Consider the following 225,388-nt stretch of genomic DNA (forward strand, 5'->3'; position numbering starts at 1 on the left):
CCGGTGCGCGAGCTGACCGACCGGGAGACCTCGCTGAAGGGGACCGACCGGTGAGCGCGAGGAGTGAGCTCGCGAGCCCCGCAGTCGCGAACGAAAGGCTGGCACCGGTGAGCGCGAGGAGTGAGCTCGCGAGCCCCGCAGTCGCGAACGAAAGGCTGGTTCGGCGATGACACCCGACTACTACCTGGTGCTGGCCGCGGTGCTGTTCACCATCGGCGCGGTCGGTGTGCTCATCCGGCGCAACGCGATCGTGCTGTTCATGTGCGTCGAGCTGATGCTCAACGCGGCCAACCTGACGCTGGTCACCTTCAGCCGGATCAACGGTGACCTCAACGGCCAGATCATGGCGTTCTTCGTGATGGTGGTGGCGGCGGCCGAGGTCGTGGTCGGGCTCGCCATCATCATGGCGATCTTCCGGACCCGGCGCTCCGCGAGCGTCGACGACGCCAACCTGCTGAAGTACTGAGGGGTCCTGCGGTGGGAACGATTCTGACGAACGCCCCGGCTGAGCCGGCGGGCACCGTCGCCTACGCGACGGCGGACGGGCTGCTGGGCAGCGTCTGGCTGCTGGTGGCGATCCCGCTGGTCAGCGCGGCGATCCTGCTGCTGCTCGGCCGGCGGGCCGACCGCTGGGGGCACTGGCTCGGGGTGGCCGCCATCGGCGCCGCGTTCGTGCTGGGCCTGACCTACTTCTTCCAGCTGCGCGGCCTGGAGAACAAGTCGGTCGAGCTGAGCCTCTGGGACTTCATCACGGTCGGCGACCTGCGGGTGGACTTCGGCCTGCTCTTCGACCCGCTGGCCGCCGTCTTCGTGCTGCTGATCACCGGGGTGGGTTTCCTGATCCACCTCTACGCGGTCGAGTACATGGCGCACGACGCGGGGCGCCGGCGGTTCTTCGGGTACTTCAACCTGTTCGTCGCCGCCATGCTCCTGCTGGTGCTCGGCAACAACTACGTGATGCTCTACTTCGGCTGGGAGGGCGTCGGTCTGGCGTCGTACCTGCTGATCTCCTTCTGGTACGAGCGGCCGAGCGCCGCCACGGCCGGCAAGAAGGCGTTCCTGATGAACCGGGTCGGCGACGCCGGCCTGGCGATCGGCATCTTCATCATGTTCGCCACCCTCGGCACCACCCAGTACGACGAGGTCTTCAACGGCGTCGGCTCGCTGACCGCGACCACGGTGCTGGTGCTCGGCCTGCTGCTGCTGCTCGGCGCGACCGGCAAGTCCGGCCAGTTCCCGCTCCAGGCGTGGCTGCCGGACGCGATGGAGGGCCCGACCCCGGTGTCGGCGCTCATCCACGCCGCCACCATGGTCACGGCGGGCGTCTATCTGATCGCCCGCTCCAACCCGATCTTCTCGGCCAACTCGACCCTCCAGCTCGTGGTGGTGAGCGTCGGCGCGCTGACCCTGCTGATCGGCTGCGTCATCGGCGCCGCCAAGGACGACATCAAGCGGGTGCTGGCCTGGTCGACGGTGAGCCAGATCGGCTACATGTTCGTCGGCGTCGGCCTCGGTGGGGGCGCGTACGCGCTGGCCATCATCCACCTGCTGGCGCACGGGTTCTTCAAGGCCAACATGTTCCTCGGCGCCGGTTCGGTCATGCACGGCATGAACGACCAGGTGGACATCCGCCGCTTCGGCGGGCTGTCGAAGCACATGAAGGTCACCTGGCTGACGTTCATGATGGGCTGGCTCGCCATCATCGGCATCCCGCCGCTGTCCGGCTACTTCTCCAAGGAGCCGATCATCATGGCGGCGTTCGAGCGGGAGGACTGGACCGCCTGGCTCTTCGGCGGCGCGGCCCTGCTCGGCGCCGGACTGACCGCGTTCTACATGACCCGGCTCTTCGTGCTCACCTTCCACGGCCCGAAGCGCTGGACCGAGGACATCGAGCACCCGCACGAGTCGCCGAAGCTGATGACGATCCCGCTGATCCTGCTGGCGATCGGCTCGGTCGGGGCGGGCTACCTGCTCTCCACGTCGGTGCCGGACTGGCTCACCGCCACCGCAGGGCTGGGCGGCCCGGAGGCGGAGCACCACGCGGTCCTCTCCCACGCCGTGGTCACGATCCTGTCGATCCTGGTCACCGTGCTCGGCGCGGGCCTGGCCTGGTTCCTGTTCCGGGGCGGCACGGCCACCGCGCCGCAGCCGGCCGGGGTGCTGGTCACCGCCGCGCGGAAGAACCTCTACACCGACGCGTTCAACGAGGCGGTCTTCGAGAAGCCGGGCATCTTCCTCACCCGGGCGCTCGTCTACCTCGACAACCGGGGCGTGGACGGGCTGGTCAACGGCCTCGCCGCGGGTGTCGGCGGCGGCTCGGGCCGGCTCCGGCGGCTCCAGACCGGCTTCGTCCGGTCGTACGCCACCTCGATCCTGACCGGCGCGCTGCTGGTGGTGGCGGCGTTCCTGGCCGTCGAGGCGGGGTGGCTGGCGTGATCGACCTCTTCCAGGCGGCCGTCGTCGGCGGACCGCGCAGTGACGACGGAGGTAAGGCCGCATAATGTCCGACTTCCCGTTCCTCTCGGTGCTCACCGTGGCACCGCTGGTCGGTGCCCTGGTGGTGGCCTTCCTGCCGCGCAGCCGGCCGGAGCTGGCCAAGCAGGTGGCGCTCGGCTGGTCGCTGCTGGTGCTGGCGCTGTCGGTGGTCATGTGGGTGACCTTCCAGGTCGGTGGTGACCGCTTCCAGTTCCGCGAGTCGTACGCGTGGATCCCGAACTGGGGCGTCAACTTCACCTTCGCCGCCGACGGCATCGCGCTGGTCATGCTGATGCTGATCGCGGTGCTGGTGCCGCTGGTGATCCTGGCGTCCTGGCACGACGCCGAGTCGTCGAAGCGGTCGGTGCCGGTCTACTTCGCGCTGCTGCTCGTCCTCGAGTGCACGATGATCGGCGTCTTCGCCGCCGCCGACGTCTTCCTGTTCTACGTGTTCTTCGAGGTCATGCTGGTGCCGATGTACTTCCTCATCGGCAGCTACGGCGGCCACCAGCGGCAGTACGCGGCGGTGAAGTTCTTCCTCTACTCGCTGGTCGGCGGCCTGTTCATGCTCGCCGCGGTGATCGGCCTCTGGGTGGTCGGCGGGAAGACCTTCGACTGGCAGGCGCTGTCCCAGGTGGACATCTCCACCGGCACCGAGCGGTGGCTGTTCCTCGGCTTCTTCCTCGCGTTCGCGATCAAGGCGCCGTTCTTCCCGTTCCACACCTGGCTGCCGGACGCCGGTGGCGCGGCCCCGGCCGGTGCGGCGGCGCTGCTCGTCGGCGTGCTCGACAAGGTGGGCACCTTCGGCATCCTGCGCTACTGCCTGCCGCTGTTCCCGGACGCGGCCAAGTGGTTCGCCCCGTGGGCGCTGGCGCTGGGCGTGATCGGCATCATCTACGCCGCGCTGCTCGCGGTCGGCCAGAACGACCTCAAGCGGCTGGTGTCGTACACGTCGATCGCGCACTTCGGCTTCATCGGGGTGGGCATCTTCGCCTTCACCACCCAGGCGGGCACCGGCGCGGTGCTCTACATGGTCAACCACGGGCTCGCCACCGGCCTGCTCTTCCTGGTGGTGGGCATGCTCATCGCCCGGCGCGGCTCGGCGCTGATCAGCGACTTCGGCGGCGCCGGCAAGCTGGTGCCGATCCTGGCCGGGGTGCTCTTCTTCGCCGGCCTGGCCTCGCTCGCGCTGCCCGGCACCGCGCCGTTCGTCTCCGAGTTCCTGGTGCTGATCGGCACGTTCACGGTGAACAAGCCGGTCGCGGTGATCGCGACGCTCGGCATCATCCTGGCCGCCGCGTACGTGCTGTGGATGGTGCAGCGCACCACGCAGGGCACGCTCAATCCGGCGCTGACCGAGGTCGACGGCATGCGGCGTGACCTCAACCTGCGCGAGAAGTTCGTGGTCGCCCCGCTGATCGCGCTGATCGTGCTGCTCGGCTTCTACCCGAAGCCGGTGACCGACGTGATCAACCCTGCCGTGCAGGCGACCATGCAGGACATCGGCAGCACCGACCCCGCCCCGACCTCGGGCGGCACCGTCCAGGAGGCATCGCGGTGAGCGCGAGGAGTGAGCTCGCGAGCCCCGCAGTCGCGAACGAAAGGCGGCTCAAGAAGTGAATGAGCTGAAACTGCCGTCGATCGACTACGCGGCGCTCGCGCCGACCCTGATCATGCTGGGCGCCGCGCTGTTCGGCGTGCTGGTCGAGGCGTTCGTGCCCCGCCGGCTCCGGCACGTGGTGCAGCTGTCGCTGGCCCTGCTGGCGGTGCTCGCCGCGCTGACCATGGTGGTGCTGGCGGCGGACGAGCGATCCATCACCATCGGCGGGGCGATCGCGGTGGACGGGCCGACGCTCTTCCTCCAGGGCGCGATCCTGGTCCTCGCCGCGATGGCGCTGCTGCTCATCGGCGAGCGCTCGGTGGAGCGGGGCGGGGCGTTCGTCGCCCAGGCCGCGGTCACCGCCGAGTCCGCCGACGACCGGCGGCAGGCCGAGGGCAAGAACGGCCTCACCGAGGTGTACCCGCTGACCACGTTCGCGATCGGCGGCATGCTGATCTTCGTGGCGGCGAACGACCTGCTGACCATGTTCATCGCGCTCGAGGTCTTCTCGCTGCCGCTGTACCTGCTCTGCGCGCTGGCCCGTCGCCGGCGGCTGCTGAGCCAGGAGGCCGCGCTGAAGTACTTCATGCTCGGCGCGTACGCCTCGGCCTTCTTCCTGTTCGGCGTGGCCCTGGTGTACGGCTTCACCGCGGGCGTCCCGGGCCGGCCGGCGGGCGTCGACTTCGCCACCGTCCACGCGGCCGTGGCGGACTCCCCGGCCAGCCCGGTGCTGCTCTTCGCCGGCATGGCGCTGCTCGCCATCGGCCTGCTCTTCAAGGCGGCGGCCGCCCCGTTCCACGTCTGGACGCCGGACGTCTACCAGGGCGCGCCGACCCCGGTCACCGGCTTCATGGCCGCCTGCACCAAGGTCGCCGCGTTCGGCGCCCTGCTGCGGGTGTTCCACGTCGCCTTCGACGGGGCCCGGTGGGACTTCACGCCGGTCCTCGGCGCGGTGGCGGTGCTGACGATGCTGGTCGGCGCGGTGCTGGCGGTCACCCAGACCGACATCAAGCGGCTGCTGGCCTACTCCTCGATCGCCAACGCCGGCTACCTGCTGGTGGGCGTGCTGGCGCCGAGCGCCGACGGGGTCTCCGGGACGATGTTCTACCTGGTCGCGTACGGCTTCTCGGTGCTCGCCGCGTTCGCCGTGGTGACCCTGGTGCGCGACGCCGACGGGGAGGCCACCCACCTGTCCCGTTGGGCCGGGCTGGGGCGGCGCTCGCCGTTCTACGCCGGGGTCTTCACCTTCATCCTGCTCGCCTTCGCCGGCATCCCGCTGACCAGCGGCTTCACGAGCAAGTTCGCGATCTTCGGGCCGGCGCTCGAGGGCGGGCAGGCGTGGCTGGTGATCGCCGGTGTGCTGACCAGCATGGTGCTGGCGTTCCCGTACCTGCGGGTCGTGGTGATGATGTGGCTGTCCGAGCCGGGCGAGTCGACGCCGACCGTCGCCGTGCCGGGCGGGCTGACCTCGGCCGCGCTGATGATCGGCGTGGTCGCCACCCTGGTCCTCGGCGTCGCCCCGGCGCCGCTGCTCGACCTGGCCACCGGCGCCGCCGAATTTGTCAGATGACCGACGCTCGCGCCCGCGGGGGCCGGTACGCCACGGCGTGCCGGCCCCCGCGCCGTATCCCCCGTCCCGGGCAGGTCGGAGGGGTGTGGCATGGTTGAAGGCGTGGTGAATCCGGCTGGCGAGCGTTCAAGTGCCACCGGGTCCGGCGGCCGTCGGACCAGGGTGAGCACGAGTCAGTTCGGCGCGCTCGGCCTCTATCTCGCCGATCCTCGCGTCGAGGCGTCCGTGCTGGGCCTGCTGGAGGGCGTCGAGGTCGAATTGCGGGCCAGTGTGGCCAGTGCCGACCCGTTCGTCACCGAGGCCGCCCGGCACCTCGTGGAGGCCGGCGGCAAGCGGTTCCGCCCGCTGCTGGTGGCGCTGGGCGCGCAGTTCGGCGACCCGACCAGCCCGCAGGTCGTGCCGGCCGCGGTGGTGATGGAGCTCACCCACCTGGCGACGCTCTACCACGACGACGTGATGGACGAGGCCGCCGTGCGCCGGGGGGCGCCCAGCGCCAACTCCCGGTGGACCAACTCGGTCGCCATCCTCGTCGGCGACTACCTCTTCGCCCGCGCCGCCGACATCGCGGCCGACCTGGGCATCGAGGCCGTACGCCTCCAGGCGCGCACCTTCGCCCGGCTGGTGCACGGCCAGATCGCCGAGACGGTCGGCCCCCGCCCCGGCGACGATCCGGTGGCCCACTACCTCGACGTGATCGCCGGGAAGACCGGCTCGCTGATCGCCACCTCCGCCCGCTTCGGCGGCATGTTCGGCGGCGCCGCCCCGGAGCACATCGAGGCCCTGGCCGGCTACGGCGAGACCATCGGCGTGGCCTTCCAGCTCTCCGACGACCTGCTCGACATCGCCTCCGAGTCGGTGGAGTCGGGCAAGACGCCCGGCACCGACCTGCGCGAGGGCGTGCCGACCCTACCGGTGCTCTACGCCCTCGGCTCGGACGACGCCGACGCCGCCTCGGTGCGGCTGCGGGAGATCCTGGCCACCGGCCCGCTGACCGACGACGAGCTGCACACCGAGGCGCTCGGCCTGCTCCGCGAGAGCCCGGCGCTCAAGCGGGCCCGGGAGACCGTCCGCAGCTACGCCGAGGAGGCCCGGGAGCAGCTCGCGCCGCTCCCCGAGGGCCCGGCCCGCCGCGCCCTGGAATCCCTCTGCGACTACATCGCCGACCGCACGAGCTGACCCGACCCGGCCGCCCGCCGCGGGGGCGGCCCGGGGCGGCCGGTCACCCGCGCTCGTGGAACCGGGCCTGGGATTCCCGCATGGCGGACGGTCCCATCGGCGTGGCACCGACAGGATCGGCCCGGCCGCTCAACGCCGAGTGAGCAGCCGGCTGCCGGTGAGCATCAGGGCGGCGGCGGCCAGCATGGCCGCCCCGGCGGTGAGCCACATCGCGGGGTAGCCGGCGTGGGCGGCCGTCGCGCCGAGGCCCAGCGGGCCGAGGCAGCCGCCCGCGTACACCCCGGTCTGGGTGATCGAGGTGGCGGCGGCCGGGGCCTGCGGGTGCAGCCGGACCACCGCGAACGTCATCAGCCCCGGCCACGCCCAGCCCAGGCCGAAGCCGAGCACCACGCCGAGGAGCAGCGGCGCCGGGCCGGCGACGGCGAGGAGGCCCAGCCCGGCCGCGCCGACCACGAGCATGCCCGCGATGACGGCCACGTGCCCGGTGGGGCGCCGGTCCGCCAGCCAGCCCGCGCAGACCCGCGCGGCGACGCAGACCGCGCTGCCGAGGGTCAGGGTCAGCCCGGCCAGTCCGGGGGTCAGCCCCCGGTCGACGGCGGAGTCCACCACGAAGGTGCCCAGCGCGTTCGCGGCCGCCGCGGCGAGCATCGCGGCGACCCCGACCACCAGCAGGGCCGCCGTGGGGCGGCCGGCGCGGGCGGGTGCCGCCGTCCGGCCCGGGCGGGGCTCCCGCGCGGGTACGGCGGGCAGCGCCGCCAGGGCCGCCCCGGCGCCCGCCACGAACGCCCACCGCCAGCCGGCCGTCACCGCGACCGTCGGCACCGCCGCGCCCGCCAGCAGGGTGGAGACGGGGATGGCGGCCTGCTTCACCCCGAACGACAGCCCCTGCCGCCGCGCCGGCACGTGCCGGGCCAGCGCGGCGTTGCTGGCGAGCTGGCCGAGGGCGTTGGCGGCGGCGCTGAGCGCCAGCAGCCCGACCAGCACGGCGTACGACCGGGCGAGGGCGGCGACGGCGAGCATCGCCCCGGCGGAGAGCAGGATGGCGCTGCGGGCCACCACGGCCGGTCCGTACCGCTCCACGAGCCGCCCGGACGGCACCGACGCCAGCGCGCCGACCCCGAAGTAGAGGGAGACGGCGAGGCCGAGCCCGGCGGGGGAGAAGCCGAGGTCGTCGCCCATCTGCACGGCGAGCCCGCCGACCAGGAAGACCGGCAGGACGGAGGCGATGGTGACGGCGACGGCGCCGGCGGCGGCCCGGGCGGGGCGGGGCGACGCGACGTCCGGGGCGGGGTGGAGCGCGGTGCGGGTCATGGTGCGGCAAACCTACGCGAGGCCGCTTCAGGTCACGCACCGTGCCGGTGGCGGCACGCGCTGTCCGTGACGATCTGGCATCCTCCACCCGAACAGGCATTTCGCACCGGGCCTGTATTTCATATGGTGTAAGTCCCCGGCGGCGGAGGTGGTTGTGCGCGACCCCTTGGCGGAACCTTCGGATCTCATCCGGAGCGTGTCCCGCGCGCTACGAGTGCTCGAGTCGGTCGGTCGCGCCCCGAAGGGCCTGACCGTCAAGCAGATCGCCCGGCGGTGTGAGCTGACCGTGGCGACGACCTACCATCTCGTCCGCACCCTGGCCTACGAGGGCTACGTGATCCGGCGCGAGGACGGCACGTACATCGTGGGCCTGGAGGTGGCCGACCGTTACCGGGAGCTGGTGACGGCGTTCCGGGGTCCGCCGGCGGTCGGCGAGAGCCTGCGCCGGGCCGCCGTCGACACGGGCTACAGCCACTTCCTGGGTCGGTTCGTGGGCGGCCAGGTGGCCGTGACGGCCGTCGCCGAGGGGCCCCGCTCGCCCTACCTGGAGGACCTGGTGCCCGGGTTCGACGAGGGGGCGCACGCCACCGCCATGGGCAAGGCCCTGCTCGCGACGCTGACCGCCGAGCAGCGCTTCCGCTACCTGCGCGAGTACGGCATGCGCCCGTTCACCTCCGCCACCCTGACCAGCGCCGAGGCGTTCGAGGTCGACCTGGCCGCCGGCGACCGGCGTGGCATGCAGTTGGAGCTGGGGCAGTTCCGGCAGGGGGTGGCGTGCGCCGCGGTGCTGGTCAGCCCCGACAAGGACATGGAGCGCCGGGTGGTGCTGGCCTGCGCCCTGCCGGCCGGCGAGATGATGACCTCCGCCCGGGTGGTCCGGGCGAAGCTGCTCACCGCCGCCCGGGCCATCGCCGACGGCCTGGCGGCGGAGGGCTGACCCGACCGCCCGGCTCCGCCGCCCCGGCGGCGGCGGGACGGCTGGCGCCGGCCCCACGGACGGCGGCGGCTCGCCCCTTCGGCCGAGAGCCGAGCGGGCGTCGTGGTGCGCACACTCCGGGGGCCGTGCCCGGAAACGGCCGAGGGCCCTCACCCCGGCTGGGAGAGGGCCCTCGGTGGCGGTCCAGCGCCGGACCGCCCGGAGGGGGTCAGCTGCCGACCGGCCCGCCGTCGATACGCCAGGTCACCACCACGCCGGGCTTGGCGTAGTCGCCGTCCGGCCAGTTCGAGGCCGGCTTCTCGACCGACGCGCCGCTGATCTCACCCGGGTGCTGCACGGCCACGAAGACCGAGCGGTTGTCCCCGGTGATGAACGGGCCGCAGGCCTCCGCGCCGACCGGCACGGTCAGGAACTGCTTGAGGTGGCCCCGCTCCGGCCCCTCGATCGCGGTCGCGAAGAGGCCGTCGTTGCTGCCCAGCGCGTTGCCGTCGGTGGAGATCCAGAGGTTCCCGGTGGCGTCGAAGGCCACGTTGTCCGGGCAGGAGATCGGGGAGACGGCCGCCTTGTCGTACCCGCCGAAGTACGTCGACGGGTCGGCCGGGTCGCCGCAGACGATCGGCAGCGACCAGGCGAACGTCTCGGCGGAGTTCTCGCCGCGGTCCTCGACCAGCTCCAGCACCTGGCCGTGCTTGTTCAGGTTGCGCGGGTTGGCCTCGTCGGCGGCCGGCTTGCCGGCCTTGCCCCGGTCGGTGTTGTTGGTCAGCGCCACGTACACCTTGCCGGTGAGCAGGCTCGGCTCGACGTCCTCCGGGCGGTCCATCTTGGTCGCGCCGACCTTGTCGCCGGCGAGCCGGGTGAAGGTCAGCACGTCGGCGGCGGTCATCCCGTCGACGTACGAGCGGTTGCCGCTGACCAGCTTGATCCAGCGGCCCCGGCCGTTGAACGCGCCGTCGGCGGGGAGCTTGCCGGAACCGTCGATCTCGGCGGCGCTGGTCTGCTCCAGCTGGGCGACGTAGAGGGTGCCCGACTCCAGCAGGGTCAGGTTGTGCTTGCGGGCGACCCAGGAGTTGCCCTTCATGAACTTCTTGTCGGAGACGAACTTGTAGAGGTAGTCGAACCGCTCGTCGTCACCCATGTACGCGACCACGTGCCCGCTCTTCGCGACGATGACGTTCGCGCCCTCGTGCTTGAACCGGCCCAGCGCGGTGTGCTTGCGCGGGCGGCTCTCCGGGTCGAACGGGTCGATCTCCACGATCCAGCCGTGCCGGTTGGCCTCGTTCGGGTGCTTCGCCAGGTCGAACCGCTCGTCGGCGCGCTCCCACTTGCGGCTGCCGCTCGGGTAGCGGCTCGTGGTGGTGATGCCGTAGCGGGCCAGCTTCGGCTTGTCCGCCTCCGGCGCGCCGTCGCCGCCGACGAAGTACTGGTTGAAGTTCTCCTCGCCGGAGAGCACGGTGCCCCACGGGGTGACCCCGCCGGCGCAGTTGTTGAGGGTGCCGATGACCGTGCGACCCTTCGGGTCGGCGGCGGTGCGCAGGTGGGCCGAGCCGGCGGCCGGCCCGGTCAGCTCGAACTTCGTGGCCAGCGCCGTGATCCGCCGGTTGTACGGCAGTCGGCCCTTGGTGACCGGCCGCCACTGCCCGGTGCCCTCGACCCGCTCCAGCTCCACCACGGACAGGCCGTGCGCGGCCATCGCGATCCGGAGCTGCTCGACGCTCAGCGCGTCCTGGCTCGTGAAGCCGGGGAACATCAGGTCCTCGTTGGTGTACTCGTGGTTGACCACGAGCAGCGCCCGCTTGCCCTGGCCGTCCAGCGGCAGCACCCCGACGAAGTCGTTGTTGTAGCCGAACTGCTTGGCCTGCGCGGCGGCGGTCTGGCCGTGCAGGTCGAACTCGGGCGCCCCCGGGACGACCGGGTCGCCCCAGCGGATGACGACCGCGTGGTCGTACCCGTTGGGGACGACCAGGGTGTCCAGGGTGTTCGGCGGGACCGGCTTGAAGGTCAGCGCGCCGTTGCCGACGCCGCCGGAGGGGCGGCCGAAGCCGGCGGTCCCGGGCACGACGGGGGCGGCGGGGGCGGCCGCGGCGGGGGCGGCGCCGGCCAGCGCGCCGGCCGCCGCGCCGCCGAAGCCGAGGACCAGCGCGCCGACGGCGCCGGCCCGGACCACGCCGCGTCGGGAGACCTTTGCGTCCACCACGTCGCCGAAGTACGCGTTGTCGGAGGTGTTCGGCACGGGGTGGTCGCAGGCGTTGCCGCACCGGTACAGACAGGTCATGGCGTCACGGCTGCCGTGGCGGGTGGCGCCCAGCAACGGCAGCAGCCGGGGACGGTCGCTCATGTGAGGAGCCTCCTGGAGGGGTCGGTGCACGCCGGACAGCCGCTGGCGTGCGTACCCGCCGGACGCTAGGAGGACGCGGTGAGCGACCGTCGGCGGCGGCGTGAACCGGGCGTGAACACCTCGGCCGGGACTGCCGCGATGACCTGCGGCTGAACCGATCGGGGCGACGGCGCGTATCTTCGTGCGACGCCACCGCCGGACTCGCGCCCGAGAGCGAGGAGAGCCATCAGCGACCACGACGCCCAACTGCTCCGCGCGCTGCACGACGAGCACGCGGAGGCGCTGCACGCGCACGCCCTGCGCCTCGTCAACGGTGACCGGCAGCGGGCCGAGGACCTGGTGCAGGAGACGCTGCTGCGCGCCTGGCGGCACCCGGAGTCGCTCGACCCCAAGCGCGGCTCGGTCCGGGCCTGGCTCTTCACGACCGCCCGCAACCTCGCCATCGACGCCTGGCGGCGCCGCTCCACCCGGGTCGGCGAGGTCTTCACCGACGAGCTGCCCGAGCCCCCGGAGACGGTCGACGAGGCGGAACGCGCCGTGGAGGCGTGGACCGTGGCCGAGGCGTTGAACCGGCTCAGCCCCACCCACCGCGAGGTGCTGGTGGAGTGCTTCTACCAGGGGCGGTCGGTGGCGGAGGCGGCCTCCCGGCTGGGCGTGCCGCCGGGCACCGTGAAGTCCCGTACGCACTACGCCCTGCGCTCACTACGGTTGGTCCTGGCCGAGATGGGGGTGACCGAATGACCCGGTGCGAGTTCGCGCACGACGACGGCGCGTACGTGCTGGGTGCGCTGGCCCCCGCCGAGCGGGCGGCCTACGAGCGGCACCTCGCCGGCTGCGCCGAGTGCCGCCAGGCGGTGGCCGAGATCGCCGTCCTGCCCGGCCTGCTGGGCCGGCTCGACCCGGCCGGGCTGGAGCAGGTCCTGCCGCCGCCGGAGAGCCCCCGGGTCCCCGAGCTGCTCACCGCCGCGCGCGAGCGCCGGCGCCGCGAGCGGTCGGCCGCCCGCCGCCGGTACGCCCTCACCGCTCTCGCCGCCGCCGCGCTGGCCCTGGTCGTCGGCGTGGGCACCGCCGCCGTGCTGCCCCGCGAGGCGACCGTCCCGCCGCCCGGCGACGTGCGGATGGTCACCATGGAGCCGGTGGCCGGCACCGCGCCGGTGCACGCCGAGATCGCCCTGACCAGCACCGACTGGGGCACCGAGGTGCGGATGCGCTGCGGGTACGTCGCCAAGACGGGCTACGCCAAGGCGTACACCTTCCGGCTGGTGGCGTACGGCCCGGACGGCGCGACGGAGCAGATCGGATCCTGGCTCGCCGGCCCCGGCGACGAGTTGCGGATCACCGGCGCGACCCGGTTCACCGACGCGGAGCTGGCCCGGCTGGAGCTGCTCCGCGCCGACGGCACCGCCGTCCTCGCCTACGACGTCCGCTGATCCGCCGGGGTCAGTGGGTCGCGGCGACCGTCTCGGCGCGGCGCGCGGCGCGGGTGCGGCGGGATTGGCGCAGGGCGTCGACGGTGAAGACGATCAGCGCGGCCCACACCAGGGCGAAGCCGGCCAGCCGGGCCGGCGGCATCGGCTCGTGGAAGATCAGCACCCCGCAGCCGAGCTGAAGGATCGGGGCGAGGTACTGGAGCATGCCGAGACCGGTGAACGGGAGCCGGTTCGCCGCCCCGGCGAAGAGCAGCAGCGGGATCGCGGTCGCCGCGCCGGCCGACACCAGCAGCGCGGTGTGCCCGACCGAGACGTGCCCGAAGGTGGCGTCGCCGCTGGCGGTGAGCCAGCCCAGGTACGCCAGCGCGGGCAGCGCCAGCACCGCCGACTCGACGAAGAGCCCCTCCGCGGCGGGCAGCCCGAGCCGCTTCTTGACCAGGCCGTAGCCGGCGAAGCTGAGCGCCAGGACCAGCGCCAGGTAGGGCAGCCGGCCGTAGTCGACCGTCAGCACCGCCACGGCCAGCCCGCCGATGCCGAGCGCCGCCCACTGCGCGGGGCGCAGCCGCTCGCGCAGCACGGTGACGCCCAGCAGCACCACCACCAGCGGGTTGATGAAGTAGCCGAGGGCGGTCTCCACCACCCGCTCGGAGCTGACGCCGTAGATGTAGGCACCCCAGTTCACCGCGATCAGCGCGGCGGCCGCGCCGATGCCGGCCAGCGCGCGGGGCCGGCGCACCAGTGCCCGCAGGAACCCGACGTTGCGCATCGCGGCCAGCAGCAGAGCGACGAACGCCACCGACCAGACGACGCGGTGGGCCAGGATCTCCAGCGGCCCGGCCGGTTGCAGCAGCTTGAAGTAGAGCGGGAAGAATCCCCAGAGCAGGTACGCGCCGAAGCCGTAGAGATAGCCGAGGCGGAGTGGCGTCACGCCTCCACAGTAAGGGGCGGACGGACCCCGGGATCCTTGCCGGTGACCGGGCTCACCGGCTGGTCCCGCTGGTCGAGCTGCATCCAGCGGTGCGGATCGGTGATCGTCGCGAAGCCCACCTTCGCGTACACCTCGTGGGCGTCGAAGGTGGCCAGCAGGATCCGGCGTACGCCCAGGCCGGCGAGGTGGTCGCGGACCGCGCCGGCCAGCCAGGTGCCCAGCCCCCGGCCGCGCTCGCCCGGGTCGACGTAGACGTCGCAGAGCCAGGCGAAGGTGGCCCCGTCGGTGACCGCCCGGGCGACTGCCACCTGCCGCCCGTCGCCGGGACGGTAGATGCCGAACGCCACCGACCCGGCGAACGCCCGCGCCACCGTCTCCCGGTCCCGCCCGATCGCCCAGTACGCGTCGGTGGAGAGCCAGTGGTGCACGCGGTCCAGGTCGATCCGGTCCGGGTCGGTGCTGAGCAGGTAGCCGTCGTGGCGGGTCAGGGTGGTCACCTGGTGACACTAGCCCGGTCACCCGAGCCGCTGACCAGCCACTTCCCGGAATCTGGTCGGCCGCCCGGCGGCGGGGCGGCTCAGTCCCGGTCGAGGACGGCGCCGAGGACCCAGGTGACGACCCCGACGAGGAGCGCGCCGAGCACCGCCTCCGGCCAGAAGCTGTCGACGTGGAAGGGCAGCCCGGCCTGGTCGGCGATCCAGCTCGTGAGCAGGAACAGCAGCCCGTTGACGACCAGCGCGATCAGCCCGAGGGTCAGCAGGTAGAAACCGCAGCCGACGGTCTTGATGACGGGCTGGAGCACCGCGTTGACCACGCCGAAGATCGCCGCGACGAGGACGAGGGTGGTGACCGTCTCGGTGACGGACTCCGAGTCCAGCGTGATGCCCGGGATGAGCAGCGTGGCCAGCCAGAAGGCCAGTGCCGTGCTGGCCAGCCGGATCAGCAGCCCCTTGAGGAAACCCATGGCGGGGATCGTGCCACGGACGCGCCACGCGCGGAACCCGCGAGATCGCCGGACCGCCGCGAAAACCCGTACCCACAGCCGCCGGCCGGCGGCGAGCGGTGCGCCGGTCAGCGGCGGGACGGGCGGCCGATGAGCTGCGACTCGATCGGGGTCGGCGCGAGCAGCGCCCAGCGCAGCGCCCGCCGGTTGACCACCGCGACCATGTCGTCCCGGATCCGGGTCAGCCACTCCGCCGACCCGCCGAGGCCCAACGCGGTGCCGGCCAGGGCGGCCTCGGCCGGGTCGAGCGGTTGCAGCACGGCGAGGTCGGCCCGGCCCAGCGCGTCGGCGTCGGCCGGGGTCAGCTCGTCGCGGACCAGCAGCGTGGCCCGCCACGGGAGGCCCGGTTCCGTCTCGGCCGGCGTCGGGCCGGCGTCGACGACCACCAGCAGCGGGCAGAGCGGCGAGCCCGGTCCGCCGCCCACCGGCCGGCCCGGCGGAACCAGCGGGATCATCGCGCCCGGCGTGCCGACGCCCCGCACGAACGGCTCCCAGATGCCGGGGCGGGCCGTCTGCACCACCACCCGGGCGCCGAGCGCCATGGCCCGGAGCGCGACGAGCTGCGCCGCGCGGAGCCCGCCGACGAGCATCACCCGGGTGCTCTCCGGCCGGAACAGCCGGACGGTCACCGCGCCGCCGTGCCGGTTCCTGCCGACCATCAGCCCCGCCTCGCCGACGGTCAGCTCCAGCGCGTCGGGCGCCGGCCCCGGCCCCGGCGCCCCCGCCGCCGCGAGCGGCAGCGTGCCGGCCAGCCCGTCGAGCTGCGCGCCGTCGAGCCGGTGCACCTCGCCGCCCGCCTCCGCCGCCAGCCGGCGCAGCGCCTGGGCCGCGGCCGAGAGCTCCGCCGGGGTGGCGGCGGCCAGCCGTACGGCCAGCTCGGTGGGCGCCGACGCGGGGTCGGCGCCGGCCCACGGACCGGCGCAGAGCGACACCGTGGTCGCCGTCGCGGGCAGCGCGAGCAGCCGGGGCACCAGCCGCCGGCCGGCGTCGGCGCGCGCGTCGGGCCAGCGGCGCAACCGGAACGTGGTCTGGAGCAGGTCGCCCGCCCGCACCGCCTGCCAGGACTCCCGCGCCGGATGGTCGTCGTGGTGGGCCAGCTCCGCCAGCACGCGCAGCGTCGCGTGCTCGCCCAGCGGGCGGGCGGCGACCGCCCCGAGTCGGCGCACGATCCGGCGTACGGTGCCCGAGAGCGCCCGCCGCAGCTCCTCCCCGGTCCAGCCCTCGGCGCGGAGCACCCGCACGGCGAGGACGGCCTGCTCCAGGCCGGCGAGCCGCCCGTCGGTGAGCTGCCGGTAGGACGTGGCGGCCGTGCCGCCGCCCGCCCCGACCGTCGGCGCCGGCGCCCCCGTCAGCAGGAGCTGGAGCCGCACCGGCGGCCCGTCCGGCGCGGCCGCCGACAGCAGGGACGCCGGGAGCGGCAGCGCGCGGGGGCCGTCGCCGAGAAGGTCGGCCGGATCGCCGACCTCCACCAGGGCCACCATGCCGGCGGCGTCGTCGAGCACGGCGGCCGGCGTGCCGGCCAGCTCGGCGGGGCGGACCACCGCCCCCGGGTCGACCAGGTCCAGCAGGGCCGCGGGGCCCGCGCCCGGCGGCAGGGCGCGGCGGCGGGTCGCGTAGCCCAGGCCGGTGGCGAGCCACTCGAAGAGCCAGCGCCCCCGCAGCCGCACCCACGCCAGGGGCAGCAGCGACGCGGCCACCGCCACGGCGGCCAGCGCCGCGAGCATGCCCCGACCGGAGGCCGCGACCAGGGCGACCACCGCGACCTGCGCGGCGACGACCTGACCGGCCCGGACGCCGGCCGTCTGCCGCCGGGTGGCCGGAATCCACTGTGGCGGCAGGGCGGCGCGGGGCCCCGGTGCGCGCGCCGGGGGAGCGGCCGGCGCGGGTGGGACCGGCGCGGGGGCGGCGACCGGCTGCGCGGCCGGCCGGGCCGGGCCCGTGCTGGTGCTCACCGTCACCGCGCCCCCTCGACCACTCGCCGCGACATCGACGCCGCCCATCGTAAGGGCGGGTGCGGGGAGCGGGGAGCCCGGTTGTCCACAGGGGAGGGCGACGGGGTAGCAGAACCGCGACGGGGCGGCTACCGTCAGCGACGAGTTTGCTGACCCGCGCCCGCCGCGCTCGACGCCCGGGCGGCGCGAGCGGGGCGCCCGAGTGAGCGGGCGCGCCGACGGCCAGCCACGACCGATGAGACGAGGTGACGTCCGGGGTGTCCCAGACCCAGGCAGAAGCAGCGGTGATGCAGCAGACCGCCGCGAAGTTCGAGCAGGTGGACCAGTCCCTGCAGTCCATGCTGAGCAGCCTGATGGCCCAGCTGGAGGTGTTGCAGCAGGCCTGGCGCGGCGCCGGCGGGCGCTCGTTCGAGCAGGTCAAGCAGCAGTGGGCGCAGGACCAGGCGACGTTGCAGCGGGCGCTGCGGGAGACCTCCGGCGCCATCCGCACGGCCGGTCAGCAGTACGACGTCTCGGACAGCGAGGCCGCCAGCCGCGTGTCCACCACCAACCGCGGCGGCATCCAGCTGCCGCTCTGACCCGGTCTTCGGGGGAGGAGACATCCAATGGACCACGGTGTGCTGGTCGTCAACTTCGCCGCGTTGCAGCAGGCCAGCGCGGACATCCAGCGGGCGCTGAACACGCTCGACTCGCAGCTCGGGCAGCTCGAACGCGACGCCGCCCCGCTCGTGGCGAGCTGGTCCGGCGAGGCCCAGCAGGCGTACGAGCAGCGGCAGGCCCGCTGGCGCTCCGCCTCGCAGGACCTGCAGGCCATGCTGCGCGACATCAAGCTCGCGGTCGACGACTCCGCGGCCGACTATCTCGACACGGAGAAGAAGAACGTCGGCCTGTTCCAGTAGCCCTGGCCCGGTGGTGGCGCCGACCCTGAGCCGGTCGACGCCACCACCGTCGTTTCCACTCGTCAGACCGGGCCGGCGGGCTGCCAGCGGCGGCGGGTGCCACGCGGCACGACCAGCGCCAGCAGCGCCGCCACCGCGACCGCCGCTCCGCTGACCCCGGCCACCAGCAGCGCCCGCTCCCGGGCGGTCGCCCGGCGGGCCCGCTGCGCCACCAGCGCCGGATCGTCCCGGTCGTCGGCGAGCGCGGTGGCCGGGCGCGGCCCCTCCGGCGCCCCGCCGCCGGTCTCGGTGACCGCCCGGTACGGGTTCAGCACCCCCGCGCCGTACCCGCCGCCCCGGCCGCCGCCCGGCGCCGGATCGGCGGTCGCCACGATCCGCTGCGCCACCTGTGCCGCGCTCAGCTCCGGCCGGTACTGCCGCAGCAGCGCGGCCGTGGCCGCCACGAAGGGCGCCGCGTAGCTGGTCCCCTCGGCCCGGTGGTGACCCTGGCCGGGGGCGGCCATCAGCACGTCGCTGCCCGGGGCGACCAGGTCGACGTACGCGCCGGTCTGTGAGAACGGGGAGCGGGCCCCGTCCGCCCCGATCGCGCCCACCCCGAGCACCCCGTCGTACGCGGCCGGGTAGGGCCGGGGGTCGCCGCTGTCGTGCAGGTTTCCGGCGGCGGCCACCACGACCACGTCCCGCTCGACCGCGTAGCCGATCGCGGCCCGCACCGCCGGGTTGTCCGCGTACAGGACGACGGAGAGGTTGAGCACGTCGGCGTCGTGGTCGACCGCCCAGCGGATGGCCCGCGCGAAGTCCTCGGCGCTGACCGTGCGCCCCGACTCCCGCCCGTCGACGACCTGCTGCTCGCTCACCCGTACCGGCAGGATCCGGGCGCCCGGGGCCAGCCCGTGGAACGCCACCCCGTCGCGGGGGCCGGCGGCGATGATGCTCGCCACGCCGGTGCCGTGGCCGGCGCAGTCCCGGCCGCCGTCGCCGCCCGGGTCGAGTAGGTCGGTGCCGTCCAGGACCCGCCCGGCCAATTGCGGGTGCCGGCGGTCCACCCCGGAGTCGACGACGGCCACCGTCACCCCGGCGCCGGTGGCCAGCGGCGCGAGCCGCTCCGGGGCGTACCGCTGGTGGGGCCAGGGCGGCGCGGACACCGGCCGGACCGGGGCGAGCGGGGACGGGCAGCCGGGGGCCGCCCGCGCGGTGAGCGCGGCGGGCCCGGAACGGCCGACGGCGACCGGTTCGGTGGCGGCCCGGGCCGGCCGGGCGGCGGCTGCCGGGACGGTGGCCAACAGCGCCGTCGTCAGGGCTGCCAGGAGCGGGCGCGCGGGGGACCGGGACATCGACCGCCTCCGTATCGTGTCGACTCCGGGACGGGATGTTAGCGCCTCCGGCGCGACGGCGCGGACCGCCGCCGGCCAGCCATTGTGATCGTGTTTCGACCTTGTAGGTTGTACGCGATGCCTATGGCCTGTTCCCGGGAGGAGGGGTGGCCGTGACCGAATGGGAGCCGGCCACCGACGCCGAGGCGGCGATGCGGGACGCGTTGCGCGCCAACGACCAACAGCTCTACTTCCGCATCCTGGCCCAGACCGAGCTGCTGCTGCCGGTCTCGGCCGAGGCGCTCGCCGGGAAGGCGCCGATGGGCTGGGGCACGTGGACGACGGGCGGTCGCACCCACGTGCTTGCGTTCACCTCCGCCACGGCCATGCGGGCCTGCCTCGGGGAGAACGCGGGCTCCAGCCGCCGCACCTCGTACGCCGATCTGGCGGCCGGCTGGCCCAACCAGGAGTGGTGGCTGGCGGTGAACCCCGGCCTGCCCGTCGAGGGCTACCTGCCGGCCTGGTTCGTCTCCCAGCTCTCCCGCGGCGACGTCCGGCTGCCCGGCCGCACCCTGGGCGCGCGGGCCCGCCTGGAACGGGCGGAGACGGTCGCCCGGGCGCGGGCCCAGACCACAACCGGTCGCGGCCCGGCTGACGGGCCGGCGGCCCGGCCGACCACTGGCGGCCCGGGGCGGCCCGCCCTGGCGGGTGATGCCCCGGCCAACGGCGCCCCGGCCAACGGCGCCGCAGCTGCTTGGCCCGAGCCCCCGGCGGTGTCGACGGCCGGCCGGGTGGCGGCGTCCGCCCGACCCGGGCCGCCGGAACCGCCCCGCGCCGCCGCCCCGCCTGATCACCCGTCGCACCGGCCGGGCCCGCAGCACGGTGACCTCACGGCCGGCGAGGCCGCGCGGAGCGACGCCGTGGCGGCCGTCGACCGGCCGGGGCCGTCCCGGTTCGTGCCGCTCGGCGACCGCGTGGAGGGCCGGCCGGTCCCGCCCCCCGCGCCGTCCCCGCCGACGAACGGTCGCCCCGCCGGCGAGACCCCGGAGCGGCCCAACCACCGGTCCTTCTTCGAGCCGGCGTCCGGCCGCGCGTCCGCCCAGCGGCAGGAGGCGCTGCGCTCCGGCGAACGGGCCGTCCCGCCGTCCCGCCTCGCGCGCGGCGGCCAGCCGTTCCCCCGGCGTCGGCCGCTCACCGAGCCGGTGCCGGAGGGCCCGACCCAACCGATCCCGGTCGCCCCGGCCGACGGGGAGCCGACCCGGGCCTTCGCGGTTGCGGGCGGGGAGAGCACCCAGGTGCTGCCGCCGCACCGGCCGGACCCGTCCGCCGCGGAGGTCACCCGCGACCTGCGCGTGCCCGCCCCCGACCCCACCCCGGGGTACGCCGCCCGCCGGCCGGAGCCGGACGGCGACGTGACGCAGGCCCTGCCGCGCCCCCGGCCCACGCCCGAGCCCGACCCGGCGGAGGAGTCGGCGTCGGTCGCGGAGCCGGTCTCCGGGCCGCCCGCGCCCCGGCGCGGGTTCACGCCGATCGTCATCGAGGGCACGGTCATCGAGTCGCGCGATTTCACGGGGCCGCCCGACGATGCTCCCGCGGAGCCCGTGTCGCTGTTCGAGCCGGTGCGGCGGCCCGGCCGGGCGGCCCCCGCCGCTCCGGCCCACCCGCCATCGCCCGGCCCGGCCCACCCGCCATCAGCCGCTCCGGCCCACCCGCCATCAGCCGGTCCGGCCGACACCGCATCCGGTGCGGTCGGCCCCGCCGGTCCCGTTGCCACCGCACCCGGTGCGGTCGACGCACCCGTGCCGGTGGAGACCGCATCCGTGCCGGTGGAGACCGCATCCGTGCCGGTGGAGACCGCGCCCGGCGTGTTCGACACCCCGTCCCGGCCGGCGGACGCCGCGCCCGGCCTGTTCGACGCCGCGTCCGGACCGTCCGACGTCGCGCCCGCGCCGGCGGCGGCCGGTGTGGCGGCGGCCGGTGTGACGCAGCGGCCCACCGAGCCGGCGGCCGACGGCGTCACGATCACGGCCGCGCCGACGCCCGGCGAGGAGGCCGTGCCGGCGGGGGCCGGCCGGGCCGATGCCCCGACGGGCGGATGGGTGGCGGCCGGGGCGGAGGACAACGGGCCGGCCGGCGCCGGCGGGGCGACGACCCGCGTCGAGCCCGTGCCGGTCGACTTCCAGCCGGCCAACGAGGTCGAGGAGAACCTGCTCGACGCCGCCGGCACCGGCAGCACCGACACCTTCCTGTCCACGCTGCTGCTGGCCCGCGTGCTCCTGCCGGTGGCCGCCGACTCCGCACCGGGCAGCCGGCCCGGCGAGCCCGGCTTCGTCTGGCGTACGGAGGTGTTGGACGGCGACACGTTCGTGGTGGTGCACACCTCGCCGGAGCGGCTCGCCGAGCACGCCGACGCGGCGGCCGAGACCGTCGAGGTCAAGTTCGTCCAGCTGATCCGGCGCTGGCCGGACCCGTCCTGGTCGTTCGCGGTCAACCCGGGCAGCCCGGTCGGGGCGAAGCTGCCCGGTGAGCAGATCGTCGCGCTGGCCAACTGGGCGGCGGAGGTGGGGCTCGGCGACGACGCCGGGGTCGAGAGCGAGGCGGCGGTCCCCGTCGAGGAACCGGTCAGCCGCCCCCGCTACGCGGCACCCGACCCGGCCCGGCCCGTCGTCATGCAGAAGGCGGTCGCCCCCAGCCAGCTCGCGTACTACCTGGAGCGGGGCTACGACCGGGTCTCCGGTTTCGTGCACCGGGCCAACGAGCTGGCCCACCTGAACACCCCGGCGCAGCTGCACGACGCGCTCGGCCTCGGTCACCCCGACTCGCCGTTCGCGCGCGACGCCGAGGAGATCTACGTGCTGCGCTGGCCGGCGCACCGGCCCAGCCTCTACCGCATCCCCTACGGCGGGCAGAGCGAGGCCGCCATGCGGGCCATGGAGGGCTGGGTCATCGAGCGCCCGCCGTTCCGGGGCAACGGCTTCGCCCCCGGCGAGAGCAGCGACGTGGTGGCGGAGTTCAAGGTGGACAGCGCCCGGCTGCCGCACGGCGCGCAACTCTGGCGGATCGGCGCGGACGGCACGGAGCGGGTGGTCGCCATCCTCGACACCGACGCCCTGCTGTGGCGACAGGTCGGTGCGCAGTGATCCGGGACGGCTACGTGGCCCGCTGGCGCGGCCGGGAATACCAGGCGAGCCCGGACGGCGACGACGTCCGGCTCTACCAGCCCGAGCCGGGCGAGGGCTTCGAGGAGGTACGCCCCGGCCGGTACGTGCGGGTGGTCCCGGCCACCGAGGTGGACGACCTGGCGTACGTGCGGACGACCTGCACCTGGCAGGGCCAGCCGTTCATCGTCCTCGGCCAGCACGACGGCTGGCTGCGGGTGGAGTACACCGGCGGGCGCTGGCCCGTCGCCCGGGCGATGGGGCTGGAGGTCTTCGACTTCGGCGTCTACCAGGGCTGGGCGCCCGCCGCCGAGGTCGCCGACCTGCGCGAGCAGCGGGTCTGAGCGCGCGGCAGCGGGCTGGTCAGGACTTCGCCCAGCGCAGGATCTCGCCGAGCACCACCTCGCGGGCCTCCACGTGTGGGAAGTGCCCCACGCCGTCCAGGAGCCGCCACTCGTAGGGCGCCACCACGTACCGGCCGGAGCCCTGGGCGGTGCGCGGCAGGGATGCCTGGTCGAGCGCGCCGTGGAGTTGGAGCGTCGGGGTGATCAGCGGCTTCTGCATCAGCCGGACGAAGCGGTAGCCGTGCAGGCGGAGCACCGAGCGGAACGCCCAACGGTAGCCCTCCAGCGCGCAGAACGCCGCCTGCGGGATCCGCATCGCCTCCCGGCACCGCCGGGCGTACGCCTCGAAGTCCGGCCCGTGGACCCAGCGCGGCCCGCCCCAGCGGCGCAGCATCTCCTCCACCGCCGCCGCGTCGTCCCTGGTGAGCACGTGCTCGTAGCGGGGTAGCTGGAACTTCAGGGTGGGCGTGGAGGCGGCGAACTGCCCCCGCGGGTCGGCGAAGATGGCGGCCCGGAGCCGGAGCGGGTGCGGGGCGCCGAGCACCACCAGCCGGCGGACCAGCGACGGGTGGAACGACGCCACGGTCCACCCGATCATGCCGCCGATGCCGGTGCCGACCACGGTCGCGGAGCGCTCGCCCAGGGCCCGGATCAGCCCGGCGATGTCGGCGGCCAGCGTGTAGCCGTCGTACCCCCGGGGCGGCTTGTCGCTGGCGCCGTAGCCGCGCAGGTCGACCGCGACGGCGCGGAACCCGGCGTCGGCGACCGCCGGCAGCATCTCGTGCCAGGCCCACCAGTGCTCGGGGAAGCCGTGCAGGAAGAGCACCATCGGGCCGGTGCCCGACTCGACGACGTGGAAGCGGCTGCCGTTCGCGCCGACGAACCGGTGCGTCCACGGCCCCTCGGTGAGGACGCAGGACTCGTCGACGGGCCCGCCACGCTGCTCGGTCATGGCAGACAGCCTATGACCCCGGTGCCGGCCGGCTCCGCCGCCGACCGGCCGGGTGGCCGGGATCGCTCGACGGCCCACGCCGGCGGGAGGGCCTGGCTCGTCGCCCGCGTCGAGACGGATGGGGCGGTCGTCGGCCGGCATCCGTGGAAATGGGCGATGCCCGGGCAGGTGACCTGCCCGGGCATCGCGTGGTGCGGGTGGTGCGTGATCAGCGGATCAGGAGATGCGGATCTTGGTGTAGACGCCGTCCTTCTCCAGGACCCGGATCTTGGTGCCGGTGGCCGGGAGCTTGACGCCGTGGTTCGGCAGCTCCGGGTACCAGTACTGCTTGGTGTCGTCGAACAGCGGCTGCGCGGCCTGGCCACGGATGTACTGCGGCTGGCTGTTGAGGTGCAGCGTGAACGAGTCGGCCTTCTTCAGGCTGAACGGCGCATCATAGACCTGGACGCGGGCCCGCCAGGGCTGCCCGGTCAGGTTGTAGATCGGCCGCGGGTGCGCGTCGATGATCAGGTTGCGACCCTCACCCGGGTGCGCGAACGTGTCGTTGTCCGCCCAGCGGGTGTTCCAGTAGGAGATCAGCAAGCCCTCCTGGTACGCGTAGTGGTCCACGTAGTCCGGGCGGGTGTTCGCGTAGCCGAAGAAGTACGGGCCGGTCTTCAGGTACTTGTCGTACGAGATGTACTGCCGGGTGCCCGCGATGTAGTAGTTGTCGAACTCCCGGGTGTAGGTCTCCTCGGCGACCTCGAAGCCACCGGCGAGCGTCCAGCCGGCGGCGCCGGACTCGGCACCGTCGGAGAGGACGGTCTGACCGTCGGCGGTCACGGTGACCGCGTCACCGTAGAAGCCACCCTCGGAGACACCACCGTCGGTCTGGTAGCGAAGCCGGAACTGCGCGACCTTGCCCGCCGCCACGTCCATCGGGATGGCGATGTCGGCCCACTCGCCGTTGCTGCTGCCGTCCAGGGCCGGACGTCCGGGCGAGATCTCCGGGAGGGGCTGGCCGTTGACCGTGCCCGGCAGCGCCGTCCAGGTCTGGCCGCCGTCGAGCGACGCCTCGAAGAACAGGTAGTCGTACCCGGCCTCGATGTCGTAGCGGCCCTTCATCGACAGCGACGCCGACGACTTCCCGGTGAAGTCCAGGGTCCGGGTCATCGTGCTGTTGAGGTCGTCCTCGTTGCCGGAGAAGAACTGCTTGGTGCCCTCGAACGGCTTGCCGTTGTCGAAGGTGTACTCCCGCTTCGGGAGCACGACCACGACGCCCTGGGCCTCGTTGGTGTTGTATTCCTGCGGGCCGAGCTTCAGGGTGCGCTGCTGCCCCGCGACGACCACCTCGTAGTCGAGCCAGCCGAGCTGGAGCTTGTTCCACGCGCCCAGGTCACCGCCGCGGTCGCCGATGCCACCGTCGTTCTTGGCGCCGAGCCGGCTCTGGGCCATCAGGGTCCAGTGCTCGTTGTTGTTGTCCCCACCGCTGACGACGTTGTAGTCGTCCGGCAGACCGAGGTCGTGGCCGTACTCGTGGTAGAAGACGCTCCGGCCGCCGTTTTCCGGCTGGATGGTGTAGTCACCGATCCAGATGCCGGTGTTGCCGATCTGGGTGCCGCCGGCCGGGAAGTTCACCGGGCCGGTCGAGCCCTGGTCGGACGCGAAGGCGTACCAGCGGTGGCTCCAGATGGCGTCCTCGCCCTGGTACGGGTCGCCGTCGGCCTCGTCGCCGCCGGAGTGGACGATCTGGAAGTGGTCGATGTAGCCGTCCGACTCGTTGAAGTTGCCGTCCGAGTCGTGGTCGTACCGGTCCCACTGGTCCATCGCCTTGACGTCCGCGGCGATCTGGGCGTCGGTGCGGCCGGCGGCCTTCTGGTCGGCGACCCACTGGTTGGCGGCGTCCCGGACCAGCGCCCAGGTGTTGGTGCAGACGTTGTCGGCGCACGGGGAGCCGCCGGAGCGGCCGTAGCGGGCCTCGTTGTACCTGACCTTCACCCAGTCGGTGACCGTGCCCTCGACGCTGTAGCGGCCCGAGGACTGCGCCTCGTAGTACTGCTTCAGCGACTCGTCACCGGGGTTGGTGCCGAAGTAGAGCTTGCGGTAGTGGTCGGCGTTGTAGTCCGCCTGCCACACCGTGGAGTTGTCCACCGCCCGGTTGGGGGCGGGGATCTCGTTGTGGAGCGGCCCGTCGAACCGGGTCGGCCCCGGCGTGGTCGGGTCGGTGTCCTGGTCCGGGTAGCTCGGGTGCCGCTCGTTGCCGAACTCGGCGAGGATGACGAAGATCCGGTCGGTCTGCTCGCGGGCGAGCTCGACGTACTGGTCGTCCATCTGGCTGGCGGCGCCGGCCCGGGTCGAGCGGGCGGTGGCCCCCTCGGCCTGGGTCTTGCCGACCTTGACGACCGTGCTGCCGTTGATCTTCTGCGCCTTGGCCCGGCCGGAGAGGACGTCGCTCAGGCCCTCCTGGCGCAGGGCGCGACGCTTGTCCTCGAGCGGGTTCGGCAGGTCGTGGTCGACATGGGCTGGCTCGGCGACCGACGGTGCGGACGTCGGCAACTTCGGCTGCGGCGCGGCGCTGGCGGACGTGCCCACCGCCAGTCCCGTCGCCGTCAGCGAAAGCCCGAGCAGACCCACTGCGACTTTGCGCACGTGGTACCTCCGGTTTGAGGGAACCGGCCCAACGGGGGTAAGGGCCGGTGGAGATCGGTCCCACTAGTGGGACCAATGGTGAACATAGACACTCCTGTGACCCCTGGGAAGATGCGTGCGTCTATTTGTTGCAAAGTTTTGTTGAGAATGCTTTTCACCGTCACATCCCGGCCGTTCATCAACCGTCATGAGCAAGGGCATAGGGCCGCCGATGGGACGGAAGAGATCGTTCTCGATCGGACCGGGTCACGTACGCGAAAAGTGGGGCCGGTGGCGTCACCGCCACCGGCCCCACGGGTAACCCGATTGTCAGTTGCTGACCTTCACGACCATGTCGTCGGTCGGGTTGGTGCCCTGCTGCACGATCTCGATCTTGGTGCCGGAACCGGCAACCTTCACCGAGTTCCACGGGTTGCCGGACGTCCAGTACTTGTTCGCACCGGTGTCCGAGAACACCGGGTTCGGGGCGAGCGCCGGGAGCGTGACCGGGACACCGTTGAGGTGGAAGGTCTGCGCCGGCTTGGCGTACAGGCTGAACGTGGCGTCGAAGCCGTTGCGGCGGTTGGTGATATTGCCCTGACCGTCGACGGTGATCTTGTTCGGCCGGACGTCCACCGGGAGGTTCAGGCCGTAGCCCGGGTGCTCCGAGGTGTTGTTGTCGCCGTACGCGTAGTTCACGTACCAGACCAGCATGCCGGGGTGGTTCGAGAACCGCTCCACCCAGTTCGGGCGGGTGTTGTTGAACCCGTAGTTGTACCCGCCGGTCCGCAGGGTGTCGTCGTAGCCGACGTAGGACCGGTTCTCCGCGATGTAGAAGCGCGGGTACGTGTCGGTCACCGAGCCGCCCATCCGGGTGAAGCCCCGGGCGGTCCACTCAGCGGCCAGGGTCTCCGCGTCGTCGGTCCACGCGACGGTGCCGTTCTTGGTCAGCGAGATGTTGTCCAGGAACGCGCCGGCGAAGTGCACGCCGCCGTCGGTCGCGTAGCGGTAGCGGAACTGCACGGTCTGCCCGGCGTACGCGGACAGGTCGTAGGTCAGGTCCACCCACGCGCCGTTGCTGGAGCCGTCGATCCCGGTCTCGCCGGCGTCGATGAGCGCGTTCGGCAGCGAGGTCCAGCTGGTGCCGCCGTTGGTGGACACCTCGGCGAAGAGGTAGTCGTAGTCCTCCTCGATGTCCCACTGGGCCTTCGCGGTGATCGACGCGGAGGTCGCCCCGGTGAGGTCCAGCGTGCGGGTCAGCGAGTTCTTCAGGTCGTCCGCGCTGCCGCTCCACCACTCGTACGAGCCCGCGAACGGGGTGTTGTACTCGGTGGTCTGGGTCTGCGCGGGCAGGTTGACGACGACCGCCTGGGCCTTCGGCCCGTCGCTGTCGCCGGCCGGGCCGAGCGTGACCTGGGTGGTGCCGCTGTTCTCCTCGACGACCGAGTAGTTCAGCCAGCCCAGGAAGAGCTTCGAGTACGGGTCCATGTAGCCCGGCGTGGAACCGATGTCGTCCTTGCCGTGGCCGAGCCACGAGCCGGACGCCATGAGGCTCCAGAAGCCGACGCCGTTGTCGCCGCCGGCGGTGTCGTAGTAGTCCGGCAGACCGAGGTCGTGGCCGTACTCGTGGGCGAACACGCCCAGACCGCCGTTCTCCGGCTCCGTGGTGTAGTCACGGATCCACATGCCGGTGTCGCCGATCTGCACACCACCGGAGAGGTTGCCGGTCGGGCCGGCGACGCCCTCCAGGTTGGTGAAGGCGCCCCACCGGTGCGACCAGATGGCGTCCTCGCCCTGGGCGCCGCCGCCGGCCTCCTCGCCCTCGCCGGCGTGCACCGCCTGGAAGTGGTCGATGTAGCCGTCGGGCTCGTTGAAGTCGCCGTCACCGTCGAAGTCGTACCGGTCCCAGATGTCGAACTGGGCCAGGTACTGCTTGATCTGCTCCGGCGTCTTGCCGGCGGCGACCTCGGACTGGTACCACGCGGTGGCGCTGTCCTTGATGAAGTTCCAGTACCCGTCGGCCTCGGAGATGGCGTTGCTGCCGTACCGGGCCTCGTTGTAGGGAACCTTGACCCAGTCGCTGACGTCGCCGTTGACGGTGTAGCGCCCGCCGGACTGCTTGTAGTAGAAGTCCCGCATCGACTCACCCGGACCGAACATCATGTCCTGGTAGTGCGCCCGGTTGAAGTCCGGCCGCCACAGGGTGCTGTTGTCGTCGCTCCCGCTGCCGTCCCAGTTGCGGTCGGGCTCGGCGATCTGGTTGCGCAGCGGACCCGCGGTCCCACCGGTCCGGGGGTCGGTCTGGTCACCGAACTCGACCAGCATCGTGAAGATCGGGTCGGTCTTCGGCGCCTGCTGGTACTCGACGAACAGGTCGTCCTTGACCTGGATGACCTTCGAGCCGTTGCGCGTCTGAAGCTTGGCCTTGCCGGAGAGCAGGTCGGCGATGGCCTTCTTCCGGAGCTCCCGCTGCTGATCCGACTTCGGATCGGGGAGGTTGTCCCTGCCGTGCTTCGCCTTGTCGGAACCGGGGGCCGGGTCCGCGGCCGGTGCGCCGGAGGCCGGCGCCGACACGACTCCCGCCGCCAGCAGCGCGGCCGCGGCCGAGGCCAGGCCGGCTGTGACTCGTCTCCTCAAAGGTCCTCCTCCTTTGTGGATCTGTTACATGACGGGCGCAGCCGAGGCCACGACTGTCATGTGATGCGTCACTCACCCTGGCAGAGGGAGGGCGCGCTTGTCACGGGTCAATTACCAGGCGGGAACGCGATCAGTGACCCTTATGTGTGCATAAATGTCGACCAAAGCGCGCAGTATGGCGACGCTGGTTCACGTTACGTTTTGGCCACGATCACGTTGCGTAGCAGGGGTTATGGAGTCCCCTTCGGGGAGCGTCGGAGCCCTCCAAAATGTCACAGCGATCGGCCGACGCGATTTGCTGGGCGTAAGACGAGCGGGGCCCGTCCGGAGCAGTGTGCTCCAGACGGGCCCCGCCGTGTGTCCCGTCAGCCGACCCTAGGGTCAGCTCGTCGCCGGGGTGACGTGCACCGTGGCGTACGAGTTGTCCTTCGCGGTCTGCTTGATGGTGATGGTGACGCCGTAGGCCACGCCCTGGTCACCGGGGTTGCCGGTGCCCAGCACGATGGCGCCGCCGCCCAGCGTGACCCCGTAGTAGGCCGGCGCCGGCGTACCGTCCGGGTTGGTGACCCGGGTGGTGTACCGCTCGTTGCCCTTCGACGGGATGACCACCGAGGCGTCGCTGTCCCGGGCGTACGCCGAGCCGTCACGGATCTCGATGCCCGGGTACCAGCCCTTGGCGTCCGTGAAGGCCGGCACCGCCGGCTGCGCGGGGAAGTTCGTGCAGTACTCGCTGTACGGCTCGCCCTCCGCCTCCAGGCACTCCCGGAAGGGGTACGTGGGGTTGAGCGAGAAGGCCGCGTTGGAGGACTGCGGCCGGCTGGGCAGGTTGTCCAGCACCGACGGGTCCTTGACGGCCGCCTCGCCCGCGCGACGGAACGGGTCGAAGTGCGAGTCGACGATCAGCAGACCGCCCTTGGCGCCGTAGCTCGGCAGGGAGGTCAGCTGCCCGGTGACGTGGTTGACGTCGCCGAGCGCGGTGTCCCGGTACCAGACCAGCATGCCCGGGGCGTTGTAGGAGACCTTGTCGACCTTCCACGCGTCGTGCGAGTACACCGTGTCGTAGGTGTACTTCAGGCCGTTGTCGAAGCCGTCGAAGTTGCGCCACTCCGCCAGGTAGTAGTGCGCCTGGGTCGAGGTGCCGCTGTCGATGCGCCAGCCCGCGCCGTTGGTGTCGACGAAGGTGCCGCCGGTCGCGGTCCAGCCGTTGGTGCCGCTCTCGACGTCGTCGCTCCAGGTGGTGGCGCCGCCGCCGGTCACCGAGAAGTCGTCGGCGAACCAGCCGCGCTCCACGAACGCCTCGTCCGTGGCGTAGCGGAGCCGGACCTGCACGGTCTGCCCGGCGAAGGCCGACAGGTCGACGTAGTCGTGCCGCCAGCCGTGGGTGTCACCGGTCAGGCCGTACTTCTTGTTGCCGAAGTCCACCATCCGGCCGTTCGGGTCCGCGTAGCCGTCGTTGGTGCTGACCAGCTTGCCGGTCGAGTCGTAGACCTTCTGCTCGGCCCAGGTGGCGCCGCCGTCGGTCGAGACCTCGACGAAGCCGTAGTCCCAGTCGGCCTCGATGACGAAGTTGTTCCACATCCAGAACTTCGCGTCGGCCGCCGCCGGCACCGCCACCTGGCGGGCGATCTTGACGTCCGCCCAGTCCTGGTCGGCGCCGGTGTACCACATCTTCTCGCCGCTGTGCGGCGTGGCCAGCGTGATCACCTTGTTCGGCAGGTTGATCTTGATGCCGTCCTTGGTGCCGGCCGGGGTCCGCGAGGTCTGACCCAGCTGCACGTCGCGCGGGTCGGCGCCGGGCGCGAGGGTCAGCGGGTCGGCCCAGCCGAGCACCCACTTGTCCCACAGGCCCATGTGCGTCGGCAGCGCCTGGAAGATCTCACCCGAGTGCGAGCCCGAGGCCATCAGGTCCCAGAAGTCGACGTCCGAGTCGGCGTTGCCCGAGGTGTCGTAGAGATCCGGCAGACCGAGGTCGTGGCCGAACTCGTGGGCGAACACACCGACGCCGGCGTCCTCCGGCTGCACGATGTAGTTCGACACCTGGAGGTTGGTGCCCGGGATGGTGTAGCCGCCGGCGATCGACGACGAGTGCGCCCAGACGGCGTAGATGCCCTCGGCGCCGCCGCCACGGGACTTGCCCTGGCCGGCGTGCACCAGCACCAGGTGGTCGATCACGCCGTCCGGCTCGAAGAAGTTGCCGTCACCGTCGCGGTCGCCCTGGTCCTCGATGTCGTAGTCGGCCCACGGGAAGTCCGGGTCCATCTGCGCGAGGGTGGCGATCGCGTCGGTGGCCAGCCGGCCCGCGCCCTGCGGGTTGTCCGGGTGGCCGTTCATCGCCTGCTCGCGGCCGGCGACCCAGTTGCCGTTCTCGTCCTGGAAGCAGCGGGAGGCCGCGTACCAGCCCTCGGAGTGCGGCACCTTGATCCACGGGCTGGCCTGCCCGTCGACCGTGTACGCGCCCTTGGACATCTCCAGGTACATGTTGTGCATGGTCCGGCCGGCCAGGCTGATGCCCGGCTTGCCGTCCGGCCCGGTCAGGTCCGGGCGGACCCGCTCGGTGATGCCCTCCTTGGTGTAGAGCATCTTGTCGTAGTGCGCGGGCGAGAAGTCCGGCACCCACATCGAGTTGTTGTCCTCGTGCGGCAGGCTGGCCGGGTTCGGGATGTTGTTGTGCAGGGGGCCGTTCTGGACGGTGCCGGGGACACAGCTCCGGTCCTCGAAGACCGTCTTGGGGACCATGACGTCGGTGAAGTCGTCGTTGGCCTGGTCGTTGAACTCCACCAGCAGGGTCAGCAGCTTCGCCGTCTGGGTGCCCTTGGCCTGCTTGATCTGCCGCGGGCTCTGACCCGTCTTGATCGCCTGGGCCTCGGTCTTGGCGAGCTGCCGCGCCGTGACCGGGTTGCCGCGGGCGAACTTGCGGTCGTAGGCCCGCGCCTCCTCGACTGCCGGGGCGTAGACACCACCCTTGCCCTTGACCTCGCGGCCGGTGCTGTCCGGCTGGACGGCCGGCTCGGCGTAGTTGATGTAGTACTCGTCCGCCCCGATCGTGGCTCGGGCGGGGCCGGACTCTGCCGCCGCCGCGCCGCCAGTCACGGTCAGTGACGTGGCCGCCAGGGCGATGGCGGGCAGCGCGACGAGTAGGCGTCGGCGCGACCCAGGTTGGGGTTTTCTGTTCATGCCGCTCCATTTCTCGGGCATGGGAGGGAGGGAGTCGGCCGGCCCTCTCATCGATGTGACGTCCATCGAACCGGCTCGACCAGCGTGAACCTAAATCAGAAAACAGGCGAATGACAGGGGTCGACGCCAGCCTGTGTCCGTTCAGCTTCTCCCGGTTCCCCCGACCGACCGATGTGACAGGGCGCATGCGGTCCGTCGCGTACCCGTAAGAAATGACGATGGGTGACGGTCCGCGCGGGACCGCCACCCATCGGGTGGTACGCCTGCCGTCAGTCCTCGTCGGACTTGCCGCCGCCCATGCCGGACGAGATCAGGTCCATCACGGACGAGTCCTGGAGCGTGGTGACGTCGCCGAGCGACCGGTTCTCGGCCACGTCCCGCAGCAGGCGGCGCATGATCTTGCCGGAGCGGGTCTTCGGCAGCTCGGGCACCAGCATGATCTGCCGCGGCTTGGCGATCGGGCCGAGGGTCTTCGCCACGTGGTTGCGCAGGTCGGCGATGAGCTTCTCGCCCGCCTCGCCGGAGGTGTCCGCGGTGCCGCGCGGGATGGCGAACGCGACGATGGCCTGCCCGGTGGTCGGGTCGGTCGCGCCGACCACCGCCGCCTCGGCCACCGACGGGTGCGAGACCAACGCCGACTCCACCTCGGTGGTGGAGATGTTGTGCCCGGACACCAGCATCACGTCGTCGACGCGGCCGAGCAGCCAGATGTGCCCGTCGTCGTCCCGCTTCGCGCCGTCCCCGGCGAAGTACATGCCCTCGAACCGCGACCAGTACGTCTCGATGAACCGGTTGTCGTCGCCCCAGATGGTGCGCAGCATCGACGGCCACGGCTCGCGCAGCACCAGGTAGCCACCGCCGCCGTTCGGCACCGACTGGCCCTGGTCGTCCACCACGTCGGCGCTGATGCCCGGCAGCGGCGTCATCGCCGAGCCCGGCTTGGCCTCCGTCACGCCCGGCAGCGGCGAGATCATGACGGACCCGGTCTCGGTCTGCCACCAGGTGTCCACGATGGGCAGCTCACCCCGGCCGACGTGCTGCCTGTACCACATCCACGCCTCGGGGTTGATCGGCTCGCCCACGCTGCCGAGCAACCGCAGCGAGGAGAGGTCGTAGCCGGCGGGGATGTCCTCGCCCCACTTCATCATCGTCCGGATGAGCGTCGGGGCGGTGTAGAGGATGCTGACCTTGTACTTGTCGACGATCTCCCAGAACCGGCCCTTGTGCGGGGTGTCCGGGGTGCCCTCGTACATCACCTGCGTGGCGCCGTTGGAGAGCGGGCCGTAGACGATGTAGGAGTGCCCGGTGACCCAGCCGATGTCGGCGGTGCACCAGTAGACGTCCGTCTCCGGCTTGAGGTCGAAGACCGCGTGCGTCGTGTACGCCGTCTGGGTGAGGTAGCCGCCGGTGGTGTGCAGGATGCCCTTCGGGCGGGCCGTGGTGCCGCTGGTGTAGAGGATGAACAGCGGGTGCTCGGCGTCGAACGGCTGCGCGGCGTGCTCGGCCGAGGCGGTCTCCACCGTCTCGTGCCACCAGTGGTCCTTGGCCGACCAGGCGACCTCCTCGCCGGTGCGCCGCACGACCAGCACGTGCTCGATCGACGGGCAGTTGGCCACCGCCTCGTCGACGGTCGGCTTCAGCGCCGACGGCTTGCCCCGGCGGTAGCCGCCGTCGGCGGTGATCACCACCTTGGCGCTGGCGTCCTGGATCCGGTTGGTCAGCGCGTCGGCGGAGAAGCCGCCGAAGACCACGCTGTGCGTCGCGCCGATGCGGGCGCAGGCCAGCATCGCGACCGCCGCCTCCGGGATCATCGGCAGGTAGATCGCCACCCGGTCGCCCGCGGTGACGCCCAGGTCGGTCAGCGCGTTCGCCGCCTGGCAGGTCAGCTTGTGCAGGTCGGCGTACGTGATGGTGCGGGTGTCGCCCGGCTCGCCCTCCCAGTGGATGGCGACCCTGTCGCCCAGGCCGGCCTCGACGTGCCGGTCCAGGCAGTTGTACGCCACGTTGAGCTGCCCGCCGACGAACCACTTCGCGAACGGCGGCTTCGACCAGTCGAGCACCTGGTCCCACTGCCGCGCCCACGTCAGCCGCCCGGCCTGCCGCTCCCAGAACGCCAGCCGGTCGGCGTCGGCCTCCGCGTACGCCTCCGCGGTGACGTTGGCGTTCGCGGCGAGTTCGGCCGGCGGCGGGAACTGGCGCGTCTCGTTCAACAGATTGGCCAATGCCTCGCTCATGCCGTGCTCCCTCGTCGTTCGGGGTGACCTGCGTCTCCCGCACGAGGTTAGTCGGGATGCCGGGCCGACGGACCGCCGGTCCGGCCAAAATCGCGCCGAGCGGCCCCCGTGACGCGCCGGACGGCCTACCCGGGCACACGTCGTCCCCGCCCGCGGTCGAGGAAGGTCCCTTGCCGACAGGATCGCGGGGTGTCGGTGGTCGCTTCCGGGCGGCTCGTCGGCGGGTCGCGTCGGGCAGTCGATAGCGTGACGGGGTGACCGCCGACCCGCTCGCCCCGCTGCTCGCGCTCGCCGACATCGCCCCCGCCGTCGAGCGGGCCCGCGAGCGGTTCGACCAGGCGCTCGGGCACCGCGCGCTGCGCCGGCACGGCGGCCAGGTCGCGGCCGAGGTCAGCCTCCGGTCCGCGGTCGCCAGCGCCGCCCTCGAGGGGTACGCCCGCGAGCGCGAGGCCGTCCGCGCCGGAACCGTGACCGAGCCGGTCGTCCAGGGCGCGCTGCGGGTGGCCGGGGCGCTGCCCGGGCTGAGCGAGCTCTGGCCGAAGGCGCCCCGGCAGGCGCTGGCCAAGCTGCACGTGCTCGCCGCCCGGGACGTGGTGACCGAGGCCGAGCTGGGCCGGCCCGTGGCCGACCCGGTGGTCGCCGCGCGGCTGGACGGGCTGGCGGGACTCGCCGCCGGCGGCACGAAGGTCTCCCCACTGGTGCTCGCCGCCGTCGTGCACGGCGAACTGCTGAACCTGCGCCCCTTCGCCGGGCCGTCCGGGGTGGTGGCCCGCGGCGCCGCCCGGCTCGTGCTGCTGTCCAGCGGGCTCGACCCGCGCGGCCTGCTCGCCGTCGACGTCGGCCATCGCGAGCGCGAACCCGAGTACGTCGGCGCGGCCGGCGCGTTCGCCACCGGCACCCCGGACGGACTGCGCTCCTGGCTGCGGCACTACATGTCGGCCGTGGAGGTCGGTGCCGACCAGCTCACCACGATCGGCGACGAGATCCTCGCCGCCGCCTGACCCGCCCGGCCCGGCCTGATGGCGTCGGCGCGGCCGGCACGGATCGCCTCGGTGTGGGCCGGCCCGGGTCGTCTCGGTGGGCCGGCCCGGGTCGTCTCGGCGCGGATCCGCTCAGGCGGGAGCGGGGGTGGCGCGGGCCCGGCGGTGACGGCCGTACCAGGCGATGCCGATGGCCACGCCGACGCCCACGCCCAGCGCCGCCGCGGCGACCGGGACGGCCGGGCGTTCGCGCAGTCGCCGGCCCAGCGGGATCGGATGCCGGAACTCCAGCACCGGCCAGGAGTTCTCAACCGCGAGCCTGCGCAGCTGCCGGTCCGGGTTGACCACCGAGGGGTGGCCGACGCACTCCAGCAGCGGGCGGTCGCTGTACGAGTCGGAGTAGGCGTAGGAGTCGGCCAGGTCGTACCCGCGCCGGCCGGCCAGCTCGCTGACCGCCTCGACCTTGCTCGGGCCGGCCGCGTAGAACTCCACCTCGCCGCTGTAGCGGCCGTCCACCACGCCCATCCGGGTGGCGATCACGTCGGTGACCCCCAGCAGCGCGCCGATCGGCCGGACCATCTCCTCGCCGGAGGCGGAGACCAGCACGACGTCCCGGCCGGCAGCCTGGTGCTCCTCGATCAGGGCGGCGGCCTCGGCGTACACGTAGGGGTTGATCAGCTCGTGGAGTGTCTCCGCGACGATCTGGCGGACCTGCTCCACCTGCCAGCCCTTGCAGAGCGTGGCGAGGTAGTCCCGGGTCTTGGCCATGGTCTGCTCGTCGGTGCCGCCCAGCCGGAACATCAGCTGCGCGTACGCCGACTTGACCACGTCACGCCGGGTGATCAGGCCGTCCCGGTAGAACGGCCGACCGAACGCCAGGGCGCTCGACTTGGCGATGACGGTCTTGTCCAGATCGAAGAAAGCGGCACTTCGGCCCACGGCGCGAAAGTCTAGCCGGATGGTCTATGGTCGGCGGGTGCCCGGGGTCCGACGACCCCTCGGACTCGCGGGCAGACGCCATCGCCCTCGCTCATCGTGACGTCAATCACACTCTGCGAACTTTAATTTGCAGGGAGTGGAGGTGACACCACTCGACGTATACAGGTCCGCTCAGGCAGACTGGTCGGCACGACGAGCGTTCATATCTCGCACAACAGACAGGCCCTCGGCGGTTGCACCCCCCGTGACCGCTGAGTGGGTTCGGCTCGACCCCCCCGGAGCCGAACCTCCCGACGACCCCCGTCTCCCCCCGACGGGGGTCGTCCCTTTCCGGGAAGCGCTTCCGACCAGGTGGGGGCACTTCTCCGAGGTCGGCCGGGCGGGGCGCCGGGCGGAAAGTCAGCGAATCGTCAGCGAACGTCAGCCGGACCCGGTCGGCGTAGTCGTCCGGGGTGTGCGTATAACGATTGAGCGTCGTTGACGCCTTCTCGTGCCCCACGACCCGCCGCACGATGTTGACCGGCACCCCGTCCGTCACCAGCCACGTGATGTACGAGTGCCGCAGGTCGTGGAACCGAAGGCCGCCGAACGCCGAGGCCGCCGCGTGCGCCACCGCCGCCGCCTCGTCGGCGAACTCCGCCCGCTGCTCCCGGCCGTCCCGGTCCGGCCACGACGCCATCCACCGGCCCGGCGCGATCTCGGCCACCCGGCCCAGCAGCCCGGCCCGCACCAGCGACGGCAGCCACACCCGCCGCCGGAAGTTCGACCGCCGCTGCGGCCCGCCGTCCCGGTCGGCGAAGACCAACGCCCGCCCGTCCGGCACCGCGGTTCCGCGCCGTGACGATCGCGAGGGCGGTTGGCCGCCGCCGAGGTTGGGGCGATCGGCTGCCGCGCCGCTTCGCGGCTTGCCACCGGGTACAGGGACCAGGCCGCGGAATGCCGGCGCCACGCGAAGCCGCCCCCGGCCCGAGGGCCGGGGCCGGAAAGCCGTATGACGCCGGACAGCCGCGACCAGGGTTGCCGAAAGCTAGGAGACGTCGAACAGGCGGAGGCCGTCGTACTCGGCGAAGTCGGCGTAGTCCTTGCCGTTGAAGGTCGCCAGAGGTAGCCGGTCGACCAGGCAGCACGCCGCGATCCAGGAGTCATTCGTCGGCCGGGGCCGCCCGCGATGCTGCGCCCGCGCCTGAAGATGTCCCCAGGTCGTCGCGACCGCCTCGTCGAAGGGAAGCAGCACGACCCCGGACCGCCACTGGGCGAGATCCGCCAGCTTGCGTGGCCCCCAACTTCGCAGCGCGGTCCACTTGGTCAGCTCCCCGAGCGTCACGAAGGTGATGCAGAGGGTCTTACCGGCCAGACGGGCACGGAGACGGTCATGCAGACGCCCCCGGAGGATCGCCGACGCTACGTCGGTGTCCAGGACGACCAGGCTCACGCGGCGCCGGCCCGCCGGGAGGCGTAAAGGTCAGCGAGGAAGTCATCCAGTTCCTCGTCCGACTCGAACAGGCCAGGCCGGGCCAGGTCGTCGACGGAGGTGACTGGCCGGATGCCTTGACGACGCGCCAGCTCCTCGGCCGGTACGTGCTCAGCGGTCGGCCACTCGGGCATCTGCTCAGCGCTACTCGACGTCACAGCTCACCTCCTGCGTCTCGAATCATCGTCTATTCTCGCACCTCCGACGTCGAGACGGCGCACGTCGTGAGCGCCTCCGGCCGTTTCCGGCGCACGCAGCCCGTTAGACGAGAGTCAGCGAATCGTCGGCGAACGCCGTACCGCGTGGCCCGACTCGATCATGCTCGACGGCACGACCGATGCGTCTGACCACGCGGTACGGCACTTGATCACACTCGCTGCTACGTCAGGTCACTTTCCCCCCGACGGGGGTCGTCCCTTTCTGCCGCGAGCGTTCCGCCAGGTCACGGGTGCCTTCGTTTTAGAACCGGCTGCTGGGAAGGGTTCGGCGGCGGCAGATCACTTCAGTAGGTCGGTGCGGTGGCGTGGCGAATCGTCAACCGCGAACCGCAGCCGCTGTCGCCCGCCTCGTAGCGCTGCGGCGTGGGGGCGCCGCCGCCCCTCACGTCGCTGTCGGCGCCCCGCTCAGCCCCAGACCTGCGGCGCGGGCTGTCGGGTCGTGGCGTTCAACCGGTTGAAGAAGTTGGTGGTGGCGATCCAGAGCACCAGCGCGGACAGTTCCTTCTCGTCGAAGTGCCGGGCGGCCTCGTCCCAGATCTCGTCGGGCACCGCGTCGGCCCGGTCGGCGAGCCGGGTCGCGGCCTCGGCGAGCGCGAGCGCGGCCCGCTCCGCAGTGGTGAAGTACGGCGTCTCCCGCCAGGCGGCCAGCGCGAACAGCCTCTCCTCGGTCTCTCCGGCCTTCCGTGCGCTGCGCGCGCCGGAGTCGACGCACGCGCTGCATCCGTTGATCTGGCTGGCCCGCAGGTGGACCAACTCCAGCGTGCTGGTGGGGACACCGGCGGAGTGTGCCGCCTTGTAGAGCAGGTTGATCGCCTTCACCGCGTCGGGGAGCAGCATCGCGGGGTTCTGGATGCGGGCCTGCATGGTCATCTGGTCCTTGTCCTTCCTGTTACGCTCGCTGGCGTTTTCTCGCCGGAGCGTTCTCGTCCGTCACCCCGATGTCGACAGCGGGACGGGCGGCGTGACAGATGTGACTGCGGTCACGCGGAGGCCGGACGTCGGCCAGGATTGCGATGCCATGAGCGACACCGACCTGCTGGCCCGGCGCTTCGAGGAGCAGCGTCCCCGCCTGCGGTCCGTGGCCCAGCGCATGCTCGGCTCCCGGGCCGAGGCCGACGACGCGGTCCAGGACACCTGGCTGCGGCTCAGCCGCGCCGACGCCAACGGCATCGACAACCTGCCGGGGTGGCTCACCACCACTCTCGGGCGGGTCTGCCTCGATCGGCTGGGGTCGAGCGCGGCCCGCCACGAGCAGCCCGCCGAGGTCGCCGAGGACGAGCCGGCCACGGCCGCGCCCGGTGAGGTCGATCCCGAGCGGGAGGCGCTGCTCACCGAGTCGGTCGGACGGGCGCTGGACGTGGTGCTGCGGACCCTCGGTCCCACCGAACGGCTGGTCTTCGTGCTGCATGACATGTTCGCGGTGTCCTTCGACGAACTCGCTCCCGTCGTCGACCGCAGCCCGGCCGCCGTACGGCAGATCGCCAGCCGGGCCCGCCGTCGTGTGCAGAGCGGACCCGCGACGCCGGAGACGGACCGGACCCGGCAGCGTGGGGTCGTCGAGGCGTTCCTCGCCGCGTCCCGGGAGGGGCGCTTCGACGACCTGCTCAGCCTGCTCGACCCGCACGTCGTCCTGCGCTCCGACGCCACGGCCGTCAAGATGGGCGGGACGGGCGAGGCCCGCGGCTCGTCCGACGTGGCCGCCTTCTTCTCCGGTCGGGCACAGGCCGCCGTGCCGGCGTTCGTCGACGGCGCGCCGGGCGCGGTGGTGGTCGTCGGGGGCCGTACCCGCATCGTGATCAGCTTCGTCGTGACCGACCGGGTCATCGGCATCGAGGTGGTCGCCGACCCCGACCAGATCGCCGCCCTCGACCTGGTCGTCGACTGACCGGCGCGCGGGCGGGTCTGCCCGCGAAGGACCGGGGGTTCGCTGGCGGCGTGACTCGTGACCCCCGGCGTCGCGCACCGTGCACGGGCTGAATGCCGCTGCCTGAGCAGCTTCCGAGGGCGTACGAGAGGCTGCGCGCCGTGAGCCGACGGACATAGCAGATCGACTCGCCCGGCGGACGTTGTCCACAGGCGCCGAAGTTGTCCACAGGCTGGCGACACGGGGCGGCGCCGGGTGGCGGAACGGGAGCAGGGTCTCGGGTCAGCAACCCCGGAGCCCGACCGCTGGAGGCCGCGATGCCACCCCGTACCTCCGTCCCGCCGCACCGGCGCCTGCCGCTGCTCGTCACCTCGGACGGCGACCTGCTCGACGACCTGCTCCGGCTCGCCGCAGCGGGCGGCGTCGAGGTGGAACTCGCCGCCGACCCGGCGGCGGCCCGCACCCGCTGGCTGCCCGCCCCGCTCGTGCTGGTCGGCGCCGACCAGGCCCAGCCGTGCCTGCGGGCGCGGCTGCCGCAGCGGTCACGGATGGTGCTGGTCGGCCGGTCCGGGGAGCCTGATCCCGGCTTCCAGGTCGCCGAGCTGATCGGCGCCGAGCATGTGGCGGTCCTGCCGGCCGCCGAGCCGTGGCTGGTGGACCGGTTCGCCGAGTGCGGGCCGGAGGGCGCGGACCGGGGCGGTGCCCGGATCACCGCCGTGCTGGGCGGGCGTGGCGGCGCCGGGGCGAGCATCCTGGCCGGCGGGCTCGCGGTCACGGCCGCCCGTGCCCGGCTGCGCACCCTGCTCGTCGACGCCGACCCGCTCGGCGGTGGGCTCGACCTGGTGCTGGGTTGGGAGCAGTTGGAGGGCCTGCGCTGGCCTGCGCTGACCGACGCCGACGGCCGGGTGGACGCTCCGGCGCTGGTGCGGGCCCTGCCGAGCCGGGGCGACCTGGTGGTGCTCTCCTGGGACCGGGGCGACCTGCTCGCCCTGCCCACCCAGGCGATGGCGGCCACGGTCGACGCCGCCCGGCGGGGCCGGGACTTCGTGGTGGTGGACCTGCCCCGGCAACTGGACGACGCGGCCGTCACGGCACTCCAGGCGGCTGACCAGGTGTTCGTCGTCGTACCGGCCGAGCTGCGGGCCACCGCCGCGGCCGCCCGGGTGGTGGCGGCCGCCGCACCGCACTGCGCCGCGATGTCGGTGATCGTGCGCGGTCCGGCCCCGGGCCGGCTCGGGGCCGCCGAGGTGGCCCGCGCGCTCGGGCTGCCGCTCGCCGGCACGCTGCGGCCGGAGCCGGCGTTGGCCCGTGGGCTGGAGCGGGGCGAGGCGCCGGCCGCCCACGGCAGGGGGCCGTTGGCGGCCCTCTGCCAGCGCATCGTCGCCGACCTGACCGGCACGTCCGCGGCGGGTGCGGCATGACCGGGCCGTCCGAGGGCGACACCCTCGCCTCCCGGGTGCGGCAGCGGATCGCGGCCGCGGCGACCCCGGTCACCCCCGCCGCGATCGTTTCCGCCGTACGCGCGGAACCCAACGCCGCCGTGCTGGGCGACACCACCCTGCTGCGGATGGCCGACCGGGTGCACGACGACCTGCTGGGCGCCGGTCCGCTCGCGCCGCTGCTGGCCGACCCGGAGGTCACCGACGTGCTGGTCAACGGCGTCCGGGTCTGGGTGGACCGGGGGCAGGGCCTGCACCAGGTGGCGGTGCCGATCGGCACGGTCGACGACGTACGCCGGCTCGCCCAGCGGCTCACGGCCAGCGCCGGCCGGCGGCTCGACGACGGCTCGCCGTACGCGGACGCCCGGCTGCCCGACGGCACCCGGCTGCACGCCGTGCTGCCGCCGGTGGCGACCGACGGCCCCTACCTGTCCCTGCGGACGTTCCGGCAGCGGCCGTTCACCCTCGACGAGCTGGTACGCCAGGGCACGGTGCCCCGGCCGGTGGCGCCGGTGCTCTCCGCCGTGGTGGCGGCCCGGCTGGCGTACCTGGTGACCGGCGGCACCGGCTCGGGCAAGACGACTCTGCTGAACACCCTGCTCGGGCTGGTGCCGTCGACGGAGCGGATCGTGCTGGTGGAGGACGCGGCCGAGCTGCACCCCCGGCACCCGCACGTGGTCGGGTTGCAGGCCAGGACGGCCAACGTGGAGGGCTCCGGCGCGGTCGGGCTGACCGACCTGGTCCGCCAGGCGCTGCGGATGCGGCCCGACCGGCTGGTCGTCGGCGAATGCCGGGGCGGGGAGGTGGTCGACCTGCTCGCCGCCCTGAACACCGGTCACGACGGCGGTGCCGGCACCCTGCACGCCAACGCTCCCTCCGACGTGCCGGCCCGCCTGGAGGCGCTCGGGATGCTCGGCGGGCTGCCCCGCCCCGCGCTCCACGCCCAGGTGGCCGCCGCGCTCCAGGTGCTGCTCCAGGTGCGCCGGGGCGAACAGGGTCGGGTGCTGGAGTCGGTGTGCCTGCTCCTGCCCGAGGGCCCGGACCGCCTGGTCGCCGCGGTTCCCGCCTGGGTACGCGGGCGCGGCCTCGGTCCCGCCGCCCGCGCGCTCGGAGCGCTGCTGCGGGAGCGCGGCGTGCCGGTGCCGCCGGTCCTCAGCGAGCCGTGGCCCGGATCGGCGGGGCCGAAGTGAGCGCCCCGTACGCGCTGCTGGCGCTGCTGTCGATCGCGTCGGCGGTCGTCGTGGCCAACCTGCTGGGCGGCCTTCGGAGCCGGCGGCGCGCCCTCACGGGTGAGACACCCCGGAACGCGCCGGCCGGGGCGGACGACCCGCTCGTCGACTGGATCAGCGAGCTGCGCCGGGCACCGGGGCCGGACCTCCGCCCCGCCCCGCCGGACCGTCCCGCCGAGACGTTTCCCGGCCCGGCTGCAGCGGCGGTGAGCCGGACGGCCGTCCGCCCGACCTCGGCATACGAGGTCGTCTCCCGGAGCGGACCGTCCAGCCCGCCGGAGCGCTTGCCGAAGACGACCGCGTCACCGGCGTCGCCGGGTCAGGTGTCCGAGGCCGCCGCGCCGGCGCGCCGGCCGGTCGTGGCCCAGGCTGCTTCGGTCCGCCGGGTGCCTCCGAACGGGCGCGAACCGAACGGGCGCGAACCGGGCGGGCGCGAGTCGGGCGGGCGTGAACCGGGCGGCGCGGCGCAGTGGCCGCCACGGGACGTCGCGGACCGGCCGCCCTGGCCCTGGCCCGCCAGCGGCCACCCCGGCCCGTCCCGGCCGCCGGGACCCGTCCGACCACCCGCCCGGCGAGACGCGCGACGTCCCGTCGGCACGCCGGCCCCGACCGCTGCACCCTCCCGGCGACCCGACGTGCGGGCGGCCCGTCCTGCCGGTGCGGGACGGCGAGACTGGTCGGGCGTGCTGGCCACGTCGCCGAGGCGCATCCTGCCGCTGGTGGGGCTGGCCGGCGTCGCGGCCGGACTGCTGCTGGCCGGGCCGGTGGCGGCGGTGGCCGTCGGTGCCTACGGCACGCTGGCCGCCCGCGCGCTGCTCCGACGGCAGGCCGGCCAACTGGCGGACCGGGCCCGGCGACGTCGGCTGGACGAACTCTGTGGGCTGGCTGCCGATCTGCGGGCCGGCCTGCCGGTGCCGGTCGCCGGCGAGCGGCTCGCCCTGGGGCGGCCCGGAACAACCCCCGCCGGGTTCGGTCGGGAGGACGCGACGCCCGGCGACGGGCGGGCCGGCTCGGACCGGCTGGAGCGGCTGGCCCGGTCGGCCGTACGCCTCGCCGACCGGACGGGCGCGCCGCTGGCCGAGCTGCTGGAGCGCATCGAGGCCGACGCCCGCTCCACCGACCGTGGGCTGGCCGCGGCGGAGGCCCAGGCGGCCGGGGCGCGCGCCACCGCGTTGCTGCTCGCCGCCCTGCCGCTCGGCGGCATCGGGCTCGGCTACGGCATCGGCGTCGACCCCGTGGCGGTGCTGCTGCACACCCCGGTCGGCGGTGCGTGCGCGGTGGCCGCCGTCGCCCTCCAGGTCGCGGGCCTGTTCTGGGCCGAGCGGCTCGGCGCGACACCGGGACGGGCGAGCTGATGCCCCGAGCGGTGCTGGTCGCGGGCTGCCTGACGGCGGTGGCTCTGCTCACCGCGGCGTTCCTCGCCGGCCGGCGCCCTCTGCGCCGACTGCGCGCCCTGCGCGGGGCACCGCCCGGCGTACGTCCGGCCGGCTCGGCGCGGCGGCCGGTCGCTCCGGGGGCCGGTCACGAGGCGCCGGAGGATGCGCGGTCCCGACGACGGCCGGATGCGATCCGGCTCGCCGCCGGGCTGGGCGGTCTGGCCGTGGCCGTCCTGGTCGGCGGCTGGTCCGGGTTGCTGACAGCCGTGCCGGCGGCGCTGCTGCTCGACCGGTTGCTGCGCCGGATCGAGCCGCCGGCCGTACGCAGGCGGCGGCTGCGGGAGGCCGCCGACCTCCCGCTCGCCGCCGACCTTCTCGCGGCGGCGATGCGTGCGGGGGCGCCGGTGGACAGGTCCGTCCTGGCCGTGGCGGACGCGCTCGACGGGCCCCTCGCCGACCGGCTCGCCCGGGTGGGCCGATTGTTGCGGCTCGGTGGCGGCCCCGAGGAGGCGTGGGAGCCGCTCGCATCGGTGCCGGGCGCCGAGCGGCTGACGGCGGCCGTCCTGCGTTCCTCGAACAGCGGCGGGGCGCTGGCCGGCGCGCTGACCCGGCTCGCCGACGACCTGCGCGCCGACCGGGCCACCGCTGCCGAGGCGGCCGCCCGCCGCGCCGGCGTCCTCATCGTGTTGCCGCTGGGGCTCTGCTTCCTGCCGGCCTTCATTCTCGCCGGCCTGGTGCCGGTGATCGTCGCCGTTCTCGGCGACGTGCTCTGACCCACCCATGAGAAAGGACAAGCACGTGCGCAAACTTCTCGCCCGCCTGCGCGGGGACGCCGGGATGAACACGGCCGAGTACGCCGTCGGCACGCTCGCCGCCGTCGCCTTCGCCGGGATCCTGCTGAAGGTGCTGACCTCCGGCAACGTGCAGTCCGCGTTGACCGCCGTCATCGACCGGGCGCTCAAGTGAGCCGGCGCCGGTCGGCCGGCCGCGACCGGGGTTCCTTCACCGCCGAACTGGCGGCCGGCCTGCCGGCGCTCCTGCTGCTCCTGCTCGCCGGGCTGACCGCGGTGAACGCCGTCGGCACGCGGGCGGGCTGCCTGCACGCGGCCCGGGAGGCGGCGCTCGCCGCCTCCCGGGGCGAGGACGGGGTGGCCGCCGCCGGCCGGGCGGCTCCGGCGGGTGCCGAGGTCACGGTCACGGTCGACGGCCAGCGGGTCACCGCCACCGTCCGAGGGCCCGTACGCGCACTCGGCACGCGGCTGCCCCGGATCACCGTGACAGCGACCGCGGTCGCGGCCGTGGAACCCGGCGTCGCGGCGGCCCGATTGTGACCGGCTTGTCAGCGCCCCGCCGCGAAGGAACCGGCCGGGAGCGTGGTGGGGCGACGGTGTGCCTGCTCGCGGCCGGGCTGGTGTTCGTCGTGGTCGGCCTGTTCGCGGCGGCCGTCGGTGCCGCCCAGACCGCCCGTCAGCGGGCCCGGGTCGCGGCGGACTTCGGCGCGCTCGCCGGTGCCGGGCAGGCACTCCGTGGCGAGCCGGCGGCCTGCGGTCGGGCCGCCGAGATCGCCGCCGCCAACGGCGGCTCACTGCTGGGCTGCCGGCTCGACGGCCTCGACCTCCTGGTGACCGCGGAGGTGGCCGTCACCCCGCTGCCCGGCCTGGCGCGGGCCGCCACGGCGACCGCCCGCGCCGGACCGGTCCGGGCTGGCGGGGAGGGGGGCTGACCAGGAGAGAGTTGGACAAGAGAGGGTTGGTCAAAGGCCAGGTCGCCGTCGAGCGCCGCCAGGCGTACCCCGGCGCCGGCGGGTCAGCGCGCCTGGAGGGCGTCGAGGGCGACGGCCATCGCGATCACCAGGCGACGGTCGATCTGCGGGTGCTGCACCTGGACGACGTACCGGTCGCGCAGGCCCCACTGCTTGATCACCGAGAAGACGGGCTGGCCGTCGGCGACGAAGTCGAAGTGGTACGGCAGCCAGGACAGCGAGTCGACGAAGCGCCGCAGCAGCGCCACCGGCATGCTGCGTTCCTGGCCGGTGATCTGCGGCAGGCCGGCCTGCTCGACGTGCCAGGTGGACCTGAGCAGCGACTGGGCGAAGTCCTTGCGGAACAGGCCGATCGGGTTGCCGGCGTGGTCGGTCACGTCGTACGCGGCGCCGATGTCGAGGCGCTGGCGGGCCTTGAAGCCGAGCAACGGCTGCTGCTTCGAGTCGTCGGTGTAGATCGTCACCTGCTCCTTGAAGGCGAGCCGCTTCTGCTGGGCGAACGCCAGCATCCCGCCTTCGGATCCGTCCGGTGCGACGGCGTGGACCTCGTACTGGTTGACCATCATCCGGATCCGCTGCCGGATGTGGAACTGCTGCTGGGCCTGCAAGGCGTCGGGCTGCATGAGATCTCCTTCGGGGGTGGGCCGGAGTGTCGCACAGGCTCAACCGTTCCGCCCGCCCACAGGTAGCGAGCGGCCCACCGCTCCGCTACCGCCGGAACCCGCCGCGCGGGACGGCAAAGCGCTTGGCGACCGGTCAGTCCCGGACGGGAGCGTCGCCCGCCGCGGCGCGGCGAGGATCCGGGACGGCGCCGGCATCCCCGGCCGGGCGGGGCGCCGGTACGCCGTCGGGCAGGTTGGCGAGTACCACGTCCAGCACCTTCACCGCGTCCGGCTTGGAGAGCGGGTTGTTGCCGTTGCCGCACTTCGGGGACTGCACGCAGGACGGGCAGCCCGTCTCGCAGCCGCACTCCGCGATCGCGTCCCGGGTGGCCCGCAGCCAGGCCGCCGCCGTCCCGTACGCGCGCTCCGCGAACCCCGCCCCGCCGGGGTGCCCGTCGTAGACGAAGACCGTCGGGGCCTCCGTGTCCGGGTGCACGGCGGTGGAGAGCCCGCCGATGTCCCAGCGGTCGCAGGTGGCGGTGAGCGGCAGCAGCCCGATCGCGGCGTGCTCGGCGGCGTGCAGCGCGCCCGGCACGTCGGCCGGCTCCACGCCGGCGGCCGCCAGGGACTGCGGCGACAGGGTGAACCAGACCGCCACGGTGCGCAGTTCCCGGGCCGGCAGGTCCAGCGGGCGGGTGTCGATGACCTCGCCGGAGGCGATCCGCCGCCGCTGGTACGACACCACCTGGCTGGTCACGTCGACCTCGCCGAGGAAGAGGCCGACGGGCCCGGCGTCCACGTACGAGCGGACCGACACCACCGACAGCGAGGTGACGTCCCGGGCGTGGGTGGACCAGTCCGGCTCCTCGGGGTGCACCAGCGCGCACCCGTCGGCCAGGTCGAGCGAGTCGACCACGTACGAGACGCCCTGGTGCAGGTAGACCGCGCCGGGGTGGAGCAGGAAGTGTGACGAACCGCCGTCGACGGTGCCGAGCAGCCGCCCGGTGGCCGCCTCGACCACGCAGACGGGCTCGCCGCCCTCGCCGCGCAGGTCCACCTCCGGCCGTTCCCGGTGCCGCCAGTACCAGCCGGTCGGCCGCTGCCGCAGCGCCCCCGCCGCCACGAGCTGGTCCACCGCCTCCTTGGCCCCGTCGCCGAAGAGTTCCAGGTCGGCCGGGGTCAGCGGCGCCTCGACCGCCGCGCAGGCGAGCTGCGGCGCCAGCACGTACGGGTTGGCGGGGTCGAGCACGGTCGCCTCCACCGGCCGGCCGAACAGCGCCTCCGGGTGGTGCACCAGATAGGTGTCGAGCGGGTCGTCCCGGGCGACCAGCACGGCGAGCGCCTCCTGCCCGGAGCGCCCGGCCCGGCCGGCCTGCTGCCACAGCGAGGCCCGCGTGCCCGGGTAACCGCAGATCAGTACCGCGTCGAGCCCGATCAGGTCGACGCCCAGTTCCAGCGCGTTGGTCGAGGCCAGCCCGAGCAGGTCGCCGTGCAGCAGCGCGCGCTCCAGCTCGCGTCGCTCCTCGCGCAGGTAGCCGGCCCGGTAGGCGGCCACCCGGTCGCCGAGGCCGGGCACCGCCTCGTCGAGGGCGCGCCGGGCGTTCGCGGCGACCACCTCGGCGCCGCGCCGGGAGCGCACGAAGGCCAGCGTGCGTACCCCCTCGGCGACCGTGTCGGCGAGGAGGTCGGCGGTCTCCCGCAGCGCCGACCGGCGGACCTGGGTGAGGTCCGCCGGCTGGTCCGCGTGGGACTCCGGCGGCAGCAGCGGGGGCTCCCAGAGCGCGAAGGTCACCCCGCCGCGCGGCGAGGTGTCCTCGGTGACGGCGGCGACGGGCAGCCCGGTGAGCCGACCGGCCGCCGCCGCCGGGTCGCCCGACGTGGCGGAGGCCAGCACGAACACGGGTGTACGACCGAACCGGGCGCACTGCCGTCGCAGGCGGCGCAGTACGTGCGCGACGTGCGAGCCGAAGACACCCCGGTAGGTGTGGCACTCGTCGATCACCACGTACGCGAGCCGGCGCAGGAACCCGGACCACTGGGCGTGGCCGGGCAGGATGCCGTGGTGCAGCATGTCCGGGTTGGTCAGCACGAACCGGGAGTGCCGCCGGATCCACTCCCGCTCGGCGCGCGGGGTGTCGCCGTCGTAGCAGGCGGGGCGTACCCCCTCCAGCTCCAGCGCGGCGACGGCGCGCAACTGGTCGGCGGCGAGCGCCTTCGTCGGCGCCAGGTAGAGCACGGTGGCCCGGGGGTCGGCGAGCAGGGTGGCCAGCGCGGGGAGCTGGTAGGCCAGGGACTTGCCGGACGCGGTGCCGGTGGCGACCACCACGTGCTGGCCGTCGTACGCCAGGGTGGCGGCCTCGGCCTGGTGCCGCCAGGGCGCGACCACGCCGCGCCGGGCGAACGCCGCGCGCAGCTCCTCGGGCGCCCAGCCCGGCCAGGGGGCGGGCTCGCCGGCCCGGGCCGGGACCCGTTCGACGTGGGTGACCGGATCGACGCCGTTGCGGGCGCGCAGCCGGCCCAGCAGATCGGCGGGCGATCGCCCGGGACCGGTGCCCGCGGATACGGTGACCTCGGACGACGGCTTCAGGCCGTGGCCTGACGGCGGGCGCGCCGAGCCGGAGATGTCGGACGACGGCTTCAGGTCGTGGCCTGACGGCGGGCGCGCCGAGTCGGAGATGTCGGACGACGGCTTCAGGTCGTGGCCTGACGGCGGGCGCGCCGAGCCGGAGATGTCGGACGACGGCTTCAGGTCGTGGCGCGGCGTCAGACGCGCCGAGCTGAAGTCGTCGGAGGTCACGTCCTGCACTCTCGCACTGGTGTTCGGAGATGAAAAGCGGGGGCCCGGGGTATGGGGATGCCTCCGCCGGTGAGCAGAGCCGTATCCGGCGGGGATGGTTAGATGCCCAGGAGAGTTTACGGCTCTTGCGAGGGAGGACCGATGGAGCTGTCGCTGGCGACCCGCACCGTGGGCGAGCACACAGTGCTTGAGGTCGGCGGTGAGGTGGACGTCTACACCGCCCCCCGGCTGCGGGAACGGCTCCTCGAACTGATCGACGGCGGGGCCCGCCACGTCGTGGTCGACCTCGGCCGGGTCGACTTTCTCGACTCCACCGGCCTGGGCGTGCTGGTGGGCGCGCTGAAGCGGCTGCGCTCGGCCGGCGGTTCGTTCGCCCTGGTCTGCGACAAGGAGCCGCTGCTCAAGATCTTCCGGATCACCGCGCTCGACCAGGTCTTCCCGCTGCATCCGACGGTCGACGCGGCGATCGGCGCGGGCCCGGCCGGCGCTGGCGCGTGATGGCCACGGTCCGGCTCTCCTTCTCGCCGGCCCCGGTGCACGTACGCACCGCGCGCCTGGTCGGCGTGGCGGTCGCGCGGCGGGCCGGGGTCCGCGAGGACCTGCTCGACGAGGTGCGCCTGGCCATCGGCGAGGCGTGCACGCGCGCGGTCGCCCTGCACCGGCAGTACGGCGTGCCGGACCCGGTGCTCGTCGAGATGTCCGACAGCGGGGCGTACGCGGTGCGGGTGGTCGACCGCGCGCCGATCGAGGCCGGCCTCGGCCTGGCCGCGCTGGACGCCGACCAGCTCGCCAACGAGTCACTCAACGAGGACGATCTCACCACCGGCGTCGGCTTCGCGCTGCTCGCCGGCTTCGTCGAGGATCTGCAGGTCCGCCCGGTCGACGAGGGCATCGGCACCGAGGTGCGGATGGTCTGGCCCGTGGGCCGCTGAAGCTGGGCCGCCCCGGCCCCCGGCGAGGGTCGGGGCGATTCTCCACCGCCCTCCGGCAGAGGGCGTCGCGCACCGTCAGGCCGCGTCCCGGGTAGGGGCGCGGCCTCCTTGTCATGGACGGACCCCTATATCAGATTTTTCCTCATAACACAGCGACGAAGATCATCGAGACAGGGTGCCCCCTCGGTGTGACCTCCGACACTGCGGAGGGCTACAGTACGCGGGTTGTCAGCAAGTGATCGCATCCCGCAACCAGCGGGAACGGTGTCATCGCTGATCCGCCGGGGTGGGTTGGCGCGCGCTTGCGAATCCGCATCCAGGCGCCGGGTCGGTGCGTCTCCACCGGCCGGCGCGAGCGTTCGGTACAGGAGGACACAGATGTCCGACACCTTGGCCGCCGAGGGCGGCGGGATCTCCCTCACCGGAAACAACGTCACGTACGTCGTCATCGCCGCGGTGATCGCGCTGGTGGCGCTCGCCTTCGCCGCGGCACTGACGAAGGCCGTACTGGCAGCCGGCAAGGGCACCACGAACATGCAGGAGATCTCCGGCGCGGTCCAGGAGGGCGCCTCGGCCTACCTGCTCCGGCAGTTCCGTACCCTGGCGATCTTCGTGGTCATCGCCGTGGTGCTGCTCTTCCTGCTGCCGGTGCACGACACCGACGGCAACGAGACGGCGGTGAAGATCGGGCGCTCCGCCTTCTTCGTCGTCGGTGCGCTGTTCAGCGCGTTCATCGGCGGCGCCGGCATGTGGCTGGCCACCCGGGCCAACCTGCGGGTCGCCGCCGCCGCCCGGGAACGGCAGGGCGGCCGCGAGGGCGCCATGAAGATCGCCTTCCGCACCGGCGGCGTCGTCGGCTTCCTCACCGTCGGGCTCGGCCTCTTCGGCGCCGCGCTGGTCGTGCTCTTCTACCGGGGCGACGCGCCGACCGTGCTGGAGGGCTTCGGCTTCGGCGCGGCGCTGCTCGCCATGTTCATGCGGGTCGGCGGCGGCATCTTCACCAAGGCCGCCGACGTGGGCGCCGACCTGGTCGGCAAGGTCGAGCAGGGCATCCCCGAGGACGATCCGCGCAACGCCGCCACCATCGCCGACAACGTGGGCGACAACGTCGGTGACTGCGCCGGCATGGCCGCCGACCTCTTCGAGTCGTACGCCGTGACCCTGGTGGCCGCGCTGATCCTCGGCCGCGCCGCCTTCGGCGAGCAGGGCCTGGTCTTCCCGCTGATCATCTCCACCATCGGCGTGCTCATCGCGATCGTCGGCGTCTTCATCACCCGGCTGCGCGCCTCGGACCGCAGCGGCCTGACCGCGATCAACCGGGCCTTCTACATCTCCGCGCTGCTGTCCGCGGTGCTGGTCGCGGTCGCCACGTACGCGTACCTGCCGGCCACCTTCGCGGAGCTGGAGGGCGGGCTGACCGACGTCGACGAGAACCCGCGGGTCGTCGCCATCGGCGCGGTCGTCATCGGCATCGTGCTGGCCGCCGCGATCCAGGCGCTGACCGGCTACTTCACCGAGACCGACCGGCGCCCGGTGCAGGACATCGGCAAGAGCTCGCAGACCGGCCCCGCCACCGTCATCCTCGCCGGCATCAGCGTCGGCCTGGAGTCGGCGGTCTACTCGGCCCTGCTGATCGGCGCCGGCGTGTTCGGCGCGTTCCTGCTCGGCGGCAGCTCCATCACGCTCTCGCTGTTCGCCGTGGCGCTGGCCGGCACCGGCCTGCTCACCACGGTCGGCGTGATCGTCGCGATGGACACGTTCGGCCCGATCTCCGACAACGCCCAGGGCGTGGCGGAGATGTCCGGCGACATCGACGAGCACGGCGCCCGGACGCTGACCGAGCTGGACGCGGTCGGCAACACCACCAAGGCGATCACCAAGGGCATCGCGATCGCCACGGCGGTGCTCGCCGCGACGGCGCTCTTCGGCTCCTACACCGACACGCTGCGCACCGCGTACTCGGACGCGGGGGTGGGCGACGTCGGCGCCGAGATCCTCAACTCGCTGAACGTGGCCAACCCGCGCAACCTGGTCGGCCTGATCATCGGCGCGGCGGTGGTCTTCCTCTTCTCCGGGCTGGCCATCAACGCGGTCTCCCGCTCGGCCGGCGCGGTCGTGATGGAGGTCCGCCGGCAGTTCCGCGAGCTGCCCGGGATCATGGACCGCACCCAGCGCCCCGAGTACGGCAAGGTCGTCGACATCTGCACCCGGGACGCGCAGCGCGAGCTGATGACCCCCGGCCTGCTCGCCATCCTCGCCCCGATCGCGGTCGGCTTCGGTCTCGGGCCGGGCGCGCTCGCGGCGTACCTGGCCGGGGCGATCGGGGCCGGCACGCTGATGGCGGTCTTCCTGGCCAACTCCGGTGGCGCCTGGGACAACGCCAAGAAGCTGGTGGAGGACGGCGCGTACGGCGGCAAGGGCTCCGAGTCGCACGCCGCGACCGTCATCGGCGACACCGTCGGCGACCCGTTCAAGGACACCGCCGGCCCGGCGATCAACCCGCTGATCAAGGTGATGAACCTGGTCTCGCTGCTGATCGCGCCGGCCGTGGTGGCATGGAGCGTGGGCGACGAGAAGAACACCGCCCTGCGGGTCGGCATCGCCGTGGCGGCGACGCTGATCGTCGTCGCGGCGGTGGTGTTCAGCAAGCGCAAGGGCGTGGCGATGTCCGACTCCGGCGCCGGCACCGGCGCGGGCAGCCCGGACCAGCGGCCGGAGACGGTCAACGCCTGATCCGTCCGGCGTCCGGTCCCCGGTCGGCCCGCGTGGCCGGCCGGGGACTGTCCGTGCCGCCCGGCAAACCTGACCGGTGCCCCGGCTCGACACAGGTCGTACGCTGCTTCGCATGCGCACGTGCCGGGCGACAACCGCCGGAAAGCTCACGGTGGTCCTGGCCACGCTCGCCCTCGTGCTGGCGGGCTGCGGCGGCGGCCCCAGCCCGCAGGCGTGGGCGGCGTCGGTCTGCTCGGCGCTCACCCCGTGGCGGGCCGAGATCAGCAAGCTGACCAGCAGCACCGACCAGCAGATGACCGCCCAGACCACCCCGGCGCAGGCGAAGGAGAACCTGGTGCGGCTCTTCGGCGGCGCGGAGCAGGCCAGCGAGACCGCGCGGCGCAAGGTCGAGCAGGCCGGCATCCCGGAGGCCGAGCACGGCGCGGAGGTCTCCGCCGGATTCCGCGAGTCCCTGGAGAAGATGCGCGACGCGTACGGCCGGGCGCGCGACACCATCGACGGGCTGAGCACCGGCCAGCCGGCCGCCTTCTACGACGGCGTCCGGGCCGCCGTGGACACCCTGAACAAGGAGTACGACGCCAGCGCGCTCGACACCAGCCGGCTCAACTCGGAGGAGCTGAAACGGGCCTTCGACGAGGTGCCGGAGTGTCGCTGAGCGGGACCGGTGGGTCGGACGGCCTGACGCCGCCCGCGCTCTTCCCGGCCCCCGAGCCGGACCGGGTGGCGCCGGCGCCCCGCCGGGCCGCCCCGCCCCCGTCGGTCGACGCCGACGACTCCGCCCGGCAACTGCCCTTCTTCGCCGCCGACGCGGCGGACCCGTCCCTCGCCGACCTCGCCGGGCTGCTCGCCGGTCCGGGCGAGGTGGTCCGGATGGGCGGGACGGCCCGTCTGTCGGTGGTCGTGGACGCCGCCTGGCGCGTGCACGTGCTCGTCGCCGAGCTGGCGCTGCGTGGGGTGGCGGCCACCTGGGAGGCGACCGCCGACGGGCGGCACGCGGTGCGCACCTCGTACGCCCGGACCCTGAAGCCGCTCGCGGTGGCCTGGCTGCGCGGCTCCGGCAAGCGTCCGCCCGCCGGCTTCCACCTCAACGGCCGGCGGCTGCGGCTCTGGCTCGCCGCGGCGGGGGTGGCCGAGCCGCCCGGCTACCTGCTCCGGCTCGGCGCGGCCGACGAGGAGTGCTGGGAGCCGGTCGGCGGCGCGCTCGCCGCGGTCGGCCTGTCCGGGGCGCTGCTGGGGCCGGCTGACGGCGGCCCGGCGTACCGGATCACCGGCCGCCGCCGGCTCGCCCGCCTGGCCGAGCTGGTCGGCGACCCGCCGCCCGCCGCCCCGCCGGCGGCCTGGCCCGCCCGGCCCTGACCCGGCCCGCTCTGCGGCCGGCCCGGCCGGCTGGCCCCGGCCGGCTGGCCCCGGCCCGTCTCACCCCGCCGGCCCTGACCCGGCCCGCCTGCCGGCCCTGACCCGTCCCGCCCCGCCGATGTCCGATCCGGGACAGCCGGATGCGGGAATCCGCAGGAAAACGGCCGGGTGGCGCGTCGGCCGAGGGTCCGCCATCGTCACAGTGTCACGCCTTCCGGCACACGCACGGTGTACGGTGGCGCCGTCCGGCACCGCCGGAGAGAAGGTGCCGCTCCGCCGGGGGCGGTTTGCCGCCCGCGAAACCCGAAACGTGGGCAGCGCGTTACGTTGGACATCCGGACCGCCGGGGGCCGGCGGGTCGGAAGCGGACCCCAACCGGGCACCGCGCGGCTGCGAGCAGGAGTGAGGTCGGGGAGAGACGTGCCGAGCAACGCTGGAACCACCCGTCTGGTCATCGTCGAGTCACCGGCGAAGGCCAAGACGATCTCGGGCTACCTCGGCCCGGGGTACGTCGTGGAGGCCAGCTTCGGCCACGTCCGGGACCTTCCGCGCAACGCCGCCGACGTGCCGGCGAAGTACAAGGGCGAGCCGTGGGCGCGGCTCGGGGTGGACGTCGACAACGGCTTCCACGCCCTCTACGTGGTCTCCGCCGACCGCAAGCAGCAGATCAGCAAGCTGGTGAAGCTGGCCAAGGAGGTCGACGAGATCTTCCTGGCGACGGACGAGGACCGCGAGGGCGAGGCGATCGCCTGGCACCTGGTGGAGACGCTCAAGCCCAAGGTGCCGGTCAAGCGGATGGTCTTCCACGAGATCACCAAGCCGGCGATCCAGGCGGCGGTGGCCAACCCGCGCGAGATCGACCGGGATCTGGTCGACGCCCAGGAGGCCCGCCGCATCCTCGACCGGCTCTACGGCTACGAGGTCTCTCCGGTCCTGTGGAAGAAGGTCATGCCGAAGCTCTCGGCGGGCCGGGTGCAGTCCGTGGCGACCCGGATCGTGGTGGAGCGGGAGCGGCAGCGGATGGCCTTCCGCACGGCCGAGTACTGGGACATCCTGGCCACCCTCGCCGTGGCGAACGCCGGCGAGGGGCCGCGCAACTTCAACGCCACCCTGGTCGCGCTCAACGGCGACCGCATCGCCACCGGCAAGGACTTCGAGCCGACCACGGGTCGCGTGAAGGCCGGCGCCGGGGTGGTCCACCTGGACGAGGGCGGGGCCCGGGGGCTCGCGGCCCGCCTGGAGGGTCGGCCGTTCACCGTCACCCGCGTCGAGGAGAAGCCCTACCGGCGTCGCCCGTACGCGCCGTTCATCACCTCCACGCTCCAGCAGGAGGCGGCCCGCAAGCTGCGGTTCTCGTCGCAGCAGACGATGCGCACCGCGCAGCGCCTCTACGAGAACGGCTACATCACCTACATGCGTACCGACTCGGTGAACCTGTCGGAGACCGCCATCGCGGCGGCCCGCCGGCAGATCGTCGAGCTGTACGGCGAGCGCAGCGTGCCGCCGGAGCCGCGCCGCTACACCGGCAAGGTGAAGAACGCGCAGGAGGCGCACGAGGCGATCCGCCCGGCGGGGGACAACTTCCGCACCCCGGGCGACGTGGCCAAGGAGCTGTCGGCCGAGGAGTTCAAGCTCTACGAGCTGATCTGGCGGCGCACCATCGCCTCGCAGATGACCGACGCCGTCGGCTCCAGCGTCTCGGTGCGCATCCGCGCCGTCTCCTCCGCGCAGGAGGAGGCCGACTTCGGCGCCACCGGTAAGACGATCACCGACCCGGGCTTCCTGCGCGCGTACGTCGAGTCGAGCGACGACGAGAACGCCGAGGCCGAGGACGCCGAGCGGCGGCTGCCCACCCTCGTCAAGGACCAGCCCCTCACCGCCGACGAGCTGGCCGCGCAGGGCCACCACACCCAGCCGCCGTCGCGCTACACCGAGGCGTCGCTGGTCAAGGCCCTCGAAGAGCTGGGCATCGGCCGTCCCTCGACGTACGCGTCAATCATGCAGACCATCCAGGACCGCGGGTACGTCTTCAAGCGCGGCCAGGCGATGATCCCGTCGTTCCTGGCGTTCGCCGTGATCGGCCTGCTGGAGCGGCACTACCCGCGGCTGGTCGACTACGACTTCACGGCCAGCATGGAGAACGAGCTGGACGAGATCGCCGGTGGCGACCACGCGGCGGTCGACTTCCTCACCGCGTTCTACTTCGGCAGCGCCAACGGCGCCGGCGACCGGGACATCGCCCGCTCCGGGGGGCTGAAGAAGCTGGTCACCGAGAACCTCAGCGAGATCGACGCGCGCAGCGTCAACTCGATCCCGCTGTTCACCGACGACGAGGGCCGCGAGGTCGTCGTCCGGGTCGGCCGCTACGGTCCGTACCTCCAGCGGGCGGTGCCGGGCGAGCAGCCGGCGCCCGCCGCGGAGGGCGAGGAGGGCGGCGGCCAGGGCGACCGGGCGCCGATCCCCGAGGGGCTGGCGCCGGACGAGCTGACCCCGGAGAAGGTGCACGAGCTGTTCCTCGGCGGCGGGGGCGAGCGGAAGCTCGGCGACGACCCGGCCACCGGCGAGCCGATCCTGCTCAAGTCGGGTCGCTTCGGCCCGTACGTGGCCAGCGGCGAGCGCAAGTCGTCGCTGCTGCGCTCGCAGTCGCCGGACTCGCTCACCTTCGACGAGGCGCTGAAGCTGCTCAGCCTGCCCCGGCTGGTCGGCGTGGCCCCGGACGGCGTCGAGGTCTTCGCGAACAACGGCCGCTACGGCCCGTACGTCAAGCGCGGCGACGAGTTCCGCTCGCTGGACTCCGAGGACAAGATGTTCACCGTCACGCTGGACGAGGCGCTGGCCCTGCTGGCCGCTCCGAAGACCCGCCAGCGTCGGGCCGCCGCGCCGCCGCTGCGGGAGATGGGCGTCGACCCGCTGACCGAGAAGCCGCTGGTCATCAAGGACGGCCGGTTCGGCCCGTACGTCACGGACGGCGAGACCAACGCGTCGCTGCGCCGGGGCCAGACCCCGGAGGCGCTGAGCATCGAGGAAGCCTCCGAGATGCTCGCCGAGAAGCGGGCGAAGGGCCCGGCGCCGAAGAAGAAGGCCGCCGCGAAGAAGGCGCCCGCCAAGAAGGCCACGGCGACGAAGGCCACGGCCACGAAGAAGACGGCCGCGGCGACCAAGTCCACGGCCGCCAAGAAGACGACGACGGCCAAGGCGACGACGGCGAAGAAGGCCCCGGCCAAGAAGGCGGCCCCCCGAAAGGCCACCACCACCGCCGACTGACCCGGCCCTCCGCGCGGAAGGATCCTGGAAGGTGGTGGCCCCTGGAGGGGGCCGGTGCACCTCGGTCGGCACGCACGCCGCGCCGGAGCCGTCCAGGGTGTCGGGCGGGAGCCACCTCAGCCGAGGAGTCGGGTGAGGTGGGGGTTGGTGAAGAGGCGGTCGGGGTCGAGGCGGTCGCGGACCGACTGGAAGTCCGCCCAGCGGGGGTACGCGGGCGCCAGCGACCCGGCGTCGCGCCAGTGCAGCTTGCCCCAGTGCGGGCGACCGCCCAACCCCTCCGCGACCTGCTCGAACGCGCGGAAGTACGGCTCGTACGGCATGCCGACGTACTGGTGGATCGCCACGTACGCCGACTCGCGCCCGTACCCGTGGGAGAGCCAGATGTCGTCGGCGGCGGTGAACCGCACCTCCACCGGGAAGAGCACCTTGAACGGCAGGCCGTCCACGATCCGCCGGAGCGCGCCGAGCGCCTCGCCGAGCGCCTCGCGCGGCAGCCCGTACTCCATCTCCACGAAGCGGACCCGGCGCGGAGTGCAGAACACCCTGTCGGAGCGGCCCGTGTAGCGGCGTTCGGTGAGCGCCCGCGCCGAGACCGCGCTGATGCGCGGCGCGAGCGTAGGCACGGCGCGGCCGAGCCGGCACGCGCCCTCGAAGACGGTGTTGGACAGGAAGTCGTCGTCGAGCCACCCGCGCCACCGGGGCAGCGGCCGGTCGTCGGCGGGCACCCGGTCGTTGGTCTTGACCTGCACCCGGTCGGTGTACGGGAACCAGTAGAACTCCGCGTGGTCGTGCCGGTCGACCAGCGCCGGCAGGCCGGCCAGCACGGCGTCCAGCGGCGCCGGCCGCTCGTGCGCGTGCAGCACGAAGGCGTCCACGCAGCGCAGGGTGACGTCGACCAGCACGCCGAGGGCGCCCAGGGAGACCCGGGCGGCGGCGAAGACGTCGGGGTGTTCGTCGGCGGAACAGCGCAGCACCTCGCCGGTGCCGGTGACGAGGGTGAGCGCCTCGACGAACGTCGACAGGCACCCGTACGCGGCGCCGGTGCCGTGGGTGCCGGTGGAGATCGCCCCGGCGATCGTCTGCGCGTCGATGTCGCCCAGGTTGGGTAGCGCGAGACCGTGCGCGGCGAGCAGGTCGTTCAGCGCGCACAGGGTGATCCCGGCCGGTACGGTGACCAGTCGGCGACCGACGTCGACGCGTACGCCGGTGTCCAGTGCGGTCAGTTCCATCCGCCGTCCGTCGGCGACCGCGACGCCGGTGAAGGAGTGGCCGCTGCCGACCACCCGGATCCGGTCTCCGGTCGTCGCGGCGGCGCGGACGGCCTCGGTCACGTCGGCGAGGGAGGTGGGGCGCAGGATGGCGGTGGCGGTGGCACGCTGGTTGCCGGCCCAGTTGGACCAGGCGGCGGTGGAGGCTGCGGTGCCGGCCATGCACACTCCTCGACATGAATGTGAACTGACTTCATATCAGGAACGTTGTCGCAGGTAAATACCGCAATCGAGTCTTGCTCGTTGTACCGGTAGTCACGAACTCGTGACGTGCAGATATGTTCATCCGTCGAAGGGGGGTGGCGCCGAGTGTCCACACCAGCCGCCACAGCCGGGCCGCTGCGCCGCGTACCGGTGCAGGGTCGAAGTGTCGCGCGGGTCCAGCGGATGCTGGACGCCTGTGCCGAACTCGTCGACGAGGTGGGGTACGAGGGGCTCACCACGACCCTGCTCGCCGAGCGCGCCGAGGTGGCGATCGGGTCGGTGTACCAGTTTTTTCCGGACAAGCGGGCGATCGTGCAGGCGCTCACCCTGCGCACGATGGAGTCCTACCTCCAGCGGCTCGACGAGCGTTTCGCCTCCGACGACCTGACCCACTGGTGGGACGGGGTCGACGCCGGGATCGACGAGTACATCACGATGCACCGCACCGTTCCGGGATTCCGTACCCTGCACTTCGGCGACGTGGTCGACCTGCACCTGCTCGATGAGCAGCGGGACAACAACGGGGTGATCGCGGACCAGTTGGCCCGCGTGCTCGGCGAGCGCTTCGGCCTGACCGACGTCCCCGACCTCCAGTTCTACCTGGAGATCGCCGTGGAGACGGCCGACGCCCTGATCAAGCTGGCGTTCCGTCGGCAGCCCGAGGGTGACGAGCGGGTGCTGGCCGAGGCGAAGGCGCTGATCCGGGAGTACCTGCACCGGCAGGTCGACGCCCCGGCCGACGCCGGCCAGCCCGGCTGACCCGGGCCGCCGGCCCGGGTGCGTGGGCGGCGGGACGGGACGCGAACGGCCCGGGGTGCGCCGGGCGGAACGACGGCAGGACGGCCCGGGGTGCGCCGGGACGGTGAGTCTCAGAGGAAGGCGCGGCCCTCGCCCCGGTAGGTGGGCACGGTGGCCACGACCCCATCCCCCTCCACCAGGTGCAGCTCGTTGACGCGCTCGCACAGCTCGCCGGCCTTGGCGTGCCGGAACCAGACCCGGTCACCGATCCGCAGGGTGGCGGCCGCCGTGCCGGCCAGCGGGGTCTGCACCTCGCCCGCCCCCTCGGGGCCGACCAGCTTCAGCCCGCCGGGCAGCCACGGGCGGGGCAGCCGGCTGTCCTCCGCCGGGCCGGAGGCGACCCAGCCGCCGCCGAGCACGGTGGCCAGGCCGGGCGCCGGGCGGCGGACCACCGCGCAGGCGAAGAACGCCGCCGGGGTGGGACGCCAGGCGCGGTAGGCGTCGAACAGCGTCGGCCCGTACAGGCCCGATCCCGCGGTGACCTCGGTGACCGCGGGATCGGCGCTGGTCGCGGCCACGCTGCCGGTGCCGCCGCCGTTGACGAACTCCAGGTCGGCGTGTTCGCGTACGGCGGCCACCGCCGCCGCCCGGCGGGCCAGCAACTCGCGGTACGACCCGCGCTGGGCCAGCCGGATCGCGGAGCCGAGCACCGCCCGCCCGGGCGGCGCGTCCCCGAGGCCGGCGATCTGGGCCTCGTACGACATGAGCCCGACGAGCCGGAAGCCGGCGCGGCCCGCGACGGTGGCGGCGAGCGCGCCGGCCGCCCGGGCGCTGTGCACCGGCGAGCGGCGCACCCCGATGTGCACCCGCCCGCCGAACGGTCGCCAGGAGGCGTCCAGGTCGAGGCAGACCCGCAGCTCGGGACGCCTGGCGGGAGGGCACACGGCGTCGACGAGGTCGAGTTGGTCGGTGCCGTCGACCATCAGCGTGACGGCGGCGGCGAGCGCCGGCTCGGCGGCCAGTTCGGCGAGCGCGCCCCGGTCGGCGGTGGGGTACGCGACCAGCGCGTCGTCGGTCACACCGGCGCGGACCAGCCAGATCGCCTCGGGCAGGGTGAAGGCCATCACGCCGCGCCAGCCGGGCCGCCCCAGCGCCCGGCCGAGCAGTTCCCGGGCGCGGACCGACTTGCTGGCGACGCGGACCGGCTTGCCGCCGGCGCGGCCGACCAGCGTGGCGGCGTTGCCGTCGAAGGCGGCGAGGTCGACCACGGCGTACGGCGGGTCGAGATGCGCGGTCGCCCGGTCGAGCCGCTCACGAATTCTGTCGTTTTCGCTGGCCACGTCTGCACGCTAACTGTCTGGGAGTGAATGCGAAATACCCTCGCGTCTGTCCGGGCTGACGGCGGTGGCCGCGGCGGCCTAGGCTCGGCGAGCAGGAGAATGTCGCGGCGGGGGAGGTCCCCCACCGGGTCTAGAGTGTTCCACCGGGACTGCCCAGCGATGGGCCGGCACGTGGAGGTACGGCCATCGAAAGCCAGTTCAACGGCGAGTCGCCCGGCGTGTCGCCGTCATCGAGCAAGCCCGGCAGCACCACCGACCAGCCCAAGGCCGACCTGTCCGGCTACGCCGGCATCCGCTCCGTGCTGCGGATCACCCCGTTCCGCCGGCTGTGGATCGTGCTCGGCGCGGCGTCGTTCGGCGACTGGCTCGGCCTGCTCGCCACGTCGGTCTTCGCCGCCTCCCAGGTCGAGGGGAGCGCCGCCAAGGGCGCCGCCTTCGGTGGCGTCATCGCCATCCGGCTGCTGCCGGCGCTGGTGCTCGGCCCGATCGCCGGCGTGCTCGCCGACCGGTTCGACCGGCGCTGGACCATGGTCATCTGCGACGTGCTGCGCTTCCTGCTCTTCGCCTCGATCCCGCTGGTCGCGCTGCTCGACGCCCCCGGCGGGGTGACGGTCGGCTGGGCCACGGTCGCGACCTTCCTGATCGAGTCGATCACGCTGCTGTGGATCCCGGCCAAGGAGGCCGCGGTCCCCAACCTGATCCCGCGCGCCCGGCTGGAGAGCGCCAACCAGCTCACGTTGATCACCACGTACGGCCTCACCCCGGTCCTCGCCGCCCTGGTCATCGCGGTGCTCGACCGCAGCGTCCGGGGGGTGACCGGCGGTGAGTTCCCCGACTGGGCCGAGCCGGCCCAGTTGGCGCTCTGGTTCAACGCGTTCTCCCGGCTCGCCACCGCGCTGGTGGTGGCGTACGGCATCAAGGAGATCAGCCAGGGGCAGGCCGCGGAGCGGGGCGGCACCGAGCAGAGCATGCTGCGCCAGTTCAAGGAGGGCTGGCGGTTCATCGGGCAGACCCCGCTGGTGCGCGGCCTGGTGCTCGGCATCTTCGGCGCCTTCGCCGGCGGTGGCATCGTGATCGGCACCGCCAAGTTCTTCGCCACCTCGCTCGGCGCCGGCGACGCCGCCTTCTACCTGCTCTTCGGCGCCATCTTCGTCGGTCTCGCGCTCGGCATCGGGCTCGGCCCGATGATCGTCAAGGACATGTCCCGCCGGCGCTGGTTCGGCATGAGCATCGTGCTGGCCAGCGCCTCGGTGATGACCCTGGCCTTCGCCATCCACCTGTCGATGGCGATGGCCGGCGCGATCCTGGTCGGCGCGGGCGCCGGGATGGCCTTCCTCGCCGGCACCACGCTGCTCGGCGGGGAGATCGCCGACGAGGTGCGGGGCCGGGTCTTCGCGGTGGTGCAGATCGGCACCCGGCTGGTGCTCATCCTCGCGATCGGCCTGAGCAGCCTGCTCGCCGGTGTCGGCGGCTCCCGCCGGCTGGAGTTGGCCGACCTGGGCGTCTCGATCTCCTCCACCCGGCTGCTGCTGCTCGCCGCCGGCGCGGCAGGCATCTTCGCCGGGGTCAGCGCGTTCGGGCAGATGGACGACAAGAAGGGCGTCCCCGTACTGGCCGACCTCTGGGGCTCCATCCGGGGCCGCCCGCTCATGCCGGCCGAGCCGTTCGTCTCCGCCGGCCTCTTCGTGGTCTTCGAGGGCGGCGAGGGCGCCGGCAAGTCCACCCAGCTCGCCGCGCTCGCCGAGCGGCTGGGCGGGCAGGGGCGCGACGTCGTGGTCACCCGTGAGCCGGGCGCCACCGCCGTCGGCGAGCGGATCCGGTCCCTGCTGCTCGGCGCGCCCGGGTCCGACGTGCCGTCGCCGCGCGCCGAGGCGCTGCTCTACGCCGCCGACCGGGCACACCACGTGGCCACCGTCGTCCGGCCGGCGCTCGTCCGGGGCGCGGTGGTGATCAGCGACCGGTACGTCGACTCGTCCCTGGCGTACCAGGGGGCGGGGCGGACGCTCCCCGTCGACGAGGTCTCCTGGCTGTCCTCCTGGGCCACCGGAGGGCTCAAGCCCGACCTGGTGGTGCTGCTCGACGTCGACCCGCGCACCGGCCTGTCCCGGGTGGCGTCCCGCGCCGAGGCGGCCGACCACGTGGAGGCCGAGTCGGTCGCCTTCCACGAGCGGGTCCGGTACGCCTTCCTCGACCTCGCCGCCGCCGACCCGAAGCGCTACCTGGTGCTCGACGCGTCCCGCCCGGTCGAGGAGATCACCGAGCAGGTGGCCCGACGGGTCGAGGAGATGCTGGGTGCCCCCGGCGGCATCGTGCACCCGCGCCCCGCGCAGGGGCCGGACACCTCGGTGCAGCCGGAGTTATCCGAATCGGAGCTGGTGACGATGGAGCATCGGACCTGATGTCGGACGTCTTCGCCGACCTGGTCGGGCAGGACGAGGCGGTCGACACGCTGCGCCGCGCCGCCGCCTCGGCGGCCGCCGTGCTGCGCGCCGCCGCCGTCCCGCCCACGACCGACGCCGCCGGGGACGAGTTCGACGCGTTCGCCGAGGAGGCCGAGCACGCGGGCGCCGAGCACGCGGGTGCCGAGGGCGCGGGGGCGGGTGCCGCCGTCGATTCCGGGGCGGGGATGACGCACGCCTGGATCTTCACCGGGCCGCCCGGGTCGGGCCGGTCGGTGGCGGCCCGGGCCTTCGCCGCCGCCCTGCAGTGCGCGTACGGCACCGGCTGCGGCCAGTGCCCCGGCTGCCACACCACCATGACCGGCACCCACGCCGACGTCCGGCTCGTGGTGCCGGAGGGGCTCTCCATCGGCGTCAACGAGATGCGGGCGCTGGTGATGCGCGCCGCCAGCACCCCGTCCGGCGGGCGGTGGCAGGTGGTGGTCATCGAGGACGCGGACCGGCTCACCGAGGCCGCCGGCAACGCGCTGCTCAAGGCCGTCGAGGAGCCGCCGCCGCGTACGGTCTTCCTGCTCTGTGCCCCGTCCACCCACCCGGACGACGTCTCGGTGACGATCCGGTCGCGCTGTCGGGTCGTACCGCTGCGGCAGCCTTCGGCCGAGGCGGTGGCCGAGGTGCTGGTCCGCCGGGACGGCGTGGCGCCCGACGTGGCGCGGTGGGCGGCGGCGGCCGCGCAGGGGCACGTGGGCCGGGCCCGCCGCCTGGCCCGCGACCCGGAGGCGCGCACGCGCCGGGAGGCGGTGCTCGCGGTGCCGCGCCGGCTGACCGGCGTGGGGGCCGCGTTCGACGCGGCGTCGGCGCTCATCGAGGCGGCCGAGGCGGAGGCGGCGGCGTCGGTGGCGGAGACCGACGCGACCGAGCGGGCGGCGCTGGAGACGGCGCTCGGCGCCGGCGGCACCGGGCGGGGCGCGGCGGGCGCGATCCGGGGTGCCGCCGGCCAGCTCAAGGACCTGGAGAAGCGGCAGAAGTCGCGGGCCACCCGGGCGCAGCGGGACGCGCTGGACCGGGCCCTGGTCGACCTGGCCGGCTTCTACCGGGACGCGCTCACCATGGCGTTGCGCGCCCCCGTGGCGCCGGTGCACACCGACACCGCCGCGTTGGCCGGGGCGGGCGCGCAGAAGTGGGACGCCGAGGGGTCGCTGCGCCGCCTGGAGGCGGTGCTGGAGTGCCGGGCGGCGATCGAGGCGAACGTCAAGCCCCGGATCGCCGTCGAGGCGATGATGCTCGCGCTCTGGAAGGGCTGACCGCCCGTCCCGCACGGGCCGGATCCCGCGACCGCTTCGGTTGTCCACAGGCATCGACAGCCGCAATTGCTGTGCGGTACGGTCCGATGTGCCGTGACGGTGGCGGCACGCTCAGTGATGGCCTGTTCGGGAGGAGTCCGCCGATGTCGCGGGGGGAGATCGACGAGGCCTGGATCGAGGAGGCGGTGCGGCGTTACCGCCGGATCGAGTCCCTCCAGGCCGAGTTCGACCGGGCGGTGGCGACCGTCGAGGTCACCGTCCGGTCGCCCGACGGGCTGGTCGAGGTGGTGGTCACCGCCGGCGGGCGGATCACCGACGTCCGGTTCCTCGGCCCGCTGCACACCCGCAACCCCCGAGACGTCGCCGGCTCCGTGCAGGCCGCGGTCACCGCGGCGGCCGACGCCGCCCAGTGGGCCCGGGAGAAGCTGCACAACGAGACCTTCGCCGCCTACCGTCCGCTGGCGGGAGCCTGAGATGGACACCCTGCACGCCCTCGCCGCCCGGCTCGACCAGGCGAGCGAGACCATGACGGCCGTGTCCCGCACGGTCACCGCCGGTGACCCGCCGCAGGCCGCGTTCGGCGCTGACGCCCCCGGCCGGCCCGGCGAGATCGGGCGGGCCCTGCACCGGCAGTGGATCGCGGCCACCGGCGACCGGGCCCGGGAGGCGCACGTCGCGGCGCAGCGGCTGGCGGTCGCCGCGGCGGCGGTGCGGGCCGCCGCCGACCACTACGCCGACGCCGACCGCGCCGCCCTCCACCGGCTGACGGGGGAGGCGTGATGGACACGCTGGACCGGCTCGCCGAGCCCGGGCTCGACCTGCTGGGCCGGGTCGACACGCTGCTCGCGGCCGGGGCGCCCGAGGGCCACCGCGTCTGGCCGCTGCTGCGCCGGATGCAGGTGCTCCCCGGCGAGGCGGTCCGGAACTTCCTCGACCTGCGTCCGGTGCCGCTGGCCGGCGCCGGCCACACGGTGCGCCGGCTGGTCCGGGGCTACGACGACGCCTGCGCCGCGCTGGCCGATCCGGTGCTCTGGTCCGGTCCGGCCGCGTCGGCGTACGGGCAGGCCAGGGGAGCCCTGCTGCGCCATCTGGACGAGGGGCCGGAGAGCCTGGTCGGGCGGCTCGAGTCGACCGCCGGTTACGCCGACGCGCTCGCCGACTGGGTGGAGGGCAGCCGCCTGGCGCTCGCCCGGGCGCTGGCCGACGTGATGCGTTCCGCCGAGGCGGTGGCCGTGGTCGCGGCGACCTCGATGTCGGGCGGCGGAGGGCGCCAGGGGCCGGCCGGGCCGGGCGGGACCGAGGCCGCCGAGATCGCCGCGCGGGTCCTCGCGGTGCTCTGCGTCGCGTACGACGGGGCGGAGACGCTGCTGCGCCAGTGGGGGACGAGCCTGGCCGAGTCCCGCTGGCGGGAGCCGGTGGCCGACCGTCCCCGCTACGACGCCCCCACCCGGATCGGCTGGTAGTCCGCGGCCGGCCCGACCGGGCGCGCCCGGTGTGGACGGTCTGCACGGCTGCGGCCCGGCAGCGCTGCGCGGTGGTGGGCGCCGCGACAGCCGTCTCCGTGACGGACCCCCGGCACGGCGCACGGCGTCGCGCTCGGGCCCGGTCCGGCCGGGCTCCGGCGGCGACGCCGTGGCCTTTCCCCCTGCACCCCCCGCAGGTCTGCCTCCACTCAACGCCTCCGGTGCTCGTTTGTCCCGTACGAGACAGCGGAATCAGCCGTCCGGGCGAGGGGGGACGGCACGACGAGGTGGGTCGGGTCGGTCGATTCGACCACTGTGGATGGCTGCACGGCGTAGTCGGGTGGCGACGGCCGGCCCGGCCGTAGCCGCTCGGTCGTCGTAGGGTGAGAGGCATGGGCATGCTCTGCGCGGTCAGCTTCCAGCGGTACGGGCGCCTCTACTACCTGGACCCGGGCGAGCTGCGCCCGCAGGTCGGCGACAAGGTGCTGGTGCCGACCGACGACGGGCCCGAGGTGGCCGAGTGCGTCTGGGCCGCGCAGTGGGTCTCCGAGGACACGGCGGGCTTCCCCCGGCTGGCCGGGCTGGCGCAGGACGAGGACCTGCGCCGCGACGAGGCGCTGCGCCGGCGCAAGGCCGAGGCGAAGGTCGCGGCGAAGCGGCTGATCCGGGAGCACGGCCTGCCGATGAAGGTGGTGGCGGTCGACCACGTGCTCGGCGCCGGCGAGGGGAACGGCGAGCGGAGCACGATCTACTTCACCGCCCCGCACCGGGTGGACTTCCGCTCGCTGGTCCGCGACCTGGGGGCCACCCTGCACTGCCGGGTCGAGCTGCGCCAGCTCTCCGCCCGGGACTCGGCCCGGGTGCAGGGCGGCATCGGCTCCTGCGGGCGGGACCTCTGCTGCGCCACCTTCCTCACCGACTTCGAGCCGGTCACCATCCGGATGGCCAAGGACCAGGACCTGCCGCTCAACCCGCTGCGCATCTCCGGCGCGTGCGGCCGGCTGATGTGCTGCCTCAAGTACGAGCATCCTCTCTACCAGCGGTTCCAGGAATCCGCCCCGGCGATCGGCAGCCGGGTGTCGACGCCCGAGGGCGACGGCCGGGTGGTCGGCCACAGCGTCCCGCGCGACTCGGTCACGGTCCGCCTCGACGCCGACGGCTCCCGCTGCTCCTGCTCCCGCGCCTCGGTCTGCGGCCCCCGCCAGGCCCACGACCAGCACTACAACCCCTGACTCTGCGGTCAGGTGAGGGTGGTGGGGGGCTCGGCCAGGCGGGGGCGGAGGGGGTGCTTCGGCGCCAGCCAGGAGGACTCGGGGGACTGGTCGGGGTTGACCTGCCAGTCGCGGGCGACGCGGTCGATCGCGATCGGGTAGATCGTCAGCGTGCCGTCGGGGTCGATGCGCAGCCGCAGGAACGCCTTCGCGTCCTCGATGCCCTGGCCGGCGAAGAGCTCGTTGACGTTCACCCCGAACGCGCCCGCCACCAGCAGGTAGGCGGCCACCAGTTGGCTGGCCACCAGCCCGATCACCGGGCCGTAGACCACCGCCGCGGCGACGGCCGGCAGCGGCCACGGCCAGTCGTAGAGAGGCAGGGCCAGCCAGGCCCAGGTGCCGGCGGCGGCCAGCCCGACGTGGGCCAGGCCGTGACCGACGCCGAGGATCCAGTGCCGCGCGTGCCGCTTCCCGCCCGAGCTGGGCGGCTTGGCGAAGAACGCCGCGCCGAGCACCGTGACGACCAGCATCACCACCAGCGGCACGCTGAACAGCCGCTGCTCGGTGCCGGTCCGGTTGCTCACGACGCCGGCCATCGCCAGCATCAGCAGCGTGTGCAGGGTGCCGAGCAGGGTGGTGAAGCCCGGGTTGCGCAGCGGCAGCCGGGGGAAGATCCCCCAGCCGTACCGCCGGGAGCGGGCGGCGTCCGGATAGCGGCCGGCCAGGTCGTACGGGCGGGAGGCGCTGGCCCGCCGGGCGAGGGTGTCGCGCGGGGGCACCTCGATCCGCTCCGGGAGCTTGTGCGTCGGGTAGAGGTACGCGCCCCCGCCGCCGCAGGTGATCAACTGCCGGTCCGGGCCGGCGTACCGGGCGTAGTGGTGCAGGTCACCGGAGATCAACAGCCGCACCTGCGCCCCGGTGGGCGCGACGATCGTGCGGATGAAGTAGTCGATCGAGTCGTACGCCGTGGGGTGGTCGACGGCCTTGACCCACGTCGGCGCCGGCACGGTCAGGATCACCCGGCTCTGCGGGCCCAGCCGCTCGGCGACCTTGTCGAAGTAGGTGAGCTGCGGGTCGTCCAGGTACGAGCCGGACTGGTCGTCGAGGCCGAGCAGCCACCAGCCGGCGGGCAACTCGACGGCGAAGTACGAGCGGGACTGGCCGGTGTCCCAGCCGCCGAAGTGCCGGTCCCGGGACCGGACGAACAGCCGCAGGAAGGCGGTCAGGCCGTCGTACCAGTCGTGGTTGCCGGGGACCGCGAAGAGCGTCGGCCGCTCGGGCGGGGTGACGGGCAGAGCGGCCTGGTAGGGCCCCTTGCACCGGTCCTCGTACGCCTCGTACGCCGCCGACGGGTAGACCTGGTCGCCGCCCATCACCAGGGTCTGCGCCCGGGGCAGCCGGTGCCCGTCCACCTCCAGCTCGCGCTGGGCGAGCAGGTAGGCCACCGAGTAGGTGGCGTTGAAGCCGTCGCCCAGGTCGGCCACGTAGTCCAGCCAGAGCCCACCGTCCGGCCCGACCTGGCGGAAGATCCCGTCCCCGAACGCGTTCTGCAGCTCCCGCTTGTCCAGGTACGCCCCGAAGAGCATCGCCAGCAGCGTACGGATGCCGGTGCTGATCAGCAGGAAGGGCGCGAGCCACGGCACGGGCTTGCGCGGGGTGAAGCCCAGCTCGCGCGGATCGGTGCTGCGCGGTCGGCGCGCCGCCCGCCCGCCGGCCGCCTCGCTCGCGTGCGGGCTCGCCGCCGCATCGTCCCGCGGGTCGCCGTCGGGGGCGCGATCGTCGGTCACGCGCCGCAGCGTAGTCCGGACCGGCCGCCATCGCTGTCCGGCGAACGACGGATCGGCCCCAGATGTCCGGGTCGGCGAGTGGGGTGGGGGAACCCGCTCGGCCGGGCGGCGGATCGTGCCGTACACTTGACGATCGTTGCCGCCTTAGCTCAGTCGGCTAGAGCGACGCACTCGTAATGCGTAGGTCGACGGTTCGATTCCGTCAGGCGGCTCGGTGAAGAAGCCCAGGTCAACGACCTGGGCTTCGCCGTTTCCCGAGGTCCACCACGCTGCCGCCGACGGTGCCAGTCCGCAAATAGTCCGCATCCCGCGGTCGGGGCGGTTGTGCATCTGCTGGCCACCGCCATCGAGGAGCCTGTCCTCGATGAGCGGCATCCTGGCCGACAGCTCCTATCGGCGGCTGCTGCTGCTGCCTGCCTGACGGCCTGGCCTCACTTCAGGTGCCGGGCGAAGAACCGGTTCCCGTCGTCCCCCTCGAACTGCGGGACGCCGGTGTGCCCACCCATATTGGCGTGCAGCGTCTTCTCCTTGGAGCCGAAGGCGTCGAACAGGTCCAGGGCCAGCTGCCGGTCGTTTCCCTCGTCGTCCCACTGCAGCAGGACCTGCAGCGGAATGGTGACCTGCCGGGCCTCCTCGAACATGGTGCGGGGCACGAAACTCCCGGCGAACAGAAGGGCGGCCGAGATGCGCGGCTCGACCGCCGCCAGCCGGAGGCCGATGGCGATCACCCCTCCCGCGTACCCGACCGGGCCGCCGATCTCGGGCAGCGAAAGGAGGGCGTCCAGGGCGGCCCGCCATTCCGGGACCGCCTTTTCGACCAGTGGGAGGACGAGCCGGTCGACGATCTCGTCGTCGACCGGCTCGCCGGCCTCCAGCGCCCGGTGCAGGTCGGCGCGGGCCTCCTCGGCGGCGGCGAAACGGGGCCGGTCACCGCCCCCGGGGAGCTCGATGGTGGCCGCGGCGAAGCCCTCCGTCGCGGAGTGCCGGGCCCGGGCCACCAGTCGGGGGTACATCATGTGCAGTCCGCCGGGGTGGCCGACCAGGATCAGCGGCGCCGGGGCGGATGCGGATGCGGATGCGGGCGTCCACAGGATGCCAGGGATCTCGCCGAGGGTGAATTCGCGCTCGAGGACACCGTCGTCGAGCCGCTGTTCGGAGGTGAATCGCAAGGTCGTGCCTTTCGGGAGTGCTCCTGAACGGCGCTCCCGGACGACCTATCGTCCGACCGTGACCCCAGAGGGGAGCACCCATGTCGATACGTTCACGGGTACCACCTCCTCGGTCTCTGGCACGGCCTCCGGAAAGTTAGCAGTGGTCGCCGTGTCTGCCAACGGGTTTTGCCGAGGCTCCGTGACCGGACACCGGCGGACAGCCGTCTTGATCCTTGCGAGGCGAGGGTCGGCGATCGCTTCCGGCCGTCGGCCGCGGCGATGACCCCGGCGTGCCGTTGGACGGGGACAACAGGGGTCAGCGGAGGCCACGAGAGCCCAGGTCAACGGCCTGGGCTTCTTCGTTTCCCGAGGTCGGTTACGTCCCCGCTGACGGGCCGAGTCCTCAGCTCACTCGCGCGCCGTCGGTGCCTGCCGGCACAGCCGGCGGTACTCGGCGGTCACCACCGCGAGCAGGAAGAGGTCCACGCTGAGCGCGGAGAGCGCCCCGAACTGATCGACGGTGAAGCTGAAGATCTGCCCGAACAGCAGATCCACGAGGAGCGCGAGTTTGAACAGTCGGAAGGCTCGTACCTTGTCGCGCGGAAGTAGCAACGCCCCGCGGATGCCGAGCACCGCGGTGATCAGCGCGGAGACCGAGACCCCGACCACCGCCCGCCACTCCCGTTGGTCGGGCAACTGGCCGGTGACCGCGTCCTGCACGACCGTGAGTACGACGACGAACGCCTCGCCCACCAGGTAGAGCACCACCAGCGACACCACCCACCGGTGGGTGGTCACCCAGATCACGGCCCGGCGGGCGCGGTTGAACCAGGGCTGCCAGAACCGGGGGCCGGGCGGCTCACGCCGGGGCACGGCGTCCAGCAGATGCGCCACCGCCTCCTCGACGTCCGGGCCGCAGCCGTGGACCTGCCGCATCACCGCCGCGCGACGTCGATCGGTGAGCCCCGTGCGCAGCCCGCCTACCACCGTGTAGAGCGCGTTCGCCGTCCGCTCCGGGCCGGAGAGCCGGGTCCGGCCTCGGATCGCCTGGGTGATCACGACCAGCAGGGCGAAGGCGCCGTAGATGATGCCGGCGGCCGGGGCGTAGAAGTAGTCGGTCCCGGCCGTGACGAACTTGCCCACCTCGTCGATGAAGAGCCCGAACCCCGTCCCGCCGAGGATCGCACCCAGGATGCGCGCCGCGCTGCCGAGGAAGACCAGCGCGACACCCAGGCCGGCGGTCATCAGCAGCCCACCCCAGAGCACGTGCGCGATGTGGAGCCCGCCGCCGCCGAGCTGGGGGTAGCCGGCCGCCTGGAGAAAGGCCCGGGTGACCAGCACCGTCACCACCCCGGAGAGCACGAACGCCTGCAGGTACGACGGTGCCTCCAGTACCCGGGGCGGCATCGACCAGCGGGACGGACGGGCGGGCATGGCCCCGACGCTAGTGGCGGCGGCCGTCACCTAGGGCCGGTTCCGCCCGAATGGCGAGGCGGCCCCGGGCACAGCGGGGGCAGGAGGGCCTTCGGCGCCGTCGGCGGTCACACCGTGGGCGTCTCGGAGCGGAAGCTGTGCCCGAGCTGGTCGCCGAGGCCGAAGTAGTGGCGGAAGTTGTAGATCAGCGGGTTCCAGGACTTGGGGTCGACGTGGTCGGTTCCCGGCACGACGATGCGGGCGTCGGCGTGCACGGCCAGGACGTGGGCCTCGACGATCAGGAAGTCACCGCCGGCGTCGGCGCGGACGTGCGCGGCGCGGGACTCCAGTTGCAGCGGGCAGTCGGCCACCCGGGGCGGTCGGACGTGTCGCGATGGCTGTGGGCGCAGCCCGGCGGCCTCGAACTTCGCCGGTTCATGGCGGAAGTGGCCACGCTTCCGGGGCGGTACCGGGTGCCGGCCGGTCAGCGGGGCGAGGCGTTCGACGGCTTCCCACTGGTGAGCCGCCGGGAAGTTGATCACCATGTCGGGGCGCGAGGCGAGGTTGTGGGCGCTCTGGCCGTCGCGACCGAGCCCGAGTACCACGACGTGGCCGAGAGCCCACGCCGAGGAGATGGGTGCGAGGTTCGCGCTGGCGTCGTCGTTCTCGGTGCTCAGCAGCACCACCGGGGTCCCGAAGTACAGGATCTTCGGGGTGATCGTCAGATGCTCGGTGGCCGCGGGCGGGCTGCTCGTCGTCGTCATGGTCGCCGACGGTACGGGCCGCACGCTTCGGTGCCCGCCGAAGTGTTCGCGCACGGGCAACCAGGGGCGGCAGGCCGGCCCCCGCGTCGTCTCGGCGGGGCGAGACTGTCGGTCGCGGTCGCTACGCTCCCGCCGTGACCGACCTTGCGAATGGTGTCGCCAAGCTGCCGAGCGCCGAGGACGAGGCCCGGTTCTGGGCCCTCGTCGAGTCCGCCTGGGAGCGGCTGGGTGCCGAGCCCGCCGCGCTCCGCCGGGCGCTGCTGACCCGAAATCCGGAGGCCGACGACGATGACGACGACCTCTACGCCATCGACGCGTGGCTCGGTCCGTTCCTCGACAACCTCCGCCAGCTCGCGGAGGGCCTGTCCAGCCAGGAGCTGACCGACCTGGACCGGGTGGTCGAGCGAAAGCTGCACGACATCGACCGGGCGGACGTCCACGAGGTGACCGACGGCTCCGACGACGGCTTCCTCTACGCCCGGGGTCACATCGTCGCGCTCGGGCGCGAGTTCTACGAGGCGGTGCATGCCAACCCTGCCGTGGCCGTGCCGGACGCCACGTGCGAGAGCATGTGCTACTTCTTCGCCCACCTGCACAACGAGCGGTTCGACGGGTGGCCGGACACCGGCTCCGGCATCTCGCGGGAGTCCTGCACGAACGCGGCGGGCTGGCGCGAGTGACCGAGGGCACGGAGCACCAGATCGACCGGAGCGATGAGTTTCCGCGCCCGGCGGCGTAACACTGACGACACCCGTCGTCCGTCAGCCTCTGGAGGCAGCCTCATGCAGTACGCACCCGTCGTCGTCAGCCTGCCCATCGCCGACCGTCCGACCTCGTACCGCTTCTATGCCGAAGGGCTCGGCCTGGACGCCGTCGGGGAGCCGGCGGAGGACGGCATCCCCGAGCCGTTGCAGTTCGCGCTCAACGACGGTCTCCGGATCATGCTGGTGCCGACCGGCGGGTTCGGCTGGGTCATCGGCAGCCACGAGGTCGCCCGGCGCGGGCAGAGCGAGTGCGTCCTCAGCCTCCCGGCGGCGACGCCGGCCGAGGTGGCCCAGCTCGTCGAGCGGGCCCGGTCCGCCGGCGCCGAGGTGGTCGTCGAGCCGGGCCGGCAGCCGTGGGGATACACGGGCGCTTTCACCGACCCGGACGGCCACCTGTGGATGGTGTCCGCGGAGGCGGCCTGACGCGTCCCGCGGAAGGGACAGGCCGTGCCACGCGGCCGCAACCGCGGCGGCCCGACGCAGCAGGGCGGCGGGTGGCCGGGCGCGGGGGTCGGGATGGGCACGAGCGACGGCCCAGGTCGCGGGGACCTGGGCCGTTCGCTGGCGCTCGTGGCGTACGGGTAAGGGTCAGAGCGTGCGGTGCGGGTAGCCGGTGGTCCCGGTCTCCGGCACCACCTCGACGTCGGTCACCACGTACTCCGTCTCCGTCGGGCGGCCGTCCTGGTCGGTGTCGGAGCGACGCTTCGCGGCCGCGGCGGCTCCGGCCGCCGCCGCCCCGGCCACCGCGGCGCCCGCGGCCACGGCCCTGCCGGACACCCCGGCCTTGCCGCTGTCGCCGCGCGTGCCGGCGGCGTGCTCGACGCCCGGCGTGCCGACCCCGAGGCCGCCGTCGACCGTGCCGCGCCAGGCCCCGGTCTCCACGCCGCGCTCCTCGATGTACGACTTGAACTTCCGCAGGTCGGACTCGGCCTGCCGCTCGACGATGTTCAGCTTGTCGCCGGCCTTCTCGATCATGCCCTCGGGCTCGTACTCCAGGTGCAGCCGCACCATGGTGCGGTCGGGGCCGACAGGCTGGAAGTAGACCGCCCCCGCGTTGGTCGCGCCCTCGGTGGCGGCCCACGCCACCTTCTGGTCGGGCACCTGCTCCAGGACCGTCGCGTCCCACTCACGCTTGACGCCCGCGATCTCGGCGACCCAGTGCATCCGCCGGTCGTCGAGCTGGCGCACCTCGCGGACACCCCCCATGAACTGGGGGAACTCCTCGAACTGCGTCCACTGGTTGTACGCGGTGCTGACCGGAACCTGCACTTCGATGGACTTCTCGACCTTCGTGGTCACGGTTGATCCTCCTCGTTGGTCGAACTGCTTCCGTCGGAGGGGAGAGCCGTCCCTCGTCCGTCTGAACTCCTACCCCCGGTGATGGCGCTCAATCGCCGGACCTGTCGGAACACCACATCGGACAGCGGGCCCGTCGTCGGCGAGCCGGGCGAGGATGTGCCGCGGACACGCGGAGGCCCGGGCCGGCGGGCTGCCGGCCCGGGCCTGCCGGACGGTGCGAAGGGCTCAGCCGTCCTCGCGGTCCGGGCTCTCCAGGCGGAAGAAGTTGCTCTGCCGCCCGTCGGCGCGTTCCTCCTGGTAGATGAAGTTCAACCGGCGCTTGTCGAAGGCCTCGAACCACTTCTCCCAGCTGATCTCGCGCAGCCGGTCCTCGCGGCCGTTGGCGGGGAAGTCGAAGCGCAGCACGCCCGCGTGGCCGTCGTGGTCGGTGCCGTCGACGGTGCACGGCACGCCCTTGCGTGCCTCGGCCCACTGCCGGATGACGTCGTGGTCGGTGGTGACCAGGCTGCGGCCCGGCCGCTCCGGCTCGTCGTCCACGGAGTCGATGACCTGCGAGTACCTGACCGACGTGGAGGTCTGCGCGCCGGTCCGGACCCCGCCGGGCGAGGAGCCCGATCCGGAGGAGCGCGAGGAGCCGGACCCGGAGGAGCCCGAGCCGTTCTTCATGCTTTGGATCAGGGTCTTGACCAGGTCGTCCTTCTTCATGTCGGCGGTGTCGGTGACGCCGCGCCGGCGCAGCCGGCTGCGGAGGTCGTCGACCTTCATCCGCGCGATCTCGCTCTCGTTGATGTCCGGGGTGTTCGGCGTCTGGTTGCCCGGGGGGTTCTTGGTCGCGGTCGACCCCGAGCTGCTTCGCGTGGGCATGGGAGGTCCGTCCTTCCTTCGACCCGTCTCCAGGGGGTGTGGTGGCGCCGAATGACGCGCCGGGCCGTCCCCGTATCAGTACCCTCGCCGGCCACCTCAAACGTCCGGTCCGGTCAGTCGGCCCGATCCGGCAGGTCACGGAGGTGGCGGACCGGCGAGAAGAGCACCCAGAGCACTCCGGCGAGGGCGCCGGCCGTCGCGATCCACAGTGCCGGCCGTACGCCGAGGGTGCTGCCGAGCGCGCCGCCGAGCAGCGCGCCGATCGGGCGGATGCCGTAGTTGACGGTGCGTCGGGCGCCGGTCACCCGGGCCAGCAGCGCCTCCGGGGTCAGCGCGGTCTGCACCGAGCCGCCCACGATGTCGAGCATCATCACCCCGACGGCGGAGAGGAACTCCGCGGCGAAGAGCATCCCCAGCGCCAGCGGGGTCGGCCCGCCGGCAAGCGGGACGAGCAGCAGGGGAGCGGGAAAGAGGACGAAGGAGGCCACCAGCGCCGGGCCGACGCCGAAGCGGCGGACCAGCCGGCCGGTGACCGCCGCGCCGATGAGGCCGCCGACCGCGCCGGCGCCGAGCACCGCGCCCAGCAGGCCGGGTGCGAGGTGCAGCTCCTGCGTCGCGTAGAGCACGAACAGCGCGATGAACATGAAGTTGAACAGGTTGACGGTGGTGGTGCCGAGCAGGATCGCGCGCATCATCGGCGTCCGCGCGAGGAACCCCAGCCCGGCACCGATCGCCAGGCCGCCGCCGCGGGCGGGCGCCGGCTCCGTCGGCCGGATCCGCCCCAGGAAGTACGCGGACACGACGTACGACAGGGCGTCGGCGACCAGGGCGATCGGCGCGGTGAGCGCCTGCACCAGGACACCGCCGATGCTCGGCCCGGCGACCAGCGACATCGCCCGGCTGCCGTTGACCAGCGTGTTCGCGTCGACGTAGTCGCGCCGGTCGACGATGGACACGAAGAGCGGGCCCCGGGCGACCTCGAAGAACACGGCGAGCGTGCCGACCGCGAAGGCCGCCACGTAGAGCTGGGGCAGGGTGAGCACGTCGAGCAGGTAGGCGACCGGCACCGCGGCGAGCAGCAGCGCCCGGCCCAGGTCGGTGAGGATCATGACGCGGCGCTTGTGCGGGTACCGGTCCACCCATGCTCCGGCGAGCAGCGGGAAGATCAGGTTCGGGGCGAGCGCGGCGGCGGTCAGGTAACCCATCTCGGCCGGCGCCGCGTCGAAAACCAGCACTGCCAGCAGCGGCAGGGCCAGGGTGGAGATCTCGTCGCCGAAGTACGACACGGTCTGCGCCGACCAGTAGCGGCGGAACGTCCGCTCGCGCAGCAGCCGGAGCAGGGGGCTGCCACGTGCCGGGCCGGCGGGCGGGGCGGAGGTGGCGGTGTCGGGGGTGGCGGCGCCCGGGGTGGCAGCCGTGGCCGGGGCGGTCGTCTCGCCGCTCATCGGGAGCCGCCCGGGTCGTCGGAGCCGCCCAGGTCGTCGGAGGTGGCGGGGTCGTCGGAGCCGCCCGGTTCGTCGGAGGTGGCCGGGCGGGTCGGGGCGGCGGGGGGCTCGGTGAGGACGGCGAGCTGGATGAGGCTGACCTTCCGGCTGCCGGCCGGCCGCTTCGCCGGGTCGGTGATCCGGTCGTCGTACTCGGCGAGCAGGGCCTCGACCCGCTCGGTCAGCCGGGCCAGCTCGTCGGCGGTGACGTGCAGCGGCCGGTCGCTGAATCCGGTGACCGCGCGCCAGGCCGACGGCTCGCCGGCCCGGCGGGCGAGGAACTCCTCGGCGCGGCGGGTGTAGAGGGCGAGCTGGGCGGCGCTCAGTTCGTCGGTGGCGGCCCGCGTCTGCGGGTCGTCGGAGGCGTCGTCCCAGGAGGTGGTGAGCGCCGTGGCCCGCCAGGGCCGTTCCCGGGCGTCGGCGCCGGGGGCCCGCTCGGCCAGCCCGTACTTGGCGAGCTGTCGCAGGTGGAACGAGCAGTTCGGCACGCTCTCGCCGAGCCGCTCGGCGGCCTGGGTGGCGGTCATCGGGCCGTGCTGGCGGAGCAGGCCGATCAGGGCCATCCGCAGCGGGTGCGCGTAGCCGCGCAGGGCCTTGGGGTCGGAGAGCTTCACCTCGGGCAGCGACATACCCTAAAGCTATCTTTATAAAGATGTCTTTAGCAACAGGGGAGGCGAGCCGGTCGGATCGGGCCGGGGCGGCCTCAGGAATAGATCGTGGCGGCGTAGCCCGGGCCGTAGTGACGCTCCAGGTCGGCCAGGCTGACCTCGGGCGCCTCCAGCTCCTTGACGAGCCGGGCCCGGGACGGCAGCACGTCCGGCTGCCAGGTCTCCGGCTGCCAGAGCTGCGAGCGCAGGAACGCCTTGGCGCAGTGGTAGAAGATCTGCTCGATCTCCACCACCACGGCGAGGACCGGGCGGTGACCCTTCACCACCATGTCGTCGAACCACGGCGCGTCCCGGACCAGCCGCGCCCGGCCGTTGATCCGCAGCGTGTCGGTGCGCCCGGGAACCAGGAAGATCAGCCCGACGTGCGGGTTGTCGAGGATGTTGCGGTAGCCGTCCGCGCGCCGGTTGCCCGGCCGCTCCGGGATCGCGATGGTCCGGTCGTCCAGCACCAGCGCGAAGCCGGGCGGGTCGCCCTTCGGCGAGACGTCGCAACTGCCGTCCGCGCCGGCCGTCGCCACCAGGCAGAAGGGTGACGCGGCGAGCCACTGCCGGTCCCGGGCGTGCAGGACGGGCCGCTCCTTGGCCAGCGCCCGCGGCACTGGCGCCCCCAACAACTCGCGCAGCTCCTCGTGCGATGTGATCTCCACCGTCACGTGGCCCTCCCCATGGGTTGATTCCGGTGGCGGCGTGGCCGCCGCCCGCCAGCCTAGGGGAGCGGCCAGCGCGAGGTTTGTCCGCCGCCGGCAGGGGTACCGCCTCACCCGACGCGCCCGGAGAGACCGAGCAGTGGAGGCCCGGATGGAGAGCCGACTCAAGGTGCTGGGCCACCCCGTCCACCCGATGCTGGTGATGTTTCCGGTGGCCCTGCTGGTCACCGCGGTCCTGTTCGACGTGGTGGACACCGTCGGCGGGCCGGACTTCCTCGGCGAGGTCGCGTACTGGAACATCACCGTCGGCCTGGTCGGCGGCCTGCTGGCCGCGGCGGCCGGGACGTTCGACCTCCTGGCCATCCCCTCGGGGACCCGCGCCAAGCGGGTGGCGCTGACCCACGCCGCCGCCAACCTCGCCGTGATCCTGCTGTTCGCGGCGGTCTGGGTGGTGCGGCTGAACGCCGACTCCCGGGCCGCCGGCGGCGCGCTGATCGCCATCGAGGTGGTCGCGCTGGCCATCCTCGGCATCAGCGCCTGGCTTGGCGGGGAACTGGTCGACCGGCTCGGCGTCGGTGTGGACCGGGACGCCGGTCTGGACGCGCCCAGCTCACTGCGGCCCTCGGCGGCCACCCAGCGGATCGGAGAGGCGCGATGAGCGAGCGAACAGTGGCTCAGTGCGGTGGCGCCTCATGGCGGCACGGAGCGTAGCGGAGGGCCGACGTGAGCGAGCAGAGCGGAGGGCCGGCATGAGCGAGCAGAGTGGCGGGTCCGGCCGGGGCTGGCGCGGCCGGCAGCAGGGCTGGGACCCGATGGGCGAGTTGCAGTCCCTGCGGAGTGAGCTGCGCCGGCTGGTCGGCGGGCGGGCCGGGCCGCCGGACGTCGAGCTGGCCGGGACCGCCGACGGCTGGGAGGTCGTGGTGCGGCTGCCCGGCGTGGCGCCGGAGGAGGTGGCGGTTGAGCTGGACGACCGCGAGCTGTGCGTCCGGGCCCGCTCCGAGGCCGAGGTCAACGCCGACCACGGCATCCCCGGCGGCTTCGAGACGCGAGGCTTCGAGTACCGGGTCGACCTGCCCGCCCGCGTGGACCCCGACGCCATCGACGCGGTGATGGACCACGGCCTGCTCCGGGTCCGGCTGCCGCGCGCCGCCCGCCCCGCGCCCCGCACCATCACCGTCGGGCGCCCCGGCGCCCCGGTGGGTACGCGCACCGTCGTGGACCCGGCCGCCGACCGGGAGATGCACCACCCGGACATCGCGGTCGGCGAGACCGACCGGCCGTAGCGGGGGCGCGTGGTCACCCCGGACGTGCTCGGCCCGGTCGCCGGGCGCGTGCCCGACGTCGAGCGGATCGCCGTGCTGCGCGCCAACGCGCTCGGCGACTTCATCTTCGTCCTGCCGGCGCTGGACGCGCTGCGCGCCGCGTACCCGGAAGCGGAGATCGTGCTGCTCGGTGCGCCGTGGCACGCGAAGCTCTGGCGCGACCGGCCCGGCCCGGTGGACCGGGTCCTGGTGGTGCCGCCCGCGCCCGGGATCCGCTATCCGGAGCCGGGCGAGCCGGAGTCGTCGATGGACGACTTCCTCGCCACGGCGCGCCAGGAGCGCTTCGACCTGGCGCTGCAGGTGCACGGCGGGGGAGCCAACTCCAACCCGTTCGTCGGCGCACTCGGCGCCCGCGTCACCGCCGGGCTGCGCGCCGAGGACGCCCCGCCGCTGGACCGCTGGATCCGGTACGTCTACTACCAGCACGAGGTGGTCCGCTACCTGGAGGTGGCCGCGCTGGTGGGCGCGTCCGCCACCACGGTCGTGCCGACGCTGGCCGTCACCGACGCCGACCGGGCCGAGGCGGCCGAGGTGCTCGGCCCGCCGCGGCGGCCCAGGGTCGCGCTGCATCCCGGCGCGACGGACACCCGCCGGCGCTGGCCCGCCGAACGCTTCGCCGAGGTCGCCCGCGAGCTGGTCGGCGACGGGTACGAGGTGCTGGTCACCGGCACCCCCGCCGAGCAGGAGGTGGTCGACCGGGTGGTCGCGGCGGCCGGGGTGCCGGTCCGGCCGCAGGTGGGCACGCTCAGCCTCGGCGGGCTGGCCGGCTGCTACGCCGGCTGTCAACTGGTGGTCTCCAACGACACCGGGCCGCTGCACCTCGCCGCCGCCGTGGGCACCGCGACCGTCGGCGTCTACTGGGTCGGCAACCTGATCAACGTGGCGAACCTGCTGCGCGGCCGGCACCGGCCGATCGCCTCGTGGACGGTGCTCTGCCCGGTCTGCGGGGTGGACTGCACCCCCGGCATCTACCCGCACCGTCCCGGCGACGGCGAGTGCCCGCACCGGGACTCGTTCGTCACCGACGTGCCGGTGGCGGAGGTCGTGGAGGCGGCCCGCGAGCTGCTGCACCCCGAGCCCGGCGCGCCCTGAGCACGGCCGCGGGTGGCGGGTTCAGGCCGGTTGGGCCGCGTCCTCCTCGGCGAGAACGACCTCCCACGCCTCCACGTCCCGGTCGGTGACCGTCGTCGGCGACTCCAGGTGGTACGCGCCGCTGGGCAGGACGCCGGCGCCGCCGTGGCGCGCCAGCACGGCGAGCTGGGCGGCGACGTCCTCGCCCTGGTGCTTCTCCTGCACCCGCCGCCAGAAGTCGAAGCCGCCGGAATCGAGGAGCTTGGCCCGGTCGTAGAGCACGCAGCCGCCGATCCAGGACACCTTGTACGCCCGCCAGGCCCCCGGCGGCAGGTCCAGCTTCCGGGTGACGTGCAGCAGGTTCGCCGCCGGGTGGATCGACGCCCGGTCCCACTCGGGGGTGCCCGGACGGATCCGCTCCGGCGTGGGCCGGCCGGTCCACTCCTCGTAGTGCCGGTGCGTCTCCGGCCGGACGTCGTCGGCGTACGACAGCCCGTGCACGGCGTTGCCGACGAAGCCGCAGCCCAGTTCCTCCATGGCGGTGACCAGCCGGGCCAGGGTGCCCGGCTCCAGCCAGACGTCGTCGTCGAGGCAGAGCACGTACCGGGCGGCGGAGGCGGCCAGCAGGTAGGCCCGGTGCTCGGCCAGCCCCCGCCGGGGCAGCCGGCGGGTCAGCAGCACCGGGTGACCCCGGTGGCGCAGCGTCCGGACCATGGTGGCCGCCGCCGGGTGCCGGTACGCGGCGTCGCCGTCGGACTGGTCGCTGACCACCACCCCGAAGCCGGGCACGCCCTCCTGGGCGGCCAGCCCGGAAAGCGTGACCGCCAGCTCGGCCGGGCGGTTGCGGGTCGGGATCAGCACGTCGAGCAGCCGTTCGGCGCGGAACCGCGCGGCCGTGCCGAGGTCGAGCGGGCGGCTCACGACGGCTTGCTCGTCAGGGAGGAGCCCCCCTGGGGTTCCGGGCTGTGCGACCGGATCCGGTCGATGATCGCCGAGGTGGAGCGGTCCGGCACGTACCCGAGGGTGCGGACCTGCCCGCCGAGCCGGCGGACCAGCGGGGCCTCCGGCACCATCTCCGGCGGGTAGTCGCCACCCTTGACGTACACGTCGGGACGGACGGTCTCGATGAGACCCGCCGGGGAGTCCTCCTCGAAGACCACCACGTGGTCGACGCAGGCCAGCGCGGCCAACAGCGCGATCCGGTCCTCGACCGGGTTCACCGGCCGGTCCGGGCCCTTCAGCCGGCGTACGCTGCCGTCGGAGTTGACCGCCACCACCAGCAGGTCGCCGAGGGCCCGGGCCTGCTCCAGGTAGCGCACGTGGCCGCGGTGCAGCACGTCGAAGCAGCCGTTGGTGAAGACGATCGAGCGGCCCGCCCGGCGGTGCTCCGCGACGAGCGCGGCGAGTTCGTCGGCTCCGACCAGCGACCGGTGACCGGCCCCGTCGACCGGCACGTCCAGGGCCGCGAGCAGGTCCTCCCGGCGGCACACGCAGGTGCCGGTGTCGGAGACGGTGATGGTCGCGGCGAGCTGCGCCAGTTGGGCGGCGGTCGGCAGCGGCGCGTCGGCGGCCAGCGCCAGCGTCATCGCCGCCAGGTACGCGTCCCCCGCGCCGACCGCGTGGCTGGCGGGCACCGGGGTGCTGTGGCTGCGCCGGGGCTCGCCGTCGGCCCCGCCGACCACCGCCCCGTCGGTGTCCAGGGTCACCGCCACCACGTCGGCGCCGGTGTGCGCGCGCAGCTCGGCGAGGCGGGACTCGGCCAGCACTGCCCGGTCGACGCCCTCGCCCGCCGTGGCGTTGACGGTGACGCCGGTGCCGGTCACGGTGAGCCCGTCCCCGGTCAACGCCACCCGGCCCTCGCCGGGCGTCGGCTCGCCGGTCGGCCCGAGACTGCCGCCGACGGCGCCCGTCCCGGGCCCGGCCGGTCCCGTTCCGCCGCCGACCGGGCCGGTCCCGGTCAGGCTGCCAGCGTCCCCGGCCGGGTCGGTCCCGGTCAGGCTGCCGGCGTCCCCGGCCGGGTCGGTCCCGGTCAGGCTGTTGGCGTTGCCGCTGGCCGGGTCGGTTCCGGTCAGGCCGCCGGCGGTCCCGGCCGGGTCGGTCCCGGTCAGGCTGGTGGTGGTCCCGGTCGGGCCCTTTGCGTCGAGGTGGCGGGTGCCGTGGAGCGGCCCGAGGCCGCCCGGCGCCGCGCCCACGGTCAGCTCGGAGGGGCCGTCGGCCGGGTCGCCGTCCGGGTGGTCCAGGTGCAGCTCGACGCCGTGCGCCGGCCGGGTGCCGGCGGCCCGGGCGAGCAGCCGGGTCGCCTCGGCGAAGCTCGGCGTCACCACGGTCGGGGCGAGGCCCCGCCAGTCGGCCAGGTCGTGGGCGTCGAGGGCGACCGTGGCGTACCGCTCCCGCTGGGCGACCAGCCAGGCGCGCACCGGCGCGGGCAGCGCGCCCAGGCCGTAGTCGCAGACCACCAGGGTGGGTGCCTCGCCGCCGGCGGCGGCGCGCAGCTCCTCGGTCGCGCAGTCCAGCGCGGTGAGCAGCCGGGACACCCCGTCGTCGTCGAGCGCGTCGTCGGGGTCGCCGGAGTCCTCGCGCAGCAGGATCTGGTTGCCGGCCAGCATGCGCCGCTTCACCGGCGTCGGGCGGCCGGGCTGGTTGACCGTACGGTCCCAGACGCCGGCCCGGTCCAGACAGTCGTGCAACTCGTCCCCGGCGACGTCCGCGCCGACCGGGGCGACCAGCACCGCCCGGCCGCCGAGCGCGGCGACGTTCACCGCGGTGTTCGCCGCCCCGCCGGCCGCCGAGATCCGGCGGCGCAGGGTGAGGACGGGGGCGGGCGCCTCCCGGCAGAGCCGGTCGGACTCGGCGAACCGCCAGTCGTCGAGCATGGCGTCGCCGATGACCAGGACGGGACGCCCCAGCCAGCCCTCCACCACCGTGGCGAGCCGGCGCTGTTCCGCTGCTGCTCCTGCCATGCCTCCCCGGGTCCCCCGCGGCACCCCCGTCAAACCTGGGCGCCCCCGGGGCGCGGGTTTCGGGCACCGGGCCCCGGGAAGGGACGGACGGTACCCCCGGAGAGGAGAGACACCGACATGGCAGCGACGACACTTCAGGGCAAGCGGGTCGCGTTCCTGGCCGCCGACGGCGTGGAGGAGGTCGAGTACGTCCAGCCCCGCGAGGCGGTGGAGCAGGCCGGCGCCACGGCGGTGCTGGTCTCGCTCAGGCCCGGCTCGATCCGGTCCTTCAACCACCTGGACCGGTCCACCGCGTACGACGTGGACGTGACCACGGCCGACGCGGACGCCGGCGGCTACGACGCGCTGGTGCTGCCCGGCGGGGTGGCGAACCCCGACTTCCTGCGGACCGACCCGGACGCGGTGCGCTTCGTCAGGGGGTTCTTCGACGCCGGCAAGCCGGTCGGGGTGATCTGCCACGGCCCGTGGACGCTGATCGAGGCGGACGTGGTGCGGGGCCGCCGGATGACCTCCTGGCCGAGCCTGCGCACCGACCTGACCAACGCGGGCGCGACCTGGGTCGACGAGCAGGTCGTCACGGACAACGGGCTGGTCAGCAGCCGAAAGCCCGACGACCTGCCGGCCTTCTGCGCGAAGATCGTCGAGGAGTTCGCCGAGGGGCCGCACCCGTCCCGGTGATCCCTCGTCGACCGGCGGTCGGCGGGCCGACGGCCGACGCCGCCGGCCCGCCTCACGGTCGACCCGACCGGCCACGAGCCGGCACGCATGTTTCGGGTGGGCGGGGAAAGGACCTGGGATGACCACGGAAACCCCGGTGCTCAACAGGCGGCAGATCCGGCTACTCATGTTCGGCCTGATGACCGGCATGCTGCTGGCCGCGCTCGACCAGACGATCGTCGGCACCGCCCTGCCGACGATCGTCGGCGAGCTGGGCGGGATCAACCACTACTCGTGGGTGGTGACGGCGTACCTGCTCGCCTCCACCGCCTCGACGCCGCTCTACGGCAAGATGGCCGACCTGTACGGGCGCCGCCCGGTGTTCCTCTTCTCCATCGGCACGTTCCTGCTCGGCTCGCTGCTGGCCGGCCTGTCGCAGGACATGACCCAGCTCATCGTCACCCGGGGGATCCAGGGGCTCGGCGCCGGCGGCCTGATGACGCTGGCGTTCACCATCATCTCGGACGTGGTCGCGCCCCGGGAACGCGGTCGCTACCAGGGGCTGTTCGGGGCGGTCTTCGGCCTCTCCTCGGTCGCCGGGCCGCTGGTCGGCGGCTACTTCGCCGAGACCGACTGGCGGTGGATCTTCTACGTCAACGTGCCGCTGGCGATCCTGGCGATCGTGGTCTGCTCCCGGGTGATGCGGCTGGTCCCGTTCACCCGGCGCGACCACGCGATCGACTGGCTCGGCGCGGCGCTGCTGGTGGCCGGGGTGAGCTGCCTGCTGCTCGCGCTGAGCTGGGGCGGCAACGAGTACGCCTGGGGCTCCGGCGTGATCATCGGGCTCTTCGTCGCGGGCGCGGTGCTCGGCGTGGCCTTCGTGCTCCAGGAGGCCCGGGTCGCCGAGCCGATCCTGCCGCTGCGGCTGTTCCGCAGCGCCACCTTCGCGCTGGCCAACAGCGCCGGCTTCGTGCTCGGCCTGGTGATGTTCGGGTCGATCATCTTCATCCCGCTCTACCTCCAGATCGTCAAGGGCGCCTCGCCGACCCGCAGCGGCCTGCTGATGCTGCCGATGATGGCCGGCATCATCGTCACCTCGGTGCTGACCGGCCGGGCGATGAGCCGGATCGGGCGGTACAAGTGGTTCCCGGTGGCCGGTGCGGCGGTGCTGCTGGTCGGCATGCTGCTGTTCACCCGGCTGGAGGTGGAGACCTCGCTCTGGGTGGCCTTCGGCTTCATGGTGGTGATCGGCGTCGGGCTGGGGCTCTGCATGCAGTCGCTGATCCTGGCCGTGCAGAACGCCGTCTCGATGCGGGACCTGGGCGCCGGCACCTCGTCGGCGACGTTCTTCCGGTCGCTGGGCGGGTCGTTCGGCGTCGCCATCCTCGGCGCGGTGCTGTCGTCGCGGCTCACCTCCGAGCTGGCCGACCGGCTGCCGGGGGCGATCGCCCAGTTGCCGCCGCAGCAGCAGGCCGCGGTGGCGGCGAGCGGCGGGGCGGACGTCTCGGTCAACGACCCGGCCACCATCCTGGCCCTGCCCGCCCCCGTACGCGCGGCCGTCCAGGTGGCGTTCGTCGAGTCGCTGCACCTGGTCTTCCTGACCACCGGGCTGATCGCGATCGTGGCGGTGCTGGTCACCCTCGCGCTGCCGAACGAGAAGCTGCGCGGGGCGGGGCCGGGCGGCACCACGGGCGGCACGGACGGCCTCGGCGGCGAGGCCCCGGCGCCGGGCGGCAAGCCGCTGTCCCGGGAGTCGAAGGACGAGGCCGCCGCCGAGATGGAGGCGAAGAGCCAGACGATGCTGTGATTGACCCGGCGGCCGTCACCAAGGGCGCGAAGGGTGCCCGCGGCGCGCCCCGGCCCGGGTCACTTGAGGATCAGGCGGTTGGTCTGCTCGAAGACGTCGAGGTCGGCCAGGGTCTCGGGGACGCTGGAGGAGAGCGGGGCCGGGAACTGCTCCCGGTGGAAGAAGCCGGCGTCGACGGTCTCGTCGGTGACCCGGGCCAGTTTGCCGTCCCACTCCTCGACCCGGAACGCGGTCGTGAAGATCTGGTACGTGTGGCCGTACATGTTGGTGTGGGTGCGGTCCGGGCCGGTGTAGAGGGCGAAGGCGCTGACCCGCAGCGCCCGCAGGCCGGTCTCCTCGCGCACCTCGCGGACGGCGCAGTCGGCTATCGACTCACCCAGCTCCATCGCCCCGGCCGGCAGGGCCCACTGGTGGTTGTCGGAGCGTTGGATCAGCAGGACGCGCCCGGCGTTGTCGCGGACCACGGCGCGGGCCCCGACGAACATCAGCGTCCGGTCACCGGCCAGCGCGCGCAACTGGCCCACGTACGAATCGGCCCAGGAGATGCTCACCCGGACAATTTACGGGGCCGGCCGGGAGTGGACGGGCTTTCCAGGGTTCCCAAGGTGTGACCGGCGACACTAATTTGTTGCCCATGCGTAGCACGATGATGGACGCCCCTCTCCAGGTCGCGCGGATCCTCACCCACGGCTCGACCGTGCACGGCACGGCCGAGGTCGTCACGTGGACCGGCGGCGAACCGCGCCGCATGTCGTACGCCGAGGTCGGGCGGACGGCCGCCCGGCTGGCCCACGCGCTGCGCGACGAGTGCGGGGTCACCGGCGACGAGCGGGTCGCCACCTTCATGTGGAACAACAACGAGCACCTCGTGGCCTACTTCGCGGTGCCGAGCATGGGCGCCGTGCTGCACACCCTCAACATCCGGCTCTTCCCGGACCAGCTCGCCTACATCGCCAACCACGCCGAGGACCGGGTGGTGCTGGTCGACTCGACGCTCGTCCCGCTGCTCGCCCGGGTGATCGGCGAGATGACCACGGTGCGGCACGTGGTCGTGGTCGGCGGCGGGGACCCGGCCCCGCTGGTCGCGGCGGCCGGCGACCGGATCGCCGTACACCACTGGGACGCGCTGCTGGCCAACCGGCCGGAGGTCTACGACTGGCCGGAGGTGGACGAGCGCGACGCCGCCGCCCTCTGCTACACCTCCGGGACCACCGGGCACCCCAAGGGCGTGGCCTACTCGCACCGCTCGATCTACCTGCACTCCCTCCAGATCTGCATGCCGGAGTCGTTCGGCCTCGGCCCGACCGACCGCGAGCTGGTGATCGTGCCGATGTTCCACGCGATGGCCTGGGGCCTGCCGTACGCGGCCTTCACCTGCGGGGCGTCGCTGATCATGCCGGACCGGTTCCTCCAGGCCGCGCCGATCGCGGACATGATCGCCGCCGAGCGGCCCACCCTGGGCGGCGCGGTGCCGACCATCTGGAACGACCTGCTGGCCCACCTGGACAGCCGCGAGGTGGACACCTCCTCGCTCAAGGAGGTGATCGTCGGCGGGTCGGCCTGCCCGCCGGCGCTGATGCACGCGTTCGGCGAGCGGCACGGCATCGACGTGGTGCACGCCTGGGGGATGACCGAGATGTCACCGCTCGGCTCGGTGGCCCGCCCGCCGGCCGGGGCGACCGGCGACGACGCCTGGCGCTACCGCTACACGCAGGGCCGGGTGCCGGCCGGGGTCGAGGCCCGGATCGTCGGCCCGCTGGGCGAGCTGATGCCCGCCGACGGGTCGTCCGTCGGCGAGTTGGAGGTCCGTGGGCCCTGGGTGACGGCCCGCTACCTCGGCGACGACACCCCGGACGAGGAGAAGTTCCGCGACGGCTGGCTGCGCACCGGCGACGTCGGCACCCTCTCGCCGGACGGCTTCATCACCCTCACCGACCGGTCGAAGGACGTGATCAAGTCCGGCGGTGAGTGGATCTCCTCGGTCGAGCTGGAGAACGCGCTGATGGCCCACCCGGCCGTGCTGGAGGCCTGCGTCGTCGGGGTGCCCGACGAGCGCTGGGGGGAGCGGCCCCTGGCCACCGTCGTCCTCCGCGAGGGGGCGTCGGCCGACCCCGAGGAGCTGCGGGAGTTCCTGGCCGGGTCGGTGGCCCACTGGCAGTTGCCGGAGCGCTGGGCGGTCATCGACGCGGTGCCGAAGACCAGCGTCGGCAAGTTCGACAAGAAGGTGGTGCGTTCGAGGTACGCCGAGGGCGAGCTGAGTGTGCGGGAGCTGATGGCCCCGTAACGTTTTCAGGCGGGCCGTCGCCTGTAGGGGTAAGGGACGCACTCCTGACATCCCTCCCCAGGGGCGGCCCCGGCGTTCGCACCGCGCCGGGGCCGCCCGTTCCTTGCGGGGCGACCCGCACCATCATTGTTGCGAAACTTGTTCGCCTCTGTCCCGATGATGGGGAAATTCGCCCAGCTCAGAGGGGTTCCTTGTGGCTGGGCCGTCTGACCCGCCGACCGTCACCCCGCGGCGCTGGTGCTGATGAGCACCTTCCCGACCACCGAGTTCTCCACCGCCCGGTGCGCGGCCGCCGCCGCCGAGAGCGGGTGGTGGTGCAGCGGCAGGCCCGCGTCCTCGCCCACCCGGATGCCGCCCTGCGCCGCCGCGGCGGCCACGTCCACCACCGCCTGGGCCTTGGCCGCCTTCGGCTCCGTGTAGACGAGCACGAACTGCCAGCGCGCGTTCGGCACCATCGACGGCCGGATCGGCAGGGTCACCTCGTCCCCGCCGTCGTCGGCGTAGACGCACACCGCGCCGCCGCGCGCCAGCAGTTGCACGTCGGTCGCGGCGTTGCGCGCCGCGGAGACCTCGACGATTGTGTGCACCCCGTCGGGCGCGATCTTGCGGACCTCCTCGACCACGTCCTGCTCCCGGTAGTTGACCACGAAGGACGCCCCGGCCGCCGCCGCGAGCTGCGCCTTCTCCGGGCTGCTGACCGTGGCGACCACGCAGGCGTCCGCCCACCGCGCGAGCTGGATCGCCGCGTTGCCCACCGCGCCCGCCCCGCCCTGCACGAGCACCGTGTGGTCGCTGAGCGACCCGGCGTGCAGCCGGTCCGGCGTGTACTCCCCGGCGGTCAGGCACCGGTGCGCGGTGAGGAAGGGAATGCCCAGGCAGGCCCCCACGTCGAAGGAGGCGTCGCCGAGGGGCACCGCCTGCCGGACCGGCACCAGCGTGTACTCGGCGGCGGTCCCCCAGGGGCGCTGCCAGGCGGCCTCCCACAGCCAGACCCGCTCGCCGATCAACTCCCGGTCGACACCCTCGCCGACCGACTCGATCACCCCCGCGCCGTCCTGCCCCGGTGTCTGCCAGCCGTCCGGCAGCGGCCCCCGCTGGCGCGACTTCCAGTCCGTCGGGTTCACCCCGGAGACCGCCACCCGCACCAGCACCTCGCCGGGACCCGGCTCCGGCACCGGCCGGTCGACCAGTTGCAGCACCGAGGCGTCGCCGGTGCGCTCGTACACGATCGCCTTCATCCCCGTCTCCTCACCCGGCGGCCCCGGCGCGGGACGCCGTCGGCTGCCGTACCCGACGGATCCGCCCTCATGCCGACCCCGCCGGGGCCGGAAACCGCCCAATCGGGTGGCTGGCGGGAGGGATCGGCCATCCGGGACGGGGCGGGCGCCGACGCCGAACCGGCCGGCGCCGGTGGGCAGCGGGACAGCTCGGCGACGCCTGCGTTGCTGGTCGGCGAACAGACCCGCCGGAGGGTCGAGCCCGAGTCGGGGCGGTCTGATTGGCCCGGCGTGGCTACGCTGGCGGCGTGGCGACCAGGCGGGTGCCGGAGCGGCTGCGCTGGGCCGTGGAGCGACTCGACCTGCGCGCCGGCCACCGGGTGCTGGAGATCGGCTGCGGCAACGGGGTGGCCGTCGCGCTCATCTGCGCGATGCCGGAGGTTGCCCGGGTCGTCGCGGTCGACCGGTCCGCCACCGCGCTGCGGGCCGCCGCCCAGCGTAACGCGGCGCAGGTCGCCGCTGGCCGGGCCGTCTTCCGGCACGCCGACCTGTCCACCCTGGACTCCTCCGGGGAACGCTACGACCGGATCCTCGCGGTCAACGTCAACCTGTTCTGGACCCGGCCGCCCACGGCCGAGTTCCGCCGACTCGCCGGCCTGCTGGCCCCCGACGGCATGCTGCACCTGGTCTACGAGCCGCCGCACCCCGCCCGGCTGGCCACGCTCGTCGACCGGCTCACCGACCGGGTGGGCGGTGCGGGCTGGACCGTCGCGGAGGTCGCCCGGGTCGACCGGCCGACGCCGCTGCTCGACGTGGTCGCCCGCCCGGCCTGAGCCGCTACCCGAGCCGGTCCACCGTCTCGGGGGTCAGCTCGTCCACCGAGCCCAGCAGCACCGCCGCGAGCCGCTCGGCGTCCGGGTCCAGCGGGTACGACCCGTGCGGCACCGCCACCACCGTCATCCCGGCGGCGGCCGCCGACCGGACGCCGTTGGACGAGTCCTCCACGGCGACGCAGCGGGCCGGGTCGAAGCCCAGCCGCCCGGCGACGGCCAGGTAGACGTCCGGCGCCGGCTTGCCCCGCTCCGTCTCCTCGGTCGACAGCGTCGCGCCGAACGCGTCGGTCAGGCCCGTCGCGGCCAGCGCCGCCGTGATCAGCCGGGTCGGCGAGGAACTGGCGAGCCCCAGCGGCCACCGCGCGGCCAGCCGGCGCACCACCTCGTCGGCCCCGTCGATCAGCGGTACGCGCGCCGCGTACCGCCGGGTCATCTCCTCGACCACCTCGGCGGCGACCTGCTCGGCGCTCCGGTCGACGCCCAGCTCGTCGCTGAGGTACCGGGCCCACTCGCCGGTGCTCATGCCCATCAGCCGGCGCTGCGTGTCGGCCTGCCAGGTCCCGCCGTGCGCCGCCACGTACGCCCGCCGCACCTCTTCCCAGACCGGCTCCGAGTCCACGATCACGCCGTCCAGGTCGAAGATCACCGCATCCGCCACGGCCCCATCCTGCCCCATCGGGCGCCGACCCGTGCCGTCCCGCCTGGCGGCGGCCGGGCGGAGCCGATGAGCGGGCCGACCCGGCGGGCGGCGCCGGGCCGCCCGGCGGCGGCGGTCAGCGCTGCGGGGCGGGCAGGCCGATCGGGTTTTCCTCGGGGATGACCGTGTGGCCGGCGCGGGCGATCGGTTCGAGCAGTTCCCGGAGCCGGTCGCTGCGCTCCCGGCCTAGCGCCCGCCACGGTCGCGCGGCGGCTTCGTCGGTGGCGTCCTCGATCGCCTGGAACCGGTCCCGACCCTGCGCGGTCGCCTCGCCCTCGGCGGTGAGCCAGCCCCGCTCGGCCAGCCGGGCGCGGGCGGCGGCCCACTGCTCCTCGGCCCACCCCCGCCCGGCCAGGTACTGCGGGGACAGGCCGGCCGCGACCCGCCAGGCCAGCGTCTCCACCGGGTCGAGGTCGGCCGCGACCAGCGCCGCGACGTGCCCGTCACCGCGGTGCTCCCGCAGTGTCGTGGCGGCCTGCCAGAGCCGGGCCAGCGGGTATTCGCCGCGCGGCAGGGCGGCGTTGGCGGCGGCGAGCACCCGGCCGGCGGTCTCCACCTCGGCTGCGGCCGCCTCCAGCAGCTCGGCCGCCTCGACCAGATGCGACTCGGGCAGCTCGTAGGTCAGCTCGGCCAGCGCCTGCACCGCGCCGGTGAGCCGCGCGCGCAGCGCCTCCGGCGGGGTGGCGAGCCGCCAGACGGCCGGCAGCGCCCGCGCCACCGTGTGCGGGGCGAAGCTGAAGAACGCCCCGCACACCGGCGCGGCGTCGACGGGCCCGAGCGGCGCCGCCCGGCCGGCGAAGTAGCCGCGCCAGAAGCCGCGCAGCCCGACCGCCTCGAAGGCGGCCCGCGCCCGGGGATGGAAGTAGGTGACCGCGTGGACCGGCTCGAAGTGCGTCCACATCACCCGGGCGATCCGCCCCGCGTCGTCCAGCGCCGTCACGTGCACCTCCGCGTCCGGTCGGGTCGTCACCCCGGACAACGGATCGCCCGGGGTGACGCCGAACCTACTGCCGGTGGGTGAAGGGCCGGAAGCCCTCTGTGGGCTACTGCATCACACCAGGGCGACAACCCGGGCGAACCGGGCCGGCCACCCGGGTCACTGGGCCGCGAGCACGTCCACGACGAAGCGCAGCGGGCCGGTCGGCCGGCCGCTGGAGGCGTCGTTGCCGTACGCCAGCTCGGCCGGGATGTCGAGCTGCACGCGGCTGCCGACGGTCACCCCGACCAGGCCCTGGTCCCAGCCCGGGATGACCTGGCCGACGCCGATCGCGAAGGAGGCCGGCTGGCCGGCGTTCCACGACGAGTCGAACTCCTTGCCGTCGGCGTAGAAGACGCCCACGTAGTTCGTGGTGATCGTCTGGCCCTTCTGCACCGCCGGGCCGGTGCCCTTGATCAGCGGGGTCACGGTGAGCTTCTTCAGCTCGCCCTTGCCAGCGGCGACCGTCGGCTTGGTGCCCAGGGCCGGGTCCGCGCCCTCCGGGAGCTGCGGGGCGGCGGGCGTGTCGGCCGCCGGCGCGCTGGCGGACGACGACGGGGTGGTCGCCGCCTGGTCCGTGGAGTCGTCGTCGTTCTGCCCGATCGTTACGAAGACGCCGATCAGCACCGCGACCACGGCGACGCCGGCGAGCCCGCCGGCCCAGGCCTGCCGGCGGCGCTTCGCCTCGGCCGCCTTCTTCGCGGCCAACTGGGCGGCCAAGCGCCGCTCCGACTTCTGGGACCGGTTCTGCGTACGCTCGCTCACGGCGTCGACTCCCTGCTGCGAAGGTGTGGCCGGCATCGGAGTGCCGGGGGGAAAGTCGACGCACACGGTACCCGCCCCGACGCCCACCGTGCCGCCTCGGTCGTCGCCGCTTCCATCACCCGCGCCACCCGCGCCCCACCCGCACCGGCCGGAACGCCCGGGGCAGGGCACCGCCGGCCGCCGCGGCTCAGCCGTCCACGTGCCGGGCCAGGGACTGCCGCAGGTGGTGCTTCGGCCGGGCCCCGACGATCGAGCCGACCACCTCGCCCCGGCGGAAGACCAGGAGGGTGGGCAGGGACAGCACTCCGTACGCGCGCGTGGTGTCCGGGTTCGCGTCGGTGTCGATCGTGGCGAAGACCATCCGCCCGGCGAACTCCCCGGCCAGCTCGGCGAGGCTGCGGGAGATGGCCCGGCACGGCGGGCACCAGTCCGCCCAGAAGTCGACCACCACCGGCCGGTCGGCGGCGAGCACCACGGCGGCGAAGGTGTCGTCGGTGACGGCGGTCAGCGAGCCGTCCGGCGCAGTCTCAAGCATGTTTCCTCCCGGTGGGCGATGGCCTGGGCGAGTTGGTCCCGCAGCTCCTGCCGGACCGCGTGCAGTCGGTCGATGCCGGCGTCGACCTCGGCCAGCTTCCGCCGCAGCACCGCGACGGAGTCCGGGCAGACGTGGCCGGAGGCGTTGCCGGCCCGCAGGCAGGCGACGAACGGGCGGATGTCGTCGAGCCCGAAGCCCACCGCGAGCAGGGCCCGGATCTCGCGTACGACGTGCAGCTCCGCCTCGTCGTACACCCGGTAGCCGTTGGCCGAGCGGGCCGCCCGGACCAGCCCGTGCGTCTCGTAGTAGCGCAGGGTCCGGGTGCTCGTGCCGGCGCGTTCCGCCAGCTCACCGATCAGCATCCGACCTCCCTCGTCCGACGCGACCGACGCTAGACCTTGCCACCGGCGTCAAGGCAACCTCCGCTGTAAGGAAGGGCACCTTATTAACGTTTCCGGTAGAGGAAGGGCCCCCTGCTAACGAATTGGCGAGCGCGAGACCAGCTCGCGCGGGGGCGGTACGGGCGCGACCCGGCGGGGGTCAGGCGGTCTTGCGGGCCGCCTTCTTCGGGGCCGCCTTCTTCGCCGCGGGCTTCTTCTCGCCCTCGGCGGCCTTCTTCGGGGCTGCCTTCTTCGCGGCCGCCTTCTTGGGTGCCGCCTTCTTCTCGGCGGCCTTCTTGGCCGGCGCCTTGGCGGCCTTCTTCTCGGCCGCCTTCTTCTGCGCGGAGCGGGCCGCCGAGATCGGGGTCGGCTCGCCGCCGCCGGCCGGCGCCTCACCCCGGGCGGCCTTGGCCCGCTCCACGGACGCCTTCAGCGCCGCCATCAGGTCCACCGCCGCGGCCGGGGCCTCCTCGACCTCCTCCGGCTGGACCACCTCGCGGCCCTCCACCTTCGCGTCGATGACCTCCTGGAGGGCCGCCCGGTAGTCGTCGGTGAAGGCGTCCGGCTCGAACTCGCCGGCCATCGAGTCGATCAGCGAGCTGGCCATGGCCAGCTCCGGCGGGCGGACCTTCAGGTCCTCGTCCAGGAAGCCGAAGTCGGGGGTACGGATCTCGTCGGGCCAGAGCATCGTGTTGAGCAGCAGCACGCCCTCCCGTACCCGCAGCGTGGCGAGCTGCTCCCGCTGGCGCAGGGCCACCTTGACGATCGCCACCCGCTCCGAGTCGGCGAGCGCGTCGCGCAGCAGCACGTACGGCTTGGTGGCGGTGCCCTCCGGCTCCAGGAAGTACGCCTTGTTGTAGAGGATCGGGTCGACCTGCTCGGCGGGGACGAACTCCAGCACGTCGATCGCGTGTGAGGTGGACAGCGGCAGGTCGGCGAAGTCCTCGTCGGTCAGGATCACCATCTCGCCGCCGCCGATGTCGTAGCCCTTGGCGATGTCGTCGTAGGTGACCTCCTCGCCGCAGACCTGGCAGGTGCGCTTGTAGCGGATCCGGCCGCCGTCCTCCCGGTGCACCTGGTGGAAGCGGATGTCCTTCTCCTCGGTGGCCGAGTAGACCCGCACCCCGATCGAGACCAGCCCGAACGAGACCGCTCCCTTCCAGATGGCCCGCATCCCGTGCTCCTCTCGCCGGTACAGCCCAGGATCGCAAAAGATCGAAGGCCACGCGAGCGCTTCCGTGGGCAAGTACAGTCGTGAGGTGCCCGGCGCGCCGCTCAAGCCGATGCTCGCGATGACCGGGCAGCTCCCGGCGGGTGCCGGCTGGGCGTACGAGTTCAAGTGGGACGGGGTCCGCGCGCTCGCCGACATCTCCGGCGGCCGGCAGCACCTGTACGCCCGATCCGGCGTCGAGATCACCGTCGCGTACCCCGAGCTGGCCACCCTCCAGCGGCAGGTGGGCGACGCGCTGCTCGACGGCGAGGTGGTGCTGCTCGGCGAGCACGGCCAGCCCTCGTTCACCGCCCTGGCGGAGCGGATGCACGTCCGCGACCGGAACAAGGCCGCCCGGCTGGCGGCGGTCAGCCCGGTGACGTACATGATCTTCGACCTGCTCCGGCTCGACGGCGAGGACCTGACCGGCCGGTCGTACGCCCGCCGAAGGGAGGCCCTGGACGGCCTGGGGCTCGGCGGGGCCCGGTGGGCGGTGTCGCCGGTCTTTCCCGACGGTCTGGCCACCTACGAGGCGGCGGGCGAGCACGGCCTGGAGGGGGTGATGGCCAAGCGGGTCGACTCGGTCTACCGCCCGGGGGTGCGCTCGCCGGACTGGGTGAAGGTCAAGCTGGAGGTGACCGGCGACTTCGTGGTCGGCGGCTGGCGGCCCGGGGCGCGGAAGATCGGCGGCCTGCTGGTCGGGGTGCCGCGCCCGGACGGGCGGCTCACCTACCGGGGGCGGGTCGGCGGCGGCATCGGCGCGGCCATCGAGCGGGAACTGCTCCGCGAGCTGGAGCCGCTGCGGGCCGGCACGTCGCCGTTCGCCGACGCCCTGCCGCGCGAGGATGCCCGGGGCGCGATCTGGGTAACACCGAGGATCGTGGTGGAGGTGAAGTACGGCCAGCGCACCCCGGACGGGCGGCTGCGGTTCCCCCGGGTGCTCCGGCTGCGGCCGGACAAGCCCGCCGAGGAGGTAGAGGATGCCGGGTGAGCGGTTGAAGGTGGAGGTCGAGGGGCGTTCGCTGGAGGTGTCCAACCTGGACAAGGTGCTCTATCCCGACGCCGGGTTCACGAAGGGCGAGGTGATCGACTACTACACGCGCATCGCCCCGGTGCTCCTGCCGCACCTGCAAGGCCGGGCGTTGACCCGGATCCGCTTCCCCAACGGGGTGACCGGCGGCTCGTTCTTCGAGAAGAACGCCCCGGCCGCCACCCCCCGCTGGGTGCGCACCGAGACGCTGCCCGCGCCCGGGTCGAGCAAGGGTCGGGAGACCATCGACTACGTCGTCGCCGACGACCTGCCCACCCTGGTCTGGCTGGCCAACCTCGCCGCGCTGGAGCTGCACACCCCACAGTGGAAGATCGGCGAACACCCGGACATGATGGTCGTCGACCTGGACCCGGGGCCGCCGGCCGCGCTGCGCCAGTGCTGCCAGGTGGCGCTGCTGATGCGGGACCGGCTCGCCGAGGACGGCATCGACAGCTACCCGAAGACGTCCGGGAAGAAGGGCATGCAGCTCTGCTGCCCGATCGCCGGCACGCAGGACGCCGAGGACGTGTCCGCCTACGCCAAGCGGATCGCCCAGGAGCTGGAACGGGCGCACCCGAAACTGGTCGTGTCGAAGATGGCGAAGAACCTGCGGCCGGGCAAGGTTTTTATCGACTGGAGCCAGAACAACGCGGCCAAGACGACGGTGTCGCCGTACTCGCTGCGGGCCCAGTCGGTGCCGTCCGTGTCCACCCCGCTGACCTGGGACGAGGTCGAGGCGGGCGCGGCCGGGAAGCGGCCGTCGAGCAAGCCGTACACGGCCGGTGAGGTGCTGACCCGGGTGGAGAAGCAGGGGGACCTGCTGGCCCCCCTGCTCGACGGCGGCCCGGAGCTGCCGACCCGCTGAGCCCCGTCAGGCGGCCGGCCAGGTGGTGTACGAGACCCGCGCGTTCAGGTTGGCCGGCACCCCGAGGTAGGCGTAGCAGTTGACCGAGATGACGGTGTCGGCCCCGGACGGGAACCGGCTGACCAGCACGCAGTAGCCGCGTGGCGGACGCTGGAAACTGGTCATGAAGGAGTTGACGAAGGCCGTGCCGTAGGCGGTCCCGGTGCCGGCGAAGCGCACCTGGTAACGCCCGGTGCCGAGCACGGTGCCCGCCGCGCCGCCGAAGCCCGGGATCGTCGAGTTGTAGCTCTCGCCCCAGATCGAGGTGCCGCTGATGTCCTCGCCGTAGAACACCCCGCTGGCGAAACGCGGTCCCGACGCCCGGCCGAGCAGGTCCACCCGCGAGCCGTAGGTGACGACGAAACGGGCGTCCACCGGGTTGCCGGCCGCGTTCGCGCAGTAGACAACCCACGCGTCCGGCGGATCGATCTGGCAGTGCACGGCGGTGCCGCCGAGCGCGGTCACGTGCGACATCGGGAAAATCGGGCCGTACTCGCTGACCGGGTTCCGGTTCATCTGGAAGCGGTACCGCCCGGTGCCGAGGCGCTCGTAGGCGATCTCCCCGCCGGTCGAGTCGTACCGGTACGTGGCCGGCAGGGTGCGCAGCCCGCTGGGCACCGCCTGGTCGGTGACGAACCACGCCAGTCGGCCCTGACTGATCTGGCGGACGTTGGTGAAGGTGGTAACGAACCTGCTGTCCACCGGGATGCCGGTCGCGGCGAAGCAGCGCACCTGGATCAGCAGGTCGGGGGCGACCAGGCTGCGGTACCAGCCGGCCACCGTGCAGAACACCGGCCCGCCGCCGTACGCCACCGCGTGCGCCACCCCGCCGGTGGTCGCCCCGCCCTCCAGCACCACCGTGTACGCCCCGGTGCCGGTCCGCCGCACGACGACGTCGCCCTCGCCGGAGTGGACGCTGTAGCCGCCGGTGATGCGGTACTCGGCGGTGGTCGGGGAGTGCGCCCAGACGGTGGCCGTGATCGTGGGGTTGATGACCGGCAGCGGATCCGCCGTGGCGGGCGCCGGCCCGGCCAGCACCGACCCGGCCAGCAGTGCCGCAAGCGCCGCCGCGACCCGCGCGTCGTCCAGATGAGCGCATGGCAGAGACCTCCTGTCCGGACGTGCCGGCGTGCTGTGAACGGCGGGAGGCACCGCCCGCCCCGGTCCCCGCGCCACGAGTCTGGCAACCTCTGTCAATGCCCGGGCCGGCCCTCCGTGGCGGCTGGTGCGGCCGGATTCTTCGGCGAGACGGTGCCGGCGCTGCGGGTGGCCTGCCGGGAACCGCCCGGCCCGGCGCGTCGGTGGGACGCCGGTCCCGCGCCGGTTGAGTAGGGTGACCAGAGCCTGCCCGAGGAGTGCGTGATGAGCCTGACCGATGCCCTCGTCCGGGAGTCGCCGGCCGGTGACCGGCCCGCCGGGGCGGACCAGCCGCTGCTGACGTACCTCGATGACGCGACCGGCGAGCGGGTCGACCTGACCGCGACGGAGCTGGGCCGCTGGGCGGCGCGGGCCGCCGCGCTGCTGCGCGAGGGCTGCGGGCTGGGCGTCGGCGACCGGGCCGCAGTGCTGCTCCCGGCCCACTGGCAGACCGCCGCCGTGCTGCTGGGCGCCTGGTCGGCCGGCGTGGCGGTGTCGTTCCGCCCCCGGGCGACGGCCGGCCTGCCGCAGCTCGGGCCGGGCGACAACGAGCCGTTCGACGCGGTCTTCGTCAGCGCGAAGCGGCTGGACGACTGGCTGGAGGACGTGCCCGAGGGCACGCACCGCTACGTCCTCGGGCTCGGGTCCACCCCGTTGATCGAGGTGCCCCTGGGCTACCTGGACTGGCTCGCCGAGGTGGCCCGGCACACCGACGCGCTGCCCGCGTCCGCCCCGCTGACCAGCGCCGACGCGGCCAGCTCGGACGGCACGAGCTACCGCGAGTGGGGCAGCGTCGCGCGGGCCGTGGCCGAGCGGCTCGACCTGCGGGCCGGCGACCGGCTGCTGGTCGACGTCGCCGAGCACGAGCAGCCCGTGTACTGGCTGCTGGCGCCGCTGGCCGTCGGCGCGTCGGTGGTGCTCTGCGCCAACCTCGACCCGGCGACCCTCGACGCCCGGATCGCGGCCGAGCAGATCACCCGGGTGCTGTGATGGCCGGGGTCTACACCGAGGCGAGCATGTCGCTGGACGGCTACATCTCCGGGCCGGGCGAGAGCGGCTTCGACCTGCTCTTCCGGTGGTACGAGAACGGCGAGGTCCCCACGCCGACCGCCAAGCCGGAGATGGCGTTCCGCACCTCCCCGGCGAGCGCCGGCCACCTGCGGCGCACCGTGGACGAGACCGGTGCCCTGGTCGTCGGCCGGCGGCTCTTCGACATGATCGGCGGCTGGGACGGCCGGCACCCGCTGGACAAGCCGGTCGTGGTGGTCACCCACCACGTGCCGGACGGCTGGCCCCGGCCGGACGCGCCGTTCACCTTCGTCACCGAGGGCATCGAGGCCGCCGTCGCCCAGGCCCGGGAGCTGGCCGGCGACTGCTGGGTCGGGGTCAACGGCGGCAGCATCGCCCGCCAGTGCCTCGACGCCGGGTTGCTGGACGAGATACGGGTCAACCTCGTGCCGGTCCTGCTCGGCGGCGGGGTGCCGTTCTTCGACCAGCTCGGGCACCCGCCGGTCGAGCTGACCGGGCCGACGGTCATCGAGGGCGACCAGGTCACCCACCTCTACTACCGGGTCCGCCGGCCGTAGTCGCCAGGCAGGTCACGACCAGCCGTCAGCGCCGGCTCACCCGTCGCCCAACGGCCGGAACTGCACCGCCCCCTTTGGCGATCTTGGACAGTTGTCGTTCCCAGCGAACGGAAATGTCCAAGATTTGGCCGGAGCAGCGTGGTCGGAGTGCGCCGGGCGGCGGGGGCGTCCTCACCCAGGTTGGGTGCGGGTCCGCCAGGGGCGGCGGGAGCAGGGCACGGTGTGGTCGGTCGGCAGGGCGCAACGCGCGCCGCCGGCGTGGGAGGATCTTGGGGCCTACCAGGAGTTGTCATGCCCCGAATTTCAGACCGCCAGCGCATAGCCCAGGACATCCGCGACGAGATCGCATCGGGTGAGTACGGCCCCGGCGCGAAGCTGCCTTCACTGCGTGAGATGTCTGCGCACCACGGCGTCTCGGCCGAGCCGGTCCGATCAGCTTTGCTGATTCTGCAGGCCGAGGGGTTGGTCGAAGGCCATCAAGGCAAGGGCGTGTACGTCACCGGGACTCGGCCAGGGGGCGACTAGCGGGTTTCAGCGGCCGAGCGGATGCCAAGGGCAAAGGCCTTCCTGCTCGGCCGCATCGATCTAGGTCCGGGTTGACGGGCTGCGGTCGGCGGCTCGTAAACCCGTCTGCGCAGGCCGAAGCGCTTATTGGAAGAGCCTGCCGGGCCTTCTGGAGCGGCCCCGCTTGCTGATCATGGAATCCTTGCGCCTGCGGCGCACCATGATCGACTTTGTCTGCCTCTTCAGAGCTTGGAGGATCCTGTCCCTCATCGCATGCCTCTTCTCGCGTATGTCGGATCGGCCATCGCGATTTCGCGCCGGGCCGTGGCCTAGCGTGGTGGTGCGGGCCCACGGGTCCGAATCCGTCGCCCGTATCGCAGCCCGCGTACCCGGGCAGAGATCAGTCATTCATCAGCGTCGGGCCACACCGCTGAGCCGGTCCGGCTTCACCGCGCCGACCGGGATGTGCTCGCGCGGCGAAGCGTTGCGGCGATGGTACCGCCCGCAGTACCATCAACGCGTGCCGTCCCTAGACAAGCTCGTTGAAGCGATGCGTAAGAACCAGCAGAACATCGCCTACAACGATCTCTACCGGGTGTGCGAGCACTACTTCGGGAAGCCGCGGCAAACTGGCACCTCCCATGCGGTGTTCAAGATGCCCTGGGCGGGCGACCCGCGCGTCAACATCCAGAACGACAAAGGCAAGGCCAAGGCGTACCAGGTGCGGCAAGTGCTCAAGGCGATCGACAAGAAGGAGGCCATGTGATGCAGGCTGATGCTCGTCCCGAGATTTCCCACTACACCTACCGTGTCACGTGGTCGGCCCAGGACCGCGAGTTCGTCGCCACCTGCGCCGAGTTTCCGTCCCTCTCGTGGCTGGCCGCATCCCAGATCGAGGCTCTGCAGGGGCTGCAGGATCTACTGCGCGACGTGATCGTGGACATGGAAGAACAAGGCGAACAGGTGCCTCAGCCGTTCGCTGAGCGCAGCTTCTCAGGCAAGTTCAACCTCCGCGTCGGAGAGAGCCTGCACCGCGAGCTTGCTATCCACGCCGCCGAGGACGGCATGAGCCTCAACCAGTACGTCCTACGAAAGCTCAGCGCCGCCTGATCAACGCGGACGGCCAGGCGCCCCGACAGGGCGGGGTTTCTCAGTCGATCGAGGGCAGCTTCGGGCCCAGGACGTCGTCGGCGTCGACGATCGTGTACGCGTACCCCTGCTCCGCCAGGAACCGCTGGCGGTGGGCGGCGTACTCGGTGTCGATGGTGTCCCGGGAGACGACGGTGTAGAAGTGCGCCTGCCGGCCGTCGGCCTTGGGCCGCAGCACCCGCCCCAGCCGCTGCGCCTCCTCCTGCCGGGAGCCGAACGTGCCGGAGACCTGGATCGCCACCGCCGCCTCGGGCAGGTCGATGGAGAAGTTGCCGACCTTCGAGATCACCAGGGTGCGCAGCTCGCCGGAGCGGAACGCGTCGAAGAGCCGCTCCCGTTCCTTGTTGGTGGTCGAGCCCTGCACGATCGGCGCGTCGAGGTATTCGCCGAGCTGGTGGAGCTGCTCGATGTAGCCGCCGATCACCAGCGTCTGCTCGCCCGGGTGCCGGTCCACCAGCGCCTTGACCACAGGCAGCTTCGTGCGGGCGGTCGCCGCCATCCGGTAGCGCTCCTCGGCCTCCGCCGTCGCGTACGCCATCCGCTCCGCGTCGGTGAGCGTCACGCGTACCTCGGTGCACTCGGCCGGGGCGATCCAGCCCTGCGACTCGATGTCCTTCCACGGCGCGTCGTACCGCTTCGGGCCGATCAGGCTGAACACGTCGCCCTCCCGGCCGTCCTCGCGGACCAGCGTCGCCGTCAGGCCCAGCCGGCGGCGGGCCTGGAGGTCCGCGGTGAAGCGGAAGATCGGCGCGGGCAGCAGGTGCACCTCGTCGTAGACGACCAGGCCCCAGTCGCGCGCCCCGAACAGGTCCAGGTGGGTGAACGCGCCGCCGCGCCGCGAGGTGAGCACCTGGTACGTGGCGATGGTGACCGGGCGGATCTCCTTGCGCTCGCCCGAGTACTCCCCGATCTCCTCCTCCGTCAGGGAGGTGCGGGCGATCAGCTCGCGCTTCCACTGCCGCCCGGCGACCGTGTTGGTGACCAGGATCAGCGTGGTGGCCTTCGCCTCGGCCATCGCCGCCGCCCCGACCAGCGTCTTGCCCGCGCCGCAGGGGAGCACCACGACGCCCGACCCGCCGGCCCAGAACGCCTCCACAGCCTCCCGCTGGTACGACCGCAGCGTCCACGGCTTCCCGCCGTCCTTGCCGGCCTCGGCCAGCTCGATCGGGTGTGCCTCGCCGTCGACGTAGCCGGCCAGGTCCTCCGCCGGCCAGCCCAGCTTGAGCAGCGCCTGCTTGAGCCGGCCCCGCTCGGACGGGTGCACCGCGATGGTGTCGTCGTCGATCTTCGCGCCGAGCATGCCGGCAAGCTTCTTGCTCTTGGCGACCTCGATCAGCACCACCCGGTCGAGCGCTCGCAGCACGAGGCCGTGCGCCGGGTCGTTGGCGAGCTGGAGCCGGCCGTAACGGTCCATCGTCTCGGCCACGTCGACCAGCAGCGCGTGCGGCACCGGGTAGCGGCTGTACTTGATCAGCGCGTCCACCACGGCCTCGGCGTCGTGCCCGGCGGCGCGCGCGTTCCACAGCCCGAGCGGCGTCAGCCGGTAGGTGTGCACGTGCTCCGGGGAGCGCTCCAGCTCCGCGAAGGGCGCGATGGCCATCCGGCACGCCTGTGCGTCGGGGTGGTCGATCTCCAGCAGCAGGGTCTTGTCCGACTGCACGATCAGGGGTCCACCGCTCACGCCAGTGCCTCTCCTCCGCCTCGGGTCGCCGGCTGTCCGGGAGGTGACTGACCCGCCCCAGGCCGACCCACCAGTGTTGCACGCATCCGGGTGACGCCAGAAAAATCTGGACACGAGGCGCAACCGGAGCGGGACTCGCAACGTCTAGCAATAGGACACCTGTCACGGGAGGCGCCATGAGACACGTCCGGATCACCACCCGGCTCGTCGCCCTGACGGTGGCCACGCTGGTCGGCGCCGGTGCGTGCGCGTTCGAGCCGCGGGCCGACGGAGGTGGGGGCGGGGGTCCCGTCCCGGTCGGTGCCACGGAGCAGGTAACGGGGGCGAGCGGTGCGCCCGGGCCGGACCAGCGGGCCGGCACGGCGACGGCGAAGCCGGCGGTGAAGCCCGCGCCGAACCGCCCCAGGCCGACCCGGCCGGCGGCGAAGCCGACGCGCCCGGCCCCGAAGCCCACCGGGTCGCCGTCCGCCGCCGGCTGCCCACAGGGGGAGCACCAGCGCGCGGTGGAGGCGTACCTCGCCCGGCTGGGCGGGTTCGGCACGCTGACCGTGGACGGCCGGCAGTCCGCCGCCGACTGCGCCGCCATCAAGAAGTTCCAGAAGCGGTACGACATCCGTCCCGCCCACGGCCGCGCCGGGCCCACGACGTACGACGTGGCGAAGCGGCTGGCCACCACCGACACGGCGCGCTGCAAGGCCGGCTCCGGCACCACCTTCTGCATCGACCTGACCCGGCAGACGACCTGGGTGATGCGCAACGGCAAGGTGCTGGTGAAGCCGACGGTCACCCGGACGGGCATGCCCGGCTACCGCACCCCGGCCGGCACCTTCACGATCAACTACCGCAACGTCAAGGAGTGGTCCGACCCGTACGAGGTCTGGCTGCCGTACTGGCAGCACTTCACGCAGGGGATGGGCTTCCACGAGACCACGACCTACCTGCACAACAAGGCGATCGGCTCGCACGGCTGCGTCAACCTGCTGCACGCCGACGCGGTCCGGTACTGGGAGCTGGGCAAGGTCGGCAGCCGGGTGGTGCTGGTCGGGCGGCGCCCCGGCACCTGAGCCGCCGCCCCCGAAGCCTCGGCCCGCCCGGGTCGCACACGCCGTGCGATCGGGGTTTATCCCCTGTCACTCCGGTCACCCGAGTGACACGCTGGAGTGCCAGGCGTCAGACCGGACGGGGAGGCTGGAGATGACGGTCGACCGGGAAGCGGTACCGGAGCACAGTGCCGAGCGCGACCGGTCGCCGGACGAGCGCGTCTCCACCGCCACCGTCGTCGCGTACGCGGCCGCCGCGGCGGTGCTCCTCGGCTGGTTCCTCTTCGGCTGGCTCGTGCTCGAACAGGGCTTCGTCGACTCGGTCGGCGAGTCGGCCGGCGCCGGCTTCGCGCTGCTGCTGATCGTCTCCGTCGTCGGGACGGTACGCCGCAGCCGGCGCTGACCCGACCCGAGGCCGCCGGCCATGGAACGACCCGTGGGCGGCCGGGCGCCCGCGCTCAGTCCTCCCGCACCGCCGCCGTGATCCGGTGCAGGGCGAAGGTGTGCAGCATCTCCGTCCGCTCGTCCTCGGCGCGCAGGTAGCCCGCGCCGATCGAGACCGGCCGGACCAGCCGGGACGCGGTCGCCCCGTGCGCGTCGACGTACCCCACCCAGACCAGCGCCTTGTCCCGCACCGCCTGCTGGAGCACGGCGAGGGCGTCGCTGTGGGTGTGCACCGGCGCCGGCCCGGTACGCGCCGCGCCGCCCCGGACCACCGCCGGCGCGCGCCGTGCCGCCCGTGCCGCCGCGTCGCCGCGCCGGATCTGCTCCACCACGCCCAGCAGGCGGGGCATCGACAGCTTCGGCGCGGTCAGCGGGTCGACGGTCCGGGTCGCCACCGACACCCGGGCCGGGGCGCGGCGGGTCTTCGGGCGGGACAGCACCGCCGCCCCGCTCGCGTCCTCCGGCACCGGGGCGTACCCGGCGTCGCGCAGGGCGGTGAGCATGCGGCCCACCTGGTACGGCGTCGACAGCACCGTCGGCGCGAGCCGGCGCAGCGCCAGCGACTCCAGCCGCCGGTCGGCGAGCACCTCGGTCAGCAGCGCCTCGTCGTCGCTGCGCACGTACGCCCCGGCGGCGCCGACCCGCAGCCCGCCGTGCTTGCGGGCCACGTCGTCCACCAGGTACGTCAGCCCCTGCGGGACCGGGGTGCGGGACCGGCGCCGGAACAGGGCGTGCAGGTCGTCGGCCGAGTAGCCGGCGTCCAGGGCCCGGCGCACGCTGGCCGTGGTGACCCGGTGCACGCTGGCCCCGCCGGCCGACTCGTGCTCGGCCACCACCTCCAGTTCGGCGGCGAGGGCCGGGTCGGGCGGGCCGGGCACCACGACGGTCAGGTCGGCCTGCACCAGGAAGTGGTCGACCGGGGCGGGCAGCAGCGCGTCCAGTGCGCGTACCGCACCCGTCCCGTCGCCGTCCTCGGCGTCCGCGCGCAGCCCGAGCGGGTCGTCCCCGCCCCGCTCGTCGGCGGCGGCGACGTCGGCGAGCAGCAGCCGCCCGTACGAGGTGAGCGCCCCCAGCCCGGTCACGCCCAGCGTCGCCGCCTCGGTCAGCACCTCGCGGTGCGCGGCCTCCCGCCCCCGGCTGCGCCGCGGCGCCCGCCAGTCGAGCAGGGACTGCACCTCCTCCGGGGTGGGCGCGGTGGCCGGCTCCAGGTCGGCGAGCACGCCGAGGACCGCCCGCCGGGCGGCCGGCGCCCCGGCCCGTTCCACCTCTGCCGAGAGCACGGTGATCGGGCGGTCCCGGTCGTCGCGCTGCCCGACCAGCCCGACCTGCCGGGTCATGGTCAGCCAGGCCCGGCCGAGCTGCTCCCAGCGCTGCGCGAGCGTGCCGGCCCGCCACACCTCGTACCCGGCGGTGGGCAGCACCTGCTGGTCGGCCCCGTAGCGGGTGGTGGTGGCCCCGGGCAGGTCCACCTCGCCGATCAGCCCCGCCGCGTGCGCCGCCTCCAGCAGCAGGGCGGCCGTCGGCTCGTCCACCCCGACCGCCTTGGCCAGCCGGCGCAGGTCGCGCACGCCCAGGCCGCCGGAGCGCAGCACGGGCGCCGGCTCGGCGGCGAGCTGCTCCAGCAGCGCCTCGGTGTGGCGTACCGCCTCCATGGTCTGCCCGGCCCCGGCGGAGTCGGCGGCCTTCGGCTCGCGCGGCGGCGTGGCCACCGGCGGCGGGCTGGTCCGCAGCGGGCCGAGCGGGCCGCTGTCCCGGCGCAGCAGCAGGCCGACCTCCCGGGGCAGCTCGACGGTGCCGGTGGCGCCCGCCTTGCCGCCGGAGACCGGCACCAGCAGGTGGTGGTCGACCAGCCAGCGCACCGGCGAGCCGGTCGGCGCGCCGCCGTTGATCGGGTCCGGGGGCAGGTCGTCCTCCGCGCCGACCGGCGGCGCCTGCAACGCGCCCGCCGGCACGCTGCCCACCGGCGGGCCCGCGGCCAGCCGGTCCAGGATCGCCCGGGCCGAGGGCGGCGCGGCCAGCAGCGTCCGCCGCAGCTTCGCCGGGTCCGCGCAGAGCGCCGCCGCCCGCGGGTCCAGCTCCGCCGCCGGTCGACCCAGCCCCGCCGGGTACGGGGAGACCTCGTCGACGCTCTCCACCACGCGCAGGGCGCTCTCGGGGCCGTGCAGCAGGAAGAGCGCGCGCAGCCGGTTCACGGCGGCACGGACGGAGGTGGGGGCGGGCGGGTGCGGGCCGGCGGTGGCCATGGCGAGCACCGCCGGGGTGGAGGTGGTGCCCTCGGCCGCGTCCCGGGTGAGCCGGGCGGCGTCCAGGATCTGCAAAGTGAACTGGTCGAGCCCGTCGAGCGCGCGGGCCACCGAGACCCGGGACTGGGCCCGGATGGCGAGCGCGGAGACGTCGGCGGGCACGGGTACGACCAGGTCCGGCCGCAGTTGGAGGAGGGCGGCGAGCGACTCGTCGGGCAGCGACCTCAGGTGGTCGGCGAGTGAGGTGGTCATCGTCGTTCCACGCTAGCCCGGCAGGGGGTCTTCCCGCCCCTCGGACGTCCGGCTGACCCGTGCGGACGGGCGGGTAGGTTTCTCCGCATGCCCGCACTGACGGTCGGCTTCGACCTCGACATGACCCTGGTCGACTCGCGTCCCGGCATCGCCGAGACGTTCCGGGCCCTGACCGCCCGGACGGGGGTGCACGTGGACGCGGACGCCGCCGTGTCCCGGCTCGGCCCGCCGCTGCGTACCGAGATCGCCCGCTGGTTCCCGGCGGAGCAGGTCGACGCGGCCGTCCGCACGTACCGCGAGCTCTACCCGGCGTACGCGATCACGCCCACCGTCCCGCTGCCGGGTGCCCGCGCCGCGATCGACGCGATCCGCGAACGCGGCGGCCGGGTGCTGGTGGTCACGGCCAAGCACGGCCGCCTGGCCCGGCTGCACCTCGACCACCTCGGGCTGGTGGTCGACGAGGTGGCCGGCGACCTGTTCGCCGAGGAGAAGGCGACCGCGCTGCGCCAGCACGGCGCGACCCACTACGTCGGCGACCACGTGGCCGACATGGTGGCCGCGCAGGCCGCGGGCGTGCCCGGCGTCGGGGTCGCCACCGGCCCGTGTGCGGCGGACGAACTCCGCGCGGCCGGGGCGACAACCGTGCTGGATGATCTCACCGGATTCCCGGCGGCGCTGGACGGGGTGATCCAGCTAGCCTTGGGGCAGTAGACGTCTCAAGCGAAGCAGGGGTTCTCAGGTGCCGACGGGTCGAGTGAAGTGGTTTGACGCGGCCAAGGGATACGGGTTCGTCACCAGCGACGAGGGTGGCGACGTGTTCCTTCCCAAGACCGCGCTGCCGGCGGGTGTCACCGACCTCAAGGGCGGTCAGCGGGTCGACTTCAGTGTGGTGGACAGCCGCCGGGGTGCGCAGGCGATGGGGGTCAAGCTGCTCGACGCCCCGCCGTCGGTGGCGGAGCTGCGCCGCCGGCCGGCCGAGGAGTTGCACGGCCTCGTCGAGGACATGATCAAGGTGCTGGAGGCGAAGGTTCAGCCGGATCTGCGCCGCGGCCGTTTCCCCGACCGCAAGACCGCGCAGAAGATCGCTCAGCTGGTCCACGCCGTCGCGCGCGAGCTGGAGGTCTGAGGCACCAGCCCGGCGGCGGCGGCCCGACCGAGCAGCGCCTCCACAGCGGCGAACCCGGCGTCCCCCAGGTCGGCGGTGAACTCGTTGACGTAGAGGCCGATGTGCCGGTCCACCACGTCGGGCTCCATCTCCTGCGCGTGCGCCAGCACGTAGTCGCGGCTCGCCGCCGGGTCGGCCCAGGCCCGGCGGACCGACTCGCGGACCCACCCGGCGGCGGCCTCCGGGTCCACGGTGCCGCGCCGGGCCAGGATGGCGCCGAGGGGGATGGGCAGGCCGGTGTCGGCCTCCCACCACTCGCCCAGGTCCACCAGGGCGGTCAGTCCGTGCCGCGGATAGGTGAACCGGGCCTCGTGGATGACCAGGCCGGCGTCGTACCGGCCGGCGGCCACGCCCGGCATGATCTCGTGGAACGGCACCACCTCGATCCGCGCCGGCGGCCGATCCGCCGCCCACAGCCGGAAGAGCAGGTACGCCGTCGTCCGGTCGCCCGGAACCGCCACCGTGGCGCCGGTGAGGTCCGCGCGGTCGCTGCGGTCGGTGGGGTCGGTGCGATCGGCGTGCCCCGCGTTGCCCGGGCGGTCGAGTCGGCCGGTGCCGTCGCCCCGGGTCAGCACCAGCGGGCCGCAGCCACGGCCGAGCGCCCCGCCGCAGGGCAGCAGGTGGTAGTCGTCCAACAGCCACGGCAGCGCGGCGTAGCTCACCTTCACCAGGTCGAACGCCCCCCGCTCGGCGGCCGTGTTGGTCACGTCGACGTCGGCGTACGTCACCTCCACCGGCGGCGCGTCGGGCACGAGGCCGTGCACCAGGGCGTGGAAGACGAACGTGTCGTTGGGGCAGGGCGAGATCGCCAGCGAGAGCGCCACGCGCCCACGGTATCCCCGCACCCTGGTGGTCGCCCGCCTGCGGCCCCACCCCTGTGACCTACGCCCACTGTTCCGGCCCCGGGGCCCGCGTCCGTCCGCGGAGCCTGCGGCACGCTGCGGCCCGCTGCGGCCCGGCGCGGCGACGGGACACGGGTGCGATCGCGGCGGCCCACCTTGGCCACCTCGGCTGCCCCGGCCACCTTGGCCACCTCAGATGCCTCGGCCACCTCGGCCACCTCGGCTACCTCGGCCGTCTCGGCCGCGAACTGCTCGATGATGAGGGATGACAGCTCGCTGCCGCCTGTCGAGCTGATGTCGTAAACGATTCACCCGAGCAGTCCCGCGCCGGCGCCGAAGTCCAGGCCGCCGTCGTCGCCGCCGCGACCGCCGATGCCGGCCTTCGTTGCCGCCCGTGCCGGCGCCGTCCTTGCCTTGCCAACCTGCTGGGGCGTGTCGGCGACGACCGGGGCGCGTTCACCGCCTCCCGTCCCTCGGCGACCGCCTGCCGTACCGCCCGCCGTGCCGCCCCGTCCGCTGGCGACCGCCTGCCGTACCGCCCGCCGTGCCGCCCCATCCGCTGGCGACCGCCCGCCGTACCCGCCCGCCGTGTCTCGGCTGCGGCATCTCAGCCATCGAGGATCCGTGGTCGGGGAGCCGGCCCTCGCGGGAGCGTGTCGCTGCGTCGGGCGGAGGCGACTCCCCTCGCCCGGGTCCGGCTACGTCCTGTACCGACACGATCTTGTCGTCGTGTGGCCGGTGGGCTGCTTCGTTTGGCGGCCTGTCATTGCTGTGTGGGTGGTCGTTGGCGCAGCCTGGCCCTTACCCGTGATTGTGTGGCTGGTGGTCCGCTTCCGGCTCGGTCTCGTCGCTGCGTGGATCGTCGCCGGCACCGTCCGGCCCTCACGCGTGATGTCGTAAACGATTCAGCTCGACAGCGTCGCAGTAGGCATTCTTGCTTTCCTGATGCGGCGGCTTCTGATGGCCGGCGGCCGAGCGGCCTGACAGCACGGCCATGGTTGTCGGCACTCTCGTGGTTGTCGGCACGCCTGTGACCCTTGGCGTTGTCCACAGGCTTGTCCACAGCTTCATGAGGGCTGTTGAGGAAGCCGCGGCACGTCGGGAGCATGGTTTCGTGGCAGAGCTGACAGACGCGGTCGACCTGGGCGAGGCCCTCCGGTCCCTGCGGCGCCTCGCTGACCTGAGCCAGCGGGAACTGGCCGAGAGGTCCGGGGTGCCCCAGGCCACCCTGGCCCGGATCGAGTCGGGCCGGGCGATCGATCCGAGGTTCCGCACGGTGGAACGGCTCGTCCGGGCCGCCGGGGGAAGGGTGGCCGTCGGCGCCGCTGGCGCGGTCGACAGCCCCGACAGCCCTGGCGGCCCCGGCAGCGCCGGCAGCGCCGACAACGACGGCGGGCCGCTGCCGGCGGTGCCGCACGACGGGCTACGGGACGCGGCAGGGCGGCGATATCCCGCTCACCTCGACGCGTGGGAGGTCCGGGAGCCGAAGGACTGGCCGGGTGCCTGGTGGGCGAACTGGTACAACCTGCCGCCCGCGCTGTGGCCGCTGCCGTTACCGGCGGCCACGTACGAGCGGAATCGTGCCTATCGGGACAGGCGCCGGTGGGCCGCGGAGGTCCGGCGCACGGTCCGGCTGCGCCGGGTGACGGGCGGCCTGCCGGCGACGTCGTGGCGGCTCGTGGCCGAACTACCGGGGGGCGAGTTGGTCGGTGAGCTGCGGGCCCACGAGCGCAGCCCACACCTCTTGTACGGCGACGACCCGAGCGAGGTACGGGAGATCGTTCTCGACGGCGTTCTCGTGGCCGCGGACTATCGACAGCTCGGCATTGGTCGCCGGTTGGTCGGCCTGCTCGCCGACGAGATGGACCGGGCGGGCATCCGGACGGCCCACGCGATCGCCCGGTTCGGCGGCGTCGACCTGCTGCTGGCCTGTGGCTACCAGTTGGAGTCGGACCGACCGTGGGCGCTGCGGCTCGACCGCCGGCCGGCGGTGGCCGACTGAGAGGCGGGCGGGGGACTGAGAGGCGGGCGGGGCGCTCCTATGGCGCGCGTCAGGTCAGGGCCGCGGCGGCGGTGGTCAGGGCGGCGAGTGCCTCGCGCATGCGCCAAGTGTCGCGATCGCGGGGGCCGATCGGGTTGGAGACGGTACGCAGCTCGGCGAACGGGAGACCCGCCTGGGCGGCGGCGACGGCTACCCCGTACCCCTCCATGGCCTCGGCGACCGCGTCCGGGTGCCGCAGGCGCAGCGCGTCGGTGCTGGCGGCGGTGCCGGTCACCGTGCTGACGGTCAGCACCGGGCCGACGGTGGCCGCCGGGAGCGCGGCCCGCAGCCGGGCGAGCAGGCCCGGGTCGGCGGCGAGCGCGGTGCCGCTGCCCAGCCATTCCGCGGGCATGCCCAACTCGTCCACCGGGATGAAGCCGGCCGGCGACTCGGCGCCGAGGTCGGCGGCCACGGACACGGTGCCCAGCACGGTGGCGCCCACCTCCACGCGGCCGGCGAAGCCACCCGCCACGCCCGCGCTGACCACGCCGCCGTACGGCCGACCGGCGGCCTCGGCGAGCACCAGCAGCCGGGTCGTGGTCGCGGCGGCGACGGCGGGCCCGACCCCCACCGGCAGCACCGTGGTCGACTCGTCGGTGAGGCCGGCGCGGATCGCCTCGGCCTCGGCGGGGACCGCCGTGACCACCAGCAGACCGGTCACGAGAGCGGCCCCTGCGGCTCCCGGCGGGTCTCGTCGTCCGTCCCGCCCGGCCCGCCGACGGCTGATGACGGCCGGTAGATGTGGTAGCCCGGCGGCGCCAGCCCGGGGTCGTCCCGCGCGGCGCCGCCCTGCGTCGGGGCGGGGGAGGTGGGCGTGGGGTCGTACCGGCGCCTGGCCTCGGGGCCGGGGGAATCCGCGCCGTCGGTTCCCGGGGCGCCCGGGGCGTCGGGGTCGGTCGGGTCGGTCCCGTCGGCGGCCAGCTCGTCGTCGCCGAGCGGCCGGCCGAGCAGGCGCTCGGCCCGCAGCCGGCCGGCCACCACCACGCCCCGGGCGGCGGCCACGGTGCCGACGGCGGCGACGACGGCGATCCCGATCCGGCCGTCGAAGGGTACGAGCCCCAGCCCGCCACCGGCGACGAAGGCGAGCATCAGCACCGTCTCGGAGTGGGCGAAGGAACTGGCCCGCAGCCGCTCCGGGATGCGTTCCTGGATCGAGGCGTCCACGGCGAGCTTGGCGATGCCGCTGTTCAGCGCGGCGACCAGGCAGAGCAGGGCGACCATGGGCAGCGAGAACTTCAACGCGGCGAGGATCGCCACCCCGGCGACGATGACCATGCCGCTGGACTGGATCGCGGCGGGTCGGTGGATGCGCAGGCGGGTGCCGACCGCGGTGGCCAGGAAGGTGCCCACGGCGAGCGCCGCGCCGACCAGGCCCAGCGCCGCCTCGTCGCCGAGCTCCCGACCGAAGACGACGGTGGTCAGGTCGCCGGCCTTGATCGCGAACGCCAGGAAGAGCAGCAGGAAGCCGTAGACCGCGCGCAGCGTCGCGGCGCCGACCAGGGTGGCGATCACGAGCCGGCCCGCCGGCCGCCCCCGGCCCAGCGGGCGGTCCCCGGTGCGGCGACCTAGCGCCCGCAGCGGCCGGGGCACCCGCTCCGGCGGCTCCGAGTCGGCCTTCGGCGGCAGCCGCAGGGAGATCACCATGCCGACCAGGAAGATGACCGAGGCCACCCGGAGCGGCCACTGCGGCCCGAACCAGAAGGCGGCCAGGCCGATCGGGGCCACCAGCGCGCCGGCCACCGTGCCGTAGACGCTGGCCCGGGCGCCCACCTGGGACAGCCCGAGCCCCTCGGGGAGCAGCCGGGGCACGGCCGCCGATCGGGCCACCCCGTACGCGCGGGAGAGCGCCAGCACGCCGAAGGCCGCCGGGTAGAGCCCGAAGCCGTGGATGTAGTCGGAGATCAGCCAGGCCAGGAAGGCCCGGCCGAGCATGGTGGCGGCCAGCGCGTACCGCCGGCCGTGCCGGAAGTGGTCGAGCAGCGGGCCCACCACCGGGGCGAGCATGGCGAACGGCACCATGGTCACCAGCAGGTAGAGGGCGACCTTGCTGCGCGCCTCGCCGAGCGGGACGTTGAAGAAGATCGTTCCGGCCAGGCCGATGGCGATCAGCGTGTCCCCGGCGCAGGAGATCGCGTGCAGGTCGAAGAGGCGGACCATGCCGACCTCGCCCCCGGCGCCCCGGGCACGGGCCCGGCCGGCGCTGCGTGTCATCCAGCGCCCACCGCTGACCGAACCCCGGAAGAGCAGGCGGACGGCCTTGATGCCGGTGCCGACGGTCTGCCCGAGCACGGACCGCCCGGAGCGGGAGAACAGCGGCATGCCCACCATCCTCGCCCATCCGGTCCCCGCACGCCGCACCACTGCGCCAGAACATCCTCGGCGGGTGCCTGTCGGCCGGCCGTACGCATGGGGAACAATGGTCGGGTGACCAGGCCCGCCTCCGCCCGCGCCGCTCGTCTCGACCAGGTTTGCGCCGCCGCCGTCGAGGTGGCGCGTGACGCCATCACCGAGGCCGACGCCTCGGACGTCGGCGACCACCTGCAGGCCGTCGCGGAGGGCGACCGGCTCGTCACGCACTACTTCGAGTGCCGCCTCGCCGGCTACCGAGGCTGGCGGTGGGCGGTCACCGTCACCCGGGTGCCCCGCAGCCGGCACGTCACCGTCTGCGACACCGTGCTGCTGCCGGGCTCGGACGCGCTGCTCGCGCCCGGCTGGCTGCCCTGGCAGGAGCGGCTCAAGCCGGGCGACCTCGGCCCCGGCGACCTGCTGCCCACCCCGGCCGACGACGAGCGGCTCCAGCCCGGCTATGTGCTCTCCGACGACCCGGCGGTCGAGGAGACCGCCTGGGAGTTGGGGCTCGGCCGGCCGCGGGTGCTCTCGCGGGAGGGGCGCAGCGAGGCCGCCCAGCGCTGGTACGACGGCGACCACGGCCCTTCCGCCGCGATCTCGGTCGCCGCTCCCGCCGCCGCCCGCTGCGGGACCTGCGGCTTCTACCTGCCGCTCGCCGGCGCCCTGCGGCAGTCCTTCGGCGCCTGCGGCAACTTCTACGCCCCGGACGACGGCCGGGTGGTCAGCGCCGACCACGGCTGCGGCGCGCACTCGGAGACCCTGATCGAGGCCGCCGACACCCCGGTCGACGAGATGCCGACGGTCTACGACGACAGCGCGGTGGAGCCCGTGTCGGTCAGCCGGGCGCCCGGCTCGGTGGAGGCCGCGGAGCCGGCGGAGCCGTACGGCCACCCCTGACGGACCGGCCGCGGCGCCGGGCCGGCGCCACCGCCTGCCCGGCCAGCCGGTCGAGGGTGTGCGGATCGGCGTCGGCGCGGGTCAGCGGCCGGCGCGGCGGCGCCGTCGGTTGGCGTCGTGCCGCATCATCACGGCGAGACCGGGGAAACCCCACAGGAAACCGGCCAGGCAGATCCACAACCAGTTCTGGTGACCGTGCTCGGTCAGCCAGTCGCGGAAGAAGACGAGCAGCACCAACCCGGCGAGCGCCCAGGCCGCCATCCCAGCGAGGGCGAACGGCACCATGGGCGGGTCGAGCGGCTCGGGTCGCGGCGGCTGCTCCTTCGGCACGCGGCAAGCGTACGCGATCAACTTTCCCTGGTGGCCGGTGATCTGCGACGATGCGCGCGAACAACGGAAGATCACCTGCGAGGACCTGATGGCAGTAGCCCCACCCGACAACGGCACACCACCCGCTCATCCGCGTAACGGTTTCGACCGGTTCTTCGAAATCTCCGCCCGTGGCTCGACGATGAGCCGCGAGGTACGCGGTGGCCTGGCGACCTTCTTCACGATGGCGTACATCGTGGTGCTCAACCCGCTCATCCTCGGTGGTGCCGTCGACGGCGACGGCAAGGCACTCTCCATCCCCGCCCTCGCCGCGGCGACCGCCCTGGTCGCCGGCCTGATGACGATCCTGATGGGCGTCGTCGGCCGGTTCCCGATCGCGCTCGCCGCCGGTCTCGGCGTCAACGCGCTGGTCGCGTACGAGATCGCCCCGGAGATGACCTGGGCGGACGCGATGGGCCTCGTGGTGATCGAGGGTGTGATCATCGCGGTGCTGGTGCTGACCGGCCTGCGTACGGCGGTGTTCCGCTCGGTGCCGACGCAGATGAAGACGGCGATCGGCGTCGGCATCGGCCTCTTCCTCACCATCATCGGCCTGATCGACGCCGGCTTCGTCCGCCGCATCCCGGACTCGGCGAACACCACCGTCCCCGTCGGCCTGGGCATCGACGGCAGCCTGGGCAGCTGGCCGATGCTGGTGTTCGTGGTGGGCCTGCTGCTCACGATCGTGCTGCTGGTGCGCCGGGTCAAGGGCGCGATCCTGATCGGCATCCTCGGCTCCACGGTGCTCGCGGTCGTCGTCGAGGCGGTGGCGAACATCGGGCCGTCCTTCGTCGACGGCAAGCCGAACCCGAAGGGCTGGGCGCTGAACGTCCCCGAGCTGCCGAAGACCTGGGTGGACGTGCCCGACCTGTCGCTGCTCGGCAACTTCAACGTGTTCGACTCGTGGAGCCGGGCCGGCTGGGTCGTCGCGCTCATGTTCGTCTTCACCCTGCTGATCACCGACTTCTTCGACACCATGGGCACGATGGTCGCGGTCGGGCAGGAGGGGAGCATGCTCGACGAGCGGGGCACCCCGCCGCGGGCCAAGGAGATCCTGCTGGTCGACTCGATCGCGGCGGCGGCCGGCGGTGCGGCGAGCACGTCGAGCAACACGTCGTACATCGAGAGCGCCGCCGGTGTGGCGGAGGGCGCCCGCACGGGCGTGGCCAACCTGGTCACCGGCGGCCTGTTCCTGTTGGCGATGTTCCTGGCGCCGCTGGTCGTGGTGGTGCCGTTCGAGGCGGCCTCCACCGCGCTGGTGGTGGTCGGCTTCCTGATGATGACCGCGGTGCGGACGATCGACTGGTCCGACTACGAGATCGCCGTCCCGGCGTTCCTCACGATCGTGCTGATGCCCTTCACGTACTCGATCTCCAACGGCATCGGCGCCGGCCTGATCACGTACGTGGTGGTGAAGCTCGCCAGGGGCAAGGCCCGGGAGATCCACCCGCTGCTGTACGGGGTGGCCGCCCTCTTCGTGCTGTACTTCCTGCGCGGGCCGATCGAGTCCCTGGTGCTCTGACACGCTGCGCTCCGGGCCGGTGACCGAATCGGGTACCCGGCCCGGAGCAGGGCAAACTTCGCGTGAGCATGGTCATATCACAGCTCATTAGCCAGGCTCATTAGTTAAGCTAACTATCGTGACGGAGCGGACGGTGACGGCGAAACGCGTGCCACCGGCGCAGCTCGCACCACAGCTGCGTGATGCGATCACCCGGCTCAACCGACGGGTCCGCCAGGCCCGGCCGGTCGGCGACCTCACGGTCACCCAGCTCTCCGCGCTCACCAGCCTCCGGCTGGCGGGCGCGCTGACGCCTCGGGAACTGGCCGACGTCGAACGGGTGCAGCCGCCGACGATGACCAAGATCGTCGCGAAGTTGGAGGAGCGCGGCCTCGTGCAGCGCACCCCCCACCCGACCGACGGCCGGCAGGTCATCCTCGCGGCGACAGAGGGGGGACGGGCGGTGCTCGACCAGTTCGAGCGCGTCCGTGACGAGTGGCTGGCCCACCGGCTGGCCGAGCTGACCGAAGCGGAACGGGACACCCTGCGGCAGGCCGCCGAGATCCTTCAGCAGCTCGCCCGCGCCTGACCCGCGCGCCTCGCACCAACCGCGCCGTCCGCCGTCGATGACGCGTACGACCGCGAGGAGGCGCACCAAGAGTGCAGGCGAAGCTGAGCACGATGTTCCAGTCCCTACAGGTCCGCAACTACCGGCTCTTCGCATCCGGGCAACTGATCAAGCTGATCGGTGTCTGGATGATGTTCATCGCCCAGGACTGGCTCGTCCTCGAGCTCTCCGACAACTCCGCCACCGCGCTGGGTGTGGTCACCGCCCTCCAGTTCGCCCCCGTCCTGCTGCTCACCCTGCTCTCCGGGCGGCTCGCCGACCGCTACGACAAGCGGATGCTGCTCTTCGTCGCCAACGCGTTCTGGACCGTGCTGGCGCTCGCGATGAGCCTGCTGGTGATCACCGGCCTCGTGCAGCTCTGGCACGTCTTCGCGTTCGCGGCCCTGCTCGGCGTCGCCAACGCCGTGGAGACCCCCGTCCGGCAGGCGTTCGTCTCGGAGCTGGTCGGCACGTCGCTGCTGCCGAACGCGCTCTCGCTGAACGCGGCCGTGTTCAACTCCGCCCGGATCGTCGGGCCGGCCGTAGCCGGCCTGGCCATCGCCGCCTTCGACGTGGGGCCGGTCTTCCTGTTCACCGCGCTCAGCTCGATCGCCCCGCTGGTCAACGTGGTCCGGATGCGCCCGGCCGAGCTGCACCGGGAGGCGCTGCCGCCGCGCGACGAGCGGGCGTCGGCCAAGGTCGTCGACGGCCTGCGCTACGTCTGGCGCCGCCCCGACCTCCTGCTGCCGATGGCGGTGATGTCGGTGATCGGCATGTCGCTGTTCAACTTCCAGCTCACCCTGGCCGCGCTCGCTAAGACCGTGTTCCACACCGGGGCGGCCTCGTTCGGGCTGTTCAGCACCGCGCTGGCGGTCGGCGCGCTGGTCGGGGCGCTGGCCGGCACCGGGCGGCGCAGCCGCCCGTCGGTCTGGGTGGTGCTCGGGGCCGCCGTCGGCTGCGCCAGCTTCGGCACCCTGGTCGGGCTCGCCCCGGCGTACTGGATGGTGGTGGCGCTGCTGCTGCCCACCGGGTTCTTCATGGTGTACTTCGCCCAGGCCGCCAACCAGCGGGTCCAGCTCGGCACGGACGCCGCCTTCCGGGGCCGGGTGATGGCCCTGTGGGTGCTGGTCTTCCTCGGCACCAACCCGGTCGGCGCGCCGGTGATCGGCTGGGTCGCGGAGACCTACGGCGCGGGCGCCAGCATCTGGATCGGCGGGCTGATCTCGCTGACCACCGCCCTGCTCGCGCTCACCTGGCAGCTCCGCCGCGCCGGTGCCCGGCTGCGCTTCCGCGTCCTGCCGATGCCGCGCTTCTACGTCACCTCCACCGACTGCTGACCGCCGCGCCGCCCGGGGTGGGACGATCCGTCCCATCCTGCGGATGGCGTGGATGCGGCCAATCCGGTGGCGGCCTGCGAGGATGAGGCTTAGCGTCGATGCGTGGAGGTCGGACGCGGGGTGCTGCTGGTCCTGGCCTTCGTCGGCGTGGCCAGCCTGCCGGCGGTGATCGCCGCGCTCTTCTGCGCCGACGAGATCATCGACCGGGTCGCCTGCGGGTGGGCCGAGTGGCGCGAGCGCCGGCGGGAGCGGCGCACCATCGCCCGGCTGGACCGGGCCGTCGAGGCCGACGCGCTGACCCGCGACATCGACCTCACCGACTTCGACCGGCCCGACCGGCGCCCGCTGGAGCAACTCGCCGCCGACCTGCGCCGCCTGCGCGGCCAGGGGGCCGGTGCCGACGGCCGGCAGCCGGTCTGGCACGGCACGGTGCTCCGGGCGTACGACGACCGGCTCCGGCTGGCCTGCCGGGCGCTCGGCGTCACCGAGCACCTGACCGAGCTGGAGGGCGTCGACCTGGAGCTGGAGCGGGTCCGGGTGGAGGGCGTCCTGCACGCCGCCGGGCTGACCCTGCCCGCCGCCCGGCCCGGTCACCGGCAGCGCCACCGCTGAGCGGCGGGCCGGCGTGAGGCTCTTCGTCGCGGTCTACCCGCCGCCCGAGGCGGTCGCGGACCTCGGCGCGCAGGTCGCCCGGTTGCGGGTCGGCGCGGCGGCCGCCGCCGGGATCAACGTCCGGCTCGGCGACCCGGCCACCGCACACGTCACCCTCGCCTTCCTCGGCGACGTCGAGGCGGGCCGCCTGGTCGAGGTGGAGAGCGCGCTCGGGCTCGCCGCCGAGTGGTCCCGGGACGGCCGCGCCGCCGCGCCCCGGCTCCGGCTCGCCGGCGGCGGGAGCTTCGGGCGGGGCCGGTTCACGGTGCTCTGGGTCGACCTGCGGGGCGAGGTGGAGCGGCTCCAGGTGCTGGCCCGGCTGATCCGTTCCCGGCTGCGGTACGCCCGCCTGCCGCACGACGAGAAGCCGTTCCGCCCGCACCTGACGGTCGCCCGCCCCGGCGACCGGGTGCCCCCGGTCGACGTGGCGGCGGACGTGGCGACCCTGGACGGATACGAGGGCCCCGAGTGGCCGGCCGCCGAGATGGTGCTGATGCGCAGCCACCCCGGCCCCCGCCCCACCTACGACCGCCTCGCCGCCTGGCCCATCTGACCGGTGCTCCCGTCCGGGTCTCCTCGTTCGGGCACCGGTGACCAAGGGGTTTGCGTCGTTCCTGGCCGGGAATCCGGGCGCAAACCCCTTGATCGACAGGAGGAGGGCTACCAGGCCCAGGCCTCCGGGCCGGGACCGCCGTTGCCGACGGGCGGGAAGAGTTCGTCGAGCCGGGCGAGGGAGTCCTCGTCGAGGGTGACCGTCAGGGCGCCCAGAGAGCGGTCGAGCTGCTCGGCGGTGCGCGGCCCGACGATCGGGGCGGTCACCCCCGGCCGCGACAGCAGCCAGCCGAGCGCCACGTCCGCCGGGTCGTGCCCCAGCTCGGCGCAGAACTTCTCGTACGCCTCGATGGTCGGCCGGTGCGCGGCGAGGGCGTCGGCGGAGCGGCCGGTGGCGCCGCGCGCGGCCCCGCCCTCGGCCATCTTCCGCAGCACACCGCCGAGCAGCCCGCCGTGCAGCGGCGACCACGGGATGATGCCCAGCCCGTGGTGCTGCGCCGCGGGCACCACCTCCAACTCGACGTGCCGGGTCAGCAGGTTGTAGATGCACTGCTCGGAGACGAGGCCGAGGAAGTGGCGCTTCGCCGCCGCCTCCTGCGCCACCGAGATGTGCCACCCGGCGAAGTTGGACGATCCGACGTAGAGCACCTTGCCCTGGGCGACCAGGGTCTCCATGGCCTGCCAGATCTCCTCCCACGGCGTGGTCCGGGAGACGTGGTGCATCTGGTAGAGGTCGATGGTGTCGGTCTGAAGTCGGCGCAGCGAGTCCTCACAGGCCCGGACGATGTGCCGGGCGGACAGGCCCTGCTCGTTGGGCCACTCGCCCATCTTGCCGTAGACCTTGGTGGCCAGGACGACCTTCTCCCGCCGGCCGCCGCCCTGGGCGAACCAGCGGCCGATGATCTGCTCGGTGATCCCCTCGCCGGTCTGCCACCCGTAGACGTTGGCGGTGTCGAAGAAGTTGATGCCCTGTTCGAGGGCCCGATCCATGATCGCGAAGCTGTCCGGCTCGGTCGTCTGCGGCCCGAAGTTCATGGTGCCGAGGCAGAGACGGCTGACCGACAGGCCGGTGCGGCCCAGGTTCGTGTACTCCATACGGCCACCCTGCCACGGCGGCACTTCGAGTGCCTCGCGTCGACTCCGGCGAACGCCGCCGCCGGAGTCGACGCGTCAGGAGGACTCGCGGGCCGCCGGCCCGCTGCCGAAGAGGACGTCGTCCCAGCTCGGCAGGCGCTTGCGGGGCTTGCCCCCGGCCTCGGCCGACTCGCCGGCGGCAGCCGCCGGCGCGCCCGTGCGGCGGGGCCGGAGCACCGCCAGGGACGGCACGGCCGGCACCTCCTTGGGCGCGTCCGAGTCGTCGTCGAACGCGGAACCCTGCCCGCCGCCGAGCAGCGCCGCCGCGCCGCCGCCGACCGGTCGCTGCCGGGGCGCGTCCTGCCCCGCCAGGGCGGCCGGGGAGCGCGGGTCGAGCCCGCGGCCCGACGTCGAGCCGAGCGGACGGTCGAGGGAGGCGAGCAGGGCGTCCCGCCCGGCCCGGATCGGGTCGCGGCCGGGCCGGCTGTGCTCGGCCGGCGCCGGCAGGCCGTGCCCGCCCCGGCTCGGCTCGCCCCGCGACGGGCCGGGCAGCGCGTGGCCGCCCCGCTCCGGCGCCGGCTCCTGCCCGAGGATCGGGGTGGGCCGCTCGGCGCACAGGTACTGCGCCATGTCGTCGTGCGGGGTGACCGCCTGCCGGGTCTTGTCGAGATCCCAGACCGCCTGCGCGGTCGCCTTGCCCGACGGCCAGGTCGCGACGATCCGCCAGGTGCCGTCGTCGCGGCGCCACGCGTCCCAGGAGATCTTCTCGGTGTCGATCCCGTGCTGGGCCAGCCGGCCGTTGACGACCTCGGCGAGCGGGGTCGGCTTCTCCGCGCCCTTGAGCCGGGTGCGCCGGGCATGCTGGGCGAGCATGGCCCGCTCCTGGAGCACCGGGCCGGCGTAACGCAGCACCCGGTCGACCGGCACGCCGGCGATCCGGGCGACGTCCTCGGCGGACTCGCCGGAGCGGATCCGGGCCTGGATGTCCCGTGGGGACAGTGAGGGCACCGGGTCGGCGGCGGTGGCCGGGGCCACCGCGAGCGGCGGGGCGCCGGGCTCGGCGTGCAGCGCGCCGGCGATGCGCTCGTCGATGGGCAGGGCGAGCAGCCGCCCGACCTCGTCGGCGAGCACCAGGGCCTGGCCGTCCTCGGAGAGGGCGACGAAGCGTACTGGGCGCATAGCGTTGCCTCCGTCCCGCTTCGCTGGCCGTCACGCCACGAGCCGGCCACCCGGGCGTCTCGCACCACCGTACGCGTATCTTCCCCGAGGTGGGGGATGCGACACCCGCATGTCGCGACTGAGCTGCGGCGATGATCACGTTCGGTGGTCGTCGGACGGGCCGGCGGCCACCGAACGTGACGGTTACCTAGAGCCGCTCGACCACGTAGTCGATGGACGCGGTCAGCGCCTCGACGTCGGCCGGCTCGACGGCCGGGAAGAGCGCGACCCGAAGCTGGTTGCGGCCCAGCTTCCGGTAGGGCTCGGTGTCCACGATGCCGTTGGCGCGCAGCGCCTTGGCGATCGCGGTGGCGTCGACCCCGTCGGCGAAGTCGATGGTGGCGACCACGTTGGACCGCAGCGCCGGGTCGGCGACGAACGGCGTCGCCACCTCGGAACGCTCCGCCCAGCCGTAGACGATCGCGGCGCTCTCGGCCGTGCGCTTGGCCGCCCAGGCCAGCCCGCCCTGCGCGTTCATCCAGTCGGTCTGCTCGGCGGCCAGGAAGATGGTGGCCAGCGCCGGGGTGTTGTAGGTCTGCTCCAGCCGCGAGTTGTCGATCGCGGTGACCAGGTCGAGGAAGGCCGGGATGTAGCGGCCCGACGCCTTGATCTCGCCGGCCCGCTCCAGGGCGGCCGGGGACATCAGGGCCAGCCAGAGGCCGCCGTCGGAGCCGAAGCACTTCTGCGGGGCGAAGTAGTAGACGTCGGTCTCGCCGACGTTGACGTCGAGCCCGCCGGCGCCGGAGGTGGCGTCGACCAGCAGCAGCGAGCCGGGGTCGGCGCCGGCCACCCGGCTGATCGGCACCGCGACGCCGGTCGAGGTCTCGTTGTGCGGGGTGGCGTAGACGTCGACCCCCGCCTCGGCCACCAGGCTCGGGGCGGTGCCGGCCTCCGACTTGCGGATGGTCGGCTCGCCGAGGAACGGCGCGTCCTTGACGGACTTGGCGAACTTCGCGCCGAACTCGCCGAAGCTGGCGAACTGCGCCCGGTCCCGGACCAGGCCGAACGTCGCCACCTCCCAGAACGCGGTGGTGCCGCCGTTGCCGAGCACGACCTCGTAGCCCTCGGGCAGGGAGAAGAACTCGGCGATGCCACGGCGCAGCCGGGCGACCTGGTCGCGGACGGTCTTCTGCCGGTGGGAGGTGCCCAGGTAGCTGGTCGCCACGTCGGCGAGCGCGGAGACCGCCGCCGGACGGACCTTGGAAGGCCCGCAGCCGAACCTTCCGTCGGCGGGCTTGAGGTCGTCGGGAATCCGGATGGTCGGTGCGTCAGCCACGGTTGTCGAGATCCTTCCGCATGGGCGAGGGCGGGCCCGGTCTTGAGTCGGGCGCGGATCGACGGCGGACGCGCGCGGGCGCGCGGGGGGCCGGGATCCGGGCCTGGTCCGGCGACACTGCCGGCCTTCATCCTCCCACCCGGGCGGGCCGGTCCGGCCGCTGGTCCCACACCCGGGCGTGAGGCATCCGCCACAACACGCCCCGCCCAGGTGCATAGGAAGGGCCCCTTCCTATGCACGAGGCGTTAAGAAGGGGCCCTTCCTTACATCTCAGACGCCGTGCGGGATGGCGTCCCAGCCCTCGACGTCGCTGGGCTTGCGGCTGCCCGGGCCGACGTAGCGGGCCGACGGGCGCACCAGGCGCTGGAGCTTCTTCTGCTCCAGGATGTGCGCGCTCCAGCCGCCCATCCGGGCGCAGGTGAACATCGAGGTGAACATGTGCGCCGGCACCTCGGCGAAGTCGAGCACCACGGCCGACCAGAACTCGACGTTGGTGGCGAGCACCCGGTCCGGGCGGCGGGCCTGCAGCTCGGCCAGCGCGGCCTTCTCCAGCGCCTCGGCGATCTCGAAGCGCGGCGCGCCCAGCTCCTTGGCGGTGCGGCGGAGCACCCGGGCGCGCGGGTCCTCGGCCCGGTAGACCCGGTGGCCGAAGCCCATCAGCCGCTCGCCCCGGTCGAGGACGCCCTTGACGTAGCCCTCGGCGTCGCCGCTGCGCTCGACCGCCTCGAGCATGCTGAGCACGCGGGAGGGGGCGCCGCCGTGCAGCGGGCCGGAGAGGGCGCCGATGCCGGAGGAGATGCAGGCCGCGGCGTCCGCGCCGGTGGAGGCGACGATCCGGGCGGTGAAGGTGGAGGCGTTCAGGCCGTGCTCGGCGGCCGAGATGAAGTAGGCGTCGACGGCCTTGACGTGCCGCGGGTCCGGCTCGCCGCGCCAGCGCTTCATGAACCGCTCGACGATGGTGGACGCCTTGTCGATCTCCTTCTGCGGCACCGCCGGCAGGCCGAGGCCGCGGGCGGACTGGGCGACGAAGGACAGCGCGGTGACCGACACCCGGGCGAGGTCCTCGCGGGCCTGCTCGTCGGAGATGTCGAGGAGCTGGTCGAGGCCCCAGTAGGGGGCGAGCATCGCGACCGCGGACTGCACGTCCACCCGGATGTCACCGGAATGCACCGGCACCGGGAACGGCTCCGCCGGCGGCAGGCCCGGGCCGAACCGCCCGTCGACCAGCAGCGCCCACACGTTGCCGAAGGAGACCTGGCCGATGAGGTCCTCGATGTCGACCCCGCGATAGCGCAGCGCGCCGCCTTCGCGGTCGGGTTCGGCGATCTCGGTCTCGAAGGCTACGACGCCCTCCAGCCCGGGTTTGAAATCGGCCATGTCATCTCTCCTGGGTCTGCTCGGCGCGCCCGCTCGGGCCCTCATCCGGCCAGCCGGCCGAGCGCCCCAGGCGACCCTCATCAGGGATGTGTTCGTGACATCTTGCCTGCTGGGTAACCGGATGCGCGACCCGCTGCGACTGTGCTGCACGCGACATGCCCCGCCCGGGGCGGCCCGGACGCGTCGGCGACACTGGGCGGTACGGGCTGGCCTGCTCAGAGGGCGCGGGTCGGGTCGACGGGGAGGGGAGAGAACGTGACGGGCAACACAGTGCCCCCGGCCGCGATGCGTAACGAGTACGCCGCGGACATGGGCCTTGCCGAGGCGGACCTGGCCGCCGACTGGCACACCCAGTTCGACCGCTGGTTCGCCGACGCGGTCGCCGCCGGGCTGCCCGAACCGAACGCGATGGTGGTCGGCACCGCCGACGCCGCCGGCCGGCCGAGCGCGCGGACGGTGCTGCTCAAGGGGTACGACCCCGAGGGCTTCGTCTTCTTCACCAACTACGGCTCCCGCAAGGGCGCCGAGGCGACCGCCAACCCGTACGCGAGTCTGGTGTTTCCGTGGTTCCCGATGCAACGGCAGGTGGTGGTCGCCGGCCGGGTGGAGCGGGTCGACCGGGCGGAGACCGAGGCGTACTTCGCCAGCCGGCCGCGCGGCTCCCAGCTCGGCGCCTGGGCCAGCACGCAGTCCCGGGTGGTCCCCGACCGGGCGGCGCTGGACCAGGCGTACCGGGCGGCGGCGGAGCGGTTCGCCGAGGTCGAGCCGATCCCCGCGCCGCCGCACTGGGGCGGGCTGCGGGTGCGGCCGGAGTCCGTGGAGTTCTGGCAGGGCCGGGCCAGCCGGCTGCACGACCGGCTGCGGTTCCGGCGCACCGAAGCCGGGGAGTGGACCGTCGAGCGGCTGGCCCCGTGACCCAGCTCAAGGAACCCCGGCCGCGCGGGCTGCGCCGGTTCGCGATCGACCTGCGCCCGCTGGCCGTGCCGGCGTACCGGCGGATGTGGCTCGGCAACGGCATCGCGATGTTCGGCATGCAGTTCACCGCGGTGGCCGTGCCCGTGGAGATGTACGCGCTGACCGAGGACTCGCTCTGGGTCGGGCTGATCGGTATCGCGGCGTTCGTACCGCTGCTGGTCTTCGGGCTCTGGGGCGGCGCGGTGGCCGACGCGCGCGACCGGCGCACGGTGCTGCTGGCCACCTCGGCGGTGCTGTGGGCCTCGACGCTCGGCCTGCTGGTGCAGGCGCTGCTCGGGGTCGGCAGCCCGCTGCTGCTGCTGGTGCTGGTGGCGGTGCAGTCGATCGCCTTCGCGATCAGCTCGCCCACCCGTAACGCGATCCTGCCCCGGCTGGTGCCGCTGGACCTGGTGCCGGCGGCGAGCACGCTGAACTTCACCACCTACACCGCGGCGGCCGTCTTCGGGCCGCTCGCCGCGGGCCTGATCTTCGCCCGCTGGGACACCGAGGTCGGCCTGCCGATCGCGTACGCGCTCGACGCCGTGCTGTTCACCGTCGCCGTGTGGGCCACCTTCCGGCTGCCGGCGATGCCGCCGGAGCCGGACCCGGACGGCGCCGACGCTCCCCGGCGGGCCGGGCTGGCCAGCATCGTCGACGGGCTGCGCTACCTGGCCACCACGCCGGTGCTGCTGCTCTCCTTCGCCATCGACCTGATCGCGATGGTGCTGGCCATGCCCCGCGCGCTCTTTCCGGAGATCGCCGAGGAGCGGTTCGGCGGCGGGGCGGCGGTCGGCTGGCTCTACAGCGCGATCGCGCTCGGCGCGATGCTCGGCGGGCTCACCTCCGGCTGGATCGGCCGGCTCCGCCGGCAGGGGCTGGCGCTGGTGGCGGCCGTCGTCGCCTGGGGCCTCGCCGTGGCGGTGGCCGGGCTCGCCGGCCAGCTCTGGCTGATGGTGCTGCTGCTCGCGGTGGCCGGCGCGGCCGACCTGGTCAGCGCGGTGCTGCGGCAGTCCATGCTGCTGGTCTACGCGCCGGATCGGATGCGCGGCCGGCTCCAGGGCGTCAACACGGTGGTCATCGCCGGCGGCCCGCGCCTCGGTGACCTGCGGGCCGGGGCGGTCGCGGCCGGGTTCGGCGGCGGGGTCGCCTGGGTCAGCGGCGGGCTGATCTCCGCGGCGCTCGCGGTGCTGCTCGCGGTGGCGTTCCCGGCGCTGCTGCGTTACCGGGCGGCGTCCGCCTCCGGCTCCGAACGGGGCTGACCGGTCGGGTCGGGGCGAGCGACGACACGGCGCGAACGGTTAGGGTCCCCCGCATGGACACCCCCGACCAGAGGTCGCCTTCGGGCGCACAGTGGACCATTTCCGGCGCCGGCCACGAGGCCGTCATCGTGGAGGTGGGCGGCGGGGTGCGGACATACCGTTCCGACGGGGTCGACCATCTCGACGGGTACGACGCCGACGAGATGTGCCCCGGCTGCGCCGGGCAGGTGCTGGCCCCGTGGCCGAACCGGATCCGCGACGGCCGCTACACCTTCGGTGACCGGTTGTTGCAGCTCACGCTCAGCGAGCCGGACCGGGCGGTGGCGATCCACGGGCTGGTCGCCTGGGTGCCGTGGCGGCTGCTGGACCGGTCGCCCGACGCGGTGACCGTCGGCTACGACCTGCCGCCGCAGCCCGGCTACCCGTGGTCGCTGCGGCTGCGCACCCGGTGGAGTGTCGGTCCGGACGGGCTGCGCGCGGAGCACGAGGCGACCAACCTCGGCGTCGAGCCCGCGCCGTTCGGCTTCGCCGTGCACCCGTACCTGCGCGTGCCCGGGGTGGCGGTGGACGACCTGTCGATGCGGCTGCCGGCCCGGTCGCGGCTTCAGGTGGACTCCCGGCTGCTGCCGATCGGCGCCAGCGAGGTCGCCGGCACCGAGTACGACTGGACCAGCCCCCGACGGATCGGCCGCGCCCGGCTGGACCTCGCCTTCGGCGACGTGATCCGCGACGACGACGGTGGCTCGACGGTCAGCCTGGCCGCGCCGGACGGCTCGGCGGGCGTGCGGATCTGGGCGGACCGGGAGTTCGGCTGGTGGCAGGTGTTCACCGGCGACGCGCTTCCCGGGCAGCGGTGCCGCCGTTCCGTCGCGGTGGAGCCGATGACCTGCCCGCCGGACGCGTTCCGCTCCGGCCGGGACGTGATCACCCTGAAGCCGGGCGCGACCTGGCGGGGTGTCTGGGGCGTACGGCCCGGGGTCTGAGCGGGGGAGCGCATGGAGTTCAGCGAGGTGGTCCGGCGGCGCCGGATGGTCCGCAACTACGACCCGGACCGTCCCGTGCCGCCTGAGGTGGTGGGGCGGCTGCTCGACCACGCGGTCCGCGCCCCGTCGGCCGGTTTCGCCCAGGGCTGGGGCTTCCTGGTGCTGGAGGAGCAGGCGGACCGGGAGCTCTTCTGGGCGGCGGCCACCCCCGGCGGGGGCGGCCGGGAGCGCTGGCTGGCCGGCATGCGCCGGGCCCCGCTGATCGTCGTGCCGCACGCGAACCGCTCCGCCTACCTCGAGCGGTACGCGGAGCCGGACAAGGGCTGGGCGGACCGCTCGGCGGAGCGCTGGCCGGTGCCCTACTGGTACGTCGACACCGGCTTCGCCGCCCTGCTGATGCTGCTGACCGCCGTGGACGAGGGGCTGGGGGCGTGCTTCTTCGGCATCCCGCCGCAGCGCCTCGACGCCTACCGCGAGGCGTTCGGGGTGCCGGACGAGTACGAGCCGATCGGAGCGGTCACCGTGGGTTACCGGATGCCGGACCACCGGTCACCGTCGCTGCGCCGGGGGCGGCGTCCGGCGGACGAGGTGATCCGGCGCGGGCGGTGGAGCTGAGCGGCTCCGGGCGTTTCGCCCGGTTGTGAACCGGACGGCGGGTAGCGAAACTGACATCAGGGAGCAGAACGCGGGGTGTCGCAGCCCGCTACGCTGGCACGGTCATCGGCACCGCGGGTCGCGGTGCCACGCCGCGACCCGGCCCCGCGTCGTGGCTCGGCCGGGCCTAGGGGGAGGGGAGCGTGCCGTCGTGATCTTCAGAGCGGTCCGGGACGGGCGTCCCTACCCGGAGCACAACCTGACGCTCAAGCAGTGGGCGGAGATCCCGCCGCGGCCCCTGCGCCTGGACCAGTTGATCACCACCAAGCGCGAGCTGGCGCTGGACAAGCTCCTCGCCGAGGACTCGACGTTCTACGGCGACCTCTTCCCGCACGTGGTGCAGTGGAACGGCGGGCTCTACCTGGAGGACGGGCTGCACCGCGCGCTGCGGGCGGCGCTCCAGCAGCGCAACCAGATCCACGCCCGGGTGCTCGTCCTCTCCGGTCCCGTCGAGTGAACGGCCGGCCCTGAGGCTTCGTTAAGGTGGCTGCCATGAGCCGTACCGACCTGCTCGACCTGGACTCCTCGCTCACCGAGGAGGAGCGGCAGATCCGCGCCGTCGTGCGCCAGCTCGTCGACGACCGGGTCCGCCCGCACGTCGCCGGCTGGTACGAGGAGGGCCGGGTGCCCGCCCGGGAGCTGGCCGTCGAGTTCGGCAAGCTCGGCCTGCTCGGCATGCACCTGACGGGCTACGGCTGCGCCGGCGCGTCGGCCGTCGCGTACGGGCTGGCCTGCCTGGAGCTGGAGGCCGGCGACTCCGGCGTCCGTTCCCTGGTCTCGGTGCAGGGCTCGCTGGCCATGTACGCCATCTGGCGTTACGGCAGCGAGGAGCAGAAGCAGCGCTGGCTGCCGTCGATGGCCACCGGCGAGGCGATCGGCTGCTTCGGGCTGACCGAGCCCGACCACGGCTCCGACCCGGCGTCGATGACCACCCGGGCCCGCCGCGACGGCGACGACTGGGTGCTGACCGGCGCCAAGATGTGGATCACCAACGCGCCGATCGCCGACGTCGCGGTGATCTGGGCGCGCACCGACGACGGCGTGCGCGGCTTCGCCGTACCGATGGACACGCCGGGGGTGACGGCGCGGGAGATCCGGCACAAGATGTCGCTGCGGGCCTCCGTCACCGGGGAGGTCGTGCTCGACGACGTGCGGCTCCCGGCGGACGCCCGGCTGCCCGAGGCGGTCGGGCTCAAGGCGCCGCTGAGCTGCCTGACCGAGGCCCGGCACGGCATCGTCTGGGGCGCGCTCGGCGCGGCCCGCGACTGCCTGGAGACCGCCCTGGAGTACGCCACCACGCGCACCCAGTTCGGCCGGCCGCTGGCCGGCTTCCAACTCACCCAGGCCAAGCTCGCCGACATGGCCGTCGAGCTGAACAAGGGGGCGCTGCTGGCGCTGCACCTGGGGCGGCTCGCCGACGCCGGGCGGCTGCGTCCCGAGCAGGTGAGCGTGGGCAAGCTCAACAACGTCCGGGAGGCGCTGGCCATCGCCCGGCAGTGCCGCACCATCCTCGGCGCGAACGGCGTCTCGGGGGAGTACCCGGTCATGCGGCACGCCAACAACCTGGAGAGCGTGCTCACCTACGAGGGCACCTCGGAGATCCACCAACTGGTCATCGGGCAGCGGCTGACCGGGCTGTCGGCCTTCGCCTGACCTGCGGTTTCCGCCCGCCGAGCCGGTGCCCGCGCCGGTCACCGCGAGGCGGGCGCACCCGGTCGCGCCGCTCGGCGAGCGCCGGTCGTACCGGGGCCTTACCGTCATGACAGACGACGTGTCTGACGAGGACGGTGAGGGCCATGGCCCGCGACGGTGACATCAACGAGCCCACGAAGGAGTTTCCGGGTTACCCGACCGGCGAGGAGCTCAAAGCCCGGACGGACGTCGCGCCCGAGCCCGCGCCGGGCGCGCCGACGCCGGCCGGCGGGCCCGCCCGCGGCCTGCTGTGGGTGCTCGGCGCGGCGGCCCTGGCGGTGGTGGTGCTGCTCGGCGTGCAGGCCACGGGCATCCTGCCGGACTTCCGCAACCCGTTCGCCAAGGAGCAGACCGACCGCAGCCAGCCGCCGCTGCTGAAGTCGATCCAGGATCTCAGCCGCTACGTCGCCGCCGAGGGCAACTTCCAGGTGGTCGTGGACCTCCAGAACGACCGGCGCAACGTGCCCGACTGGCTGCTCAACCAGCGCACCCTCTTCGTGGGGGCGGGCAGCGTCGAGGCGTACGTGGACTTCGCCAAGATCTCCGAGGGCGCGGTGGTCGAGTCGGCCGACGGCAAGTCGGTGGAGATCAAGCTGCCGGCGCCGCAGCTCGGCAAGACCAACCTCGACCTGGAGAAGAGCTACGTCTTCGCCGAGGAGCGCGGGCTGCTCAACCGGATCGGCGAGCTGGTGGACGGCGACCCCAACCGCCAGCAGCAGGTCTACCAGCTCGCCGAGGAGCGGATCACCACCGCCGCCCGGGACAGCGGCCTGACCCAGCGGGCCGAGGAGAACACCCGCAAGATGCTGGAGGGCCTGCTCCGCTCCCTCGGCTACGAGCGGGTGACGGTCACCTACACCGCGCCCTGACACCGCCACGGACACGACAGCGCCCGCCCCGGTCGACGGGGCGGGCGCTGTCGGTCAGGTGGGCGGCGGGTCGGCGAGGTCGTGCAGGGGGCAGCCCGTGTGCGGCAGGCGTGGGTCGGTCGCCCGCGGAGGTCAGTAACTGGTGGCGGCGTAGCGGTCCTCGTTGGGCATCAGAACCCAGAGCACCAGGTAGACGATCACCTGGGTGCCGGGCAGCAGCAGCGACAGCAGGAACAGCAGCCGGACGAACCCCGCCGACGTGCCGAAACGTTGGGCCAGGCCGGCGCAGACACCGGCGAACATGCGTCCCTGACGGGGGCGGACCAGTTTGCGACTCATCGTCGTACTCCCCACTCTGCGGCGTTCGCCGCATCTGCCTCAACGGTAGGAACGGGCGCCCACCGCGCCCTCGGTCGCGAGGAGGATCGGCGGCCCGCGTACCCGTAGGTGGTTACCCGGGAGCCCGGCGTGCGACGCGCCGCCCGGTCGGCGCCGCGCGATGTCGACCCGTGACGGCGTGGCGCCGGCCCGTCCGTCGGCCGAGGCGGCGGCGCGGTGCGCGGGGAGGGGCGGCGACTCGCCGGATACCGACGGCCGGGTCGACGCGCCGGGCAGGTGCTGACCTGGGCGGGTAGGCTCGCCGGTTGGGCACCCGCACCCCGGGTGGCCGGACGGCCGCCCGGTCCGGGCCGGCCAGGACCGGGCCGGACCCCGCGAGGGTTACGACGGCGAGGAAGTGCAGCATGATCAGCGTTTTCGACCTCTTCAGCGTCGGCATCGGGCCGTCCAGCTCGCACACCGTGGGGCCGATGCGGGCCGCCCGCACGTTCGTCGCGGGGCTGAAGGCCGACGGGCTGCTGACCGGCACCGCCCGGGTGCAGGCGGAACTCTTCGGGTCGCTGGGCGCCACCGGGCACGGCCACGGCAGCGACCGCGCGGTGCTGCTCGGGCTGGCCGGGGAGGCGCCGGAGACGGTCGACACCGACACCGTCGACGCGCGGATCAGCCGGATCAGGGCGGAGCGCCGGCTGAGCCTGCTCGACGCGCACGAGATCGGCTTCGACCCGGACCGGGACCTCGTGCTGCACCGGCGCCGGTCGCTGCCGTACCACCCGAACGGGATGACCTTCGTCGCGTACGACGACCGGGGCGCGGAGCTGCGCGTGCGGACGTACTACTCGGTCGGCGGCGGGTTCGTCGTCGACGAGGCGGCGGCCGGAGCGGACCGGATCAAGCCGGACACCACGCGCGTGCGGCACCCGTTCCTCACCGGCGCGCAGCTGCTGGAGGTGACCGCGTCGACCGGGCTGTCGATCAGCGACGTGATGCTCGCCAACGAGCTGTCCTGGCGCAGCGAGGGCGAGGTGCGCGCCGGCCTGCTGGAGATCTGGCGGGTGATGCGGGAGTGCGTCGAGCGCGGCTGCTCGCGGGACGGGGTGCTGCCCGGCGGGCTGAAGGTCCGTCGCCGCGCCGCCGAGCTGCGCCGCAGCCTGGCGACGGAGTCCGATCCCGCCGACCCGCTGCGGGCGATGGACTGGGTGACCCTCTTCGCCCTCGCCGTCAACGAGGAGAACGCGGCCGGCGGCCGGGTCGTCACCGCGCCGACCAACGGGGCGGCCGGGATCATCCCGGCGGTGCTGCACTACTACACCCGGTTCGTGCCGGCCGCCACCGCGGACGGGGTGGTCCGGTTCCTGCTGGCGGCGGGCGCGATCGGCGTGCTGTTCAAGGAGAACGCCTCGATCTCCGGCGCCGAGGTGGGCTGCCAGGGCGAGGTGGGCTCGGCCTGCTCGATGGCCGCCGCCGGGCTGGCCGAGGCGCTGGGCGGCACCCCGGAGCAGGTGGAGAACGCCGCCGAGATCGGCATGGAGCACAACCTCGGGCTGACCTGCGACCCGGTCGGTGGCCTGGTGCAGATCCCCTGCATCGAGCGGAACGCGGTGGCTAGCATCAAGGCGATCACGGCCGCCCGGCTGGCGCTGCGCGGCGACGGGGTGCACCACGTATCGCTCGACAAGGTCATCAAGACCATGCGCGAGACCGGCGCGGACATGAAGGTGAAGTACAAGGAGACGGCGCGCGGCGGCCTGGCCGTCAACGTGATCGAGTGCTGAGGGGGCGTTCGTTCACCGGCTGCTAACCTGTCGTCCGTCCGGTGAGGCGGGAGGCGGCGATGACCTCTGGCGTCGCGGCGTTGTGGTCGCACCGAAACTCCCTGCGCATCCTCGTCCGGCGCGACCTGGCGGTGAAGTACCAGCAGTCCGTGCTCGGCTACGTCTGGTCGCTGATCGAGCCCCTCGGCATGGGGGCGATCTACTGGTTCGTCTTCGGCGTCCTCTACTCCCGGGACACCACCCGCCACCTCGGTGACGCGGCCGACTCGTACCCGCTGTTCCTGATCACCGGGATCTTCGCCTGGATGTGGACCAGCTCGGCGCTGAGCGAGGCGACCAACGCGCTGACCGGCCAGTCCCGGCTGATCACGACGATGAACGTGCCCCGGCAGGTCTTCCCGATCGGCCGGGTCACCGGCCGCTTCGCCGAGTACGCCGCCGGCCTGCCGATCCTGGTCGCCGTCGCCGTCGGATACGCCGCGTACGGCCGGGTCGACCTGGGCTGGTCGCTGCTCGCCCTGCCGCTGGCGGTGGCCGTGCAGGCCGTCCTGCTGGTGGGGCTGGCGCTGCTGCTCTCGGCGGTCAACGTGCTGATGCGCGACGTGGAGCGGTTCATGCGGCTGGTGATCCGGGTGCTGTTCTACGCGACACCGATCATCTACCCGCTGAGCCTCGTGCGGGACGCCGACCTGCCGGGCTGGCTGAAGATCGCGTACGAGCTGAACCCGCTGGTCGGCATCTTCCAGCTGCACCACGCGGTCTGGTACCCGGACGAGTTCCCGGACGCCCGGCTGCTCGCCACCACCGTCGGCGTCAGCCTGCTGGTGCTGGCCGTCGGCTGGTGGTCGTTCCGCCGGCTCGAACCCGCCGTGCTCAAGGAACTGTGACGATGGCCGACCCGATCATCGAGGCCGAGGGGCTCGGCATCCGCTTCGTCCGCAACCGCCGGCGGCAGCTTCGGCTGCGCGAGCTGTTCATCCACCGCGGCACGCGAGGCGCGTCCGCCGGCCAGTTCTGGCCGCTGCGGGACGTGTCGTTCTCGGTGGCGGCCGGCGAGACCGTCGGCGTGATCGGCCGCAACGGTACCGGCAAGAGCACGCTGCTGCGGCTGATCGCCGGGGTGCTGATCCCCGACGAGGGGCGGATCCGGGTGCGCGGGGACGTGGCGCCGCTGCTGGAGCTGTCCGCCGGGTTCTCCAACGACCTGACCGGGCGGGAGAACCTCTACCTGGTCGGCGGGCTGCACGGGCTGTCGTCGGCGTACCTGAGGCGGCACTTCGACGACATCGTCTCGTTCGCCGGCGAGCAGGTGGAGCGGGCCATCGACACCTCGGTGCGGCACTACTCGTCCGGCATGAAGGTCCGGCTCGGCTTCGCGATCATCTCGCACCTGCCGCACCCCATCCTGCTGATGGACGAGGTGACCGCGGTCGGGGACGCGGAGTTCCGCAAGAAGTGTTATGCGACGATCGACCGTCTGCTCGGGGAGGGGCGCACTCTGGTGCTGGTGTCACACAACGAAAAGGACCTGACCCGGTTCTGCCGTCGGGGGCTCTACCTCGACGGGGGCCGGCTGAGCGTCGACGGCACGATCGCCGAGGCGCTCGACGCGTACCACACCGCGGTCCCGCGGTGACGCTCGCGATCGTGCTCGCCGCCGACGCCCCGGCCGCGAGCCTCCCCACCCGCACGGGCGAACCCCTCGCCGACCGGCTCGCCGCCCAGCTCCGCAGCGCCGGGGCGGGCGAGGTGCGCCGCGCCGCCGACCTGGACGAGCTGGCCGCCCTCGTGGACGCCGCCACCGGCCCGGTGCTGGTCACCGGCGCCGACCTGGTCGCGCACACCGCCGTCCTGCGGCACCTGGCGACCAGCCCGGTCGGGCCGACGGTGGCGCTGGTGCTGACCGACCCGGCCGGCCACGGGCGCACCGCCGTGCGCGAGGAGCGCGGCCAGGTGGTGGAGGCCGGGCCCTCGGAGACGCTGAACGGCGACGCCACCGGGACCTTCGGGGGCGCGCTGCGGGTCGGCGTCGACGACCTGCCGTCGCTCGCCGCCGCCGCGCGCGCGGCCGCCGCCGGGGTGCTGCCCGCCGGCGCGCCGTCGGCCGCCGCGCCGTCGTCGGCCGGGCCCGCCGTGGACCGGCTCTTCGCCGGCCTCACCGGGCTCGGCGCGCTGACCTTCGCCCATCGCGTACGCCTGCTCGTCGCGCACCGGGTGACCGACCCGGCGGGGCTGACCGCCGCGGAGGCGGCGGTGGCCGCCGTCGACGAGGACCGGGCGGAACTGCGGCTCTCGGTGAAGGAGCGGGACGACTTCTTCACCACCTTCTTCGTCAGCACCTGGTCCCCGTACGTCACGAAGGCGTGCGCCCGGCTCGGGCTCGGCCCGACGGCCGTCACGATGATCTCGGTGGCCTTCGCGGTGGCCGCCGCCGTGCTGTTCGGCGCCGGCGGCCGGCCGGCGCTGGTCGCCGGGGCGGTGCTGCTCTACCTCGGCTTCGTGCTCGACTGCGTGGACGGCCAGCTAGCCCGCTACACGCGGCACTTCAGCGCCTGGGGCGGCTGGCTGGACACGATGGCCGACCGCGCGAAGGAGTACGTGGTCTATGCCGGCCTCGGCTACGGGGCGACCCAGGCCGGGTTCCGGTACGGCTGGGCGCTGGCGATCGCCGCGATGACGCTGCAGACCGTCCGGCACATGACGGACACCTGGTACGGCGTACTGCACGACGAGGCCGCGCGCCGGCCGAAGGCGGTCGGCGCCGGGGGCGGCGGCATCGGCGACAAGCTGAACGCGGCCTCCAACCGGGTGCAGGCCGACACGGGGTCGGTGTCGTACTGGCTCAAGCGGACGGTGGTCTTCCCGATCGGGGAGCGGTGGGCGTTGATCGCGCTGACCGTGGCGCTGTTCGGCCCGCTGGTCAGCCTGTACGCGGTGCTGGCGTGGGGGGTGCTGGCGTTCGCGTACACCGGGGCGCTGCGCACGCTGCGCGCCCGCTGGATGTGGGTGCCGGTGCTGGACACGGTCGACGCCACCCTGCACCGCGACGACGGCCCGCTGGCCCGCCGGCTGCCGGTGGTCCGCCCGATGGGCCCGCTGACCCTGGCGGTCGTCGCGGCGCTGGGTCCGGCGGCGCTGCTGGTGGCGGCCCTGCTCACCGGCGACGGTGGGGCGAGCCTGGGCTGGGCGGTGCCGGTCGCGCTGCTGGTGCTCCTGGTCGGGGGCCTGGGGGCGGGCGCGGCGCACAACGGGCCGCTGGACTGGCTGGTGCCGGCCGCGCTGCGCGCGGGGGAGTACCTCCTCGCCATCGCGGTCGGGGTGGTCGGCGACGTGCCGCCGTGGCTGGTCTTCGGGTACGTCTTCGTGCTGACCCTGCACCACTACGACCTGACCGCCCGGCTGGAGAAGCGGCAGTCCGCGCCGCCGCTGCACGGTCTCACGCTGGGCTGGGAGGGGCGGTCGGTGCTGCTGACCCTGGCCGCGATCGTCGGAATTGCGGGTATCGGGATGGCTACACTCGGTACGTACCTTCTCGTGGTTTTCGTGGGGAGTGTCGTCCTCGCCTGGGTCGTCCTGCCCGCCCGCGCCGCGCGGGCGTCGGTGGGCCTGGCCGGTGCGGGAGACCGCTCGCCGGGCTGACGGAGGGGCCGGCCGGATGACCCTGATCAGTTTCGTCGTGCCGGCCTTCCGGGTGCAGGGCTACCTGCGCGAGTGCCTGGACTCCATCCTCGACCAGCCGGTCGCCGACATCGAGGTGATCGGCGTCGACGACTGCTCGCCGGACGACAGCGGCGAGATCCTCGCCGAGTACGCCGCCCGCGACCGGCGGATGCACGCCGTCCGGCTGACGGAGAACGTCGGGCTCGGTCCGGCCCGCAACGTCGGGCTGGACCGGGCCGTCGGCGAGTACGTCTGGTTCGTCGACGGCGACGACTGGCTCGCCCCGGAGTGCCTGGTGGAGGTGGCCGAGCGTCTCCGCGCCACCCGCCCCGACGTGCTCCTGGTCGACCACGTCCGGACGCACTGGAACAACGCCTCCACCCGCAGCGCCATGGCGGAGGTGTTCCCCGAGCCGCCCGGCGAGGGCACCTTCCGGCTGCGGGACCGGCCCGAGACGCTGCGGCTGCTGCACACCGCCTGGAACCGGCTGGTCCGCCGGCAGTTCCTGCGCGAGAAGGGGCTGCGCTTCGCCCCCGGCTGGTACGAGGACGTCTCGTTCAGCTACCCGGTGCTGATGGCCGCCGAGCGGATCGGCGTGCTGGACCGGGTCTGCGTGAACTACCGCCAGCGGCGGGCCGGCGCGATCACCAGGACCCGGGGCGACCGGCACTTCGAGGTCTTCCACCAGTGGCACCGGGTGTTCCGGCTGATGGACTCCTGGGGGTCGGCGGTCGACGACCTGCGCCCGGCGGTCTTCGAGCGGATGATCTGGCACTACCTGACCGTGCTCGGCAACGGGGAGCGGATCGCGCCCGAGCTGCGGCCCGCCTTCTTCGCGCAGATCACCGCCGACCACGCGCGCTGGCTGCCGCCCGGCGGCTACCCGGCCCCGGGGGGCGCGGAGGGGCTCAAGCACCGGCTGGTGGCCGCCGGCCGGTGGCGCACGTTCAGCGCCCTGCGCACCGCCTACCGGGCGCGGGACACCGCCCGGCGTACCGCCCGGACGACGAAGCGCCGGGTCGCGCCCAGGGCCCGACGGGCCGCCCGGCTGGCCCGGGACGGGCTGCTGCGCGAGTACTACCGGGCCGAGCTGCGTCGGCCCATCGACCCGACGCTGGCCGTGTACGCGGCCTACTGGTACCGCGGCTACGCGGACAACCCGGCCGCTGTCCACGAGGCGGCGCGGCGGCTGGCGCCGCAGGTCCGGGGGGTGTGGATCGTCCGGCGGGACCGGGTGCACACCGTGCCCGAGGGCGTCGAGTACGTGGTGGCCGGCACCCCCGCGTACTACCGGGCGCTGGCCCGGGCGCGCTGGCTGGTCAACAACGTGAACTTCCCGGACTTCGTCCGCAAGCGGCCGGGGTCGGTGCACCTGCAGACCCACCACGGCACGCCGGTGAAGGTGATGGGGCTCGACCAGCAGCGGTACCCGATCGGCGCGGTGGGGATGGACTTCGCCGGGCTGCTGCGCCGGGTGGACCGGTGGGACTTCAGCGTCAGCGCGAACAGCTTCTCCACGCAGATGTGGGAGCGGGCCTATCCGGCGACGTACACCACCCTGGAGGTGGGCTACCCGCGCAACGACCGGCTGGTCACCGCCACCGCCGAAGAGGTGCTCCGGCTGCGCGCGGAGTTCGGCCTCGGCCTCGGCGAGCGGGTCGTCCTGTACGCCCCGACGCACCGGGAACACCTGCCCGGCTACCGGCCGCCGTTCGACCCGGAGCGGCTGCTCGACGTGCTCGGCCCGGCCGGCCGGCTGCTGATGCGCAGCCACTACTTCCACGACCGGGACCGGCGGGCCCGGCGCCCGGTGGACCGGGACCGGGTACGCGACGTCAGCGGTCACCCGCGCGTCGAGGACCTCTACCTCGTGGCGGACGTGCTGGTCACGGACTACTCGTCGGCGATGTTCGACTACGCGGTGCTGGACCGGCCGATCGTCGTCTACGCCCCGGACTGGGAGGCGTACCGGCTGGCCCGCGGCGTCTACTTCGACCTGCTCGCGGAGCCGCCCGGCGCGGTGGCCACCAGCTTCGCCGACCTGCTCGACCTGTTCCGCGCCGGCGGGGTCGACTCGGCGGAGGCGACGACGGCCCGGCAGCGGTTCCGGGCCCGGTTCTGCGCGCTCGAGGACGGCCACGCCGCCGAACGGGTGGTCCGCCGGGTCTTCCTCGGCGAGCAGCCGCAGCCCCGCCGCTGCTGACGGCGACCGCCCGCCCGTTTCCTCGCTGCTGACCGCGACCGCCCGCCTGTTTTGCCGCTGCTGACCGCGACCGCCCGCCCAGGGCTCGCCCGCCCGTCCCGCCGGTGCGCGCAACAGGAATGTCACGAGTCGAACATGGCACGTTTACCCGATATCGGGATCGAATGATCTTCGTCACAGTCATTCGGGGTTTCGGCCGACGAGCTGGGGGGAGGGGACGGTGACCACCGTCGCGCTCAGGGATGTCACCAAGGTGTTCAGGGACGGCACCCTCGCCGTCGACAGCGTGAACCTGGACGTCGACGACGGCGAGTTCATGGTGCTGCTCGGCCCGTCGGGTTGCGGGAAGTCCACGGTGCTGCGGATGGTCGCCGGGCTGGAGGACCCGACGTCGGGCGCGGTGCTGCTCGACGGCGAGCTGGCCAACGACCTGCCGCCGCGCGAGCGGAGGATCGCCATGGTCTTCCAGGACTTCGCGCTCTATCCGCACATGACCGTCGGCGACAACATCGCCTTCCCGCTCCGGCTGGCCGGGGTGGAGCCCGAGCCGCGCGGCGAGCGGGTCACCGACGTGGCCAGCGCGCTCGGCATCGGCGAGGTGCTCGGCCGCAAGCCCAACCAGCTCTCGGGCGGGCAGCGCCAGCGGGTCGCGATGGGCCGGGCGATCGTGCGCCGCCCCGGCCTGTTCCTGATGGACGAGCCGCTGTCCAACCTCGACAGCGGGCTCCGGGCCGAGCTGCGCGCCGAGATCTCCGGGCTGACCCGCGAGCTGGGCGTCACCACCATCTACGTCACCCACGACCAGGCCGAGGCGCTGACCATGGCCGACCGGGTCGCCATCATGCGCAGGGGCGTCCTCCAGGACGTGGGCACCCCGACCCAGGTCTACGGCCGCCCCGCCACCCTCTACGTGGCCGCGTTCCTCGGCAGCCCGCGGATGAACCTGCTGGAGGCGTCGGTCTATGTCCACCTGGACCGCTACGTCGCCCTCACCATCGGCGAGCAGGCGCTCTACCTGCCCTGGGACGACATCCGCAGCCGGGCGGTCGCGCACTACCACGGCGAGCGGATCGTGGTCGGGATGCGGGCCGAGGCGCTCACCCCGGTCGCGCCGGACACGCCGGGCGACGTGCTTCACGGCCGGATCCGCTACCTGGAGCACCACGGGCACGAGTCGCTCGCGTTCCTCGACATCGGAGCCACCGCCATCGTGGTGGACGAGATGGGCACCCCCGTCGACGCCCCGGCCGAGCAGCGCGGTCTGCGCCGCTTCGGCCAGGTGGTGCAGCGGCTGACCGGGCGCGCGGTGGAGGAGGAGCCCGCCCCGGCCCCCGGGGCCCGGACCAGCGTGCTGAACGACCCGGGCCGGCACCATCGCCGTCCGGCCGAGCTGGCGGTCCGGCTCGAGCCGTACCCGGCGGTCACCGCCGGTCACTCCCTGGCCGTCGCCGTACGCCTGGACGCGCTGCACTTCTTCGACGAGCGGGGCGACCGCATCGACGTCGGCTGGCGCTGACGGCGCAAGGAAGGGCACCTGGTTAACGCTTGGTGTAGAGGAAGGGCCCCTTCCTTGCACCGGGGCGGGGCTTGTGGCGGAAGTTACTGGCTAGTAACGTTGGGGCATGACCATCGACTCGCGCCAGGTGGCCGCCGGCATGCTGGAGGCCGTGCCGTTCGCGCGCACGCTCGGCTTCGAATTCGTCGAGGTGGCCCCCGAGGCGGAGGGCGGGGTGCGGGCCGTCGTCCGCCTGCCCGACTCGCCGGCCACCCACAACCACGTCGGCGGGCCGCACGCCGGGGCCATGTTCACCCTCGGCGAGACCGCCTCCGGCGCGGTCGTGCTGGCCGCGTTCGCGCCGCTGCTCGACCGAGCCACGCCGCTGGCGGTGCGGGCCGAGATCGCGTACCGGAAGCTGGCCATGGGCCCGGTGCTGGCGACGGCGCGGCTCGGTCGATCCCCCGCGGAGGTGGTCGCCGAGCTGGAGGCCGGCGGGCGGCCGGAGTTCCCGGTGCAGGTGGAGATCGCCACCGAGGAAGGGAAGGGCACCGGGGCGATGACCGTCGTCTGGACGCTGCGCCCGCACTGAGTCATCCCGGGCGAGCCGACCGAAACCGGTTTGCCGGCGCGGAGGTCTGGATAGATTCGTACCGTGCTGGGCCTGCCTGCTCACGTGACCGCCTGTCTCTTCGATCTGGACGGGGTGCTGACGCAGACCGCCCGGGTGCACAACGCCGCGTGGACCGAGACGTTCGACGGCTTCCTGCGCCAGCGTGCCGCCGCCACCGGCGAGCCGTTCCGCCCCTTCGACCCGGGGCCGGACTACAACCGCTACGTCGACGGCCGGCCCCGCGCCGACGGGGTGCGCACCTTCCTCGCCTCGCGGGGGATCGTGCTGCCGGAGGGCGCGCCCGACGACCCGCCGGACGCCGACACGGTCAACGGGGTCGGCAACCGTAAGAACGTGCTGCTGTTGGACCGGCTGCGCACCCACGGCGTGGACGTCTACCCCGGCTCGGTCGCCTACCTGAAGGCCGTGGCCGCCGCCGGCCTGCACCGCGCCGTCGTCACGGCCAGCGCGAACGGCCGGGAGGTCGTCGCCGCCGCCGGCCTGGAACCGCTGCTCGAGGCGCGGGTCGACGGGCTGGTCGCCCGGGCCGAGGGGCTGCGCGGCAAGCCGCACCCGGACACCTTCCTGGCCGGGGCCAGGCTGCTCGGGGTCGATCCGGCCCACGCGGCCGTCTTCGAGGACGCGCTGGCCGGGGTGGCCGCCGGCCGGGCCGGCGGGTTCGGCCACGTGGTCGGGGTCGACCGGGTCGGGCAGGCCGCGGAGCTGCGCGCCCACGGCGCCGACGTCGTGGTCACCGACCTCGCCGACCTGCTCGACCCCGGGCGGCCCGCGTGATCAGGGAACGCGCCTATCCCGTCGAGCCGTGGCACATCCGGGAGACCCGGCTGGACATGGACGTCCTGGCCCAGTCCGAGTCGGTGTTCGCGCTCTCCAACGGGCACGTCGGGCTGCGCGGCAACCTGGACGAGGGCGAGCCGCACGGTCTGCCCGGCACGTACCTCAACTCCTTCTACGAGCTGCGCCCGCTGCCGTACGCGGAGGCCGGGTTCGGGTTCCCGGAATCCGGCCAGACCATCGTCAACGTCACCAACGGCAAGCTGATCCGGCTGCTGGTCGACGACGAGCCGCTCGACGTCCGGTACGGCGAACTCCTCTCCCACGAGCGGGTCCTCGACCTGCGCGCCGGCACCCTGCACCGGGAGGTGCACTGGCGCTCGCCAGCCGGCCGCCAGGTCAAGGTCCGCAGCACCCGGCTGGTCTCCTTCACCCAGCGGGCCGTCGCGGCGATCAACTACGAGGTGGAGGCGGTCGACGGCCCGCTGCGGCTGATCCTCCAGTCGGAACTCGTCGCGAACGAGACGCTGCCCGCGCAGAGCCGGGACCCCCGGGTCGCGGCCGTGCTGGAGTCGCCGTTGCAGGCCGAGGAGGAACTCACCAGCGACGACGGCGGGCTGCTGATCCACCGCACCAAGGTCTCCGGGCTGCGGGTCGCCGCCGCGATGGAGCACGAGGTGTACGGCCCGGCGCGTAAGACCATCGAGTCCGAGGGGTACGAGAACTGGGTGCGTACCACGATCGGCTGCGTGCTCAAGCCCGGCGAGAAACTGCGGGTGGTCAAGTACCTCACCTACGGCTGGTCGAGCCGGCGCTCACTGCCGGCGCTGCGCGACCAGGTCGAGGCAGCCCTGACGGGGGCGCGGCTCGACGGCTGGGACGGGCTCCGCCGGGAGCAGCACGAATACCTCGACGAGTTCTGGGACGCCGCCGACGTGGTGGTCGAGGGCGACCCGGAAGTCCAGCAGGCCGTCCGGTTCGGCATGTTCCACGTCCTCCAGGCGGGGGCCCGGGCCGAGCGACGGCCCATCGCCGCAAAGGGCCTGACCGGCCCGGGGTACGACGGGCACGCGTTCTGGGACACCGAGATGTTCGTCCTGCCGGTGCTCACCTACACCCACCCGGCCGCCGTGCGGGATGCGCTGCACTGGCGGCACAGCACGCTGGCCGCCGCGCACGAGCGGGCCCGGACGCTCAACCTGGCCGGCGCGGCGTTCCCCTGGCGCACCATCGAGGGACCGGAGTCGTCGGCGTACTGGCCGGCCGGCACCGCGGCCTTCCACATCGCAGCCGACGTCGCCGACGCGCTGCGGCGCTACGTGCAGATCACCGAGGACACCGCGCTGGAACGCGAGATCGGGCTGGAGTTGCTGGTGGAGACCGCCCGGCTGTGGCGGTCGCTAGGCCACCACGACCGGCACGGCCAGTTCCACATCGACGGGGTCACCGGCCCCGACGAGTACACGGCGGTGAAGAACGACAACATCTACACCAACCTGATGGCGCAGCGGAACCTGATCTCCGCCGCCGAGGCGGTGATGCGCTATCGGGACGAGGCGTTCCACCTCGGCGTGACCGACGAGGAGGCGGCGGCCTGGCGGGACGCGGCGGCGTCGATGCACATCCCGTACGACGAGGAGATCGACGTCCACGAGCAGGTGGAGGGCTTCACCCGGCTCCAGGAGTGGGACTTCGAGCACACGCCGCCGGAGAAGTACCCGCTGCTGCTGCACTACCCGTACTTCGACCTCTACCGCAAGCAGGTCGTCAAGCAGGCGGACCTGGTCCTGGCCATGCACTGGCGGGGCGACGCGTTCACCCCGGAGCAGAAGCTGCGCAACTTCCTCTACTACGAGCGCCGGACGGTGCGGGACTCGTCGCTGTCGGCTTGCACCCAGGCGGTGCTGGCGGCCGAGGTGGGCCACCCGGAGCTGGCGCACACCTACCTACGCGAGGCCGCGCTGATGGACCTGCACGACCTCAACGAGAACACCCGCGACGGCGTGCACATGGCGTCGCTCGCCGGGGCGTGGATCGCCCTGGTGGCGGGGTTCGGCGGGCTGCGCGACCACGACGGCACGCTGTCGTTCGCGCCGCGCCTGTCCAGCCGGCTCGGGCGGCTGGAGTTCTCGCTCCAGTGGCGCGGGCTGCGGCTGCGGGTGGACGTTCGGCCGCAGGAGACCACGTACGCGCTGCGCAACGGTGACCCGGAGGACGTGCTGGAGCTGCGCCACCACGGCGAGACGGTCCGGGTCACCTGCGACGAGCCCGTCACCGTGCCGATCCCGCCGGCGGAGGTCTCCGGACCGCCGCCGGAGCAGGCACCGGGCCGGGCCCCGCTGCTCCGCCTGCCCGAGAGCGAGCCGTGACCCGCCGCCGGCCCGCCGTCGGCGGGCCGGCGGCGTCGGTCAGAACGGCCTGCCCTGTGGGTCGGCCAGAGCGGCCCACCCTGTGGGTCGGTCAGAGCGGCCCTGCCTGTGGTTCGGCCAGAGCGGCCCACCCTGTGGGTCGGTCAGAGCGGCCTGCCCTGTGAGGGGCGGCCGGCCGCGTCGCGGGGCGTCATCGCCCGCGGGTCGTCGGCCGTGCGCGCCTGGGCCGCGTCGTCCGCCCAGTCCCGGCCGCGTTCGGCGTCCTGTTCGCGCCGTTCCCGGTCGGTGGTCTGCTGACGGGACTCTCGCTGCTGCGCCATGGCGATCCTCGCGATCCGTCGGGGGCGCGGTCTCGCGCCGGTACGGTCTGCGGTCACCCGCCGCCTACCCGACGCCCCCGGCGACAAACACCGGGGCGGCTGGCCCGCTTGCCGGCCGAGCGGGCGGGTATGCGAGCCGCCGGGAGGAGCGGCCGTGGTCCGGTGAGCCGGACGGCCGGTCGCGAGCCGACGACGTACGGGACGGAGGCGGAGATGGACGTGCGCAGCAGCGAGGTGACGATCCCGGCGGGGGACGCGGAACTCCCGGCCGACCTGCTGATCCCGGCCGAACCGGCCGGCGTGGTGCTCTTCGCCCACGGCAGCGGCAGCTCCCGGCACAGCCCGCGCAACACCGCCGTGGCGCACGTGCTCAACCGCGACGCCTTCGGCACCGTGCAGGTCGACCTGCTGACCCCGGCCGAGGACCGGGTGGACGTCCGGACCGCCGAGCTGCGCTTCGACATCCCGCTGCTCGCCGGCCGGCTCGCGGCGGTCGTGGACTGGCTGGCGGCGGAGCGGCCCTTCGGTCGGGTGCCGATCGGCCTCTTCGGGGCCAGCACCGGGGCCGCCGCCGCGCTGGTGGCGGCGGCCGCCCGACCGGACCTCGTCGGCGCGGTCGTCTCGCGGGGCGGCCGGCCCGACCTGGCCGGCCCCGCCCTCGGGCAGGTGCGCGCGCCCACGCTGCTGCTGGTCGGCGGCCTGGACGAGCAGGTGATCGCCCTCAACGAGCAGGCGCAGGAGGCGCTGCCGGAGACCGCCGAGCTGACAGTGATCCCCGGCGCCACGCACCTCTTCGAGGAGCCCGGCAAGCTGGAGCAGGTCGCCCACTGCGCCACCGACTGGTTCGCCGCCCACCTCGCCGTGCCCCGCCCGGCCTGACCGCCGGCCCGGTGGCCGGCCGGTTCGTGCGGGCGCCGCGGCTTGACGGCCGGTTCCTACGGGCGCTGCGGCTTGGCGGACTGCCCGGTTCGTGCGGGCGCCGCGGGTTGGCGGACGGCTTGGCCGGCAGGCGCCGCGGCCTGGTGGACGGCTCGGCAAATGGGCGGCTCGGCAGGTGGGCGGCGGCCTCGTGGCGGGGGGTGGTTCAGGCGGGGGCCGGCGGAGCGGCCTCCGCGTCCGGGGCGGGACGCCCGCGGTGCCGCTGGACGGTGTCGATGACGCGCCAGACGACGGCGGTGATCGGCACCGAGACGAAGGCGCCGGCGATGCCGGCGATCAGGGTGCCGGCGGTGACCGCCACCAGGATCACTGCCGGGTGCAGCCGCACCTGACGCTTCATGATCAGCGGCTCCAGCAGGTTGCCCTCGATCTGCTGCACGGCGATGACGGCGGCCAGGACCAGCAGCGCGGTGACCGGCCCCTTCGCTGCGAGCGCGACGAGCACCGCGACCGCGCCGGCCACGGTCGCGCCGATGATCGGGATGAAGCCGCCGAAGAACGTGATCAGCGCCAGCGGAAAGGCCAGCGGCACCCGGAGCAGCACCAGGGCCAGGCCGATGCCGATCGCGTCGATCGCCGCGATCATCATCGTGCCCCGGCTGTACGCGCCCAGCGTCCGCCAGCCCACCCGGCCCGCCTCGGCGGTCACCGACCGGTTCGGCCCGGTCATCCGGGACAGCACCCAGCGCCACATCGACCGGCCGTCCTTGAGCAGGAAGAACAGCAGCACGAGCGCGAGCAGCGCCGAGCCGAGCACCTCGGCGGCCGTCCGGGCCCCCGACACCGGGTCGACCGTGCCCTGCCCGAGGCCCTGTCGGACCTGGTCGAGCAGCCGGTCGAGCTGCTGGTCGTTTACCGGCAGCGTGGAGGTCACGAACTCCCGGGTCCGTTGCAGGCCCTGGCTCAGCTCCTGGCTCAGCTCGTTGAACTGGCTGGCGGTCAGGTTCCACACCAGCGCGCCGACCCCGAACAGCACGCCGAGCAGCAGCAGCACGGTGAGCAGGGCAGCCAGCGACGCGGGCAGCCGGAGGCGGCGCAGCGCGAGCTGCACCGGGTCGAGCAGCGCGGTGAGGAAGACGGTGGCGGCCAGCGCGATGGCCAGCGGCGCGAGCAGCACCGCGATCTTTCCCAACAGGTACAGCGCGGCGACGACCACTACCAGGCAGGCACTCCACACCACGGCCGAGCGGACCAACCAGGGCAGCGCGGCCCAGGTCTGTCGGGGCTCCGCGGCCCGGCCCGTCGTCCCCTCGGGCGTCCGCCCGGCACCGTCTGCGACCATGTCGGCCCTCCTCGATCTCCGGCGAGTCGGTACCCGGCCGGCGTCCCTCCGACACCCGTGCCCCCGTTCACGCTAGATGCCGCCCCCGAACCCTGGGGGGTGGATCAGCGCCGTACCGGAGTCCTCCGGTCGCGTTTCCGCAGCCTGTCCGGTCCACGGCTTTCCGCGCGGTCGCCCGTGGCCTGTTCGGTTCATGACCTGCCGCGCGGTCGCCGTGGCCTGTCCGGTACATGACCTCCTGCACGGTCGGCGGTGGCCTGTCCGGTCGCGTTTGCGCCCAGGGCCTCAGGGAAGGCAGAGGTCGAACCCCGATTCGAGGAGGACCCGATGAGCGACTTCATGGACAAGGCCAAGGACCTCGCCGACAAGCACGACAAGCAGGTCGACCAGGGGGTGGAGAAGGGCGGCGACATGGTCGACCAGCGCACCGGCGGGAAGTACGACGACCAGATCGACAAGGGCGTCGACCAGGCCCAGACCCGTACGGGCGAGGGGGACCAGGTCCGCTGACCTCCTCGGTCCGCTCCCGGGTCGCCGTGCGGCGGCCCGGGAGCGATGTTTCCGATGGATCGACGCCCACCGCTAGCCAAGCATCGACCACTCTCGCTACTATCCGCAGTCGGAACATGACTCACCGTCGAGTCGCTCCCGGCCGGACCGGCGCCCCTGCGGGCGCCGCGACGAGAGGAAGTCAGCCGGTGACCGAGGCACCCGAGACGACCGCCCCCCAGCGCTATCCGTTCAGCGACCCCGACCGGCTCAACCTCGACCCGCGCTACGCCCGGCTGCGCCGGGACGAACCGCTCACCCGGATCCGGCTGCCCTTCGGGGAACCGGCCTGGCTCGCCACCCGGCACGCCGACGTGCGGACCGTGCTCGGCGACCCCCGGTTCAGCCGGGCCGCCTCCATGGGCCGGGACGAGCCCCGCAACACGCCACGGCAGCAGGACACCGGGATCCTGGGCATGGACCCGCCGGAGCACACCCGGCTGCGTCGGCTGGTGGCGAAGGCGTTCACCGCCCGCCGGGTGGAGCAGCTGCGCCCCCGCACGAGGCAGGTGGCCGACGAGCTGGTCGACGGCATGCTCGCCGCCGGCCCCCCGGCCGACCTGGTCGAGCACCTGGCCACCCCGCTGCCGATCCGGGTCATCTGCGACCTGCTCGGCGTGCCCGTGGCCGACCAGGACCGCTTCCACACCTGGTCCGAGGCGATCGTGTCGACCACCTCGCTCTCGCCCGAACAGGCCCAGCAGTACATCGACAACCTGTTCGCGTACATGGGGGAGCTGATCGCTCGGCGGCACCGCGAGCCCACCGACGACCTGCTCGGCGCGATGGTCCGGGCCCGGGACGCCGATGACCGGCTCGCGGCGGACGAGGTCGTACGGCTGGCCGCCGGGCTGCTCGCCGCCGGGCACGAGACGACCGTGACCCAGATCCCCAACTTCGTGTACGTGCTGCTGACTCATTCCGAGGAGTGGGCCCGGCTGCGGGCGGAGCCGGCGCTGGTGCCGAGCGCCGTCGAGGAGTTGATGCGCTTCGTCCCGCTCGGCGCGTCCTCGGCCTTCGCCCGCTACGCCCTCGAGGACGTCGAACTCGGCGGCGTGCTGGTGCGTGCCGGCGAGCCGGTGGTGGTGTCGATCCCGTCGGCCAACCGGGACGAGACGGTCTTCGCCGAGCCGGACCGGCTCGACCTGACCCGGCAGGTCAACCCTCACCTCGGCTTCGGGCACGGCGTGCACCACTGCGTCGGCGCGCAGCTCGCCCGGATGGAGCTCCAGGTCGTCCTGGAGACCCTGATCGCCCGCACGCCCGGCCTGCGTCTGGCGGTGCCCGAGTCGGAGTTGACCTGGAAGAGCGGCCTGCTGGTGCGGGGCCTGGTCGCCATGCCGGTGAGCTGGTGACGCGGATGAGCGGGCCGGACGAGCAGTGGCGCGTGCATGTGGACCGGGCCCGGTGCATCGGATCGGGGATCTGCGCGGGCACCGCGCCGGGGCACTTCGTGCTGGTGGACGGGCTGTCCCACCCGCTGGCCGAACGGGTCGCGCCCGACGACGCGCTGGTGGACGCCGCGGACTCGTGCCCGATGGAGGCGGTCATCGTGTCCGAGGTGGACAGCCTGCGCCGGATCGCACCGGAGCCGTGAGCCGGGCCGACGTGCTGCGGTCCGTGGGCCGGGTCGACGTGCCGTGGCCCGTGGGCCGGGTCGACGTGCCGTGGCCCGTGGGCCGGGTCGACGTGCTGCGGTCCGTGGGCCGGGGCGGACGTCGGAGACGTCTTCGGCCGCCGGCCGGATTCGCCGGGCCGGTGAGACGCCGGTGGCCACGCCCCGGGCGGGGCGTGGCCACCGATCGGCGCGACGGGGTCAGTGCTTCTCGCGCAGCTCCGCCATCGACGTGGGCCGGCCGCTGAGCGCGTCCCGCAGCCGGTCCACCAGGCCGGCGCCGGGGTTGAGCAGCTTGTTCGCCGGCGGGCGGTCCGGCGCGGCCGGGTGCGGCCGGGTCGGCGCCGACTTCTTGGCGGCCGCCACCTTTCCGGCCAGCTCGACCAGCTCCTCGCGGGCCACGGCGGCCCGCAGGCGGGGGAAGAGGTCCGACTCCTCGTCCTGCACGTGGTGCCGGATCGTGCTGGTCAGGTGGGCCAGCGCCTCGTCGAAGCGCGGCTCGGACGGGTCGAGCGCCTCCAGCTCCTTGAGGGTCCGCTCGGCGTCGGCGTGCTCGGAGATCTCGTGCTCGGCGATCTGGTCGCCGTCCGGCAGCGCCTTGCGGGCGGTCGGGTAGACGTACATCTCCTCGGCGACCGCGTGGCGGACCAACTCCGCGATCACCACGTCGGCCAGCTGCCGGCGGTGCTCGGGGGTGCCCCGCCGGCTCTCCAGCTCCACGAAGAGCGCCTCGACCTCGCGGTGGTCGGCGGTCAGGACGTCGACGACGTCCTGACCGGTGACGTTGTGTGTGTCGGTCATGTCTGCCCCTTACCGGTTGCGGAACGGTCGGCTGTTGGCCCCTGGTACCCGCGAGCCGCCGGCCGAACCACCGAGGATGCGCGAAGGGCCGGTCCCCCCGCACGGGGAGACCGGCCCTCGCCGGTGCGTCGGATCAGGACGAGTAGCCGCGCTCGGCGATCCAGTTGGCGACCTTCTCCAGGGTCATCCAGTACTCGGCCTCGGGAGAGGCCGGGTCGGCGATCCGGATCAGGTCACCGCCGTCCTGGTAGCCCACCAGGGTCAGGTAGTGCCCGCCCTCGTACGACTGCGGGTGGCCGTCGGTGTCGACCGCGGTGCCCTTGACGTTGGCCACCACCGGGCGGCCCTCGTCCAGGGCGGCGACCACGTCGGCGCGCAGCCGGTCGATCTCCTCCGGCTTGGCCACCGAGTCCGGGATCTCGGTCGTCTCGTACCCGCCACCGGTCAGCTCGTTGAGCACCCGGGTGGTGTCCAGGGCCGAGTCGGTGCCGGCCTCGGTGGTGCCCAGCATCTTCGCGAGCTCGTCCTGCGAGAGGACCTTGCCCTGCGCCGACAGGGCGATCCGGGTCGCGGCCGGACCGCAGTAGTAGAAGTTGGGCTGCGCCTGGTACTCGATGCCCACCGTGCGCTCGGCCCGCTTGTCGGCGCGCCCGCCCTTGTCCGGGCGGCCACCCTTGTCGGCCTGGTCCGCGCGCCCGCCCTTGTCGGCGTGCACCGAGGCGACCGGGGTGGACGCCGCCGGTGCGGCCTGGGCGGCCGCCGCCGGTCCGGCGATGCACCCGCCGGCCACCAGCAGGCCGGCGACGGAGAGACCGCTCTTCTTGATGATCGGCTTCATGGTCGGGCTCCAATCGGGGGTTTGACGCCTCCGGGAAGGGAGGCGCAAGCACCGGGAAAGGCGCTCGGCGGAAGGGGATTCGACGGCCCGGAGCACGCGTCGTCCCGAGGACGTGCCACGGAACCGAGCGTCTGCTCACCGGGCGTTCCGGGCCCACGGCCGGGGGTACCGGCCGCACGAAGAGATGCAACGGCGCCACGCGCGGCAGGATTCCGGCGTACGGATGCCGCTCGTCACAGACGTTTACGGGCGGTGGCCCTGTTGGTCCCGGGGTGCGGCGGCGAACCGGTCAGCGGGTCACAAACTGCCCAACAGGCGCGTCACGGCGATCTCGATGACCACCCGGTCCGGATTGGGGCGTGGCGTCCGGTAGCGGTCGGCGTAGCGGCGCTCGGCCTCGGCCACGGCTGCCGGGTCGGAGCGGACGACCGCCCGCCCCTCGATGGTGAGCCAGCGCCGGCCGTCGACATGACAGACGGCCACGGGGGCGCCCACGGGGCCGGCGGCAGCGACGTGTCGCGCCTTGCGGGACGTGCTGCTGGTGATCACGCGGGCCAGGCCCGCCGCCGCGTCGAAGGTGACCCCGACCGGCACGACGTGCGGGGTGCCGTCCGCGCGCAGGGTGGTCAACGTGGCCAGGTGTCGTTCCCGGCAGAACGCGGCGACCCGCTCGTCGTGCGGTGCCAACCGATGGTCGCCGGGCATGTCCGTCCCCTGTCTCGCGGTGCCGACCCGATCATGGCCTGCCCGGTCACGGCACCCGACGGTGGGCCCGGTCCGGTTGGGGCGGGGTGTCCGGTCCGCCGGGCAGCGGGGGACTCCCGGCGCGCCGCCGCTGGACCAGCCGGCCGAGGTAGATCAGCGCGCCGGTCAGCACCGCCATGTCGTCCAGATAGATCGGGTCGGGCAGCACGTCGACCGGAAGCACGGTGTAGAGCAGTGCCCCGTAGAAGGCGAGCTTGCCCTTCACCCCGAGCGTGCCGAGCAGCCGGCGGGTGCGGATCACGCGGACGGCCAGCAGCACCGCCCCGACCAACGTCGCGAGCGCCACGACGCCGACGAGGATCCACGCCTCCCTGGACATATGGTCACGCTAGCCCAGCCGGGCCACCTCCGCCCGGAACCGTCGGCCGGCCGCGCCGCCCCGGTCAGTACGCGGCGACGGCCGCCCGCCCCCGGGCCGCCGACGCGGCCTCCCGGCCGGACACCGCCGGCAGTTCCCGGGTCTGCTCCACCGTCCCCTCGATCAGCGGCAGCAACGACTGCGACTCCTCGGGGCCGCGGTTGACCGCGGCGAACGCCTCGTCCCGCAGGCTGCGCGCCGACTCGGCGGCGAGTTCCGCGGCCCGCCACGCGGCCTGCTCCCGCTCCCGCGCGGCCTGCTGCCGGGCGAACAGGTTGTCCCGTACCGCCCGGCGCAGCACCAGCTCCTGCTCGATCGGGTGCAGCCGCGGGTCCCACCCGTTCCGGTGCGCGAAGACGTCGCTGAGCTGCTCATCCGACAGCTCCTCGCGCCGGTGCGCGTCCAGCGCGGCCCGGTGCAGGAAGCGCTCCCGCTCGGCGTACTCGGCCGGGGTGCGGGGGGTGGTCGGCAGGGGCATCGCCTCGGCGGTCGCCAGCCGGCGGACGTCCGCCTCGGCGGCCTCGTACGCCTGCCAGGCCGCCTCGACCGCCTCCTGCGCGGTCACCCACTCGGTGCGCAGCCGGGCGGCGGTGGTGGCGGCCCGTTCGGCGGCCACCGCGACCTCCTCCGCGTACCGGGACCGTTCGCGCTGCTCCTCGGCCCGTTCCAGTTCGCTCGGCATCGCCGCACGGCGGATCCGGGCACCGGCGTCGAAGTGGAGCCGGCCCGGCCGTAGCAACAGGCCGGCGACGGTGACGGCGACGACGCCGAGCAGGCTCAGCCAGATCACGGCGGCACGCGGCACATCGAGCAGGACGGAGGAGAGCACGGTCTGCATGGTCAGCACCTCGCGGTCGATCGACGGAAATCGACGTTGGTCGTGCCCGGCGGGCGGGCGGGTGGGCATCGTGGACGCTTGCGGCGTACCGCGGCAGGTGGTCGTCTCAGGCGGGCCGGGAACGGTCGGACGGACCGGGCCGAGGCGGGTAGGGCCGGGGTGGCCTGCCGGCCAACGCGGTGGGCGGGCGGGAGCCCCTGGCGGCCGGAGTGCCGAAAGGCGGCCCGGTCGGACGGCCGCGTGCGGCGGGAGGAGGTCCGCTGCGGCGGCCGGTCGCCTCGGGACGTGGCCGACCGGTCAGGCGGTCGGCGGACCGCGCCGGGTGGGGACGCCCCGACCGGGGCCGCGGGTCGGCACGTCCAGGCGGACGACCGACACGACCGGGGTCACGGCCCGGCGGACGGCCGGCGGGGCCGCGTCGACCGTCCGCTCGGCAGCCGGCTCCCGGCGCGGCAGCGGCCGGTCGACCGGGGCGATCGCGGCGACCGGTGCGTTCGCGGCGACGGGTGCGCTCGCGGCCGGGCCGAGGGTGGGGACGGACAGTGCCGGTGCGGCGGTCACGCCGCCGAGGCCGACGGCGAGCACCAGCGCGGCGACGGCCAGCCGGGTCAGCTCGCGCAGTGAGCGCAGCGTGGCCGACCAGAACGGGTCGGTGGACGCTACGGACGGCACCCGTCCAACCTATCGCTCCTGCGCGGCCCGCGCAGCGCGGCGGCGGTGTCGGACCGAGTGAGCGCGACCACGCCGTCCGGGGTGGACCCTGTCTCGTTCGGCGGGAGTGGCGGTGGCGTCCGGCCGGGTGGCCGCCAGCGGCCGTCCGACATGGACGCTGCCCGGTTCGGCGCGAGCGGCGCGGCTGTCTTTCCCGCCGTCCCGGTCCACGGCAACAGCAATTTCCTTCGTCTCGGACTCGCGGCCGAGCCGGGCCGCAGCCGGGGCCGACCCGCAGATCACCGACATCATGATTGACTGGGTGCGGGATTTGCGGTTCTACCGGAAGCCACCGGAGAACAAGCGACGTTAGGGTTGCGCTGATGTGGTTGTCGTGGGTCTTCGTGGCGTCACTCCTGGCGGTGACGGTGGGCCTCCTGCTCGGCATGTTCGAGCGGCTCCGCCCCTCGGTCGCGCTGAAGCGGGCGTTCCACGTGCTCGTCCTGGCCGGCGGCGTGCTGATGCTGCCGGTTTTCGTCGTCGCCGCGTTGGACGAGCCGGTGAACTGGATCTGGGCCGCGCTGGTGGCCGGGCTCCTTGCCCCGACGCCGTGGATGTTGCGGGACAAGTCCCGGTCACGGTCCTGATCCGACCGTCTGGGGCGACCGACACCGGACCAGTGCTGCGCGCACTGGACGGTGTCCGCTACGGTCTGCGCGAGATCCTGAACGACATCGGTGGCGCGGTGGGCATTGCCCGTGAGAACCCCGTCAGCACCGAGATGAGCAACGCCAAGGCGTGGAACTGACGCGGTCGCCGACGCGGCTCCGGTCCGGTTCGACCGGGTCGGAGCCGCGACGCGTTGTGTGCCGAGAGGTCCTGGGAGAATCATGCGTACGGGGAAGCCTTCGCGGCCGTTGCTCAGGTTGGCCGTCGCCGCGGTGGCGTTGGCCGTCGGCGCCGGGACCGGTCCGCTGGTCGCGCCGGATCCGGCACACGCCAACACCGTGCGCGGCCTCCAGTGGTACCTCGACTTTCTGAAGATCCCCCAGGCCCACAAGATCACCAAGGGTAAGGGCGTCACCGTCGCCGTCATCGACAGCGGCGTCGACGCGACCCTCCCCGACCTGCGCGGCCAGATCCTGCCGGGCAAGGGCGTGGGCAACGCGACCGCGCCCGACGGCCGGCGTGACGACGACAAGGAGAAGGCCCACGGCACGGCGATGTCGGGGATCATCGCCTCGCGCGCAGGTGGCGGCGCGATGCGGCACCTCGGCATCGCGCCGGAGGCCCGGATCCTGCCCGTCGCCCTCGGCCAGCCCTTCGATTCGGGAGATGTCTCGGAAGGCATCCGGTGGGCGGCCGACGCCGGCGCTGACGTGATCAACCTGTCCGTCGGCGCTGACGCGCCGCCCACCCCGGCCGAGGTCGCGGCCGTCCGGTACGCCCTGGACAAGGACGTCGTGCTGGTTTCCTCGGCCGGCAACCGGAAGCAGGGCGCGCGCGGTGTCGGCAGCCCGGCGAACATTCCCGGCGTCATCGCGGTGACCGGCCTGGCGAAGGGCGGCGGATACTTCGCCGAGAGTGTCGGCGGGCCGGAGGCGGTGCTCGCCGCGCCGATGGAGGAGATCATCTCCCCCCGGCCGAAGTCGGTCTCGCACAACGGCTACGGCCTCGGCAGCGGCACCAGCGACGCCGCCGCCATCACGTCCGGTGTGGCGGCGCTGGTCCGCGCGAGGTACCCGGACCTCGACGCGGCCAACGTGGTGAACCGGCTGATCCGCACCGCCCGCGACAGGGGCCCGGCCGGCCGCGACAGCCAGTACGGCTTCGGCGCGGTCGACCCGCTCGCCGCGCTCACCCGGTCCGTGCCGGCTGTGGACGCGCACCCGCTGCTCGCCGGCGCCGCGACCGGTGCCGGCCCGTCCGCCGGCCCCGCCGCGGGCGGGGCCGACCCGGCGGAGGACGACGGGCCGCTGGTGTCGATCAGCATGAAGAAGGGCACCGGTGCCCTGATCCAGGGAGCGATCTGCCTGCTCGTGCCCCTCGCGTCGCTGATCCTCGTGGTCGTGCTGGTGCGCCGGTCCCGGCGAAAGGTGGACGCCGGCCCGCCCGGGTACCCATCGCCCGGTGGCCCGCCCGGCTACCCATCGCCCGGGTATCCACCGCCCGGCCCGCCCGGCTACCCATCGCCCGGGTATCCACCGCCCGGGTACCCACCGCTCGGCGCAGCGGGGACGCCAGCCGGGAACCCGCAGTTCGGCGCGCCGGGACATCCGCCGCTCGGCGGGCCACCGACGGGCATGCCCGTTCCGCCCCAGGCGGGACCCCCACCCGCGTACGGCCCGACGCCCATTGGCGGACCCCACCCGTACGCCGTGCCGCCGGCGCCCCGGACCGGTGCCTGGCCGCCGCCCGGCGCCGCGCCGACGGCACCGCCACCTCCGCCGGCCCCCCGCGGGCACCAGCAGTAGGCCAGCAGCGACAGGTTGATCACGTCAGTGCCGTTCCGCACCGACCACTGGATCACCGCGGCGATGTCCCCGGGCAGGTCCTCGTCGACGGTGGTCCTGGTGTCGGGCAGGACTGCGGCAACCGCACAGAGGACGGCGCGGGCACCGGGCCCGGGACGGCGGGCCGGCTCGGTCCTGCCCGGTCAGAAACTGTCGCGCAGGCGGTGAGCTCACCGTCGCGCGCCGACGGCGGGGCCCGCCGCCTCCCGCCTCAGGTGCGGTCGGCGCTCTCGGCAGCGTCGTCGGTGAAGAGGGCGAGCAGGTCGCCGACCTGCCGGTCGGCCTCGGCGGGGTGCCGGAACCGCCCGGTCGGGTTGAGCGTGTACTCGTTGCGCCGGCCCACCCGGGTGCGGTTCAGGTAGCCGCCGGCCTCCAGGTCGGCGACGATCGCCTGGGCGGCCCGTTCGGTGACGCCCACCTCGTCCGCGACGTCGCGGAGCCGGGCGGTGGGGTTGCGGGCGATGGCGAGCAGCACGTGCCCGTGGTTCGTCAGGAACGTCCAGTTGCGGGTGCTCCCGTGCTCCCCTGTCGTCGCCATGTCGTCATCGTATGGCGCGCCTTTCGGATTTTCCTCCGCGCCCTCGCGCGCAGGGCCCGCACGGCGTCCGCAGCCGGGCGCGGACATATGAAACGCATATCACGCATCCCTTGACGTACCTTCGGGTGCGTGTGAACGTGGGGGCAGCCCGCGCCCGACGTCGGCCGGGGTGACCAGGTCTTTCACGTGAGGTGACGAGGTGGGGGAGATGAGTCGTCCCGGGGCGCCCGGCACTCGTCCGGGCCCGGAGCGGAAGTCCGCGGAGCCGACAACGGCAGACGCCGCAGCGATGCGTGGGGCCTTCGCCACCCCCACCGATCCGGAGCAGGCGCTCGCCGAGTTGCACGCCGGCAACCGGCGGTTCGTGACCGGCACCCCGCGTCACCCGAACCAGGACGCCGGGCACCGCGCCGCGGTCGCGGACGGGCAGCACCCGTTCGCGGTGATCGTCGGCTGCTCCGACTCCCGGCTCGCCGCCGAGATCATCTTCGATCGTGGCCTCGGTGACCTCTTCGTGGTCCGCACCGCCGGCCACACCGTCGGCCCCGAGGTGCTGGGCAGCGTCGAGTACGCGGTGACGGTCCTGCGTACGCCGCTGGTGGTGGTGCTCGGGCACGACTCGTGCGGCGCCGTCCAAGCCGCCCGTACGACGAACGCCACCGGCACGCCCCCGGCCGGGCACCTGCGCGCCGTGGTCGACGCCGTGGTGCCCAGCCTGCGTCGCGCAGCCGCCGAGGGCGTGGACGACATCGACCGCATCGTCGACATCCACATCGGGTGCACCGTCGAGGCGATGCTGGACCGCTCGACCGTGCTCGCCGCCGAGGTGGCCGCCGGGCGCTGCGCCGTGGTCGGCATGTCGTACCGGCTGGCTGCCGGTGAGGCGCGGGTGGTGGCCTCCGTGCCGGCCGACCTGGGCGCGGCCGACGGGGCGCTCGGCCGGGCCGACTCCGACGGCGCTCACGCGGCGTCGCCACCGGCCGTCACCGCTGCCGTCGCCTGACCCGTTTCCCGACCGGCCAGTCTGCTCCCCGGCCGGCCCGGCGGTCCCGCCCGGCCACCCGGCGGTCCCGCCCGGCCGGCCCGGTGCGACGGGGACGAGGGGCCACAGACGCCAGACAGGGCCGCCCCGCAGGCGCGGGGCGGCCCTGTCGCATGGCTGCCGTCAGAGCAGCGACACGTGCACGTGGTCGGTGTGGTTCGACGGGCCGCTGTAGGACTTCCAGCCGGTCGCCGGGAACCAGATCTGCCTGTTCCAGATCACGTAGTAGATGCCGAGCCGGTCGGCGTTACGCACCAGGAACGCGGTCAGGTTGTTGCCGTACATGTAGGTGTCGTCGTTGTGCCAGGGGGAGAAGCCGCTCCGCTGCAGCGACCAGTCGCAGGCCCGGCCCTTCGGATGCTCGTACGGCCCGCCGGAGCGGTAACAGCCGACGAAGCGGTTGAAGCCGGCCCGCTTGACCTCCTTGTACATGTGCAGGGTGCGCGCGGTGATGCAGCCGGAGGTGGTGGGGTCGTTCTCGGTGCAGGACAGAGGCTTCCAGTCGCCGTCGGCCGTACGACCCGGTGCTATCCGGGCCACCGGCGAGGTGGCGACCACCTTGCCGTCGGTCAGCCCTCTGCCGCCGACCAGCGCGAGCGCCTTCTCCGCCTCGCGCTTGCCGCGGGCCATCTCGTTGGTCAGCTTCTGCTGCTCGCGGACCTCGGCGTCGAGCGCCAGCTTGGCCTGCTCGGCGCGGGTCTTGACCGCGTTCACCTCGGCGAGTTTCTTGGCGTTGACCAGGTTCAGCTCGTCGAGGGCGGCGGCGCGCCGGACGAACGAGTCGGGGCTGGGGGTGTCCAGCAGCATCGACACCGCGCCGATCCGGCCGGTCCGGTAGGACTGGGTCGCGATCTGACTGACCTGCGGGGCCAACGCGTCCAGCTCGGCCTGCGCCCGGTCGACCTCCAGGGCCAGCTCGAGCTGTCGCTTCTTCGACTTCTCCAGTTTCGACTTGGCCTGGACGTAGCTGCGGTTCCGCGCCTCGATCAGGTCGTCGAGGAGCTTGGGCTCGTCGTCCCCGTGGCCGGAGGGCTGAGGCGGTGGGGTGGGGGCGGCCGCCGCCGGGAGGGGCCCGGCGAAGACGGCCAGGGCGGCGATCACGGCCACCACAGGTGTCAACCAGCGGTGTAGGGGTGCCGTCACAGTTTTCCCTTCCGTCGACCGCCGACCGGGTTAGCTGACGGGTTCGGGGCGGAAGTGGCCCCTACCGCTGTCGCGGATTCACCCCACGTGCCTGGGTCCCCGGCTCGCCTGGCGGCGATTGGGCGGCGGCACCGCAGGCGCCGCTGCGCGCCTTCGGCGGTGACCGGCAGCGAGGTTACCCGAGAGTCCTCCTGGGGATCTACGTCCCTAAGCCGACTAAATGCGTTATTTCGTAGCGGCGGAGGGTGACCAGTGACGCGTTTATCAGGCGGGACGTCCTGATCGGTCACGCTGAGGAGTGTCACCATGCGGTGTCCGTTCTCCCGTCTCGGTCGGGCCATCCGGCGGGGGCGGCGGAGGGGGTGTTCCCGCGCGGGCCGCTGAGGGCCTCCAGCGCCTCGGACCGGTCCGTCGCCGGCCGGGGCGCCGGCGGGGTCGGGGGTGCGCCGCCGTCGGCGGAGTCGCCACCCCGCCGGCCGGCCCCGGTCACCACGGCCGCGAGCCCGGTGGTGAGCGGCACGGCGGCGATCAGGCCCAGGGTGGCGACCGCGCTGCGGACGATCTCCTGGGCCAGGAACTCGCTGGTCAGGATCTGGCTCACCGCCCGCGAGTCGGCGGTCAACAGGAGCAGCACCGGCAACGAGGCCCCGGCGTACGCCAGCACGATGGTGTTCACCGTCGAGGCGATGTGCGCACGGCCGACCCGGGTGGCCGCCCGGTAGAGCTGCATCCGGGACAGCGCGGGGTTGGCGTGGGCCAGCTCGGTGACCGTCGCGGCCTGCGTCACCGTGACGTCGTCGAGCACGCCGAGCGAGCCGATGATGATGCCGGCGAGCAGCAGGCCGTGCAGGTCGACGTCGGCCTGGAACATCGACAGCGTGGTGGCGTCCTCGGTGCCGAAGCCGGTCAGGTGGGTCGCCGCGGTGGCGATCGTGCCGAGCACCCCGGTCAGCACCAGGCTGCCCAGCGTGCCGAGCACGGCGACCGAGGTCTGCGCGGTCACCCCGTGTGTGAGGTAGAGCACCACGAACATGATCAGTGCCGCGCCGACGACCGCGACCAGCAGCGGCGGGCTGCCGGCGCTGATGCCGGGCAGCACGAAGGTCAGCAGGATGGCGAAGCTCGCCCCCAGGCCGGCCAGCGCCGCGAGCCCGCGCCACCGCCCGAACGCGACGATCGCGGCGGCGAACAGCACCACCAGCCAGAGCAGCGGCTTGCCGCGCTGGTGCTCGGCGATGTTGTAGGAGCTCGCCGAGGGGTCCGCGGGATCGGTGAGCTGGACCAGGATGATCTCGTCGCCGACCGCGACCCTCGGCGCCCCCGGCCCGGCCGGCACCGGCGTCTCCACCTGCTGGCCGGCGTCGGGGCCGTCGTCGACCCGTACGGTCACGGTGCCGCAGGGGCCCTCCGCGGCGCCCGGGGTGCCCTCCGGCGCCTCCGGGGTGGGCGGGCACGGTTCGGTCACCACCCGGGTCACCGTGCCGTGCTGGCGGGGCGGATCGGTGCCGGGCGCGGCGTCCGGGGCGTCCCACGGCCAGAGCGCCAGGGCCGCGATCACGGTGGCGACGAACAGGGGCACCACCGTCGCGACGAGGATCCGTCGCACCCTCGGCGGGGCGGACGGTGCGGGACGGCTGTGGTCGGCGCCCATCGAGTGTCTCCCAACGAATCCAGGGCGGGGTACGTGCCGGCGGCCCGGTCGGTTCAGCGTGCCCGGGCAACCGCGGAGGCGGGTCGCCGCCGGGTGGCGGGGTGGTCACGCACCGCGATCGTCCGGCCCGACCGGTGGCGGCCGGTCGGTGTCGCCGCCCGGGCGGGGCGGCGGGGCGGGCGGTGCGAGGTGCGGAGGGCCACCGGCCGAATGGTAGCCATCCCGACATCCGGACGCAGGTCGTGAGGGTCGGTGTCGGCCGGCGGGCCGCCCCGTCCGGCCACCGCCATGCCACTGCCGGGGGCCGTCGGGCATCGCCGGTCGACCGTCCCGTGGTGGCCGGCGCGGCGGTCTCGTCGGGGCGGATCGGCCGTAGGGTGCGCCAGTCGGCCCCGGATGCGCACTACGGTGGTGGTTGTGCGGGCGACGGTGACGGCGGGGTGGTGGGCCCGGCTGCTGCTGCTCGTGGGCACGCTGCTCGGTCTGGCCGCGATGCACACCCTCGGCCACGGCTCGCACGCCGCGGGCCACTCCACCGACGCTTCGCATGCCGCAGGCCGTTCCGCCGAGTTTCCCGCCCGCGGCGTCGCCGTGGCGGGTCCGCACGGCGGCGTGTCGCAGGCGCCGCTCCGTCAGGACGCGTCGCTCCACCACGAGACTGCCGCGCCGCTGCGTCAGGATGCCGCCGCGCCGCTGCGTCAGGATGCCGCCGCGCCGCTGCGTCAGGATGCCGCCATCGCGTACGTCGTCCCGGCGGCGCTCGCCGGCGTTGGGGGCTGCCCCGGCGACTGCCCGCACGAGCGGTACCTCCCGTTCGGCGGGACGGGCGGCGAACTGCCCTGGTGGGGAGTGTGCCTGGCGGTGCTGGGCGCGCTCACCGCCCCGCTGCTGCTCGCCGTGCTGCTGCTGGTCGGCGTACGCGCCGCCGGCCCGGCGGGCCGGGCGTCGGGCGGGCCGGCCCGGTCGCCCCGCGCCCCGCCGCCCCAGCCGGTCGGCCTGCGGCTCGCCACGGTCTCGGTGCTGCGCAGATAGGACGCCCGACGCGGCCCGGTCAGCCGGTCCGCGTCCCCGTCGTGCTGCGTACGTTCCGACACCGAAAGGCCCAGACATGACCATTCGTACCATCGTGCGCCGTGCCGCCCTGGCCGGCGCCAGCGTCACCGCCGCCGCCGCCCTCGCCCTGACCGCCTGCGGCGGCGACGGGCACCCGTCCCCGGGCGCGGGGCACGGCACGCCCGCCACCAGCGGGCCGGCGGCCACCGCCTCCGCCGCGGCCGCCTTCAACGACGCCGACGCGATGTTCGCCCAGATGATGATTCCGCACCACCGACAGGCGGTGGAGATGTCGGAGCTGGCCGCGACGCGGGCGGCGGATCCGGAGGTCAAGCGGCTCGCCGAGGAGATCAAGGCCGCCCAGGCACCCGAGATCGCCACCATGAGCGGCTGGTTGGCGGCCTGGGGGCGGCCGGTGCCGTCGCCCGGCGCCGAGATGCCGCACATGGACCACGGCATGCCCGGCATGATGTCCGACGCCGACATGGAGAAGCTGGCGGCGGCCTCCGGGCGGGAGTTCGACCGGCAGTTCCTGACGATGATGATCGCCCATCACGAGGGCGCGGTCACCATGGCCCGGGACGAACTCGCCCGGGGCACGAACGCGGAGGCCAAGGCGCTGGCCCAGCAGATCGTCACCGCCCAGCAGGCCGAGATCGTCACGATGGAGAAGATCCTCGGCCGCCTCTGACCGGGTCGCCCCGGCGCTCGCATCCTGGGGCGCCGGGGCACCGGCCGGGTCAGCCGCGCTTCATCAGGCGGCCGACGGCGGCCATCATCTCGGTGGCCATCTCGTCGGCCCGGCCCTCCGCCGCCCCCTCGTGCATGCAGTGCCGGGCGTGCCCGTCGAGCAGGCCGAGGGCGACCTTGTCCAGGGCGGCCTGGATGGCGGAGATCTGGGTCAGCACGTCGATGCAGTAGCGGTCGTCGTCGACCATCTTCTCGATGCCACGGACCTGCCCCTCGACGCGGCGCAGCCGCGCGAGCAACTGGTCCTTGCTGGCGGTGTAGCCCCGGGTCGGGGCGGGCGTCGGTGTGGTCATGCGATCCAGGATAGCGTACCCCTCGGGGGTATGGTACGGTCGTCCGTGTCCGAGATACCCCCACCGGGTACCGGTACAAGGGGCAGGCATTCGTCTGCCTCCGCATTACCCCCAGGGGGTATATGCTGGAGGCGTCGAGAGGAGAGTTCGATGGTCACCACGACGTACCAGGTGCAGGGCATGACCTGCGGGCACTGCGTCAGCTCCGTCAGCGCCGAGGTCGGCGCCATCCCGGGCGTCAGCGACGTCCAGGTCGACCTCGCCGCCGGGCGGGTCACCGTCACCAGCGAGAGCCCACTGGACACCGACACCGTGCGCGCCGCCGTCGACGAGGCCGGCTACGACCTCGTCGGCGCCTGACGGCGGGCACGGGGAAACCGAGGCACACCATGAACACGGCGACGAAACTGAGCGGTTTCGTCCTCGGTCTCGCGGCGGTCTTCGGCGCGGCGTACGGGGTCGGCCAGGTGGCCGGCCCCGTGGCCCCGGCCGCCGAGACCGGCCACGACGCCGCCGACGGCCACGGGGCCACCGACGGGGCCGGACACGGGGGCGACGAGGGCGGTGCGGCCCACCTGCCCGGTGGACTGCTCGTCTCCGACCGCGGCTACACCCTCCGACCGGTCGACGCCCCGGCTGGGCAGTTCGCCTTCCAGGTCACCGGCCCCGACGGCCGGCCGGTCACCGCGTACGACGTGGCGCATGACAAGCGCATGCACCTGATCGTCGCCCGACGTGACCTCTCCGGCTTCCGGCACGTGCACCCGGAGATGACGCCGGACGGCACCTGGCGGGTCGACTCGCCGCTGGGCGGGCCCGGCGTCTGGCGGGCGTTCGCCGACTTCACGCCCACCGGGGGCGAGGCGCTGACCCTCGGCGTCGACGTGACCGTCCCCGGCGCGCTGACCGAGCGGCCCCTCCCGGCCCCGGCGACCAGCACCACGGTCGACGGCTACACCGTCACCCTCGCCGGCGCCCCGCAGCCCGGCCGCACCGCCGAGCTGACCCTGACCGTCAGCCGCGACGGCTCGCCGGTCACCGACCTGGAGCCCTACCTGGGCGCGTACGGCCACCTGGTGGCGCTGCGCCAGGGCGACCTGGCGTACCTGCACGTGCACCCCGACGGCGAGCCGGGCGACGGGCGGACGAAGCCCGGCCCCGAGGTGAGGTTCCTCGCCGAGGTGCCGTCGGCCGGCGCCTACCGGCTCTACCTCGACTTCAAGCACGGCGGCGTGGTGCGCACCGCCGAATTCACCGTCGTCGCCGGCACCCCGACGGGGCCGGCCACGCCGACCGCGACGGGCACCCCGGCGACGAGCACGCCCGCCGCCACGAGCTCCCCGACCGCCGACGCCAGCCACGGCGCCCCCGGTCACGGGCACAACTGACGGGACCGTGATGACCACCACCAAGCCCCTGCCGATGGCACCGAACCAGATCGAGCTGGCGATCGGGGGCATGACCTGCGCCTCCTGCGCCGCCCGGATCGAGAAGAAGCTGAACCGGATGGACGGCGTGACCGCCACGGTCAACTACGCCACCGAGAAGGCCAGCGTCCAGTACGCCGACGACGTCACCCCGGACGACCTGATCGCCACGGTGGAGAAGACCGGCTACACCGCCGCCCTGCCGCCCCCGCCCGCGCCCGCCGGCGCGGAGCCGGCTGCCGAGCCCGTCGACGAACTGCGCGGCCTGCGTACCCGGCTGTGGGTCTCGCTCGTGCTTACCGTGCCGGTGATCCTGCTGGCCATGGTGCCCGCCTGGCAGTTCGAGTACTGGCAGTGGCTGTCGCTGACCCTGGCCGCCCCGGTCGTCGTCTACGGCGGCCTGCCCTTCCACCGGGCGGCCTGGATCAACCTGCGGCACGGCGCGGCGACCATGGACACCCTGGTCTCGCTCGGCACCCTGGCCGCGTTCGGCTGGTCGGTCTGGGCGCTCTTCCTCGGCACCGCGGGCGTGCCGGGGATGACGCACCCGTTCAGCTTCGACATCAGCCGCACCGACGGCGCGGGCAACATCTACCTGGAGGCGGCGGCCGGGGTGACGGTGTTCATCCTCGCCGGCCGCTACTTCGAGGCCCGTTCGAAGCGGACCGCCGGGGCGGCCCTGCGGGCCCTGCTGGAGCTGGGCGCCAAGGACGTCGCGGTAATCCGCGACGGCGTGGAGACCCGGGTCCCGGTGGACCAGCTCGCCGTGGGGGACCGGTTCGTGGTCCGGCCCGGTGAGAAGATCGCCACGGACGGGGTGGTCGACGAGGGCACCTCGGCGGTCGACGCGAGCATGCTCACCGGCGAGTCCGTCCCGGTCGAGGTCGGCCCGGGCGACACCGTCGTCGGCGCGACCGTCAACGCCGGCGGCCGCCTCGTCGTCACCGCCACCCGGATCGGCGGCGACACCCAACTGGCCCAGATGGCCCGGCTGGTCGAGCAGGCGCAGACCGGCAAGGCCGCCGTGCAGCGCCTCGCCGACCGGATCTCCGGGGTCTTCGTGCCGATCGTGATCGCCCTCGCCGCCGGCACCCTCGGCTGGTGGCTCGGTACGGGGACGGGCGCGACGGCCGCGTTCACGGCCGCCGTGGCGGTGCTGATCATCGCCTGCCCGTGCGCCCTCGGGCTGGCCACGCCGACCGCGCTGCTGGTCGGCACCGGCCGGGGCGCCCAGCTCGGCATCCTGATCAAGGGGCCGGAGGTGCTGGAGTCCACGAGGCAGGTGGACACCGTCGTGCTGGACAAGACCGGCACCGTCACCACCGGGAAGATGACCCTGGTGGACGTGCTCCCGGCGGATGGCGAGGACCGCGCGGAGCTGCTCCGGTTGGCCGGCGCGCTGGAGGCCGCGTCCGAGCACCCGATCGCCCAGGCGGTCGCCGCCGGTGCGGCCGAGGCGGGCGCGCTGGCGCCGGTCACCGGCTTCGCCAACGTCGAGGGGCTCGGCGTGACCGGATCGGTCGACGGCCGCGAGGTGCTGGTCGGCCGGCTCCGGCTGCTGCGCGAGCGCGGCCTCGACGTACCGGAGGAGGTGGCGCGGGCGGCGGCCACGGCGGAGGCCGAGGGGCGCACGGCCGTGCTGGCCGGCTGGGACGGACGGGCCCGGGGCGTGCTCGCGGTGGCCGACGTGGTCAAACCGACGAGCCGGGCGGCGGTCGCGCGGCTCCGCGAGCTGGGTCTGACCCCGGTGCTGCTTACCGGCGACAACACCACCGTGGCCCGCGCGGTGGCCGCCGAGATGGGCATCGACGAGGTGATCGCCGAGGTGCTGCCCGCCGACAAGGTCGACGTGGTGCGGCGGCTCCAGGGCGAGGGGCGGACCGTGGCGATGGTCGGCGACGGGATCAACGACGCCGCCGCCCTCGCGCAGGCCGACCTGGGCCTCGCCATGGGCACCGGCACCGACGTGGCGATCGAGGCGTCCGACCTGACCCTGGTGCGGGGCGACCTGATGGCCGCCGTCGACGCGATCCGGCTCTCCCGGCGCACCCTCGGCATCATCAAGGGCAACCTGTTCTGGGCCTTCGCCTACAACGTGGCGGCCCTGCCGCTGGCCGCGGCGGGCCTGCTCAACCCGATGATCGCCGGCGCCGCGATGGCCTTCTCCTCGGTCTTCGTCGTCGCCAACAGCCTGCGGCTGCGCGGCTTCCGCCCGGTCGCCTGACCCTGCCCACCGCGCCGCCGGCCCTCCCGGAAAGGGGGCCGGCGGCACGGTCGTGGATCGGGGGCCACGTGGTCGACACGGGTTGACGCCGGGTGGTCGAGGCGGTTGGGCGGTGGCCGGGCGGGGTACACCGAGGACGTACCGGCACCGCCGATCGGAGGTTGACATGGGTTTCGACGACAAGATCAACAATGCGACCGAGGACGCCGCCGGCAAGCTGAAGGAGGGCGCCGGCCGGGCCACCGACAACGAGCGGCTCGAGGCCGAGGGACGCAACGACCAGACCAGCGCCAAGCTGAAGCAGGCCGGCGAGAAGGTCAAGGACGCCTTCAGGAGCTGATCCGCGTACGCGGAGACCGCCGGGCCGGCATCGCCGGCCCGGCGGACCGCGTGTCGGGCCGGGACGGCCGACGTGTCCGGGGGGTGACCCCGCTCGTTGGCAGGAACGACGTCTCGCCGCCCGGCGTCGGTCGACCCCGTGCCGTCCGCCGGACGGCCGAGACCCACGAACGGGAGGTCCCATGTCCCGATCCGTTCTGTACGCGCGGCGCGCCGCCGCCACGGTGGCGCTCGGGGTGCTGGCCGTGGGCTGCCAGGACGCCCCCCGGGAGGAGGCCGGCGCCCCGACCGGCGCGCCGTCGGCGAGCCCGACCGCTCCGGCCAGTGCCACCGTGAGCCCGTCCCCGGTCCCCACGACGGCCGCCAACACCGCCGAGGTCTGCCGGCAGGTGGACCGGGCCATCCTCGCCGGCAGTCGGAAGATCGCCACCGACTCGGCCGCCTCGGTCCGCCGTGACCTCACCGGCGAACAGGTCGCCGACCAGCTCCGGCGCAACCTGGCCGACCTGGCCGACGACGTACGCGCCCAGGCCCGCCGGGCCGCCGACCCGCAGATCCGCGCCCTGATCGAGGACACCGCCGACCGGATCGACGCCGGCTCCCGGGCGTCCCGCCCGGCCGCCTGGATGACCTCCACCTTCACCGGCATCCCGGCGCAGCTGACCCGCGAGTGCCGCGCCTGAGCCGCCCCTGAGCCGCCCCCTGCGCCGGTCTCCGGTGACTCCGGGGAGGAACAGGGGGCATCCCCCACCCGTCCCTGAGATCGACCGTCCACTGGTGACGCTCCGGACGCTGACCCGCTAGCGTCCGTTTGCATGTGCAAGGGCTGGTCATGAGCGCTGGTCCGACGGCCACCGGCGACGAGTTGGTGCGCGTACTGGCCACGTTGGCCAACCCGCACCGGATGCGGGTGGTCGCCGTGCTGGCGCGACGCCGCGCGTACGTCAGCGAACTCGCCCGCGAGCTCGGCATCAGCCGGGCGCTGGTGCAGGTGCACCTGCGCAGGCTCGCGGCGGCCGGCCTCGTGTCCGCGCACCTGGAGTTGTCGGAGGACGGGAAGGCCATGAAGTACTACGAGGTGAAGCCGTTCACGTACACGCTGACGCCCGCCGCGATCGCGACGGCGGCCGACACGCTCACCGCCGGATCCGGCGCGGGGCCGGACGAGGACGAGAAATGACGGGCATGAGCGATCACGACTGGACCGAGGTGGTCGGGGCGATCGGGCTCTTCGCCCTGTTCATCAGCGTGATCACGGTGACGATCGTGCAGGTCGCCAAGACCCGGCGGGCCCGGGCGGCGGGGGCCCGCGAGGAGGAGTACCGGCGGCTCGCCCAGACCGCCGCGGAGTCCCAGGCGGCCTCCGCCCGCGTGCTGGCGGCCCTCGACGGCCGGCTCGGCGGGATGGAGTCCCGGCTGGCCTCGCTGGAACGCGTCCTGAAGGACGTCGACTAGCGCAGGGGAAGGCCCCGGGCCGTCGAGCGCCAACTCGACGGCCCGGGTGGAAGCAGCATCACCTCGCCCGTGGGCGAGTTCTCATCGCAACGCTCCTTCGAAGGAGAGGACAGCATCTCGTGCTGCGCGTACGCAAGTTCGCCGCCCACCGCGGCGACCGCCCATCGGGCCCTGATGTCGTGGATGACTCAGTTCGACAGGCCGCGGAGGGCGGACACCGACGTCCCCTCCGCATCCGGGCGTTGGCGATCGGCGCGACCGCCGCGCTGCTGGCGATGGGCATCCCGTCGCCCGCGCCGGCCTCGGCCGGCCCACCCGCGCCCACCTCCGCGCCGGCCGCGGCCGAACGGCCCGCGCCGGGCATCGCCTGGCAGCCGTGCGCGGAGGACCGCACCGCCGAGTGCGGCACCCTGTCGCTACCCGTCGACTGGGACCGGCCGGACGGCGACCGGTTCACGCTCCACCTGGCCCGCCGCGTCGCCACCGACCCGGCCGCCCGGATCGGCTCGCTGGTGTTCGGTCCGGGCGGGCCGGGGGACTCCGGCGTCCGGCGGATCATCGCGAACGACCGGTTCAGCGACGACCTGCGCCGGCGGTTCGACATCGTCAGCTTCGACCCGCGCGGCATCGGCCGGAGCAATCCGGTGCTCTGCTCGGCGGCGCTGCTCGACCGGCAGCCCCAGGTCATCACCGACCAGGCCCGGTTCGACGCCGCCCTGGCCGACAACGCGCTGCTCCGGGAGGACTGCCGGCGGCGGACCGGTCCGCTGTTCGACCACGTCGACACCCGCAGCGCCGCCCGGGACCTGGACGCCGTCCGGGCGGCGCTCGGCGAGGCCCGGCTCACCTTCCACGGCAGCTCGTACGGCACCCTGCTCGGCGCGCAGTACGCCGAGGAGTTCCCGTATCGGGTCCGGGCCGTGGTGCTGGAGAGCGTGGTCGACCACAGCCTCGGCACCCGCGCGTTTCTCGACACCCAGGCCGCCACCGCGCAGGACTCCTTCGACGAGTTCGTCGCCTGGTGTGCCCGTACGCCGAGCTGCGCCCTGCACGGCGAGGACGTCCGCGCCGTCTGGGCGGGTCTGTTCCCCCGCGCCGAGCGGGGCGAGCTGGCGGACCCGGACCGGCCCGGGACGGCGCTGACCCCGTACGGCCTCAGCCGGCTCGCCCAGCGCAAGCTGTACGGCCCGGACTGGGCCGGACTGGCCCGGCAGATCGTGGCCCTGCGGGCGACCCCGCCGGCTCCCACCGAACTCCCGGCCGCCGCCACGACCGGCGAGGACGGCGTGCGGCCGCACCCCTTCGCGGTCTTCTGCGCCGACTGGCACCTGCCGGTCCGCGACCACCGGGAGTACGCCGCCCACCTGCGCCGGGCGGCCCGGATTGCGCCCGACCTGCGCTACCCGCAGTCGCTGCTGGCGATCGCGACCTGCCTTGGCACGCCGGCCCCGGTGGCCAACCCGCAGCACCGGCTCCGGGTCCGCACCGACGTGCCGCTGCTGCTCGCCAACACCAGGTACGACCCGGCGAGCGGCCACAACTGGGCGACGAGCGTGTCGCGGCAGCTCGGTCGCTCGGGGGTGCTGCTGACCTACGAGGGTTGGGGGCACGGCAACTACACCCGCAGCGACTGCGTGCGGGACGCGGTCGACCGCTATCTGATCTCGGTCGACGTGCCCGCCCGCGACACCAGCTGCCCGGCCGTCGCGCCCGCCTGACCGGGGGAGCCGGCCGGTGTGTGCGCCCCGCGCCGCACGCCGGCCGGCTCGTCCGTCAGCGCGGCCAGGTCATGCCGGGATCGTCGGTGTCGCCAGCCGGGCGGCGCGCAGCTCCAGGTAGCGCTGCTCCGGCAGGCTCGTCGTGCCCCGGGCCGCCGCCAGGTACGCCGCCCGCGCCGCCCGCGGCTCGCCGGCCAGCTCCAGCAGGTGGGCGCGGACGGCGGCCAGCCGGTGGTGCCCGGCGGTCCGGTCGTCGGCGTCGAGCGGGGCGAGCAGGGCCAGACCGGCGCGGGGACCGTCCACCATGGCCACGGCGACCGCCTGGTTGAGGGTGATCATCGGGTTCGGGGCGATCCGGGCGAGCAGCCGGTAGAGCGCCAGGATCTGCGGCCAGTCCGTCAGCTCCGCCGACGGCGCCTCGGCGTGCACCGCGGCGATCGCCGCCTGGAGCTGGTACGGGCCGGGCGGCGACCACGTCAGCGCCTCGGTCACCAGGGCGATCCCCTCCGCGATGGCGGCGGCGTCCCAGCGGCCGCGGTCCTGCTCGGCGAGCGGGACCAGCTCGCCGGCCGGCCCGGTCCGGGCCGCCCGGTGCGCGTCGGTGAGCAGCATCAGCGCCAGCAGGCCGGTCACCTCGCCGTCGTCGGGAAGCAGCCGGTGCAGCGTGCGGGCCAGCCGGATCGCCTCGGCGGTCAGGTCTGCCCGGTGCAGGTCCGGCCCGCTGGAGGCGGTGTAGCCCTCGTTGAAGACCAGGTAGAGCACCTGGAGCACGGTCCGCAGCCGCTCGTCCCGCTCCGCGGGCGCGGGCATGGTGAACCGCGCGCCGGTGGCCTCGATCCGTTGCTTGGCCCGGCGGATGCGCTGGCTCATGGTCGCCTCGGGCACCAGGTGCGCCCGGGCGATCTGCGCGGTGGTCAGGCCGCCGACCGCGCGCAGCGTCAGCGCGACCTGCGCGGACCGGGCCAGCGCCGGGTGGCAGCACAGGAACAGCAGCGTCAGGGTGTCGTCCCCGGCCGGCGGCTCCTCGTCGGCCGCGGGGGCGACCGTCGCGTACGCCGGCTCGCGGACGGCCACGGCGACCTCCCGGTCCCGGCGGGCCCGCTCGCTGCGCCACTCGTCGGTCAGCCGGCGGCCGGCGACGGTGAGCAGCCAGGCCCGGGGGTTGTCCGGCACGCCCTGTTCCGGCCACTGCATGGCGGCGGCGAGCAGCGCCTCCTGCACGGCGTCCTCGGCCGCGTCGAACTGACCGTGCCGGCGGACGAGCAGGCCGAGGACCTGCGGCGCCAGGTCGCGCAGCAGGTCCTCGACGTGCCGTCCGCTCACATGTCCGTCCCGGCCTCGTCCATGACCGCCCGCACCTCCAGCGCACCGAAGCCCCGCCGCACGTCCGGCCAGCGGCTGGCGATCTCGGCGGCCCGCTCGGGGCTGTCGCAGTCGACCATCAGGTAGCCGGCGAACTGCTCCTTGCTCTCCATGAACGGCCCGTCGGTCACCTCCGGCCGGTCACCGGCCAGCCGGACCGTACGCGCCTGCGACGGGTCGGCCAGCGCCTGGCCGCCGACCAGCTCGCCGGACTCGGTCAGCTCGCGCATGATCTCGTCGACCTCGCCGAAGAGCGCGGTGCGTTCCTGCTCCGACAGTTCCTCGACGAAACCGGGGCGGTTCCAGATCAGCAGCATGTACTTCATCGGGTGCTCCTCGTCCGCTCGGCCGCGCCCATGGTGACGCGTCTCCGGTGAGGGGTCGGAGCCGACCCGCCGGATCCGACAGCGGTGCGGGAAGTTTCTCAGCGCCGGCCGCGTACCTGCCGCTTCGGGGTGGGGCCGGCGCCGAGCGAGGCGCGGTCGGCGGCGGAGGTGCCCGACGACCAGCCGTCGGCGTCGCGGACGGTGAGCCGGGCCCGGGTGACGCCGGGGAAGAGCGTGTCGAGGCGTTCGCGCACCGCCTCGGCGCGGGTGGCGAGCACCGGCAGCAGCCGCTCCGGCCCGGCCTCGGTGGCCGCCTGCCGGTCCGCGTCCTCGGTGGCCGCCCGCAGCCGCTCGCCGATCCGCAGGGCGAAGGCGTTGAGGAAGGACTCGTCGTAGTCCCGGGTCCGCCGGCCGGCGCCCTTGGTCCGCCGCTCGCCCCGGCCGCGCAGCATCGCCGCGGTGGCCTGCACCAGCAGCGAGGTGTAGAGCAGCTCGACCGCCTCCAGGTCGGCCGGCCAACCCAGCACGGTGGTGAAGCCCAGGTCGTCGGACCACACCGCCTCGCAGCGGTTCGCCGCCGCCACCTCCTGCACGAGCAGCGCCTTGGCGCCCGCGTACGGGGGGTCGGTGCCGAGGCGCACCCCGCCGGGCTGGTCGGCGCGCTCGGCGACGCCCGCCAGCAGCGCCTGGTCGATGCTGTGCCGGGCGATCAGCTCCTGGGCCTTGCCGGTCAGCGCCTCCGCCTCGGCCGGGTAGGTCGTCGACTCCGCCTTGGCCAGCAGCGCCCGCACCCGGTCGAGCATCCGCGACCCGCCGCCGGACCCGCCGCGCGCGGCGACCGTCCCCGTGGCGCCGGGCGGTGGGCGCAGCACGGCGATCGGCGGGAGCCCCTCGACCAGGGCCAGCGCGTCGACCGCCGCGCGCAGCGCGGTGAACCGGTCCCACCCGGCACGGGCCGACCAGGCGGCCAGGTGGCCCTCGTCGGCGTCCCACCACACCCGCGCGCCCAGGTCGCGGAGCTGGTCGTCCCACCACGGGGGCACCGGCCCGGTCAGGTCGCGGCGGTGCGCGGCGAGCGCGTCGGTCACCAGCCCGGCCGGCCGGGCACCGAGCCGGCGGGTGGCGAGCCGCGCCAGGTCCACCGGCTGCCAGCCGCGCGGCACCAGCCGGCCGACCCCGCGGACCAGGCGTCGCAGGAGCGCGGCGTCGACGGCCGCCGCGCCGTCCGCCGCGCCCGTGCCGATCATCAGCCGGTCCAGCCGCCGCTCCGCGAGGCGTACGTCGGTGCCGCGTACCGCCGCGAGGGCGTCGCTGATCAGTTCCTCGGCGTCCGGCACGGCCGCGTCCTCCTGGGGTCTGCTCCGGCGCGCCCGGGAACGACCGTCGCCTGCCCGCCGAACGTACCCCCGGGCCCGCCCGCCGTCCGCCGGTCGTGACGGGTGCCACCGGAGCCCGCCGCCCCGCCGGCTCCGCCCGGCCGAGGGCGTCGGCATGCTTCGCCCGGTCCGGGGTAGATCGGGGGCCGGCGCGAGGTGATGCGAGGTTTCGTGATGGCGGGATCGTGGTTGCTGGGCAACGGCTCCGGCACGCCGGCGGAGCGGCCGACGGCGGTGCTGGTCGCGGTGCACCAGGACGAGGCGGGCGACACCGGGCCGGGGACGCAGGTGTCGCTGTCGGAGCTGCGCCGGCTCGCCGACACCGACGGGCTCGCCGTCGTCGACGAGGTGGTGCAGAGCCGGCCCCGGCCCGACCCGGCCACCTTCGTCGGCTCCGGCAAGGTCGACGAGTTGGCGGCGCTGACCGAGCGGACCGGCGCCGACCTGGTCATCGCCGACGGCGAGCTGACTCCCGGCCAGGTGCGCAACCTGGAGGAGCGGGTCGGCGTACGCGTGGTCGACCGGACCGCGCTGATCCTGGACATCTTCGCCGAGCACGCCCGCACCAGCGAGGGCCGCGTGCAGGTGGAGTTGGCGCAGATCGCGTACCAACTGCCACGGCTGCGCGGCGACGGGCGCTCGATGTCCCGCATCGGTGGCGGCCGGATGGCCGGCGGCGCCGGCATGGGCGTGCGCGGGCCCGGTGAGATGCGGCTGGAGACCCAGCGCCGCCGGCTGCGCCAGCGGGCCACCCGGCTGCGCCGCAACGCCTCCGAGCTGACCCGGCGGCGGGAGCGCAACCGGGAGCGGCGGGCCCGCAACCAGGTCCCGTCGGCGGCGATCACCGGCTACACGAACGCGGGCAAGTCCGCCCTGCTCAACCGACTGACCGGAGCGGACGCCCAGGTGCAGGACGTGCTCTTCGCGACCCTCGACCCGACCGTGCGCCGGATCCGCGTCGGCGACGTGCTCTTCACCGTGACCGACACGGTCGGGTTCGTCCGGCACCTGCCGCACCAACTCGTCGACGCGTTCCGGTCGACCCTCGACGAGGTCAGCCGCAGCGACCTCGTGACGCACGTGGTGGACGCCTCCGCGCCGGACGCGCTCGACCAGATCACCACCGTGCACGGCGTGCTGCACGAGATCGGCGCGGGCGACGTCCCGGAGCTGCTGGTGCTCAACAAGATCGACGTGACCCCGGTGGAGTGGGTCGACGCGCTGCGGCGGGCCCACCCCGGCGCGGTCGCCGTGTCGGCGTTGACCGGCGCCGGCATGGACGAACTGCGCGCCGCCCTGGCCGCCCGCCTGGCCCGCCGATGACCCGACCGGAGGTGCCGGACCTCCGCCGGTCGGTACTCGCCGCCGCGGTGATCGGTGTCGCGGTGATGGCCGCCGTCGACGAGATCGTCTTCCACCAACTGCTCGGCTGGCACCACTTCTACGACCGGTCCACCCTCTCGGTGGGCCTGCTCTCCGACGGGCTGCTGCACTCCGCCGAGCTGCTCGCCCTCGTCGGCGGCTTCTTCTGGTACGCCGACCTGCGCCGCCGCGGTGCCCTGGTGCGCCGGGGCGCCTGGGGCGGCTTCCTGCTCGGCGCCGGAGCGTTCCAGCTCTTCGACGGGATCGTGGACCACAAGGTGCTGCGGCTGCACCAGATCCGCTACGGGGTGCACCTGCTCCCGTACGACGTGGTGTGGAACGCGGGGGCCGTGGCGCTGCTGCTGCTCGGCGCGTGGGTGACCTGGCGGGCCCGGTCCCGCCCCGGCGCGCGGTGACGGCGATCGCGTACACCGGTGCCGCCGCCGGGTCACCGACGCTGCCGCTGGCGGTGGTCGCGCTGCTGGCCGCCGGCTACCTGTTCGCGGTGTCCCGGGACCGGCGGGGCTGGCGCCGCCGGCGTACGGCCGCCTGGCTGGCCGGCTGCGCGGTGCTGGCGGCCGCCCTGGGCCCGCTGGCGGGCGGGTCCGGCGATCCCCGCGCGCACGCGGCCCAGCACCTGCTGCTCGGCATGGTCGCCCCGCTCGCGCTGGCCCTCGGCGCGCCGGTCACGCTGCTGCTGCGGGTCGTCCCGCCCCCGGTCGGCCGCCGGGCGGGCCGGTTCCTGCGGGCCCGGCCCGTGCACCTGCTCGCCCATCCGGCGACCGGGGCCGTGCTCACCACCGGCGGGCTGGCGCTGGTGCTGCTCACCCCGGTCTACGTGGCGGCCGAGCGGAACCCGTGGCTGCACCACGCGCTGCACGCCCACTACCTCGCCGCCGGCTACCTCTTCGCCTGGGCGGTGGCCGGCCCCGACCCGGCTCCGCGCCGGCCCGGCCACACCGTGCGGGCCGGCGCCCTGCTCGGCGCGGCGGCCGGGCACGCCGTGCTGGCCAAGTATTTGTACGCGCACGCCGCCACCCTGCCGCCCGGGCTGGTCGAGCGGGACGTCGCGGCGCTGCGCGCGGCGGCCCGCCTGATGTACTACGGCGGCGACGTCGCCGAACTGCTGCTGGCGACCGCCCTGTTCGCCGCCTGGTACCAGCGGCGGCGACCGCGGCCCGTGACCGCGTGGCGGCCCCGCCCGGCCACCGCCCGGGCCTGGGTGCCGGCGGGCGGCTCGGGTGGCGGCTGCCGCAACAACACCGGGCGACCCGGCGATAGTGGGGTGTGAAAGCCGAGACACGGCCCTGCGACGAGGAACTCTGGCCGGCCGTCGCCGCCGGCGACGAGGGCGCGTTCGGGCGGCTCTTCGACCGCCACTCGCGGGCGGTCTACAACCATGCCTTCCGGCTGACCGGCTCCTGGTCCACGGCGGAGGACGTCACCCAGGCCACCTTCCTGGTCGCCTGGCGGCGGAGGGACGCGGCACGCCTGGTGGACGGGTCCGTGCTGCCCTGGCTGCTGGTGGTGGCGAGCAACGCCGTACGCACCGAGTGGCGGTCGGCGAGACGGTGGGCGGCACTGCTGCGCCGGCTGCCGGCCGACCGGCAGGCGGGGGACGACCCGGCCGAGGAGATCGCGCAGCGCCTGGACGACGAGCGGCGGATGACGGGGATCCTGGCCGCCGTCCGGCGGCTGCCCCGGGCGGAGCGGGAGGCCGTCGCGCTCTGCCTCTGGTCGGGGGTGTCGTACGCGAACGCGGCGGCGGCCCTCGGCGTCAGCGAGGTCGCCGTCCGGTCCCGCGTCAGCCGCGCCCGGAAACGGCTGGCGCGGCTGGTCACCGACGAGAACGAGGAGGAGCAGCGATGACGAGGGCCCTCGAACCGCCCGACGAGCGGGACCTGCCGCCCCGGGTGGCGAACCGGATGCGGGCGGATGTCCTCCGCGCGGTCCGCCGCCCGGCGACGAGACGGATCCGCCCGCGGCTCGCGGTGGGTGTGACCGCGCTGGCGGTGGTCGCGGCCGGGTTCGCCGTACGGGCGCCCTCCGACGCCGAGACGGTGCAGGTGCTGGCGATGGGGTACGGCGAGTTGTCCCCCACCCTCCGGGCGGCCGCCCGGCAGTGCCTGGCGTGGAGCCCGCCGGACCCGGACGTGGCACCGACAACGACCGATCTGGCCGTGGCGGCCGAGCGGGGCGACCGCGCGGTGGTGTTCTTCCTGACCGAGACGGGCTACGTGACCTGCGACGTGCACCGGCCGGCGGGCGCGGAGGTGACGGGCGGGCTCTCGATCGACCGCTGGCCCGCGCACGACCTGCTCCCCGGACCGGTGCAACGACTCCTGCTCACCTCCACGAAGCGGTCCGGTGGCGACGTGACGGTCAGCGGCCGGGTCAGCTCCCGCGTCGCCCGCCTGGTGCTGGAACACGGCGACGGGAAGACCACCCCCGCCCGGATCTCCGATGGTGTCTTCGCGGTCATGACGGTCGGGGCCGACCTCGACGAGGACGGGGCGCGGCTGGTGAGCTACGACGCCGCCGGCACCGAGATCGACCGCCGCCGGTTGTTCCAGCCCTCGGACGAGTTCGACCACTGCTACGTCGATCCCGCCGGCGCGGTGGTGTACGGCCGGCCCGGCGGTGACTGCCGACCGGCCGAGCCCTGGGGACGGTGAGCGACGCCCGCGCCCGCGGTGCCCCGTCGGTCAGCGGGCGGCGGGCGGGTTCCCGGCCGTCAGCCGGAGCGTGAAGCCCTCGCCGTCGCGGTGCCACGTCACGTGGCTGCACGACTGGTAGGTGATCCACAGGCCCAGCCCGCCCGGGGCGTCGCCGGGCGTGGGGAGCAGCCCGCAGTACGGATCCCCCGGCCCGTCGCCGCCGTCGCGGATCGTCGCCACGATGCGGTCGTCGCCGGACCAGACGCGCAGCAGGACCGGCGGCCGGCCGTGGCGCAGCGCGTTGGTGACGGTCTCGCTGACCGCGACGACGAGGTCGTCCACGTCGTCGGCCGACACCTGGCCCCGGTCGGCCTTGTGCACGGCGGCGCGCGCCTCGGCCGCCGTCGGGTCCGTCAGCTCGACGACCGGCGGCTCCGCCTGGAGGGGGTCGGGCGCGACCGGCCGGGTCTCCCGCAGGTACTCCGTCGGCGACGTCCAGGTCGCGCTCGGCACGTGCCCGCCGTCGACGGTCGCGAACCGGGGATGTGTGCGGGCCACGTCCGCCAGCACCTCCGGCGGCGTGCGCCGGGTGTCGTACGCGCACATGCTCCACAGCGGGAAGTCGTCGTAGGCGTGGTTGATCGCCGACTCGTACCGGGCCCACCAGTCCCACGTCGCGCTGAATGCGACCGGGGGCACCTCGCCGAGGATCCGGATCTGCCCGGCGCCGGCGGCCACCTGTGCCGCGAGGAGTTCGCGGTAGGACCGGATGGCGGTGGCGGGACGGGCGTAGACCTCGCCGCCGGGCAGGAACTCCACCCCGCAGCCGGCGGGCAGCGCCGAGCGGACCAGCCCGCCGGTGCGCTCGCCCAGGGCCACGAAGGTGGGCTCGCCCGCCTCGACGCCACCGAGCAGGAACGGCACCACCACGGCGAGCAGTTCGTCGTCGGAGTCGTACCGGACGGCCTCGTGGTAGTAGCCGTGGTGCTGGGCGGCCGCGCCGGTCCTCATCGCGCGACCTCCACCCGGATGCCGGGCAGGTTCAGCAGGTCGACCAGCCGGGCCGCCGCCGAGCGGGAGGTGCGCAGCACGGCGCTCGCGCCGCGGCGGCGCGCGTACTCGGCCAGGTGGGCCAGGGCGCGGTGGTCGAGGAAGCGCAGCCCGGCCGCCGACAGCACCAGCTCACCGCCGGTGGGGCGCAGGTCGGCGCGGTCCAGGGCGGCGCGGAACAGCTCGTGGTTGGACAGGTCCAGCTCGCCGGCCAGCGCGGCGTGCCCCTCGGCGGGCGCGACGGCGTACAGCCGGAACAGGACGTCGTCGACGTTGCTGTCCGGGTGCATGCAGGCCAGCTCGGCGACCGCCCGGTCACCCAGCCCGGGCCGGTGGTAGGCGCACATGGCCGAGAACGGCCGGTTGCGCATGTAGCGGTCGACGAGGTGCTCGTAGCGGGTGAAGCTCTCCAACTGGGCCGGGGTGCGGACCAGCTCGGTGGCCTCCGCGGCCACGCGCAGCCCGGTGTGCCCGGCGGCGAGCGCCTCGTCGGTGGCGGCCGCGTAGGCGGCGACCTGTGTCGGCGGGTCGACGACGTGGCCGTGCGAGTAGGTCGAGAACAGGGGGACCACGGCGGCGGCGCCCCGGCGCACGGCGGCGGCGAAGGCGGGCAGGCGGTGCAGCCGGTCGGCCACCGCGTCGACGGGGTCCGGCGTGACGTACCAGACGCGTTCGCCGGCGGCGAGGCCCGCGAGCAGGTAGCGCTCCGCCTGGGCGGCGAGCGACCCCAGGTCCTCGTACGACCAGCAGAGGTGCTCCTGCGGTGTGGCCTGCCGCTCTTCGGTGATCACGCCGGTTGCCTCACGGCAACCAGTGTAGGTCGTGCGGAGACGAGGGCCGTGGCCCGAGCTGCCGGTGCGGGCGGCCCGCCGGTCAGGCGTGCCGCGCGCCGCTCAGCCGGGCGGTGCGGGGGAAGGACGCCCAGATGTTCTTGGTGGTCGCGGTGGCGTACCAGCCGACGTCGAGGGACAGGGCGCGGGCGAGTTGCAGGCCGCGCCCGCCGGCGCCCTCGGACTGCGTGTCGGCGAGTTCCGGCAGGGAACCGAGGTCGTGGTCGGCGACGTCGAGGATGAGGTAGTCGTCGGTGGCGAGCAGTCGGACGATGGTCGGCGGTCTCCCGTGGCGCAGGGCGTTCGTGGCGAGTTCCGTGGCGATCAGCGCGACCAGCTCGGGGACCTCCTCCAGGGCCTCGCCCTCGCCGAGCACGTCGCCGGTCAGCTCCTCGTGCAGGGACGCCCGCAGGCCGCGCAGGTCCGTTCCCTCGGACAACGTCCACCGCCGCAGCTCGACGGCCTGCGGCGGTGGTGGCGAACTGCTGAGCTGACCCATGGAGGGGTGGTACCCGGCCACCGCCCGCCTCAAGCCGCCGGACGGGTCGGTCAGCACACCGGATCGGGTGTGCCGCGCGGCACGCCGGAGCGGCAGCGCCGCACCCGCTCGGCCGCCATCCGGCCGCCCACCGCCCCGGCGCGGGCGCGACGGCCCGCCGGATCGCCACGGGCCAAATCTCTCCTAACGGAACAATGGGAAGTATCGATCGGCGTGCGTGTCCTGGACGGAAGGCGGGCGGTTGTACCCGGTGTGACGGTGGAACCACGCACCAACATCGGGATCCCGGCGGCGGCAACCTGCCCGGCCTGGCGGGTCAGGTGGGCGGAGCGGGAGAGCGGGCGGCGGTCGCGCGCGTACGACGCCGAGGTCGAGGGCTGGCACCGGCACAACGACCACCTGATCCGGCTGCGGATCGAGGCCGCCGGCTTCCTCGGGTACGCGCAGCCGCGCACCGGCCTGCCGGTGGACCTCGGCGACGACGAGGTCGTGTTCCGGGTGCTGCCGGCCGGGGAGCTGGTCGAGGCGGGGGCCCGGCACGTGCCCGGGCTGCCCGCGCCGGGGCTGACGGTCGCCACGGCCGAGGTCGCGGCGACGGATCGCGCGCTGCCGAAGGGGCTCCGGGCCGTCGACGCGGGCCCGGTCGTCGTGACCAACCACCGGGTGGCGTTCGCCGGCCGCGCGGGACGGCGCGAGTGGGCGTACGCGGACATGCTCGGGGCCGCGCACCACCCCGACGTCCCGCTGACCCTGCTGCACACCACCGACGGCGGCCGGCTCGCCGGGCTGCGGGTGCCGGCCACCGCCATGGTGAACTTCCGCTTCTATCTCACGCTCGCCCTCGCCGCCGCCACCGGGGAACGCGCCGCCGTCGTCGCACAGCTCGACGCCCTGCTGGCCGCCCACCAGCACGTGCGGCCGGCTCCGCCGTCGCCGGTCGCGCCGGGCCAGGCTCCGCTGACCGCGCTGCGCCCCGATCGCCGGGTGGCTCTCGCCGCCGCTGTCGCCACGCTGGCGTACGCGATGCTGACCGCCGGCACGTTCGGGCAGGAGCGGCCCGGCCCGTCGTACCGGGCGGACGGCGGCGCCGGGAGCGTTCCCGCCGTGACGGCCGTGCCGACCGGCACCACGACCGCCGCCGAGGAGCCGGTGGTGCCGGACGAGGCCGGGCCGGGCGCCGGCGGGACGGCGGTGCCCCGGGTCCGCGTCGCCGCGGGAGCGCGGGTGCCGGTCGTGCGGCAGGACGTGCTGAGCCGGGGTGCCTCCGATCCGCCGGCCGCCCCGCCGAGGGGTCCGGTGCCCGCTCCGCCGCCGGCCGTCGCTCCGGCCCCGCCGCCGGCCGTCGCCCCGGCCCCGCCCGCCGCCGCGCCCCCTGCCGCCCCGGTGCCGACCACCACCGCGCCGGTCGCCCCGGCGCCCGCCCCGACCACCGCGCCGCCGCCGTCGGAGCCCGCCGTGGTCGACCTCTGTCTGGACGTCCTCCGGCTGCCCCTGCTGGACCGACTCCTCTGCCCGCCCATGAGGTGAGGGTTCCGCCCGTGCGGTGAGGGTTCCGCCTCCGCGGAAGCGGGCTCCTGCCGGCCACCGACAACAAATCTTGTCTTGACAGGAAGAGTTGTCGGTGGGAGGGTCGTGTCATGTTCGACATCGCGGTGATCGAGGATCCGGCGGCGGCCGAGGCGTCGCTGGACCCCATCCGGGCCCGGCTGCTCGCCGAGCTCGCCGAGCCGGCCTCGGCGACCATGCTCGCCGCCCGCGTCGGCCTGCCCCGGCAGAAGGTCAACTACCACCTGCGCGCGCTGGAACAGCACGGTCTCGTCGAGCTGGTCGAGGAGCGCCGCAAGGGCAACGTCACCGAACGCGTCCTGCGCGCCACCGCCGCCTCCTACGTCATCTCACCCACCGCTCTGGCCGCCGTGCGCCCCGACCCCTCCCACGCTCCCGACCGGCTCTCCGCCCGCTGGCTGCTCGCCCTCGCCGCCCGCCTCGTCCAGGACGTCGGCTCCCTCATCACCGGCGCCGACCGCGCCGGCAAGCGCGTCGCCACGTTCGCCGTCGACGCCACCGTCCGCTTCGCCACCCCCGCCGACCGTGCGGCCTTCGCCGAGGAACTCGCCACCACCATCACCAGCCTCGTCGCGCGATACCACGACGAGAGCGCCCCGGGCGGCCGCGACCACCGCGTCGTACTCGCCCTGCACCCCAGCGCCGACCCCGCCCCGGCGACCTCGTCCGGCACCGACACCGACACATCGATCGAAGGGCACTGACATGGGACACCGCTTCGAGCTGCACAAGGACGTCGAACTGGCCGCCACCCCCGAGCAGGTGTGGGAGGCCATCGCCACGGGCCCGGGCATCGACTCCTGGTTCATGGGCCGCAGCGAGATCGAGCCCGGTGAGGGCGGGCGGACCCGGCTGACCATGGCCGGCCACGTCGAGGAGGCGACGATCACCGCCTGGGAGCCGGGGAAGCGGTTCGCGGACCGCACCGAGCCGGGGCCGGACGGCACCTTCATGGCCATGGAATACCTGATCGAGGGCCGCGACCAGGGCAGCACGGTGCTCCGGCTCGTCCAGAGCGGCGTCCTCGGGGACAACTGGGAGACCGAGTACGAGGCGATGGCCGTCGGCTGGGACATGTACCTGGGGACGCTGGCCGCGTACCTCGCCCACTTCCCCGGTCGGACCGCCGCCCCGGTCTCGGCGTTCCGTCCCGGTGCCGGCGGCCCGGACAAGGTGTGGGCGGCGGTGACCCGCGCCCTCGGTCTCGACGGCCCGGTCGCGGAGGGGCAGCTGGTCCGGCTCACCGTGGACGGCCTGCCGCCGGTCGAGGGGGTCGTCGACCTCGTTTGCCTCCCGACGTACGTCGGCGTCCGCACCGCCGACGGCCTCTACCGGTTCCTCTACTCCGGCGCCGAGCGGGGCGACGCCCTGGTCCTCGGCCACCACGTCTTCGCGGCGGGCCAGGATTCGGCCCGTGTCGAGCGGGCCTGGCAGAGTTGGGTGACGGCCCTGCCGATCGGCTGAACCACCGGCGGCACCCGGCGGCGCGGGGCCACCCGGGGCGACCCTCCACGGACGGAGGGCGGCTCTGGGCGGCCCCGCGCCGCTTCTTGCACATCGTTGGCAATTGCGGGATGCTGGCGTCAGCGGCGTTGGAGATCATCTGGCCGCGTGGCGGGTCGCTCCCGCCACGCGGCACCGATCCGGCCCGCCGCCGGCCACGCCGCACGCCATCGGCCGCGGTCACGGCCGGCCCACATCAGGGCCCCGGCGCGGCGAACGCCGGGGTCGTGCGACGAACAGACCCGGGGAGCATGTGATGGGTACGCCTGTGTCGGTGCGCGTGGCGGCGATGGCCGTCGGCGCCGTCCTGGCCGTGGCGGGCTGCTCGTCCCCGACGAGCACGTCGACGGGCGCCGGCGCGGCTGACACCCTCGTCGTGGCGACGGCGGTGGAGCCCGAGGCGTTGAACCCGGTGCTCAACTACGGGGTCGACGGCGGCTCGCTGATCTTCGACGGGCTGGTCGAGCGCGACGCGCGCAACCAGTTGGTGCCGGCGTTGGCGCGGGAACTGCCGGCCGTGTCGGCGGACGGGAAGACCGTCACCGTGAAGCTGCGCGACGGCGTGCTGTTCCACGACGGCAGCCCACTGACCGCGCAGGACGTGGTCTTCACCTACCAGGCGGTGCTGGACCCGAAGGTCGACTCGACGCTCCGCTCCGACCTCGACATGCTCGCCTCGGTCACCGCGCCGGACCCGTCGACCGTGGTGTTCTCCCTGAAGTACGCCTACGCGCCGTTCCCGCAGCGGCTGGCGCTGGGCATCGTGCCGGCCAAGGCGCTGGCCGGGCAGGACATCAACAAGGCCGAGTTCAACCGCAGGCCGGTGGGCACCGGCCCGTACCGGGTGACGTCGTGGACCCCGGGCGACCGGCTCGTGCTCGCGGCCAACGAGAAGTACTGGGGCGGCAGGCCCGCCAACTCCGGCGTCGTGGTCGCGTTCGTCCCCGACGACAACGTCCGCGCGCAGCGGATGCGGGCGGGCGAGTTCGACGCGGCGGAGCTGGCGCCGAAGCTGGCCGCCAGTTTCGACGGGCTGGCCGGCCACCGGGTGGAGCGGGTGCCGACCGCCGACTACCGGGGCGTGGTGCTGCCGATGGGCAACCCCGTCACCGGCGACCCGGCGGTGCGGCGGGCGCTGAACGCGGCGGTGGACCGCGCGGCGATGGTCACCGGCCTGCTCGGCGGGGCGGGGGAGCCGGCGTTCGGGCCGGTCCCGCCGTCGTCGGAGTTCGCCGAGCCGTCGATCGTCGGCAAGCCCGCCGCCGACCCGGCCGCCGCGACCGCCGCCCTCGACGCCGCCGGCTGGACGCCGGGACCGGACGGCATCCGCGCGAAGGACGGCCGGAAGGCGGCGTTCGCGCTGATGTACCCGGCCACCGACAGCCTCCGCAAGGAACTCGCCCTCGCGGTGACCGCCGACGCGAAGAAGGTCGGCATCGAGATCACCCCGGAGGGCCTGACCTGGGACGCGATCACCCCGCGGATGAAGGACGACGCGGTGGTCATGGGCTTCGGCACCCCGTACGACCCGGACTTCATCACCTACAAGCTGTTCCGCTCCGACTTCGCCGGCCAGGGCTTCTTCAACCCCGGCTCCTACCGCTCCGCCGTGGTGGACAAGGCGTTGCAGGACGCCCGCGACAACGCCGCCCCGGCCACCCGCAAGGCCGCGTACGCCACGTTCCAGAAGCAGCTCGCCACCGACCTGCCGTGGGTGTTCCTCACCTACCTCCAGCACACCTACGTCGTGAAGGACGGCCTCGCCGGGGTGACGCCGCGGGTGGAGCCGCACGAGCACGACGTGGCCAACAGCCTCTGGTGGAACATCCACACCTGGACGAGGAAGTGACCGCCCCGGCCCCGGCCACCCGCGCCCGTCGCCGCCGACGGCTGGCGGGCGCCGGTGCCGTGGTCCGCCGGCGCCTGTTGGTGGCCGTGCCGGTCCTCGCCGCCACCAGCGTCGGCATGTTCGCCCTCGGCGCGGCCTCGCCGATCGACCCCGCCCACCAGTACGCGGGCGCGGCGGCGTTCACCACCAGCGAGGAGAACCTGGCGCAGATCCGCGCCAACTGGGGGGTCGACGACCCGCTGCCGGTGCAGTACCTCCGCTGGGTGGGCAACCTGCTCCGCGGCGACCTGGGCTGGTCGACCAGCCGGCACGAACCCGTCACCTCCGTGCTGGCCGCCCGCGCCGGCTGGACCCTGCTGCTCGTGGGCGCCGCCCTCGCCCTCGTCCTCGTGGCGAGCCTGCTGCTCGGCACCCTGGCCGCGTACCGGCGGGGCGGCTGGTTCGACCGGGCGCTGCGCGCCACCGCGTACGCGGTGCAGTCCATGCCGGTGTTCTGGATCGGGCTGGCCGCGATCGCCCTGTTCGCCCTGACCCTCGGCTGGCTGCCGGCGGGCGGGCTCACCGACGTCACCGCCACCACCACCGACCCCGCCGACGTGGCCCGGCACCTGGTCCTGCCCGTGACGGTGCTGGCGGTCGCCCAGGCGCCGTGGTTCGTCCTGTTCATCCGCGACGCCGTCGCCGAGAGCCTCCGCGACGACCACGTCCTCGCCGCCCGGGCCCGGGGGCTACCCGGCCGCACCGTCCTGTTCGGCCACGCCCTGCGTACCGCGCTGCTGCCGTTCCTCACCCTCGTCGGCACCCACCTGCCGGAGCTGATCGGGGGCGCCGTCCTGGTGGAGACCGTGTTCTCCCTGCCCGGTCTCGGCGCGGTGACGGTGCAGGCCGCGCTGGGCAGCGACTTCCCGCTGCTGGCCGCGACCACCCTCGCCACCACCGTCGTGGTGCTGGCCGCGAACCTGGCCACCGACCTCGCCTACTCCGCCGCCGATCCCCGGGTACGCCTCGATGACTGATCTCGTCCGCCCCGCCCGCGTCCGGCGGCCGAAGCCGCGTGCCGGCCGCGCCGGTGCCGCCGTCGCCTGGGCCGTGCTCGTCGGCGCGGGCCTGGCCTGCCTGCTCGCCCCCGTCCTCTGGCCGCTCGACGAGAGCGCCGTCGACCTGGCGCGTACCCGGCTCGCGCCCTCGGCCGCACACCCGGCCGGCACCGACGACCTGGGCCGCGACGTGGCCCACCGCAGCCTCTACGGCCTGCGCGTGTCCCTGCTCGTCGGCGCGGTCGCCGCGCTCGTGGCCACCGTGATCGGCGGCCTCGTCGGGGCGGTCGCCGGCACCCTCGGCGGCTGGGTCGACCGGGCGCTGATGCGGGTGGTCGACACCATCGCGGCGCTGCCGCACCTGCTGCTCGGCATCTTCATCGTCGCGATGCTGCGCCCCAGCCTCGGCGCGGTGATCGTGTCGATCGGGCTGACGCATTGGCTGTCCACCGCCCGCATCGTCCGCTCGGAGCTGCTCAGCCTGCGTACCCGGCCATTCATCGACGCCGCGGTGGCCGGCGGCGCCAGCCGCGCCCGGGTGCTCACCCGGCACCTGCTCCCGCACGTGCTGCCCCGGCTGGCCCTGGCGACCACGCTGATGGTGCCGCACGCCGTCTGGCACGAGACCGCGCTGTCCTTCCTGGGTCTCGGCCTGCCCCCGCACCTGGCCTCCATCGGCAACATGATCAACGACGGGCAGCGGTCCCTGCTCACCGGCGCCTGGTGGGCCAGCCTCGTCCCGGGCCTGCTCCTCGTCGTCGTCACGCTGGCCCTGGCCACCCTCACCGGCCGGTGGCGCGACCGCCTCGACCCGCGCGTACGAGCGGAGCTGAACCTGTGACCACCACCCGCGAGCCCCGCGCCGCCACGGCCGGCACCGCCGAAGCCGGGACCGCCACGGCAGCCACGGCCGGCGCCGCCGCCGGCACCCCGCGCCCCGCCCTGCTGGAGGTCGACGGGCTGACCGTCCGCTTCCAGCTCCGCGACGCCGTGGTGCGGGCCGTCACCGACCTGCGCCTGACCATCCGTCCCGGCGAACTGGTCGCCGTGGTGGGGGAGTCCGGCTGCGGCAAGTCGGTGCTCGCCCACGCCCTGCTCGGCCTGCTCCCCGGCAACGCCTCCGTCTCGGGCCACGCCCGGCTGCGCCCGCCCGGCGGGGAGGAGGTCGACCTGATCGGCTGCACCGAGCGCCACCTCGCCCGCGCCGTACGCGGCCGCGCGGTCGGGCTGGTGCCGCAGAGCCCCGCCACCGCGCTGACCCCCGTACGCACCGGCCGGCGGTTGCTGGAGGAGACCCTGCGCGCCCACGGGCACACCCGCCGCGACGCGCCCGCGGCGGCCGAGCGGGTCGCCGCCGACGTCGGGCTCGACCCCGCCGACCTCGACCGCTACCCCCACGAGCTGTCCGGCGGTATGGCGCAGCGCCTGGCCACCGCCCTCGCGCTCGCCCCCGACCCGCCGCTGCTGCTCGCCGACGAACCCACCACGGGCCTCGACCGGCCCCTGGTCGACCACACCCTCGACCTGCTGCGCCGCCGCTGCGACGCCGGGAACGCCGTCCTGCTCATCACCCACGACCTGGCCGCCGCCCGCCGCGTCGCCGACACCGTCGCCGTCATGTACGCCAGCCGCGTCGTCGAGCGTCGGCCCACCGAGGCGCTGTTCACCGCGCCCGCCCACCCCTACACCGCCGGCCTGCTCGACGCCCTGCCCGAGCGGGCGTTCCGCCCCGTGCCCGGCCACCCACCGATTCTCACCGACCTGCCCGACGGCTGCGCCTTCGCCCCGCGCTGCGACCGCGCCACCGACACCTGCCGCACGGCGCCCACCGTGATCGGGGAGGGCTCCGGCCAGGTCGCCTGCCACCACCCGCTGTCCGTCGGAGCGCCGGAATGACCACGACCACGACCACCGGTCACAGCCCCGGACCGGCCGCCGCCACCGCCGCCGCCCTCGCCGCCCACCAGGTCACCGTCGCCTACGGCCGGCAGCGCGTCCTCGACCGCGTCGACCTGCACGTCGCCCCCGGCGAGACGGTCGGGCTGCGCGGGCCCTCGGGCAGCGGCAAGTCCACCCTGGCCCGGGTCCTGGCCCTGCTGCACGCCCCCGACGCCGGGCACGTCACCCTCGACGGCCACCGGGTCGCCGGCGTCCGCCACCGGCTGCCGGCCGCCGTCCGCACCCGCGTCGCGATCCTGTTCCAGAGCCCACGCGCCGCCACCGACCCGCGGCTCAGCCTGGCGGACATCGTCGCCGAGCCGCTCCGCGCGACCGGCGTACCGGCCGAGCAGGCCGCGGCCCGCGCGGCCGAACTGGCCGATCTCACCGGCCTCACCCCGGACCTGCTCGCCCGCCGCCCGCACGCGGTCAGCGACGGGCAGTTGCAACGGGCCTGCCTCGCCCGGGCGCTCGTGCACCGGCCGGCCTACCTGCTCTGCGACGAGGCCACCGCCATGCTCGACGCCTCCACCCAGGCCCACCTCGCCGCCGTCATCACCGACTACCAGCGCCAGCACGGCGCCGGGGTCCTGCTGATCACCCACGACCCGGCCCTGATGGCCCGCTGGGCGACCCGGGTCGTCGACCTCCCGCCCCCGCCGGGGGCGTGAACCGCCGCGCGCCGCGCCGTCCACAGTGGTGACGAAGGCCGATCGATGGCGTTCGTCACCGTGGCATTCGGGGCCGGGCGCAGGCTAGTGTGACGCTGCCGTGGTGTTCGGGAAGCCGGTGGAAGACCGGTGCGGCCCTCGCCACTGTGATCGGGAAGTTCGCGGCCCTCGTCGTCAGAGGTCACTGGGCGTTTCGCACGCCTGGGAAGGCCGGCCACGGACGCACCTCCCGTCAGCCAGGAGACCGGCCACGGCACTGCGATGACCCGTCCACGAGGTGCTGGAAGGCGATCCCGATGCGCGTGCGCGCTGTGCGGTCCACCCTGTCCCGACATGTCACCCACCACCCGCCCGCGTCGTGACCCGGCACCTGCCGCCCGGCACGACCGGGACCAAGGAGTCGGACATGACCGCCGCACCGGGCTGTCTGGTCACCGTGTGCCGCGACTGCTGCTGCGGCAGCACCCGCAAACACCCCACCGTCGACCACGACGCGCAGCTACGGCGACTGCGGGCCGCGCTGCCGGCGCCGCACCGGATACGAATCAGCGACTGCCTCGATCTCTGCGCGCAGTCCAACCTGGTCGTCGTCCACCCCGCGCCCGCGGCGCGGCGCGCCGGTGCGCGGCCGGTCTGGTTCGGCCTGGTCCTGCACGACTCGGTGGTCGACGACATCGCCGCCTGGGTGCGCGCCGGTGGGCCGGGCGTCGCGCCGTTGCCCGCCGTCCTGGAGCTGTCGGTGGTCACCCCGGCGCTCCCCACCGGCCGGTGAGGCTCACGTCCACTGCAACCGCGTCGACCGTGGCGCCGGCCTCGGTCAACTTCAAGGGCGGCCGCGACGCGCTGCTGTCATCGATGGCGCGGCCGGACTGCTGCCCAGGAACGACAACCTGCCCCCGCCGACGAGTCATGGTGGCTGGACTACCGCCAGCGAGTGGAGCAGGCTGCCCTCGACGCCAGCAAACGCAGCAACTACGCCAGGATGGGTGGCGTACCGGTCCTCCGTGATCGGCGCTGTCGGCCCTGGCCCCGGTCCGATCTGCCCGACCTGTCGGTCGGCACCAGGTGGGTTGTCGGCGGCTGGACTCGCCTACCGGCCGGTGGCTACCCCCAGTTCCGGGCAGCGAGGGCGTAGGGGCCGAACCTGCCCCAGGCGACCAACGCCGCCAACGCGAGCACCACCAGGTTGCCGATGCTGTGGGGGTGTTCTCCCCGGCCGATGTGCACGATCCCGCCGCCGAGCATGACAACGGCGAGACCGGTGGCGGCGATCGGAGTGAGCACAGGCGCGATCAAGGTGAGGGCGGGAAGGATCAGCCCGACCGCGCCGAGCACCTCCAGGACGCCGATCACCTTCACCATTCCGGAAGAGAAGTCGACCACCCACGGCATCAACGGGACGAGCGAGTTTTTGGCCATGACGACCTTCATGCCGCCCGCCCCGGCGAACAGGACGGCGAGGAGGCCCTGGGCGACCCAGAGAACGATCTTCAACGTAACTCTCCACAAAACGAAGGGAATCCTGCGGTTAAGCGGTGCGCCAACCGTACCAGAAACGCAGGGCACCCTTCACTACGTAGGATTGGGTCATGAGATCGGGTAAGGGGCTGCGGAGGGACGCCGAACTCAACCGGGGACGCGTCGTGGCGGCAGCCCGTGCGGTGTTCGGCGAGCGCGGGCTGGAGGCACCGCTCGAGGATGTGGCCCGGCGGGCCGAGGTCAACATCGCCACCCTCTACCGGCACTTCCCGAAGCGGGAGTCACTGATTGAGGCGGTACTGACCGATCGGCTGAACGAGCTGGCCGACCTCGCCGAGCAGGCCGTTCGGGCACCCGACCCCGGGGCCGCCTTCCGCGACTTCGTCGAGCGGGTGTGTGCGATGCAGGCCGCCGACCGAGCGGTGACCGAAGGCTTCACCGCCTGTTTCCCCAACTCGCCCGGCATGGAGGAACCCCGGTCCCGGGCGCTGGGCGCACTGGATGCCCTGATCCGGCGCGCCCAGCAGGAGGGCCAGCTGCGCTCCGACGTGACGGGGGCCGACGTCATGCTGTTCCTGATGGCCAACGCCGGCGTGCTGCGCTCCACCCGGCAGTCGGCGCCGGGGGCGTGGCGGCGCCTGGTGGCGCGACTGCTCGACGCCTGCCATCCGGAGGGCTTCGCATCCGCACTGCCCCCCGTCCCCACTTCCGAGGAGCTGCACGCGGCCATGGTCGCCACCCGCCCCGGCCGCTGACCAGCCAACGGTCGGATAGCGAACTTGCATGCTGGCACTGCCCGGGACCCGAGCGACGTACAGCGGGCGTACGAGGCGATGGCCAATGTGTGGTCGGGCGTACGGCTACCAAGACGCCCCGATCGAGGTGCTGCGGCTGCTGGTGCGAGTAGGTTGAGGCGGGCAACTCGGCAGGACGCGCCCTAGTCCTGGAGATCGGCGCCGAGATACCTGACCACCGCCGCCACCCGTCGGTGAGTGTCCGGGGTGTTGTCCAGACCCAGCTTGTGGAAGATCGCGTTGACGTTCTTCTCGACGGCCGACACCGACAGGTGCAGCGAGCGGGCGATGCCCACGTTGGACCTGCCCAGCGCCATCTCGCCGAGGACCTCCCGTTCGCGGGGGGTGAGCCCGGCAGGTTCGGCACGGCTGCGACTGACCCGGCGGGCGATGAGACCGTCGACCACCTTCGGGTCGATCACGGAGCCGCCGGCGACGACCGCCCTGATCGCCGCCACCAGGTCGTCCAGGTTCCCGATCCGGTCCTTCAACAGGTAGGCGAGCCCTTCGGTGCCGTGCCGGAACAGTTCGAAGGCGAACAGCGCGTCCCGGTACTGGGACAGCACCACGACCCCGGTCCGGGAGTGCTCGGCCCGTACGCGGTGTGCCGCGTCGATCCCCTCCAGCCCGGCGCGGAAGCCGGCACCGGGCATGCGGATGTCGGTGACGATCACATCCGGTTCGAACCGGCGCACCGCGTCCATGAGCTCGTCGGCGCTGCCGACGGCGGCGACCACGTCGACCTCGCCGGTGGTCTCGAGCAACTGCCGTACGCCTTCCCGGACGAGATAGTGGTCGTCGGCGAGGACGGCGCGCACCGTCTCAGGCATCGCCCGGTATCCAGGCACTCACGTGTGTTCCCCTCCCGGGCGTGCTCGTCACCGTCAGGTGCCCGCCGAGCGCCGTGAGCCGGTCGGCGAGCGGCCCGAGCCCGCGCCGCGGCACGGCGTGCGGGTCGAAGCCCCTTCCGTCGTCGGACACGTCCAGCAGCAGCCGGTCGGCGCGCTGCGCCAGGCGTACCTCGACCCGCGAGGCGGCGGCATGCTTCAACGCGTTGGCGAGGGCCTCGCCGATGGTGAAGTATGCCGCGCCCTCGACGTCGTCGGAGAACCGTCGCCCACGTAGCGCGTCGTCGACCGTGACCGTGACGTCGAGGGGCAGACGGCCGCACAGCTCCTCCACCGCCTCGACGACGCCGCCCTGGGCCAGGGCGGTCGGGTGGATCCCCGCGGCCAGCTCCCGCAGGTCTTCGAGCGTGGCGCGCGCCTGCTCGCGGAGGCGCACCATGGTCTCGGGGCGGGGCCCGGCGGCGCGGGCGAGTTCGAGTCCGGCGATCAGCGCGACGAGTTGCTGCTGGACGCCGTCGTGGATGTTGCGCTCGATGCGTCGGCGTTCGGTCTCCTGGGCGTGCACCAGCCGGGCCGCCAGGCGCGCGCTGCGCAGGGCGAGACCCGCCTGGGCGGCCAGGGCCAGCAGCAGGCTGCGGTCCCGGTCGGTGATCCTGCCCTCGATCTTCGGCCCGCACGAGAGGCGGCCGGTGACCGCCCCGTCGCTCATGATCGGGACCGTGAGGGCCGGGGGACCGCTGCCCTCGTCGGCCACGGCCCGCGTGCCGTCCTCCAGTTCGACGGCGACCCAGGTCGTCGCGAGGGCGGACCGGGCGACGTGCGCCAGGTGCTGGAGCTGGCTGCTCGGCTCGGTCATCGAGTCGAGCGTCGCGCTGGTCTCCGCGAGCAGCTCGGCGGCCGTGGGGCGGACCCCGAAGACGAGCCGCTCGGCGAGCGCCTCCAGCCGGTTCCGTACCGGTTGGAAGACGAGGGTGACGCCCACGGCGAGGGCCACCGCCACCGTCACGGGCAGCCGCTCGCCGGCAACGACTCCGAGGGCCATCGCCACCCCGGCGTAGACGAGGGCGATCGCGGACCACAGCAGGCCGTAGACCAGGGACTTCTGGGCGACGACGCGGATGTCGAGCAGGCGGTACCGCACCACCGCCACCCCGACGGCCGCCGGTACGGCGCCGAGGACGGACAGCACGGCGAGCCAGTCGAGATAGGCCGGGAGGTGTCCGCCGTCGATGCCGAGGATGAGAACGAAGCCGGACAGGTTCACCACGACGCCGGCCGCCATCCAGCGCAGCTGACGCCGCTCCGCCGGCGTCGCCCCGCGCCAGCGGACGAGCAGCCCGACCAACGCGCCCGCCGCGAGCACGGGCGTCAGCAGCGTGGTCACCGTGACCGCGACGAACGCCGCCGCACCGGCGATGCCGCGCAGCCCGAGCGGATTCGGCAACGGCACGTCCTGGTCGAGGTTGCCCGGCACGAGGACGACGGCGACGGCGTGCACGGCGATGCAGGCGCCACCGGCCCAGGCGAGCGGCCGCCACCGCGGCGAGGGCAGGCGGCCGTCGGGGAAGAGCAGCGGAATGAAGATCCAGTTCAGGCCGTAGTGCACGCTGAACAGCGAGGCTCCCGCCACCGCGGGGCCGAGCCCGTCCGCGCCCGATCCGCTCCTCGCCGCGTACAACAGGTAGCCCACCGACAGGCCACCGATTCCGAGGCACAGCGCCGAGGCGAGCATCAGCCAGCCGTACGGGTTGCGCGGGCGGCGACTGGCGATGAGCCAGCCGAGCGCGGGCAGCAGCATCCCGGTCAGCGCGAAGAGCCACTGGGCCGGCGGGACGGGTACGCCCGTCTCCAGCACGCTGCCGGTCAGGGTGCCCGCGCCGGCCACCAGTGCGATCGCCGTGGCGAGCGGGCGGGCCCACGCCGGTGCCGGCGCGTCGGGCGGCGTGGGGTCGCCGGCCCCGCGCGGTGTCCGCGCGGGTGGTCGCCGGGCCACGTCCGGCGGGACCGGCGACCCGGCCGGCGCCGGGACACCACGACCGTCGGCGCTCCCGGCCACCGGGCCGGGCCGGGTCGGCGGATCAGGCCGGCGACGCATCGACGGCACCGCGTGCCTCTGCCGGCCGCACCGCGCGGAACTCGAGCAGCGCGAAGCCCGTTCCGATCGCCACCACCGTCAGCACGCCCTCCGGCCAGTAGATGTGACTGCCGAGCCAGAACACCGCCGCGACGAGCAGCACCACGACGCCGGGCACCGCCGGGCGCCCGTACCGGGAGACCAGGGCGACGGCAGCGCCGGCGGCGGCGACCAGGAAGCCCAGCGCGCCGACCAGTCCCACCGCGCCGCCGACCTCACTCAGCCCGTCGATCTGTTCCTGTACGTCGATCACGTCCTCCGCGCCGATCATCAGCCGGCCGGCGGCGATCCCCGCGATGGCGTCGAGCCCCGTGTAGAAGATGGCGTAGACGTAGCAGCCGACCCGGGCCACTGACACCGCCCGTCCGGCCGCAGACCGTAGCAGGGTGAGGAGGCCGGCCGCCAGCAGCGGGAACACGGGCAGCAGGGCGAGGTGCAGGGCCGTCCATTGTCGCGCCGTGTCGGGCGTCAGGTGGTGTGGGTGCAGCAGGCCGGCCAGCGCGAGAACGGCCGGCGGCCCGAGCAGGAGGGCGAGCCGGGCGGTGCGGCGTGGGGTGCGGGGCCGGGCCGGCGCGCCCGCCGGCGAGGACAGCGTGCTCATCGTGTCGTCTCTTCTCGTCGTCTCGGTTCTGTTTGGGGGCATGTCGCGTGCGGGTCCGGCTACCGCCCGGCCGGCTCCGCGGCGAGGGTGGCGTCGAGGAAGCCGGCGACGCGGCGCTCGTACTCCTGCGGGCGCGCGGCCAGCCCGCCGGTGTGGCCGGCCTCCGGGATCTCCCAGATGTCGGCGGCGCCCCCGGCGGCCTGGTGGTAGCGGGGGTTGAGGTGTTCCCCGCCCTGACCGCGGCGGCTCCAGATCAGCAGGGCCCGTGCGTCGCCGAGCCGCGTCAGCAGGCTCGGGAGCGTCGGGGGCGGTAGGCCCCCGGAGAAGACCGCGACGCCGAGCGTGATCGTCACCGACATCGGCGCCAGGACCAGGTTCTCCAGGTCGGGGTGCGCCAGATCCTCCGCCGCCCACCGCGTCCCGGCGCCCTCGGCGACCACCGCGCGCAGGCCGGTTCCCCGGGCGGCCGCCTGAAGGAGGATCTCGCCGCCGACCGACAGGCCCAGGCCGCCCACGCGTCGCGGGTCGACCTCGGGACGCCCGGCCAGGAAGGCCAGTGCCGCGCGTACGTCGGTCTCACCCCGCCAGCCGAACAGGTTGACGTCTCCCTCACTGGTGCCCTGGCCCCGCGGACTCACCAGCAACACCCCGTACCCGTGCCGCCGGAGCATCCGGGCGTGCCGCAGGCCCCCGTGGCCGGGCACGACCACCACCGCGGCGCCGTTGTGCCCGGGCGCGTACCAGGCGGCGAGCGACAGCCCGTCCGCCGTCGGCAGCCGCACCGCTCGCCACGGATCGCCAGGGCTGAACGACGGCGGGACGTCGCGCGGGGCGTGGGTGGCGACGAAGGCGACACCGAGCGGCAGGACCACCTGCACCGCGACGAACGCCGCCCCCGCGCCGACCAGGATCCGGCGTAGGACGCGGGCCCGCGTCGAGCCGCCGGTGCGGCGCGCCCGCCACGCGCCTCGCACCCCGACGGCGAGCAGCGCGCCACCGGCGGCGGTGGCCGCGATGCCGGTGTAGTCGTCGCCGGCGGGGCCCGCCGACGTGGCATGGGCCACCGGCACGGCGAGGCCGACGCCGAGGGCGAGCAGGCCGACCGCGGTGCTGACGGCCGCCCGCGCCGGTGCCCGCCAGGCCGCGTGACGCCAGGCCGTCCACAGCAACGCCGACACCGGCAGGGCGCTGAGGATGTGGTCCGCGGCCGTCGTGCCCGGTTCCGGATGCAGCACGGCGTCGTCCAACAGGTACCCGGCGATGACCAGGAACAACGTCCCTGCCAGCCAGGTCTCGGCCCGCCCCGTGGGGTCGGCCGGCGGTGATGGCGGTTTCACGGGGGTCGAGCCTGCCAGCGCGGACGGGCGCGCGCCCTGTGGTTGTCCGCAGTTCTGTTGCGGTTGTCCGCCCGCTGGTTCTCGGTGGCCAGCACACTTCGCGGCCGGCGCCCGGATGCCTAGTTTCGACGGCCGGAGGTGGGATCGGAATGACGATCATGAATACGTATCCACCGCGTCGGCGCGGCCGTACGACGGTGGTGCTCGCGGCTGTCGCGGTGGGACTGCTGCTCGGCACCCTGGCGATGCCCAGCGGCATCCGACTCGGCGGCGAACGCACCGGTGACGCCGAGCTGGCCCGGACCGTCCGGCAGGCCGCCTGGCCGTCCGCCGGACACCTGGGCCTGTCCGTCGCGCTGGTCGAGAACGGCGCCGTCCGCACGGCCGGGCTCGGCACGACCCGGTTGTCGGGCGGGCGGCCGGTCGACGAACGCACCCCGTTCGAGTTCGGCTCGGTCACGAAGACGATGACGGGCATGATCCTCGCCGACATGGTGGCCAGGAAGGAGGTCAGCCCGCAGACGACGGTAGGGGAGCTCTTCCCGGACACCACGTTTCGCGATCCGGCGGTCGCGGGAGCCTCCCTGGAGGAACTCGCGAGCCAGCGCTCCGGCATCCCGAGCGTCCCTCCCTCGCTCAATGATCCCGCGACGCTCGTCGGCAGCATCATCGGCGGCAACCCGTACGGCGGCCAGAGCCCCCTGGACGTCGTCGACGACGCGGCCGGGTCGCGGGCCGTCGACAAGGGTCGGGTCGTCTACTCCAACCTCGGGATCGCCCTCCTCGGGCAGGCCCTCGCCGCCCGGGCCGGCACCAGCTACCAGGACCTGCTGCGACGCCGGATCCTCGAACCACTGGGCATGCGGGACACCACCCTGGTGGGCGACCCCGCCGACGTCCCCGCCGACGGCGCCCGCGGCTACATCACCTCGGGGCACGCGACCGAATTCTTCGCCAGCGACGGGTACCTCCCCTCGGGCGCGGGCGGCTGGTCCACCAGCGCCGACCTCGGCCGCTTCCTGGCCGCCACGATCGACGGGACGGCACCCGGCGCGGACGCCGCCCGACCCCGCTGGGACATCCCGGACGGCAGCAGGATCGGGTACGCCTGGCAGACCACCGACGGCATCACCTGGCACGACGGCAGCACCGCCGGATTCTCCAGTTTCGTCGGCTTCGACCCCGAGCGCCGGCGCGGGATCGTGATCCTCGGCAACACCTCCGCCTCGGTGGTGTACCTCGGCATGCGGCTGCTCGGCAGGGACGCGCCGACCCCGTCCGAGCGGCTCATCGCCGAGCTGCCGATGGCCGGGATCACCCTGCTGTGCCTCGTCGCGGCGGCGCGTACGGTCGAGGTCACCGCCCGCCGCGGGTCGCGGCGGCTGCTGCCCGGGCCCGACCGGCTGATGGTCGTCTCGATGAGCTGGCGCGCGGTCGCGCTGCTGAGCGTCGCCTGGACCCTCGGCTCCTGGAAACTGCTCTGGCCGCCGCTGTGGGCGCTCGCGGTGGCATTGTCGGTGGCCGGCGTCACCCTCGGCGTCCTCCGCTGGTCGCAGTTGCCCACCGCCCGGGGCCCCCGCCCGAGGCTGCGCTGGGTCACCAGCGTCGCGTCCGTGTCGCTCTGGACGGCGGTCGCCGCCGTCGTCGCCACGGCGTGGATCGCGCGCTGACCGTCGGAGTCGGGGTGGTGCGCGTCCAGGTGTGGCGCCTCCCCGCGGTCCCGGGCGGCGGCCCGCCCGGTCGCCGCCGCCCCGGCCGTCGCGCCGACGACCTGACTTTCGGGGGTAACGACGCAGGTGGTGGGCTTTGTAACCTGGGCCGCGTGGCAGGTTGGTGGCGCGGCGGGCGGCAGCGGTGGCTCCCTCTCCTCCGGTTTGGCGGGCCGCCCTCCGGCGGGCGGGCCGCGGCGTGGGTGAAGGTTCTGGCCGACGTGTCGCTCGGGGTGGTCCTGTCGGCGCCGATCGCCTGGGACCTGGCCGTCGCCCCGCCCGGCCCGTACGCCGGCTGGCGGCTGGCGGGCTCTCTCCTGCTGATGGCCCTCGCGGTGGCGGTCAGTCGGCACCACCCGACGGTCTCCCTGCTGATCGTCGTGGTGCCGACCGCGTTCGAAGGCAACTTCGTGTTCGCCATCCCGGTGATGAGCTACCTGGTGGGTCTGCGGATGTCCCGGGCCCGCCCGGCCGCGTACACGTTCGCCGTGATCGCGGCGGGCGGGACCGCGCTGACGGTCGGCGTCCTCGGCTCGGGCGTGACCACCTGGTTCTTCCTCACCACCACCCTGCTCTTCGTCGGAGTGTTCCCCTGGCTGGTCGGCCGCTACCGCCGCCAGCAGCGGGCCCTCGTCCACGCCGGCTGGGAACACGCCGATCTGCTCGAACGGCAGCAGCGCGCCGCCGCCGAGCGGGTCCGGATGCGGGAGCGGGCCCGCATCGCCCAGGACATGCACGACTCCCTGGGCCACGACCTGGCCCTGATCGCGCTGAAGGCCGGCGGGCTGGAGGTGGCGACCGATCTCGACGAGCGGCACCGGCGGGCGGCGGGGGAACTGCGTGCCAGCGTCACCGCCGCGACCGAGCAGCTCGCCCAGATCATCGGCGTGCTCCGCGAGGACGGTGCGCCGGCTCCGACCCGGCCGGCCGCCGAGGGCGTCGCCGACCTGGTGGGGCGGGCCCGCGACGCCGGGATGCCGGTCCGGCTGAGGTGGGACGGGCCCGAGGCGCCGGCACCGCCGATGGTCGAGCGGGCGGTGCACCGGGTGGTCCAGGAGGCGCTGACCAACGCTACCCGGCACGCGCCGGGCGCCGCCGTGACGGTCCTGCTGACCCGCTCGGCCGAGCAGACGGTGGTGAGCGTGGTCAACGAACCGCCGCCGGGCGGTCCGCCGCCCGGCGTGGCCTCGACGGGTTCCGGCCTGCTGGGCCTGCGGGAGCGGGTACGGCTGGCCGGTGGCGCGCTGAGCGCCGGGCCACGCGGCGGCGGTTTCGAGGTCACCGCCCGCCTGCCCCACGCCGCCGGCGCCGCGTCGGTCGACGCCGACGAGGGCGTACGTCCGGTCCGGCCGGCGTCGGCGACCCGGTTGCGCGAGGCGCGGCGGCGGGTGCGACGCAGCCTCGTGGTCGCCGTGGCCGCCCCGGTGGTGGTCGCCGGCGTGCTGTCACTGGCCTACTACCCGTTCGCCACCTTCGACGCGGTCCTCGATCCGGCGGACTTCGACCGGATGCGGATCGGTCAGCACCGCACCGAACTGCGGGGCCTGCTGCCGGACCGTCAGGTCGTCGAACGGCCGGACCCGGCGGACTGGCCGCTACCCCCGGGCGCCTCCTGCGAGTTCTACACCGACGGCAACTTCCCCCTCGGCCAGGCCGCCTACCGGCTCTGCTTCGCCGGGGACCGGCTGCTGACCAAGGACCGGATGTCCGACTGACGGCTGCCGGCGACGAGCCGGCCAGGCTCGTCGTCCACGCGACGCGTACCCGCGCGGGCGGAATGCCGTCCGCGCCCGATCCCTGAGGAGATGCGGTGATCCCGGTCCTGCTGGCCGACGACGAGGCGATGATCCGGGCCGGAGTGCGAGTGATCCTGGCGGCGGATCCCGAGATCGAGGTGGTGGCGGAGGCCGCGGACGGGCGGGCCGCCGTCGACCTGGCCCGGGCGCACCGGCCACGGGTGGCCTTGCTGGACATCCGGATGCCGAAGCTGGACGGGCTCGCCGCCGCCGTGGAGATCCGCCGGCTCGTGTCCGACACCGCGGTGCTCATGCTCACCACCTTCGGCGAGGACGACTACGTCGTGCGGGCGCTCGGTGACGGGGCCAGCGGCTTTCTGCTCAAGGCCGGTGACCCGCGCGAACTGCTGGCCGGGGTGCGCGCGGCGGCCGACGGCGGTGCCTACCTGTCGCCGCGGATCGCCCGGCGGGTGATCGAGCTGGGCGGCGCGCGGATGGCCCGCGGCCCGGCCGCCCGGGGCCGCACCGGGACGCTCACCGACCGGGAACGTGAGGTGCTGGCGCTGGTCGGGGCCGGGCTGTCCAACGCGGAGATCGCCCGGCGACTGTTCCTGGTCGAGGGCACGGTGAAGAGCTACCTCAGCACGATCTTCGCCCGGCTCGGCGTGCGGAACCGGGTGCAGGCCGCGATCGTCGCGTACGACGCCGGCCTGGTGGACGACGCCGGGTGACGGCGGTCCCCCTCGAACCGCCGCCACCCGGCCCCCGATCAGTCGTCCCGCGGTTCCGGCACCGCCGCCACCCGGCCCCGGGTCAGGCGTCCCTGGACCGCAGCACCGCGTAACCGGCGAGCGTCGCCGCGAGCGCCCACGCGGCGAGCAGGGCGAGGCCGGCCGCCGGCGGGTACGGGTCGGTGTCGCCGTTCATGAAGTGGGACCCGGCCACCCCCGGCAGCCCGTCGACGAGCCGGTTGACGAACTCGATGTCGAGGGCGCCGAGCGAGATCGGCACCACCATGAGGATCATGAACACGGTGGTCAGCGTGCCGACCGCGCTGCGCAGCACCGTCCCGAGCCCGAGGGTGAAGACGCTGATCAGGGACAGGTACGCGGCCACCGCCAGCACGTCGCCGACGGTCTCCGCCGCCCGGAACCGGCCCCACTCGCCGAGCACCGGGTCGGCGACGGCGGAGCCCAGTGCCCCGAGCAGTGCGCCCACCACGAACGTGACCACGGCGACCACGGCGGTCTTGGCCAGCAGCAGTCGGCCCCGTGACGGGGTCCACTGCAGCGTGCTCCGGATCGTGCCGGTCGCGTACTCGGCGGTGATCACCAGCATCGCCAGCGCGATCACCGTGAACTGCGACAGGAGGACGGCACTGATCGCGACGGCGCCGGGGCCGATCACCCCCGGGTTGTCGGCCGGGTCGGAGTTGGTGTTCTCGTTGACCACGTAGATGGCCTCCTGCCCGGCCGCCGCCGCCATCAGCAGGGCACTGGCGAGCAGGTTCCACCAGACCGAACGCACCGACCAGAGCTTGGTCCACTCGCTGGCGATCGCGCCGGTCAGGCCGCCGCCGGTCGCAGCACCGCGCCGGGTCGACCGGTCGCCGGGCAAAGTTGTCGTCGCCGTCGTCATGCCCGCGCCCCCGATCCGGTTGCCAGCGCGCCGTACTCGACGTCGTCGGCGGTCAGTTCCATGTACGCCTCCTCCAGTGACGCCTCGCGCACGCTCAACTCGTGCAGGCGTACGCCGATCTCGTGCGCCAGGTCGCCGACCTGCGCGATGCCGGCGCCGGTGACGACGAGCGCGCCGTCGTCCTCCTGCGCGACCGCGACGCCCGCCGCGACCAGCCGGCGACGCAGCTCGGCCAGGCCGGCCGGTTGGGGGCTGCGCACCAGCACCGCCGTCGACGAACTGCCCCCGATCACCTCGGCGATCGGGGCGTCGGCGATGAGCCGGCCCCTGCCGACCACCACGAGCTGGTCGGCGGTGAGCTGCATCTCGCTCATCAGGTGGCTGGAGACGAAGACGGTCCGACCCTCGGCGGCCAGGGACCGCATGAGTTCGCGGACCCAGCGCACCCCGTCCGGGTCGAGCCCGTTGACCGGCTCGTCGAACATCAGCACCCCCGGGTCGCCGAGCAGGGCGCCGGCGATGCCGAGGCGCTGGCCCATGCCGAGGGAGTAGGTGCCGGCCCGCTTGCCGGCGACGTTGGCCAGGCCCACCGTGGCGAGCACCTCGTCCACCCGTCGGGTGGGGATGCCGTTGCTGCGGGCCATCGCCAGCAGGTGGTTGCGGGCGCTCCGCCCCGGGTGCACCGCCTTGGCGTCGAGCAGCGCACCGACCTCGCGCAGCGGATGCCGCAGGGTCGCGTACCGCCGGCCGCCGACGAGCGCCTCGCCGGCGGTGGGCCGGTCCAGACCGACGATCATGCGCATCGTGGTGGACTTCCCCGCACCGTTGGGGCCGAGGAAACCGGTGACCCGGCCCGGCGTGATGTCCAGGGTCAGGTTGTCGACGGCTGTCGTCGCGCCGAAGCGTTTCGTCAGCCCGCGCAATGTGATCATGATTCTCCCGGTGGATGTGCCATCTTGGCGTCGACGCTAGAAATCCGCCGGGTGCGGCACAGCCGCCGATCGGCATCGGCCAGCCCTGACGAAAGTCAGGACCGTCGAGAAAGTGCGGGGCCGGGACGGTGGCCCGTACGCCGTCACCGGCCCCGACGTGGCCGTCCACTGTGGCGACGCCCGGCCGACGCGCCTCGTCCCCGAGATTTCTCAGGGGCGACATGGTTACTTCCGGCAGATGCCGTCGGCGAGCGCCCCGGGCCAGCCTTGCCGCATGCGAACGATTTCTCGACGATGGCTGTTGGGCGGCGCCGCGGTCGCGGTGTCGGCGGCGATGGTGTCGACCGCGCCGACGGCGCTCGCCCAGGCCGCACCGGACCCGGGATCAGGCTCGGCCCCGCCGCCGGCCACGAGCGCGCCACTGCGGTTGCGTCTCCCCGCACCGACCGGCCCGCACCCCATCGCCGCCACCGAACTGCATCTGGTCGACCACGGCCGGCCCGACCCGTGGGTGGCCGCCAAGACGCGAGAACTCATGGTCACGGTCTGGTACCCGGCCCGCCCGGCGGGCGGCGAACCACTCGCGCCGTACCTGCCACCGCTGGCCGCCGAGCGGTACGGCGAGAATCTCGCCGGCATGCTCGGCATCCCCGCCGGGCGGGTCGACTGGGCGGGCATCACCACGCATGCCCGTGCCGGCGCGCCCGCCCGTGCCAAACGCGGAGGATTCCCGGTGGTCGTGTACTCGCCCGGCGGCGAGCGGCCCCGCGCGGAGGGCACGGTCCTCGTCGAGGAACTGGCCAGCCGTGGCTACGTGGTGGTGACGATCGACCACACGTACGAGGCGCCGGTCGTCGAGTTCCCCGGCGGGCGCGTGGAAACGCAGCGCCTACCCGACCTGGAACCCGCCGAGCTCATGCGCGCACAGATCCGCACCCGGACCCAGGACACCCGGTTCGTCCTCGACCAGCTCACCGTCCTCGCCCGCGGCGGCAACCCCGACGCCGGCAAACGCCCCCTTCCGCGCGGCCTCGGCGCCGCGCTGGACCTGTCCCGCGCGGGAATGTTCGGCCACTCCGCCGGCGGATTCACCACCGCCGAGGCGATGCTCGCCGACCGGCGGTTGGATGCCGGAGCGGACCTGGACGGCAGCATGGCGTACGGCAGGGACGACCTCGGCGACGTGGCCAAACACGGCCTGGACCGCCCGTTCCTGCTGATGGGCGCCGGTCTGGTCGGCGGCAGGCCGTACACCCACCTGGACGCCCCGGACTGGCGGTCGTTCTGGGCGAACTCGACCGGCTGGAAGCGCGACCTGTACGTCCCCGAGGGCCAGCACTACACCTTCACCGACCACCAGGTGCTGCTGCCGCAGCTCGCCGCGGCGTTCCCGCTGCCGGAGGAACTCGTCGCCGGCCTGATCGGCACCGTCGACCCGGGCCGGATCGTCGCCACCCAACGCGCCTACCTCGCCGCCTTCTTCGACCAGCACCTCCGCCAGCGACCCCGGGCGCTGCTCGACCGGCCGTCGCCGAGGCACCCCGACGTCACCTTCGTCCGCTGACCGACGGTCGAGGACGCCGCCGGCCCGTCAACGCGGGCCGGCGGCCTCGTCTGCCCCTCCGCCGAGCGCCTGCCAGGCGGGAACGGCGCTGTCCGTCGTCGCTCAGCCCCGGCCCACCTGGAGCCTCGACGTCGCCGCCGCTGCGGGGCGTTGCGGCACGACCACGAGCCCGTAGTTGTAGTTGGCCATCAGCAGATCCTTCAGGCCGTCGTCGTTGATGTCGGCGACCGCGAGCCCGTGCGGGGTGAAGGAGCTGGCGGCCGGCAACTGAAGAGCCCGGTATCGGGCGGCGGGCGAAGCTCGGAACGACGAGCGCCCCCGGTCACCGTGGCGGCTTCCGGGGGCGGTCGAGGATAGGGGGAACGGTCAGATAATGATCTTGTAGATGTTCCAGCCGGAGCCCGCCTTGACCCGCGCGGCGAACGAGCCGTTGCCCAGCCCCGCGTAGTGCCAGAGCACGCCGTCGGAGTCCCGGGCCACCAGGTCGTTGCGGCCGTCCTCGTTCAGGTCACCGATCGCGACCACCGAGTTGTAGATGTTCCAACCGGCGTAGACCCTGACGCGGCTGCTCCAGCCCTTGTTGCCGTTGCTGAGGTAGTGGTACATGACGCCGGTGCTGTCGATGCCGAGCAGGTCGCCGTGGCCGTCACCGTTGAGGTCGCCGGCGCCGATCACCCGCGGGTAGATGCCCCAGCCGGAGCCGACCTGGACGCGGGGGTTGATCCCGCCCGTGCCGGTGGTGGTGTACAGCCACAGCTTGCCGTCGTAGTCGATGCCGAGAATGTCGTCGTGGCCGTCGCTGTTCACGTCACCGGGGGCCAGGATCGACTTGTACATCATCCAGCCCGCACCCAGGCTGACCGTCGCCCGCCCACCGAAGTCCAACTGGCCGATGCCGAGGTGAGCCTTCATGCCGCCGTTGCCGTCCCGGACCAGAAGGTCGGGATAGTCATCGCCGTCGAAGTCGCCGAACGGCACCAGCGCCGACGTACGCGCCGCGCCGGTGCAGCTCAGGCACCAGTCGTCGGTGGCCCCGTTGTCGTACAGCCGGCCGGGGACCGTGCCGTCCTGGCGGGTGCCGTACCAGTGGCCCTCGCCGGTGGACTTCACCCCGAGCAGGCCCGGCCCGCCATGGCAGCCGTAGCCGCGGACGGGGAAGCTACCGCAGTGCAGACCGAAGCCCTGCGTCCCCAGGGTCACCCGCGCGGAGCCGTCACCGGTGGTGCCGGTGAGCGTCCACCGGTACGGGCCGTTGAGGGCGAACACGCCCGAGTCGAGCCGGCCGTCCCAGCTGGCGTAGAGCCGTTCCCGCGCGTTGCCGCCGACCATACGGTGGACGACCTCACCGGTCCATACACGGGTGATGGTCAGCTCCCACCCGGTGAGCGGCCGGGTCAGCAGGAACGAGCCGTCCAACCGCTGCCCAGCGCGAGGGTAGAGGTCGCTCCGCACCGAGGAGATGGCGAACCGCGGTGGCGTGCCAGGGACGCCGGTGTCGAGGACGTGCACCGCATTGTCCGCGTCGACGTACGCGACGCCGGAGCCGTGCCGGTCGACCGCCCAGGTCACCCGGCGGCCGTCGGTCGGGTTGCCGACGGGCAGGTCGGCGAGCTTCACCGGCGCGCGCAGCGTGCCGTCGTGGAAGTCGGTGAGCTGGAGCGCGCCGTTCTCGTGCCGGACCAGGAAGCCGTCGCCCAGCATCACGGGCCCGGCCGGCACGGTGACGTTGCGGTTGCCCTGGAGGTCGTAGACCCCGGCCGGGCCGGCGGCGCCGCATGCCCAGTAGATCCAGCGGACGCTGGTCTGCACCTCGGTCGGGACGCAGGCCGACCCGGTGGAGACCGTGCGGGTGGTCTCCCCACTCTCCAGGTCGATCGCCTTGAGCTGGCCCGTGGTCGACGTGGCGGTCCACAGGGTGTCGAACCACAAGCCGGCACCGGTGATCGGCCCGAGCCGAGTCGTCTTCACGTGAGCCTCATCGATGAGGTACTGGTCGTTTGCCGTGCCGTCGTTGACGAGGATGTACCGGCTGCCCACGTCGACCACCCGGCCGTTGTGGGTCATCAGATCGGTGCCAGAGCTGGAAGGGCCCTGCCGGAAGGTGTAGAGGGTGTCCGGCGCGCCATTTGCGCCCGGGGATATGTAGGCGACACCCGCCTGGTTGCCCTCCACCAACCGCACGCAGGCGACACCTGGTGCGCATGACGCAGGCGGGCGGCTGAACGTGTCCGCGCCGGACTTGACCGATCCGTCGTCCACGATCGGATGGTTGTAGATCGCGTACTGGGCCGCGCCGGTGGACGGGACGATCTGCGTCTGCACGTGCCGGACGAGACCCTGGTGGTAGACGAGACCCGCATTCTCCACCGGGTCTTGGACCCGGAGCAGCGGCGTTGCGGTGGGCGCTGCGCCGGGCTGCGCCGAGATACGGTGCACCGCCCAGTCCTTGGCGCCGGAGCCGCCGACGGCCAGGGCCTGGCCGTCGGGCCCCTGGACCAGCGCCGTGCTGCCCCAGTCGAGCCGCGGCAGGACCGTGCTCCCCGAGCCGCCGGCATCGGACACGCTGACCGCCGGGTAGTAGTAGCCCCCGGTGCTCGCCGCCGCGGTGACCAGGCTGTCACCGACGATCACCGAGCGCTCGATGGTGTCTTGGGGGGCGGACAACGTCCGGGGCTGCGTGTTCGTGCCGCTGGTCAGGCCGCTGCGCGAGTACAGCCGATAGGTGCCGCCGTGGGGCGCGTAGGACGCCCAGCCGACCGTGTCGCCGGTGAGCCGCCAGACGATGCCCACGAGATTGATGGCCGGGGCTTCCGGGATCGGGACGATCCGGGCGCTGGCGAAGTCGAGCAGCCCCGAGCGGCTCTCGATGCCCTCCGCGTACCCGATGACGGCGGAAGTGAGGTTGCCGGTGACCGGGAGGATCACACTGCCGGGACGGGCGCCATCGGGCACGGTGACCGGGGTGTTGCTCGCGACGCTGCCGTCGGAGGCGAAGGTGAGCAGCTCAGCCCTGACCGGCGCGCCGTCCACCCACTTGGAAGCGATCATGGTGTGGCCGTAGACGCCGATCAACGTGTAGCCGGCGGGCGGTGCCCACTGCTGCCAGGTCTGATCCGACAGGTTGAGCACGCTCACCGTCTTGGCGGATGCGGGCTTCGCCGGGACCGCGGCGGTGGTGGAGACGAAGTCGCCGCCGGCCGGCTTCAGCGCCGCAGGCGCGACGCCCGCCAGGTCCTCGACCACCACGGTCGCGCCGGTGTCGTAGCGGGTCCAGAGATACTGGGTCGAGGTGCCGTGGCGGTGCAGGAAACCGGTGACCCCGGCGAAGATGATCGCCTCGTGCGCCGGGACGGTCGCCTCGCTCTCCGGGAACACGGCGATCTCACGTGGCGGGGTGCTGGTTTCGGCGACGGCCGGTGCGGCCGGTGCGACCAGCAGGCCGAGGCCGAGGGCGGCCGTCAGGGCAGCGGCCGGATGACTGCGACCCAAAGGGTCCTCCTGGGATGGCTTGCGGCGCGGAACGCGCCCAGATGCAGTCAGCCTAGCTTGATGATCTTCGACGAGTGTGCCCCCGAACGGCTGAGTCGTGGGTCGGCCGTCGCGGGTGACGGCTGGCTGGCAACCCCCAGGTGGCCGTCTGCCGGTGGATCAGGTCGCCCAGAAGCCGATCTTGTACGCGTTCCAGCCGATGCCTGTGGGTCAAAGGAACATGCCCGGCCGCGCGCCCCTGTGGTCGTGCGGTCGTCGCCAGGCCCCGACCTGTGGCCTGACCCAGGTCAACGCGGGTCACTCCCTGCCACGCGTTCCCACCCCGCAGGTCGCTAGACTGACGACTCGCGCCCTCGTAGCTCAGGGGATAGAGCAACGGTTTCCTAAACCGTGTGTCGCAGGTTCGAATCCTGCCGGGGGCACCAGGTCACAGCCTTGATCACCGATCACTTCTCCGCCTTCCGGGGCTTGCGTGCCCGCTGCGTGCCCGATCGCCTCGCCACCTTCGCCCGGCTCGCGTCCAGGTGCTGAGCAACCTCAGCGTCCCGGCCGTCGACAGCGCGGGCGTAGTGGCGCGTGGTCACGCTGGCATTGGCGTGCCCGAGCCGACGAGCGGCAACCAGGACGCCGTGCGAGTCCGCGACCCAGCTGCGGTCCGGCCCCGGAAGGCGCATTCCTGGGCCGAGGCAAGGTCACGATCATTACCCCGCTGAAGCAGGAGGCGATCAGGTCGCGCCCGGTTGTCGCGATCGAAGACGTGACGGGCTCCCAGCGACTTGGCGATCTGGCGCGCAGCCTCGGCTTGGAACCGTCCTTCGAGTCCATCCCCATCGGCGGCGAGATCGACCTCAACCGTCCCAACCTCGTAGTCATCTCTGGTCCGCGCATCTATGAGCACGTCGCCCAGGTGCTCGCGCAGGACCCCGCCTTGCAGTTCGAGCGTGCCAGCGACGGCCGGTGGACTTTGGTTGACCGCACGACCGGCACCGCGTACCGATCCGGGCAAGACCAGGAGCCGCCGCGCAGCTGGGACGTGGCGTACCTCGGCCGCCTACCGCGACCGGACCGGCAGGGCTCGTTGATCGTCTTCACCGGCATTCATCCGCCCGGTTCTCTTGGAGTCGTCCAGCTGCTCTGCACCCGGATCGGCGAGCTGTACAACGAGGTCAAGACTGGGCACTTCTCCGTGCTGGTCGGCACCGAGTACGACCCCGACACCCGCGAGCCGCGCCAGGTCGAGCTACTGACGCCACTTCACCGGCTGGAGGACAACTGATGCATGTCACCATGGCGACCAGCCCAGCCAAGCCCGGCCAACCCAACGAGGACTTCACCGCGGCCACGCCCAGCGGTGTCGTCCTGCTCGACGGCGCGGGACTGTCCGGCACCATTTCCCGCTGTTCGCACGGCGTCGCCTGGTACACCCGCCACCTCGGGGGCGCACTGCTCGCCGGCCTCGCTGACGACAGCGACCAGGAGCTGCCCGCCATCCTCGCCGAGGCGATCAGCCACACGGCCGCCCTGCATGAGGACACCTGCCAGCTTGACGAGCCCGGCACGCCGTCCGCGACGGTCATCATGCTTCGGCGCAACCGGGACCATCTGGAGTACCTGGTGCTTGCCGATTCTGTGCTCGTGCTCGACCAAGCCAACGACGCGCCGCTTGTCATCAGCGACGACCGCGAGGCACACGTCGGCCGGCACTACCGCGCCGCGATGGACAACCTTCTCAACGGCACACCCGAGCACGACCAGGCCCGCCGCGACTACGTCCAAGCCCTCCGCGCCCACCGCAACAAGCCCGGCGGATTTTGGGTCGCCGCCGCCGACCCCCGCGCTGCCCACGAGGCGATCGTGGGACGCCGACCGATCAAGGACGTGACAGCCGCAGCACTGCTTAGCGACGGAGCAAGCCGCCTTACCGACCGCTTCGGACTCACCGACTGGACCGGGCTACTGGCGATCCTGCACGACTACGGCCCAGCCGAGCTGATCCGCCGCGTCCGTGACGCAGAAGACTCCGACCCGCAAGGCGACCGCTGGCCCCGTGGCAAGACCCACGACGACGCAACCGCCGCCTATTGCACCCAACTGCTCGACGCATAGCGCCGCGTCGCTGTCTAGTCCCACCTGATGCTTGACGAATCCGTCCCAGCACATGCACGACAGTCAGCCTTGGTTCCTCGGTCGCCCTGGTTACAGTCGGTGACATCTGAGTGCCTGCGGGCGCGCTCAAACTCAGGCAGAGAACGAACCATTGCCGCCAAGACGCCATGCACGAGGGGAAGGCCGCCCAGCTCGCTGATCCCGACCCATGCGATGTCGTCATGCTCGTCAGGTGCACGGTTGGTCGGAGAGCCGACCCAGTCTCCAATTTGCCAGACGCCCACGTGAACGGCGTCCTCACCACTGCCGGCATGCAAGACGCCCAACCGTGAAGCGGATTCCGCCGCGATGTGAACACCGAGCTCCTCGTGCATCTCACGCGCGAGGGCTTGTAGTTCCGACTCACCCGCTTCGACCTGCCCCCCGGGCAGATCCCAGACATCTGGGTATACCCGTTTGGTCGGCCTGCGGTGTACCAGCAGGACCGCGCCGTTTTCAACGAGTGCGCCCGTGACGACAACATGCATGACGGGAGTAGAGCACAGGGATAGGACAAGCTTGCCAGAGCCAAAGGGGACGCACAGACGTTCGGATCTGCCGCGATGCAATCGCTACGCGGTGTGGCAGCCCATCGACGGCGGTTCGGCCAAGCCGCGATACGCGCCCGTGTCGCGGACCGTGAAGGCTTCCGCGGCGCCCTTTGAGGATCATGTCGGGCATCAGGTGGGACGTGAGCGTCAAGCATGTCCCGTGACAGGAAAATAGCGCCGCGTCGCAGGTTGCCGAATTGCGCTCTATCAGATCAAGGCGGCCCGCAAGCGGGCCGCGCCGGCCGCGCTCGGCCTGCTGGCGGCGCAAGCGCCGGCATCGGCCGGCGCGCCGGCCGATTGCGGATTTGCCCTGAGGAACCGATGCCTCCGGCGGGGATCTTCGACAGAGATGGGGGCCGCCCACCTCCACCGTGAGTCCGGGCGAAGCCGAACAGACCTGCTCCCCGGTGTCAACACAACGATCCACCGTGTTGACACCGGGGAGCAGGCCCGTTCCACGGTGTGCGGACTCACGGCGGAGATGGGCTTGAGGCAGAGGAGCGGTACGCGCAGAGGTGGGGTCCTCAGCGATCTTCCGGCCAGTTCAAAGCAGCGCGATCTGACCGGGCAGTTCGGGCGGCCCGGACAGCACTGCGCGGAGCTTGTTGATCTGCGGGAACTCACTCACTCACTCCCGCCTCGCTCCAATCGCTCCGCCACTCCGAGTCGTCGCTGAGGACCCGGTCAAGTGCCTCGACCGCCAGCTGCGGCAGGTCGTCATCCAGGTCAAGGGATTCACCAGCAAGCAGGAAGTCCGGTGCGTACGGCGAGGTTATCGGGTCTCCGCCGGGCATCAGAGACGCCACGATCGCCGCCGCCGCGATCGCCGAGACGGCATCGTCATGGTCGAGGTAACCGGTGTTGAGTGCTGCCGTCGTCAGGGCAGCACGAACCATTGCCGCCCGTGCAGACGGATCGGCATCGTGGAGTTCGCCGCACCAGTCCGCGGCAGTGTCGTTGTCAAACGGACCGTCATCCCAGGTGCCCATGTGCTCCTCCACGTTCGCGCTGAGCGGATCATGAAGCGCAACGGGAGCGGACGCAAGGCATGAGAGCGCTTGGCTGGTACAGCCATCGGTACAGCCAAACCGGCGGGCGCGGCGTGCCCGTTCCGTGCCCGATGGGGCGGGCGCCGAGGGTCAACGGCGGTCAGCTCCTGAACGTGGGAGGCAGCGTGACGGCGGCGCAGGCCGAGCCAGGTCACTGCCGAGCGGCTTCCGCCCGTGTCCACACTTCCTAAACCGTGTGTCGCAGGTTCGAATCCTGCCGGGGGCACCTCGAGATCAGCCAAAGTGCTACCTCACCTGCGGATATGCTTCCACGTTGATCGCTCTACCTGTGCATGGTGTGCCGCCCCGAGCCGCCGTTTGTCGCTGTCCACGGACTATTCCTGGATTGATCTTGGAAGGGTGTTCCCAGGTCGCGCCCGTTGTTCCGGTCAAGATCCGGATTCGCCACGGTCACCCTCGTAGCCGCTGTCGTTGCACCCCGCGTCCCGCCGCGCCTGCCGATCCTGCACGAAATAGTCCCCGAGGTCAGCGAGGAGCCGCGCGCGGGCGGCGTCCAGGCGTGCCGTGTAGTCCGGCATGAAGATCTCCACGAGCGACTTATCCAGAGTGCCGCTGATGCGGTGCAACGCCGACCAGACGGCGATGTCCTCGTCAACAGTGGCATCGAACCTCTCAGTACCGATCACCTTGTCAAGCCAATCGGAGAGCACCAGGGCCTGGTCGTGGGTCAGCTTGATCGTGGAGTCCTCGGTCAGGGAGCGTGAGTAGCCAGAGCACGACAGGCAGGCAGGAGTGCAGGCGCTACTCACCCAGACCGCCCAACGCCGCCTGAATCCGCTGGTTCACCGTCGCTTCCTGGCCGTCGATGCACTTGGCGTACACCTTGAGCAGCACGTCGACGGAGTGTCCGGCGCGGGCGGCGACGTCGGGCCCCTTGTGGTGCCCGGCGAGGACGTCTGTTTCCCGGACCCAGCGGTCCATCCTGCTTACGGGTGGTTTGACAGGATCGCGCCCGTGACGAACGCGCAGCCGATCCCTCCCAGCCGTGTTGACCTGGAGGCGCGTTTCGCAGCCATTCTCTCCGGCAGGCAGTCGCGTGACGAGGTGGATCGCTGGGCTACCCGGACCATGCTTGACCTGGAAGGCGTCGAGGTCGACCAGCCGGTGTGGTGGGCACTCGGAATCCTCGCCGGCATCGACCTGCGCCACGGGCCGGATGAGCCGTACCTGCATGACGATGCACAGGTGCGCGGATGGCTCACCGAGTTTCGAGAGCGGTGCGGCATCGAGTTTTCCGGGCTCCGTGTGATCGTGGCCGAGTGAGCAGCCCGGACCTCGACCCCATCACCGCGTTCAGGGGGCATGTCGACGCACTGGCGGCGCATCTCCTCGCCGCCGACGATCCGTACGACATGGCGGTCCAGCTTTGGGCTGATTCCGGTCGTGCGATCTGGGCTGGCGCTCTAGCTGATGGACTGTGCACGGTCTGGGGCGCTCTGACGGACTGGGCCGAGCAGAAGCCCACAGAAGCAGGTCTCGCGTCGGCCGAGATGAAGAGTGCCGCCCGTGGCTGGTTGGAACTCGATCTTCAGGACCAGGAAGCAGTCTCCGCCTACTTCCAGCTCTGGTTGCACCGGCTCTACCCAGCCGTGCCTGATCACCACGCCAGCAGCGACCGCGACGAGGGGCTGGCTGGCCGACACCCTGGGTCGTGAACTCGCCGAGCGACTCAGCCAACGTGACGACGACCTGGACCGGCTTGTCGCCGAGGCCATCGCATCATCGGTGAAACGCCAACCTGCAATCAGGCGCCGCACCCCCGACCACCGTCGGTATCAGCGCCAGGGCTCACGACGGAGCTGGCGATGGCAGCGGTATCCGCATTTGCAGCAATGGCAGGGCCCGGCCGGGTATCGAGCCCGACGGTGTCTCACCGACCCGCTCGGCGCCCATCGCCAGGTAGAACCCTTCCGCGAACGGGTCGGCTTCGATACGTAGGCTCGTGAAGCCGGCCATTCGGGCCGATTGCATCGCGTGGTGCCACAGACGGCGTCCGACGCCGCTACCGATTGAGTCGGGCTCGACCCACATGTTGCCTAGTTCGCCGCTGGGAGGTTCGCCGTCGAGGCTGTAGAAGCCCAGGATTCCACCGGCAGAATCGGCGACGGCAACTCGTCGGGCTCGCACATCCTCGGGCTGAAAGGTCAGCTCCGCCCGGCACGCGTCCAAGAAGGCCTGGTCGTAGCCCCAATGCCCCTTGGATCGAAGGGCCAGTGCGCTGAGCACGCCAGCCTCCTCCGGCCGCGCAGGACGTATCCGTATGACCGTCACGCCGCCATTATCAACGGTTGGTGGGGCGGCTTCTGCGCCCCAACTTCGCAACTCGGCGGTACAGCCAACGGGTACAGGCAAGGCGCGTCCGTCAAACAGCTTGCATCCCCGGCGCCGTCGACGAACGATGGCCCACATGCCGATCACGGTTCGCTCGCTGCTGGCCGAGGACTGGCCCGGACTGTGGCCGATGTTGAAGGACATGGGCGTGAACGGTGATCACCCCGACACCCAACGCGAGCGGTATCTCGAACTGGTCGCGGACCCCCGATGGGCCGTCCTTGGCGCGCAGGCAGACGGCGAACTGGCGGGATACGCGGCCGTCCAGGATCACGGTCCGCACCTTCGGTCAGGCGACGACCACCGGGTTGCCCGACTGCACGATCTCTACGTACGTCCCGACCTCCGCATGGGCGGGGTGGGACGCGCCTTGATGGCGGCGGTATCCGAGTGGGCGAGGCAGCGGGTGCGGTATCTGGAATGGCAGGCACACCGAGAACGCGCGGTGCCCTTCTACGAACGCCTCGGTTACAAGGGCGACCCATGTCCTCAGCCCGAGTACCCCACGTTCGAAATTGACTTCCGCGCGACCTCCGGGTCGGGTGGCTGAACCGTCAGCCGGGCCTTTCCCGCGCTCAGCAGCCGAGCGAGGCGGCGGGCACGAGTGGGGGAAGAAGCGTCAGCGCGCTCTTCGAAATCCTGCTTCGGCTGACGCCTTCCCGCCCTCTGCGCGGAGATCCCGTGCTGACGTCAGGCTTCGATTCGAAGCCAATTGTTGCCGGCGCGAAGCCAGAGACGTCCGTCGCGGCCCTGACCGCAGTGCAGGACGACACGGCCAGGCACTCGTAGCGTCCGCCGGTCGGTCACGCTCCAGGCCGCGTCGACGAACTCGGCCGTCGGCTTGGCGGATCACCAGCACGCCGTCGAACGGGCCCTTCGAACTCCATCGTGATCCGAGCCGTCCGTCGGGTTGACCTCAAGTGAGGTTGAGATAGTCGGATGGGGGCATGCGTGCGATTCAGCTTCACGAGTTCGGTCCCCCCGAAAACCTGGTGCTCGACGACGTGCCGGACCTGTCGCCCGGCCCCGGCCAGGTCCGCATCGCGGTGTCGGCGAGCGGTGTGCACCTGCTCGACACGAGCCTGCGCCGGGGCGAGGCCGGCGGCCCGATGCCGCCGCCCGAGCTGCCCACGATCCCCGGACGGGAGGTCGCCGGCGTCGTCGACCAGTTGGGGGAGGGCGTCGACGGTTCGTGGCGCGGCAGGCGGGTCGTCGCGCACCTGGGCATGGTGCCGGGCGGGTACGCAGAGCAGGCGGTCACCGCGGTCGAGTCGCTCTACGTCGTACCGCCGAATCTGACCTGCGCCGAGGCGGTGGCGGCGGTCGGGACGGGCCGGACGGCGCTCGGGGTCTTCGACCTGGAGACGCCGACGGCGGACGACGTGGTCTTCGTGCCGTCGGCGGCTGGTGGGGTGGGCTGGCTGCTGGTGCAGGCCGCGCGGACGACCGGCGCCACCGTGGTGGCGGCGGCGCGCGGCGCCGACCGGACGGCGGCGTTGCGCGACCTCGGCGCGGACGTGGTGGTGGACTACGGGCTCCCGGACTGGACCGACCGGCTGCGGGAGCGGGTCGGCGGGCTGAGCCTGGTGTACGACGGGGTGGGCGGCGTGGTCGGCCGGGCGGCCCTGGAGCTGATGACGCCGGGCGGCCGGTTCATGATGTTCGGCTGGTCGGCCGGCGAGGCGACCCGCATCGAAACGGACGACGTCATCGGGCGTGGCCTGACCGTGGGCTGGCTGGGCCAGCGGATGCGCGCCCTGCCCGGCGGCATCCCGGCGCTGGCCGACCGGTCGCTGGAGCTGGCCGGGAAGGGCTGGTGGCGTCCGCTGGTCACGACCTACCCGCTGGCCGACGCCGCCACGGCGCACGGCGACCTGGAGGGGCGCCGGGCGCTGGGCAAGGTGGTGCTGACCGTGGAGCGTTGACCGGGCACCCGGCCGCCCCGCGCGTCGGCGGGGCGGCCGGGTGGGCGGCCGTCAGAGCGCGGCGCGGATCGCCTCGGCCAGCGTGGTCGGCTGCCGACCGATCAGCTTCGCCAGGTCGTCGCTCTCGACGTCCAGGTCGCCCTGGGCGATGCCCCGGTCGCCGTCGGCGAGCACCTCCGCGTACGCCTGCGGCACGCCGGCGCCGGCGAGCACCTCGGCGTACTTCTCGACGGGGAGGTCGATGTAGCCGACCTGGCGGCCGGTCTGCCGGGACAGCTCCTCGGCCAGCCCGGTCATGGTGAACGGCGAGCCGGCCAGCTCGTACACCCGGTTGGCGTGGCCCTCGGTGGTGAGCACCGCCGCGGCGGCCTCGGCGTAGTCGGCGCGGGTGGCGCCGCCGATCCGGCCGTCACCGGCCGCGCCCAGGACGCCGTGCTCCAGGTACGTCGGGAGCTGCGGCAGGTAGTTCTCGACGTACCAGTTGTTGCGCAGGAGGACGTACGGCAGGCCGGAGGAGCGGATCTCCTGCTCGGTGGCCAGGTGCTCGGCGGCGAGGAGGAGGCTGGAGGTGTCGGCCTTGGTGATACTGGTGTAGACGACCAGCCCGACGCCGGCCTCCTTCGCGGCGGCGACGACGTTGCGGTGCTGCTGCACCCGCTGCCCGACCTCGCTGCCGGAGACGAACATCAGCTTCTCGGCCCCGGCGAGGGCGGCGCGCAGCGACTCGGGGTCGGTGTAGTCGGCCCGCCGCACCGTCACGCCGCGCGCGGCGAGGTCGGCCAGCCGGTCGGTGTCCCGGCCGAGCGCCACGACCTGCCCGGCGGGTACGCCCCGGCGCAGCAGCGCATCGACGATCAGGCGGCCGAGGTGGCCGGTGGCACCGGTGACGACGATGGACATGGGCACTCCTTGCGTACGTGCGGAAGGTGTCTGACGTCATCGGCAACGGGAATGCGACCGCGATACTTCCCGTTGGAGAGTAGGCACCTTGAAGTGCGTGACTTACCGATGGAGAGTGGCTGTGCACCCGAACGTCTACGCCCGCAACTGCGGCAGCCGGCAGGTGCTGGACCGGATCGGTGACCGGTGGAGCGTCCTGGTCGTGCTCACCCTCGCCGACGGCACGAAGCGCTACGGTGAGCTGGCCCAGCGGATCGAGGGGGTGAGCCAGAAGATGCTCACCCAGACCCTGCGGGCGCTCGAGCGCGACGGCCTGGTGACCCGGACGGTGCACGCGAGCGTCCCGCCACGGGTCGACTACGCGCTGACCGACCTCGGCCGCAGCCTGCTCGACCTGGTCGCCGGGCTGGAGTCCTGGGCCACCACCCACCTCGACGAGGTGGAGGCCGCCCGGGCCCGCTACGACGCTTCGATGTAACGAGATTCTCTGACAAGACGCTGCGCTTGCGGCCCGAGCCTATTCCCAGCTCTGGGAATAGGCTCCGCGTATCGACGGCCGCCACCTGCGGCCATCGCGTACCGGGGTCGGACGCGGATCGAGGGGGCGCGTCCGGCGTCGGTGCCGTTTCTCGTTTCCACACCGGAGGACCCTGTGCGTCGTACCGCACTCTTCGCCACGCTGACCACCGCGGCGCTCGCCGCGGCCGTCGTCGCCGCCACACCGGCAGCCGCGATCAACACCTACAACGCCCTGCCCGCCCCGGAGCGCACCGAGGTCGGCGCCCTGATCGTGCAGTGGGACCGCGACGGCGATCCCGGCACGCCGGACGTCGTGGACTGGTACTGCTCCGGCACCATGATCGACCGCGACGTCTTCCTGACCGCGTCGCACTGCACCACCGACTGGTCGCCGGGCGCCCGGTTCTACGTCTCGCTCGCCCAGGACGTGGAGGCGGAACTGGCCGCCGCGAAGGCCGCCGGGCTCAGCCCGGCGCAGGTGGCCGCCGCCGTCGGCGTCGAGGGCACCGAGCACGTCCACCCCGACTACCCGGGCAACTCCGCCGACTCGCACGACATCTCGGTGGTCACCCTCGACGCCGCGCAGGCCGCCGAGCTGGACCGGCGCTGGGACTTCACCCCGGCCGCCCTGCCCACCGCCGGCCAGCTCGACGCGCTCGGCTCCCGGGCGCTTGACGCCGCCCGCTGGGAGGTCATGGGGTACGGCACAGCGGAGGCCCAGCGCGAGCCCGGCGGGCACGTCCACCCGGGCGGCGGGGTGCGGATGAAGGCCGAGGTCGGCTTCAGCGCGCTCAACAACACCTGGGTGCGGCTCGCCATGAACGAGAGCCGCGACTACGGCGGGGCCTGCTACGGCGACTCGGGCGGCCCGAACTTCGTCACCGTCGGCGGGCAGCGGCTCCTCGCGGCCACGACGATCACCGGCGACGCCCCCTGCTACGCCACCAACGTCACCTACCGGCTGGACAGCGACAGCGCCCGCGACTTCCTGGACGACTTCGTCGACCTGCCCTGACGGCGGGACGCGGCGGCGGCCGGCGGGACCATCGCCGGCCGCCGCCGCGCGTCACCGCCCGGCCGCCCCCGTCGCCGTGGCGCCGGCCGCCCGGGCCGGCCGATCCGGCTGCCGTACCGGGTCGGCCCCGCTCGGCCCGGCCGCCGCCGCTCGCCCCGGCCGGCCGGTCAGCTCGCGGGAAGCTGGTCGACCTTGGTGAGCACCTTGTCGATCAGGCCGTACTCGCGGGCCTGCTCGGCGGTGAACCACCGGTCCCGGTCCCAGTCCCGCTGGATCTCGTCCAGGGTGCGCCCGCTGTGCTGGGCGATCAGCTCCTGCATCGTCCGCTTCACGTGCAGCATGTTCTCGGCCTGGATGGTGATGTCCGCGGCCGTGCCGCCCATCCCGCCGGACGGCTGGTGCATCATGATCCGCGAGTGGGGCAGCGCGTAACGCTTCCCGGCCGTTCCGGCGCAGAGCAGGAACTGCCCCATCGAGCCGGCCAGGCCGAGCGCCAGGGTGCCCACGTCGTTCTTGACGTAGCGCATGGTGTCGTAGACGGCCATCCCCGCGCTCACCGAGCCGCCCGGCGAGTTGATGTAGAGGAAGATGTCCCGGTCCGCGTCCTCGGCGGCGAGGAGCAGGATCTGGGCGCAGATCCGGTTCGCCGATTCGTCGGTCACCTCGGTGCCGAGGAAGATGATCCGTTCCTTCAGCAGCCGGTTGAACACCTGGTCGTCGAAGGACGGATGCCCACCGTCCAACATGCGTACGCCCGTAGCGATCATCGCGCGCCCTCCCACAGGGTGCCGGCGGGCGACCGGAGACGCCCGGGGGACCGGCCCCTCAAGACTGCCCGGTGGACGGCGCGACGCCGTACGGATTCTGCCCGAGGCAGATCCGCTCAGGGCGGAAAGCGGCCGGACCTAGACGGCGGCCAGCCGCCGCCGGCCCGCCCGGCACCGTCCACAGCCGAGCGCGGCACGGGTACGCGGACCGGGGTGACCGCCGCGACCGGAGGCGGGGCGTCCGATCCGGACGGTCGGCCCGCCGGCCCGGGGAGCCAGGTGGAGCAGCGGCCCGCCGGTCCGGAGACCGACGCGGACGACCGGCGTGGTGTCGGGGGCGTCCGCCCGCTCCAGCCCGGCCGGATCGGGCCCGGCCGGAGCGGCCCCGGCGGAGGCCAGTTCCGCCCGGGGCGCGGCCGGGATGCGCGGCTCGACGCGGCGCAGGTCGTCGCGCGCCTCCTCGAGCAGGTCCGACAGGTGGATGCCGAGCGCCCGGCAGATCGCCGCGAGCACCTCCGAGGAGGCCTCCTTGCGACCGCGTTCGACCTCGGACAGGTAGGGCACCGACACCCCGGCGGCCTCGGCCACCTCGCGCAGCGTGCGGCCCTGCCGCAGGCGGAGCCGGCGCAGCACCCCGCCGATCACTCGTCGCAGCAACGACATGCGGGCCTCACTCTCGTGGTCGCCGTCGGGGACACCCCCCCATCATGCCCTGTCCCGGCCCCGCGGACCGGCCCGGTGGGGCGCGCCGCCCGTACGCCAGCCGCGCGGGGGACCAGCGCGTCCAGGTCCTCCGCCCACCCGCCGCCACCGCGTCGTCCGGGTCCCGGGTGCCCGACCGGTTGCCCGTCGGCGACCCCGCCGTGCGGAATCCCGCCGGGCCGCTATGTTGTGGGCGTGCAGGCGACGACGGAGTCGGGGCAGGTCATCAGGTGATCCATTTTCCCGCGCAGCGACGGGGGCCACTGAGCGCGCTGAGCCTCCGGCTTGCCGCCGCCGTCGGCCTGGTCTTCGCCACCGTCGCCGTGGTCTATCTCGACCGGGACGGCTACCGCGACGTCAACGAGGACGGCATGACCCTCCTCGACTGCTTCTACTACGCGGTGGTCACCCTCTCGACCACCGGCTACGGCGACGTCACCCCGGTCAGCCAGGCGGCCCGGCTGGTCAACGTCGTCTACATCACGCCGGCCCGGGTGCTCTTCCTGATCATCCTGGTCGGCACGACCCTGGAAGTGCTGACCGAGCAGTACCGCACCGGGCGCCGCCTGTCGCGGTGGAGGAGAGCCGTGAAGGACCACGTCATCATCTGCGGCTACGGCACGAAGGGCCGCAGCGCGGTCTCCGCCCTGCTAGAGAACGGGCTGGACAAGTCCCGGATCGTGGTGGTGGAGCGCAGCGGCCCGGCGTTGCGGCAGGCCACCTCGGCCGGCCTGGTGGCGATCGAGGGTTCGGCGACCCGCTCGTCCGTGCTGAACGAGGCGCACGTACGCAACGCCAAGGCGGTGATCATCGCGACCGACAGCGACGACGCCTCGGTCCTGGTGGCGCTGACCGTACGGCAGCTCACCGCCGGGCAGGTGCGGATCATCGCCGCCGCCCGCGAGGCGGAGAACGCCCCGCTGCTCAAGCAGAGCGGCGCCCACCACGTGATCGTCTCCTCGGCCACCGCCGGCCGGCTGCTGGGCCTGTCCACCTCGGCCCCGCCGCTGATCGACGTGGTGGAGGACCTGCTCACCCCCGGTCAGGGCATGGCGTTGGCGATGCGCTCCGCCGAGCGGGCCGAGGTGGGCCGCTCCCCCCGGGAGCTGGACTCGCTGGTCATCGCCCTGGTCCGGCGCGGCAAGGTGGTCACGCTGGCCGACCAGGCCGGCGCGGTCATCGAGACCGGCGACATGCTCGTCCATGTCCGCGACGACCGCCCTCAGGCGACCACCGCGCCCTGACCGCCCCCGCGTCGGCCGGCGCCGGGCGGGCTGGCTGTGCCGCGGTCGCCGGCGGTCGTCCCTGAACAGCCGCCCTGCTCCGGCCCATTGGTCTGACGAAGAATCGTCTTCGCGGGTCTTTCTCCGCGCCGGGTCGCCTGCTACCGTTTGGCGGCTTGGAATCGCCGGTGGGCGTAATCGACCGCAGTCGACACGCCGTCAATGGCGCAGGCACGACGGGGGCTTCATCTTTCGCACGTGGGCTGTCGCCCCGAGCGTCGATCGTCGTCTTTCCGTCCGGTCGGACGCATTTCCGCTGAGCCGTTCCGAGCGCCTCGTTAATCGAACGACGGGAAACAATCAGTGGCTGAAGTGGCAACATCCGCAGGAGCCAGACGGCGTTGGTCGGCCGGCATCGTGGGCCTCGCCCTCGCCGGTGCGGCGTTCGTCGCACCCGCTACCGTCGCTCAGGCCGCCCCCACCGGGGACGGCGTGTACGACGCGGCCAGCGGGTCCGGGACCAGGAACCTGGACAAGCTGCCGAACCTGCAGAAGGGCAAGCTGGAGCTGCCCACGCCGGGCGCCAAGGGACCTCGGTTCCAGTCCGGCACCGGTGCGTCCCCGCGCATCGTGAAGGGGGACCTCGCCAGCGCGTCGGAGTTCCCGTACATCGTCGGCGTCGTCACCACGCTGCGGGTCGACGGCGAGCACTACTGGTACTGGTGCACCGGCACGATCGTCGCGCCCAACAAGGTGCTGACGGCCGCGCACTGCGTCACCGACGGGCCGGGCACCACCCGGGTCATCGCCGGTAACGACCAGCTGCTGGACCGTTACGGCAACATCCTCAACACCAGCGGGTACGTCGCCGAGGTGGCGTCCACGTGGACGCACCCGAACTGGAACCTGGCGCAGCAGTACGCCGAGGCGGACGCGCCGATCCGCAACGACCTCTCGGTGATCACCCTCAAGCAGAACCTGCCCGCCGAGTACACCCCGGTCGCCATGGGCACCCAGGGTGACCAGACGCCGTACGCGGCCGGCACCTCCGCGGTGATCGCCGGCTACGGGGCAACCGGGCTGGAGGTTGAGGGCGAGGTCGCGGACAGCCGGCTGCGCAAGGCGACGGTCCCCATGCAGTCCGACTCGTACTGCGACGTCCCGGGGTTGTACTACCCCAGCGAGATGTTCTGCGCCGGGGCGGGCGTTCCCGAGGTCCCGGCGAGCGACACCTGCGACGGCGACTCGGGCGGGCCCATCCTGGTCGGCGGCAAGCAGGTGGGCGTCACCAGCTGGGGCTACGAGTGCGGCAAGGCCCCGGGCTTCTACGTGCGGCTCAACAACTACGTCAACACGGTGAAGGCCGACTTCACCCGGCCGCCGCTGATCAACGCCGACTGGACCGGCGACGGTCACACCGACCTGATCGCCCGGGACTCCTCCGGCAACCTGCGGCTCTACTATGGCAGTGGCTTCAGCAACGACGGGTTCGGCGGCTTCTACATGTCCCGGCAGATCAACGCCGGCTGGGGCGGGTTCAAGCGGGTCTTCCGCGTCTACAACTGGAACGGCGACAATCGGCCGTCCATCATGGCGATGAAGACCACCGGCGAGCTGTACATCTACAACACCGACGGCGAGGGCAACTTCACCGGCGGCGCCAAGCTGATCGGCACCGGGTGGGCGGGCTTCACCGCGCTCATGGTGACGAACAACTGGATGGGCAACAACCGCCCGAGCCTGCTGGTCCGCAAGTCCAACGGCGACCTGGTCCGCTACACCAGCAACGGCGCGGGCGGCTGGGAGAACCCGTCGGGCACCCGGATCGGCACCGGCTGGAACGGGTTCAACCTGTTCCTCACCCCGGGCGCCTGGAAGGGCGACGGGCTTGAGGTGATCATCGGCCGCACCTCGACCGGCATCCTCAAGATGTACCAGTCGGACGGCAAGGGTGGCTGGACCAACCCGTCGGGCACCCAGATCGGCAGCGGCTGGGGCGGCTTCAAGCACATCATGACGCCGGGCGACTGGAGCGGCGACAACATGATGGACATGCTGGGCGTCAACAGCTACAACCAGATGCGGCTCTACACGACCAACGGCAAGGGCCAGTGGATCGACGCGAGCGGCAAGGTGATCTCCAGCGGCTGGGGCTCGTTCAACCTGATCTTCTGATCAGGTCTGCCCCACGCGGCACGGAAGGGCCCGCAACCGACCGGTTGCGGGCCCTTCCCGTACGCCCGTTGCGGGCCGCCCACCGTGGCCGCCCCGAAAGGCAACGGCCGGCCACGCCCCTCCGGAGAGGGATGTGGCCGGCCGGGCTTCGTCTAGAGGATGGTCCAGGTGTCCCCGCTGGCGAGGAGACCGGCGAGCTGCTGCTCCGGGGTCTCGGTGACCGTCGCCTTCGCCGCGTCGAGCTGCGCCTGCACCACGCTGTCGTAGGACGGCCGGTCCACCGAGCGGAACACGCCGATCGGGGTGTTGCGCAGGTCCAGGCCGGGCAGCCGGGACAGCGCGAAGGCGTACGCCGGGTCGGTGACCGTCGCGTCGTGCACGACGATCTCCCCGGGGCTGACCGAGGCGGTCTCCCGGACCTCCAGGCCGAACCCGCCCGGCGGGTGCACGACGCAGAACTGCCCGTCCTTGCCGAACGTGATGGGCTGCCCGTGCTCCAGCCGGATCAGGTAGTCGTCCCGGGTGGCCGGCTCCTTGAGCTGGTCGAACGCGCCGTCGTTGAAGATGTTGCAGTTCTGGTAGATCTCCACGAACGCCGAACCCTGGTGCTCCGCCGCCGCCCGCAGCACCGACTGGAGGTGCTTGCGGTCGGAGTCGATGGTGCGGCCCACGAAGGTCGCCTCGGCGCCGAGGGCGAGCGACAGCGGGTTGAACGGGGCGTCGGCCGAGCCGGCCGGCGTCGACTTCGTGACCTTGCCGACCTCGGAGGTCGGCGAGTACTGCCCCTTGGTCAGGCCGTAGATCCGGTTGTTGAACAGCAGGATCTTCAGGTTGACGTTGCGGCGCAGCGCGTGGATCAGGTGGTTGCCGCCGATGGAGAGGGCGTCACCGTCGCCGGTGACCACCCAGACCGACAGGTCGGGGCGGCTGGCCGACAGGCCGGTGGCGATCGCCGGGGCGCGGCCGTGGATCGAGTGCATCCCGTAGGTGTTCATGTAGTACGGGAAGCGGGACGAGCAGCCGATGCCGGAGACGAAGACGATCCGCTCGCGCGGGATGTTCAGCTCCGGCATGAACTGCTGGATCGCGGCGAGGATCGCGTAGTCGCCGCAGCCGGGGCACCAGCGCACCTCCTGGTCGGACTTGAAGTCCTTGGCGGTGAGCTTGAGGGCGACGGGCTCAGACATTCTTCAGGACCTCTTCCAGCATCGTCTCCAGCTCGTTGGCCGTGAACGGGAGGCCGCGGACCTGGTTGTAGCCGATCGCGTCGACCAGGTACTTGGCCCGGATCACGTGGGCGAGCTGGCCGAGGTTCATCTCGGGGATGACCACCCGGTCGTAGGAGCCCAGCACCGTGCCGAGGTTGGCCGGCATCGGGGCGAGGTGCCGCAGGTGCGCCTGGGCGATGGAGTGGCCGCGCTGGCGCAGGCCCCGGCACGCCGCGCCGATCGGCCCGTACGTCGAGCCCCAGCCGAGCACCAGCACCCGGGCGTCGCCGTCCGGATCCTCGACCTCGACGTCCGGCACCGGGATCGTCTCGATCCGGGCCGCCCGGGTGCGCACCATGAAGTCGTGGTTCGCCGGGTCGTACGAGATGTCGCCGGTCTTGTCGGCCTTCTCCAGGCCGCCGATGCGGTGCTCGAGCCCGGCGGTGCCCGGGATGGCCCACGGCCGGGCCAGGGTCTCCGGGTCGCGCAGGTACGGCAGGAAGGTGGTGCCGTCCTCGCCGTTGGGCTTCGTGGCGAACTCGACCCGCAGGTCGGGCAGCGACTCGACGTCGGGCAGCAGCCACGGCTCGGAGCCGTTGGCGACGTAGTTGTCGGACAGCAGGATCACCGGGGTGCGGTAGGTCAGCGCGATCCGGGCGGCCTCCAGGGCCGCGTAGAAGCAGTCCGCCGGCGACTTCGGGGCGATCACCGCGACCGGGGCCTCGCCGTGGCGGCCGTAGAGCGCCATGTTGAGGTCGGCCTGCTCGGTCTTGGTGGGCATGCCCGTGGAGGGGCCGGCCCGCTGCACGTCGACGATGACCAGCGGCAGCTCCAGCGCCACGGCGAGGGAGATCGTCTCGCTCTTGAGCGCCACGCCCGGGCCGCTGGTCGTGGTGACGCCGAGCGAGCCGCCGTACGACGCGCCGAGCGCCGCGCCGACCGCGGCGATCTCGTCCTCGGCCTGCATGGTGAGCACGCCGAAGCGCTTGTGCTTGCTCAGCTCGTGCAGGATGTCCGAGGCCGGGGTGATCGGGTAGGCGCCCAGGAAGACCGGCAGCCCGGAGCGTACGCCGGCGGCCACCAGGCCGAGCGACAGGGCCGCGTTGCCGGTGATGTTGCGGTAGGTGCCCGGCTGCATCTTGGCCGGCTTGACCTCGTAGCGGACCGCGAAGTCCTCGGTCGTCTCGCCGAAGTTCCAGCCGGCGCGGAACGCCGCGACGTTCGCCGCGACGAGCTCCGGGCGGGCGGCGAACTTGCGCTCCAGGAAGCGCAGCGTCGACTCGTAGGGCCGGTTGTACATCCAGGAGAGCAGGCCGAGGGCGAACATGTTCTTGGCCCGCTCGGCGTCCTTCTTGGACACGTCGTGCTCGGCGAGCGCGCCGACCGTCATCGACGTCAGCGCCACCGGGTGCACCACGTAGCCGGCGAGGGTGTCGTCCTCGAGCGGGTTCGCCTGGTAGCCGACCTTGGCCAGGTTGCGCTTGGTGAACTCGTCGGTGTTGACGATGATGTCCGCCCCGCGCGGCAGGTCGGCGAGGTTGGCCTTGAGCGCCGCCGGGTTCATCGCCACCAGCACGTTCGGCGAGTCGCCGGGGGTCAGGATGTCGTAGTCGGCGAAGTGCACCTGGAAGCTCGACACGCCCGGCAGCGTGCCGGCGGGGGCCCGGATCTCCGCCGGGAAGTTCGGCAACGTGGAGATGTCGTTGCCCAGCTGCGCGGTCTCCGAGGTGAACCGGTCGCCGGTGAGCTGCATGCCGTCGCCGGAGTCGCCGGCGAACCGGATCACCACCCGGTCCAGTTGACGGATCTGCTTGGTCACGCCTGCACCTCGCTTCGCTGTGCGCGGTCGCGCGGGCGGCTGAACATGATGGTGACCTCGCCTAGCCCGGCCACGTGACCTCCTTGACGCACCGCTGCACCGGACCCGCTCGGGGCAGGCCCGGTCCGCTGTAGTTCCTCACCTGAAGCCTACGTCGGATCGCCGTTCCAACTTTCTCGTAGGCCGCCCTGTGGGATGCGATCGGGCGGGGTTCCGCACCGGTTTGCGGTGTTTCCGCCCGCCCGCCGTAATCCAGATCACCGGGGTGCCCGTCGATCCGGGTCGAGCGACCGGCTTTCCCGGCTCAGTCCGTCGGCGCGGGCGCCCCCGTCGGCTCTGGCACCGGGGCGCCCAGCCGCCGCCGCAGGGACATGGTGGCCAGTGTGAGGGCCAGGAGCACCAGCAGCGTGGAGACCACGATCAGGAGGATCGCGGTCCGCCGCATCGAGCCGGTCCCGCCGTCGTGGACGGGCATGACGTCTGCGGCCAGCACCCCCTGCGACCCGGTCGGGGCGGGCGGCGAGATCACCGGGGTGGCCAGGGCGGCGGCCGCGGTGATCCGGAAGCTCATCTGCACCTGCCGGGCCCGGCCGCTGCGCGGGTCGAGCTTGCCGTGCACGGCGCCGGCCAGTGGCGCCGTCCGCTGGGCCTCGGGCGTCGCGGACACCGGCAGCCGCAGGTGGGCGGCGCGGCCCGCGGGGACGGTGCCCAGGTCGCAGCGGGTCCGCGTCGGGCCGGCGGCGGTGCAGCCCGCCGGGGGCGCCGGCACGGTCACCCCGGCCGGCAGGATCACCTCGATCCGGCCGTCGGCGTCCACCCGGCCGGTGTTGCCCAGGCGTACGTCGAGGCCGCTCGCCCCGCCGCTGATGTCGAAGGCGACCTCGCCGGCCTCCAGCCTGATCCCGGGCACCGGCGGGCCGGGCGGGAAGAGCACGGCGAAGCCCTCGTCGTCGCGCGCCGGCTCCGCGCCGGGGACGGTCGCGGTGACCTGGACGGAGCCGCTGAGGGGCATCTGCCGCCAGGCGTCGCCGCCGACGCGTACGCGGAGCAGGGCGCTGAACCGGGCGCCCGGCGTGCTCGTCCACTCGCCGCAGCGGTGTGCCCCGCCGCCGACGTGGGCGCAGCCCCGGGTGCCGGCGTCGGTCAGCCCGGCCGGGAGCGTGTAGGCCAGCCGGATCCGGGCGGGGGCGGCCCCGGTGTTGGTGACGGTCACCCGCAGCGTGGTCACCGTGCTCCGCGCGTTCCAGTAGGCGGTGGTGAGGGTGATGTCGTCGGTGGTGACGCGGACCCTGGCCGGGGAGGCCGCCGGGCTGCCCGGGGCGGGCGCGGTCGGGCGCGCCGGCGGCACCGACGGCGCCGGCGGCGGCGCGCTGGGAGTCGGCGCGGCGGTGGTGGGCGTCGGTTCCTCCGGTGCCGTGGTCGTCGGGGCCGGCTCGGTCGTCTCGGCCGGCGGCGTGGTCTCCGGCGGCGGCGAGGTGGTCGGCGGCGCCTCGCTGGGCGCCGGGCCGGTGTCCGTCGGGTCGGCCGTCGGTGGCTCCGCGCCGGGCTCGCCCCCGGCCGGATCAGTGGCGGCGGCGGTGACCCGGGCGGCGGCGGTGGGGGTCGCGGCCGCCCAGCCGGGCACCGCGGCGACGGTGAGCCCGACCGTGAGGGAGATCGCCAGCAGGGGAGCCGTGCGCCGGTCGCGCGCCCGTCGGCCGGGCCGTACGTCCACGCGGGCCATCTGTCCTCCGTGACGGTGAGTGAGTGTTCCAATGTTCGGCAACGGTTGTCCACTGGCACTAGTCCCGCCGGGAAACAAGTCCGTAACGCTCGGCCGGCCGCACGGGGCGGTAGGCTGATCGACCGTGACCGGTTACCTGGGCTCGTACGCGACGCTCGGGCTCCTGCTGCTCGCCAGCGTCCTCTTCTTCGTTACGGCGTTCTCGGCCAATCGGGTGTTACGTCCTGCCCGTCCGGCTGATCCCTACGGTAAACGGGCCAGCTACGAGTGCGGCCTCGACCCCGTGGGCGCCGACTGGGCGCAGATGCAGATCCGTTACTACGTGTACGCGTATCTCTACGTCTTGTTCGCCGTGGAGTCCGTGTTCCTCTTCCCCTGGGCGGTGGTCTTCGACCGGCCGGGGTTCGGGATGGTCACGGTGGTGGAGATGGCGGTCTTCGTCGCGGTGCTGGCGCTGGGCATCCTCTACGCCTGGCGGAAGAACATCCTGCGCTGGACCTGACGGATGGGCCCGGCCGACGCCGCGCGGTGCGCCGAGGTCGTCGTGGTCCAGCCGGGCGG

General features: G+C 73.6%; 215 protein-coding genes, 2 tRNA genes, 1 pseudogene and 2 riboswitches (1 of these 220 only partly in view). Of the genes and pseudogenes, 128 read left to right on the plus strand and 90 right to left on the minus strand.

The annotated features are described in order from the left end of the window. From ACFY23_RS02740 to ACFY23_RS02765, 6 genes are all read left to right on the plus strand, one after another. Nucleotides 1–54: the end of an NADH-quinone oxidoreductase subunit J gene (locus tag ACFY23_RS02740; protein ID WP_350684292.1), read on the plus strand. The gene continues 717 nt to the left of window position 1, outside the view; the window shows 54 of its 771 coding nt (coding positions 718–771); its start codon lies off the left edge, out of view; its stop codon occupies nt 52–54. A 112-nt stretch (nt 55–166) separates the two neighbouring features. Beyond that, nucleotides 167–466 carry an NADH-quinone oxidoreductase subunit NuoK gene (gene nuoK, locus ACFY23_RS02745; protein ID WP_089002424.1) on the plus strand — a complete coding sequence of 100 codons (300 nt, stop codon included), beginning with the start codon at nt 167–169 and terminating at the stop codon, nt 464–466. Between the two features lie 11 nt (nt 467–477). Beyond that, nucleotides 478–2,436, plus strand: coding sequence for an NADH-quinone oxidoreductase subunit L (gene nuoL, locus ACFY23_RS02750; RefSeq protein ID WP_350684293.1), 1,959 nt, complete (start codon nt 478–480; stop codon nt 2,434–2,436). Between the two features lie 64 nt (nt 2,437–2,500). Then, nucleotides 2,501–4,036 (plus strand): NADH-quinone oxidoreductase subunit M, encoded by a 1,536-nt coding sequence (locus ACFY23_RS02755; protein ID WP_350684294.1) that lies wholly within the window; start codon nt 2,501–2,503, stop codon nt 4,034–4,036. A 55-nt stretch (nt 4,037–4,091) separates the two neighbouring features. After that, the gene (gene nuoN, locus ACFY23_RS02760) at nt 4,092–5,645 is read left to right on the plus strand and encodes an NADH-quinone oxidoreductase subunit NuoN (RefSeq protein WP_350684295.1); all 1,554 of its coding nucleotides are present in this window, start codon (nt 4,092–4,094) and stop codon (nt 5,643–5,645) included. A 90-nt stretch (nt 5,646–5,735) separates the two neighbouring features. After that, a complete protein-coding gene (locus ACFY23_RS02765) occupies nt 5,736–6,821 on the plus strand; it encodes a polyprenyl synthetase family protein (protein WP_350684296.1) in 1,086 nt (361 codons plus the stop codon). 129 nt (nt 6,822–6,950) lie between these two features. Here ACFY23_RS02765 and ACFY23_RS02770 read toward each other — a convergent pair whose 3' ends face one another. Next, nucleotides 6,951–8,132 (minus strand): MFS transporter, encoded by a 1,182-nt coding sequence (locus tag ACFY23_RS02770; RefSeq protein ID WP_350684297.1) that lies wholly within the window; start codon nt 8,130–8,132, stop codon nt 6,951–6,953. Between the two features lie 154 nt (nt 8,133–8,286). Between ACFY23_RS02770 and ACFY23_RS02775 the strand changes: the two genes are divergently transcribed. Further along, a complete protein-coding gene (locus ACFY23_RS02775; RefSeq protein WP_350684298.1) occupies nt 8,287–9,069 on the plus strand; it encodes an IclR family transcriptional regulator C-terminal domain-containing protein in 783 nt (260 codons plus the stop codon). Between the two features lie 208 nt (nt 9,070–9,277). Here ACFY23_RS02775 and ACFY23_RS02780 read toward each other — a convergent pair whose 3' ends face one another. Further along, nucleotides 9,278–11,404 carry a PhoX family phosphatase gene (locus ACFY23_RS02780; RefSeq protein ID WP_350684299.1) on the minus strand — a complete coding sequence of 709 codons (2,127 nt, stop codon included), beginning with the start codon at nt 11,402–11,404 and terminating at the stop codon, nt 9,278–9,280. Nucleotides 11,405–11,650: 246 nt separating this feature from the next. On the opposite strand from ACFY23_RS02780, the gene ACFY23_RS02785 reads away from it, so the two are divergent. Both ACFY23_RS02785 and ACFY23_RS02790 read left to right on the plus strand, forming a co-directional pair. Further along, entirely contained in the window at nt 11,651–12,145 is a 495-nt protein-coding gene (locus tag ACFY23_RS02785; RefSeq protein WP_350684307.1) for a sigma-70 family RNA polymerase sigma factor, read from the plus strand. After that, nucleotides 12,142–12,834: a zf-HC2 domain-containing protein gene (locus ACFY23_RS02790; RefSeq protein ID WP_350684300.1), complete on the plus strand. Its 693-nt coding sequence runs from the start codon at nt 12,142–12,144 to the stop codon at nt 12,832–12,834. Before ACFY23_RS02785 ends, ACFY23_RS02790 begins: the two co-directional genes overlap by 4 nt. 10 nt (nt 12,835–12,844) lie before the next feature. On the opposite strand, the gene rarD is transcribed toward ACFY23_RS02790, so the two are convergent. The 4 genes from rarD to eccE all read right to left on the minus strand — a co-directional run bounded on the left by rarD (nt 12,845) and on the right by eccE (nt 16,765). Continuing rightward, entirely contained in the window at nt 12,845–13,762 is a 918-nt protein-coding gene (gene rarD / locus ACFY23_RS02795) for an EamA family transporter RarD (RefSeq protein ID WP_350684301.1), read from the minus strand. After that, nucleotides 13,759–14,259 (minus strand): GNAT family N-acetyltransferase, encoded by a 501-nt coding sequence (locus tag ACFY23_RS02800; protein WP_350684302.1) that lies wholly within the window; start codon nt 14,257–14,259, stop codon nt 13,759–13,761. Before ACFY23_RS02800 ends, rarD begins: the two co-directional genes overlap by 4 nt. A gap of 80 nt (nt 14,260–14,339) precedes the next feature. After that, the gene (locus ACFY23_RS02805) at nt 14,340–14,726 is read right to left on the minus strand and encodes a phage holin family protein (RefSeq protein WP_350684303.1); all 387 of its coding nucleotides are present in this window, start codon (nt 14,724–14,726) and stop codon (nt 14,340–14,342) included. Nucleotides 14,727–14,833: 107 nt separating this feature from the next. After that, entirely contained in the window at nt 14,834–16,765 is a 1,932-nt protein-coding gene (eccE, locus tag ACFY23_RS02810) for a type VII secretion protein EccE (RefSeq protein ID WP_387035496.1), read from the minus strand. 209 nt (nt 16,766–16,974) lie between these two features. On the opposite strand from eccE, the gene ACFY23_RS02815 reads away from it, so the two are divergent. Next, nucleotides 16,975–17,295 carry a WXG100 family type VII secretion target gene (locus ACFY23_RS02815; RefSeq protein ID WP_350683828.1) on the plus strand — a complete coding sequence of 107 codons (321 nt, stop codon included), beginning with the start codon at nt 16,975–16,977 and terminating at the stop codon, nt 17,293–17,295. Between the two features lie 27 nt (nt 17,296–17,322). Beyond that, the gene (locus tag ACFY23_RS02820; RefSeq protein WP_350683826.1) at nt 17,323–17,616 is read left to right on the plus strand and encodes a WXG100 family type VII secretion target; all 294 of its coding nucleotides are present in this window, start codon (nt 17,323–17,325) and stop codon (nt 17,614–17,616) included. A gap of 62 nt (nt 17,617–17,678) precedes the next feature. On the opposite strand, the gene mycP is transcribed toward ACFY23_RS02820, so the two are convergent. Continuing rightward, the gene (gene mycP, locus ACFY23_RS02825) at nt 17,679–18,950 is read right to left on the minus strand and encodes a type VII secretion-associated serine protease mycosin (protein ID WP_350683824.1); all 1,272 of its coding nucleotides are present in this window, start codon (nt 18,948–18,950) and stop codon (nt 17,679–17,681) included. A gap of 152 nt (nt 18,951–19,102) precedes the next feature. Between mycP and ACFY23_RS02830 the strand changes: the two genes are divergently transcribed. Together ACFY23_RS02830 and ACFY23_RS02835 are read left to right on the plus strand one after the other, a co-directional pair. Further along, the gene (locus ACFY23_RS02830; RefSeq protein ID WP_350683822.1) at nt 19,103–22,069 is read left to right on the plus strand and encodes an SseB family protein; all 2,967 of its coding nucleotides are present in this window, start codon (nt 19,103–19,105) and stop codon (nt 22,067–22,069) included. After that, the gene (locus ACFY23_RS02835) at nt 22,066–22,431 is read left to right on the plus strand and encodes a hypothetical protein (RefSeq protein ID WP_350683820.1); all 366 of its coding nucleotides are present in this window, start codon (nt 22,066–22,068) and stop codon (nt 22,429–22,431) included. Before ACFY23_RS02830 ends, ACFY23_RS02835 begins: the two co-directional genes overlap by 4 nt. Nucleotides 22,432–22,450: 19 nt before the next feature. Here ACFY23_RS02835 and ACFY23_RS02840 read toward each other — a convergent pair whose 3' ends face one another. The 5 genes from ACFY23_RS02840 to acs form a co-directional block, all read right to left on the minus strand. Then, on the minus strand, nt 22,451–23,383 hold the full coding sequence (locus ACFY23_RS02840; RefSeq protein WP_350683818.1) for an alpha/beta hydrolase: 933 nt from the start codon (nt 23,381–23,383) through the stop codon (nt 22,451–22,453). A gap of 216 nt (nt 23,384–23,599) precedes the next feature. Next, nucleotides 23,600–25,996, minus strand: coding sequence for an immune inhibitor A domain-containing protein (locus ACFY23_RS02845; protein WP_350683834.1), 2,397 nt, complete (start codon nt 25,994–25,996; stop codon nt 23,600–23,602). Between the two features lie 324 nt (nt 25,997–26,320). Beyond that, entirely contained in the window at nt 26,321–28,627 is a 2,307-nt protein-coding gene (locus tag ACFY23_RS02850) for an immune inhibitor A domain-containing protein (RefSeq protein ID WP_350683816.1), read from the minus strand. 381 nt (nt 28,628–29,008) lie between these two features. Beyond that, the gene (locus ACFY23_RS02855) at nt 29,009–31,801 is read right to left on the minus strand and encodes an immune inhibitor A domain-containing protein (protein ID WP_350683814.1); all 2,793 of its coding nucleotides are present in this window, start codon (nt 31,799–31,801) and stop codon (nt 29,009–29,011) included. A gap of 269 nt (nt 31,802–32,070) precedes the next feature. Then, on the minus strand, nt 32,071–34,035 hold the full coding sequence (gene acs, locus ACFY23_RS02860; RefSeq protein ID WP_350683812.1) for an acetate--CoA ligase: 1,965 nt from the start codon (nt 34,033–34,035) through the stop codon (nt 32,071–32,073). Nucleotides 34,036–34,289: 254 nt separating this feature from the next. Here acs and ACFY23_RS02865 point away from each other — a divergent pair, with 254 nt between their 5' ends. Further along, nucleotides 34,290–35,036 carry an oxidoreductase gene (locus tag ACFY23_RS02865; RefSeq protein ID WP_350683810.1) on the plus strand — a complete coding sequence of 249 codons (747 nt, stop codon included), beginning with the start codon at nt 34,290–34,292 and terminating at the stop codon, nt 35,034–35,036. A gap of 111 nt (nt 35,037–35,147) precedes the next feature. Here the strand turns inward: ACFY23_RS02865 and ACFY23_RS02870 are convergent, their stop codons facing one another. The 5 genes from ACFY23_RS02870 to ACFY23_RS02890 form a co-directional block, all read right to left on the minus strand. Beyond that, nucleotides 35,148–35,954: an HAD-IB family hydrolase gene (locus ACFY23_RS02870; RefSeq protein WP_350683808.1), complete on the minus strand. Its 807-nt coding sequence runs from the start codon at nt 35,952–35,954 to the stop codon at nt 35,148–35,150. Between the two features lie 106 nt (nt 35,955–36,060). Continuing rightward, complete coding sequence (locus tag ACFY23_RS02875; protein WP_350683806.1) at nt 36,061–36,777, minus strand: tyrosine-type recombinase/integrase; 717 nt, start codon at nt 36,775–36,777, stop codon at nt 36,061–36,063. A 204-nt stretch (nt 36,778–36,981) separates the two neighbouring features. Next, the gene (locus tag ACFY23_RS02880; RefSeq protein WP_350683805.1) at nt 36,982–37,386 is read right to left on the minus strand and encodes a type II toxin-antitoxin system VapC family toxin; all 405 of its coding nucleotides are present in this window, start codon (nt 37,384–37,386) and stop codon (nt 36,982–36,984) included. Then, nucleotides 37,383–37,559, minus strand: coding sequence for a hypothetical protein (locus ACFY23_RS02885; protein ID WP_350683803.1), 177 nt, complete (start codon nt 37,557–37,559; stop codon nt 37,383–37,385). Before ACFY23_RS02885 ends, ACFY23_RS02880 begins: the two co-directional genes overlap by 4 nt. A gap of 489 nt (nt 37,560–38,048) precedes the next feature. Beyond that, nucleotides 38,049–38,507 carry a carboxymuconolactone decarboxylase family protein gene (locus ACFY23_RS02890; protein ID WP_350683832.1) on the minus strand — a complete coding sequence of 153 codons (459 nt, stop codon included), beginning with the start codon at nt 38,505–38,507 and terminating at the stop codon, nt 38,049–38,051. A 154-nt stretch (nt 38,508–38,661) separates the two neighbouring features. Here ACFY23_RS02890 and ACFY23_RS02895 point away from each other — a divergent pair, with 154 nt between their 5' ends. The 8 genes from ACFY23_RS02895 to ACFY23_RS02930 all read left to right on the plus strand — a co-directional run bounded on the left by ACFY23_RS02895 (nt 38,662) and on the right by ACFY23_RS02930 (nt 45,274). After that, nucleotides 38,662–39,528 carry a sigma-70 family RNA polymerase sigma factor gene (locus ACFY23_RS02895; protein ID WP_350683801.1) on the plus strand — a complete coding sequence of 289 codons (867 nt, stop codon included), beginning with the start codon at nt 38,662–38,664 and terminating at the stop codon, nt 39,526–39,528. Nucleotides 39,529–39,824: 296 nt separating this feature from the next. After that, entirely contained in the window at nt 39,825–40,928 is a 1,104-nt protein-coding gene (gene ssd / locus ACFY23_RS02900; RefSeq protein ID WP_350818910.1) for a septum site-determining protein Ssd, read from the plus strand. Further along, the gene (locus tag ACFY23_RS02905; RefSeq protein ID WP_350686913.1) at nt 40,925–42,136 is read left to right on the plus strand and encodes a TadA family conjugal transfer-associated ATPase; all 1,212 of its coding nucleotides are present in this window, start codon (nt 40,925–40,927) and stop codon (nt 42,134–42,136) included. Before ssd ends, ACFY23_RS02905 begins: the two co-directional genes overlap by 4 nt. A 323-nt stretch (nt 42,137–42,459) precedes the next feature. Continuing rightward, on the plus strand, nt 42,460–43,530 hold the full coding sequence (locus ACFY23_RS02910; protein WP_387035892.1) for a hypothetical protein: 1,071 nt from the start codon (nt 42,460–42,462) through the stop codon (nt 43,528–43,530). Then, nucleotides 43,530–44,324 carry a type II secretion system F family protein gene (locus tag ACFY23_RS02915; RefSeq protein WP_387035483.1) on the plus strand — a complete coding sequence of 265 codons (795 nt, stop codon included), beginning with the start codon at nt 43,530–43,532 and terminating at the stop codon, nt 44,322–44,324. The genes ACFY23_RS02910 and ACFY23_RS02915 overlap by 1 nt, the downstream gene beginning before the upstream one ends. 7 nt (nt 44,325–44,331) lie before the next feature. Then, the gene (locus ACFY23_RS02920) at nt 44,332–44,517 is read left to right on the plus strand and encodes a DUF4244 domain-containing protein (protein WP_350686911.1); all 186 of its coding nucleotides are present in this window, start codon (nt 44,332–44,334) and stop codon (nt 44,515–44,517) included. Continuing rightward, nucleotides 44,514–44,882 carry a TadE family type IV pilus minor pilin gene (locus ACFY23_RS02925; RefSeq protein WP_350686909.1) on the plus strand — a complete coding sequence of 123 codons (369 nt, stop codon included), beginning with the start codon at nt 44,514–44,516 and terminating at the stop codon, nt 44,880–44,882. Before ACFY23_RS02920 ends, ACFY23_RS02925 begins: the two co-directional genes overlap by 4 nt. Next, nucleotides 44,879–45,274 carry an Rv3654c family TadE-like protein gene (locus ACFY23_RS02930; protein ID WP_387035479.1) on the plus strand — a complete coding sequence of 132 codons (396 nt, stop codon included), beginning with the start codon at nt 44,879–44,881 and terminating at the stop codon, nt 45,272–45,274. Before ACFY23_RS02925 ends, ACFY23_RS02930 begins: the two co-directional genes overlap by 4 nt. Nucleotides 45,275–45,357: 83 nt before the next feature. Here the strand turns inward: ACFY23_RS02930 and ACFY23_RS02935 are convergent, their stop codons facing one another. Further along, nucleotides 45,358–45,936, minus strand: coding sequence for a hypothetical protein (locus ACFY23_RS02935; protein ID WP_350686906.1), 579 nt, complete (start codon nt 45,934–45,936; stop codon nt 45,358–45,360). A 133-nt stretch (nt 45,937–46,069) separates the two neighbouring features. After that, nucleotides 46,070–48,502, minus strand: a complete 2,433-nt coding sequence (locus ACFY23_RS02940; RefSeq protein WP_387035887.1) for a DEAD/DEAH box helicase — start codon at nt 48,500–48,502, stop codon at nt 46,070–46,072. Nucleotides 48,503–48,853: 351 nt separating this feature from the next. Here ACFY23_RS02940 and ACFY23_RS02945 point away from each other — a divergent pair, with 351 nt between their 5' ends. From ACFY23_RS02945 to topA, 6 genes are all read left to right on the plus strand, one after another. Continuing rightward, nucleotides 48,854–49,210, plus strand: a complete 357-nt coding sequence (locus tag ACFY23_RS02945; protein ID WP_091099109.1) for an STAS domain-containing protein — start codon at nt 48,854–48,856, stop codon at nt 49,208–49,210. Further along, complete coding sequence (locus ACFY23_RS02950; protein WP_350684273.1) at nt 49,210–49,644, plus strand: ATP-binding protein; 435 nt, start codon at nt 49,210–49,212, stop codon at nt 49,642–49,644. The genes ACFY23_RS02945 and ACFY23_RS02950 overlap by 1 nt, the downstream gene beginning before the upstream one ends. Before the next feature lie 378 nt (nt 49,645–50,022). Then, on the plus strand, nt 50,023–52,377 hold the full coding sequence (locus tag ACFY23_RS02955) for a sodium-translocating pyrophosphatase (protein ID WP_350684274.1): 2,355 nt from the start codon (nt 50,023–50,025) through the stop codon (nt 52,375–52,377). Nucleotides 52,378–52,489: 112 nt separating this feature from the next. Next, on the plus strand, nt 52,490–53,032 hold the full coding sequence (locus ACFY23_RS02960; protein WP_350684275.1) for a hypothetical protein: 543 nt from the start codon (nt 52,490–52,492) through the stop codon (nt 53,030–53,032). Continuing rightward, the gene (locus tag ACFY23_RS02965) at nt 53,029–53,733 is read left to right on the plus strand and encodes a hypothetical protein (protein ID WP_350684286.1); all 705 of its coding nucleotides are present in this window, start codon (nt 53,029–53,031) and stop codon (nt 53,731–53,733) included. Before ACFY23_RS02960 ends, ACFY23_RS02965 begins: the two co-directional genes overlap by 4 nt. A 420-nt stretch (nt 53,734–54,153) precedes the next feature. Further along, nucleotides 54,154–56,997: a type I DNA topoisomerase gene (gene topA, locus ACFY23_RS02970; RefSeq protein ID WP_350684276.1), complete on the plus strand. Its 2,844-nt coding sequence runs from the start codon at nt 54,154–54,156 to the stop codon at nt 56,995–56,997. Nucleotides 56,998–57,113: 116 nt separating this feature from the next. Here topA and ACFY23_RS02975 read toward each other — a convergent pair whose 3' ends face one another. Further along, the gene (locus tag ACFY23_RS02975; RefSeq protein ID WP_350684277.1) at nt 57,114–58,427 is read right to left on the minus strand and encodes a D-arabinono-1,4-lactone oxidase; all 1,314 of its coding nucleotides are present in this window, start codon (nt 58,425–58,427) and stop codon (nt 57,114–57,116) included. 225 nt (nt 58,428–58,652) lie between these two features. Between ACFY23_RS02975 and ACFY23_RS02980 the strand changes: the two genes are divergently transcribed. Continuing rightward, the gene (locus ACFY23_RS02980) at nt 58,653–59,228 is read left to right on the plus strand and encodes a TetR family transcriptional regulator (protein ID WP_350684287.1); all 576 of its coding nucleotides are present in this window, start codon (nt 58,653–58,655) and stop codon (nt 59,226–59,228) included. 110 nt (nt 59,229–59,338) lie between these two features. On the opposite strand, the gene ACFY23_RS02985 is transcribed toward ACFY23_RS02980, so the two are convergent. Continuing rightward, a complete protein-coding gene (locus tag ACFY23_RS02985; RefSeq protein WP_350684278.1) occupies nt 59,339–60,547 on the minus strand; it encodes an amino acid deaminase/aldolase in 1,209 nt (402 codons plus the stop codon). Nucleotides 60,548–60,846: 299 nt separating this feature from the next. On the opposite strand from ACFY23_RS02985, the gene tmk reads away from it, so the two are divergent. The 6 genes from tmk (at nt 60,847) to ACFY23_RS03015 (ending at nt 66,945) form a co-directional block, all read left to right on the plus strand. Further along, entirely contained in the window at nt 60,847–62,946 is a 2,100-nt protein-coding gene (tmk, locus tag ACFY23_RS02990; RefSeq protein ID WP_350684288.1) for a dTMP kinase, read from the plus strand. Further along, nucleotides 62,946–64,250: a DNA polymerase III subunit delta' gene (locus tag ACFY23_RS02995; RefSeq protein ID WP_350684279.1), complete on the plus strand. Its 1,305-nt coding sequence runs from the start codon at nt 62,946–62,948 to the stop codon at nt 64,248–64,250. The genes tmk and ACFY23_RS02995 overlap by 1 nt, the downstream gene beginning before the upstream one ends. Nucleotides 64,251–64,393: 143 nt before the next feature. Beyond that, nucleotides 64,394–64,723, plus strand: coding sequence for a YbaB/EbfC family nucleoid-associated protein (locus ACFY23_RS03000; RefSeq protein WP_350684280.1), 330 nt, complete (start codon nt 64,394–64,396; stop codon nt 64,721–64,723). A 1-nt stretch (nt 64,724) separates the two neighbouring features. Continuing rightward, nucleotides 64,725–65,030, plus strand: a complete 306-nt coding sequence (locus tag ACFY23_RS03005; protein ID WP_350684281.1) for a hypothetical protein — start codon at nt 64,725–64,727, stop codon at nt 65,028–65,030. Next, entirely contained in the window at nt 65,030–65,713 is a 684-nt protein-coding gene (locus ACFY23_RS03010) for a hypothetical protein (protein WP_350684282.1), read from the plus strand. The genes ACFY23_RS03005 and ACFY23_RS03010 overlap by 1 nt, the downstream gene beginning before the upstream one ends. Nucleotides 65,714–66,105: 392 nt before the next feature. After that, a complete protein-coding gene (locus ACFY23_RS03015; RefSeq protein ID WP_350684283.1) occupies nt 66,106–66,945 on the plus strand; it encodes a regulatory iron-sulfur-containing complex subunit RicT in 840 nt (279 codons plus the stop codon). An 8-nt stretch (nt 66,946–66,953) separates the two neighbouring features. Here the strand turns inward: ACFY23_RS03015 and ACFY23_RS03020 are convergent, their stop codons facing one another. Beyond that, nucleotides 66,954–68,711 (minus strand): metallophosphoesterase, encoded by a 1,758-nt coding sequence (locus ACFY23_RS03020; RefSeq protein WP_350818908.1) that lies wholly within the window; start codon nt 68,709–68,711, stop codon nt 66,954–66,956. Between the two features lie 138 nt (nt 68,712–68,849). On the opposite strand from ACFY23_RS03020, the gene ACFY23_RS03025 reads away from it, so the two are divergent. After that, nucleotides 68,850–68,923: transfer RNA gene (locus ACFY23_RS03025), tRNA-Thr, on the plus strand. Nucleotides 68,924–69,142: 219 nt separating this feature from the next. On the opposite strand, the gene ACFY23_RS03030 is transcribed toward ACFY23_RS03025, so the two are convergent. From ACFY23_RS03030 to ACFY23_RS03040, 3 genes are all read right to left on the minus strand, one after another. After that, nucleotides 69,143–69,880 (minus strand): alpha/beta hydrolase, encoded by a 738-nt coding sequence (locus ACFY23_RS03030; RefSeq protein WP_350680718.1) that lies wholly within the window; start codon nt 69,878–69,880, stop codon nt 69,143–69,145. Between the two features lie 390 nt (nt 69,881–70,270). Then, entirely contained in the window at nt 70,271–71,269 is a 999-nt protein-coding gene (locus ACFY23_RS03035) for a hypothetical protein (RefSeq protein WP_350680722.1), read from the minus strand. 134 nt (nt 71,270–71,403) lie between these two features. Beyond that, on the minus strand, nt 71,404–72,039 hold the full coding sequence (locus tag ACFY23_RS03040; RefSeq protein WP_350680716.1) for a flavin reductase family protein: 636 nt from the start codon (nt 72,037–72,039) through the stop codon (nt 71,404–71,406). Between the two features lie 134 nt (nt 72,040–72,173). Here ACFY23_RS03040 and ACFY23_RS03045 point away from each other — a divergent pair, with 134 nt between their 5' ends. Together ACFY23_RS03045 and ACFY23_RS03050 are read left to right on the plus strand one after the other, a co-directional pair. After that, complete coding sequence (locus ACFY23_RS03045) at nt 72,174–72,719, plus strand: DUF4240 domain-containing protein (protein WP_350680714.1); 546 nt, start codon at nt 72,174–72,176, stop codon at nt 72,717–72,719. A 102-nt stretch (nt 72,720–72,821) separates the two neighbouring features. Continuing rightward, nucleotides 72,822–73,226, plus strand: coding sequence for a VOC family protein (locus tag ACFY23_RS03050; RefSeq protein WP_350680712.1), 405 nt, complete (start codon nt 72,822–72,824; stop codon nt 73,224–73,226). Nucleotides 73,227–73,652: 426 nt separating this feature from the next. On the opposite strand, the pseudogene ACFY23_RS03055 reads toward ACFY23_RS03050, so the two are convergent. From ACFY23_RS03055 to ACFY23_RS03075, 5 genes and pseudogenes are all read right to left on the minus strand, one after another. After that, nucleotides 73,653–74,102: pseudogene (locus ACFY23_RS03055) on the minus strand (SRPBCC family protein); the annotation flags it as partial. Nucleotides 74,103–74,327: 225 nt separating this feature from the next. Next, nucleotides 74,328–74,966, minus strand: coding sequence for a hypothetical protein (locus ACFY23_RS03060; protein ID WP_350680710.1), 639 nt, complete (start codon nt 74,964–74,966; stop codon nt 74,328–74,330). Between the two features lie 113 nt (nt 74,967–75,079). Continuing rightward, complete coding sequence (locus tag ACFY23_RS03065) at nt 75,080–76,411, minus strand: MFS transporter (RefSeq protein ID WP_350680708.1); 1,332 nt, start codon at nt 76,409–76,411, stop codon at nt 75,080–75,082. Further along, nucleotides 76,408–77,079: a helix-turn-helix domain-containing protein gene (locus tag ACFY23_RS03070; protein ID WP_350680706.1), complete on the minus strand. Its 672-nt coding sequence runs from the start codon at nt 77,077–77,079 to the stop codon at nt 76,408–76,410. The genes ACFY23_RS03065 and ACFY23_RS03070 overlap by 4 nt, the downstream gene beginning before the upstream one ends. Before the next feature lie 74 nt (nt 77,080–77,153). Beyond that, the gene (locus tag ACFY23_RS03075; protein WP_350680704.1) at nt 77,154–77,771 is read right to left on the minus strand and encodes a pyridoxamine 5'-phosphate oxidase family protein; all 618 of its coding nucleotides are present in this window, start codon (nt 77,769–77,771) and stop codon (nt 77,154–77,156) included. A 145-nt stretch (nt 77,772–77,916) separates the two neighbouring features. Between ACFY23_RS03075 and ACFY23_RS03080 the strand changes: the two genes are divergently transcribed. The 3 genes from ACFY23_RS03080 (at nt 77,917) to ACFY23_RS03090 (ending at nt 80,179) form a co-directional block, all read left to right on the plus strand. Then, the gene (locus ACFY23_RS03080; protein WP_350680702.1) at nt 77,917–78,423 is read left to right on the plus strand and encodes a DUF2231 domain-containing protein; all 507 of its coding nucleotides are present in this window, start codon (nt 77,917–77,919) and stop codon (nt 78,421–78,423) included. A gap of 91 nt (nt 78,424–78,514) precedes the next feature. Next, a complete protein-coding gene (locus tag ACFY23_RS03085; protein ID WP_350680700.1) occupies nt 78,515–79,048 on the plus strand; it encodes an Hsp20/alpha crystallin family protein in 534 nt (177 codons plus the stop codon). 9 nt (nt 79,049–79,057) lie between these two features. Further along, the gene (locus ACFY23_RS03090; RefSeq protein ID WP_350680698.1) at nt 79,058–80,179 is read left to right on the plus strand and encodes a glycosyltransferase family 9 protein; all 1,122 of its coding nucleotides are present in this window, start codon (nt 79,058–79,060) and stop codon (nt 80,177–80,179) included. Between the two features lie 21 nt (nt 80,180–80,200). On the opposite strand, the gene ACFY23_RS03095 is transcribed toward ACFY23_RS03090, so the two are convergent. Beyond that, the gene (locus ACFY23_RS03095) at nt 80,201–81,079 is read right to left on the minus strand and encodes a glycosyltransferase (RefSeq protein ID WP_350680696.1); all 879 of its coding nucleotides are present in this window, start codon (nt 81,077–81,079) and stop codon (nt 80,201–80,203) included. Further along, nucleotides 81,076–83,118 (minus strand): D-glycero-beta-D-manno-heptose 1-phosphate adenylyltransferase, encoded by a 2,043-nt coding sequence (rfaE2, locus tag ACFY23_RS03100; protein ID WP_350680694.1) that lies wholly within the window; start codon nt 83,116–83,118, stop codon nt 81,076–81,078. Before rfaE2 ends, ACFY23_RS03095 begins: the two co-directional genes overlap by 4 nt. A gap of 117 nt (nt 83,119–83,235) precedes the next feature. Here rfaE2 and ACFY23_RS03105 point away from each other — a divergent pair, with 117 nt between their 5' ends. Both ACFY23_RS03105 and ACFY23_RS03110 read left to right on the plus strand, forming a co-directional pair. Beyond that, a complete protein-coding gene (locus tag ACFY23_RS03105; RefSeq protein WP_350680692.1) occupies nt 83,236–83,796 on the plus strand; it encodes a type 1 glutamine amidotransferase domain-containing protein in 561 nt (186 codons plus the stop codon). A gap of 118 nt (nt 83,797–83,914) precedes the next feature. Beyond that, nucleotides 83,915–85,582: an MDR family MFS transporter gene (locus ACFY23_RS03110; RefSeq protein ID WP_350680690.1), complete on the plus strand. Its 1,668-nt coding sequence runs from the start codon at nt 83,915–83,917 to the stop codon at nt 85,580–85,582. Between the two features lie 59 nt (nt 85,583–85,641). On the opposite strand, the gene ACFY23_RS03115 is transcribed toward ACFY23_RS03110, so the two are convergent. Next, on the minus strand, nt 85,642–86,133 hold the full coding sequence (locus ACFY23_RS03115) for an NUDIX domain-containing protein (protein ID WP_350680688.1): 492 nt from the start codon (nt 86,131–86,133) through the stop codon (nt 85,642–85,644). Between the two features lie 83 nt (nt 86,134–86,216). Here ACFY23_RS03115 and ACFY23_RS03120 point away from each other — a divergent pair, with 83 nt between their 5' ends. Next, entirely contained in the window at nt 86,217–87,866 is a 1,650-nt protein-coding gene (locus tag ACFY23_RS03120; protein ID WP_350680686.1) for a fatty acid--CoA ligase, read from the plus strand. Nucleotides 87,867–88,087: 221 nt separating this feature from the next. Here ACFY23_RS03120 and ACFY23_RS03125 read toward each other — a convergent pair whose 3' ends face one another. Further along, the gene (locus tag ACFY23_RS03125; protein WP_350680684.1) at nt 88,088–89,104 is read right to left on the minus strand and encodes an NADPH:quinone reductase; all 1,017 of its coding nucleotides are present in this window, start codon (nt 89,102–89,104) and stop codon (nt 88,088–88,090) included. 287 nt (nt 89,105–89,391) lie between these two features. Here ACFY23_RS03125 and ACFY23_RS03130 point away from each other — a divergent pair, with 287 nt between their 5' ends. After that, nucleotides 89,392–89,916: a class I SAM-dependent methyltransferase gene (locus ACFY23_RS03130; protein WP_350680682.1), complete on the plus strand. Its 525-nt coding sequence runs from the start codon at nt 89,392–89,394 to the stop codon at nt 89,914–89,916. Between the two features lie 4 nt (nt 89,917–89,920). On the opposite strand, the gene ACFY23_RS03135 is transcribed toward ACFY23_RS03130, so the two are convergent. The 6 genes from ACFY23_RS03135 to ACFY23_RS03160 all read right to left on the minus strand — a co-directional run bounded on the left by ACFY23_RS03135 (nt 89,921) and on the right by ACFY23_RS03160 (nt 94,443). Continuing rightward, complete coding sequence (locus ACFY23_RS03135) at nt 89,921–90,574, minus strand: HAD family phosphatase (RefSeq protein WP_350680680.1); 654 nt, start codon at nt 90,572–90,574, stop codon at nt 89,921–89,923. A 115-nt stretch (nt 90,575–90,689) separates the two neighbouring features. Then, the gene (locus ACFY23_RS03140) at nt 90,690–91,514 is read right to left on the minus strand and encodes a hypothetical protein (protein WP_350680720.1); all 825 of its coding nucleotides are present in this window, start codon (nt 91,512–91,514) and stop codon (nt 90,690–90,692) included. A 195-nt stretch (nt 91,515–91,709) separates the two neighbouring features. Further along, nucleotides 91,710–92,390 (minus strand): FKBP-type peptidyl-prolyl cis-trans isomerase, encoded by a 681-nt coding sequence (locus ACFY23_RS03145; protein WP_350680678.1) that lies wholly within the window; start codon nt 92,388–92,390, stop codon nt 91,710–91,712. A gap of 151 nt (nt 92,391–92,541) precedes the next feature. Then, on the minus strand, nt 92,542–92,889 hold the full coding sequence (trxA, locus tag ACFY23_RS03150; RefSeq protein ID WP_350680676.1) for a thioredoxin: 348 nt from the start codon (nt 92,887–92,889) through the stop codon (nt 92,542–92,544). Further along, nucleotides 92,859–93,251, minus strand: a complete 393-nt coding sequence (locus tag ACFY23_RS03155; RefSeq protein WP_350680674.1) for a MerR family transcriptional regulator — start codon at nt 93,249–93,251, stop codon at nt 92,859–92,861. Before ACFY23_RS03155 ends, trxA begins: the two co-directional genes overlap by 31 nt. Nucleotides 93,252–93,429: 178 nt before the next feature. Continuing rightward, nucleotides 93,430–94,443 (minus strand): Ku protein, encoded by a 1,014-nt coding sequence (locus ACFY23_RS03160; protein ID WP_350680672.1) that lies wholly within the window; start codon nt 94,441–94,443, stop codon nt 93,430–93,432. A gap of 85 nt (nt 94,444–94,528) precedes the next feature. Between ACFY23_RS03160 and ligD (ACFY23_RS03165) the strand changes: the two genes are divergently transcribed. Next, on the plus strand, nt 94,529–95,470 hold the full coding sequence (gene ligD / locus ACFY23_RS03165; protein ID WP_350680670.1) for a non-homologous end-joining DNA ligase: 942 nt from the start codon (nt 94,529–94,531) through the stop codon (nt 95,468–95,470). Beyond that, on the plus strand, nt 95,460–96,374 hold the full coding sequence (ligD, locus tag ACFY23_RS03170) for a non-homologous end-joining DNA ligase (RefSeq protein WP_350680668.1): 915 nt from the start codon (nt 95,460–95,462) through the stop codon (nt 96,372–96,374). Before ligD (ACFY23_RS03165) ends, ligD (ACFY23_RS03170) begins: the two co-directional genes overlap by 11 nt. A gap of 6 nt (nt 96,375–96,380) precedes the next feature. Here ligD (ACFY23_RS03170) and ACFY23_RS03175 read toward each other — a convergent pair whose 3' ends face one another. Continuing rightward, complete coding sequence (locus tag ACFY23_RS03175; protein ID WP_350818906.1) at nt 96,381–97,451, minus strand: hypothetical protein; 1,071 nt, start codon at nt 97,449–97,451, stop codon at nt 96,381–96,383. Between the two features lie 324 nt (nt 97,452–97,775). On the opposite strand from ACFY23_RS03175, the gene ACFY23_RS03180 reads away from it, so the two are divergent. The 5 genes from ACFY23_RS03180 (at nt 97,776) to ACFY23_RS03200 (ending at nt 100,750) form a co-directional block, all read left to right on the plus strand. Next, nucleotides 97,776–98,540, plus strand: a complete 765-nt coding sequence (locus tag ACFY23_RS03180; RefSeq protein WP_350680664.1) for a TIGR03089 family protein — start codon at nt 97,776–97,778, stop codon at nt 98,538–98,540. Next, nucleotides 98,540–99,136, plus strand: a complete 597-nt coding sequence (locus ACFY23_RS03185; RefSeq protein WP_350680662.1) for a dihydrofolate reductase family protein — start codon at nt 98,540–98,542, stop codon at nt 99,134–99,136. Before ACFY23_RS03180 ends, ACFY23_RS03185 begins: the two co-directional genes overlap by 1 nt. Before the next feature lie 291 nt (nt 99,137–99,427). After that, nucleotides 99,428–99,661: a winged helix-turn-helix domain-containing protein gene (locus tag ACFY23_RS03190; protein ID WP_350680660.1), complete on the plus strand. Its 234-nt coding sequence runs from the start codon at nt 99,428–99,430 to the stop codon at nt 99,659–99,661. Nucleotides 99,662–100,160: 499 nt separating this feature from the next. Continuing rightward, nucleotides 100,161–100,406, plus strand: coding sequence for a toxin HicA (locus ACFY23_RS03195; RefSeq protein ID WP_350818904.1), 246 nt, complete (start codon nt 100,161–100,163; stop codon nt 100,404–100,406). Continuing rightward, complete coding sequence (locus ACFY23_RS03200; RefSeq protein WP_350680656.1) at nt 100,406–100,750, plus strand: toxin-antitoxin system HicB family antitoxin; 345 nt, start codon at nt 100,406–100,408, stop codon at nt 100,748–100,750. Before ACFY23_RS03195 ends, ACFY23_RS03200 begins: the two co-directional genes overlap by 1 nt. Before the next feature lie 40 nt (nt 100,751–100,790). Here ACFY23_RS03200 and ACFY23_RS03205 read toward each other — a convergent pair whose 3' ends face one another. Then, the gene (locus tag ACFY23_RS03205; protein WP_350680654.1) at nt 100,791–102,470 is read right to left on the minus strand and encodes a DNA repair helicase XPB; all 1,680 of its coding nucleotides are present in this window, start codon (nt 102,468–102,470) and stop codon (nt 100,791–100,793) included. A 176-nt stretch (nt 102,471–102,646) separates the two neighbouring features. On the opposite strand from ACFY23_RS03205, the gene ACFY23_RS03210 reads away from it, so the two are divergent. Further along, nucleotides 102,647–103,534: a L,D-transpeptidase family protein gene (locus ACFY23_RS03210; protein ID WP_350680652.1), complete on the plus strand. Its 888-nt coding sequence runs from the start codon at nt 102,647–102,649 to the stop codon at nt 103,532–103,534. A gap of 130 nt (nt 103,535–103,664) precedes the next feature. Then, on the plus strand, nt 103,665–103,913 hold the full coding sequence (locus ACFY23_RS03215) for a hypothetical protein (protein WP_350680650.1): 249 nt from the start codon (nt 103,665–103,667) through the stop codon (nt 103,911–103,913). Between the two features lie 55 nt (nt 103,914–103,968). On the opposite strand, the gene ACFY23_RS03220 is transcribed toward ACFY23_RS03215, so the two are convergent. Beyond that, nucleotides 103,969–106,449 (minus strand): helicase-associated domain-containing protein, encoded by a 2,481-nt coding sequence (locus tag ACFY23_RS03220; RefSeq protein WP_350680648.1) that lies wholly within the window; start codon nt 106,447–106,449, stop codon nt 103,969–103,971. A gap of 87 nt (nt 106,450–106,536) precedes the next feature. Between ACFY23_RS03220 and ACFY23_RS03225 the strand changes: the two genes are divergently transcribed. Both ACFY23_RS03225 and ACFY23_RS03230 read left to right on the plus strand, forming a co-directional pair. Further along, on the plus strand, nt 106,537–107,160 hold the full coding sequence (locus tag ACFY23_RS03225) for an HAD family hydrolase (RefSeq protein ID WP_350680646.1): 624 nt from the start codon (nt 106,537–106,539) through the stop codon (nt 107,158–107,160). Between the two features lie 28 nt (nt 107,161–107,188). Beyond that, a complete protein-coding gene (locus ACFY23_RS03230) occupies nt 107,189–107,575 on the plus strand; it encodes a cold-shock protein (RefSeq protein WP_091098926.1) in 387 nt (128 codons plus the stop codon). On the opposite strand, the gene ACFY23_RS03235 is transcribed toward ACFY23_RS03230, so the two are convergent. After that, on the minus strand, nt 107,536–108,438 hold the full coding sequence (locus tag ACFY23_RS03235; RefSeq protein WP_350680644.1) for a 1,4-dihydroxy-6-naphthoate synthase: 903 nt from the start codon (nt 108,436–108,438) through the stop codon (nt 107,536–107,538). The two genes, ACFY23_RS03230 and ACFY23_RS03235, sit on opposite strands and share 40 nt — an antisense overlap. A gap of 1,132 nt (nt 108,439–109,570) precedes the next feature. On the opposite strand from ACFY23_RS03235, the gene ACFY23_RS03240 reads away from it, so the two are divergent. Next, nucleotides 109,571–110,458: a GNAT family N-acetyltransferase gene (locus ACFY23_RS03240; protein ID WP_350680642.1), complete on the plus strand. Its 888-nt coding sequence runs from the start codon at nt 109,571–109,573 to the stop codon at nt 110,456–110,458. Nucleotides 110,459–110,507: 49 nt separating this feature from the next. Here the strand turns inward: ACFY23_RS03240 and ACFY23_RS03245 are convergent, their stop codons facing one another. Next, nucleotides 110,508–111,158 carry a futalosine hydrolase gene (locus ACFY23_RS03245; protein WP_350818903.1) on the minus strand — a complete coding sequence of 217 codons (651 nt, stop codon included), beginning with the start codon at nt 111,156–111,158 and terminating at the stop codon, nt 110,508–110,510. Beyond that, on the minus strand, nt 111,155–112,816 hold the full coding sequence (locus tag ACFY23_RS03250) for an MFS transporter (RefSeq protein ID WP_350686619.1): 1,662 nt from the start codon (nt 112,814–112,816) through the stop codon (nt 111,155–111,157). The genes ACFY23_RS03245 and ACFY23_RS03250 overlap by 4 nt, the downstream gene beginning before the upstream one ends. A gap of 87 nt (nt 112,817–112,903) precedes the next feature. Between ACFY23_RS03250 and ACFY23_RS03255 the strand changes: the two genes are divergently transcribed. Further along, nucleotides 112,904–113,743 (plus strand): DUF3027 domain-containing protein, encoded by an 840-nt coding sequence (locus ACFY23_RS03255; RefSeq protein ID WP_350686620.1) that lies wholly within the window; start codon nt 112,904–112,906, stop codon nt 113,741–113,743. An 81-nt stretch (nt 113,744–113,824) separates the two neighbouring features. Here ACFY23_RS03255 and ACFY23_RS03260 read toward each other — a convergent pair whose 3' ends face one another. Then, complete coding sequence (locus tag ACFY23_RS03260; protein WP_350686622.1) at nt 113,825–114,073, minus strand: DUF2530 domain-containing protein; 249 nt, start codon at nt 114,071–114,073, stop codon at nt 113,825–113,827. Between the two features lie 88 nt (nt 114,074–114,161). On the opposite strand from ACFY23_RS03260, the gene ACFY23_RS03265 reads away from it, so the two are divergent. The 5 genes from ACFY23_RS03265 to thpR all read left to right on the plus strand — a co-directional run bounded on the left by ACFY23_RS03265 (nt 114,162) and on the right by thpR (nt 118,761). Then, nucleotides 114,162–115,634, plus strand: coding sequence for an NCS2 family permease (locus tag ACFY23_RS03265; protein WP_350686629.1), 1,473 nt, complete (start codon nt 114,162–114,164; stop codon nt 115,632–115,634). 118 nt (nt 115,635–115,752) lie between these two features. Further along, entirely contained in the window at nt 115,753–116,202 is a 450-nt protein-coding gene (locus ACFY23_RS03270) for a MarR family transcriptional regulator (RefSeq protein ID WP_350686624.1), read from the plus strand. 71 nt (nt 116,203–116,273) lie between these two features. After that, the gene (locus ACFY23_RS03275; RefSeq protein ID WP_350686626.1) at nt 116,274–117,557 is read left to right on the plus strand and encodes an MFS transporter; all 1,284 of its coding nucleotides are present in this window, start codon (nt 116,274–116,276) and stop codon (nt 117,555–117,557) included. 102 nt (nt 117,558–117,659) lie between these two features. Further along, the gene (locus tag ACFY23_RS03280) at nt 117,660–118,169 is read left to right on the plus strand and encodes a hypothetical protein (RefSeq protein WP_350686627.1); all 510 of its coding nucleotides are present in this window, start codon (nt 117,660–117,662) and stop codon (nt 118,167–118,169) included. 13 nt (nt 118,170–118,182) lie between these two features. After that, nucleotides 118,183–118,761, plus strand: coding sequence for an RNA 2',3'-cyclic phosphodiesterase (gene thpR, locus ACFY23_RS03285; RefSeq protein ID WP_350818901.1), 579 nt, complete (start codon nt 118,183–118,185; stop codon nt 118,759–118,761). Nucleotides 118,762–118,868: 107 nt separating this feature from the next. Here the strand turns inward: thpR and ACFY23_RS03290 are convergent, their stop codons facing one another. From ACFY23_RS03290 to ACFY23_RS03305, 4 genes are all read right to left on the minus strand, one after another. Continuing rightward, a complete protein-coding gene (locus ACFY23_RS03290; RefSeq protein ID WP_350685277.1) occupies nt 118,869–119,855 on the minus strand; it encodes an aldo/keto reductase in 987 nt (328 codons plus the stop codon). A gap of 75 nt (nt 119,856–119,930) precedes the next feature. Next, nucleotides 119,931–121,013 (minus strand): septation protein SepH, encoded by a 1,083-nt coding sequence (gene sepH / locus ACFY23_RS03295; RefSeq protein ID WP_350685276.1) that lies wholly within the window; start codon nt 121,011–121,013, stop codon nt 119,931–119,933. Nucleotides 121,014–121,200: 187 nt separating this feature from the next. Continuing rightward, nucleotides 121,201–122,328, minus strand: a complete 1,128-nt coding sequence (gene serC, locus ACFY23_RS03300; RefSeq protein WP_350685275.1) for a phosphoserine transaminase — start codon at nt 122,326–122,328, stop codon at nt 121,201–121,203. Nucleotides 122,329–122,598: 270 nt separating this feature from the next. Beyond that, on the minus strand, nt 122,599–123,705 hold the full coding sequence (locus ACFY23_RS03305) for a citrate synthase 2 (RefSeq protein WP_350685273.1): 1,107 nt from the start codon (nt 123,703–123,705) through the stop codon (nt 122,599–122,601). Nucleotides 123,706–123,990: 285 nt separating this feature from the next. On the opposite strand from ACFY23_RS03305, the gene pdxH reads away from it, so the two are divergent. The 7 genes from pdxH (at nt 123,991) to ACFY23_RS03340 (ending at nt 130,116) form a co-directional block, all read left to right on the plus strand. Further along, nucleotides 123,991–124,620, plus strand: coding sequence for a pyridoxamine 5'-phosphate oxidase (gene pdxH / locus ACFY23_RS03310; RefSeq protein ID WP_350685279.1), 630 nt, complete (start codon nt 123,991–123,993; stop codon nt 124,618–124,620). Beyond that, nucleotides 124,617–125,918, plus strand: a complete 1,302-nt coding sequence (locus ACFY23_RS03315) for an MFS transporter (RefSeq protein ID WP_350685272.1) — start codon at nt 124,617–124,619, stop codon at nt 125,916–125,918. The genes pdxH and ACFY23_RS03315 overlap by 4 nt, the downstream gene beginning before the upstream one ends. Before the next feature lie 53 nt (nt 125,919–125,971). Continuing rightward, complete coding sequence (locus tag ACFY23_RS03320) at nt 125,972–126,901, plus strand: aldose 1-epimerase family protein (RefSeq protein ID WP_350685271.1); 930 nt, start codon at nt 125,972–125,974, stop codon at nt 126,899–126,901. A gap of 12 nt (nt 126,902–126,913) precedes the next feature. Beyond that, complete coding sequence (locus ACFY23_RS03325) at nt 126,914–127,516, plus strand: nitroreductase family protein (RefSeq protein ID WP_350685270.1); 603 nt, start codon at nt 126,914–126,916, stop codon at nt 127,514–127,516. 190 nt (nt 127,517–127,706) lie between these two features. Further along, nucleotides 127,707–128,012, plus strand: coding sequence for a type II toxin-antitoxin system VapB family antitoxin (locus tag ACFY23_RS03330; RefSeq protein WP_350685268.1), 306 nt, complete (start codon nt 127,707–127,709; stop codon nt 128,010–128,012). Between the two features lie 35 nt (nt 128,013–128,047). Next, nucleotides 128,048–129,208: an acyl-CoA dehydrogenase family protein gene (locus ACFY23_RS03335; protein WP_350685266.1), complete on the plus strand. Its 1,161-nt coding sequence runs from the start codon at nt 128,048–128,050 to the stop codon at nt 129,206–129,208. Nucleotides 129,209–129,351: 143 nt separating this feature from the next. Next, a complete protein-coding gene (locus tag ACFY23_RS03340) occupies nt 129,352–130,116 on the plus strand; it encodes a DUF4230 domain-containing protein (protein WP_350685264.1) in 765 nt (254 codons plus the stop codon). 132 nt (nt 130,117–130,248) lie between these two features. Here the strand turns inward: ACFY23_RS03340 and ACFY23_RS03345 are convergent, their stop codons facing one another. Next, on the minus strand, nt 130,249–130,455 hold the full coding sequence (locus tag ACFY23_RS03345; RefSeq protein WP_350685262.1) for a PspC domain-containing protein: 207 nt from the start codon (nt 130,453–130,455) through the stop codon (nt 130,249–130,251). A gap of 404 nt (nt 130,456–130,859) precedes the next feature. Between ACFY23_RS03345 and ACFY23_RS03350 the strand changes: the two genes are divergently transcribed. The 9 genes from ACFY23_RS03350 (at nt 130,860) to ACFY23_RS03390 (ending at nt 143,365) form a co-directional block, all read left to right on the plus strand. Next, entirely contained in the window at nt 130,860–132,230 is a 1,371-nt protein-coding gene (locus ACFY23_RS03350; RefSeq protein ID WP_350685261.1) for an L-serine ammonia-lyase, read from the plus strand. 59 nt (nt 132,231–132,289) lie between these two features. Next, the gene (locus tag ACFY23_RS03355) at nt 132,290–133,117 is read left to right on the plus strand and encodes an ABC transporter permease (protein ID WP_350818900.1); all 828 of its coding nucleotides are present in this window, start codon (nt 132,290–132,292) and stop codon (nt 133,115–133,117) included. Nucleotides 133,118–133,119: 2 nt separating this feature from the next. Further along, on the plus strand, nt 133,120–133,866 hold the full coding sequence (locus tag ACFY23_RS03360) for an ABC transporter ATP-binding protein (protein WP_350687090.1): 747 nt from the start codon (nt 133,120–133,122) through the stop codon (nt 133,864–133,866). Beyond that, on the plus strand, nt 133,863–135,869 hold the full coding sequence (locus tag ACFY23_RS03365) for a DUF5941 domain-containing protein (RefSeq protein ID WP_387035436.1): 2,007 nt from the start codon (nt 133,863–133,865) through the stop codon (nt 135,867–135,869). The genes ACFY23_RS03360 and ACFY23_RS03365 overlap by 4 nt, the downstream gene beginning before the upstream one ends. 16 nt (nt 135,870–135,885) lie before the next feature. Further along, nucleotides 135,886–138,093, plus strand: a complete 2,208-nt coding sequence (locus ACFY23_RS03370) for a bifunctional glycosyltransferase family 2 protein/CDP-glycerol:glycerophosphate glycerophosphotransferase (protein ID WP_350818898.1) — start codon at nt 135,886–135,888, stop codon at nt 138,091–138,093. A 220-nt stretch (nt 138,094–138,313) separates the two neighbouring features. Then, nucleotides 138,314–139,609 (plus strand): ABC transporter ATP-binding protein, encoded by a 1,296-nt coding sequence (locus tag ACFY23_RS03375; RefSeq protein WP_350684787.1) that lies wholly within the window; start codon nt 138,314–138,316, stop codon nt 139,607–139,609. 106 nt (nt 139,610–139,715) lie between these two features. Further along, nucleotides 139,716–140,180, plus strand: a complete 465-nt coding sequence (locus ACFY23_RS03380) for a DUF4442 domain-containing protein (RefSeq protein WP_350684788.1) — start codon at nt 139,716–139,718, stop codon at nt 140,178–140,180. A gap of 63 nt (nt 140,181–140,243) precedes the next feature. After that, on the plus strand, nt 140,244–140,996 hold the full coding sequence (locus tag ACFY23_RS03385) for an HAD-IA family hydrolase (protein ID WP_350684789.1): 753 nt from the start codon (nt 140,244–140,246) through the stop codon (nt 140,994–140,996). Then, the gene (locus ACFY23_RS03390) at nt 140,993–143,365 is read left to right on the plus strand and encodes a glycoside hydrolase family 65 protein (RefSeq protein ID WP_350684790.1); all 2,373 of its coding nucleotides are present in this window, start codon (nt 140,993–140,995) and stop codon (nt 143,363–143,365) included. Before ACFY23_RS03385 ends, ACFY23_RS03390 begins: the two co-directional genes overlap by 4 nt. Before the next feature lie 143 nt (nt 143,366–143,508). Here ACFY23_RS03390 and ACFY23_RS03395 read toward each other — a convergent pair whose 3' ends face one another. Further along, nucleotides 143,509–143,685, minus strand: a complete 177-nt coding sequence (locus ACFY23_RS03395) for a hypothetical protein (RefSeq protein ID WP_350684791.1) — start codon at nt 143,683–143,685, stop codon at nt 143,509–143,511. 213 nt (nt 143,686–143,898) lie between these two features. On the opposite strand from ACFY23_RS03395, the gene ACFY23_RS03400 reads away from it, so the two are divergent. Then, entirely contained in the window at nt 143,899–144,564 is a 666-nt protein-coding gene (locus ACFY23_RS03400; protein ID WP_350684805.1) for a dienelactone hydrolase family protein, read from the plus strand. Between the two features lie 205 nt (nt 144,565–144,769). On the opposite strand, the gene ACFY23_RS03405 is transcribed toward ACFY23_RS03400, so the two are convergent. Beyond that, nucleotides 144,770–145,906, minus strand: a complete 1,137-nt coding sequence (locus ACFY23_RS03405) for an AI-2E family transporter (protein WP_350818897.1) — start codon at nt 145,904–145,906, stop codon at nt 144,770–144,772. A gap of 327 nt (nt 145,907–146,233) precedes the next feature. Between ACFY23_RS03405 and ACFY23_RS03410 the strand changes: the two genes are divergently transcribed. The 3 genes from ACFY23_RS03410 to ACFY23_RS03420 all read left to right on the plus strand — a co-directional run bounded on the left by ACFY23_RS03410 (nt 146,234) and on the right by ACFY23_RS03420 (nt 148,052). Then, nucleotides 146,234–146,416, plus strand: a complete 183-nt coding sequence (locus ACFY23_RS03410; protein ID WP_350684793.1) for an antitoxin — start codon at nt 146,234–146,236, stop codon at nt 146,414–146,416. A 188-nt stretch (nt 146,417–146,604) separates the two neighbouring features. Continuing rightward, complete coding sequence (locus tag ACFY23_RS03415) at nt 146,605–147,810, plus strand: cytochrome P450 (protein WP_350684794.1); 1,206 nt, start codon at nt 146,605–146,607, stop codon at nt 147,808–147,810. 5 nt (nt 147,811–147,815) lie between these two features. Next, nucleotides 147,816–148,052 carry a ferredoxin gene (locus ACFY23_RS03420; RefSeq protein WP_350684795.1) on the plus strand — a complete coding sequence of 79 codons (237 nt, stop codon included), beginning with the start codon at nt 147,816–147,818 and terminating at the stop codon, nt 148,050–148,052. Nucleotides 148,053–148,271: 219 nt separating this feature from the next. Here the strand turns inward: ACFY23_RS03420 and ACFY23_RS03425 are convergent, their stop codons facing one another. The 6 genes from ACFY23_RS03425 to ACFY23_RS03450 form a co-directional block, all read right to left on the minus strand. After that, on the minus strand, nt 148,272–148,871 hold the full coding sequence (locus ACFY23_RS03425) for a hemerythrin domain-containing protein (RefSeq protein ID WP_350684796.1): 600 nt from the start codon (nt 148,869–148,871) through the stop codon (nt 148,272–148,274). A 133-nt stretch (nt 148,872–149,004) separates the two neighbouring features. Beyond that, a complete protein-coding gene (locus ACFY23_RS03430; protein WP_350684797.1) occupies nt 149,005–149,709 on the minus strand; it encodes a C39 family peptidase in 705 nt (234 codons plus the stop codon). Between the two features lie 297 nt (nt 149,710–150,006). After that, nucleotides 150,007–150,414, minus strand: coding sequence for a TIGR03618 family F420-dependent PPOX class oxidoreductase (locus tag ACFY23_RS03435; RefSeq protein ID WP_350684798.1), 408 nt, complete (start codon nt 150,412–150,414; stop codon nt 150,007–150,009). 46 nt (nt 150,415–150,460) lie between these two features. Then, nucleotides 150,461–150,793: a YkvA family protein gene (locus ACFY23_RS03440; RefSeq protein ID WP_350684799.1), complete on the minus strand. Its 333-nt coding sequence runs from the start codon at nt 150,791–150,793 to the stop codon at nt 150,461–150,463. Nucleotides 150,794–150,857: 64 nt separating this feature from the next. Continuing rightward, nucleotides 150,858–151,739, minus strand: a complete 882-nt coding sequence (locus ACFY23_RS03445) for a hypothetical protein (RefSeq protein ID WP_350684800.1) — start codon at nt 151,737–151,739, stop codon at nt 150,858–150,860. A 228-nt stretch (nt 151,740–151,967) separates the two neighbouring features. Next, nucleotides 151,968–152,342 (minus strand): hypothetical protein, encoded by a 375-nt coding sequence (locus ACFY23_RS03450; RefSeq protein ID WP_350684801.1) that lies wholly within the window; start codon nt 152,340–152,342, stop codon nt 151,968–151,970. A 362-nt stretch (nt 152,343–152,704) separates the two neighbouring features. Here ACFY23_RS03450 and ACFY23_RS03455 point away from each other — a divergent pair, with 362 nt between their 5' ends. From ACFY23_RS03455 to ACFY23_RS03465, 3 genes are all read left to right on the plus strand, one after another. Continuing rightward, nucleotides 152,705–152,968 (plus strand): hypothetical protein, encoded by a 264-nt coding sequence (locus ACFY23_RS03455; protein WP_350684802.1) that lies wholly within the window; start codon nt 152,705–152,707, stop codon nt 152,966–152,968. A 32-nt stretch (nt 152,969–153,000) separates the two neighbouring features. Beyond that, nucleotides 153,001–153,129, plus strand: a complete 129-nt coding sequence (locus ACFY23_RS03460; RefSeq protein WP_350684803.1) for a hypothetical protein — start codon at nt 153,001–153,003, stop codon at nt 153,127–153,129. 109 nt (nt 153,130–153,238) lie between these two features. Further along, entirely contained in the window at nt 153,239–154,795 is a 1,557-nt protein-coding gene (locus tag ACFY23_RS03465) for a S8 family serine peptidase (protein WP_350818894.1), read from the plus strand. Between the two features lie 250 nt (nt 154,796–155,045). Here the strand turns inward: ACFY23_RS03465 and ACFY23_RS03470 are convergent, their stop codons facing one another. Next, nucleotides 155,046–155,372: a MarR family winged helix-turn-helix transcriptional regulator gene (locus tag ACFY23_RS03470; protein ID WP_350681160.1), complete on the minus strand. Its 327-nt coding sequence runs from the start codon at nt 155,370–155,372 to the stop codon at nt 155,046–155,048. A 208-nt stretch (nt 155,373–155,580) separates the two neighbouring features. On the opposite strand from ACFY23_RS03470, the gene ACFY23_RS03475 reads away from it, so the two are divergent. After that, nucleotides 155,581–156,375, plus strand: a complete 795-nt coding sequence (locus tag ACFY23_RS03475) for a carbonic anhydrase (protein ID WP_350681158.1) — start codon at nt 155,581–155,583, stop codon at nt 156,373–156,375. 162 nt (nt 156,376–156,537) lie between these two features. Here the strand turns inward: ACFY23_RS03475 and ACFY23_RS03480 are convergent, their stop codons facing one another. Continuing rightward, nucleotides 156,538–157,557, minus strand: coding sequence for a hypothetical protein (locus tag ACFY23_RS03480; RefSeq protein WP_350681156.1), 1,020 nt, complete (start codon nt 157,555–157,557; stop codon nt 156,538–156,540). A gap of 3 nt (nt 157,558–157,560) precedes the next feature. Beyond that, a riboswitch (cyclic di-AMP (ydaO/yuaA leader) is annotated at nt 157,561–157,692 on the minus strand. A gap of 166 nt (nt 157,693–157,858) precedes the next feature. Next, nucleotides 157,859–159,208, minus strand: a complete 1,350-nt coding sequence (locus ACFY23_RS03485) for a YibE/F family protein (protein ID WP_350681154.1) — start codon at nt 159,206–159,208, stop codon at nt 157,859–157,861. A 417-nt stretch (nt 159,209–159,625) separates the two neighbouring features. Between ACFY23_RS03485 and ACFY23_RS03490 the strand changes: the two genes are divergently transcribed. Further along, nucleotides 159,626–160,240: a hypothetical protein gene (locus ACFY23_RS03490; protein ID WP_350681152.1), complete on the plus strand. Its 615-nt coding sequence runs from the start codon at nt 159,626–159,628 to the stop codon at nt 160,238–160,240. 76 nt (nt 160,241–160,316) lie between these two features. Further along, nucleotides 160,317–160,952, plus strand: a complete 636-nt coding sequence (locus ACFY23_RS03495; protein ID WP_350681150.1) for a DUF305 domain-containing protein — start codon at nt 160,317–160,319, stop codon at nt 160,950–160,952. 49 nt (nt 160,953–161,001) lie between these two features. Here the strand turns inward: ACFY23_RS03495 and ACFY23_RS03500 are convergent, their stop codons facing one another. Then, a complete protein-coding gene (locus ACFY23_RS03500; RefSeq protein WP_350681148.1) occupies nt 161,002–161,304 on the minus strand; it encodes a metal-sensitive transcriptional regulator in 303 nt (100 codons plus the stop codon). A 150-nt stretch (nt 161,305–161,454) separates the two neighbouring features. Between ACFY23_RS03500 and ACFY23_RS03505 the strand changes: the two genes are divergently transcribed. From ACFY23_RS03505 to ACFY23_RS03540, 8 genes are all read left to right on the plus strand, one after another. Next, the gene (locus tag ACFY23_RS03505; RefSeq protein ID WP_350681146.1) at nt 161,455–161,664 is read left to right on the plus strand and encodes a copper ion binding protein; all 210 of its coding nucleotides are present in this window, start codon (nt 161,455–161,457) and stop codon (nt 161,662–161,664) included. A 29-nt stretch (nt 161,665–161,693) separates the two neighbouring features. Beyond that, a complete protein-coding gene (locus ACFY23_RS03510) occupies nt 161,694–162,692 on the plus strand; it encodes a hypothetical protein (RefSeq protein ID WP_350681144.1) in 999 nt (332 codons plus the stop codon). A gap of 10 nt (nt 162,693–162,702) precedes the next feature. After that, on the plus strand, nt 162,703–164,955 hold the full coding sequence (locus ACFY23_RS03515) for a heavy metal translocating P-type ATPase (protein WP_350681142.1): 2,253 nt from the start codon (nt 162,703–162,705) through the stop codon (nt 164,953–164,955). Nucleotides 164,956–165,121: 166 nt separating this feature from the next. Beyond that, on the plus strand, nt 165,122–165,295 hold the full coding sequence (locus ACFY23_RS03520; protein WP_350681140.1) for a CsbD family protein: 174 nt from the start codon (nt 165,122–165,124) through the stop codon (nt 165,293–165,295). Nucleotides 165,296–165,476: 181 nt separating this feature from the next. Next, on the plus strand, nt 165,477–165,977 hold the full coding sequence (locus tag ACFY23_RS03525) for a hypothetical protein (RefSeq protein ID WP_350681138.1): 501 nt from the start codon (nt 165,477–165,479) through the stop codon (nt 165,975–165,977). Nucleotides 165,978–166,126: 149 nt separating this feature from the next. After that, on the plus strand, nt 166,127–166,474 hold the full coding sequence (locus tag ACFY23_RS03530) for an ArsR family transcriptional regulator (RefSeq protein ID WP_350681136.1): 348 nt from the start codon (nt 166,127–166,129) through the stop codon (nt 166,472–166,474). A 5-nt stretch (nt 166,475–166,479) separates the two neighbouring features. Next, complete coding sequence (locus ACFY23_RS03535; RefSeq protein WP_350681134.1) at nt 166,480–166,749, plus strand: hypothetical protein; 270 nt, start codon at nt 166,480–166,482, stop codon at nt 166,747–166,749. A gap of 275 nt (nt 166,750–167,024) precedes the next feature. Continuing rightward, nucleotides 167,025–168,467, plus strand: a complete 1,443-nt coding sequence (locus tag ACFY23_RS03540) for an alpha/beta hydrolase (protein ID WP_387035880.1) — start codon at nt 167,025–167,027, stop codon at nt 168,465–168,467. A gap of 69 nt (nt 168,468–168,536) precedes the next feature. Here ACFY23_RS03540 and ACFY23_RS03545 read toward each other — a convergent pair whose 3' ends face one another. From ACFY23_RS03545 to ACFY23_RS03555, 3 genes are all read right to left on the minus strand, one after another. Next, nucleotides 168,537–169,790 (minus strand): DUF6596 domain-containing protein, encoded by a 1,254-nt coding sequence (locus ACFY23_RS03545; protein ID WP_350681130.1) that lies wholly within the window; start codon nt 169,788–169,790, stop codon nt 168,537–168,539. Continuing rightward, entirely contained in the window at nt 169,787–170,155 is a 369-nt protein-coding gene (locus ACFY23_RS03550; RefSeq protein ID WP_350681128.1) for a YciI family protein, read from the minus strand. The genes ACFY23_RS03545 and ACFY23_RS03550 overlap by 4 nt, the downstream gene beginning before the upstream one ends. 98 nt (nt 170,156–170,253) lie before the next feature. Then, nucleotides 170,254–171,492, minus strand: coding sequence for a DUF2786 domain-containing protein (locus ACFY23_RS03555; protein ID WP_350681126.1), 1,239 nt, complete (start codon nt 171,490–171,492; stop codon nt 170,254–170,256). 213 nt (nt 171,493–171,705) lie between these two features. On the opposite strand from ACFY23_RS03555, the gene hflX reads away from it, so the two are divergent. The 5 genes from hflX to ACFY23_RS03580 are packed head-to-tail and all read left to right on the plus strand — an operon-like array spanning nt 171,706 to nt 175,568. Further along, nucleotides 171,706–172,854, plus strand: a complete 1,149-nt coding sequence (hflX, locus tag ACFY23_RS03560) for a GTPase HflX (RefSeq protein ID WP_350681124.1) — start codon at nt 171,706–171,708, stop codon at nt 172,852–172,854. Continuing rightward, a complete protein-coding gene (locus tag ACFY23_RS03565) occupies nt 172,851–173,309 on the plus strand; it encodes a DUF2243 domain-containing protein (protein ID WP_350681122.1) in 459 nt (152 codons plus the stop codon). The genes hflX and ACFY23_RS03565 overlap by 4 nt, the downstream gene beginning before the upstream one ends. Next, nucleotides 173,267–174,184: a cytochrome c oxidase assembly protein gene (locus ACFY23_RS03570; protein WP_350681120.1), complete on the plus strand. Its 918-nt coding sequence runs from the start codon at nt 173,267–173,269 to the stop codon at nt 174,182–174,184. The genes ACFY23_RS03565 and ACFY23_RS03570 overlap by 43 nt, the downstream gene beginning before the upstream one ends. Continuing rightward, entirely contained in the window at nt 174,181–174,762 is a 582-nt protein-coding gene (locus ACFY23_RS03575) for an RNA polymerase sigma factor (protein WP_350681118.1), read from the plus strand. Before ACFY23_RS03570 ends, ACFY23_RS03575 begins: the two co-directional genes overlap by 4 nt. Beyond that, on the plus strand, nt 174,759–175,568 hold the full coding sequence (locus ACFY23_RS03580) for a hypothetical protein (protein ID WP_350681116.1): 810 nt from the start codon (nt 174,759–174,761) through the stop codon (nt 175,566–175,568). The genes ACFY23_RS03575 and ACFY23_RS03580 overlap by 4 nt, the downstream gene beginning before the upstream one ends. Before the next feature lie 30 nt (nt 175,569–175,598). Here ACFY23_RS03580 and ACFY23_RS03585 read toward each other — a convergent pair whose 3' ends face one another. The 3 genes from ACFY23_RS03585 to ACFY23_RS03595 form a co-directional block, all read right to left on the minus strand. Then, a complete protein-coding gene (locus ACFY23_RS03585; RefSeq protein WP_350681114.1) occupies nt 175,599–176,561 on the minus strand; it encodes an anti-sigma factor RsbA family regulatory protein in 963 nt (320 codons plus the stop codon). Continuing rightward, a complete protein-coding gene (locus ACFY23_RS03590) occupies nt 176,558–177,391 on the minus strand; it encodes an MEDS domain-containing protein (RefSeq protein WP_350681112.1) in 834 nt (277 codons plus the stop codon). The genes ACFY23_RS03585 and ACFY23_RS03590 overlap by 4 nt, the downstream gene beginning before the upstream one ends. A gap of 82 nt (nt 177,392–177,473) precedes the next feature. Further along, nucleotides 177,474–177,929, minus strand: a complete 456-nt coding sequence (locus tag ACFY23_RS03595) for an ATP-binding protein (protein WP_350681110.1) — start codon at nt 177,927–177,929, stop codon at nt 177,474–177,476. A 258-nt stretch (nt 177,930–178,187) separates the two neighbouring features. Between ACFY23_RS03595 and ACFY23_RS03600 the strand changes: the two genes are divergently transcribed. The 9 genes from ACFY23_RS03600 to ACFY23_RS03640 all read left to right on the plus strand — a co-directional run bounded on the left by ACFY23_RS03600 (nt 178,188) and on the right by ACFY23_RS03640 (nt 187,265). Further along, on the plus strand, nt 178,188–179,456 hold the full coding sequence (locus ACFY23_RS03600; protein ID WP_350818892.1) for a hypothetical protein: 1,269 nt from the start codon (nt 178,188–178,190) through the stop codon (nt 179,454–179,456). A 110-nt stretch (nt 179,457–179,566) separates the two neighbouring features. Further along, nucleotides 179,567–180,199, plus strand: coding sequence for a helix-turn-helix domain-containing protein (locus ACFY23_RS03605; RefSeq protein WP_350681106.1), 633 nt, complete (start codon nt 179,567–179,569; stop codon nt 180,197–180,199). Nucleotide 180,200: 1 nt separating this feature from the next. Beyond that, on the plus strand, nt 180,201–180,959 hold the full coding sequence (locus tag ACFY23_RS03610) for an SRPBCC domain-containing protein (RefSeq protein ID WP_350681104.1): 759 nt from the start codon (nt 180,201–180,203) through the stop codon (nt 180,957–180,959). A gap of 295 nt (nt 180,960–181,254) precedes the next feature. Continuing rightward, nucleotides 181,255–182,847 carry an ABC transporter substrate-binding protein gene (locus tag ACFY23_RS03615; protein ID WP_350681102.1) on the plus strand — a complete coding sequence of 531 codons (1,593 nt, stop codon included), beginning with the start codon at nt 181,255–181,257 and terminating at the stop codon, nt 182,845–182,847. Beyond that, on the plus strand, nt 182,817–183,863 hold the full coding sequence (locus ACFY23_RS03620) for an ABC transporter permease (protein ID WP_350681100.1): 1,047 nt from the start codon (nt 182,817–182,819) through the stop codon (nt 183,861–183,863). The genes ACFY23_RS03615 and ACFY23_RS03620 overlap by 31 nt, the downstream gene beginning before the upstream one ends. Then, on the plus strand, nt 183,856–184,725 hold the full coding sequence (locus tag ACFY23_RS03625) for an ABC transporter permease (protein ID WP_350681098.1): 870 nt from the start codon (nt 183,856–183,858) through the stop codon (nt 184,723–184,725). The genes ACFY23_RS03620 and ACFY23_RS03625 overlap by 8 nt, the downstream gene beginning before the upstream one ends. Next, a complete protein-coding gene (locus ACFY23_RS03630) occupies nt 184,722–185,780 on the plus strand; it encodes an ABC transporter ATP-binding protein (RefSeq protein WP_350681096.1) in 1,059 nt (352 codons plus the stop codon). Before ACFY23_RS03625 ends, ACFY23_RS03630 begins: the two co-directional genes overlap by 4 nt. Next, nucleotides 185,777–186,493 carry an ATP-binding cassette domain-containing protein gene (locus tag ACFY23_RS03635; RefSeq protein ID WP_350681094.1) on the plus strand — a complete coding sequence of 239 codons (717 nt, stop codon included), beginning with the start codon at nt 185,777–185,779 and terminating at the stop codon, nt 186,491–186,493. Before ACFY23_RS03630 ends, ACFY23_RS03635 begins: the two co-directional genes overlap by 4 nt. An 84-nt stretch (nt 186,494–186,577) precedes the next feature. After that, a riboswitch (cobalamin riboswitch) is annotated at nt 186,578–186,761 on the plus strand. Nucleotides 186,762–186,899: 138 nt separating this feature from the next. Continuing rightward, on the plus strand, nt 186,900–187,265 hold the full coding sequence (locus tag ACFY23_RS03640) for a hypothetical protein (protein WP_350681092.1): 366 nt from the start codon (nt 186,900–186,902) through the stop codon (nt 187,263–187,265). A 332-nt stretch (nt 187,266–187,597) separates the two neighbouring features. Here ACFY23_RS03640 and ACFY23_RS03645 read toward each other — a convergent pair whose 3' ends face one another. After that, a complete protein-coding gene (locus ACFY23_RS03645) occupies nt 187,598–187,987 on the minus strand; it encodes a DoxX family protein (RefSeq protein ID WP_350681090.1) in 390 nt (129 codons plus the stop codon). Between the two features lie 95 nt (nt 187,988–188,082). Between ACFY23_RS03645 and ACFY23_RS03650 the strand changes: the two genes are divergently transcribed. Further along, entirely contained in the window at nt 188,083–188,727 is a 645-nt protein-coding gene (locus ACFY23_RS03650) for a helix-turn-helix domain-containing protein (protein WP_350681088.1), read from the plus strand. A gap of 182 nt (nt 188,728–188,909) precedes the next feature. Here ACFY23_RS03650 and ACFY23_RS03655 read toward each other — a convergent pair whose 3' ends face one another. From ACFY23_RS03655 to ACFY23_RS03670, 4 genes are read right to left on the minus strand one after another with little or no spacing between them, the layout of a single operon-like run. After that, the gene (locus tag ACFY23_RS03655; protein WP_350681086.1) at nt 188,910–189,596 is read right to left on the minus strand and encodes a response regulator transcription factor; all 687 of its coding nucleotides are present in this window, start codon (nt 189,594–189,596) and stop codon (nt 188,910–188,912) included. Continuing rightward, complete coding sequence (locus ACFY23_RS03660; RefSeq protein ID WP_350818891.1) at nt 189,589–191,709, minus strand: sensor histidine kinase; 2,121 nt, start codon at nt 191,707–191,709, stop codon at nt 189,589–189,591. The genes ACFY23_RS03655 and ACFY23_RS03660 overlap by 8 nt, the downstream gene beginning before the upstream one ends. After that, nucleotides 191,693–192,349 carry a hypothetical protein gene (locus ACFY23_RS03665; protein WP_350684146.1) on the minus strand — a complete coding sequence of 219 codons (657 nt, stop codon included), beginning with the start codon at nt 192,347–192,349 and terminating at the stop codon, nt 191,693–191,695. The genes ACFY23_RS03660 and ACFY23_RS03665 overlap by 17 nt, the downstream gene beginning before the upstream one ends. 59 nt (nt 192,350–192,408) lie before the next feature. Then, nucleotides 192,409–193,686: a CocE/NonD family hydrolase gene (locus ACFY23_RS03670; RefSeq protein WP_350684145.1), complete on the minus strand. Its 1,278-nt coding sequence runs from the start codon at nt 193,684–193,686 to the stop codon at nt 192,409–192,411. Between the two features lie 149 nt (nt 193,687–193,835). Here ACFY23_RS03670 and ACFY23_RS03675 point away from each other — a divergent pair, with 149 nt between their 5' ends. The 3 genes from ACFY23_RS03675 (at nt 193,836) to ACFY23_RS03685 (ending at nt 197,862) form a co-directional block, all read left to right on the plus strand. Further along, a complete protein-coding gene (locus ACFY23_RS03675; protein WP_350684144.1) occupies nt 193,836–195,356 on the plus strand; it encodes a serine hydrolase domain-containing protein in 1,521 nt (506 codons plus the stop codon). 260 nt (nt 195,357–195,616) lie between these two features. Next, the gene (locus tag ACFY23_RS03680) at nt 195,617–197,110 is read left to right on the plus strand and encodes a histidine kinase (RefSeq protein ID WP_350684143.1); all 1,494 of its coding nucleotides are present in this window, start codon (nt 195,617–195,619) and stop codon (nt 197,108–197,110) included. Between the two features lie 128 nt (nt 197,111–197,238). After that, nucleotides 197,239–197,862, plus strand: coding sequence for a response regulator (locus tag ACFY23_RS03685; protein ID WP_387035877.1), 624 nt, complete (start codon nt 197,239–197,241; stop codon nt 197,860–197,862). 82 nt (nt 197,863–197,944) lie between these two features. On the opposite strand, the gene ACFY23_RS03690 is transcribed toward ACFY23_RS03685, so the two are convergent. Both ACFY23_RS03690 and ACFY23_RS03695 read right to left on the minus strand, forming a co-directional pair. Beyond that, nucleotides 197,945–198,769, minus strand: coding sequence for an ABC transporter permease (locus tag ACFY23_RS03690; RefSeq protein ID WP_350684141.1), 825 nt, complete (start codon nt 198,767–198,769; stop codon nt 197,945–197,947). After that, nucleotides 198,766–199,701: an ATP-binding cassette domain-containing protein gene (locus ACFY23_RS03695; RefSeq protein ID WP_350684140.1), complete on the minus strand. Its 936-nt coding sequence runs from the start codon at nt 199,699–199,701 to the stop codon at nt 198,766–198,768. Before ACFY23_RS03695 ends, ACFY23_RS03690 begins: the two co-directional genes overlap by 4 nt. Nucleotides 199,702–199,975: 274 nt before the next feature. On the opposite strand from ACFY23_RS03695, the gene ACFY23_RS03700 reads away from it, so the two are divergent. Then, nucleotides 199,976–201,265, plus strand: a complete 1,290-nt coding sequence (locus ACFY23_RS03700) for a lipase (protein ID WP_350684139.1) — start codon at nt 199,976–199,978, stop codon at nt 201,263–201,265. A gap of 102 nt (nt 201,266–201,367) precedes the next feature. On the opposite strand, the gene ACFY23_RS03705 is transcribed toward ACFY23_RS03700, so the two are convergent. Continuing rightward, on the minus strand, nt 201,368–201,532 hold the full coding sequence (locus tag ACFY23_RS03705) for a hypothetical protein (RefSeq protein ID WP_350684138.1): 165 nt from the start codon (nt 201,530–201,532) through the stop codon (nt 201,368–201,370). A gap of 99 nt (nt 201,533–201,631) precedes the next feature. Continuing rightward, on the minus strand, nt 201,632–204,754 hold the full coding sequence (locus ACFY23_RS03710) for a VCBS repeat-containing protein (protein WP_350684137.1): 3,123 nt from the start codon (nt 204,752–204,754) through the stop codon (nt 201,632–201,634). 349 nt (nt 204,755–205,103) lie between these two features. Between ACFY23_RS03710 and ACFY23_RS03715 the strand changes: the two genes are divergently transcribed. The 3 genes from ACFY23_RS03715 to ACFY23_RS03725 all read left to right on the plus strand — a co-directional run bounded on the left by ACFY23_RS03715 (nt 205,104) and on the right by ACFY23_RS03725 (nt 206,860). Continuing rightward, nucleotides 205,104–205,179: transfer RNA gene (locus ACFY23_RS03715), tRNA-Arg, on the plus strand. A 332-nt stretch (nt 205,180–205,511) separates the two neighbouring features. Continuing rightward, nucleotides 205,512–206,030, plus strand: coding sequence for a hypothetical protein (locus ACFY23_RS03720; protein ID WP_350684136.1), 519 nt, complete (start codon nt 205,512–205,514; stop codon nt 206,028–206,030). Next, entirely contained in the window at nt 206,030–206,860 is an 831-nt protein-coding gene (locus tag ACFY23_RS03725; protein ID WP_350684135.1) for a protein phosphatase 2C domain-containing protein, read from the plus strand. Before ACFY23_RS03720 ends, ACFY23_RS03725 begins: the two co-directional genes overlap by 1 nt. A 14-nt stretch (nt 206,861–206,874) precedes the next feature. Here the strand turns inward: ACFY23_RS03725 and ACFY23_RS03730 are convergent, their stop codons facing one another. The 4 genes from ACFY23_RS03730 to ACFY23_RS03745 form a co-directional block, all read right to left on the minus strand. After that, the gene (locus ACFY23_RS03730) at nt 206,875–207,387 is read right to left on the minus strand and encodes an NUDIX domain-containing protein (protein ID WP_350684134.1); all 513 of its coding nucleotides are present in this window, start codon (nt 207,385–207,387) and stop codon (nt 206,875–206,877) included. A gap of 683 nt (nt 207,388–208,070) precedes the next feature. Beyond that, nucleotides 208,071–208,439, minus strand: a complete 369-nt coding sequence (locus ACFY23_RS03735; protein WP_350684133.1) for a DUF4259 domain-containing protein — start codon at nt 208,437–208,439, stop codon at nt 208,071–208,073. A gap of 449 nt (nt 208,440–208,888) precedes the next feature. Continuing rightward, nucleotides 208,889–209,269, minus strand: a complete 381-nt coding sequence (locus ACFY23_RS03740; RefSeq protein ID WP_350684132.1) for a hypothetical protein — start codon at nt 209,267–209,269, stop codon at nt 208,889–208,891. Then, entirely contained in the window at nt 209,262–209,441 is a 180-nt protein-coding gene (locus ACFY23_RS03745) for a hypothetical protein (RefSeq protein ID WP_350684131.1), read from the minus strand. Before ACFY23_RS03745 ends, ACFY23_RS03740 begins: the two co-directional genes overlap by 8 nt. A 33-nt stretch (nt 209,442–209,474) precedes the next feature. Here ACFY23_RS03745 and ACFY23_RS03750 point away from each other — a divergent pair, with 33 nt between their 5' ends. Both ACFY23_RS03750 and ACFY23_RS03755 read left to right on the plus strand, forming a co-directional pair. Beyond that, nucleotides 209,475–209,783, plus strand: a complete 309-nt coding sequence (locus tag ACFY23_RS03750; RefSeq protein WP_350684130.1) for a hypothetical protein — start codon at nt 209,475–209,477, stop codon at nt 209,781–209,783. Further along, the gene (locus ACFY23_RS03755; RefSeq protein ID WP_350684129.1) at nt 209,780–210,175 is read left to right on the plus strand and encodes a hypothetical protein; all 396 of its coding nucleotides are present in this window, start codon (nt 209,780–209,782) and stop codon (nt 210,173–210,175) included. The genes ACFY23_RS03750 and ACFY23_RS03755 overlap by 4 nt, the downstream gene beginning before the upstream one ends. A gap of 133 nt (nt 210,176–210,308) precedes the next feature. Here ACFY23_RS03755 and ACFY23_RS03760 read toward each other — a convergent pair whose 3' ends face one another. Continuing rightward, nucleotides 210,309–210,746 (minus strand): GNAT family N-acetyltransferase, encoded by a 438-nt coding sequence (locus tag ACFY23_RS03760; RefSeq protein ID WP_350684128.1) that lies wholly within the window; start codon nt 210,744–210,746, stop codon nt 210,309–210,311. Nucleotides 210,747–210,927: 181 nt separating this feature from the next. On the opposite strand from ACFY23_RS03760, the gene ACFY23_RS03765 reads away from it, so the two are divergent. After that, nucleotides 210,928–211,401 (plus strand): GNAT family N-acetyltransferase, encoded by a 474-nt coding sequence (locus tag ACFY23_RS03765; RefSeq protein ID WP_350684127.1) that lies wholly within the window; start codon nt 210,928–210,930, stop codon nt 211,399–211,401. 397 nt (nt 211,402–211,798) lie between these two features. Continuing rightward, the gene (locus ACFY23_RS03770) at nt 211,799–212,776 is read left to right on the plus strand and encodes a zinc-binding dehydrogenase (protein ID WP_350684126.1); all 978 of its coding nucleotides are present in this window, start codon (nt 211,799–211,801) and stop codon (nt 212,774–212,776) included. 51 nt (nt 212,777–212,827) lie between these two features. Here the strand turns inward: ACFY23_RS03770 and ACFY23_RS03775 are convergent, their stop codons facing one another. Further along, a complete protein-coding gene (locus ACFY23_RS03775; protein ID WP_350684125.1) occupies nt 212,828–213,676 on the minus strand; it encodes an SDR family oxidoreductase in 849 nt (282 codons plus the stop codon). A 115-nt stretch (nt 213,677–213,791) separates the two neighbouring features. On the opposite strand from ACFY23_RS03775, the gene ACFY23_RS03780 reads away from it, so the two are divergent. Together ACFY23_RS03780 and ACFY23_RS03785 are read left to right on the plus strand one after the other, a co-directional pair. Next, nucleotides 213,792–214,154: a helix-turn-helix domain-containing protein gene (locus ACFY23_RS03780; RefSeq protein WP_350684124.1), complete on the plus strand. Its 363-nt coding sequence runs from the start codon at nt 213,792–213,794 to the stop codon at nt 214,152–214,154. 174 nt (nt 214,155–214,328) lie between these two features. Beyond that, complete coding sequence (locus ACFY23_RS03785) at nt 214,329–215,210, plus strand: trypsin-like serine protease (RefSeq protein WP_350684123.1); 882 nt, start codon at nt 214,329–214,331, stop codon at nt 215,208–215,210. Between the two features lie 167 nt (nt 215,211–215,377). Here the strand turns inward: ACFY23_RS03785 and ACFY23_RS03790 are convergent, their stop codons facing one another. Next, a complete protein-coding gene (locus tag ACFY23_RS03790; protein ID WP_350687568.1) occupies nt 215,378–215,977 on the minus strand; it encodes an ATP-dependent Clp protease proteolytic subunit in 600 nt (199 codons plus the stop codon). Nucleotides 215,978–216,115: 138 nt separating this feature from the next. After that, nucleotides 216,116–216,640 carry a helix-turn-helix transcriptional regulator gene (locus tag ACFY23_RS03795; protein ID WP_350818889.1) on the minus strand — a complete coding sequence of 175 codons (525 nt, stop codon included), beginning with the start codon at nt 216,638–216,640 and terminating at the stop codon, nt 216,116–216,118. Nucleotides 216,641–216,909: 269 nt separating this feature from the next. Here ACFY23_RS03795 and ACFY23_RS03800 point away from each other — a divergent pair, with 269 nt between their 5' ends. Both ACFY23_RS03800 and ACFY23_RS03805 read left to right on the plus strand, forming a co-directional pair. Continuing rightward, the gene (locus tag ACFY23_RS03800) at nt 216,910–217,923 is read left to right on the plus strand and encodes a potassium channel family protein (protein ID WP_350678141.1); all 1,014 of its coding nucleotides are present in this window, start codon (nt 216,910–216,912) and stop codon (nt 217,921–217,923) included. 396 nt (nt 217,924–218,319) lie between these two features. After that, nucleotides 218,320–220,077, plus strand: a complete 1,758-nt coding sequence (locus ACFY23_RS03805) for a trypsin-like serine protease (RefSeq protein WP_350678138.1) — start codon at nt 218,320–218,322, stop codon at nt 220,075–220,077. Between the two features lie 152 nt (nt 220,078–220,229). Here the strand turns inward: ACFY23_RS03805 and ACFY23_RS03810 are convergent, their stop codons facing one another. The 3 genes from ACFY23_RS03810 to ACFY23_RS03820 form a co-directional block, all read right to left on the minus strand. Continuing rightward, nucleotides 220,230–221,264: a 2-oxoacid:ferredoxin oxidoreductase subunit beta gene (locus ACFY23_RS03810; protein ID WP_350678135.1), complete on the minus strand. Its 1,035-nt coding sequence runs from the start codon at nt 221,262–221,264 to the stop codon at nt 220,230–220,232. Beyond that, nucleotides 221,257–223,104 (minus strand): 2-oxoacid:acceptor oxidoreductase subunit alpha, encoded by a 1,848-nt coding sequence (locus tag ACFY23_RS03815; protein WP_350678133.1) that lies wholly within the window; start codon nt 223,102–223,104, stop codon nt 221,257–221,259. The genes ACFY23_RS03810 and ACFY23_RS03815 overlap by 8 nt, the downstream gene beginning before the upstream one ends. 304 nt (nt 223,105–223,408) lie before the next feature. Further along, a complete protein-coding gene (locus ACFY23_RS03820) occupies nt 223,409–224,827 on the minus strand; it encodes a hypothetical protein (protein ID WP_350678131.1) in 1,419 nt (472 codons plus the stop codon). Between the two features lie 124 nt (nt 224,828–224,951). Here ACFY23_RS03820 and ndhC point away from each other — a divergent pair, with 124 nt between their 5' ends. After that, nucleotides 224,952–225,329, plus strand: coding sequence for an NADH-quinone oxidoreductase subunit A (ndhC, locus tag ACFY23_RS03825; protein ID WP_350678128.1), 378 nt, complete (start codon nt 224,952–224,954; stop codon nt 225,327–225,329). Nucleotides 225,330–225,388 lie beyond the last annotated feature (59 nt).

This window comes from Micromonospora sp. NPDC000121, assembly GCF_042899165.1.
In the GTDB taxonomy this organism is placed as follows: domain Bacteria; phylum Actinomycetota; class Actinomycetes; order Mycobacteriales; family Micromonosporaceae; genus Micromonospora.

Bases quoted from the DNA above. Each gene is read 5' to 3' on its own strand.
- nuoK (WP_089002424.1), top strand. From the start codon at position 167: ATGACACCCGACTACTACCTGGTGCTGGCCGCGGTGCTGTTCACCATC.
- ACFY23_RS02755 (WP_350684294.1), top strand. From the start codon at position 2,501: ATGTCCGACTTCCCGTTCCTCTCGGTGCTCACCGTGGCACCGCTGGTC.
- ACFY23_RS02765 (WP_350684296.1), top strand. From the start codon at position 5,736: ATGGTTGAAGGCGTGGTGAATCCGGCTGGCGAGCGTTCAAGTGCCACC.
- ACFY23_RS02770 (WP_350684297.1), bottom strand. From the start codon at position 8,132: ATGACCCGCACCGCGCTCCACCCCGCCCCGGACGTCGCGTCGCCCCGC.
- ACFY23_RS02780 (WP_350684299.1), bottom strand. From the start codon at position 11,404: ATGAGCGACCGTCCCCGGCTGCTGCCGTTGCTGGGCGCCACCCGCCAC.
- ACFY23_RS02790 (WP_350684300.1), top strand. From the start codon at position 12,142: ATGACCCGGTGCGAGTTCGCGCACGACGACGGCGCGTACGTGCTGGGT.
- ACFY23_RS02805 (WP_350684303.1), bottom strand. From the start codon at position 14,726: ATGGGTTTCCTCAAGGGGCTGCTGATCCGGCTGGCCAGCACGGCACTG.
- eccE (WP_387035496.1), bottom strand. From the start codon at position 16,765: ATGGGCGGCGTCGATGTCGCGGCGAGTGGTCGAGGGGGCGCGGTGACG.
- ACFY23_RS02820 (WP_350683826.1), top strand. From the start codon at position 17,323: ATGGACCACGGTGTGCTGGTCGTCAACTTCGCCGCGTTGCAGCAGGCC.
- mycP (WP_350683824.1), bottom strand. From the start codon at position 18,950: ATGTCCCGGTCCCCCGCGCGCCCGCTCCTGGCAGCCCTGACGACGGCG.
- ACFY23_RS02840 (WP_350683818.1), bottom strand. From the start codon at position 23,383: ATGACCGAGCAGCGTGGCGGGCCCGTCGACGAGTCCTGCGTCCTCACC.
- ACFY23_RS02855 (WP_350683814.1), bottom strand. From the start codon at position 31,801: ATGAACAGAAAACCCCAACCTGGGTCGCGCCGACGCCTACTCGTCGCG.
- acs (WP_350683812.1), bottom strand. From the start codon at position 34,035: ATGAGCGAGGCATTGGCCAATCTGTTGAACGAGACGCGCCAGTTCCCG.
- ACFY23_RS02885 (WP_350683803.1), bottom strand. From the start codon at position 37,559: ATGCCCGAGTGGCCGACCGCTGAGCACGTACCGGCCGAGGAGCTGGCG.
- ACFY23_RS02890 (WP_350683832.1), bottom strand. From the start codon at position 38,507: ATGCAGGCCCGCATCCAGAACCCCGCGATGCTGCTCCCCGACGCGGTG.
- ACFY23_RS02895 (WP_350683801.1), top strand. From the start codon at position 38,662: ATGAGCGACACCGACCTGCTGGCCCGGCGCTTCGAGGAGCAGCGTCCC.
- ssd (WP_350818910.1), top strand. From the start codon at position 39,825: ATGCCACCCCGTACCTCCGTCCCGCCGCACCGGCGCCTGCCGCTGCTC.
- ACFY23_RS02905 (WP_350686913.1), top strand. From the start codon at position 40,925: ATGACCGGGCCGTCCGAGGGCGACACCCTCGCCTCCCGGGTGCGGCAG.
- ACFY23_RS02915 (WP_387035483.1), top strand. From the start codon at position 43,530: ATGCCCCGAGCGGTGCTGGTCGCGGGCTGCCTGACGGCGGTGGCTCTG.
- ACFY23_RS02920 (WP_350686911.1), top strand. From the start codon at position 44,332: ATGAGAAAGGACAAGCACGTGCGCAAACTTCTCGCCCGCCTGCGCGGG.
- ACFY23_RS02935 (WP_350686906.1), bottom strand. From the start codon at position 45,936: ATGCAGCCCGACGCCTTGCAGGCCCAGCAGCAGTTCCACATCCGGCAG.
- ACFY23_RS02945 (WP_091099109.1), top strand. From the start codon at position 48,854: ATGGAGCTGTCGCTGGCGACCCGCACCGTGGGCGAGCACACAGTGCTT.
- ACFY23_RS02950 (WP_350684273.1), top strand. From the start codon at position 49,210: ATGGCCACGGTCCGGCTCTCCTTCTCGCCGGCCCCGGTGCACGTACGC.
- ACFY23_RS02955 (WP_350684274.1), top strand. From the start codon at position 50,023: ATGTCCGACACCTTGGCCGCCGAGGGCGGCGGGATCTCCCTCACCGGA.
- ACFY23_RS02960 (WP_350684275.1), top strand. From the start codon at position 52,490: ATGCGCACGTGCCGGGCGACAACCGCCGGAAAGCTCACGGTGGTCCTG.
- ACFY23_RS02975 (WP_350684277.1), bottom strand. From the start codon at position 58,427: ATGGCCGGCACCGCAGCCTCCACCGCCGCCTGGTCCAACTGGGCCGGC.
- ACFY23_RS02980 (WP_350684287.1), top strand. From the start codon at position 58,653: ATGCTGGACGCCTGTGCCGAACTCGTCGACGAGGTGGGGTACGAGGGG.
- ACFY23_RS02995 (WP_350684279.1), top strand. From the start codon at position 62,946: ATGTCGGACGTCTTCGCCGACCTGGTCGGGCAGGACGAGGCGGTCGAC.
- ACFY23_RS03000 (WP_350684280.1), top strand. From the start codon at position 64,394: ATGTCGCGGGGGGAGATCGACGAGGCCTGGATCGAGGAGGCGGTGCGG.
- ACFY23_RS03005 (WP_350684281.1), top strand. From the start codon at position 64,725: ATGGACACCCTGCACGCCCTCGCCGCCCGGCTCGACCAGGCGAGCGAG.
- ACFY23_RS03010 (WP_350684282.1), top strand. From the start codon at position 65,030: ATGGACACGCTGGACCGGCTCGCCGAGCCCGGGCTCGACCTGCTGGGC.
- ACFY23_RS03015 (WP_350684283.1), top strand. From the start codon at position 66,106: ATGGGCATGCTCTGCGCGGTCAGCTTCCAGCGGTACGGGCGCCTCTAC.
- ACFY23_RS03035 (WP_350680722.1), bottom strand. From the start codon at position 71,269: ATGCCGCCCCGGGTACTGGAGGCACCGTCGTACCTGCAGGCGTTCGTG.
- ACFY23_RS03040 (WP_350680716.1), bottom strand. From the start codon at position 72,039: ATGACGACGACGAGCAGCCCGCCCGCGGCCACCGAGCATCTGACGATC.
- ACFY23_RS03050 (WP_350680712.1), top strand. From the start codon at position 72,822: ATGCAGTACGCACCCGTCGTCGTCAGCCTGCCCATCGCCGACCGTCCG.
- ACFY23_RS03060 (WP_350680710.1), bottom strand. From the start codon at position 74,966: ATGCCCACGCGAAGCAGCTCGGGGTCGACCGCGACCAAGAACCCCCCG.
- ACFY23_RS03065 (WP_350680708.1), bottom strand. From the start codon at position 76,411: ATGAGCGGCGAGACGACCGCCCCGGCCACGGCTGCCACCCCGGGCGCC.
- ACFY23_RS03070 (WP_350680706.1), bottom strand. From the start codon at position 77,079: ATGTCGCTGCCCGAGGTGAAGCTCTCCGACCCCAAGGCCCTGCGCGGC.
- ACFY23_RS03080 (WP_350680702.1), top strand. From the start codon at position 77,917: ATGGAGAGCCGACTCAAGGTGCTGGGCCACCCCGTCCACCCGATGCTG.
- ACFY23_RS03085 (WP_350680700.1), top strand. From the start codon at position 78,515: ATGAGCGAGCAGAGTGGCGGGTCCGGCCGGGGCTGGCGCGGCCGGCAG.
- rfaE2 (WP_350680694.1), bottom strand. From the start codon at position 83,118: ATGGCAGGAGCAGCAGCGGAACAGCGCCGGCTCGCCACGGTGGTGGAG.
- ACFY23_RS03105 (WP_350680692.1), top strand. From the start codon at position 83,236: ATGGCAGCGACGACACTTCAGGGCAAGCGGGTCGCGTTCCTGGCCGCC.
- ACFY23_RS03110 (WP_350680690.1), top strand. From the start codon at position 83,915: ATGACCACGGAAACCCCGGTGCTCAACAGGCGGCAGATCCGGCTACTC.
- ACFY23_RS03120 (WP_350680686.1), top strand. From the start codon at position 86,217: ATGCGTAGCACGATGATGGACGCCCCTCTCCAGGTCGCGCGGATCCTC.
- ACFY23_RS03125 (WP_350680684.1), bottom strand. From the start codon at position 89,104: ATGAAGGCGATCGTGTACGAGCGCACCGGCGACGCCTCGGTGCTGCAA.
- ACFY23_RS03140 (WP_350680720.1), bottom strand. From the start codon at position 91,514: ATGTGGACGCACTTCGAGCCGGTCCACGCGGTCACCTACTTCCATCCC.
- ACFY23_RS03145 (WP_350680678.1), bottom strand. From the start codon at position 92,390: ATGCCGGCCACACCTTCGCAGCAGGGAGTCGACGCCGTGAGCGAGCGT.
- trxA (WP_350680676.1), bottom strand. From the start codon at position 92,889: ATGCTTGAGACTGCGCCGGACGGCTCGCTGACCGCCGTCACCGACGAC.
- ACFY23_RS03155 (WP_350680674.1), bottom strand. From the start codon at position 93,251: ATGCTGATCGGTGAGCTGGCGGAACGCGCCGGCACGAGCACCCGGACC.
- ACFY23_RS03160 (WP_350680672.1), bottom strand. From the start codon at position 94,443: ATGCGGGCCATCTGGAAGGGAGCGGTCTCGTTCGGGCTGGTCTCGATC.
- ligD (WP_350680668.1), top strand. From the start codon at position 95,460: ATGCCGGGTGAGCGGTTGAAGGTGGAGGTCGAGGGGCGTTCGCTGGAG.
- ACFY23_RS03180 (WP_350680664.1), top strand. From the start codon at position 97,776: ATGAGCCTGACCGATGCCCTCGTCCGGGAGTCGCCGGCCGGTGACCGG.
- ACFY23_RS03185 (WP_350680662.1), top strand. From the start codon at position 98,540: ATGGCCGGGGTCTACACCGAGGCGAGCATGTCGCTGGACGGCTACATC.
- ACFY23_RS03190 (WP_350680660.1), top strand. From the start codon at position 99,428: ATGCCCCGAATTTCAGACCGCCAGCGCATAGCCCAGGACATCCGCGAC.
- ACFY23_RS03200 (WP_350680656.1), top strand. From the start codon at position 100,406: ATGCAGGCTGATGCTCGTCCCGAGATTTCCCACTACACCTACCGTGTC.
- ACFY23_RS03210 (WP_350680652.1), top strand. From the start codon at position 102,647: ATGAGACACGTCCGGATCACCACCCGGCTCGTCGCCCTGACGGTGGCC.
- ACFY23_RS03215 (WP_350680650.1), top strand. From the start codon at position 103,665: ATGACGGTCGACCGGGAAGCGGTACCGGAGCACAGTGCCGAGCGCGAC.
- ACFY23_RS03220 (WP_350680648.1), bottom strand. From the start codon at position 106,449: ATGACCACCTCACTCGCCGACCACCTGAGGTCGCTGCCCGACGAGTCG.
- ACFY23_RS03225 (WP_350680646.1), top strand. From the start codon at position 106,537: ATGCCCGCACTGACGGTCGGCTTCGACCTCGACATGACCCTGGTCGAC.
- ACFY23_RS03250 (WP_350686619.1), bottom strand. From the start codon at position 112,816: ATGCCGCTGTTCTCCCGCTCCGGGCGGTCCGTGCTCGGGCAGACCGTC.
- ACFY23_RS03255 (WP_350686620.1), top strand. From the start codon at position 112,904: ATGGGGAACAATGGTCGGGTGACCAGGCCCGCCTCCGCCCGCGCCGCT.
- ACFY23_RS03265 (WP_350686629.1), top strand. From the start codon at position 114,162: ATGGCAGTAGCCCCACCCGACAACGGCACACCACCCGCTCATCCGCGT.
- ACFY23_RS03290 (WP_350685277.1), bottom strand. From the start codon at position 119,855: ATGGAGTACACGAACCTGGGCCGCACCGGCCTGTCGGTCAGCCGTCTC.
- sepH (WP_350685276.1), bottom strand. From the start codon at position 121,013: ATGCGCCCAGTACGCTTCGTCGCCCTCTCCGAGGACGGCCAGGCCCTG.
- ACFY23_RS03305 (WP_350685273.1), bottom strand. From the start codon at position 123,705: ATGGCCGATTTCAAACCCGGGCTGGAGGGCGTCGTAGCCTTCGAGACC.
- pdxH (WP_350685279.1), top strand. From the start codon at position 123,991: ATGCGTAACGAGTACGCCGCGGACATGGGCCTTGCCGAGGCGGACCTG.
- ACFY23_RS03320 (WP_350685271.1), top strand. From the start codon at position 125,972: ATGGACACCCCCGACCAGAGGTCGCCTTCGGGCGCACAGTGGACCATT.
- ACFY23_RS03325 (WP_350685270.1), top strand. From the start codon at position 126,914: ATGGAGTTCAGCGAGGTGGTCCGGCGGCGCCGGATGGTCCGCAACTAC.
- ACFY23_RS03335 (WP_350685266.1), top strand. From the start codon at position 128,048: ATGAGCCGTACCGACCTGCTCGACCTGGACTCCTCGCTCACCGAGGAG.
- ACFY23_RS03340 (WP_350685264.1), top strand. From the start codon at position 129,352: ATGGCCCGCGACGGTGACATCAACGAGCCCACGAAGGAGTTTCCGGGT.
- ACFY23_RS03345 (WP_350685262.1), bottom strand. From the start codon at position 130,455: ATGAGTCGCAAACTGGTCCGCCCCCGTCAGGGACGCATGTTCGCCGGT.
- ACFY23_RS03350 (WP_350685261.1), top strand. From the start codon at position 130,860: ATGATCAGCGTTTTCGACCTCTTCAGCGTCGGCATCGGGCCGTCCAGC.
- ACFY23_RS03355 (WP_350818900.1), top strand. From the start codon at position 132,290: ATGACCTCTGGCGTCGCGGCGTTGTGGTCGCACCGAAACTCCCTGCGC.
- ACFY23_RS03360 (WP_350687090.1), top strand. From the start codon at position 133,120: ATGGCCGACCCGATCATCGAGGCCGAGGGGCTCGGCATCCGCTTCGTC.
- ACFY23_RS03370 (WP_350818898.1), top strand. From the start codon at position 135,886: ATGACCCTGATCAGTTTCGTCGTGCCGGCCTTCCGGGTGCAGGGCTAC.
- ACFY23_RS03380 (WP_350684788.1), top strand. From the start codon at position 139,716: ATGACCATCGACTCGCGCCAGGTGGCCGCCGGCATGCTGGAGGCCGTG.
- ACFY23_RS03395 (WP_350684791.1), bottom strand. From the start codon at position 143,685: ATGGCGCAGCAGCGAGAGTCCCGTCAGCAGACCACCGACCGGGAACGG.
- ACFY23_RS03400 (WP_350684805.1), top strand. From the start codon at position 143,899: ATGGACGTGCGCAGCAGCGAGGTGACGATCCCGGCGGGGGACGCGGAA.
- ACFY23_RS03405 (WP_350818897.1), bottom strand. From the start codon at position 145,906: ATGGTCGCAGACGGTGCCGGGCGGACGCCCGAGGGGACGACGGGCCGG.
- ACFY23_RS03410 (WP_350684793.1), top strand. From the start codon at position 146,234: ATGAGCGACTTCATGGACAAGGCCAAGGACCTCGCCGACAAGCACGAC.
- ACFY23_RS03420 (WP_350684795.1), top strand. From the start codon at position 147,816: ATGAGCGGGCCGGACGAGCAGTGGCGCGTGCATGTGGACCGGGCCCGG.
- ACFY23_RS03425 (WP_350684796.1), bottom strand. From the start codon at position 148,871: ATGACCGACACACACAACGTCACCGGTCAGGACGTCGTCGACGTCCTG.
- ACFY23_RS03430 (WP_350684797.1), bottom strand. From the start codon at position 149,709: ATGAAGCCGATCATCAAGAAGAGCGGTCTCTCCGTCGCCGGCCTGCTG.
- ACFY23_RS03435 (WP_350684798.1), bottom strand. From the start codon at position 150,414: ATGCCCGGCGACCATCGGTTGGCACCGCACGACGAGCGGGTCGCCGCG.
- ACFY23_RS03440 (WP_350684799.1), bottom strand. From the start codon at position 150,793: ATGTCCAGGGAGGCGTGGATCCTCGTCGGCGTCGTGGCGCTCGCGACG.
- ACFY23_RS03445 (WP_350684800.1), bottom strand. From the start codon at position 151,739: ATGCCCACCCGCCCGCCCGCCGGGCACGACCAACGTCGATTTCCGTCG.
- ACFY23_RS03455 (WP_350684802.1), top strand. From the start codon at position 152,705: ATGTGGTTGTCGTGGGTCTTCGTGGCGTCACTCCTGGCGGTGACGGTG.
- ACFY23_RS03470 (WP_350681160.1), bottom strand. From the start codon at position 155,372: ATGGCGACGACAGGGGAGCACGGGAGCACCCGCAACTGGACGTTCCTG.
- ACFY23_RS03475 (WP_350681158.1), top strand. From the start codon at position 155,581: ATGAGTCGTCCCGGGGCGCCCGGCACTCGTCCGGGCCCGGAGCGGAAG.
- ACFY23_RS03485 (WP_350681154.1), bottom strand. From the start codon at position 159,208: ATGGGCGCCGACCACAGCCGTCCCGCACCGTCCGCCCCGCCGAGGGTG.
- ACFY23_RS03495 (WP_350681150.1), top strand. From the start codon at position 160,317: ATGACCATTCGTACCATCGTGCGCCGTGCCGCCCTGGCCGGCGCCAGC.
- ACFY23_RS03500 (WP_350681148.1), bottom strand. From the start codon at position 161,304: ATGACCACACCGACGCCCGCCCCGACCCGGGGCTACACCGCCAGCAAG.
- ACFY23_RS03505 (WP_350681146.1), top strand. From the start codon at position 161,455: ATGGTCACCACGACGTACCAGGTGCAGGGCATGACCTGCGGGCACTGC.
- ACFY23_RS03510 (WP_350681144.1), top strand. From the start codon at position 161,694: ATGAACACGGCGACGAAACTGAGCGGTTTCGTCCTCGGTCTCGCGGCG.
- ACFY23_RS03515 (WP_350681142.1), top strand. From the start codon at position 162,703: ATGACCACCACCAAGCCCCTGCCGATGGCACCGAACCAGATCGAGCTG.
- ACFY23_RS03520 (WP_350681140.1), top strand. From the start codon at position 165,122: ATGGGTTTCGACGACAAGATCAACAATGCGACCGAGGACGCCGCCGGC.
- ACFY23_RS03525 (WP_350681138.1), top strand. From the start codon at position 165,477: ATGTCCCGATCCGTTCTGTACGCGCGGCGCGCCGCCGCCACGGTGGCG.
- ACFY23_RS03530 (WP_350681136.1), top strand. From the start codon at position 166,127: ATGAGCGCTGGTCCGACGGCCACCGGCGACGAGTTGGTGCGCGTACTG.
- ACFY23_RS03535 (WP_350681134.1), top strand. From the start codon at position 166,480: ATGAGCGATCACGACTGGACCGAGGTGGTCGGGGCGATCGGGCTCTTC.
- ACFY23_RS03540 (WP_387035880.1), top strand. From the start codon at position 167,025: ATGGGCATCCCGTCGCCCGCGCCGGCCTCGGCCGGCCCACCCGCGCCC.
- ACFY23_RS03550 (WP_350681128.1), bottom strand. From the start codon at position 170,155: ATGAAGTACATGCTGCTGATCTGGAACCGCCCCGGTTTCGTCGAGGAA.
- hflX (WP_350681124.1), top strand. From the start codon at position 171,706: ATGGCGGGATCGTGGTTGCTGGGCAACGGCTCCGGCACGCCGGCGGAG.
- ACFY23_RS03565 (WP_350681122.1), top strand. From the start codon at position 172,851: ATGACCCGACCGGAGGTGCCGGACCTCCGCCGGTCGGTACTCGCCGCC.
- ACFY23_RS03580 (WP_350681116.1), top strand. From the start codon at position 174,759: ATGACGAGGGCCCTCGAACCGCCCGACGAGCGGGACCTGCCGCCCCGG.
- ACFY23_RS03585 (WP_350681114.1), bottom strand. From the start codon at position 176,561: ATGAGGACCGGCGCGGCCGCCCAGCACCACGGCTACTACCACGAGGCC.
- ACFY23_RS03595 (WP_350681110.1), bottom strand. From the start codon at position 177,929: ATGGGTCAGCTCAGCAGTTCGCCACCACCGCCGCAGGCCGTCGAGCTG.
- ACFY23_RS03605 (WP_350681106.1), top strand. From the start codon at position 179,567: ATGTTCGACATCGCGGTGATCGAGGATCCGGCGGCGGCCGAGGCGTCG.
- ACFY23_RS03610 (WP_350681104.1), top strand. From the start codon at position 180,201: ATGGGACACCGCTTCGAGCTGCACAAGGACGTCGAACTGGCCGCCACC.
- ACFY23_RS03615 (WP_350681102.1), top strand. From the start codon at position 181,255: ATGGGTACGCCTGTGTCGGTGCGCGTGGCGGCGATGGCCGTCGGCGCC.
- ACFY23_RS03625 (WP_350681098.1), top strand. From the start codon at position 183,856: ATGACTGATCTCGTCCGCCCCGCCCGCGTCCGGCGGCCGAAGCCGCGT.
- ACFY23_RS03635 (WP_350681094.1), top strand. From the start codon at position 185,777: ATGACCACGACCACGACCACCGGTCACAGCCCCGGACCGGCCGCCGCC.
- ACFY23_RS03640 (WP_350681092.1), top strand. From the start codon at position 186,900: ATGACCGCCGCACCGGGCTGTCTGGTCACCGTGTGCCGCGACTGCTGC.
- ACFY23_RS03650 (WP_350681088.1), top strand. From the start codon at position 188,083: ATGAGATCGGGTAAGGGGCTGCGGAGGGACGCCGAACTCAACCGGGGA.
- ACFY23_RS03655 (WP_350681086.1), bottom strand. From the start codon at position 189,596: ATGCCTGAGACGGTGCGCGCCGTCCTCGCCGACGACCACTATCTCGTC.
- ACFY23_RS03660 (WP_350818891.1), bottom strand. From the start codon at position 191,709: ATGCGTCGCCGGCCTGATCCGCCGACCCGGCCCGGCCCGGTGGCCGGG.
- ACFY23_RS03665 (WP_350684146.1), bottom strand. From the start codon at position 192,349: ATGAGCACGCTGTCCTCGCCGGCGGGCGCGCCGGCCCGGCCCCGCACC.
- ACFY23_RS03675 (WP_350684144.1), top strand. From the start codon at position 193,836: ATGACGATCATGAATACGTATCCACCGCGTCGGCGCGGCCGTACGACG.
- ACFY23_RS03685 (WP_387035877.1), top strand. From the start codon at position 197,239: ATGATCCGGGCCGGAGTGCGAGTGATCCTGGCGGCGGATCCCGAGATC.
- ACFY23_RS03690 (WP_350684141.1), bottom strand. From the start codon at position 198,769: ATGACGACGGCGACGACAACTTTGCCCGGCGACCGGTCGACCCGGCGC.
- ACFY23_RS03695 (WP_350684140.1), bottom strand. From the start codon at position 199,701: ATGATCACATTGCGCGGGCTGACGAAACGCTTCGGCGCGACGACAGCC.
- ACFY23_RS03700 (WP_350684139.1), top strand. From the start codon at position 199,976: ATGCGAACGATTTCTCGACGATGGCTGTTGGGCGGCGCCGCGGTCGCG.
- ACFY23_RS03725 (WP_350684135.1), top strand. From the start codon at position 206,030: ATGCATGTCACCATGGCGACCAGCCCAGCCAAGCCCGGCCAACCCAAC.
- ACFY23_RS03730 (WP_350684134.1), bottom strand. From the start codon at position 207,387: ATGCATGTTGTCGTCACGGGCGCACTCGTTGAAAACGGCGCGGTCCTG.
- ACFY23_RS03735 (WP_350684133.1), bottom strand. From the start codon at position 208,439: ATGGGCACCTGGGATGACGGTCCGTTTGACAACGACACTGCCGCGGAC.
- ACFY23_RS03745 (WP_350684131.1), bottom strand. From the start codon at position 209,441: ATGGACCGCTGGGTCCGGGAAACAGACGTCCTCGCCGGGCACCACAAG.
- ACFY23_RS03765 (WP_350684127.1), top strand. From the start codon at position 210,928: ATGCCGATCACGGTTCGCTCGCTGCTGGCCGAGGACTGGCCCGGACTG.
- ACFY23_RS03770 (WP_350684126.1), top strand. From the start codon at position 211,799: ATGCGTGCGATTCAGCTTCACGAGTTCGGTCCCCCCGAAAACCTGGTG.
- ACFY23_RS03775 (WP_350684125.1), bottom strand. From the start codon at position 213,676: ATGTCCATCGTCGTCACCGGTGCCACCGGCCACCTCGGCCGCCTGATC.
- ACFY23_RS03790 (WP_350687568.1), bottom strand. From the start codon at position 215,977: ATGATCGCTACGGGCGTACGCATGTTGGACGGTGGGCATCCGTCCTTC.
- ACFY23_RS03795 (WP_350818889.1), bottom strand. From the start codon at position 216,640: ATGTCGTTGCTGCGACGAGTGATCGGCGGGGTGCTGCGCCGGCTCCGC.
- ACFY23_RS03810 (WP_350678135.1), bottom strand. From the start codon at position 221,264: ATGTCTGAGCCCGTCGCCCTCAAGCTCACCGCCAAGGACTTCAAGTCC.
- ACFY23_RS03820 (WP_350678131.1), bottom strand. From the start codon at position 224,827: ATGGCCCGCGTGGACGTACGGCCCGGCCGACGGGCGCGCGACCGGCGC.